Origin of the sequence: Citrobacter sp. W9, from assembly GCF_026719375.1 — a bacterium.
Classification (GTDB): domain Bacteria; phylum Pseudomonadota; class Gammaproteobacteria; order Enterobacterales; family Enterobacteriaceae; genus Citrobacter; species Citrobacter werkmanii.
Window position 1 is genome coordinate 518,379 of sequence record NZ_JAPPTE010000001.1, and the last position, 230,686, is coordinate 749,064.

Below are 230,686 nucleotides of genomic sequence, written 5' to 3' on the forward strand. Positions count from 1 at the left end.
GTTGCAGCAGGGCAGTTTGCCGTGGGACCTTCGTGGGAAAAGAATGCAGAAACCTGCGCTTCATTAATGTCTCAGGCCGCAGGAGAGGGAGTATCGTTGTTGGTACTACCGGAGGCGTTGCTGGCCCGTAACGATATTGACCCTGACCTGTCAGTGAAGTCAGCGCAATTGCTGGAGGGTGGGTTTCTGACGCGTTTACTCCGAGAAAGCGCGCAAAATGTGATGACGACAATTCTGACGATTCATGTTCCTTCTGTGCCAGGTCGGGCTTTTAATATGCTGGTGGCGTTGCGGGGAGGTCGGGTTGTTGCCCATTATGCAAAATTGCATCTTTACGACGCGTTTGCGATTCAGGAGTCGCGGAATGTCGATGCAGGAGACGCCATAGCGCCGCTGCTGGACGTAGACGGATTAAAGGTAGGGTTGATGACCTGCTATGACCTGCGTTTCCCTGAGCTGGCATTAGCGCACGCTCTCCAGGGGGCCGACATTCTCGCTTTACCTGCCGCCTGGGTGCGGGGAGCGCTAAAAGAGCATCACTGGGCAACATTGTTGGCGGCAAGGGCTCTTGATGCTACTTGCTATGTTATTGCCGCTGGAGAATGTGGTAATAAGAATATTGGGCAAAGCCGGGTCATCGATCCCTTTGGGGTGACCATTGCCGCAGCGGCAGAAACGCCGGCGCTGATTATGGCCGAGGTTTCTGCAGAGCGGGTGAAGCAGGTCAGGGCGCAACTTCCGGTGTTAATTAACCGACGCTTTGCGCCACCGCAATTATTATGACGTTTTTTTAAACAAGACTTGATTCACCTTGTTACAGATTGCTATTGTGTGCGCGCGTCGAAAGGCCGTTAATATTCTCAGGTTAATATGGCGCATAATGTAGCCTGGTTTAAGTTAAGAAGGTATCTATGGGTGAGATTAGTATTACCAAACTGCTGGTGGTTGCCGCACTGGTCGTTCTGCTGTTTGGTACCAAGAAGTTACGTACACTGGGTGGAGACCTGGGAACGGCAATTAAGGGCTTTAAGAAAGCGATGAACGACGATAATACCGATGCCAGGAAAGAGGCTGATGGTAGCGTTCAGGCGGAAAAGCTCTCTCATAAAGAGTAATATCAGGAGCATGATGCTCATACTGTATGCTCTGTATGAAAAAAACCGGCAAATTGCCGGTTTTTTTATTGCTGATATGTAAGTGAGTATTACACGATTACTTCACTTCCAGCCCTTTGGCCTGCATATCAGCGTGGTATGAAGAACGAACAAACGGGCCGCAGGCTGCATGGGTAAAGCCCATCGCCATGGCTTCGGCTTTCATCTCGTCGAACTCATCCGGGCTGACATAGCGTTGCACCGGCAGGTGATGGCGGCTCGGCTGCAAATACTGCCCCAGCGTCAGCATGGTCACGCCATGACTGCGCAGATCGCGCATGACTTCAATAATTTCGGCATTGGTTTCACCCAGACCTACCATCAGACCCGATTTAGTCGGGATCTCCGGGTGCGCTTCCTTGAAACGCTCCAGAAGCTTCAGCGACCAGTTGTAGTCCGCTCCCGGACGGACATTGCGGTAAATACGCGGTACGTTTTCGAGGTTGTGGTTAAATACGTCCGGCGGCGTGGCCGTGAGGATATCCAACGCGCGATCCATACGACCACGGAAGTCAGGCACCAGCGTTTCGATTTTAATCGATGGGCTTTTCTCGCGGATAGCGGTGATGCAGTCAGCAAAGTGCTGAGCACCGCCGTCACGCAGATCGTCACGGTCAACGGAGGTAATGACGACATAGCGCAGCGCCATGTCCGCAATGGTCTGAGCCAGTTTCAACGGCTCGTTAGCATCAGGCGCAACCGGACGACCATGGGCAACGTCACAGAATGGGCAACGGCGAGTACAGATTGCGCCGAGGATCATAAAGGTTGCGGTTCCGTGATTGAAACATTCAGCCAGGTTAGGGCAGGAAGCTTCTTCGCAGACAGAGTGCAGGCCGTTTTTGCGCATTGCCGCTTTGATGCCCTGGATGCGGGTGGAGTCCGCTGGCAGTTTTATTTTCATCCATTCCGGTTTACGCAGCAGGGCTTCACGCTCTGTTGCCACATTTTTAACCGGGATAAGAGCCATCTTATCGGCATCGCGGTATTTAACACCGCGTTCCATCACAATGGGTTTACTCATAGCTTGCGTGTTCCAGTTGCGAATTACGAAGGAAAGCGTTTCAATTCAAGGGAATGTTGCATTTATCAACTATTTTTGAATTAGTGATACGCAGTATATCATTGAAACGGGCCAGAAAGCAGCCTGACAGGCTGGCAAAATGTAAAATAGTTGTTGTTTTGTGCCATTTGCCACAACATATGCCGTGGCAAAGTATAACTGCCTTTTTAGTCCACAACGTACTCGTGCGGTGGGTTACCCAACAGCGCCAGAATGTTGGCCAGCAGGCGTGGGCGAATGCTCTCAGTCGTGGCAGCGTTATCCCATTGCGATACTTTTGCCATCTCCATTCCGGCATAACCGCAAGGGTTGATACGCAGGAAAGGCGACAGGTCCATATCCACGTTGAGCGCTAAGCCGTGAAATGAACATCCCTTACGAATACGTAACCCTAATGAGCAGATTTTCTTCTCACCGACATAAACGCCTGGCGCATCGGCTCGCGGGTGGGCGTCGATGCCAATTTCCGCAAGGGTATTGACGACAGTTTGCTCCAGCAGCGTAACCAGTTCGCGAACGCCCAGTTTGCGGCGTTTCAGGTTCAACAGCACATACATGACCTGTTGACCTGGACCGTGGTAGGTCACCTGACCGCCGCGATCGCTCTGAATCACCGGAATATCTCCCGGCATCAGTACATGCTCGGCTTTACCGGCCTGACCCTGGGTAAAGACAGGATAATGCTCTACCAGCCAGATTTCATCATGACTGTTTTCATCGCGGGTATCGGTAAATTCGTGCATGGCCAGAGAGACTGGCTCGTAAGGTTGAAGACCGAGCTGGCGGACCAGAATTTTATCCTGATACAAAACGGCATCTCCGTAGATACTCACACAGAGTAGAGAATGTTAAAGAGGGGAAAAGTATATCACAGGAGGAAGGGGTTACCCGAGCGGGGATGCAGCGGGTAACCGACAGGTTTTTACAGCACCATGCGTACGATATCAATATTGCCTAATTCTTCGTACAGTGTTTCAACCTGCTCAATGTGTGTAGCAGTGATGGTGATAGAGACCGAGTGGTAGTTGCCTTTGCTGCTCGGTTTTACCGTCGGAGAGTAATCACCTGGCGCATGGCGCTGTACCACTTCAACCACCTGATCAACCAGCTCAGGCAACGCCTGCCCCATTACTTTGTAAGTAAATGGAGTAGGGAATTCAAGCAGTTCGTTAAGTTTGGTTTTCATGTCAGCTCCGGCGTTACATCAAAAAATAATAACTCCCACAGCGCGTGGGAGTTATCTGGATACCTAGTATATGGGGACGTAAATCACACTTTCAAGTGTTCGATTTTTAGCCAAACCAGTGATGGAACATTAATTTAATGTAATCAATGATTTTCCCAAAGAAGTTGCCTTCCGGGATTTCCTGCAGCACGACCAGTGGGCGCTGCTCGATGGTTTTGCCATCAAGCTGGAAGTTGATGGTGCCGACAACCTGGTTTTTCTGCAGCGGCGCGTGCAGTTCAGTGGTGTTCAGCACATAACTTGCTTTCAGATCTTTCATACGGCCGCGCGGAATAGTCAGGTAGACATCCTTATCGACACCTAACGATGCGCGATCGGTGTTACCAAACCAGGCGGGTTCTGAGGCAAATTCTTTACCCACTTTCAGCGGGTTGACGGTTTCGAAGAAACGGAAGCCCCAGGTCAGCAGTTTTTTGCTTTCGGTTTCGCGACCTTTATAGGTGCGGCCACCCATTACGGCGGAGATCAGACGCATCTGGCCTTCGGTTGCGGATGCAACAAGGTTATAGCCAGCTTTATCGGTGTGACCGGTTTTGATACCGTCGACATTCAGGCTGTTATCCCACAGCAGACCGTTACGGTTTAACTGACGAATGCCGTTAAAGGTGAACTCTTTTTCTTTATAGATAGAGTATTCATTAGGCACATCGCGAATCAGCGCCTGACCAATCATCGCCATATCGCGGGCTGAGCTGTACTGGCCGTCAGCATCAAGACCATGAACGGTCTGGAAGTGGGTGTTTTTCAGACCCAGCGCGTTCACATAGCTGTTCATCAGGCCGACGAAAGCATCCTGGCTGCCGGCAGCGAAGTCAGCCATCGCCACACATGCGTCGTTCCCGGACTGCAGGTTAATACCACGGATCAACTGAGAGACAGGAACCTGCATGCCAGGCTTGAGGAACATCAGCGATGAACCTTTAAAGACCGGGTTACCCGTAGCCCATGCGTCATTGCCGACGGTGACCAGATCGGTTTCTTTGAACTTCCCGGCTTTCATCGCCTGGCCGATGACGTAGCTGGTCATCATCTTGGTCAGGCTGGCGGGGTCGCGGCGAGTGTCAGCATTCTGTTCTGCCAGAACTTTACCTGAGTTGTAATCAATCAGGATATACGACTCCGCATCGATCTGCGGAACGCCGGGGATCATGGTTTTAATATTCAGGTCATCGGCATGGGCAGCAGAGAGAGTAGCTGCGCAGAGAGCCGCGGTGAGCGCCATACGCTGCACGAAACGAGCGGAAAAAGTGGTCTTCATGGTCTGAACTACGACGTCCGTGATGAAATTAAAAAAAGTGCCCTACTATAGCAAATGCATAACGGGCAGGCATCTGACTTTCCGCGTGACTTTGTTAATGTCATTTACGGAAATTGACAATTCAGATACCCGGTTTACGTTATTACATGCCGGTGATGAAGGACTGTAATTGCGCCTCGGATTGAAGACGCTGCTGCAATGAGGAGGCTTCAGTTTTACTGGCGAATGGCCCCATCTGAATACGCCATACCGCGCCGTTTTGCACTACCCGTCCAGGGACGCCAAACTGCTGGCTTAAGCGCTTTTGATACTGCTGCGCACGGGTTTGATCGCTAACGGCACCGACCTGAACGACATAGCGTCCGTTGGTCGCAGCAGCTGGCGCGGCAACGGTCGCTGGCGCGGTTACCGTGGCAGTTGATGCTGCGGGAGCGGCGGTTACAGGCTGTGGCGCAGGCGTGGGTTCGCTGCCTTCAAGTACACCGGCAGCAAGCGTTGTCGGTGCGCCGAGGAAACCACTGCTGTTGACCGGCGCACCGCTCGTATCCTCGCTTTTCAGCGTGGAATTACTGATAGGGCGGATATCGTTTTGCGGCTGACCCGCATCCGGTGCGGAAGACATCGCGCCGCCACCGCTTAAATCAGGACGAGCCGGCAGGGCATAGGTTTGTTTCGCCACAGTTGTGCAGGCCATTCCCGGGCCGGATAATGAACCATCCTGCGCGACGATGATAGGGTCGATACGCACTTTGGTGTTGTTAGACGTGTTCAGTCGATCTGCGGCGGCACGTGAAAGTGAAATGACGCGATCGTTGCCATAAGGGCCGCGATCGTTAATGCGTACGACGATCATCCTGCCGTTTGCCAGGTTGGTGATTCTGGCATAGCTTGGGATCGGCAGCGTCGGGTGCGCAGCGGTTAACTGCATTGGGTCAAACGCTTCACCAGACGCGGTTAAATTGCTTCCAGGCTCCGCATCATAAATAGCGGCAAGCCCGGCCTGGCTAAAGCGGGAGGGATCCTGGACTATTTTGTAGCTCTTACCATCACGCTGGTAGTCCTGATTCGCCGTTGGGTTCAGGGGTTCAAAGCGCGGATCGGCCCCGCTGATTTCAACAATCGGACCATTACACACCGCAGGCTGCGGCGCGACAGCAACCTGTTGCTGACCATCATCATTCGAACACGCCGCGAGCATTCCTGCTGCGATGCAGATACCAAGCCACTGCTTACGCATTGCGTACCCCTTACACGCTTTTCGACAACATTTTTCTATGGGTGTGGATCGACATAACAATCCCGAACCCGGCCATCAGCACGATCAGTGCCGAGCCTCCGTAACTGACCAATGGGAGTGGAACCCCAACCACAGGTAGAATACCGCTCACCATACCAATATTTACGAAGACATAAACGAATAATATCAACATTAAACCACCCGCCATGACGCGACCAAAGGTGGTTTGTGCGCGAGCAGCGATCCACAACCCGCGCATAATCAGCAAAATGTACAGCGTCAGCAAAATCAAGATCCCCACCAGGCCCAGCTCTTCCGCTAAGACGGCGAAGATAAAGTCAGTGTGGCGTTCGGGTAAAAACTCGAGCTGCGACTGCGTACCGTGCAGCCAGCCTTTACCGCGTAATCCGCCGGAACCAATAGCAATTTTAGACTGAATAATGTGATAGCCCGCGCCCAGCGGATCGGTTTCTGGATCAAGTAACATCATGACGCGCTGACGCTGGTAGTCATGCATCAGGAAGAACCACAGTATCGGAATAAACGCGGCGACCAAAACTACTGCCACACCGATTAAACGCCAGCTTAAACCGGAAAGGAACAGGACAAACAGACCAGAAAGGGCAACCAGAATTGAGGTGCCGAGGTCAGGCTGAGCGGCAACCAGCAGCGTGGGCATAAAAATCAGCACCAGCGCAATCGCGGTATTTTTTAGCGATGGCGGGCAGACGTCGCGGTTGATGAAGCGCGCGACCATCAGCGGCACGGCAATCTTGGCGATTTCAGAAGGCTGAAAGCGCACGATACCCAAATCCAGCCAGCGCTGAGCGCCTTTGGAAATAGCGCCGAAGGCGTCAACCGCCACCAACAGAATGATACAGAAGATATAGAGATAGGGCGCCCAACCTTCATAAACCCTGGGCGGAATTTGCGCCATCACCACCATGATGACCAGACCCATCGCGATCTGGCCGACCTTACGCTCCATCATGCCAATATCCTGGCCGCTGGCGCTCCAGATGACCAGCGAGCTGTAGACCAGCAGAGCCAGCAAAATAAGCAACATTGTGGGATCGATGTGGATTTTGTCCCAAAATGTTTTTTTGTTCGGATTATCCGTCACGATTATTGGTCCTCAGCTGCTGCAACCGCTGGGTTTTCCGCAGGCAGATTGGTGTTGTTGTCGCCCAACATAATGTGGTCAAGGATCTGGCGCATAATCGTCCCCACAGCCGGACCCGCGCCGCCGTTTTCAAGGATCATGGCGACAGCGACCTGGGGTTTATCATAGGGTGCGAAGGCCGTCATTAACTTGTGGTCACGTAAACGTTCGGCGATCTTATGCGCGTTATAGGTTTCATTCGCTTTCAGGCCAAAGACCTGTGCGGTACCGGATTTCGCCGCAATTTTGTAAGGCGCGCCAGCGAAATATTTATGTGCAGTCCCGTTAGGGCGGTTAGCGACACCGTACATACCGTCTTTGGCGATTTCCCAGTAACCGGAATGAATATCGCCCACGGGCGGTTCGTGCGGCTGAACCCATGGCACTTGCTTGCCATTTTCTGCCGTGCTCATCAGCAGATGCGGGACTTTTACCAAACCGTCGTTGATAAGGATCATCAGCGCTTTACTCATCTGGATAGGGGTTGCCGTCCAGTAACCCTGACCGATGCCGACCGGAATGGTATCACCCTGGTACCATGGTTTTTTAAACCGTTTTTGCTTCCATTCACGGGTTGGCATGTTCCCGGAACGTTCTTCGGCAAGATCGATACCCGTATATTGGCCATAGCCAAACTTGCTCATCCACTCGGAAAGCCGGTCTATCCCCATATCATAGGCGATCTGATAGAAAAACGTATCCGCGGACTCTTCCAGGGAGCGGGTAATGTTCAGGTGGCCGTGACCCCATTTTTTCCAGTCGCGGTAACGTTTCTCAGAGCCGGGTAACTGCCACCAGCCCGGATCGAACAGACCGGTATTGCGGGTGATGACGCCCGCGCTTAACGCAGAAACCGCCACGTAAGGCTTAACCGTCGACGCCGGAGGATAAACGCCTTGCGTGGCGCGGTTAACTAATGGGGTATTCGGATCATTGAGCAACCCGGAGTAATCTTTACTGGAGATGCCATCCACAAACAGGTTCGGGTCGTAGCTTGGCATGGAAACCAGCGCCAGAACGCCACCGGTACGCGGGTCGGTGACCACCACGGCGGCGCGGCTACCCGCCAGCAGCGTTTCAATATACTGCTGGAGCTTCAAATCCAACGTGAGGTAAATATCATGCCCGGCCTGCGGCGCGACCTCTTTCAACTGACGAATGACACGACCGCGGTTGTTGACTTCAACTTCTTCATAGCCGGTCTGCCCATGCAGTACGTCTTCATAGTAACGTTCAATACCGAGCTTACCAATATCATGCGTCGCAGCGTAGTTAGCCAGTTTGCCGTCTTTGTCCAGGCGGTCCACGTCTTTATCGTTGATCTTCGATACGTAGCCAATCACGTGGGTCAGGGCGGAACCGTAAGGGTAGTAGCGGCGTTTATAGCCTTTAACTTCAACGCCAGGAAAGCGATATTGATTTACGGCAAACCGTGCGACCTGAACTTCCGTCAGGTTGGTTTTTACCGGAATAGAGGTGAAGCGGTGTGAACGGGCGCGCTCTTTTTTAAACGCGGCAATATCGTCATCCGTCAGGTCTACGACGTTGCGCAGCGCGTCGAGCGTATCCTGAATGTTGTCTACCTTCTCCGGCATCATTTCAATCTGATAAATGGTGCGGTTAAGGGCAAGCGGAATTCCGTTGCGGTCATAAATAATGCCGCGACTGGGAGGAATGGGTACCAGTTTAATGCGGTTTTCGTTCGAACGGGTCTGATAATCAGTAAAGCGAACGATTTGCAGATTATACAGGTTGGCGATCAGCACGCCGGTCAGCAGCAAAATCCCCAAAAAAGCGACCAGCGCCCGGCGCACAAACAGCGCGGACTCAGCCGAATAGTCGCGAAAAGAATTCTGTAGTTTCATCCGCTGCTTAATCTACTCAAGAATCAATGATCACTCACGGTGATAAGGATGGTTGGTGGTAATGCTCCACGCCCTGTACAGACTCTCTGCGACCAGAACCCGAACAAGAGGGTGAGGTAGGGTTAATGCAGAGAGTGACCAGCTTTGTTCCGCCGCGGCTTTACAGGCGGGAGAAAGACCTTCCGGCCCGCCGATCAGCAGACTGACGTCACGACCGTCCAGTTTCCAGCGCTCCAGTTCGGTCGCCAGTTGCGGCGTGTCCCAGGGTTTGCCCGGAATATCAAGGGTGACGATGCGGTTTTTGCCTGCGGCGGCCAGCATCTGCTCACCCTCTTTGTCGAGAATGCGTTTAATGTCCGCGTTCTTGCCGCGTTTTCCTGCCGGGATTTCGATCAGCTCAAAGGGCATATCTTTCGGAAACCGACGCAGATATTCGGTAAATCCGGTTTGTACCCAGTCAGGCATTTTCGTACCCACAGCGACAAGTTGCAGCTTCACGCATTAACTCCAGAGTTTTTCCAGTTCATACAGGCGACGGCTTTCTTCCTGCATCACGTGGACAATCACATCGCCGAGGTCAACGACGATCCAGTCAGCGACGTTCTCGCCTTCCACGCCGAGCGGCAGCAGGCCGGCAGTGCGGGACTCCTGAACAACGTGATCTGCGATAGACATAACGTGACGGCTGGATGTACCGGTGCAGATAATCATGCAATCAGTGATACTGGATTTACCCTGAACGTCTAAGGCGATGATGTCTTGACCTTTCAGGTCATCAATTTTGTCGATTACAAAATCCTGGAGTGCTTTACCCTGCAAGTGTTCCCCCTGGGTGAAAAGAGTTAAAAACGTCTGTTAGTATACCTGAACCAGAGGCGATATCGGGACAAATGTCTCCGAAAGCGCTTTTGAAGTGCGCTATCATCCCACCCCACGCCACAGAATGCATCGCCATTTTTGTAAAACAATTTCTGCAAAGCTCTGAAGGGCGGGAAAAGTCAGGTTGCGGAGGATAACAGCCTGTCAGGGGGTGTCAATGGGAGAGAGGCCCTTCGGCAGAAAAAACCGCGCATTCACTCCCCGTCGTCCCATGCGGCCCGGCTGTTAAGCACTTTCAGAACCGCGAAATCGTCACATAAATCTATTGCGCTCCAGCAGCCTTGTTCGACGCGGAAATGCCACATTGCCGCAGCCGGCATGGACAGCATGCGGGCGATCAACACGCTCAGCACGCCCTGATGACTCACCACCAGCAGGTTTTGACACGCTTTATAATCGGCAAGTTGGGCAATGAAGCGTTCAACCCGCTGAGAAAATGCCTGAAAGCCTTCGCCATTCGTTGGCGTTGCGTTCTGCCAGTCGTTACACCATAAGGCGTAATTTTCAGCGTCTTCGCGCGCTAAATCGCGATGGTGGCGCACTTCCCAGTCACCAAAAAACATCTCATTCAGTTCAGGCATAATGCGCACAGGGAGGTCGCGATCGCCTAAGATCAACCGGGTTGTATGGCGGGCGCGTTCGAGTTCGCTGCAAAGAACATTGTCGACAGGAAGATTGCGTAACAGCTTGCCCACTGTTTGCGCCTGTGCGATCCCTCGCTCCGTTAGCGAGGTGGGGGCGTGGCCGCTGTATAATCCGGCGACATTGGCGTCGGTTTCGCCATGCCGTACTAACCAGAGTCTCATGTTTTCCTCGTGAAGCTATTCGCACAAAATATGATGTTTGCCCTGATTGCGCAGAGTTTTTTCACTAAAATACCCTTTTTTATGTGGAGCGGCACGATGTCTTTATTGAAGAGCGCGCATGGTGGTAATACCCGAGAAGCCGCCGAATTGTTGGGTATCTCGCCTGAACAATTGCTGGATTTTAGCGCGAATATTAACCCGTTGGGTATGCCGGCAAGTTTAAAACGCGCGATTATCGACAATCTGGACTGCGCGGAGCGTTACCCGGATGTCGATTACGCTCAATTGCATGCGGCGCTGGCGGATCATCATCAGATCCCGGCCTCGTGGATCCTGGCCGGAAACGGTGAGACCGAGTCTATTTTTACCCTGGTGCATGGCCTTAAGCCACGTCATGCGATGATCGTTACGCCCGGATTTGCGGAATATCGTCGGGCGTTGCAATGGGGGGAGTGTGCGATTCATGAATTTGCGCTGCGTGAAGAGGATGGCTGGCAACTTACCGAGGCGATTCTTGATGAGTTAACCTCTGAGCTGGACTGCCTGTTTCTCTGTACGCCTAACAATCCTACCGGTTTACTGCCAGATAACCACCTGCTACGTGAGATTGCCACCCGTTGTGAGCGGCTTGGGATCAATCTGATCCTTGATGAAGCGTTTATTGATTTTATTGCCGGTGAGCCGGGATTTATCCCGCTGCTGCACGGGAATCCACATATTTGGGTGCTGCGCTCGTTGACTAAATTCTATGCGATACCGGGATTGCGTTTGGGGTATCTGGTCAACAGTAACCAGCACGCCGTTGCACGGATGCGTAGCCAACAAATGCCGTGGTCAATTAATGCGTTTGCTGCCCTTGCAGGCGAGATTATTTTACGCGATAGCGCCTATCAGCAGGCGACGTGGAAATGGCTGGAGCAAGAGGGCGCGCGGTTTGATCAACAGTTGCAAGAACTGTCCGGCCTGACGGTGTATCCCGGCCGGGCAAATTATCGTTTATTACGCTGCGATCGGGCGGATGTTGATCTGCAACGCGCCATGCTCGAACAACATGTTTTGATCCGCAGTTGCGCTAACTATCCGGGGCTGGATACGCGCTATTATCGCGTAGCCGTTCGCAGCATGGAAGAGAATAACCGACTGCTGGCGGCATTACGCAAGGCGCTTAGCGGTACAACCCTTGTTGATTGATATAGTCAAGCACAGCGCCTGGCAGTAAGTCGTCGCACGGCTCGCCTTTTTCCAGGCGCTCGCGGATCAGCGTGGCGGAGATGTTAAACCACGGCGTTTCGGCCAGGTAAATTTTCCCGCAGGGCAGGTTGTGCAGGTCTTCCGGCGAATGGGTCAGATGATCCTCCAGCCACTGCTGGTGCTTTTCCTGCGCCATCTCGAGTGGGTAGCCCGGGCGTCGGCACACAATAAGATGCGTGTTACCCAAAATCGTGTCGTAGTCATGCCAGGACGGAAAGGTAAGTAGCGAGTCCTGACCAATAATAAACGCTAACGGCACGTCCGGACCTTGTTCTTCACGCCACTCTTGTAGCGTTTGCGCGGTGTAGGAGGCGGTATCGCGTTTGAGTTCGCGTTCATCCAGAGAAAACAGCGGCTTATCAGCAATGGCCAGTTCAACCATGCGCTTACGTTGCTCGCCGGACGCTTCGGGTTGCGCGCGATGTGGCGGCACGTTATTGGGCATGATGATGACCCGGGAAAGGCCAATCAGATTAGCCAGAATTTCAACCGGTTTAAGATGACCATAATGCACCGGATCAAAGGTGCCGCCGAACAGAGCCTGCAATGATTTCATATCAACCATCAATAAAAACATCGGCCAGCGATTTATGGCAGAGCAAAAGGGAAAGTCCCTCAAGTTCCGCCCACACTGACTGACCATAGTCTTGTTTAAGCGTAATTTCCGTACGCGTTAACAGCGTCACGGCCTGACGCAGCTGTGCCGGATTTAGCCGGTTAAGCGCGTCTCCCATCATGCCACGGCGATTTTGCCACACACGATGTTTATCAAACAACGTGCGTAAGGGCGTATGGGCCGACTGCCGTTTCAGGTTGACCAGCAACAGCAATTCGCGCTGTATCGTACGCAGTAAAATAACCGGCTCGCTGCCCTCAAGGCGTAACTGTTGCAGGATGTGCAGCGCGCGCTTGCTTTTGCCCATCAGCAGCGCATCCACCCAGTGGAATGGGGTAAAGTGCGCGGCATCGTTAACGGCTTTCTCTACGCGAGGCAGCGTGAGTTTGCCATCAGGCCACAGCAACGCTAACCGCTCAAGTGCTTGCGCCAGTGCTAACAGGTTACCTTCATAGCAATAGCATAATAGCTGATTGGCTGCGTCATCCAGTTGCAGGTTGTTAAGTTTCGCTCTCGCGGCAACCCAGCGTGGGAGCTGTGCTTGTTCCGGCGTCTGGCAGCTAACCTGAACCGCGTTATTCGCCAACCCGGTATACCATGCGCCGTTTTCCTGCGCCTTAGTCAGTTTGTTGCCGCGAACAATCAGCAGCAGATCGTCATGAAGCAGAGTGATGAGCGAAGCGAGTTGTTCGTTAATGGCGGCATTGGGGCCATTTTCAGGCAACTGCAGGAGTAGCGTTTGACGGCTGGCAAACAGGCTCATCGCCTGGCAGAGTGAAAATATTTCTCCCCAGTCGGTGCTGGTGTCCAGAGTAAAAGCGTGGTGTTCTTCGAATCCTTGCGTTGCGGCAGCCAGACGGATGGCATCCTGGCTTTCCTGCAATAAAAGGGGATCGTTGCCCAGTAGTAAATACGCCGCGCGCAGCCCTTCATTGAGCTGTGCGCGGAGTTGTTCAGGGTACAGCTTGAGCATCAGTTACCCAGCGTGGTGGAAACACGCGCCGGAGATGACGCAGGCGCTGCAGGTTTCGTCGCTGCTGGCTCAGCATCCACACTGGATGACTGAGTATCGGCCAAATGTACACTTGGCAGCTTACGAATCAACTGTTCTGCCGCTTTGTCGTACATCTCTTTGATGATCATGTCCTGCTCGTTATCCTTCGCCAGTGCAGCCTGTGGGTTGTCAAAGAACGAACGATAAACTTTGGCGCTGATGGGGTAAATATCATGTCCCGGAATCAGTACGGTAGCGCTTACGGACATCACCATCTGGTATTCAGCCGTTTGACCATTCTGGAATACCGACGCCGTATCCTGCGAAATGCTGACCGCGCCAAGGCGTAAGGACGTCACATCTTTGCGCATGGTACCGTCTTCAAGCAGCGTAACGCCGTTCAGACGCAGCTGATTACGCACAGCGCGGCTTAATGGACCATTCGGATCGCCAGAGTTCAGGATCATGGTTTTCATTGAGGGTGGAACCTGCGTAGTACTACGCAGATGCCAACCACACCCGGCGGTGACCAGCACCGCCAGAGATAACAACAATGTTGTCAGAAGTCGCACGCTTCCTCCCGCGCTTAGCCAACGACCAGATTGAGGAGTTTACCCGGTACGTAAATCACTTTACGCACGGTAACGCCATCAAGATATTTTGCCACCAGGTGTTCCTGGCCAGCACGTTCACGAACCTGTTCTTCGGTGGCGTTTACCGGAACGGTGATTTTGCCACGTACTTTACCGTTAACCTGAACGACAACCAGCGTTGAGTCTTCAACCATAGCGCTTTCGTCAGCTACTGGCCACGGTGCGTTATCGATATCACCTTCGCCTTTCAGCGCCTGCCACAGGGTGAAGCAAACGTGTGGGGTGAACGGGTTAAGCATACGCACAACGGCCAGCAACGCTTCCTGCATCAGGGCGCGGTCCTGCTCGTCTTCCTGCGGCGCTTTCGCCAGCTTGTTCATCAGTTCCATAATCGCCGCAATTGCGGTGTTAAAGGTCTGACGACGACCGATATCATCGGTGACTTTAGCGATAGTTTTGTGTACGTCGCGACGCAGCGCTTTTTGATCTTCGCTCAGAGCAGCAACGTTCAGGGCAGCAACATCACCTTTAGAAGTATGCTCGTAAACCAGTTTCCAGACACGTTTCAGGAAGCGGTTAGCCCCTTCAACGCCGGATTCCTGCCACTCCAGGGTCATGTCAGCCGGAGAGGCGAACATCATAAACAGACGCACGGTGTCCGCGCCGTAACGCTCAACCATCACCTGCGGGTCGATGCCGTTGTTTTTGGACTTGGACATCTTGCTCATGCCGGTATACACCAGTTCATGACCTTCGGCGTCCTTCGCCTTCACGATACGACCTTTTTCGTCGCGTTCAACGATGGCATCAACCGGAGAAACCCAGTTACGCTCGCCGTTAGCGCCGACGTAATAGAACGCATCAGCCAGCACCATGCCCTGACACAGCAGTTGTTTAGCCGGTTCGTCAGAGTTCACCATGCCCGCGTCGCGCATCAGCTTATGGAAGAAGCGGAAGTAGAGCAGGTGCATGATGGCGTGTTCGATACCGCCAATGTAGATATCAACTGGCAGCCAGTAGTTAGCGGCCTCTGGATCCAGCATGCCTTCGTTGTACTGCGGGCAGGTATAACGCGCGTAGTACCAGGAGGACTCCATAAAGGTATCGAAGGTGTCGGTCTCACGCAGCGCAGGCATGCCGTTAATGGTGGTTTTCGCCCACTCAGGATCGGCTTTGATCGGGCTGGTGATGCCGTCCATGACCACGTCTTCCGGCAGAATAACCGGCAGTTGATCTTCTGGTGTCGGCAGCACGGTACCGTCTTCCAGCGTCACCATCGGAATCGGCGCGCCCCAGTAACGCTGACGGGAAACGCCCCAGTCGCGCAGACGATAGTTAACTTTACGCTCACCCACGCCTTTTGCGACCAGCTTGTCAGCAACGGCGTTGAAGGCAGCTTCGAAGTCGAGGCCATCGAACTCACCGGAGTTAAACAGCACGCCTTTTTCGGTCAGAGCTTGTTCCGACAGATCCGGCTCTGCGCCTTCGGCGGTCAGAATGACCGGCTTGATGGTCAGGCCATATTTGGTGGCAAATTCGTAGTCGCGCTGATCGTGACCCGGAACGGCCATCACTGCGCCAGTGCCGTATTCCATCAGGACAAAGTTTGCCGCCCAAACCGGGATCTCTTCGCCAGTCAGCGGGTGAACGGCTTTAAAGCCAGTGTCGACGCCTTTCTTCTCCATGGTCGCCATTTCGGCTTCAGCAACCTTGGTGTTGCGGCATTCGTCAATGAAGGCGGCCAGTTCAGGGTTGTTCGCGGCGGCTTTCTGCGCCAGCGGATGACCTGCGGCAACGGCCAGGTAGGTCGCACCCATAAAGGTGTCCGGACGGGTGGTATAGACGGTCAGCGTGTTGTCGTAACCGTTCACGTCGAAGGTGATTTCCACGCCTTCAGAACGACCGATCCAGTTGCGCTGCATGGTCTTAACGGTGTCCGGCCAGTGATCCAGGTTATCCAGATCGCGCAGCAGTTCGTCAGCGTAAGCGGTGATTTTAATGAACCACTGCGGGATCTCTTTACGCTCAACTTTGGTATCGCAACGCCAGCAGCAGCCGTCGATAACCTGCTCGTTGGCAAGAACGGTCTGATCGTTCGGGCACCAGTTGACTGCAGAGGTTTTCTTATATACCAGGCCTTTTTTATACAGCTCGGTGAAGAACTTCTGTTCCCAACGGTAGTATTCCGGGGTGCAGGTCGCCAGCTCGCGGCTCCAGTCATAACCAAAGCCCAGCATTTTGAGCTGGTTTTTCATGTAGGCGATGTTGTCGTACGTCCACGGTGCCGGAGCGGTGTTGTTTTTAACCGCAGCGCCTTCCGCAGGCAGACCGAACGCATCCCAGCCAATGGGCTGCAGTACGTTTTTGCCCAGCATACGCTGGTAGCGGGCGATTACGTCACCGATGGTGTAGTTACGTACGTGGCCCATGTGTAGTCGACCAGAAGGATAGGGAAGCATAGACAGGCAGTAATACTTCTCTTTGCTCTCGTCTTCGGTCACTTCAAATGTGCGCTTCTCATCCCAGTGAAGCTGTACTTTGGATTCTATCTCTTCCGGGCGGTATTGCTCTTGCATGGCAGCCAGTGGTCCTGTTTTCAATACAGCTACAAACGTAGCTCTAGATGTGGTGTTTCAGATCCGCATAGCATAGCCCAAACGCCCGCGCCAAAACAGCCTTTCGCGCATTCAGCGTTGAATTCCCGCAAGGATAATTCTTGCACGAATTTACACACTCTGTGGACAGTCTTGCAAAGCGTAGCGTAAATAACGTCTATTATTATAGACAGTTAACGACCCAGGAGGTGAAGTGATGAACAAGGTTGCTCAATATTACCGTGAACTGGTGGCTTCACTGAGCGAACGCCTGCGTAACGGCGAACGCGATATTGATGCGCTGGTGGAGCAGGCGCGTCAGCGAGTTATGCAGACCGGGGAGTTAACGCGAACCGAGGTGGAAGAGGTCACCCGGGCCGTCAGACGCGACCTGGAAGAGTTTGCGTTGAGTTATGAAGAGAGTCTCGATGAAGAGACTGACAGCGTCTTTATGCGGGTTATCAAAGAGAGCATCTGGCAGGAACTGGCCGATATTACTGATAAAACGCAGCTCGAATGGCGCGAAGTGTTCCAGGATCTTAGCCATCATGGGGTTTATCACAGCGGCGAGGTGGTCGGCCTGGGCAATCTGGTCTGCGAGAAGTGCCACTTCCATTTAGCGGTATACACCCCGGATGTACTGCCGCTGTGCCCGAAATGCGGCCATGACCAGTTTCAGCGTAGACCGTTTGAGCCGTGATCGCTTATTGCCGGATGGCGACGCGAAGCGTCTTATCCGGCCTACAAACTGCACGATTTTGTAGGCCGGATAAGCGTTAGCGCCATCCGGCGTGTATTAGGCGTAAAACTTCAGCCGTTCTGCCAGCAAATCGACAAACCCCTGGCGATCAACGTCCACCATCACGGTTGCGTTAGGTTTATTGCCGCTCAGGAAATAGTAGTCCACCACCGTCATCCCCTGGGTATATTTGCCCTGCGTTTCCACGCCAACCCAACGCTCAACGGTAGTAAACAGTTCAGGTTTCAGCAGCCAGGCAATGGTACACGGGTCGTGCAGCGGCGCGCCGATGAATCCCCATTTTTCGTCTTTATGATATTCAAAGAAAAAGTCGAGTAGTTCAGCCACGATCGTCGAAACAGGGTTGCCGATAGCGCGGAATCGCTCGGTATCTTCACGATGTATTTGCGCTTTATGCGTGACGTCCAGACCTGCCATCACCACTGGGATACCCGACTGGAATACGATCTCAGCGGCTTCAGGATCGACATAGATATTGAATTCCGCCGCGGGCGTCCAGTTCCCGAGGCCCATCGCACCGCCCATAATCACGATACGGGCGATTTTTGCGTGCAGCTCAGGATGGCTGTTCAGAAGCAATGCCACGTTAGTTTGCGGCCCGGTGGAGACAATCGTGACCGGTTCCGGGCTTTCGCGCAGGGTTCTCGCCATCAGTTCCACGGCGGTACAGTCCAGAGGAGCGAAAGCGGGTTCCGGCAATGCCGGACCATCCAGACCACTCTCACCGTGGACGTTATCGGCAATAATCAGATCGCGCATCAGCGGTTTTACGGCTCCGCCGGCTACAGGGATATCCGTACGGTTGAGTAACGTTAACATGCGTAATACGTTACGCAGCGTTTTGTCGGGCGTCTGGTTGCCGGCAGAAGAGGTGATTGCTTTCACATCCAGTTCAGGTGAGGCGAGGGCGAGAACAATTGCGATAGCGTCGTCATGACCTGGATCGCAATCAAACAGGATAGGAAGTGCCATTGTTGCTCCTTGTAAGTGGGACTTTGTGACAAGGTTAACGCTGGGCTGTACCTGTTTCGAGGAGTGAAGAGATAAAGCGTGAGGTGGCGCGCACATAGCGGTGCGCGCCAGCAAGATTAGTGCAGGATTTTCGCGAGGAAGTCTTTGGCGCGGTCCGATTTCGGATTGGCGAAGAACTCTTCTTTCGGTGAGTCTTCAACAATTTTCCCTTCATCCATGAAGATCACCCGGTTCGCCACTTTCCGCGCAAAGCCCATTTCGTGGGTAACCACCATCATGGTCATCCCTTCATTGGCCAGTTCAACCATAACGTCCAGCACTTCGTTGATCATTTCAGGGTCAAGCGCCGACGTCGGTTCGTCAAACAGCATAGCGATAGGATCCATGCACAGCGCCCGGGCGATGGCGACACGCTGTTGCTGTCCCCCGGAGAGCTGAGCCGGAAACTTTTCGGCATGGGCCGCCAGACCGACACGCTCCAGCAGCTTCTGCGCTTTTGCGCGGGCTGGCGCTTTGTCGCGTTTAAGCACTTTTACCTGCGCCAGCGTCAGGTTTTCAATGATCGACAGATGTGGAAACAGTTCAAAGTGCTGGAACACCATGCCCACACGGGAGCGCAGTTTGGCCAGATCGGTTTTTTTGTCGTTCACCACGGTGCCATCAACCGTGATGACGCCCTGTTGTACCGGCTCCAGACCGTTCACGGTTTTGATAAGCGTGGATTTACCGGAACCTGAAGGACCGCAGACCACGACCACTTCACCTTTTTTCACTTCCGTAGAGCAGTCGGTCAGCACCTGAAAGTGACCATACCATTTAGAAACATTTTTCAGGGTAATCATTAAACTGTCCTTTTCTTCAAATAGCTGACCAACAACGATGCGCTCAGACTGAATACAAAATAAACGGCGCCAGCAAACAGGATCATTTCAACCTGCGTGCCGTCACGCTCGCCAATGGTGGAGGCGGTACGGAAGAAGTCTGCCAGACTTAATACATAGACCAGCGAGGTATCCTGGAAGAGTACGATACCCTGGGTAAGCAGCAGCGGCACCATCGCGCGGAAGGCCTGCGGCAGAATAATGAGCTTCATCGACTGCCAGTGGGTCATCCCCAGCGCCAGCGCGGCGCTGGACTGCCCGCGAGAAATACTCTGGATCCCTGCCCGGATAATCTCTGAGTAGTACGCGGCTTCAAACATTGAAAACGCGACCATCGCCGAGATCAGGCGAATATCGGTCTTTGGCGACAAACCCAATACGTTTTGCAGGAAGCCGGGCACAATCAGGTAGAACCACAGGAGTACCATCACCAGTGGAATGGAACGGAATACGTTGACGTAGCCTTTTGCAAACCAGGCAATCGGCGCGAAGCTGGACAGACGCATGACGGCCAGGATAGTTCCCCATACGATACCAATGACGACCGCCGTGACGGTAATTTTCAGCGTGATCATCAGCCCATCCAGCAGATACGGCAGGGAAGGGACAATAGAACTCCAGTCAAATTCGTACATTATTTGCCTCCCATATTGCCCGGCAGGCGGATCTTGCGTTCGACGAGATTCATCACCAGCATGATGACAGCGTTAATCAGCACGTAGGCCAGAGTAATGGCCGTAAACGATTCCCAGGCGTGGGCGGAGTAATCCAGCAGTTTCCCCGCCTGCGCCGCCATATCGACCAGGCCGATAGTAGAAGCGATCGCGGAGTTCTTCACCAGGTTCATCATCTCTGAGGTCATTGGCGGAACAATCACGCGGTAAGCGTTTGGCAGCAGAACATAACGATAAGCCTGCGGCAACGTCAGCCCCATCGCCAGCGCAGCGTTTTTCTGTCCACGAGGCAGAGACTGAATAGCAGCGCGAACCTGCTCGCAGACGCGCGCGGCGGTAAACAGCCCCAGACAAAGCATGGATGAAAGGAAGAACTGAATATTGGGATCCAGTTCCGACTTGAACCACATACCAATGTTTTCCGGCAACAGTTCAGGAATGACCAGATACCAGGTAAAAAATTGGACAATGAGCGGAACGTTACGAAACAGCTCAACGTACAGCGTGCCGATCCCGGCAAGGAAGCGGTTGGGAACTGTACGTAAAATGCCGAATAAAGAACCGATGAGGAAAGCGATAATCCAGGCCGTAATGGATAACGCGACCGTGACCTGGAAACCACTCCAGAGCCAGCCGAGATAGGTGGTGTTGCCGAACGGGGCTTGTTGTAAAAAAATGCCCCAGTTCCAGTCTATAGACATAAATCTACTCCAGAAAAAAAAGGGTAGCAGCGCTACCCTCGAAGATTGTTATTCAGCGTTTTGCGGTTTTCAGGCCTGATGGGGAACGACCATCAGGCTTATAGTCTGTCCGTGCCGAGTAGCAATCGAGAGGGAGGGGAAGCCTCCCATTTATTTTAGTTAGTTGAGCGCTTTATCATTCGGTTCTTTGAACAGAGCTTTCATCTCATCTGACAGTTCGAAATTCATGTTCAGGTTCTTCGGTGGAATTGGGTTTTTAAACCACTTATCAAACCATTTCTCTGCTTCGCCTGAGGTCTGCGCCTTGGCGATCGTGTCGTCCATCAGCTTTTTGAACTCTGGGTCATCTTTACGCAACATGCAGCCGTAGGCTTCCTGAGACTGCGGCTTGCCGACGATCTCCCAGTTGTCTGGTTTCTTCGCCTTCGCGCGTTCACCAGCCAGCAGGGCATCATCCATCATAAAGGCAACGGCGCGACCGCTTTCCAGAGTACGGAAAGAGTCACCGTGGTCTTTCGCGCTGATGATGCGCATGTCCATTTTTTGTTCTTCGTTCAGCTTGTGCAGCAGCACTTCTGAGGTGGTACCCGAAGTCACGACCACGGCTTTGCCTTTCAGGTCAGCGAAATCTTTGACATCGCCGCCTTTTTTCGCTAGCAGACGGGTGCCGACAACGAAAATGGTGTCAGAGAATGCCGCTTGTTTTTGACGCTCGACGTTGTTGGTGGTGGAACCACATTCAAAGTCGAAGGTACCGTTTTGCAGCAGCGGGATACGGTTCTGGGAGGTAATCGGGATCAGTTTTACCTGCAGGTCAGGCTTGTTGAGTTTTTTCTTCACGGCTTCAACGATGGCGTTGGAGTAATCCTGTGAATAACCGACCACTTTTTGCTGATTATCGTAGTAAGAAAACGGTACCGATGATTCACGGTGACCGACAACGATAACGCCATTTTTGGCGATCTTGTCCAGCGTGCTGCCTGCCGCTGGTGCCGCATCTTCTGCGTGCGCCAGACCGGCGGACATTCCCATGACCAGCATGGCAGTGGCGAGCTTACGTAATTGCATATCCAACTCCTTTATCGTCTGCGCCAGGGACGCATTGATACCCATTGTGATGTTGTTATTGTTTGCTACTTAAACGTGCAGTCTTGTATATGTTTGTTAACATTTAGTTTGGATGAATGTAAAGAATTTGCTGTGTTATTGTTTATTTTTGCGAAGTGCGCCGCACCATTTGGGGGCAAAAATATCTTGTTGCACGTTTCAGGTGCTACCAAAGATCAACTTTGGTGCGACCAGGTTGCACATTCAGCCAAAACTGCGTTTGCCTTGTATAACAAAGCAATAGACGTGCCAGAATGGGCAAGGTAGGGAGTTTGTCGGCCGGATAAACACATCGTTATCCGGCCCGGGGAAGGAAGGTTATTTACGACGCTGGCGCAGGCTCATTACCAGCGCGCCAAAGCCAAACAGTGCGGTAAGCAGCCATAGCGGCCAGTTACCGGTACGGGCATACGGGGTTAAGCCCGTGGTTGGCGTTACGCTGGTGGTCAGAACCTGGCGGGTAAACTGCGGGATTATCGCCTGAATCTCACCCTGTGGACCAATCACCGCCGTAATACCGTTGTTGGTGCTACGCAGCAGCGGGCGCGCCAGTTCCAGGGAACGCATACGCGCCATCTGGAAGTGCTGCCACGGGCCGATAGACTTACCAAACCACGCATCGTTAGAGATGGTGAGCAGATAGTCCGTATCCGGGCGGAAGTTATCGCGAACCTGTTCGCCAAGAATGATTTCGTAGCAGATAGCTGCGGTCAGCTTAAAGCCGTGCGCATGCAGCTGTGGCTGCACATACGGCCCGCGGCTGAACGACGACATAGGCAGGTCAAAGAACGGCGCTAACGGGCGCAGGATCGATTCCAGCGGAACAAACTCGCCAAACGGTACCAGATGGTTTTTGTTGTAGCGGTTGCTGGAGTCGTAGCTGTACGGACTGTCTTTACCCAACGTGATGATGGTGTTGTAGGTGTCGTAACGGTTCTGCTTATTCAGCCGCGCGTCTACGATACCGGTAATCAACGTGCTGTTTTTCGATTTCAGCAGGTCATCCATCATGCTCAAAAAACGCTGCTGGTTAATTTCCAGGTCCGGGATAGCGGACTCCGGCCAGATGATCAGCTGTGATTTGCCCATTTCAGGCTGGGTGGCGTCGAGATAAATTTTCAGCGTATTAAGTAGCTGACCCTCATCCCATTTGAGTGACTGTGGAATGTCACCTTGTACCATCGAAACCTGAGTTGTTTTTTCCGGCTCAAGCGTATACCACTGGATATAGCGCAGCGGGAAGGGCAGAGCGAAAAGCACCACGCCAGCAATCAGCGGTTTCCAGTTGCGCGTCACCAGCGCCAGCGCCAGCAGGCCGCTGACCATCATCAGCAGGAAGTTAATCGCTTCAACGCCCATCACCGGCGCCAGCCCTTTTAACGGGCCATCAATCTGGCTATAACCAAACTGCAGCCACGGAAAGCCGGTCAGGACCCAGCCGCGCAGGAACTCGGTTATCTGCCAGACAACCGGCGCGGCAATGGCGACGCGTAGCCAGGTTGTTTTCGGCCACAGGCGTGACAACACGCCAGCAAACAGACCGGTATAGAGTGAAAGGTAGGCGGCAAGCAGTACCACAAGGAAAACGTTAACCGGACCTGGCATACCGCCAAACTGCGCGATGCTGACGTAGACCCAGTTAATGCCGGAGCCAAACAATCCCAGGCCCCAGAAGTAGCCGATAGCGGCTGACTGAAGTGGACGGCGGTTAAGGGTGAGAGCCTGCAGGCCCATCAGCGATACGATCGCCGCAGGCCAGATGTCATACGGAGAGAAAGCCAGCGTCCCGCAGGCACCGAATAATAACGCCAGCAGCAGGCGAATGCGCTGGCGTTCAATTAGTGAGGCAAATGCCATGTAGTCTTAGATCCAGTTTCGGGTTTATTCGTCCAGTTTGGGCTGGGGTGAGTCGTCCGGAATTCTGACATGAACCTGAATAATACGACGGCTGTCGGCCATTGCCACTTTGAACTGGTAACCATCAATGTCGATAGTCTCCCCACGAGCGGGAAGATGACCAAAGGCCTGCATAACCAGACCGCCAATGGTATCGACTTCTTCGTCGCTAAAGTGGGTGCCAAAGGCTTCGTTGAAGTCCTCAATTGGCGCCAGCGCGCGAATGGTCCAGGTGTGGCGACTGAGCTGACGGAAATCAATATCGTCTTCTTCGTCGTACTCATCTTCGATTTCACCAACGATCAGTTCAAGGATGTCCTCAATGGTCACCAGACCAGAGACACCGCCGAACTCGTCGATGACGATAGCCATATGATAACGCTGGGAGCGGAACTCTTTCAGCATGCGGTCAACACGCTTGCTTTCCGGTACGACAACCGCCTGGCGTAACACTTTCTCCATGCTGAAGGCTTCGGCATCGCTGCGCATAAACGGCAGCAGATCTTTGGCCATCAGAATCCCTTCAATGTGATCTTTGTCTTCGCTGATCACCGGGAAACGCGAGTGGGCTGACTCGATAATGACATCGAGGCATTCATCCAGGGTCTGGTTGCGTTTCAGGGTAATCATTTGAGAGCGGGGGATCATGATGTCGCGAACGCGCTGGTCCGCAATGTCCATCACCCCTTCGAGCATATCACGCGTATCTTCATCGATAAGGTCGTTCTGCCCGGAATCACGGATCAGCTCCAACAGTTCGTCGCGGTTTTTGGGTTCACCGTGGAAAAGTTGGCTCAGTAACAGGGAAAAAAATCCCTTTTTGCTGGTTAACGTGTCACTACTGTGTGAATTGTCGTCGCTCATGGCGTCGTATGGGTTCTCATGTTAGTTAATAGGTCGCTCAATGCGCGTAAACTCAGCGCATGGCTTCATGGGAAGCCCGGGCAGATGCCCGACGGCTTATTCCTTCTCGGCAATGTACGGATCCTCATAGCCCAGAGCAAGCATAATCTCTGTTTCAAGGGATTCCATTTCTTCCGCTTCATCATCTTCGATATGGTCGTAGCCGAGTAAATGCAGGCTACCGTGCACCACCATGTGCGCCCAGTGGGCCTCAAGCGGTTTACCTTGCTCCTGCGCTTCTTTCTCAACCACCTGGCGGCAGATGATCAGATCGCCCAGCAGTGGCATCTCAATGCCCGGCGGGGCTTCAAACGGGAAAGAGAGCACGTTGGTTGATTTATCCTTCCCGCGATAGGTCAGGTTCAGCTCGTGGCTTTCCGCGTCATCAACCAGGCGAATCGTCACTTCAGACTCTTCCTGAAACTGCGGGATTACCGCATCCAGCCAGCCCTGAAACTGACTTTCTGTGGGTAAACCAGATTCGTCTTCACATGCCAGCTGTAAATCGAGAATAACCTGACTCATTTTTGCTCCTGCTCCTGAGCTTCGCGCTTGCGTTCCGCTGCCAGCTCGGCTTTTCGTTTCTGTTCTGCTTCTTCCCAGGCTTCATACGCCGTGACGATACGGGCGACTACCGGGTGGCGAACCACGTCTTCGCTATGGAAGAAATTAAAACTAATCTCGTCGACTTCGGCCAGCACCTCAATGGCATGACGCAGACCGGACTTGGTGCTACGCGGCAGGTCAATCTGAGTGATATCGCCGGTGATGACCGCTTTGGAGTTAAAGCCGATACGGGTCAGGAACATTTTCATCTGTTCGATGGTGGTGTTCTGGCTCTCATCAAGGATGATGAACGCATCGTTTAAGGTACGACCGCGCATATAGGCCAACGGTGCCACCTCAATGACGTTACGCTCGATCAGCTTTTCGACCTTCTCAAAACCGAGCATTTCGAACAGCGCGTCATACAGCGGACGTAAATAGGGATCGACCTTCTGACTCAGATCGCCTGGCAGGAAGCCCAGTTTTTCACCTGCTTCCACTGCCGGACGGGTCAGCAGAATTCGACGGATCTCCTGGCGCTCAAGCGCATCGACCGCAGCGGCAACCGCAAGATACGTTTTACCCGTACCCGCAGGGCCAACGCCGAAGGTGATGTCGTGATCGAGGATGTTAGCGATGTACTGCGCCTGGTTCGGCGTACGCGGTTTAATCACTCCGCGCTTGGTTTTGATATTCACCGCTTTGCCAAATTCCGGCACGCTGTCCGCGCTTTGCTCAAGCACACGCGCTTCTTTAATCGCCAGATGAATTTGCTCAGGTTCAATGTCCTGCGTCTGACCGCGCATTGGGGCGGTATCGACATACAGGCTGCGTAAAATATCAGCCGCAGCGGTGACGCAAATTGGGCGACCTGTCAGCTTAAAGTGGTTATCCCGACGGTTAATTTCGATGCCGAGGCGACGTTCCAGCTGTTTGATGTTGTCATCAAATGGACCGCAAAGGCTCAACAGACGGGCGTTGTCTGCGGGTTCAAGGGTGATTTCGCGAGTGTCTATGTTCAAACTGTTCCTCTTTAGCATGTCTCGCCGGACGCTGAACATTTACCGGCATCTAAGGAAATTATTCACGCCATAGGGAAAAGGCGCAAGCATTGCAATAAATATGGGGATTGCGGGAGGAAATACAAGGCCCGTCAGAGCTGACGGGCCAGAAGATTAAGGCTGGTAAATACCGACGCCCAGATCGTTTTCTTTGCGGGTACGCGCAATGACCGACTCAGGGGATTCTGCGATGCGCAGGCCCATTTCGTCTTCGGTGCGCACCACTTTACCGCGCAGGGAGTTCGTCCAGACATCGGTAATTTCAACATCCACAAACTTACCGACCATTTCCGGGGTGCCTTCAAAGTTCACCACGCGGTTGTTTTCGGTACGCCCTGACAACTCCATGATGCTCTTACGTGATGTGCCTTCAACCAGAATACGCTGGGTTGTGCCGACCATACGGCGGCTCCAGGCCATGGCCTGCTGGTTAATACGCTCCTGCAGGATATACAGACGCTGTTTTTTCTCTTCTTCCGGTACGTCGTCAACCATATCGGCAGCCGGGGTGCCAGGACGCGCAGAGAAGATAAAGCTGTAGCTCATGTCAAAATTCACGTCAGCAATCAACTTCATGGTCTGCTCGAAATCCTGTGTGGTTTCGCCAGGGAAGCCAACGATGAAATCTGAGCTAATCTGAATGTCCGGACGCGCCGCGCGCAGTTTGCGAATGATCGCTTTATATTCCAGCGCGGTATGGGTGCGTCCCATCAGATTCAGTACGCGATCTGAACCGCTCTGTACCGGCAGGTGCAGGAAACTCACCAGCTCCGGCGTATCGCGATAAACTTCAATGATATCATCGGTGAACTCGATCGGATGGCTGGTGGTGAAGCGGATACGGTCAATGCCGTCGATCGCCGCAACCAGGCGCAGCAGGTCAGCAAACGATCCTGTCGTGCCATCATAGTTCTCACCGCGCCAGGCGTTCACGTTTTGCCCCAGCAGGTTCACTTCACGCACGCCTTGCGCCGCAAGCTGAGCGATTTCAAACAGGATGTCATCCGCCGGGCGGCTGACTTCTTCACCGCGGGTGTAGGGCACCACGCAGTAGGTACAATATTTATTACAGCCTTCCATGATGGACACAAACGCGCTTGGACCTTCAGCACGCGGTTCCGGCAGGCGGTCAAACTTTTCGATCTCCGGGAAACTGATATCAACTACCGGGCTACGGCTAGTGCTTCCACGCACTTTGTTGATCATTTCCGGCAGACGATGCAGAGTCTGCGGCCCAAAAATAATATCGACGTAGTGGGCGCGCTGGCGAATATGATCGCCTTCCTGAGATGCGACACAGCCACCGACACCGATGATGAGATTGGGATTTTTCTCTTTTAACAGCTTCCAGCGGCCCAACTGATGGAAAACTTTTTCCTGAGCCTTCTCACGGATTGAGCAGGTATTCAGCAGCAGCACATCCGCTTCTTCCGCCACGTCGGTCAGTTGATACCCATGAGTGGCATCCAGCAGATCGGCCATCTTCGATGAATCGTATTCGTTCATCTGACAGCCCCAGGTTTTAATATGGAGTTTTTTGGTCATCGACTTGCTCTTGCGAAATTGTGGCTGAAATGCAGGGCGCATAGTGTACTGCTTTGGCGCGGTTGTGACCAGTATGACGGATGTCAGCCTCAAGGGGTAAAAAATCCTGTAAACTTACACAATACATGTAACAGGATGATTGACCACATGACAAATCAACCAACGGAAATTGCCATTGTCGGCGGGGGGATGGTCGGCGGCGCGCTGGCGCTTGGACTGGCGCAGCATGGATTTACGGTAACGGTCATTGAACATGCCGTTCCCGCGCCGTTTGTGGCTGATGGACAGCCCGATGTCAGAATTTCCGCCATTAGCTCCGCCTCGGTGTCGTTGCTGAAAGGGCTGGGGGTCTGGGATACGGTTCAGGGTATGCGCAGTCATCCTTACCGTCGTCTGGAAACGTGGGAATGGGAAAATGCCCATGTAATGTTTGATGCCGCCGAGCTTAAGTTACCTTTACTGGGTTATATGGTGGAAAACACGGTTCTGCAACAGGCACTCTGGCAGGCGCTGGAAGCCCACCCGAAAGTCACGCTGCGCGTACCGGCGTCATTGATCTCTCTGCATCAGCATGATGATCGTCACGAGCTTGAACTGGCTGGCGGTGAGAAAATCAGCGCGAAGCTGGTGATCGGCGCGGACGGCGCAAATTCTCAGGTGCGGAAAATGGCCGGGATTGGTATTCATGCCTGGCAGTACGCGCAGTCCTGCATGTTAATCACCGTACAATGCGAGAACGCACCTGGCGACAGCACCTGGCAACAATTCACGCCTGACGGTCCGCGCGCATTTTTACCGTTGTTTGATAACTGGGCCTCGCTGGTGTGGTATGACTCACCGGCGCGTATCCGCCAACTGCAGGGTTTAAGCATGTCGCAACTGCAGGTGGAGATCGCCAAACACTTCCCGTCGCGACTCGGCAACGTTACGCCTGTGGCGGCGGGGGCATTCCCGCTTACGCGTCGTCACGCGCTACAATATGTCCAGCCAGGTCTGGCGTTGGTGGGCGATGCCGCGCATACCATTCATCCGCTGGCGGGGCAGGGCGTTAATCTGGGGTTCCGTGATGTGGATGCGCTGATTGACGTGCTGGTTAATGCGCGCAGCTACGGTGAATCCTGGGCCAGTCAGCCGGTGCTGAAGCGCTATCAGAATCGTCGTATGACGGATAATTTCATTATGCAGAGTGGGATGGATCTGTTCTACGCCGGATTCAGCAACAACCTGCAGCCGCTGCGTATCATGCGTAATCTCGGGTTAATGGCCGCAGAGCGCGCAGGCGTACTGAAACGTCAGGCCTTGAAGTATGCGTTAGGATTGTAATTCAGGCAGGCCTACGGGGGAAATACGTAGGCCTGATAAGCGGAGCGCCATCTGGCGATAAACGCAGAAAAGCAAAAAGCTCGCCGAAGCGAGCTTTTTTAATATGGCTGGGGTACGAGGATTCGAACCTCGGAATGCTGGTATCAGAAACCAGAGCCTTACCGCTTGGCGATACCCCAACGGGCGCACCCACAATGTGGACGACTTTTGAAATTGGCTGGGGTACGAGGATTCGAACCTCGGAATGCCGGAATCAGAATCCGGTGCCTTACCGCTTGGCGATACCCCAACAATATTTTGGCTTTACCGAACGAGTCGATACGTCCTTAATATGGTGGCTACGACGGGATTCGAACCTGTGACCCCATCATTATGAGTGATGTGCTCTAACCAGCTGAGCTACGTAGCCTGATACTATTATATTCTTCGATGGCTGGGGTACCTGGATTCGAACCAGGGAATGCCGGTATCAAAAACCGGTGCCTTACCGCTTGGCGATACCCCAATGACCGTTGCGGTGAACCGCTGTATCGAAGAAAAAATGGCTGGGGTACCTGGATTCGAACCAGGGAATGCCGGTATCAAAAACCGGTGCCTTACCGCTTGGCGATACCCCATCCGTGCAACGCTTACGGGTGAATGGTGCGGGAGGCGAGACTTGAACTCGCACACCTTGCGGCGCCAGAACCTAAATCTGGTGCGTCTACCAATTTCGCCACTCCCGCAAAAAAGATGGTGGCTACGACGGGATTCGAACCTGTGACCCCATCATTATGAGTGATGTGCTCTAACCAGCTGAGCTACGTAGCCATCTTTTTTTCGCGTAACCTTATCGGCGTTGCGGGGCGCATTATGCGTATTGAGCCTTGAAGCGTCAACCCCTTTTTCATTGAAAATAGCTGGAATGTGACTGTTTGGTTAGGTTGCGAACAGCATGGCGCAATATTCGGCAATTATTAGTTATTAATTGTTTTTTTGCACAGAAAACAGACATAAAAAAAGAGCCCCGTAGGGCTCTTTTCTAAGGATTAACTTATTTATAAGCGGACTGATGTACGCCAACCGCACGACCAGAGGGATCGTTCATGGTTTTAAACGCTTCATCCCATTCAATCGCTTTGGCGGAAGAACAGGCTACTGATGGTCCGCCAGGCACGCATTCCGCCGCGCTGGCAACCGGGAACAATTCTTCAAAAATCTCACGGTACAAATACGCTTCTTTAGACGATGGCGTGTTGTAAGGGAAACGGAAGCTGGCGGTTTCCAGTTGTTGGTCAGAAACTTGCTCAGCAGCCACCTCTTTCAAGGTATCGATCCAGCTGTAACCGACACCATCAGAGAACTGCTCCTTCTGACGCCATGCGACGCTGGCAGGCAGGTAAGATTCAAAACATTCGCGCAGCACATGTTTTTCCATTTTGCCGTTGCCGCACATTTTATCCTGCGGGTTGATGCGCATCGCCACATCAAGGAATTTCTTATCCAGGAAAGGCACGCGAGCTTCCACTCCCCAGGCAGACATCGCTTTGTTGGCGCGGGCGCAGTCGAACATATGCAGCGCCTGCAGCTTACGCACGGTTTCTTCATGTAGCTCTTTCGCGTCTGGCGCTTTGTGGAAATAGAGATAGCCGCCGAATACTTCGTCAGAGCCTTCACCCGACAGCACCATTTTAATACCCATCGCTTTAATTTTACGCGACATTAAGTACATCGGCGTTGAGGCGCGGATCGTTGTGACATCGTAGGTTTCGATGTGATAAATCACGTCGCGGATAGCATCCAGACCTTCCTGCACGGTGAAGTGGATCTCATGGTGCACGGTACCCAGATGGTTCGCGACCTCTTGCGCGGCTTGCAGATCCGGTGCGCCTTCCAGGCCGACGGCGAAGGAGTGCAACTGTGGCCACCAGGCTTCGCTACGTTCCTGATCTTCAACACGGCGCGCCGCGTATTTTTTCGTAATCGCGGAAATGACCGAGGAATCCAGACCACCGGACAGCAGTACACCATAAGGAACATCTGACATCAGATGGCTTTTCACCGCATCTTCCAGCGCCTGACGCAGCTCGTTTTTATCGGTCACGTTGTCTTTGACCGCATCGTAATCAAACCAATCACGCTGATAATACTGACGAATTTCGCCGTCCTTACTCCACAAATAGCTACCGGCCGGGAATTCTTTGATTGTGCGGCATACCGGAACCAGGGCTTTCATTTCAGACGCGACGTAGAAGTTACCGTGTTCGTCGTACCCCATATACAGTGGGATGATCCCGATGTGATCGCGACCAATCAGATAAGCGTCCTGTTCGCTGTCGTACAGGGCAAAAGCAAACATGCCTTGTAGGTCATCCAGGAACTCCGGGCCTTTTTCCTGATACAGCGCGAGGATAACTTCGCAGTCTGAACCGGTCTGGAACTGATAGCGATCGCCGTATTCCGCGCGCAGCGCCTGATGGTTATAAATTTCACCGTTAACCGCCAGGATATGCGTTTTCTTCACGTTGTACAGCGGCTGAGCACCGGCATTGACGTCGACAATGGACAGACGTTCGTGCGCCAGAATGGCGTTATCACTGGCGTAAATACCTGACCAGTCCGGGCCGCGATGGCGCATCAGACGAGATAATTCCAGGGCTTTTTTACGCAGTTCAACTGCGTCAGTTTTAATATCGAATACGCCAAAAATAGAACACATAACCTTCTCCGTTAACCTGTTGCGTGATGCTTTTTATGTTTGCTTGATAAAGAAAATGCCGCAAAGCGGGAGAGGGCGCAAGCGAATTACGGTACGGAAAATAAAAAACGCAATGGTCATTGCTGATTGGTGAAAAAAGATTATGTAATGAGCGCTATTATTGATGAATCAGCAGTGAAAGGATGAATTTATTGAATGGGCGTGTTTTTCAGGCCGGATAACTTGCAGGTATTGTTATCCGGCCAAAGAGATTAAATGACGTCTATCTCAGCAACGGACGGATAAATCCAGCTCGGTCTGAACGGCATGCTGTCGATGTCGTCAAGCGTTGAGACGCCAGACAATACCAGAATGGTTTCCAGACCGGCCTGGAAGCCCGCCAGAATATCGGTACGCAGGTTATCGCCAACGATAACGGTCTCTTCCGAGTGCGCCTGCATTTTGTTGAGCGCCGCGCGAATAATCCACGGGCTGGGTTTGCCGACATAAAACGGCTTACGGCCAGAGATTTTCTCGATACCGGCGCACAGTGCACCGCAGGCGGGATAAAAGCCGCGGCCGTGAGTATCCGGGTTTGTGGCGATGAAACGCGCGCCGTTAGCGACAAAATATGCCGCTTTATGCATCATGTCCCAGTTATAGGAGCGCGTCTCGCCAACAATCACAAAATCGGGGTTCACGTCGGTAATGGTAAACCCGGCTTTATACAGCTCATGAATTAACGCGCCTTCACCTACCACGTAGGCTTTTTTGCCTTCCTGGCGACGAAGAAAATCAGCGGTAGCCATGGCGGAAGTATAAAAGACGCTATCGGGGACATTCACTCCCGCGGTGGCGAAGCGGTTTGCCAGATCTTGCCCGGTCTGTGAAGGATAGTTAGTCAGCAGAACTAACGGCAGGCCTTTTTCCAGGATCCCGGTCAGAAATTCTGCCGCACCCGGTACGGCGACATTGTCGTGCATCAGCACGCCGTCGATATCACAAATTACATTCTTAATGGTCATGAACAACCCAGGGAATTAGTTATGAGTCTTATAGTAATCCACTACTATATGAGAGCATTAGTTTTCCAGCAAACGTTGCAGCAATGTCCCGTTGAGCATCGCACGCTTCACCAGCGCAAAGGCGCCAATGGCGGAACGGTGATCCAGCGTGGAACGAACCACCGGTAAATTGTGGCGAAACGCTTTCAACGCCTGCGTGTTGATACAGCTTTCTATTGCAGGCAGCAGCACTTTATCTGCCTCAGTAATTTCGCCTGCAATGACGATTTTTTGTGGGTTAAACAGGTTGATAGCGATGGCGATGGTTTTACCCAAGTGGCGACCAACGTGTTCAATCACTTCTGCTGCCAGGTTATCGCCCTTATTTGCCGCCTTACAGATAGCTTTAATATTGCAATCATCCAGCGTGAGTCGGCTGGGATAACCCTGTTTCAGTAAGTTTTGCACGCGGTGCTCGATAGACGCATTGGCGGCAATGGTTTCCAGACAGCCGAAGTTACCGCAGTGACAGCGCTCACCCAGCGGTTCAACCTGAATGTGACCAATCTCGCCCACGTTGCCATTGCGACCGATGAAAATTCGGCCATTGGAAATAATTCCCGCCCCGGTTCCGCGGTGAACTCGCACTAAAATGGAGTCTTCGCAATCCTGGCTTGCCCCGAAATAGTGCTCGGCCAGCGCCAGGCTGCGGATATCGTGACCGACAAAGCAGGTAACCTTAAAGCGTTTTTCGAGCGCCTCGACCAGCCCCCAGTTTTCGACCTGAATGTGCGGCATATAGCGAATGACGCCGCTTTCAGGATCAACCAGGCCGGGCAAGATGACGGAAATCGCAATCAGCTCGCGGATTTTCCGCTGGCAGCTGTCAATAAAAGTGGCAATGGTGTTGAGCAGCGCATACTCCAGCGTTTCCTGGGTGCGCTCCGGGAGAGGGTAATGCTCTTCGGCGATCACTTTACTGCTCATATCATAGAGCGTGAGCGTCGTGTCGTGACGGCCCAGACGTACGCCAATGGCGTGGAAATTGCGGGTTTCGGTGACGATAGAGATAGCGCGGCGGCCCCCGGTGGAGGCCTGCTGATCGACTTCTTTGATCAGCCCGCGTTCGATCAACTGACGCGTAATTTTGGTTACGCTGGCGGGGGCAAGCTGGCTTTGCTCGGCAATTTGAATACGCGAGATTGGCCCATGCTGGTCAATCAGGCGATAAACCGCCGCGCTGTTAAGCTGTTTTACGAGATCAACATTACCTATTTGAGCTTGTCCGCCTGGTGTCATTCTTTCTCTTACTCAGTAACGACCTCGTTGCCATTAACGATGGTCTTGATGATTTTAAAGTCGTGCGTAAACGCAGTCAGGTTGGCTACTTTGCCTGGCGCGATGCTGCCGAGTCGTTTGTCGACGCCAATGGCGCGAGCAGGGTAGAGCGTTGCCATGCGTAACACTTCGTCGAGAGCGATATTCGCATGTTCGACCAGATTGCGTACGCCTTCAATCATGGTTAATGATGAACCGCTCAATGTACCGTTCTCATCAACGCACAATCCATTCCGGTAGTATATTGTTTTACCAGCGAAAATGAACTGTTCAATATTGGCACCTGCTGGCGCGGTCGCGTCGGTGACCAGGCACAGCTTGTCGCCTTTCAGGCGCTTGGCATTACGGATGTTAACGTAGTCAACATGCAGACCATCAGCGATGATACCGCAATAAATATCGGCTTCGTCAAGAATAGCGCCCGCCAGGCCTGGTTCGCGGCCCGTTATATAAGGCATGGCGTTAAACAGATGCGTTGCAAAGGTAATCCCTGCGCGGAAGCCGATTTTGGCCTCTTTTACCGTCGCATTGGAGTGACCGGCGGAAACCACGATACCTGCATTTACCAGTTTGGTGATGACCTCTACCGGGACCATTTCTGGCGCCAGCGTCACTTTGGTTATCACGTCAGCATTATCGCACAGGAAATCAACCAACGCAGCGTCCGGTTGACGGACAAATCCCGGATTATGGGTGCCTTTTTTCACCAGATTGAGCCACGGACCTTCCAGATGAAGTCCTAATGCCTGATTCGGGTGTTTCGCCAGGTATTCACGCATGACGCGAACGCCTTGTTTCATCAGGTCATCGCTGGTGGTGATAAGCGTAGGCAGATAGTTGGTGCAGCCTGATTTTTCATTGGCTTTCTGCATGATTTCCAGCGTTTCGACGGTCACGGCTTCTGCCGTATCGTTAAACTGTACGCCACCGCAGCCGTTTAGCTGTACATCGATAAAACCGGGGGAAATAATGGCCCCATTCAGTGAGCGCTGTTCAATTCCTGACGGTAACTCAGTCAGTGGGCAAACGCTGTCAATCAGGCCATTGGCGACAACAATCGCATGGTCATCAAGAATTTCGTGACCGGTAAAGATCCGGCCCTGGGTTAAAGCATACATTCCGACCCCCGATTTCAAAAAATGCCGCCCTGCAACTTATCGACAGGGCGGAGACATCAATTACAGACCTTTAATATTTTCCGCTTCTAACTCGTTAAAGTATTTCAGCGTTTTCACTTTCAGTTCCATGGTGGAAGGCTCATCGCACACCACAACGGCTTTTGGATGCAACTGCAGACAGCTGATGGTCCACATGTGGTTAACGTTGCCTTCAACGGCGGCTTGCAGCGCCTGCGCTTTCTGGTGACCCAGTACCAGGATCATCACCTCTTCAGCATCCAACAGGGTGCCCACGCCCACGGTCAGGGCATATTTAGGCACCTGGCTTACGTCGCCGTCAAAGAAGCGTGAGTTAGCAACACGCGTGTCGTGAGTCAGCGTTTTGATGCGGGTACGGGAAGCCAAAGAGGAGGCTGGTTCGTTGAACGCGATGTGACCATCGTTGCCTACACCGCCCATAAACAGGTGGATTTTACCGTAAGAACGGATTTTTTCTTCATACTGACGGCATTCTGCATCAATATCCGGCGCGTTACCATTGAGGAGGTTGATGTTTTCTGCTGGAATATCAACGTGATCAAAGAAGTTACGATGCATGAAGCTGTGATAGCTTTCCGGATGCTCTTTCGGCAGGCCAACATATTCGTCCATATTGAAAGTAACAACATGCTTGAAGCTCACCTGGCCCGCTTTATGCATTTCAACCAATGCCTTATAAGCTGTCAGCGGAGTACCGCCCGTCGGCAGGCCCAGAACGAACGGGCGATCTGCCGTTGGTTTGAACGCGTTAATACGGTTAACGATATGGCGAGCAGCCCATTTGCCGACTTGTTCAGCGGTATTCAGGGGGATCAGTCTCATTCTTCACCTCAAAAGTAAATGTAAGCAATTGGCGGATTGAGTCTCTGTGCAGTATTAAGCGTAACCTGGTTTTGCATCGGTAAGGATCAATCCGTTTCGATTTTTTGAATGATAAAATAAGTTTTCGTAGTTAGCCAGTGAAAGGGAGGGTTAATAACGATATTTGGTGACTGGAATCACAAAAAACACGCGTTTAATTTGCGATACGAATTAAATTTTCACACACTCAGAATGTAGATGAATGGTTAATATCGTTGATCCAGAATCTTGCTGTCAGGAATGGTCGCACAATAAAAATATGGCTTCAAAGAAGCCTAATCGGGGTCTCGTAGGGGGAATAAAATGAATATTTTAGGTTTTTTCCAGCGGCTGGGTAGGGCGTTACAGCTCCCCATCGCTGTGCTGCCAGTCGCGGCACTGTTGCTGCGATTCGGCCAACCAGATTTACTAAACGTACCTTTTATCGCGCAAGCGGGTGGGGCTATCTTCGATAACCTGGCGCTGATTTTCGCTATCGGTGTGGCTTCCAGCTGGTCAAAAGACAGCGCGGGTGCGGCAGCGCTGGCAGGTGCGGTCGGTTATTTCATATTGACCAAAGCAATGGTTACCATTAACCCGGCCATCAATATGGGTGTACTGGCGGGTATCATCACCGGTCTGGTTGGCGGTGCGGTGTATAACCGTTGGTCTGGTATCAAACTGCCTGACTTCCTGAGCTTCTTTGGCGGCAAACGCTTCGTGCCGATCGCCACTGGCTTCTTCTGTCTGGTGCTGGCTGCTATCTTCGGTTACGTGTGGCCGCCGGTGCAGAACGCCATCCATGCGGGTGGTGAGTGGATCGTAGGCGCTGGCGCGTTGGGTTCCGGTATCTTTGGTTTCATCAACCGTCTGCTGATCCCAACCGGTCTGCATCAGGTTCTGAATACCATCGCCTGGTTCCAGATTGGCGAGTTTACTAACGCCGCTGGCACCGTTTTCCACGGTGACATCAACCGCTTCTATGCGGGTGACGGCACTGCGGGTATGTTCATGTCTGGTTTCTTCCCGATCATGATGTTTGGTCTGCCGGGTGCGGCGCTGGCGATGTACTTCGCTGCTCCAAAAGCGCGTCGCCCGATGGTTGGCGGCATGCTGCTGTCCGTTGCGATCACCGCGTTCCTGACCGGTGTTACCGAGCCGCTGGAATTCCTGTTCATGTTCCTGGCGCCACTGCTGTATCTCCTGCACGCACTGTTAACCGGTATCAGCCTGTTCGTTGCGACGATGCTGGGGATCCACGCGGGCTTCTCCTTCTCCGCAGGTGCTATCGACTACGTGTTGATGTACAACCTGCCGGCAGCAAGTAAGAACGTCTGGATGCTGGTCGTGATGGGTCTGGTCTTCTTCGTCATCTACTTTGTGTTGTTCAGCGCGGTTATTCGTATGTTTAACCTGAAAACGCCGGGCCGCGAAGATAAAGAAGACGATATCGTTACAGAAGAAGCGAACAGCAATACTGAAGAAGGTCTGGCTCAACTGGCAACCAGCTACATTGCTGCGGTTGGCGGTACCGATAACCTGAAAGCGATTGATGCCTGTATCACCCGTCTGCGTCTGACTGTGGCCGATTCTGGTCGCGTAAACGATGCGATGTGTAAACGCTTAGGCGCATCGGGTGTCGTTAAGCTGAACAAACAAACTATCCAGGTCATCGTAGGTGCGAAAGCGGAATCCATCGGCGACGAAATGAAGAAAGTTGTGGCGCGTGGCCCGGTTGCGGCAGCGTCTGCTGAAAGTGCACCAGCAGCAGCGGCCCCGGTGGCAAAACCGCAGGCTGTAGCGAACGCAGTCACCGTTGAAGCGCTGGTTTCTCCGATTACCGGTGACGTCGTTGCGCTGGAGCAGGTTCCTGATGAAGCCTTCGCCAGCAAAGCGGTAGGCGACGGCGTTGCGGTGAAACCAACAGATAAAATCGTGGTTGCTCCGGCTGCGGGCACTATCGTGAAAATCTTCAACACCAATCATGCGTTCTGTCTGGAAACCGTTAAAGGCGCGGAAATCGTAGTCCATATGGGTATCGATACCGTCGCGCTGGAAGGTAAAGGCTTTAAACGCCTGGTTGAAGAAGGTGCGGAAGTGACGGCGGGTCAACCGATTCTGGAAATGGATCTGGATTTCCTGAACGCCAATGCACGTTCCATGATTAGCCCGGTTGTGTGCAGCAACAGCGATGATTTCGGCGCTCTGGTCATTAAAGCCGAAGGTCATGTGGTTGCCGGTCAGACACCACTGTATGAGATTAAAGGTAAATAACTGCTCCTGAGTAAAGTGAGTTAAATGCCTTAAGCGGCGGGGGATATTCCTCCGCCGCTTTTTTTTGCAGCAATTGGCCCCAATATTTTCGATTGATACATATTTTGCGTAACTAAAGGTTGTCAGTCTGCCTGGCTTATAAGATCATATTCCGTTATACGTTGTTTACGCTTTGAGGAATCCACGATGAGTGAGGCTGAAGCCCGCCCGAGTAACTTTATTCGTCAGATCATCGATGAAGATCTGGCCAGTGGTAAGCACACCACGATCCATACCCGTTTTCCGCCGGAGCCAAATGGCTATCTGCACATTGGCCACGCGAAATCCATTTGTCTGAACTTTGGTATTGCGCAAGATTACCAGGGCCAGTGCAACCTGCGTTTTGATGATACGAACCCGGTTAAAGAAGATATCGAGTACGTTGAGTCGATTAAAAACGACGTTGAATGGTTAGGTTTCCACTGGACTGGCGACATTCGCTACTCGTCGGATTACTTCGATCAGCTTCATGCCTATGCGGTAGAGCTTATTAATAAAGGTCTGGCGTACGTTGACGAACTGTCAGCGGACGAAATTCGCGAATACCGCGGTACGCTGACTCAGCCGGGTAAAAACAGCCCGTTCCGCGATCGCAGCGTCGAAGAGAACCTCGCGCTGTTCGAAAAAATGCGTACCGGTGGCTTTGAAGAAGGTAAAGCCTGCCTGCGCGCGAAAATCGACATGGCGTCGCCGTTTATCGTGATGCGCGATCCGGTGCTGTACCGTATTAAGTTCGCTGAACACCACCAGACCGGCAACAAGTGGTGCATCTACCCGATGTACGATTTTACCCACTGCATCAGCGATGCGCTGGAAGGCATTACCCACTCGCTGTGTACGCTGGAGTTCCAGGATAACCGTCGTCTGTATGACTGGGTGCTGGACAACATCACCATCCCGGTTCACCCGCGTCAGTATGAATTCTCGCGCCTGAATCTGGAATACACCGTGATGTCCAAGCGCAAGCTGAACCTGCTGGTGACCGACAAGCACGTTGAGGGCTGGGACGATCCGCGCATGCCGACCATCTCTGGCCTGCGTCGTCGCGGTTATACCGCGGCCGCTATCCGTGAATTCTGCAAACGCATTGGCGTGACCAAGCAGGACAACACCATTGAGATCGCCTCTCTGGAATCCTGCATTCGTGAAGATCTGAATGAAAACGCGCCGCGCGCGATGGCGGTTATCGATCCGGTGAAACTGGTTATCGAAAACTACCCGCAGGGCGAGAGCGAAATGGTGACCATGCCTAATCATCCGAATAAACCGGAAATGGGCAGCCGTGAAGTGCCGTTCAGCGGTGAAATCTGGATCGATCGCGCTGACTTCCGCGAAGAAGCGAACAAGCAGTACAAGCGTCTGGTGATGGGCAAAGAAGTACGTCTGCGTAATGCTTACGTGATCAAGGCCGAGCGTGTAGAGAAAGATGCGGAAGGGAATATTACCACCATTTTCTGCACTTACGATGCCGATACTCTGAGCAAAGATCCGGCCGATGGTCGTAAAGTAAAAGGTGTTATTCACTGGGTCAGTGCGGCACATGCGTTACCGATTGAAATCCGCCTGTACGATCGTTTGTTTAGCGTACCGAACCCAGGTGCGGCAGAGGACTTCCTGTCCGTGATTAACCCGGAATCCCTGGTGATTAAACACGGCTACGGCGAGCCATCGCTGCAGGCCGCGGTCGCAGGCAAAGCGTTCCAGTTTGAACGTGAAGGTTACTTCTGCCTTGACAGCCGCTACGCTACGGCTGACAAGCTGGTGTTTAACCGCACCGTTGGTCTGCGCGATACGTGGGCTAAAGCGGGCGAATAAGCCGCAACACATCCTGTCTAAACGCCGCTTCATGCGGCGTTTTTTTTACGCCAAAACGTTTTTCAGGCTCCATTTGCGGAGCGAATTAATTACATGCCTGTAATAATGAATCGGCTGAATGTTTTTACCTTTAAATAACTTACCGCAATATGAAATCGGCTGAAACCGATTTCATCCCCATGGAAAACAAGCGGTTTTTTCTTTTTTTCAACGCTTTTTTATCTCCCGATGAAAATGTAACAGAAAGCAATGAAATATGTGCGGTTGCTCATACTATTACATACTCGTTACAGAAAGAGATTGATAATTCGCGTCGCGAAAAATAGTCTATTCATTGTAGTCACTGAGGTTTTCTTAGCGCTACTTTTTTAATTTTTGTTTTTTCGCTGACCGCTTTTATCGGCAGCATTTTTATGTCAAAGAGGATTAACATATGCGTACGTTTAGTGGCAAACGTAGTACGCTGGCGCTGGCTATCGCCGGTATCACAGCAATGTCGGGTTTCGTTGTCGCTCCCCAGGCTCACGCCGAAGGTTTCATTGATGACTCCACTTTAACCGGCGGCATCTATTACTGGCAGCGTGAGCGTGACCGTAAAGATGTCACCGATCATGACAAATACAAAACCAACCTTTCTCACTCCACATGGAACGCCAACCTCGACTTCCAGTCCGGTTATGCGGCGGATATGTTTGGTATTGATATTGCAGCATTCACCGCGATTGAAATGAACGAAAGTAGCGAAAGCGGCCATCCAAACGAAATCGCATTCTCTTCAAAAAATAAAGGCTACGACGAAGATTACTCCGGCGATAAGAGCGGAATTAGCCTGTATAAAGCAGCAGCCAAATTTAAATACGGCCCAACCTGGGCGCGCGCCGGTTACATTCAACCAACCGGGCAGACGCTATTGGCTCCGCACTGGAGCTTTATGCCTGGTACTTATCAGGGTGCCGAAGCCGGTGCCAACTTCGACTATGGTGATGCCGGCGCACTGAGCTTCTCCTATATGTGGGCCAATGAATATAAAGCGCCGTGGCACACCGAAGTCGATAAATTCTATCAGGCCGATAAAAAGACCAGCGTAGATTACCTGCACTCAATCGGCGCGAAATATGACTTCAAAAATAACCTGTTGCTGGAAGCGGCATTTGGTCAGTCTGAAGGCTACGTCGATCAGTACTTCGCGAAAGCCAGCTACAAATTCGATTTAGGCGGTAACCCGTTTACCACCAGTTATCAGTTCTACGGCGCGCGCGACAAAGTTGATGATCGCACCGTGAACGATATTTATGACGGCACGGCCTGGTTGCAGGCGTTGACCTTCGGCTACAAAGTGGCGGAAGTGGTTGACCTGCGCCTGGAAGGGACCTGGGTTAAAGCGGACGGGCAGCAGGGGTACTTCCTGCAGCGTATGACCCCGACCTACGCCTCATCAAACGGTCGTCTGGATATCTGGTGGGACAACCGCTCTGACTTCAACGCCAACGGCGAAAAGGCCGTCTTCTTCGGCGCAATGTATGACCTGAAGAACTGGAACCTGCCGGGTTGGGCAGTCGGTGCGTCCTACGTTTACGCCTGGGATGCCAAGCCATCTACCTGGCAGCTCAATCCGGATGCGTACTACGACAAAAACCGGACTATCGAAGAGTCTTCTTACAGCCTGGATGCGGTCTATACCCTGCAGGACGGTCGTGCGAAGGGCACCATGTTTAAACTGCACTTCACCCAGTACGACAACCATTCAGACATTCCGAGCTGGGGCGGTGGTTATGGCAACATCTTCCAGGATGAACGCGACGTGAAGTTCATCGTTATTGCTCCGTTCACCATCTTCTAATGCCAACAGCGGCAGACCAGACGTCTGCCGCTCCGTTGAGGAAAGTGCTATGAAAAAACTGATACTCATCGCCATTATGGCATCAGGGCTGGTGGCTTGTGCGCAATCCCCTTCGCCGAAAGAAGACAGTCGCCTGAAAGAAGCCTACAGCGCGTGTATTAACACCGCGCAAGGATCGCCGGAGAAAATTGAAGCCTGCCAAAGCGTGCTGAATGTGTTGAAGAAAGAAAAGCAGCACCAGCAGTTTGCTAATGAAGAAAGCGTACGCGTACTGGATTATCAGCAGTGTATCCAGGCCACGCGCACGGGTAACGATCAGTCCGTTAATGCTGATTGTGACAAGGTCTGGCAGGAAATTCGTAGCAAGAACGCTGCGCAGTAATTCGAAAAATGCTACGGGCGGAGAATTTTCCGCCCGTTTGCTTTTCAGAGCTTATGTTCCACTGGTTGATAGCCCCGACTCAGTCGGACAAACAGCATTGCCGTGGCGGCGAGTCCACAAAGTGCTGCGCACATCAGCCACCATCCAGGTGAGCTTTTATCCCCGGTTAGCTGGACCAGCGCCGTGGATATGACTGGTGTAAGGCCGCCAAAAATCGCCGTGGCAAGACTGAATGCCAGTGAAAAGCCCACCGTACGGACATAGACAGGCATCACCTCGGTGAGTGCCGCGACCATTGCCCCGTTGTACATGCCAAAAAAGAACGAGAACCAAAGCAGTACCAGCGTCATGCGCATGAAGTCTGGCGCGGCGGTGAGCCAGTGCATTACCGGCCAGGTGGTAAGCAGTGCCAGTACGGTAATCCCCATCAATACCGGACGACGACCAATTCGGTCAGATATCGCCCCGCCAATCGGCAGCCAAATAAAGTTAGAAATACCGACCAGCATGGTGACTACCAGGCTATCGCGCGCGCTCAGGTGGAGTACGGCCCTGCCGTAGGTTGGGGTGTAGACGGTAATAAAGTAAAACGTCGTGGTGGTCATCGCTACCAGCAGCGTACCCGCAGCGATCAGACGCCAGTTTTTGATGATAGTGGTGAAAATTTCCCTGGTGTCGGGATGGTGCGTACGTTGTAAAAATGCGTCTGTTTCCTGAAGCGAACGGCGCAGGACGAAGATCAACGGAATAATCATACAACCAATAAAGAACGGAATGCGCCAGCCCCATTCAGAGATCTCATCGTGCCCCAGTGTGGCATTCAGAGCGTAGCCAATCAGCGCCGCCACCACAATGGCGACCTGTTGGCTGGCGGACTGCCAACTGGTGTAGAAACCTTTATTGCCAGGCGTGGCGATTTCAGAAAGATAAACCGAAACGCCTCCCAGCTCTACGCCCGCAGAGAAGCCTTGCAATAATCGACCGACTAATACCAGCACAGGGGCTAGCAGGCCAATGCTTTGATAACCGGGAACCAGGGCAATCAGCAGGGTACCGCAGCCCATGATCGCCAGCGTCACCATCAGTCCTTTACGGCGACCAATTCTGTCGATGTAAGCACCTAGCACGATTGCGCCAACGGGCCGCATTAAAAAACCCGAACCGAAAACCGCAAAGGTCAACATGAGCCCGGCAAATTCACTCTCCGCGGGGAAGAACGTCTTTGCGATATAGGTGGCGTAAAACCCGAACAGAAAAAAGTCGAACTGTTCGAGAAAATTACCGCTGGTTACCCGCAGTATTGCGCCGAAAGTTCCGGCGCGCGATGGTTGTTGTGTCATTGGGTTTGCTCCACTGTCTTATCATAATATTTATAGAGGTAAGAGTTTGCGGGTTAGTCGCCTGTGACCCCCGCTTGTTTGCCGCGCCGTTTCTCAATCGCCCACTTGAGTAAGGCTGCGCAGCGGTAAAATCCGTGGGCAAATTTTCCGTAAGGAATGGTCAGAAAAAGCGCCATGACCACGCCGAGATGAATGGCCAGTAAAATAGCCATCCATGAGGTGTCTCTTCCCGCCAGCAGCGCCAGACCGGTCAGACTGGTCAGCAGCAGCAGCAAAATAAAACCGCGATCCATCGGTTTTTGCCGTGCGTCGCCGTGTAGCGGTGAGCGTTTAAGATTCAGCCATAGTAAGCCAGCCGGGCCGACAACCAGACCAATGCCGCCCAGCGTGCCCAGCATCACCGGAACGCTGAAGAACGGGTAGGGCGCTTCTATGCCTGCAAAGTAGTGATAGCCTGTTGCCACCACGGTGGCGGCAAAGCAGAGCATAAAACCGTAGAAGGTAAAGTGGTGGAAACGGCGGCGCATCAGGGTGAAAGCATCATCCGCTTCGTTACAACCTTTGCCGTGGCCACCATCGAGATATTTCAGCGTCAGCGCATCGTGTGAGGCTTCAGCAATCTCGGCGGAACGCGGCATACCCGGAGAGATCTCGCGCCAGAAGCGGATCACGCCCGCCATCAGCAAACCGATCGCCAGAATAAAGACCGAACCAAACATCCAGGCCAGCAGGTTATGCGGGAAAATTTGATAGAAATCCCCGGCCAGCGGAGGATGGAATAGTGAACCTTTCAAACCTATAGCGAGGAGTAAAAACAGGATCAGACCGAAAACCAGCGCCAGCGTCACGGTTACGCCCGCGCGACGATAAAGCGCGCCAAAGGCGGCGGGTTGCGCATAATGCTGATAGGTTTCGAGCCGGACCTCCGCCATCGCCTTCGGTACGTTGATGGCAAATTCATGAGGCGGGGCATACTGACACGCGTGCAGGCAAGCGCCGCAATTATGGCACAAGTTCGCCAGATAGTTGATATCCGCTTTACCGAATTCCAGACGTTGCGTCATCGCCGGGAATACGGCGCAAAAGCCTTCACAATAGCGACAGGCATTGCACACCTGCATCACACGTTCAACTTCAGCTTCCGGTTCGGTGATAATTTGCGCTTCGATGATCAGTTTCTCAAGCTGCTTCATGACGTGTCTCCTTACGTGCGGCCAGCGCGGCTTCTTTTCCGGCAATGCGGCCAAAGGTGGTGCCGATCGACATCCCCACGCCTGCGGTGTAGCCCTTGCCCAACACGTTGCCCGCCATCATCTCTCCGGCGACGAACAGGTTACGGCTTGGAAGCCCGGCAAAATGCACAGCGGCGTGTTCGTTCACTTTTAACCCAAGATAAGTGAAGGTGATCCCTGGCCGCAGGGCATAGCCGTAGAATGGCGGCTGGTCCAGTGGTCGCGCCCAGTGCGTTTTCGCGGGTAGCAAATCTTTGGTGGCGCAGTTATCCAGAACAGTGTGGTTGAACTGACCTGGCTGGCAGGCGTTGTTGTATTGCGTCACGGTGTGGGTAAAACGTTCGGCATCCAGTCCTAACTGAAGAGCCAGCTCTGCCAACGTATTGGCCTGCGCGCCGGGAAAGACCGGCGGCATAAAGTGGCCAATAGCTTTACTGTCGATGATGGAGTAGCCAATCTGCCCTGGCTGTTGAGCGACCAGACGTCCCCAGATGGCGTAGCGTTTGGGCCAGAAATCTTCACCTTCATCATAAAAGCGCTCAGCGTCCCGGTTCACCACTATACCGAGCGAGACGCAGTCCACGCGGGTGCAAATCCCGCCGTCATATAATGGTGCTCTGGCATCAATGGCTACGCAGTGTGACTGGGAGGGATCGCCGATAATGTCGGCTCCGGCATCCATCATAAATTTGAGCAGTACGCCCTGGTTAAAGCGCGTGCCGCGAATCAGGAAGTTATCCGCTGGCCATTCACCGCGCTCGTTCTCTCCCCATGCTTCTCGTAGCCATTCGCGGTTAGACTCAAAACCGCCAGCGGCAAGCACGCAGGATTTAGCGGTGATGCGCTCTTTGCCTGCCAGCGCCGCCACGAACTCGCCATTACGCAGTTCAAGCGCCTGAACCGGGGTGTTATAACGGATCTGCACTCCCAGCTTTTCTGCGCTGCGATAATAGGCATTCACAAGGGCCTTTCCACCGCCCATAAAAAAGGCGTTGGTTCGCGCCACGTGTAAAGCGCCAGAGAGAGGAGGTTGAAAGTTAACGCCGTGCTGGCGCATCCAGTCGCGGCATTGTGAAGAGGTACGGATCACCAGACGCGCCAGCGCTTCGTTGGTATTCCCTTCCGTGACGCGCCACAGATCTTGCCAGAATTCTTCTTCAGGATAGCTGTCCACCAGCACATCCTGCGGCGCATCATGCATACAACGTAAATTACGCGTGTGTTGGGAGTTTCCTCCGCGCCATTCCCGGGGGGCCGCTTCGAGCAGGAGTACCGAAGCTCCTTGCTCCCGGGCGGTCAAGGCAGCACATAACGCGGCATTACCACCACCAATCACCAGAACATCAACCATCGTATACTCCATTACCATTTAACTATTTGTTAAATTTGTAATTGAAATGTATACGCACAGCTTGTGCGGGCGCTATGATGTGGTGCTAAACGGTACTTTAGTTATTGTAAAGAGTAGCGCCAGGCCAGCTTCCTGCTTCCACCAGTTGATGCATAACTTTCGTCAGCACCACACGGGCGGCAAGGCCTGCCGGGGTAAGTTCATCGTCAGAGAGGCTGACCAGAAAGTTAGGGCGGCTAAGTATCGGATTATAGACGCCGATCACTCTTAGAGTTTCTTTATCGAGATGGGAGATCGCCGCACCGGGCTGAAGAGTGGCGCCAATGCCACTGCGTACGGCGCGCATCAGTAACGCCAGACCATCAATTTCAGTAGCGATCTCAATATTTAGCGCGTGTTCCTGGCAGATGGCATCCAGCCTGCCGCGCAGACCATGTCCCGGGCTTGGCATGATCAATGGAATATTTGCCAACTGGGCTGGAGCAATATTGTCGTCGACAATATCAGCCAATAGGGCATGGGTCCCAATCAAAAACAGCCGTTCTTCAAGAATCGGTCTGGCGCTCCAGCGCAGGATCTTTTCTTTTTGAAACACGACAGCCAGATCAATCTGGCGGGTATTAATCATTCGTTCCAGGTTGCCAGAGAGACTTTCCACCACATGCAGGCGAACATCAGCATAGCTTTCCCGCATGGCGTGAATAAATGGCATACCGAGAACGGAAGCGGTACTGGGGGCCATACCGACGCTGACGTGTCCGGAAAGTCGGGCCTCGCGCGCGGCGAGGATTGCATCGTCTGCATGCCGGAGCGCCAGCTGCGCCTGGGAGTAAAAAGCCAGTCCGGCGCTGGTGGGCGTCACACCGCGCGAGGTGCGTTGAAGCAGACGAATAGCAAGTTCGCTTTCCAGGCGCGTCATTTGCTGACTGAGTGCCGAAACACCGATATTGAGATCGAGCGCCGCGCTACCCATGCTGCCGGTTTCTACAATACGCACAAAATAGCGTAGTTGACGAAGTTCCATTCCAACTCTCCGAATGGCAATTGATTTTTACATTAAAGCAACATTGACGTAGAAGGAAGAGGGGGATGGTCAAATTTGGCCCATAAAAAAAGCCAACCGGATGGTTGGCTTTTCAGAAAGCGTCACATTATTTGCCGTCGTGCGCATGCTCATCTTCGCGGCAATCGCCTTCGGCGCAGTGGCCATAAAGATAGAGGCTATGGTTGGTTAAGCGAATACCATGTTTAGCCGCAATCTCACGCTGACGCGCTTCAATGGAATCATCGCTGAACTCGACCACTTTGCCGCAATCGAGGCAAATGAGGTGATCGTGGTGATGCTGTTGAGTCAGTTCGAAGACGGATTTACCACCTTCAAAATTGTGGCGGGTCACGATACCGGCATCATCAAACTGGTTCAGCACACGATACACGGTCGCCAGACCAATTTCTTCACCCATATCGATCAGGCGTTTGTATAAGTCTTCCGCACTGACGTGATGGTTATCCGGTTCCTGAAGAACTTCCAGAATTTTTAAACGAGGAAGCGTTACTTTCAGGCCAGCCTTCTTTAATGCGGTATTGTTGTCAGTCATGCGGAATCTGTCCTGTAGCTAAACGATTCACTTCATTAACAGAAGTGACAGAAATTGCACTTGAGAAATTGCGTATCATTATAGAACTGCCATGGTTAAATGAAAACAGCAAGTCTCTGGCATATATTGTTAATCAAAACGTGGTATCGCCGACAAACACACTGTGCAACACCCGATTGGCATCCAGCCATTGTACAGGGTCAGACGGAAAAGTTACAAATTTGTAGCAATTATTTTGATTGGTTTTATCTATTGATGCGGCGCAGATGAGGATCTGCGCCGCGCGAAATCAGGCATTGATGATTTCGTCGAGGTGCAGTTCTTCTGAGATCTGCTTAACCCATTTTTCTACGCGTTCAGCGGTCAGCTCCGGCTGGCGATCTTCATCGATAGCCAGACCGACAAAGTGGTCGTCGTCAGCCAGGCCTTTGGACGCTTCAAAGTGATAACCCGCCGTTGGCCAGTGACCGACGATGGTGGCGCCGCGTGGCTCAATGATGTCGCGAATTGTGCCTAACGCATCGCAGAAATATTCTGCGTAATCTTCCTGGTCGCCGCAGCCGAACAATGCAACCAGTTTGCCGTTAAAATCAATGTCTTCGAGGGTAGGGAAGAAATCGTCCCAGTCACACTGCGCTTCACCGTAGTACCAGGTTGGAATGCCGAGCAGCAGAATGTCATACCCTTCCAGGTCTTCTTTGCTGCTTTTTGCAATGTCATGTACATCGGCAACGTCTTTACCAAGCTGTTTTTGAATCATTTTTGCGATGTTTTCGGTATTACCGGTGTCGCTGCCGAAAAAGATGCCAGTGATTGCCATGAGTAAAATAACCTCTTGAAACTTATTGAAATGGTGGTGGCGCATTGCCCACGGATAAGGGCAATCATAGCAGAACAGTCAGGCATGCGGAAACAGCAAACACGCGGGACTGCACTCTGTGCTACACGATTTATGATTTAGAGCAGAAATTCAGACTATGCCTGACCGCGCAATGCGGTGAGTTGGGTCATCAGCATCTCTTCGATGAGTTCACTGCGACTCATGTTGCGCGCCTCGGCCAGCTCGTTTAACGCGTCAACGGCATCAGCGTTCAGTTTCAGTTCGACACGCTTAAGCCCGCGAACTTTGTCACGTTTAAGCTGATTACGTTTATTTATACGTAACTGTTCATCACGCGAGAGCGGATTAGTTTTGGGTCGTCCCGGGCGACGCTCCTGCGCGAACAGATCTAATGTCGTACGGTCCGTTTGTTCTTTGGCCATGATCTTGGTGACTTCGGGGAAACAATCAGCCAGGCGTCCGCCCGGATGGATAGCGCGCCATAATACATCAGCAGGAGAGGCACGCCAACGCCCACGCGCGTAATCGCGCACGGACGCTGAGTTTTTAATCAGTTAGCCGGTTCGTTCAGATAACGACGGATGGCCCGCAGCACTGCTTCAGGTTTTTCCGCATGTACCCAATGCCCCGCGCCTGCAATAACGTGCGCCCGAGCCTGCGGGAATTGTGCCAGTAGCTGCTCGCGATACGCTTCGGTGACATAAGGGGAGTTACCGCCTGGAATAAACAATGCCGGGTGCTCCCATGCCGGGATGGTTTGCCAACCGACGATAGTGGGATATTGATCCCACAACACGGGAACGTTAAAGCGCCACTCGCCGTCAACAAAGGATTTCAGCAGAAACTGAATAACACCCTCCTCTTGCAGATGCTGGCGCATGACGCTTGCCGCTTGCTGGCGCGAGGACGCTTGTGCCTCGGTTACGGCATTGATTGCCGCAAAAATCTCATCGTGACGGCGCACATGATAGTCAACCGGTGCAATATCAATAGCCACCAGCCGATCAATACGATCAGGGGCCAACGCGGTTAACGCCATGACGGCTTTTCCCCCCATCGAGTGACCAATAAAGATCGCTTTTTCGATCTGTCGATCGTCCAGCGTATCCACCAGGTCTTGCGCCATGGCCGCATAATTCATTTCAGGCGATCGGGGCGAGAGGCCATGATTTCGCATATCAACCTGGATGATATCGTGATCGGCCACCAGGGAGCGTGCCAGGATCCCCAGGTTATCCAGGCTACCAAACAGGCCGTGAACCAGGACGATGGGAGAATTATTGTGCAGGTTTTGCGCAGATTGCGCTCGGATATTCAATTTCATGGCAAAGTTCTTTTTTTCACACTCACGGGTTAGGGTATCATGTTGACCATTCTGCCACAGGGCTGCAACAACTACGGTTACTCCGAGTTTTATCAGCCACCAGGCTTGACGCTATCCGCTGTTGGGATTTGCCTTTACACTACGCGTGTTAACCCAACAACTTGTATTCAGCTAAACACTGCACTGGATTAAGATGAAAACGATTGAAGTTGATGATGAACTCTATAGCTATATTGCCAGCCATACCAAGCATATCGGCGAGAGCGCATCCGACATTTTACGGCGTATGTTGAAATTTTCCGCCGCAGCACAGCCTGTCACTCCGGTAGTAAAAGAAGTCCGCGCTGTGCAACCTGTCGTGGAAGCTAAGCCGGTTAACCCCGTAAAAGATAAAGTGCGCGCGATGCGTGAACTGCTGTTGTCCGATGAATATGCGGAACAGAAGAAAGCAGTAAATCGCTTTATGCTGGTGCTGTCTACACTCTATTCTCTGGATCAAAACGCATTCGCCGAAGCAACGGATTCGTTGCATGGCCGGACGCGCGTTTATTTTGCGGCAGATGAACAGACGCTGCTGAAAAATGGTAATCAAACCAAACCGAAACACGTGCCAGGCACGCCGTACTGGGTGATCACCAATACCAACACCGGCCGTAAATGCAGCATGGTGGAGCACATCATGCAGTCAATGCAATTCCCTGCGGAATTGATTGAAAAGGTTTGCGGAACAATTTAATCCTTGCATTAGAAGGACCAGGCAATGGCAATCCACAACCGTGCAGGTCAACCTGCGCAACAGAGTGATTTGATTAACGTCGCCCAACTGACGGCACAGTACTATGTACTGAAACCAACGGCAGGGAACGCTGAGCACGCCGTCAAGTTCGGTACGTCCGGGCATCGCGGCAGTGCAGGTCGTCATAGTTTTAACGAGCCGCATATTCTGGCTATCGCCCAGGCGATTGCTGAAGAACGTGCGAAAAACGGGATTACTGGCCCGTGCTTTGTGGGCAAGGATACCCACGCGCTGTCTGAACCGGCTTTTATCTCTGTGCTGGAAGTGCTGGCGGCGAATGGCGTTGATGTCATCGTGCAGGAAAACAACGGCTTTACGCCAACCCCTGCCGTGTCGAATGCCATCCTGGTCCACAACAAAAAAGGCGGCCCGCTGGCTGATGGCATTGTGATCACGCCGTCCCACAACCCGCCGGAAGATGGTGGCATTAAATACAACCCGCCAAACGGTGGTCCGGCAGATACCAACGTCACCAAAGTGGTGGAAGACAGGGCTAACGCGTTGCTGGCTGACGGTCTGCAAGGCGTGAAGCGTATGTCGCTGGACGCGGCGCTGGCATCGGGTCATGTGAAAGAGCAGGACCTGGTTCAACCGTTTGTGGAAGGACTGGCGGATATCGTCGACATGGCGGCGATCCAGAAAGCGGGTCTGACGCTGGGTGTCGATCCGTTGGGCGGTTCCGGTATCGAATACTGGAAGCGTATTGCGAAGCACTACAACCTGAACCTGACTATCGTTAACGACCACGTTGATCAGACTTTCCGCTTTATGCATCTCGATAAAGACGGCGCAATCCGTATGGACTGCTCCTCCGAGTGCGCGATGGCGGGTCTGCTGGCGCTGCGTGACAAGTTCGATCTGGCCTTTGCCAACGATCCGGACTATGACCGTCACGGTATCGTCACCCCGGCGGGGCTGATGAACCCGAACCACTACCTGGCGGTGGCGATCAACTACCTGTTCCAGCATCGTCCGCAGTGGGGCAAAGATGTTGCCGTCGGTAAGACGCTGGTTTCCTCGGCAATGATTGACCGCGTGGTCAACGATTTGGGTCGTAAGCTGGTGGAAGTGCCGGTCGGTTTTAAATGGTTTGTTGACGGTCTGTTCGATGGCAGCTTTGGCTTTGGTGGTGAAGAGAGCGCGGGCGCTTCTTTCCTGCGTTTCGACGGTACACCGTGGTCGACCGACAAAGACGGCATCATCATGTGCCTGCTGGCGGCAGAAATTACCGCTGTGACCGGTAAGAACCCGCAAGAACACTACAACGAACTGGCTGCTCGCTTCGGCGCGCCGAGCTACAATCGTTTGCAGGCGAGCGCGACCTCCGCGCAGAAAGCGGCGCTGTCTAAGCTGTCTCCGGAAATGGTAAGCGCCAGCACGCTGGCGGGCGACCCGATCACCGCACGTCTGACCGCGGCACCTGGCAATGGTGCTTCCATTGGCGGTCTGAAAGTGATGACTGACAACGGCTGGTTTGCCGCGCGTCCGTCAGGCACAGAAGACGCTTACAAGATCTATTGCGAAAGCTTCCTCGGTGAAGAACACCGCAAACAGATCGAAAAAGAAGCGGTTGAGATCGTCAGCGAAGTGTTGAAAAACGCGTAAACCCCAGGCCGGATAAGACGCTAACGTCACCATCCGGCATGAATACAAAAGCCGGATAGCATGTATGCTGATCCGGCTTTTTTATTCGACTAGACTTACGGCATAAACCGATAGCCAATCCCGGTTTCGGTCAGAAAATGACGTGGACGAGCCGGGTCCAGCTCCAGTTTCTGGCGCAGGTGTCCCATATAAATTCGCAGATAATGGCTGTGCTCAACGGCGTTCGGCCCCCAGACCTGATTTAACAATTGGCGTTGCGTCAGTACCTTCCCGGCATTATTCAGCAGTACCGCTAACAGGCGAAACTCAATCGGTGTCAGATGGATTTCCTCGTCACCACGGTGTACGAGGCGGGCGGCGATATCCACTTTTACGTTGGAAAAATGCACCACCGGTTCGGGAGACGCGCCGCTGGCATGGCGACGCAATGCCACGCGCAATCGCGCCTGTAGCTCGCCAATACCGAAGGGTTTACTGAGATAGTCATCGGCGCCGGCATCCAGCGCGACGATTTTATCGCTCTCTTCGCTGCGGGCTGAAAGCACAATTACCGGGATTGCGCTCCATTGCCGCAGGTCGCGAATAAAATCAATGCCGTCGCCGTCTGGCAGGCCGAGATCGAGAATGATGAGATCGGGTTTTCGCGTGGCGGCTTCCAGCAAACCACGTTGTAGCGTTTCCGCTTCATATACACGCAGACCATCGGCTTCCAGCGCAGTGCGCAGAAAGCGGCGAATGGCCTGTTCATCTTCAACAATCAGTACGTTTGTCACATATCCTCATGAAAATCTTCAAGTTCAGGGGGGATCTCCTGGGGTAGTGTAACACGGAAACATGCCCCCCCCTGGGCACGATTATGGGCGGAAATGGTACCGCCGTGCACGTCCACAATCGCCTGACAAATGGCCAGTCCCAACCCTACGCCGGGTACCGATGACTCTTTGTTTCCTCTGGAAAATTTGTCAAAAACACGCTGTTCCATACCCGACGGAATACCCGGTCCATTATCCCAGACGTCCAGTAGCAGGTGCTCGCCATCAACGCTGGCGTCAATGCCGATTTGTGCCTGCGGACCCGCGTATTTTACGGCGTTCTCCAGCAGGTTGATCAACACCCGTTCAAAAAGCGGGCCATCGACATGGATCAGCGTCAACGGTTCGGGTAACGACAGGTTAATCGGAGCAGAGAGTCCTGGCTCCAGCATCTGCAGGGCGCTGCCCACCACCTCTTCCAGCGTTAACCACTCCTTCTTAAGATTAAAGCCGCCAGACTGAATTCGCGCCATATCCAACAGATTATTAACCAGTCGGGTGGTATTCAGCACGTGCTGGCGAATCTCACTGGCCTGGCGCGCATGCGGCGAACCTTCACTGGCCAGATCCAGCGTTAAAATCTCTGCCTGACCGAACAGCACCGTCAGCGGCGTGCGCAAATCGTGGGACAGGGCGGCAAGCAGCGCATTGCGAATACTTTCGCGTTCACTGGCAAACCGGGCCTGCTCTTCGCTGGCGGTCAGGGTCAGACGTTCCAGCGCACTGGCGACCAACAGGGTAAAGGTTTCCAGCAGGCGCTGCTGCTCGGGAATCATCAACTGACGCAGATTTCCCGGTTCCACTACCAGTAGCCCATGCGTTTTATCGGCGCTTTTTAGCGGTAAGATTTGGTACGGTACGCCCGGTAAGGTATCCGTGCCCGCGCCAGCCGGTTGCCCTTTGTCAAAACTCCATTGGGCAATGGCATCGTCCCATGGCGTCATGCCCTGTTGATGGGTGAGGGGAGCCAGCTTACCGTGTTCATCAGGTAATAAAACCTGACTGCGGGCCTGAAACGTTGAGGCGATAAACTGTTCGCTGGTCGCGGCGATGTCCTGCTGGCTCCGTCCAACGGCTAACGCTTTCGACATCTCATACAGATGACGCGTACGCTGTTCCCGATAGCGCGCCACCCGCGCCTGATAACGGACGCCGGCGGTCAGATTACCGATAACCAGCCCGACCGTTAGCATTACGGCAAAGGTAAGCAGATATTGGACGTCGGAAACGGCCAGCGTCCCACGTGGGGCAATAAAGAAGAGATCGAAGCTGGCGACGTTAATAAAGGTTGCCAGTACGGATGGCCAGCGTCCGTAGAAGAGGGCGATAACCACCACACCCAGTAAATAGAGCATTACCAAGTTAGCGGCATCAAAAGCCATCAGCCACTGCATCGCGATCAGCGTAATGATGGCGCATAGCGCGACGGCAACCACACAACCCTGAATTTGTACCCGCCATTTATCTTTAAAGGTGCGGTTATCCGTAGTGGGTAGCGTCGGGCGTGAAGGCGGTTCGTCCAGCGCGACAATCATCAGATCGAGATCCGGTGCGCGATGGGCCAGTTTGTCGGCAAAGGAATCGCTGCGCCACCAGCGACGCGTTGTCGGACGCCCGAGCACAATTTTTCCCAGATTATGCTCGCGGGCGTAGCGGATTACCGCTTTATCTTCAGCAGGATCGGAAAGCGTGGCGGTTTCCGCGCCCAGCTCCTGGGCTAATCGCAGTGCGCTTAAGATCGCGCGCCGCTGTTTTTCGGGGAGTCGGTGCAGCGCCGGCGTTTCGACATACACCGCATGCCAGACGCTGCCGAGACGCGCCGCCAGTCGCGCGGCGGCGCGCACCAGTTTTTCGCTGCCGGTGTTGTGCCCAATGCACAGCAAAACGGCGTCGCGGGTATGCCAGACTTTTTCTTCCCCTGGACGCCCGCGCCAGGCGCGCATTTGATCGTCCACCCGATCGGCCGTACGGCGCAAGGCCAGCTCGCGCAGCGCGATCAAATTACCTTTGCGAAAGAAATGCTCGATGGCTCTTTCCGCCTGACCAGCGATATAGACCTTGCCTTCGTTCAGGCGCTGGCGCAAATCATCGGGGGGAAGATCGACCAGCACCACATCGTCAGCGGCATCGAAGAAAGGATCAGGGACGGTTTCGCGCACCTGAATACCAGTGACGCCGCTGACCACATCATTGAGACTTTCCAGATGCTGGACGTTAACGGTGGTAAAGACGTCGATACCGGCTTCCAGCAACTCTTCAATATCCTGCCAGCGCTTTGGATGGCGTGAGCCTGGGGCATTACTGTGCGCCAGTTCATCCATTAAAATGAGCGCCGGACGGCGGGCCAGCGCGGCATCAAGATCGAACTCGCTGATGTGGCGACCATGACGCGCGTGTCGCTTTAGCGACAGGATACTGAGACCGTCCAGCAGCGCGGCGGTCTCTTTGCGTCCGTGGGTTTCCACCACGCCAATCAGCACATCTAACCCCTGCGCCCGCAGCCGCTGGGCTTCCGTTAGCATGGCCCAGGTTTTCCCGACGCCTGCGCAGGCACCGAAGAATATTTTTAGTTTTCCGCGGTGTGGCGCGGTGGTCTGCTCCAACAGGCGATCGGGATCGGGACGTAAGGGTTCGCTATGCATGTCCTTTTTCTCAGTGCTTATCCAGCGCTAAATTAAGTTCCACCAGGTTCACCACCGGCTGGCCGATAAAACTGACCAGCGGCTTTTGCGTGTATTGTGCAACCAGGCGCGACACCTCTTCAACGCTGAGGTTGCGGGCCTGCGCCACGCGAGGAATTTGCCAGGCCACCGCGGCGGGCGACAGGTTGTTATCCAGCCCGCTGGCCGACGCGGTTACCAGTTCTAGCGGAACGGCAGGATTAGCCTGTGGATTGGCTGCACGCAGCGCGGCAATCCGGCTTTGCAACTGTTTATCCAGTTCCGGGTTGCTGACGGCCAGGTTACTGCCACCAGAAGCCATGGGATTATAGGGCATTTCCGCCGTCGCAGACGGACGCCCCTGAAAATAACCGGCGGCGGTAAAATGTTGCCCAATAAGCTCAGAGCCGCGAACAACCTGATCTTCGCGGATCAACGAGCCGTTAGCCTGGTGGGGAAACCACCACTGCCCCAGCGCGGTGGTCAGCAGCGGGTAAGCCCCGCCGGTAATAAGCATCAGGAAAATCAATGTTGATAATGCAGGACGTAATCCACTCATCTGAAACCTCACACCAGACCCAACAGGGTCAGCAGTAAATCAATCGCTTTAATACCAATAAATGGCACCACCAGACCGCCCAGACCGTAGATCCACAAATTACGGCGCAACATTGCAGATGCGGATAACGGCTTGTAGCTCACGCCTTTAAGCGCCAGTGGGATCAGAAAAACGATGATCAGCGCATTAAAGATAACCGCGCTGAGGATCGCTGAATCCGGCGAATGCAGTCCCATGACGTTAAGCGCATTGAGCTGCGGATAGGTGGCGGCGAACGCGGCCGGGATAATGGCGAAATACTTTGCTACGTCATTGGCGATACTGAAGGTGGTCAGCGAGCCGCGCGTCATCAGCATCTGTTTCCCAATGTGCACCACTTCAATCAGTTTGGTGGGGTTGGAATCGAGATCCACCATGTTGCCAGCTTCCTTCGCCGCCTGGGTCCCGGAGTTCATGGCGACCGCGACATCCGCCTGCGCCAGTGCCGGGGCGTCGTTGGTTCCGTCGCCGGTCATCGCCACCAGACGGCCTTCCGCCTGATACTGACGAATCAGCGCCAGCTTGGCTTCCGGCGTGGCCTCCGCTAAGAAATCATCCACCCCGGCTTCTGCGGCGATCGCGGCGGCGGTCAGGCGGTTATCGCCGGTTATCATCACCGTTTTGATCCCCATTTTGCGCAGTTGGGCAAAACGTTCTTTGATCCCGCCTTTCACAATATCTTTCAGGGCTATCACGCCCAGTACGCGGGAGCCTTCGGCTACCACCAGCGGCGTAGCGCCAAGGCGAGCGACGTTGTCGACCTTCTGCTCGACATCGGCGGGGAAGTGACCGCCGTTGGCTTCAACGTGACGACGAATGGCATCGACCGAACCTTTGCGGATCATACGGTTGTCGATGTTGATACCGCTCATCCGGCTTTGCGCGGTAAACGGCACAAAGGTCGCGTGCAGCGATTGCACGTCGCGAATACGCAGATTAAAGCGCTGTTTTGCCAGAATAACGATGCTGCGGCCTTCCGGTGTTTCATCGGCCAGCGATGAAAGCTGTGCGGCATCGGCCAGCGTTTTTTCGTCCACGCCCTGGGCAGGCAGAAAATCTGAAGCCTGACGGTTACCCAGCGTAATAGTGCCGGTTTTATCCAGCAGCAGGACGTCCACGTCCCCCGCGGCTTCGACCGCACGTCCGCTGGTGGCAATGACGTTCGCGCCCAGCATACGGCTCATCCCGGCCACGCCAATGGCAGAAAGCAGACCGCCGATGGTGGTGGGGATCAGACAAACGAGCAGGGCAACCAGTACCGTGACGCTGACCGCGCTGCCGCCCCAGGCGGAAAACGGCCATAGCGTGGCGGTCGCCAACAGAAAGACGATAGTCAGGGCAATCAGCAGGATCGTCAGGGCGATTTCATTGGGGGTTTTACGCCGCTGCGCGCCTTCGACCATGGCGATCATCCGGTCGAGGAATGTTTCGCCGGGGTTTACGCTACATTCGATCACCAGCCAGTCGGAGAGGATGCGAGTCCCGCCGGTGACCGAGGCAAAATCGCCACCGGATTCACGAATGACCGGCGCAGACTCACCGGTAATCGCGCTTTCGTCTACCGATGCGCCACCTTCGATCACCTCGCCGTCACACGGGATAATATCGCCAGCTTCCACCAGCACAATATCGCCTTTACGGAGATCATCGGCAGGGACGTGATCCATGGCCGAGCCGTATTTTGGTTCGCGAAGTTTGCGGGCAAAGGCGGTTTTTTTCACCCCTTTCAGACTGTTCGCCTGTGCTTTACTGCGCCCCTCAGCCAGCGCTTCGGCAAAGTTAGCGAACAGGACGGTAACCCACAGCCACAGACTAATCGCGCCGGTAAACCACGGATTGCCTGGCATATAACCTGTTGCCATCGCCAGCGTTAACAGCGTGGTCAGCAGGCTGCCCAGCCAGACGAGAAACATCACCGGATTACGCCATTGGGTATGTGGGCTTAATTTTTTCACGGCATCCATCAGCGCCTGTGCGACCAGAGAAGGTTCGAACAGCGCCAGTTGCTTGCGACTCATAGTAATGTGCTCCGCATCACTCAGTGTAATGACAGGTATTCTGCGACCGGGCCAAGGGCCAGGGCAGGAACAAAGGTGAGAGCGCCAACCAGTAACACCGTACCGATTAACAACCCGACAAACAGCGCGCCGTGGGTAGGTAGCGTGCCAGGGCTGGCAGGCTGGATCTTTTTACTGACCAGCGACCCGGCAATAGCCATCACGGGTACGATCACGCCGAAGCGACCGAAGAACATGCACAGCGCCAGCAGGCAATTCCAGAACGGGCTATTGGCGCTTAATCCGGCAAAGGCGCTACCGTTGTTGTTCGCGGCAGATGACACGGCATACAGCACTTCACTAAAACCATGTGGACCCGGGTTGAGCATGGCGCTGCGCCCGGCATCGGTCATCATTGCTATTGCTGTGCCGAGCAGGACCAGCGCAGGTGTGACCAGAATCGCCAGCGCGGTCATTTTCATTTCGCGCACGTCGATTTTCTTACCCAGGTATTCCGGTGTTCGGCCAATCATCAGCCCGGCGATGAACACAGCCAGCAATACGAACAGCAGCATGCCGTACAGACCTGAACCCACACCGCCGAAGACCACTTCGCCAATTTGCATCAGCCACATCGGCACCATTCCGCCGAGTGCGGTAAAGGAGTCATGCATCGCAATCACTGCGCCACAGGATGCCGCCGTTGTGGCGACCGCAAACAGACTGCTGACCAGTACGCCAAAGCGGCTCTCTTTGCCTTCCATGTTGATATTGCTGTCTGCACCTAACTGCATCAGATGCGGGTTGCCCTGAACTTCGGCCCACATCACGACGGCTACGCAGATGACAAAAATGAGCGACATGGCACATAACAGGGTCCGGCCCTGACGACGATCGCCCACCACATCGCCAAAGGCAAAACACAGCGCGGTAGGAATTAAGAAAATAGCCAGCATCTGTACCAGGTTGGTCAGTGCGGTTGGGTTTTCAAACGGATGTGCTGAGTTAGCGTTAAAGAAACCGCCCCCGTTGGTGCCGAGCATCTTAATCGCTTCCTGCGAAGCTACAGGTCCCATCGGCAGCAACTGTCTCACCCCTTCAAGCGTCGTGATGGGCTGATAGGGCAATACGTTTTGCAGCGCGCCTTGTTGAATAAAAAACAGGGCGATGAGCAGCGCAATCGGCACGAGGATCCACAGTGTAATACGAACCAGATCGACCCAGGCATTACCCAGCGTATCCATGCTCTGGCGCGTAAAGGCACGCGTCAGGGCAAAAATCACCGCAATCCCGGTCGCCGCGGACAGGAAGTTCTGCACGGTCAACCCAGCCATCTGGCTGAAGTAGCTTAAAGTGGTTTCACCGGCATAAGATTGCCAGTTGGTATTGGTGACAAAACTCACCGCGGTGTTGAGCGCCAGATGCCATGAAAGTCCTGGAAGCTGCTGAGGATTCAGCGGCAGCAGGTTTTGCGCCATCAGCATCGAAAACAGGACCAGCAGGCCCAGTACATTGAGCGCGAGGATTGCCAGCAGATACTGCCGCCAGTTCATCTCCTGTTGCGAAATGCCCAGACCACGCCAGAGCACACTCTCCACGCCAGCGAGGCCCGGCAGAGACGTATTATTGATGAGTCGGGCCAGCCCAAACCCCAGCGGTCTGGCGATGACAAACAGCACCAGCAAGAAACTGGCAATGAGTAAAAATCCTTGAGCCGCCATCAGAACGCCTCCGCATTAATCAGGGCATACACAAGGTAACCTAATAATAAAAAGACCAGCCCAATGCCGGTTATCACGCCTGCACTCACAGTGCACCTCCAGTGGCATAAATGTGATAACCAGAGCGTAGGTTTTTGCTTGCAAAGATTTCGCAAAAATCGGCGGGCGGGGTGTAAAAAAAGTATAAAAGTGGCAAAGACCATTATTTAACTAATGGTTAGTATTAATTTAACTTTTATGTAACTTAATTACGGTTTTAAGCTAAACGGGGCATAAATAGATAAAAATAAGTGGTCGGATGAGTAGTAAAATTACACACAAGGCGGTATTATTTTCATCAGTTAACCAACTTTATTTTTCCGGTGCGATTCACCGAACAGTTATATGGGAGAGGATTATGGACTTTTATAAAGAATATCCAGCACACATTGTTTTCTTACGCCGTACCTTTGCCGTAGTGGCGGGCGTACTGGCGCTGCCGGTCATGCTGTTCTGGAAAGACCGTGCCCGTTTTTACAGCTACCTGCATCGCGTCTGGTCTAAAACCAGTGATAAGCCGGTGTGGATGGAGCAGGCTGAAAAAGCCACCTGCGATTTCTACTGATAATTAATGAATCCTAAAAGCCGCTGATATCAGCGGCTTTTTTGCTCATGATAGCTACACTTATCTCAGGAATGAAAAGGAGCGATCATGAGCGAGAAAATCCCTGTTGGTATCAGTGCCTGTCTGTTGGGGGAAGCGGTTCGCTATGATGGTGGGCATAAGCGCCTGGCCTTTGCTGTAGAAGAACTGTCGCCGTGGGTCGCGTTCGAACCCGTATGCCCTGAAATGGGGATCGGGTTACCGGTCCCGCGACCTGCGCTGCATCTGGTCAAAGAGGGCGAGGCTGTCTCCCTGCGTTTTAGTGATAAGCGCGAGGGGTATTTTCGTACGCAATTAAATTCTCGTCAGCGACAAGAGCTGGCCTCTCTCATTGACGGCTATCGACGTGCGACTCAACCGCTGCTTGCGCCAATAACATTACTCAAACACTATATGGCGGAATACCCGGATGCTTATCTCTCCGGGCAGCGCTATTTCAATCCTTGGCCAGAGGCTCTGCGTTTGCGCTACGGGCGTTAATTTTTTTCTTCAGGAGTGTTATGACCACCCATTTGGTCTGGTTTCGGCGTGATTTACGTCTGCACGACAACCTCGCGCTGGCGGCGGCTTGTCGGGATCGTTCTGCGCAGGTGCTGGCGTTATATATATCTACCCCCGGGCAGTGGAAGGCCCACGATATGGCCCCGCGTCAGGCGGCATTTGTCAACGCGCAGTTGAATGCGTTACAAGCGGCGCTGGCAGAAAAAGGCATCCCTTTACTGTTTCATGAAGTGGCTGATTTTGCGGCCAGCGTGGACACCGTCAAACGTGTCTGCCTGCAGTATGACGTCAGTCGATTATTTTATAACTATCAATATGAAATAAACGAACGACAGCGTGATGTAAACGTAGAGAAATCATTACCCCAGGTGGTGTGCGAAGGGTTTGATGACAGCGTGATCCTGCCTCCTGGAGCGGTGATGACCGGCAATCATGAGATGTATAAAGTGTTCACGCCCTTTAAAAATGCCTGGCTGAAGCGGATTAAAGACGGTATTCCAGAATGTGTGAGCGCGCCAAAAATGAGAGAAAGCGGCGCTCTTGACGCACCGTTAACATCAATAACGCTGAGCTATCCGCAGCAAAATTTTGATGCCCAAAGGTTTGTGGCAGAGGAAAAATTGGCCATCGCGCAATTACGCCAGTTTTGCCAGCAGGCTGCGGGAAAATACGAGCATCAGCGTGATTTTCCCGCGATTGACGGGACCAGTCGATTATCCGCAAGCCTGGCGACAGGCGGGTTATCGCCGCGCCAATGCCTGAATCGACTGCTCGCAGAGCAGCCGCAGGCGCTTGAGGGCGGGGCGGGCAGCATCTGGCTGAACGAGCTTATCTGGCGTGAATTTTATCGTCATCTGATGACGTATCATCCGGCGCTGTGTCGGTATCAACCCTTTATCCGCTGGACCGATCGCGTGCAATGGCAGAATAACCCGACGCATTTGCAGGCCTGGCAAACGGGTCAAACGGGTTACCCGATTGTGGATGCGGCGATGCGTCAGCTCAACGCCACGGGCTGGATGCATAATCGTTTACGCATGATTACGGCCAGTTTTTTAGTAAAAGACCTGCTGATCGACTGGCGTAAAGGGGAGCAGTATTTCATGTCGCAACTGATCGATGGCGACCTGGCGGCCAATAACGGCGGCTGGCAGTGGGCCGCATCCACCGGAACCGATGCCGCACCGTATTTCCGCATATTTAACCCCACGACGCAGGGCGAAAAATTTGACCGTGGCGGTGAGTTTATCCGCCAGTGGCTGCCGGAATTGCGCGATGTGCCGGGTAAAGCCATCCATGAGCCGTGGTCGTGGGCGGAAAAAGCGCAGGTGACGCTCAACTATCCTCGCCCGATTGTCGATCATAAGCAGGCCAGACTGGCTACGCTGGCGGCATATGAGGCGGCGCGAAAAGGGTAAAGGCAGGGTGGATTTCTGCGTAATGCCTTCCAGCAAAATGAATTTGTTGCAGTTGGGCGCGGTTAGCGCTGAAGCGTGCGCGCAAGGTTGTTAATGCCCTGATGCAGATGCTTTTATCTGGCAGTAAAGTTCCGTCATCTTCATTCGGGTGATGGAACTTGATGACAATGCCAACAACCTCCACACCGCACGACGCGGTATTTAAAACGTTTTTACATCATCCCGAAACGGCGCGGGATTTTCTCGACATTCACCTGCCAGCTGAACTGCGGATGCTTTGCGATTTGAATTCGCTGAAGCTGGAGTCAGAAAGCTTTATTGAAGCGGATTTACGTTCGCGCTACTCCGACGTGCTCTGGTCTTTGCACACACGCAACGGTGACGGTTATGTCTATGTGGTGATAGAGCATCAAAGTTCAGTTGAGCCGCATATGGCTTTTCGTCTGTTGCGTTATGCGATGGCGGCGATGCAGCGTCATCTGGACGCAGGGCATAAGGAACTGCCTCTGGTGATACCGATGCTCTTTTATCATGGCTGCCGAAGCCCCTATCCGTACTCATTGTGCTGGCTGGATGCCTTTGCTGACCCTGTGGCGGCAAGACAGCTTTATTCCAGCGCATTTCCGTTGGTAGACATAACGGTGGTACCCGATGATGAGATCATGGCTCACAGACGAATGGCGCTGCTGGAATTAATGCAAAAACATATCCGTCAGCGGGATTCGATGGGGCTGGTAGAGCAACTGGCCACGCTGCTACTTACTGGATGCGCTAATGACACGCAATTACAGGCGATGTTTAATTACATCCTACAATCTGGCGACGAATCTCGTTTTAATAAATTTATGCAGGAGATAGCGCAACGGATCCCCCAACATAAGGAGAGGCTGATGACTATTGCAGAGCGGTTACGGTTAGATGGATTACAGGAAGGGTTACAGCAGGGTAAACAAGAAGCCGCATTACGTATAGCGCAAACCATGCTGGAGCAAGGTATAGATCGCACAATGGTGCTACTGGTTACAGGTCTTACTGAAGAGGAACTCGCAGCAATTCATGCATAATTACCTGAAAAAACAGGCCCGAATCTTATCACATCATCGGGCCTGTGCACTCAGGACTCTACCGCTAACGCACGGTTTCTGAATTTCAGCGACTGGTACAGCCAAATCAGCAGCACCAGTACCACACAGGCCAGTGCGCCCCAGGTAATTTCGCTAAAGACGTCGATATAGGCATTGATGGAATAGTTGATGGCGCCGGCAGCGTCAAACGAACTTTGTGACGTCTGGTCGGCGATCACCCCAGCCAGGTAGTTGGCGATTGCGCCGGAAAGCAGCATATAAATGCCGGTTAATACACCGGTTACTCCGGGGATCTCAATGCGGGTAATTTGTGACATTGCCACCGGGTCGATAAACAGTTCCGCAAAGCCCATGACCGCCAGCCCCAATACCATCAGCGGCATGGAAGAGTGGCCGTAAGCGGCGGACCAGCGGGCGCTTAAGGTCAGAATACAAAAACCGGCGCTCATTAAACCGAGACCAAGGGCAAATTTGCCCCAGATGCGTACGGTGCGATTGCCGCCTACACTCTCTTTGACCACCCATGCCAGCACGATACCGCACAGCATAACCGCAAAGGCGTTAACCGACTGGAACATCGCGGTGGGTACGGAATACCCCATAATGTCGCGATTAACAAAGCGGTCGATATACAGGCTGATTGAGCTACCGCCCTGTTGAGCAAAGGCCCAGAACAGCAGGCTAAAGAAGGTCAGCGTGACGATGAGCCCCAGCTCTTTGCGCTGCTTCTGGGTTTGCGCCTGGCGGTAAATCTTCGCCAGAACCGCCAGACCGATAACAGTAGCAACGATCAGGGCGTACACGGACCACTCTTTCCAGAACAAGACAGTAATCAGCAGTGGGGCGGCAACCAGCAGAACTAACAACCAGGCCCAGTTCGGAAACATGTATTTTTTCGCGCGCAGGACGGCCTTATTGACGCCGGTGGTATGGGCGAAATGGCGATTACCACATAAGAAAATCACCAGCCCTGCCAGCATGCCGATAGCGGCCAGCGCAAACCCCATCGCCCAGCTGTACTCTTCCTGCACATAGCCACAGGCTATCGGGGCAATGATTGAACCGATGTTGCCGGCGGCGTAGAGCAGAGAGAACCCACCGTCGCGGCGGGGATCTTCAGGCTGATACAGTTCACCCAGCAGGCAACTGACGTTGGATTTAAACAGACCGTAGCCACAGACGATAATCGCTAGCGATAAATAAAGGAATGCCGGGGCCATTTCGCTGGCGCCCAACACCAGATGCCCCACCGCCATCAAAAATGCGCCGATCATCACCGCCATCCGGTTGCCGAGCACTTTATCTGCCAGATACCCTCCGAGAATGGGCGTGACGTAGACCAACGAGCAGTAGGCGCTGAACAGTTCGTAGGCGTGATTATCGTCGTACTTAAGCTGGTTAGTGAGATACAGAATCAGCAGCGCACGCATACCGTAAAAACTGAAATATTCCCAAATTTGTAGCGCGACAACGTAATAAATCGCCCGCGGTTGAGATGCTTGTTTATTCATTGTTTTCTCGAAGTAAATGTCTCGCAACAGGTTGAATGTGCTGTGCGGGCGTGTTTCCTTAAAGTTGTAACTTTGATACAGATCTGATTATTTTTGCAATATGCTGTCTGATTGCATAAATATACATGAATTAGATCGCGTGGTGGTATGCAAATTACGTTCTACAGTGGTGTGATTGTTTCTTAATGTGTCAGTGAAATGACTATCGACGAACGCAGGCGAGGACGCTATTTTAACCTAAGCTGTGTTGCTGATTGGGCAGGCAGAACTTATGACAACGAGGACGATGATGAAAAACACCGAACTGGAACAACTGATCAATGACAAACTGAACAGCGCCGCCATTAGCGACTATGCGCCGAACGGTTTGCAGGTTGAGGGCAAAGAGACGGTGCATAAAATCGTGACCGGCGTGACCGCAAGCCAGGCGCTGCTGGACGAGGCGGTGCGCCTGCAGGCCGATGCGGTCATCGTTCATCACGGTTATTTCTGGAAAGGCGAATCTCCGGTGATTCGCGGCATGAAGCGCCATCGTCTGAAAACGCTGTTGGAAAATGATATCAACCTGTATGGCTGGCATCTGCCGCTGGATGCCCATCCGGAACTGGGTAATAACGCGCAGCTTGCCGCGCTATTGGGGATTACCGTGATGGGGGAAATTGAGCCGCTGGTACCGTGGGGTGAACTCTCTATGCCGGTTCCGGGGCTGGAGCTGGCGTCGTGGATTGAAGCGCGTCTGGGCCGTAAACCGTTATGGTGCGGTGATACCGGGCCGGAAAAGGTGCAACGCGTCGCGTGGTGTACGGGGGGCGGTCAAAGCTTCATTGATAGCGCAGCCCGGTTTGGCGTCGATGCCTTTATCACCGGTGAAGTCTCAGAGCAAACCATTCACTCTGCCCGCGAACAGGGGCTGCATTTTTATGCTGCCGGTCACCATGCGACCGAACGCGGCGGGATTCGCGCATTAAGCGAATGGCTGAATGAAAATACCGATCTGGATGTCACTTTTATTGATATTCCTAACCCAGCGTAATAAAGAGGGACGAAAGTGCAGCGAGCGCGTTGTTATCTGTTAGGTGAGACTGCGGTAGTTCTGGAACTGGAGCCGCCCATTACGCTGGCGACTCAAAAACGTATCTGGCGTCTGGCCCAGCGTCTGGTTGATGCTCCGAATGTACGTGAAGCGATTCCAGGAATGAACAATATCACGGTGATCTTGCGTGACCCACAAACGCTGGCGCTGGATGCGATTGAACGTCTGCAGCGTTGGTGGGAAGAGAGCGAAGCGCTGGAGCCGGATTCGCGTTTTATTGAAATTCCCGTGACTTATGGCGGTGAGTTTGGCCCCGATCTGGCAGAGGTCGCCCGGCACAGTGGATTAAGCGACAAGCAGGTTGTTGAACTTCATGCGTCAGTCGACTATGTGGTGTGGTTTATTGGCTTTCAGCCAGGGTTCCCCTATCTGGGGAGCTTACCTGAACCACTCCATACCCCCAGACGGTCAGAACCGCGTCTGCTTGTTCCGGCAGGTTCTGTAGGTATCGGTGGATCGCAAACGGGGGTCTATCCGCTTGCCACGCCTGGCGGATGGCAATTGATTGGGCGTACCTCCGTGTCGTTATTTGATCCAAAACGAGAAGAGCCGATCCTGTTGCGCGCTGGGGATACCGTGCGTTTTGTTCCGCAGAAGGAGGGGGTATGTTAAACATCATTCGTGCGGGCATGTACACCTCGGTCCAGGACGGCGGACGCCACAATTTTCGTCAATCCGGCATCAGCCACTGCGGCGCGCTGGATAAACCGGCGTTAAACGTTGCTAACCTGCTGGTGGGAAATGATGCGAATGCCGCTGCGCTGGAAATCACGCTGGGGCAACTGGTAGTCGAATTTGAAGCTGATGGTTGGTTTGCCCTGACCGGCGCCGGATGCGAAGCGCATCTGGATCGCGCTCCTGTGTGGAGTGGGTGGCGACTGCCGGTGAAAGCGGGACAGCGACTGACGCTAAAACGTCCACATCATGGTATGCGTAGTTATCTGGCGGTTGCGGGCGGATTTGATGTTCCCGAAGTCATGGGCTCGCGCAGCACCGATCTTAAAGTCGGCATTGGCGGGCTGGAGGGGCGTCTGCTGCGTGATGGCGATCGGCTGGCGATTGGGGCATCTACCCGGCAATTCAGCGGACCTCAGGGGGTAAAACAGCTGATGTGGGGAAACCACATTCGTGCGCTGCCCGGGCCTGAATACCAGGAATTTGACGAGGTCTCGCAGGCGTCTTTCTGGCGTTCGCCGTGGCAGCTTAGCCCGCAAAGCAACCGGATGGGCTATCGCCTGCAGGGGCAGCCGTTGACGCGTATGACCGATCGCGAGTTGCTGTCGCATGGCTTACTCCCCGGCGTGGTGCAGGTTCCGCATAATGGTCAACCGATCGTGCTGATGAACGATGCCCAGACGACGGGCGGCTATCCGCGCATCGCCTGTATCATCGAAGCGGATATGTACCATCTGGCGCAGATCCCGCTCGGTCAGCCGATTCATTTTGTGCAGTGTTCGCTGGAGGAAGCGCTTAAGGCGCGCCACGATCAGCAGCGTTACCTGCAACAGTTAACATGGCGACTTAATAATGAAAATTGATCTCAACGCAGACCTCGGTGAGGGCTGTGCTAACGATGCAGCGCTGCTGCAACTGGTGTCGTCAGCTAATATCGCCTGTGGATTTCACGCCGGTGATGCGCAAACCATGCTTTTAAGCGTGCGTGAAGCGCTAAAAAATGGCGTGGCGGTAGGCGCACATCCGAGCTTTCCGGATCGGGAGAATTTTGGCCGTAGCGCCATGACTCTGCCTGTGGAAACGGTTTATGCGCAGACGCTGTATCAAATTGGCGCGCTGGCAGCCATTACGCGCGCGGAAGGCGGCGTGATGCGCCATGTGAAACCCCACGGTATGCTTTATAACCAGGCGGCAAAAGATCCACAGTTGGCGAACGCGATTGCGAAAGCGGTGCATGCCTGCGATCCTTCGCTGGTTCTGGTGGGGCTGGCGGGAAGCGAACTGATTCGCGCCGGGGAACATTATGGCCTGGTGACGCGTCAGGAGGTTTTTGCCGATCGGGGTTACCAGGCTGACGGCAGTCTGGTTCCGCGTAGCCAGCCTGGCGCATTGATTGAGGATGAAGAGCAGGCGCTGGCGCAAACGCTAGAAATGGTGCAATCCGGTAGAGTAAAAAGCCAGAGCGGAACATGGGCGAACGTGATAGCCCAGACGGTATGCATTCATGGGGATGGCGAGCACGCACTCGCTTTTGCCCGTCGCTTGCGCAGCGCATTCGAAGCATGCAATATTCAAATTAGCGCATAATTTTTTCATACAAAACAATAATATATTACACAACAACATAAGGGATTTAATTATGGGAGAGGTCATTTCTCTCTGGCCATTGACGGGTATCGCCGTCATTGTGGTCGGATTTCTTTTACGTTTTAACCCGGTATTGGTGGTCATTATTGCCGGGATCGTCACCGGACTGGCGGCGCATATGCCAATCGCTACCATTCTGGAAAAGCTGGGTGAGGGATTTCTCAACACCCGCAACCTGCCGTTTATCCTGCTGATCCCCCTGGCGGTTATTGGTCTGCTGGAGCGTCACGGACTCAAAGAGCGCGCTCAGGCGTGGATTGCCAAAATCCGCAGCGCCACCAGCGGCCGTCTGCTTATTGTCTATCTGTTTATTCGTGAGGCGACCGCCGCCTTAGGGCTGACCAGCCTGGGGGGACATCCGCAGATGGTGCGTCCGCTGCTGGCGCCAATGGCGGAAGGGGCCGCCGAGAAAAACCACGGTGAGATACCGGGCGCGGTTCGTTATCGTCTGCGCGCCATGTCTGCCGCGACTGATAACGTTGGGCTGTTTTTCGGTGAAGATATCTTTGTTGCCTTCGGTGCCATCATATTCATGCACAATTTTATGCTGGAATCGGGCGGGATCCAGACCGAACCGCTGCATATCGCCCTGTGGGGGATCCCGACGGCAATTTGCGCCTTCCTGATCCACGGCACGCGTCTGTGGCGGCTGGATAGCTATTTGCAGCGTGAAGTGGCGAAAGCGAATGCCGCAGCGAAAGGGGAAGCGAAATGAATTTTCAGCAAAGCTATCTCTACTGGCTGGCAGGCGCGGTATTACTGATTGTGGCGCTGATGTCGTGGCGGGATAAGGCTAACCCGCGTCGCTTAACCACCGGTTTGTTTTGGGGCCTGTACGGCGTTCTCTTTCTGCTTGGCGACTGGACATACTCGCTGTTTGGCGATAAACGCGCTGTGCATATTGCCGTCGGCGTCGCGGTGGTCATACTGGCCCTGATCGCCGGTTTCGGCGGCGTAAAGCTGGGAAGCTACCATCAACGAACGCAGCAACAGCGCGAAGAGAGCGCCAGTCGTCTGGGTAATCGCCTGTTTTTTCCGGCGCTGGCGATCCCGGTGGTAACCGTTATCGGCGTGCTGATGTTCAACCATATTCCGGGTTTACAGGATGCGCTGTTTGGGCCGGGTAATCATGCCACGCTGGTGACGCTCTTTTCGATGACCGCAGGTTCGTTGATTGGTCTGGCGATGGCGATAAAAATGACCCATGAGCGGGTGCATCAGCCGATTCAGGAAGCGCGCCGACTGCTGGACTCCATCGGGTGGGCATTCATCCTGCCGCAAATCCTGGCCACGCTCGGACTGTTGTTTACTGCGGCGGGCGTCGGCAGCGGCATTTCATATCTGACCCAGGAATATCTGGCGGTGGATAGCCGTTTTATCGCGGTGGCGGTGTACACCATTGGTATGGCCTTGTTGACGATGGTGATGGGCAATGCGTTTGCCGCTTTCCCGATCGTGACCGCGGGAATCGGTATTCCGATCCTCGTACTGCAACACGGTGGTAACCCGGCGGTGATGGCGGCGATTGGTATGTTCTCCGGCTATTGCGGAACATTGATGACGCCAATGGCGGCGAACTTCAATATTGTGCCTGCGGCGCTGCTGGAGCTACCAGACAAAAACGCGGTGATTAAAGCGCAGGTGCCAACCGGCATACTGCTGCTGTTGGTTAACGTTTTCCTGATGTATTTCCTGATGTTCCTGTAAGGAGGAAGGATGAAAACAGTACTCATCACGGGATTTGAACCCTTTGGCGGCGAGTCAGTTAACCCTTCCTGGGAAGTGGTCTCGGGTCTCGACAATGCTATCATCGATGGATGCCGTGTCGTTGCTCGCCAGTTGCCGTGCGTCTTTGGCGAGTCTCTCTCCGTACTCAATGCCGCGATTGACGCATTGTCGCCATCGCTGGTGCTGGCGGTGGGGCAGGCGGGTGGCAGAACGGATATCACCGTGGAGCGCGTGGCGATCAATGTTGACGATGCGCGTATTGCGGATAATCAGGGGCAACAGCCGATTGATGTACCGATTGTGGCCGATGGCCCTGCGGCGTGGTTCAGCACATTGCCGATCAAAGCGATGGTTGTCGCCATGCGCAACGCGGGAATTCCGGCCTCGGTTTCTCAGACGGCGGGTACCTTCGTGTGTAACCACGTGATGTATGGCCTGCTGCATAAATTACGCGACGTGCCGGCAGTGAAGGGCGGTTTTATTCATATTCCTTATCTGCCACAACAGGTCGCGCAGCACCCCGGTGCGCCAAGTATGGCGGCGGAAACAGTACGTCGGGCGCTGGAGGTCGCGATTGCCACCGCATTGCAGTTGGAAAGCGATATCGCGGTAACAGGCGGCGCAACACATTAACAAAGGACAGTATTATGCCTGAAGGCCCGGAGATCCGCCGCGCGGCGGATACCCTGGAGGCGGCAGTCAAAGGTAAACCCCTGACGGATGTCTGGTTTGCCTTTGAGCAGTTAAAACCGTATCAATCCCAACTCATCGGGCAGAGTGTTACCCAGCTTGAAACGCGGGGTAAAGCCTTGCTGACCCATTTTTCCAATGGCCTGACGCTGTATAGCCACAATCAGCTTTACGGCGTGTGGCGAGTGGTAGATACCGGCAACATTCCGCAAACCACGCGGGTGCTGCGCGTCAGGCTGCAAACCGAGGATAAAACTATCCTGCTGTATAGCGCGTCTGACATCGAAATGCTGACGCCAGAGCAGCTCACCACCCATCCATTTCTGCAACGGGTTGGACCGGACGTGCTGGATTTGCGTTTAACGGCCGCAGAGGTAAAAACGCGTCTGCTGTCATCCCGTTTTCGCAATCGCCAGTTTTCCGGGCTGCTGTTGGATCAGGCATTTCTGGCGGGATTAGGTAACTATCTGCGGGTAGAAATTCTCTGGCATGTGGGGTTGACCGGTCAGCATAAAGCGTCACAGCTTAGCGATGAACAGTTGGATGCGCTGGCGCAAGCGCTGCTTGATATTCCACGTCTGTCGTATAACACTCGCGGCCAGGTCGATGACAATAAACACCACGGCGCGCTGTTTCGCTTTAAGGTCTTTCATCGGGATGGAGAAGCCTGTGAGCGCTGTGGCGGCATCATCGAGAAAACGACTCTTTCCTCGCGACCCTTTTACTGGTGTCCGGGCTGCCAGCATTAGGTGGACTGTCTTGGCGCATGCGCTGAAATAAAACGTGCCACCGCCGGACCGGTCAATAAAATACTGAACAGCCGCAGGGTTTGCATCGCCATGATTAGCGCTATATCGGCGTGGCTGCCAGCGGCAATTACCGCGACGGAATCCACTCCGCCAGGGCTGGTCGCCAGATAGGCGGTGAGAAAGTCGATTTGCATATAATGCGCCAGCCCCCAGGCCATCGCGGCACAAATCGCCATCAGTGAAAAAATGGACAACAATATTTGCGGCAGTGGCCGCAGCGCCATTAAAAAAATCTGTTTGTCAAAGCCAAGACCGATTTGCCAGCCAATCGCCATATACGCTATCGCCAGTAACCATTCCGGCAGTTCAATGACCATTATACCGCCTGCGTTTAGCAATGCGCCCGCCAGCATGGGCAGTAACATCACGCCGGAGGGGATACGCAGTAAGCGCCCGGCCACACCAGCAACTGCGGCCAGCAGTATGGTACTTAACAGATTAAGACTCAGCGGTGGAAACCAGACGATTTGCTGGCCGACCGTTTGTGCCTGTTCGCCCATGACAAATCGGGTGACCAGCGCGGCAGCGCCGACCACCAACAGTACGCGCAGATACTGCATAAACGCCACCAGCCGGATGTCAGCGCCATAATCCTGCGCCATCGCAACCATCGCGGCTGCCCCGCCAGGTGATGACCCCCACGCGCCGGTGTTCCCCGGTAGATTGCTGTAGCGAACCAGCAGCCAGCCGATCACCGCGCTGCTAATAAGGGTTGCCAGCAGGATGACAATCACCATCGGCCAGTGTGCCGCAAGTGTCGTTAAAATGGATCCGGTGAGGTTTTGCGCAATCATGCAGCCGAGAATGGCCTGTGCGGCAAGAAATGTGCAGCGGGGAGGGTGCAGGGAGATCCCGCGCATACTGAAAATGATACCGACAATCATCGAGCCGAGCAGCAATGCGCCTGGAAGATGTATCAACAGAAAGAACAGGGAAAGAAGGAGTGATAGCAGAAATAGCAGGCTCCACTGCAAAACAGGCATCCCATGCTCCTGAGTGAAATGAGGAAGATCTCAGTAAATCATAGAGAAAACGTGATGAGAATAAAATAATGTGGGTCAAGAATAAACAGACCGGACAGCGGCATTAACACCCTGTCCGGCCTGGAAGATTCAAGGGAGTAGGCCGGACAGGCGAGAGCGCTATCCGGCAGACAATTAACGCTTAATATCAGACTTAAAGTCGCGCTTGTCGTAGCCGGTATACAGCTGACGTGGACGAGCGATTTTCATGCCGTCGGTGTGCATTTCGTTCCAGTGTGCAATCCAGCCAACGGTACGCGCCATAGCGAAGATCACAGTGAACATGGAGGACGGAATGCCCATCGCTTTCAGAATGATGCCAGAGTAGAAGTCGACGTTCGGGTAGAGTTTCTTCTCGATGAAGTACGGGTCGTTGAGCGCAATGTGCTCAAGCTCCATTGCCACTTCCAGCAGATCATCTTTGGTGCCCAGCTCTTTCAGCACTTCATGGCAGGTTTCACGCATCACGGTGGCGCGCGGGTCATAGTTTTTGTAAACACGGTGACCAAAGCCCATCAGGCGGAAAGAATCATTCTTGTCTTTCGCGCGGCGAACAAATTCCGGAATGTGTTTAACTGAGCTGATTTCTTCCAGCATTTTCAGCGCAGCTTCGTTGGCGCCGCCGTGTGCCGGTCCCCACAGGGAAGCAATACCAGCCGCGATGCAGGCAAACGGGTTCGCGCCAGAAGAACCTGCGGTACGTACGGTAGAGGTCGAGGCGTTCTGTTCGTGGTCAGCGTGCAGGATCAGGATACGGTCCATGGCGCGTTCCAGGATTGGATTAACTTCGTATTTTTCGCACGGCGTGGAGAACATCATGTTCAGGAAGTTACCGGCGTAGGAGAGATCATTGCGCGGGTAAACGAACGGCTGGCCGATGGAGTATTTGTAACACATCGCTGCCATGGTCGGCATTTTGGACAGCAGACGGAAAGCGGCGATTTCACGGTGACGCGCATTATTTACGTCCAGCGAATCGTGATAGAACGCAGCCAGCGCCCCGGTGACACCGCACATAACGGCCATCGGGTGAGAGTCACGGCGGAAACCGTGGAACAGACGCGTGATCTGCTCGTGAATCATGGTATGGCGAGTGACCGTGGTTTTGAACTCGTCGTACTCCTCCTGCGTCGGTTTTTCGCCGTACAGCAGGATATAACACACTTCCAGATAGTTGGACTCGGTCGCCAACTGGTCAATCGGGAAGCCGCGATGCAGCAAAATGCCTTCATCACCATCGATGAACGTAATTTTGGATTCGCAGGATGCGGTAGAGGTGAAACCTGGGTCAAAAGTAAACATCCCCTTTGAGCCAAGGCTACGAATATCAATAACATCTTGACCGAGCGTACCTTTCAGCACATCCAGTTCAATAGCAGCGTCACCATTTAGAGTGATTTTTGCTTTAGTATCAGCCATTTACGGTCTCCTTAGCGCCTTATTACTTAAGACTGCGGAAGTCAGACTTGTTTTCGATACATCAATCAACCGTTACCAGTTTTTTATTCGGCTCGCCGCTCTGCGATAGAGGCGAAAACCAGGGTACAGAGCAATGGGCGCTTGCAGGTAAATCAGTTAACTCATGGTGAAATAGTAACAAATCAACAACTTAGCAATCCGAATTATTTAACCTGTCTATCACTAATAACTGTCCTGAAGGTATTGGTCAATACTTCCACACTGTTACATAACTAAATCTCCGGTGAAAGAGTGACCCCATAACTTTTACGCATTATATGCTTTTTCTGGTGTCGTTTGTAACAACTTTGTTTAATGATTGTCAAATCAGATGATTAAAAATTAAAATAATGTTGTTATCGTGACCTATGTCACTGTTCGGGATAAAACCCGACAAACTATATGTAGGTTAATTGTAATGATTTTGTGAACGTCCTATACTGCCGCCAGGTCTCCGGAATACCCTGCAATCCCGAGCCAACCAGCGTTGTAACGTGTCGTTTTAGCAACTGGAAGCAGTGTTTTATATGACGCGTAGTTATAGTAAGGACGCTGTCTGACCCGCAAGCAGACCGGAGGAAGGAAATCCCGGCGTCTTTCAGACTACAGAAGTCTTATCTTCTGTGCCCGAAGTCCAAAGGGAATAATAAGAACAGCATGTGGGCGTTATTCATGATAAGAAATGTGAAAAAACAAAGACCTGTCAATCTGGATCTGCAAACGATCCGGTTCCCAATCACGGCGATAGCGTCCATTCTCCATCGCGTTTCCGGAGTGATCACCTTCGTGGCGGTCGGGATTCTGTTGTGGTTATTGGGTACCAGCCTTTCCTCCCCTGAAGGTTTCCTCACGGCGTCATCCATTATGAATAACTTCTTTGTGGAGTTAATCATGTGGGGGATCCTGATTGCGCTGGCCTATCACGCCGTAATGGGCATTCGCCATCTGTTGATGGATTTTGGCTATATCGAAGAAACCCTCGAAGCAGGGACACGCTCCGCCAAAATTTGTTTCGTTATCATTGTCGTGCTTTCACTTCTCGCAGGAGTCCTCGTATGGTAAGCAACGCCTCCGCATTAGGACGCAACGGCGTACATGACTTCATTCTGGTCCGTGCTACCGCTATCGTTCTGACGTTATACATCATCTATATGGTCGGCTTCTTCGCCACCAGCGGCGAGTTGACCTTTGAAGTCTGGACCGGTTTCTTCTCATCGGCATTCACCAAAGTTTTCACCCTGCTGGCGCTTTTTTCCATCTTGATTCATGCCTGGATTGGCATGTGGCAGGTGTTGACCGACTACGTTAAACCGCTGGCTGTACGCCTGATTCTGCAACTGGCTATCGTCGTTGCGCTGGTGGTTTACGTCATTTATGGATTTGTTGTGGTGTGGGGTGTGTAATGAAACTGCCAGTCAGAGAATTTGATGCTGTTGTGATTGGTGCCGGTGGCGCAGGTATGCGCGCGGCGCTGCAAATTTCCCAGAGCGGACAGACCTGTGCGCTGCTCTCCAAAGTATTTCCAACCCGTTCCCATACCGTATCCGCGCAGGGTGGCATCACCGTGGCGCTCGGTAATACCCATGAAGATAACTGGGAATGGCACATGTACGACACCGTCAAAGGGTCGGACTACATTGGCGATCAGGACGCAATTGAATATATGTGTAAAACCGGCCCGGAAGCGATTCTGGAGCTGGACCATATGGGCCTGCCGTTCTCTCGTCTCGATAATGGCACCATTTATCAACGTCCGTTTGGCGGTCAGTCGAAAAACTTCGGCGGCGAGCAGGCGGCTCGTACCGCCGCAGCGGCAGACCGTACCGGCCACGCGCTACTGCATACCCTGTATCAGCAGAACCTGAAAAACCACACCACCATCTTTTCTGAGTGGTATGCGTTGGACCTGGTAAAGAACGCTGACGGCGCGATTGTCGGTTGTACCGCACTGTGTATCGAAACCGGTGAAGTGGTTTACTTTAAAGCCCGCGCAACCGTACTGGCCACCGGCGGCGCAGGCCGTATTTATCAATCCACTACTAACGCCCACATCAATACCGGTGACGGCGTCGGTATGGCTATCCGCGCTGGCGTGCCCGTGCAGGATATGGAGATGTGGCAGTTCCACCCCACCGGTATCGCCGGCGCGGGCGTGCTGGTCACAGAAGGCTGCCGCGGTGAAGGCGGCTATCTGCTGAACAAACACGGCGAGCGCTTCATGGAGCGTTATGCCCCGAATGCGAAAGATCTGGCGGGTCGTGACGTGGTGGCGCGTTCCATCATGATCGAAATCCGTGAAGGCCGCGGCTGTGATGGCCCGTGGGGGCCGCACGCCAAGCTGAAACTCGATCATCTGGGTAAAGAAGTGCTGGAATCCCGTCTGCCGGGTATCCTCGAACTGTCACGTACGTTTGCCCACGTTGACCCGGTGAAAGAGCCGATCCCGGTAATTCCTACCTGCCACTACATGATGGGCGGTATCCCGACCAAAGTAACCGGCCAGGCGCTGACCGTAAACGAGCAGGGCGAAGATGTGGTGATTCCGGGGCTGTTTGCGGTAGGCGAAATCGCCTGCGTATCGGTTCACGGCGCCAACCGTCTGGGCGGCAACTCGCTGCTGGATCTGGTGGTCTTTGGTCGTGCGGTGGGTCTGCATCTGCAGGAATCTATCGCGGAACAGGGCGACCTGCTGGATGCGACGGAAGACGAGATCGATGCTTCTCTGGCCCGTCTGAATCGCTGGAACGGCAACCGTAACGGCGAAGATCCAGTGGCCATTCGCAAAGCGCTGCAGGAATGTATGCAGCATAACTTCTCGGTATTCCGCGAAGGCGATGCGATGGCGAAAGGACTGGAAGAGCTGAAAGCGATTCGTGAGCGTCTGAAAAACGCCCGTCTGGATGATACCTCCAGTGAATTTAACACCCAGCGCGTTGAGTGTCTGGAGCTGGATAACCTGATGGAAACCGCTTACGCCACCGCAGTCTCTGCAAACTTCCGTACCGAAAGCCGTGGCGCGCATAGCCGCTTCGACTTCCCGGAACGTGATGATGAAAACTGGCTGTGCCATTCCCTGTATCTGCCAGAGTCGGAAACCATGACGCGACGTCAAGTCAATATGGAACCGAAGCTGCGCCCGGCATTCCCGCCGAAGATTCGTACTTATTAATGCGGAGACAGGACAATGAAACTCGAGTTTTCAGTTTATCGCTATAACCCGGATGTTGACGATGCTCCGCGTATGCAGGATTACACCCTGGAGGCGGAAGAAGGGCGCGACATGATGCTGCTGGATGCGTTAATGCAGCTGAAAGAAAAAGATCCGTCGCTGTCGTTTCGTCGTTCCTGCCGTGAAGGGGTCTGCGGCTCTGACGGTCTGAACATGAACGGCAAAAATGGACTGGCCTGTATCACACCTGTTTCTGCGCTGAATCAGCCGGGCAAGAAGATTGTCATTCGCCCGCTGCCGGGTTTACCGGTTGTGCGCGATTTGGTGGTAGACATGGGACAATTCTACGCACAGTATGAGAAGATTAAGCCTTACTTGTTGAATAATGGGAAAAATCCACCGGCTCGCGAGCATTTACAAATGCCAGAGCAGCGTGAGAAGCTCGATGGGCTGTATGAATGTATTTTGTGTGCATGCTGCTCAACGTCCTGCCCATCATTCTGGTGGAATCCGGACAAGTTCATCGGTCCGGCAGGTCTGCTGGCCGCGTATCGCTTCCTGATTGACAGCCGCGATACCGAGACCGACAGCCGCCTGGAAGGTTTAAGTGATGCTTTCAGCGTATTCCGCTGTCACAGCATCATGAACTGCGTCAGCGTATGTCCTAAGGGGCTGAACCCGACGCGCGCTATCGGCCATATTAAGTCGATGCTGCTCAAGCGTAGTGCGTAAGTTGTTGTAGTGGTTGCCGGATGGCGACGTAAACGTCTTATCCGGCCTACAGGTACAATCCCGTAGGCCTGATAAGTGAAGCGCCATCAGGCAAATTGTTAATGTAGGAAACCTCTAAAAACTGCCACATGATTAGACAGTTTTTAAAGGTTCCTTCGCGAGCCAAACAAAAAGAGCTCGCAAGTGAACCCCGGCACGCACATCGGTGTGCGTGGTAGTATCCACGGCGAAGTAAGCATACAAATGCTTAAGGGATCACGATGCAGAACAGCGCTTTGAAAGCCTGGTTGGACTCTTCTTACCTCTCTGGCTCGAACCAGAGCTGGATAGAACAGCTCTATGAAGACTTCTTAACCGACCCTGACTCGGTAGATGCTAACTGGCGTTCGACGTTCCAGCAGTTACCTGGCACCGGAGTCAAACCGGATCAACTCCACTCAAAAACACGTGATTATTTCCGTCGGCAGGCGTTGATTACCCCACGTTACTCTTCTTCTATTTCCGACCCTGATGCCAATGTGAAGCAGGTTAAAGTCCTGCAGCTCATTAACGCCTACCGTTTCCGCGGTCATCAACATGCGAATCTCGATCCGCTGGGACTGTGGCAGCAAGAGAAAGTGGCCGATCTGGATCCGTCTTTCCACGATCTGACCGATGCGGATTTTCAGGAAAGCTTTAACGTAGGTTCTTTTGCCGGCGGCAAAGACACTATGAAGCTGAGCGACCTGGTTGTTGCGCTGAAACAAACCTACTGCGGTCCGATTGGCGCCGAGTATATGCACATCACCAGCACCGAAGAAAAACGCTGGCTTCAGCAGCGCATCGAGTCTGGCCGTGCCGCGTTCAGTAGCGAAGAGAAAAAACGCTTCCTCAGCGAACTGACCGCTGCGGAAGGCCTGGAACGCTACCTGGGCGCGAAGTTCCCGGGCGCGAAACGCTTCTCGCTGGAAGGCGGTGATGCGTTAATCCCGATGCTCAAAGAGATGATCCGCCACGCGGGCAACAGCGGTACGCGTGAAGTGGTGCTGGGCATGGCGCACCGTGGTCGTCTGAACGTACTGGTCAACGTGCTGGGTAAAAAGCCGCAGGACCTGTTCGACGAATTCGCGGGCAAACATAAAGAACACCTCGGCACTGGCGACGTGAAGTACCACATGGGCTTCTCATCGGATATCGAAACCGAAGGCGGTCTGGTACACCTGGCGCTGGCGTTTAACCCGTCGCACCTGGAAATTGTTAGCCCGGTGGTAATCGGTTCCGTCCGTGCGCGTCTGGATCGTCTGGATGAGCCGAGCAGCAATAAAGTCCTGCCTATCACCATTCACGGCGATGCGGCAGTCACCGGGCAGGGCGTGGTTCAGGAAACCCTGAACATGTCGAAAGCGCGTGGTTACGAAGTGGGCGGTACCGTTCGCATCGTTATCAACAACCAGGTGGGCTTCACCACCTCTAACCCGTTGGATGCGCGTTCTACTCCATACTGCACCGACATCGGTAAGATGGTTCAGGCGCCGATTTTCCACGTCAATGCGGATGACCCGGAAGCGGTCGCTTTCGTCACGCGTCTGGCGCTGGACTTCCGTAATACCTTCAAACGAGATGTCTTCATCGATCTGGTGTGCTACCGCCGTCACGGCCACAACGAAGCCGACGAGCCGAGCGCAACCCAGCCGCTGATGTATCAGAAAATCAAAAAGCATCCGACACCGCGCAAAATCTACGCCGACAAGCTGGAAGCGGACAAAGTCGCCACGCTGGAAGATGCGACCGAAATGGTCAACCTGTATCGCGATGCGCTGGATGCTGGCGAGTGTGTAGTGAAAGAGTGGCGTCCAATGAACATGCACTCCTTCACCTGGTCGCCATATCTCAACCACGAATGGGACGAAAGCTACCCGAACAAAGTTGAGATGAAGCGTCTGCAGGAGCTGGCTAAACGCATCAGCACTGTCCCTGAAGCGGTTGAAATGCAGTCGCGCGTTGCCAAAATTTACGGCGATCGTCAGGCCATGGCCGCAGGCGAGAAGCTGTTCGACTGGGGTGGCGCAGAGAATCTGGCTTACGCCACGCTGGTTGACGAAGGCATTCCGGTTCGTCTGTCGGGTGAAGACTCCGGTCGCGGAACCTTCTTCCACCGTCACGCGGTAATTCATAACCAGGCGAACGGTTCAACCTACACGCCGCTGCAGCATGTGCATAACGGCCAGGGCACGTTCCGCGTATGGGACTCCGTACTGTCTGAAGAAGCAGTGCTGGCGTTTGAATACGGCTATGCCACGGCGGAACCGCGCACGCTGACCATCTGGGAAGCGCAGTTCGGTGACTTCGCCAACGGTGCTCAGGTCGTTATCGACCAGTTCATCTCTTCCGGCGAACAGAAATGGGGTCGTATGTGCGGTCTGGTTATGCTGCTGCCGCACGGCTACGAAGGTCAGGGTCCGGAGCACTCCTCCGCGCGTCTGGAACGTTATCTGCAACTTTGCGCTGAGCAAAACATGCAGGTTTGCGTCCCGTCTACCCCGGCACAGGTGTACCACATGCTGCGTCGTCAGGCGCTGCGCGGTATGCGCCGTCCACTGGTGGTGATGTCGCCGAAGTCGCTGCTGCGCCATCCGCTGGCGGTCTCTACGCTGGATGAACTGGCAAATGGCACCTTCCTGCCGGCCATTGGCGAAGTCGATGAACTTGATCCGAAAGGCGTGAAGCGTGTCGTGATGTGTTCTGGTAAGGTTTATTACGACCTGCTGGAGCAACGCCGCAAGAATGATCAAAAAGATGTTGCCATTGTGCGCATCGAACAGCTCTATCCGTTCCCGCATAAAGCGGTACAGGAAGCGCTGAAACCGTTCGCTCACGTACATGATTTTGTCTGGTGCCAGGAAGAGCCGCTCAACCAGGGCGCATGGTACTGCAGTCAGCATCATTTCCGTGAAGTGATTCCATTTGGGTCCGCTCTGCGTTATGCAGGTCGCCCGGCCTCTGCCTCTCCGGCAGTAGGGTATATGTCCGTTCACCAGAAACAGCAACAAGATCTGGTTAATGACGCGCTGAACGTCGATTAAATAAAGGATAAATAATGAGTAGCGTAGATATTCTTGTTCCCGACCTGCCTGAATCCGTAGCGGATGCAACGGTTGCAACCTGGCACAAAAAACCGGGCGATGCAGTACGTCGTGATGAAGTACTGGTAGAAATCGAAACTGACAAAGTGGTACTGGAAGTACCGGCATCAGCGGACGGTATCCTTGATGCGGTTCTGGAAGATGAAGGGACAACTGTCACTTCTCGCCAGATCCTCGGTCGCCTGCGTGAAGGCAACAGCGCGGGTAAAGAGACCAGCGCCAAGTCTGAAGAGAAAGATTCGACTCCGGCACAGCGCCAGCAGGCGTCGCTTACTGAGCAGAACAACGATGCCCTGAGCCCGGCGATCCGTCGCCTGCTCGGTGAACATAACCTCGAAGCCAGCGCCATCAAAGGCACTGGCGTCGGTGGCCGCATTACCCGCGAAGATGTGGAAAAGCATCTGGCCAAAGCGCCGGCAGCAACAGCCGAAGCCAAAGCACCAGCCGCCGCGCCTGCGCCTCAGCCTCAACTGGGTGCGCGTGGCGAAAAACGTGTTCCGATGACTCGTCTGCGCAAACGCGTCGCCGAACGTCTGCTGGAAGCGAAAAACTCCACCGCCATGCTGACGACGTTCAACGAAGTCAACATGAAGCCGATTATGGACCTGCGTAAGCAGTACGGCGACGCGTTCGAGAAACGCCACGGTATCCGTCTGGGCTTTATGTCTTTCTACGTGAAAGCGGTGGTTGAAGCGCTGAAACGCTATCCGGAAGTCAACGCCTCTATCGATGGCGATGACGTGGTGTACCACAACTACTTTGATGTCAGCATGGCGGTCTCCACGCCGCGCGGCCTGGTAACGCCGGTCCTGCGTGATGTGGATCTGCTGGGTATGGCTGACATTGAGAAGAACATTAAAGAGCTGGCAGTAAAAGGTCGCGACGGCAAGTTGACGGTTGAAGATCTGACGGGCGGTAACTTCACCATCACTAATGGCGGTGTGTTCGGTTCCCTGATGTCTACGCCGATTATCAACCCACCGCAGAGCGCCATCCTGGGTATGCATGCCATCAAAGATCGTCCGATGGCGGTAGACGGCAAGGTTGAAATCCTGCCGATGATGTATCTGGCGCTGTCTTACGATCACCGTCTGATCGATGGTCGTGAGTCAGTAGGCTTCCTGGTAACCATTAAAGAGTTGCTGGAAGATCCAACGCGTCTGCTGCTGGACGTGTAACGAAAAAGAGTATCACCTGCCCCGTAGGTCTGGACGCCTTATCAGGCCTACGGGTAAAAGATAACGATTACCTGAAGGATGGACAGAACACATGAACTTACATGAATATCAGGCAAAACAACTTTTTGCCCGCTATGGCTTACCGGCACCGGTGGGTTATGCCTGTAATACTCCGCGTGAAGCTGAAGAAGCCGCATCTAAAATCGGCGCAGGCCCGTGGGTAGTGAAATGTCAGGTTCACGCTGGTGGCCGTGGTAAAGCGGGCGGTGTGAAGGTTGTTAACAGCAAAGAAGACATTCGCGCTTTTGCTGAGCACTGGCTGGGGAAACGTCTGGTGACTTACCAGACAGACGCGAATGGCCAACCGGTAAATCAGATCCTGGTTGAAGCGGCGACCGATATCGGTAAAGAACTTTACCTCGGCGCAGTGGTTGACCGTAGCTCCCGTCGCGTGGTCTTTATGGCCTCTACCGAAGGCGGCGTGGAAATTGAAAAAGTGGCGGAAGAAACCCCACACCTGATCCACAAAGTGGCGCTGGATCCACTGGCAGGCCCGATGCCTTACCAGGGACGCGAGCTGGCGTTCAAACTGGGTCTGGAAGGTAAACAGGTTCAGCAGTTCACCAAGATCTTCATGGGCCTGGCGACTATCTTCCTGGAGCGTGATCTGGCGCTGATCGAAATCAACCCGCTGGTAGTGACCAAACAGGGCGACCTGATCTGCCTCGACGGCAAACTGGGCGCTGACGGCAACGCGCTGTTCCGCCAGGCTGACCTGCGTGAAATGCGCGACCAGTCTCAGGAAGATCCGCGTGAAGCGCAGGCGGCACAGTGGGAACTGAACTACGTTGCGCTGGACGGCAACATCGGCTGTATGGTTAACGGCGCGGGCCTGGCAATGGGCACCATGGATATCGTTAAACTGCACGGCGGCGAACCGGCTAACTTCCTCGACGTGGGCGGCGGCGCGACCAAAGAGCGCGTGACCGAAGCGTTCAAAATCATCCTCTCCGATGACAATGTAAAAGCCGTACTGGTTAACATCTTCGGCGGTATCGTACGTTGCGACCTGATCGCTGACGGTATCATCGGCGCGGTAGCGGAAGTGGGCGTTAACGTTCCGGTTGTCGTTCGTCTGGAAGGCAACAACGCCGAACTCGGCGCGAAAAAACTGGCTGATAGCGGCCTGAATATTATTGCAGCGAAAAGTCTGACGGATGCAGCTCAGCAGGTTGTTGCCGCAGTGGAGGGGAAATAATGTCAGTTTTAATTAATAAAGATACCAAGGTTATCTGCCAGGGCTTCACCGGTAGCCAGGGGACATTCCACTCCGAACAGGCGATTGCTTACGGTACGCAGATGGTTGGCGGCGTAACGCCAGGCAAAGGCGGCACCACTCACCTGGGTCTGCCGGTGTTTAACACCGTGCGTGAAGCGGTAGAAGCGACTGGCGCAACGGCCACCGTTATCTACGTTCCGGCGCCGTTCTGCAAAGACTCCATCCTGGAAGCAATTGATGCAGGCATCAAACTGATTATCACCATCACCGAAGGTATCCCGACGCTGGATATGCTGACCGTGAAGGTGAAGCTGGACGAAGCGGGCGTGCGCATGATCGGCCCGAACTGCCCAGGCGTGATCACCCCGGGCGAATGCAAAATCGGCATCATGCCGGGTCACATTCACAAGCCGGGTAAAGTGGGTATCGTTTCCCGTTCCGGTACGCTGACCTATGAAGCGGTTAAGCAGACCACCGACTACGGTTTCGGCCAGTCCACCTGTGTCGGTATCGGCGGCGACCCGATTCCAGGCTCTAACTTCATCGACATTCTGAAGCTGTTCCAGGAAGATCCGCAGACTGAAGCGATCGTGATGATCGGCGAGATCGGCGGTAGCGCGGAAGAAGAAGCGGCGGCGTACATTAAAGATCATGTCACCAAGCCGGTTGTCGGCTACATCGCGGGCGTCACCGCGCCGAAAGGAAAACGTATGGGCCACGCCGGTGCGATCATCGCCGGTGGTAAGGGTACCGCTGACGAGAAATTCGCGGCTCTGGAAGCTGCTGGCGTGAAAACCGTTCGCAGCCTGGCCGATATCGGCGAAGCGCTGAAAACCGTTATTAAGTAAGAAGTAAAAAACAGCCCTGACTATCTGCATGGTCAAGGGCTGGTCCCGTTTCGACATGGTTGGCCATCTGATGATGGCCTTTTTTGTTTTCTGCCGTCTATTCTCTTGCGATTCGATCATAATCATATTCATAAATGAGATTATTTTTTGCGGTCAGCATCATTCTTTCTCTTGATTAAATTCTGCATATTACCGGCTTTAATATCATGAGTGCCGGAGGAGAGCGTGCCGCTGAAAATCCAGAATGACTATTTACACGTTTTTTTCTCGATAGCCGAAGTATTCTCTCGCGCGACCGGGTTAGCCGCGGTCGTGATTGATATTCACGGCAAGGCACTGTCGGATTGTCATAATTTTAATTCGTTCTGCACATTAATGCGGGCGGATGAGCGGTATCGTGTAGGTTGCGAAAAATGCGATAAGCAGTGCGCTTTTGAGGGGCTAAAACAGCTTAAACCCAGAATACTCACCTGTCATGCAGGGTTAAGTTTGTTCTCGATGCCAATAATTAATGAAGGGCATCTTTATGGTTTTATTGTTTGCGGGCAGGTCCGGTCAAAGTATCAGGAATATAAAACTATCGTAATTAATAATAAATTTTCATGGATGGATGACCCAAAAATAAAAGCTGAATGGGGTCAGGTTGCGGTAGTGGATAATAATACGCTGGTGGCATCGGCTAATTTGTTAAGTTTTATTGTTGATAACTATGAGCAAGAGCGACAATCCGATCAGATATTCGCCCCACCGATCCGTTACGTTCGTCATTATTTCACTGAACCTTCTCGTCATGAGAAAAAACTTCTGGCGGCGCTGCGTTATATTGATGAAAATTTGTATGGTGAATTATCCCTGGAATCCGTAGCGGCGCATGTGTGCTTAAGCGCGAACTATTTCAGCCGATTTTTTAAGAAGCGGCAGGGCGTTAATTTTAAAACCTGGGTGAATCAGAAAAAAATGCAAAAAGCGGGGGAGTTGTTGCACGATCCCGTGCACTCAATAGACAGTATTGCCCGGAAACTTCAATACGCGCAAACCAGCTACTTTTGCCGCGTTTTCAGGGCGGCGCATCAAACGTCGCCCCAGTCTTTTCGTCATGCCAGACTTTCGCAGTAAAGATCTTCTGCCACGGTGATGGCTTCCGGTATAAAAGAGAGTCGATCGCTCAGGGTCACCACCTCGCCAATAACAATCAGCGCAGGCGGAGCAATGTTAGCCTCCTGCGCTTTGCTCAGTAATGAACCGAGCGTACAGGTTAGTCGGCGTTGATTCTCCCGGGTGGCGGACATAATTAGCGCAGCGGGTGTATCTGCTGATTTACCGCCCATCAACAGCTCTTCGCAAATAAACGCCAGATTGGCGATTCCCATGACGATAACCAGCGTGCCATTTAGCTTCGCCAGTTGACGCCAGTCCTGCTGCTGGTTGCCTTCCCGCGTATGGCCTGTCACCACGTGAAAACCGGAGGCGAAATCGCGATGCGTCACCGGGATCCCGGCATAGGCCAGGCCGCCGATGGTAGAACTGATACCCGGCACAACTTCAAATGGGATACCCGCTTCAACAAGATCTTCAACTTCTTCGGCCCCACGACCAAACACATAAGGATCGCCCCCTTTCAGGCGTACGATGTTGTTATGTGTTTGGGCATACTGGACCAGTAATGCGTTAATTTCATCCTGCGGAACACAATGAAAGCCGGGATTTTTGCCGACATTGATAAGCAGGCAATCAGGTAATGCCCATTCCAAAATTTTGGGATTGACCAGCCGATCGTAAATAATGACATCAGCCTGTTTAATGCACATCATCGCTTTGAGGGTGAGTAATGAAATATCACCGGGACCTGCTCCAACGAGCCAGACCTTTCCGAAAGTTTTCACATTGTGTCCTTTATCACGTCTAACAAAAAAAGGCAGAAACTACATCAAGGAATGATTAAAAGCAGTCGTTTGCCCGTAAGTTATAACGTGAAATTATCTAAAATTATCGCATGGATAATATTGATTAATCTCGCAAAGTTTTTTCTGCAATAAACAAGTTAACTTGAAAAATTATTAAGAACTTATTGGCACTATTTGCATAGGTTTAACCTTATTTAAATTGTGTTTATTGTTGTGCTTGAGTATTATTGGTTAATATTTATCCGCCATCTGTATGAGTAAATCATGGATTGGATCAATGACATCAATGGATGAAATAAAATATAACTCTCGATGCTTATCTGGGTGTCTTGAATTATTTTTTATAAATTAAACTATTTTTGTACGCTGCATATGGAAGAGGTTATGAGAGGAAAAATACCGAAGACGGAGTTGCTGGTAACTTTTGAAGTTGTTGCGCGTCACGAAAGTTATACCCGGGCTGCTGAAGAGCTGGCTTTAACACAAAGTGCTGTTTTCCGTCAGGTGAATGCACTGGAGGATTTTCTGAATACCTCGCTATTTAATCATGCCAAGAAACGCATTTTTTTAAATGCGGCGGGCAAACATTATTTAAGTATCGTTAAAGAAACGTTAAATAAACTTGAGCGAGATACGACGACGATAATGACCTGGCAGCCGACGGTGCAGGTTATTGAGCTGGCAGTGAATCCGACCTTCAGCACGCATTGGCTGATCCCGAATCTGCGCGAGTTCAACAAACTCAATCCTGATATTATCGTGAATATCCATTCGCTGGCGAATATTGGTGATTTTCTCAATCGGGAGTATGACGCGGCAATCATGCGTGAAGATTTCTACTCGCCATGGTCGGGCGTTGAGTACCTGTTTGAAGAGGAAATCCTGCCGGTCTGCAGCCGCTGCTTGCTGGCTGAGCCGGAGCGGAAACTGGCGGTCGAGGAGTTGCTGAACGAATTCCCGCTTTTACACCAAAGCACGCGTATCAAAGGCTGGCAGGAATGGTTTGCGCTGTCAGACGTCAGCAGCCCGTTGGTCAATAAAGGTCCAAGATTTGATCTGCTGTCGATGCTGATTGCGGCGGTTCGCTCTAATCTGGGCGTGGCATTGCTTCCTCGTTTTGCCATTCAGCACGATCTGGACAGTGGTGATATGGTCATTCCTTGCGATGTCCCGATGCGAACCGGGAACCGTTTCATCATGACGTGGCGTGAAGAGAAAGCGGAATCTGTGCATTTACAGATCTTCCGGGACTGGCTGTTGAATAAATCTGTGGTATCGCCTGCCTGATGGTACCGTGTGCCTTGTCAGGCCTGCAAAGAACGGTAGGCCGGATAAGACGCCAGGGCGTCGTTATCCGGCAAAAGAATGGCTACCAGTCGATTCCCACCTGCGCCTGAATACCGCTGTCAAACGCGTGCTTGACCGGGCGAATTTCGCTGACCGTATCGGCCAGTTCCAGCAACAGTGCGTGGCATCCGCGCCCGGTGACGATAACACTCTGACCGACAGGGCGATTTTCGATGGCGCTGAGAACCTCCTGGGTATCCAGGTAGTGGTAAGCCAGCATGTAAGTCAGTTCATCCAGCACCACCAGATCGTAATGCGCATCAGCCAGCATGCGCTTACTTTCTTGCCAGACTAAAGTGGCCGCCTCGATATCGGCTTGCCGGTTTTGGGTTTCCCAGGTAAATCCGGTGCCCATAATATGGAATTCAACGCCGAGCGGCTGCAGGGTGTTGTACTCGCCATTATCCCACTGACCTTTGATAAACTGCGCGATGCCAACGGTTTTTCCGTGACCAACCGCGCGCGTTGCCGTGCCAAAGGCTGCGGTGGATTTCCCTTTACCGTTACCGGTGAAGACAATCAGGATCCCTTTCTTCTCCGTTGCCGCCGCCACGCGGGTATCAACCTGTTCTTTCAGTTTCTGCTGACGTTGGCGGTGTCTGTCATTATTGGCTCGCGCTTCCATTACGTCTCCTTAATGTCCTGCCGGACAGGTTGCGCAGCGGTGTTGCTGCTCAAACTGACTAAAGAAGTTATTACCTTTGTCGTCGACTAACACGAAGGCCGGCATATTTTTAACTTCCATCATCCAGACCGCTTCCATTCCCAGTTCGGGATATTCCAGGCAGTGCAGGCTTTTCACGTACTGTTGGGCAAGCAGGGCCGCGGCGCCGCCGATGCTACCGAGGCTAAATCCACCGTGTTTATGGCAGGCATCAGTGACCTGTTGGCTGCGGTTACCTTTGGTGAGCATAATGAGACTACCGCCTTGTGCCTGGAAAGCATCGACATACCCATCCATGCGCCCGCCAGTGGTGGGACCCATTGAACCACAGGCCTGATTCTCCGGCGTTTTGGCGGGACCTGCGTAATAAACGATATGCTTTTTCATGTATTCCGGCATCGGTTCGCCGTTATCCAGGCGCGCTTTGATGTTAGCGTGGGCAATATCACGGGCGACAACAATTGGACCACTTAACGACAAACGAGTACCGATAGGCAGAGCGGACAGGTCGTGCAGAATCTCGCGTAGCGGGCGGTTGAGATCCAACTGTACGGTTTGGGCGCCATTTTCTACCCGTTGGGAATCAGGAATGAATTTGCCCGGGTTATGCTCCAGTTTCTCCAGCCAGATACCGTGTTTGTTAATTTTAGCCTTAATGTTGCGGTCGGCTGAGCAGGAGAGGGCCATGGCGATAGGGCAGGAACCACCGTGACGCGGCAGGCGAATCACGCGGATATCGTGGGCAAAATACTTGCCGCCAAACTGCGCACCGATACCAAACTCACGGCTGGCATTGAGCAACTCGGCTTCCAGGGCCGTATCGCGGAACGCCTGACCCAGTTCGTTCCCGCTGGTGGGCAGGTTGTCGTAATACTTGGTTGAAGCCAGCTTGGCGACTTTCAGCGCCTGGTCGGCCGACAAGCCTCCAACGACGAAAGCGATGTGATAAGGCGGGCAGGCGGCTGTGCCCAGTGATTTCATTTTTTCGATCAGAAAGGCGGTGAGCTTTTCCGGTTGCAGAATGGATTTTGTTTCCTGGAACAGCGCCGCTTTATTGGCCGAGCCGCCGCCTTTGTTGACGAACAGGAAGCGGTATTCATTGCCAGGCGTGGCGCTGATATCGATTTGTGCCGGCAGGTTAGTCTGAGTATTGACCTCGGTGTACATATCCAGCGGGGCATTTTGCGAATAACGCAGGTTGTTTTCGGTGAAGGTGGTATACACGCCTTTGCTTAACGCTTCTGCGTCATCGCCGCCGGTCCAGACATGCTGACCTTTGCAGGCCACAATCGTTGCCGTTCCGGTATCCTGACAGTTAGGCAGCACGCCTTTGGCCGAAACTTCAGCGTTGCGCAGCAGTTGCAATGCAACATACTTATCGTTACCGCTGGCCTGTGGATCGTGCAGAATGCTGGCGATCTGTTTCAAATGTCCGGCGCGCAGGAAGAATGAAGCCTCATAAAATGCCTGCTGTGCTAATAAGGTTAACGCTTCAGGCGCAACCTTAATCACTTCCTCTCCGTCTAACTCCGAAACTGTAACGTGCTGATTACTCAGTAATTCATATTCGGTACTATCTTTACCCTGAACAAAGAGTTCCTGCCAGACAAATGGTTTAGACATGTTTACTTCTCACCTCTTCGTGTTGTTTGCCGGATAAGCGAAGCGCCATCCGGCATAGAGTTTTATTTTGCTAAAAAGACATTCGCTTCGGTCGCTTCGGCGACATATTCGATCGTTTTCTGGGCACGAACGCTGTTACCGGCTTCATCCAGCGGCGGGGAATAGACGGCTATCGCATATTCGCCTGGCACAACGGCAACCATCCCACCGCCGACGCCGCTTTTCGCCGGGATGCCTACGGTGTACAGCCACTTACCACTACCGTCGTACAAGCCGGCAATGGCCATTTCAGCCAGTACCTGCGGGACATATTTTTCATTCAGCAATTGCTTACCGTTGAACGGTGATTTGCCTTTGTTCGCGAGTACCGCGCCCATTTTGGCCAGTTGCTCAACGGTGATATCGACGGAGCACTGACGGGTATAAATTTCGACAGCGTCGTCTGTGTTGCCATAGAAGCTGTTATAGGATTCCATCAGCTTCGCCAGCGCCTGATTGTGCTGGTTGGTTTCCATCTCGGATTTGAAAACCGGCTCGTTCACGGTGAGTGTGGCATCAGCCCAGACGTTCAGGTTGTCGAGGATTTTGTTCCAGCGATCGGTTTTATCTTTGGCTTCGATCAGGCTAACGGTGCTCATCGCCCCGGCGTTTACCAGCGGGTTTTCCGGTGCGCCTTTAGTCAGTTCTACCGCTAAACCTGAATTGAACGGCATGCCGGTGGCATTGGCCCCAAGTTTCTCCAGGACGACCTGTGGGCCATGCTGTTCCATGGCGAGCGCCAGGGTGAAGACTTTACTCAGGGATTCCATAGGGAAGGGTTTGTTAACATCACCCACCTGATAGATCTTGCCGTCCACCGTGGCAATGGTGATGGCAAAATTTTTCGGGCTGTAGGTCGCCAGGGCAGGGATGTAGTCGGCGACTTTGCCATCATTGTTACTTTTATATTTCTGATGTGCCTGGTCGATAATCTTTGCGTAATCCGGCGCGGTTTGCGCGAATGAGGTGGCGCAAAACAAGAGGCTGAAAGAAAAGAGACTCACGCCGATAAGGGTTTTATTCATGGTGTAATCCTGTTGGTGTGTTCATCATCTTGCCGGATAAGCGCGAGCGCCATCCGGCAATCGCGTGCTATCAGGACATCGCAACTTCTGACGGTTCGGTCGCCGGACGTTCTTGTTCCGGTGTCTTCACTGGCGCAGTTCCGCGACAGCCCTGGCCGAAGTGTTCACCTTCCCAACGACCTACAATGGCAGCACCCATGGCGTTACTCATGACGTTGGTAGCGGAACGACCCATATCGAGGAATGGATCCACACCCATTAGCAGGATCAGACCGGCTTCCGGAATGTTGAACTGGTTCAGGGTAGCGGCGATAACGACCATTGATGCACGCGGTACGCCCGCCATCCCTTTCGAGGTCAGCATCAGGATCAACAGCATGGTGATTTGCTCGCCCATGCTTAGTTCGATATTGCACGCCTGAGCAATAAATACGGTGGCAAAGGAGCAGTACGCCATCGAGCCGACCAGGTTAAAGGAGTAACCGATAGGCAGAACGAAACTGGCGATTTTTGAGGAAACGCCGAATTTTTCCAGTTTGTCCAGCGTGCCTGGGAAGGCGGCTTCAGAGCTGGAGGTGGTGAAGGCCAACAGTGCTGGTTCGAGGATTGATTTCGTTAAGCGCGCGATGCAAGGCCCGACGATCATGGTGGACAGACCGATCAGGATCGCCCACAGCATACCCAGCGTCAGGTAGAACTCACCCATAAAGATCCCGGCGCTGACCATTACTCCCAGACCACGTTCGGCAATCAGACCCGAGATAGCGGCAAACACGGTCAGTGGCGCAAACAGCATGACGTAGCCCGTCAGCTTCAGCATTACGTGCACCAGTGAGTCCAGAACCTTCACGATCGGCTCGGCTTTTTCACCAATCGCAGCCAGGCTGCAACCGAGGAAAATTGAGAAGACGACGATCTGCAGAATTTCGTTACGTGCCATCGCATCAACAATACTGGTTGGTACCGCGTGCGAGATAAATACTTTCAGCGTGAACGGTTCAGATTTAACGGCGGCAACGGCCCCGGCGTCATGCGGAACAAAGTTGATGCCAGCGCCTGGCTGGAAAATATTAACGATAACCAGGCCCAGCGCGATTGACAGCAGTGAGGCGCAAATAAACAGGAAGAAGGTTTTCGAAAATATACGTCCCAGCGTTTTGGCATCGCCCATTTTGGCAATACCCACAACCAGAGTTGAAATAACCAATGGCGCGATAATCATTTTCACCATGCGTAAGAATATGGTGGTAAAAATGGAAATATCTGCTGCATAAGATTTTGCCGTTTCAGCCGCGACCATATTATTTATGGCCACCCCGGCAATCATGCCGAGTATCAGACCTAATATGATCATCTTCGTTAAACTTATTTTCTTCATGTGTACTCCATCGGATAAAGGTTGGTAATTGGAATTGTGTAGGGCGGCGCGCGCCTGAACCTGGACAGCAGTTCAGACGCACGCCTGTTGTGACCAACCGCATGAATAATTCGAAGCACTGTGATACAGCTGAATTCTGTGCTCCAATGGCTGTTATTGTGTTTTTTACTACAGGTCGAACTCAATACTTAATAATGGCGCGTGTTGCTGCGCACCATAAACATCATTGTCACCAATGTTGCCGGAGATAATATCGCGCGGCATGACAATTTTTACGGCATTCGCCGGGTCAAACCAGACAATATTATGAATAAAGTCAGGTTTGACATTATACAAACCAGCAATAAGTTGTGGCGTTAATTGTTCTGAACGCTTCACTCGCTGATAATCTTCACGGGTTTTAAATAAAATATCTAAAACCAGTTCGTACGGCCCGGCATTTTTGGAACGAATGACTTGCGCCAGCGAACAAATTGAGTGTTTCATGCCTGAACTCCTTCTGGCGTCACCTGTTCAATGTGGAAATCAAAACGCAGCGCATCGCTCGCTTCAATCAGGTGATAGATCGAGAACTCATACACCGGTCCACTCTGAATATCGGATGGCGAGAACGGGAAGGCGAGGTTGCCCGCGGTCGCAATGCGATTTTCATAACCGTAGTGCAGTAGGGTAGAGCGCACCAGCGAGCAAACGCTGTTGGCGATATCCTGCGTCGGCGCGACGACGTCCAGCAAAATCCCCAGTTCATGACCGGCGGTTTTCATCGGCTCATGGTTGCCCATCACACCGTTCTTACCGTACAGGTGGAACGTCATACGGATACTGTCGTCATTCAGCGAGAGGTTACGCTTAACGCTGGCCTGTACCTCTTCGAGAATAGTGTCAATTCCGGCAATCATGATCGGGTCGCGCGTTCCGGCGATGGTCAGGCAGCGGAAGCCAACCTGACGTGCGCCTTCCAGTTTCAACGCATACGGCGTTTCTTCATGACGTGAACCGCTGACATACACTTCGCCCTCGTTAACCTGGGTGAAGGTGCACGCTTTCAGGTTCAGCACGCCGCCTGGCCCCGGCAGGAAGTACGGATCGGACTTCTCATACAGGGTGTGCGCCGCCGCGGAAGTTTCAGTGAACTTACGCTTGGGATTGAACGCTTTCAGCGTAAAGCCGTTGTCGTCAATGATCCCCATCGCACAATCTGAGCCAGAGCCAGGGATGGCGGCAATGGCGGCACACTCAAGGATCTTACCGCAATGAAGCGCCAGACCTTCATCAAAGCCCTGCATAATCGGCAGCGCGGCGAAGCAGGCCGGATCGTAGGCTCGTCCGCCCAGTACCACCTGCGCACCGGCTTGCAGCGCGCGCTGGAATGGCTCGACGCCCATCTGCGCGACAATGTAGGTGCTGTCTTCAATTGCCTCGTGAGTCAGTTCAGGCACAAAATCGAGCGCGGTGATTTTGCCGTTATCCAGCGCCTGATGAACGATTTCTTTGTCAACATCAGACGGGATGAGCGCCATGGAGAAGGACAGTTTTTCTTCCTGGGCAATCTCATGGATTATCTGGCGACACCACTCCAGATGCGGAGCGGCGCCTGAACCACCGGCCGTGCCAATCACTACCGGGATGTTGTTCTTAACGCCTGCTACGATCATATAGCGCAGATCGCGTTTCACTCCGGCCCTGTCGGTAAAAGGTTTACCCGCCCCCAGGTAATGAGGGCCAGGATCGGAGGAACCTGCGTCAACAGCAATAAGATCCGGTGACTCTTCCATGGCTTTACGAAAACTCTCTTCCGGGAAGCCATAACCCAGGATAGCCGTAGGCGATAAGATCTTAAATGTGCGTGCCATCTCTTAATCCTTAGTTTGCAACAGCGCGATGGTGCGGTTCATTTCGTTAAACACGATGTTGAGACCTTCATCGAAACCCATACCTGGTTTGACCAGCATGCGCATAGGACGCGCAGCCAGCGCGACGTGTACGCAGGTGCGAGCACTGATTTCCGTTTCGTTACAGGTACCGCCCTGATAGGCTTCCATCGCGTGTTTGTTGCAATACAGCACTGCGTCAACGATGTTGTGAATACCGCCCAGATCCGGGGTTTTGATCTGCACCATGTGGCAACTGCCCGCGTCGGTGAAGTCCACGATGTCCTGATAGGTGTTACACCACTCATCCGCAACGATTTTCACGCCGGAACCCAGACGGGTCAGTTCTTTGGTAATGGCGGTTAACATGCGGATCTGATCCGGCTTGTTACCGGCATCCACCGGACCTTCAATGTACAGCGGCAGGCCCTGAGCTTCCGCTTCCAGGCTGGCGATGTATTCAGCGCAGCGCACCGGATCCATATCGAAGATCAGACCGATAGTGCCATAGACATCAATGTGCAGCGTCGGGTGATAACGCTCACTGGTGCGCAGGGTTAAGATGCGATTAGACAACCAGCGCACATACTCACGCAGCTTTTCACCTTTAAAGCCCAGCTTCTCTTCCACGTTGTTGATCAACGCGTGCGGCAGAACGTCCACGCCTTTCAGGATCATCTTGTCGACGGCGATATAACGGTCATCACCACTCTGACCAAATAATGGAATGGCTTCCGGGACGCATGGCAGTTGCCACTCGTCGCACACCACTTCAGTTTTCAGACGGCCGGTCGCCAGCGCCGCCGCGTCGAGCAGTGCCTGAGAAAGACCGTAACGGACGGCGGTATGCAGCAGATGGCCATCGATACGCAACTGATCAAAGAAGCGGGCGTTTGGCAGGAAAGCATCCACGTCACGGCCTTCCAGCAGCGGCTTGATATGATCGTTGAGGAAAGGAATAAAGTTTTCAGCCAGGAACAGCGGGTCGCGGCCGCCTGCGCCTGAATATTGCACCGCAGCACAATCGCCTACCGCCACTGCGCCGTTTTCCAGAACCAACTGCACAGAAACGCATTCACCCGCCTGGCGGACAGAGGTAAAGCCAGGCGTTACCGGAGAGCCGGTATAGATAAACCCGTCATGACCGGCACCGTTTTTGATGGCCTGCTGATCGTCAAAATAAAATGAGGAGTAGCCAGCGGTGAAAAGGGCCTGTTTAATTTTCATTATGGTCTTCCTATTAATTTACTGTGGGATACGGCGTTGATGTCATCAATGACCATCTGGAAAGAAGGTTTACGGCCTTCGAAATGCGCGCGCTCTGCGACGTAGTCGTGGTGCAGGGCGAGAATGTCTTTCGGCAGCGGAACAGCGCCGGCTTCGAGAATACGGATGGCGCCTGTGTTATCGCGTACCGGCAGAATCTTCCCGGCGTTACAGGCGGCAGGGGCGAAAGGCACATCCAGCACGCCAGCTTCAAAGGCCAGCACCGTACCGCGTGCAATATCGCCATTGCCGAGTTCAAAGACTTTTTTCAGCACCGCGCGGACTTCGCTCTTGATCAGCTCGACTTCCTGTTCCACGGCTGCGCACTGCGGGAATTTCTGGTCGCTGACCATGTTGAGCATCTGGCGTGATGCTTTAAGACCCTGAGCGTTAGCGGCCGCTGTTGGGATACCGAACGCTTCGTGCGGGCTTTTGGTGATCACTTTTGTTGCGCCCGACATACCGGCAACCGCTGCGCCCCAGGCGATAACGGAGAAGGCTTTCGCTTCATCTTCCGGGAATCCGCCCATCCACTGATGGAAAACGGTGCTCAGCTCGTAATCGTCGAAGCCGTGGTTATGGAAGTATTCGTGGGACAGCTCACGCAGCGCCTGAATAGCGGCGATATCCTGCGTCAGGCTACCGACCTGACCGTAGCCGACGGTGATTGACTTCACGCCCTGTTCCAGCGCCAGCAGACCTTCAATAATCGCAACCGAGTGGGACATAAATGGTGGGATCAGGGTGCCGGTCAGCGGACCAAACGGTTCGCGGTTGATGCGAATACCGTTCTCTTCATACAGACCCATCAGACGATCGCAGTACTGCCAGTCGCGGATGGATTTTTCCAGGGTGACGCGTTTGGCATAAGGGATGTTGTAAGAGATACCGCCGCCTTCGTAGCTGGTAAAGCCACTGGCCATGGCGATTTCTGCCAGCAGGCGCGCGTCCGGCGTACCGTGGCGAACCTGGATCGGTTTTTCCAGTGACTCAGTCATACGGCGGCAGGCAGCAACCCCGTGATTGACGACCGGTAAACCATTCAGCTTGGAAGTCCCTGCTTCGATGGATTTCTGGATCCCGACAGCGGCTTCTTCATAGCGGTTCAGACGGGTGTAGGCATCAATAGTACTTGGCAGGAGGTCGCACTCTTCCTGCAACGTTTTGAGCAGCGCAATATGCTCGTCCATTAACGCCACGCCTGCGCGCGGTTGGCTCAGGGTTCTACCTTCCTGATCGGCCTTCAGCAGGGCAAGGGAGAAGCGCTTTTTATCCGGAATTGATTGCTGGTACTTCACGCCATCTTCGAAGTTCTCAACGTCTTTACCGGTTTCCCAGGTTTGCAACACCTGATGCCTTTCGGTCATGAATTCGTCATGGGTCAATTTTTTATTTCGAAGTTCCATTCGTAGCTGCCTTTAGTTTTGTAGGGTTAAACACTGAATGCTGGTGCGAGCAGCGGCTTGCGGGTACAGCCTGGCGACATTTGCCAGTAGAGGGAGCAGGCCATTTGAATCGCGGTAATACTCAAACTGGTTCGGTAACAGAATTCTTTTACCCTGGTCGTCCAGCTCCCGGTATTTGAGCCAGTTATGGATATCGAACTGGCTGGCGCGAGAGAGCCATCCACCTGAACCGACGACTTTGCGTACGGTGGTGAGATCGCGACCCATCTGTAAATCCACGTTACCCACGCAGGTGCAAACCTGCTTTTTAGTGCCCGCGTGGCGCTCAGCGGCATAGCCCACGCATAAACCTGCCAGCAGAGTGTCGAAATATTTCTCCTCCTCGCTGAGTGGCAGGTAATCCGGCTGCCCAACCAAATGACGCAGGTAGCGGTAAAACGCTTCCTCGCGCTGCGGCTGTTGGGCGAAGATGACTTTCACCATTTCCTGTGTGCTTTCTCCCACCACGACGGCGGAAACGCGCATTCCCAGGTCGCCTTCAACGGTACGTTTGACGAAAGGTTCTGGAACGCCATGCAGGACGGTATCGGGGGAGAGGGTATTCGCGCTGGCCGAATAGACATCCGTGGTGGCTCCGCCCATATCAATCAGCATGAATTCCTTCCATGCGCTGTCGTAATCGCTAATGGCTTTGACTAACTCATATACCGTCCATGGCGTCGGCATTGGCTCTTCGCCTGTTTCACCGACAATGACATCCAGACCTTTGCCTTTCACAATGCGTGACAAAAACACATCACAAATCGCTTGGCGTGCGGCAAACGGATTCGGGTGATCGAGATCAGGCAGAATGTTGTCTACCGTGGTCAGATCCTTGTGCCCGAGAATCGTTTGTATTTCATCCTGAATGTCCCGGTTTCCTGCGTAGATAATGGCGCAATCCAGCTTCGAGTCTGCCAATGCACGCGCATTCGCCAGACCATAGCTTTCTTCTCCACCGTCTGTACCGCCGGTAAATAACAGGATGTCCGGTGGTGATGATTCCAGCTCCTGTATGTCATGACGGTTCAGCTTGTACGAATAATATTGCGCGATTTTCGCTCCTGCCGAATGGGCGGTAACTTTTGCCGATTCCAGCGTAATGGAGGGCACCAGTCCCATCGCTGCAACGGCGAGCCCACCTTTAGCCGAGGAGGAGTATTTCAACTGCACTTCACCACTTTTCAGTAACGGGCGAGCATCGGCAACATTCAGCACCTGATTCAGGCTGGCAAAAAAACCGTCTGCCAGATGATGTGTGGTGGTTGGGGTCAGGACATGGTTTACCAGGGTTAACTCCTCGCCTTCATGGGCGAAGAGGGCTGCCTTGGTCCAGGTCGAGCCGATATCGACAGAAACTGTTTGCATCAGATAGCCTCTTCCAGGCAACGCTGTTCGAGGCCATTGTGTTGGTGAATATCATTGGCGATAAGCGCACAGACATCTTCCAGATCGTGGCTGGGGGCGAAGACGCGGTTAAATCCCATCTCTTTAAACTTCACTTCCACATCGGCGAAGTCATGTTTGCCTACAACCAGGTTGCCGCCGACGTACAGCAGAATGTCACCGAGTCCGCGTTCGATGCAGCGTTCACGTAACCCGAGGCAGTCGATGTCACCATGTCCGTAAATAGAGGACACCACGATGGCATCGGCGCCTGTTTCGATCGCGGCATCGATATATTCATCCTGACTCACCATCACCCCGAGGTTGATTACGTGAAAATCATGCGCAGTAAAAACGCGATCCAGAACTTTATTGCCTACTGCATGGCAGTCAGCACCGATAACGCCAATAACAAGTGTAGATTTTTTCATGGGTAATCCTCTGTAGGGCTGATGGTCAATAAGTGAAAATACTTTTCTAATATTCAGAGCTTGGATTGTGACAACCTTTTAATAGGGTTGGAGTTTCTGTGGAAGAGAAAAAGGAAGCAATTGATCTATTTTCAAAATATCCTGACAAAAATGATTGTTATATTTATTCTCATAAAAATGTGTTTTTAATCATGTGCTTACTATGTGTTTTTTGTTCTGGTTTTAATTTTTTAGAAAATCGAGTAATAAATAACTTGCCATGTTTGTGATCAAAATCTTATTTTGTTGGGCGCGTCATTCAGGTAACAATTTTAATAATTTCAAAAATTCCCTTCACTAAATAACTTGTGAACAACCTAACGGTTTTTTATTTATTAATCTTATATGTCACAATTATTCCTTTGTTAAATTTAGGATAAAAATGATAATGAATTGTTTGTGGCATATTTAATCTTTGCCACAGAAGCGAAGACGCGACGTGAACGATAACTTATGGTGATGACAAAAGTGACAGGCGGACTTTCTGCGCCAGAACGCTCAATGCAATGCGTTGGCCAATGGGGAGCGTTTCCGCTTCCAGTTGAGATAGTTACATCACGGTGTTAATTATAAGTAAAAATAAAATGAATAATTTGTATGAAATAACTATTCCACGCCTTGCTAAACAAAAAACTGTGAGCTACCCAGCAATAGTGACTCTTTATCTGCTGGCAATTTTATTTGCCTGGTTGGTTAAAAGACCGTGTAGATTTAAATAAATATCCTATCATTTATAGTAACGACAAATACTCATTGAAAAACATGTTGTTAACATGGTGTTCACTAGTCCTCGTAGTGTTAAACACCATTAACAACAAATTTGAAAATTGATTTAAATCAAAGTTTAAAACTTGGAAAACATCGTCAAAAGAGGTTAAATTGCTGCAGATCAAATTGGTCTGAAAGTGGTAAATTAGCTATAAATTGATCACTATCGAAAAATGCAAATTTGTCTCGATAAAAACCTGTTTATTGTAAGGATTTTACGGCGTAATATAATTGCGGGATCAATTTGAGTGTTTTATTAACATGTTTGTAACCTTTCATCATTGTCTTTTCTTCAAATGAGAAGAATGAACGGCGGCGGAAGGAAGCAGATAAATTTGTATTGGGGCATGCGTGTGACCCTTTCTAACGGGGTTCACTCTCGGAGTCTTCATGCGATGAGCAAGGAGTCATGATGTTAGATATAGTCGAACTGTCGCGCTTACAGTTTGCCTTGACCGCGATGTACCACTTCCTGTTTGTGCCACTGACGCTCGGTATGGCGTTCTTGCTGGCCATTATGGAAACGGTCTACGTCCTTTCCGGCAAACAGATTTATAAAGATATGACCAAGTTCTGGGGCAAGTTGTTTGGTATCAACTTCGCTCTGGGTGTGGCTACCGGTCTGACCATGGAGTTCCAGTTCGGGACTAACTGGTCTTACTATTCCCACTATGTAGGGGATATTTTCGGTGCGCCGCTGGCTATCGAAGGTTTGATGGCCTTCTTCCTCGAATCCACCTTTGTAGGTCTGTTCTTCTTCGGTTGGGACCGTTTGGGTAAAGTCCAGCATATGTGCGTCACCTGGCTGGTGGCACTGGGTTCTAACCTGTCCGCATTGTGGATTCTGGTAGCGAACGGCTGGATGCAAAACCCAATCGCCGCGGATTTCAACTTCGAAACCATGCGTATGGAGATGCTGAGCTTCTCCGAACTGGTGCTCAACCCGGTTGCCCAGGTGAAATTTGTTCACACGGTGGCATCAGGGTATGTCACTGGTGCGATGTTCATTCTTGGCATCAGTGCTTATTACATGCTGAAAGGCCGTGACTTTGCGTTCGCAAAACGCTCCTTCGCGATTGCTGCCAGCTTTGGTATGGCGGCTGTGCTGTCTGTTATCGTGCTGGGTGATGAATCCGGTTACGAAATGGGCGACGTACAGAAAACTAAACTCGCCGCTATTGAAGCTGAGTGGGAAACTCAACCTGCTCCTGCTGCGTTTACTTTGTTCGGTATTCCCGACCAGGATAAACAAGAAAACAAATTTGCGATTCAAATTCCTTATGCGCTGGGCATCATTGCCACCCGCTCTGTTGATACACCGGTCATTGGTCTGAAAGACCTGATGGCGCAGCATGAAGAGCGTATCCGTAACGGGATGAAGGCGTATCAGCTGCTGGAAGAATTGCGTGCGGGGTCAACCGATCAGGCTGTTCGTGACCAGTTCAACAGCATGAAGAAAGATTTGGGTTATGGTCTGCTGCTGAAACGCTATACGGACAACGTCACCGACGCAACCGAAGCGCAAATTCAACAGGCAACGAAAGATTCTATCCCTCGCGTTGCGCCGCTGTATTTCGCTTTCCGTATCATGGTGGCGTGTGGCTTCTTGCTGCTGGCCATTATTGCGCTTTCCTTCTGGAGCGTCATTCGTAACCGCATCGGTGAGAAAAAATGGCTGCTGCGTGCCGCGCTGTACGGTATTCCACTGCCGTGGATTGCTGTAGAAGCTGGTTGGTTCGTCGCCGAATATGGCCGACAACCATGGGCAATCGGCGAAGTATTACCAACGGCGGTGGCAAACTCATCGTTGACAGTAGGCGATCTGCTGTTCTCCATGATCCTGATTTGTGGCCTGTATACCCTGTTCCTGGTGGCAGAATTGTTCTTAATGTTCAAGTTTGCACGCCTCGGCCCGAGCAGCCTGAAAACCGGTCGCTATCACTTTGAGCAGTCCAATGTGACTTCTCAGCCGGCACGCTAAGACAGGAGTCGTCAAATGATCGATTATGAAGTATTGCGTTTTGTCTGGTGGCTGTTGGTCGGCATTCTGCTGATTGGTTTTGCGGTCACTGATGGCTTCGACATGGGGGTGGGCATGCTCACCCGTTTCCTCGGTCGTAATGATACCGAGCGTCGAATTATGATTAACTCCATCGCCCCGCACTGGGACGGTAACCAGGTTTGGCTCATCACCGCGGGTGGCGCTCTGTTCGCTGCCTGGCCGATGGTGTATGCCGCTGCGTTCTCTGGTTTCTATGTGGCGATGGTTCTGGTACTGGCGTCTTTATTCTTCCGTCCGGTCGGTTTTGATTACCGTTCCAAGATTGAAGACACTCGTTGGCGTAACATGTGGGACTGGGGCATTTTCATTGGTAGCTTTGTTCCGCCGCTGGTAATTGGCGTGGCGTTCGGTAACCTGTTGCAGGGCGTACCGTTCCATATCGATGAGTACCTGCGTCTGTACTACACCGGTAACTTCTTCCAGTTGCTGAATCCGTTTGGTCTGCTGGCAGGTATCGTGAGCGTTGGTATGATCATCACCCAGGGCGCGACCTACCTGCAGATGCGTACGGTTGGTGAACTGCACCTGCGTACGCGTACCACCGCGCAGGTAGCGGCGCTGGTGACTCTGGTCTGCTTCGCGCTGGCCGGCGTGTGGGTGATTTACGGTATTGACGGTTATGTTGTGACCTCTGCAGTGGATCATCATGCCGCCTCTAACCCGCTGACCAAAGAAGTGGCGCGTGTTGCTGGCGCATGGATGGTGAACTTTAATAATGCACCTGTCCTGTGGCTGGTTCCTGCACTGGGCGTGGTTCTGCCGCTGTTGACCATCCTGACTTCTCGTATGGAGAAAGGGGCATGGGCGTTCGTCTTCTCCTCACTGACGTTAGCCTGCATCATCCTGACTGCCGGTATCGCAATGTTCCCGTTTGTGATGCCATCCAGCACCATGATGAACGCGAGTCTGACCATGTGGGATGCGACTTCCAGTCAGCTGACGCTGAACGTGATGACTTATGTGGCACTGGTGTTTGTACCGATCATTCTCATCTACACCACCTGGTGTTACTGGAAAATGTTTGGTCGCATCACCAAAGAAGATATTGAACGTAACACCCATTCTCTGTACTAAGTAAGGAGCTAAATATGTGGTATTTCGCATGGATTCTGGGAACGCTTCTTGCCTGTGCATTTGGGATAATCACAGCCCTGGCGCTTGAGCACGTTGAATCAGGCAAAGCCGGACAAGAAGAAAGTTGATGATCAACCTTATCGCGATGGTTTATGCGGTAATGGACAAGCGCCCCTTGCGGGCGCTTTCCTTTGTGCTGGCAATCGTGTTGGCTGGCTGCATATTCTGGGACCCGTCACGTTTCGCGGCCAAAACCAGTGAGCTTGAAATCTGGCATGGTTTTCTGCTGATGTGGGCTGTCTGCGCTGGCATCATTCACGGCGTTGGCTTTCGTCCTCGCGCGGTGCACTGGCAGGGCATCTTCTGCCCGCTGATCGCGGATATCGTCCTCGTTGTTGGTCTGATTTTCTTCTTCTTTTGAATAAGAAACATCCTTAAATATTTATGGGCTTGCATAAGCCCATAATTTTTTACTCTCCGTTTACTTTCCCCCATTCCAAAGCACCATTCCCGCGCGTATAGTAGCGAAGTTTGAAAGCACTAACCTTTTGTTGCATTACCGGGATGTACAGTGAAGACAGCGCGATATACAACGACATTCTTGAGGCATCGCGGCGGCAAAAACGCGAGTCACCAGGCGCTTACCAGGGTAAGCAACGGGTGTGAGTGGACGAAGCCAACAAAGAGGCAGTAAGAATGAATAAGTATATGTTTCGATGGCCGGTTCGTGTCTACTATGAAGACACTGATGCCGGTGGGGTGGTTTACCACGCCAGCTACGTCGCTTTTTATGAAAGAGCACGCACAGAGATGCTGCGTCATCATCACTTCAGTCAGCAGGTGCTGCTGGCAGAGCGCGTAGCCTTTGTGGTGCGCAAGATGACTCTTGAGTATTTTGCGCCTGCGCGGCTCGACGATATGCTCGAAGTCCAAACCGAAATTACGTCAATGCGTGGCACCTCATTGGTTTTCACGCAACGCATTGTCAACGCAGAGAACACCGTGCTGAATGAAGCCGAAGTTCTGATTGTTTGCGTTGATCCACTCAAAATGAAGCCTCGTGCGCTTCCCAAGTCTATTGTCGCGGAGTTTAAGCAGTGACTGACATGAATATCCTTGATTTGTTCCTGAAGGCAAGCCTTCTGGTTAAACTTATCATGTTGATTTTGATTGGTTTCTCAATCGCATCCTGGGCCATTATTATCCAGCGGACCCGTATTCTGAATGCCGCTTCACGTGAAGCAGAAGCATTTGAAGACAAGTTCTGGTCTGGTATTGAGTTGTCACGCCTGTATCAGGAAAGTCAGGGGCGTCGTGATAATTTGGCGGGATCGGAACAAATTTTTTATAGCGGATTCAAAGAATTTGCGCGTTTGCACAGGGCCAATAGCCATGCGCCGGAAGCGGTCGTTGAGGGGGCATCCCGTGCGATGCGAATCTCGATGAACCGTGAACTGGAAACGCTGGAAACGCATATTCCATTCCTCGGCACCGTCGGCTCCATCAGTCCGTATATCGGTCTGTTCGGTACCGTTTGGGGGATCATGCACGCGTTTATCGCGCTGGGCGCGGTAAAACAGGCAACGTTGCAAATGGTCGCACCGGGTATCGCGGAAGCGTTGATTGCGACGGCTATCGGTCTGTTTGCGGCAATCCCGGCGGTTATGGCTTACAACCGACTGAATCAGCGCGTGAACAAGCTGGAACTGAATTACGACAACTTTATGGAAGAGTTTACCGCGATTCTGCACCGCCAGGCGTTTACCGTTAGCGAGAGCAACAAGGGGTAAGCCATGGCCAGAACGCGTGGACGAGGTCGTCGCGAACTTAAGTCCGAAATCAATATTGTACCGCTGCTCGACGTACTGTTGGTGCTGCTGCTGATCTTTATGGCAACCGCGCCGATCATTACCCAGAGTGTGGAAGTCGATCTGCCGGATGCGACCGAATCGCAAGCCGTCAGCAGTAACGACGAACCTCCGGTCATTATTGAAGTTTCCGGTATTGGGCAATACAGCGTGGTGGTTGAAAAAGATCGTATGGATCAACTGCCGCCGGAGCAGGTTATTGCGGAAGCGAAAAGCCGCCTGCAGACCAATCCGAAAACGGTCTTTTTAATCGGTGGTGCGAAAGACGTGCCTTATGATGAAATAATTAAAGCGCTGAACTTGTTACACAGTGCAGGCGTGAAATCGGTTGGCTTGATGACGCAGCCAATCTGATGTCTGCGTATTGCTGGCTTGAAAGATAGCGCGTAACAGGCGAACAGTTTTTTGGGAACCGAGAGTGTCAAAGGCAACCGAACAAAACGACAAGCTCAAAAGGGCGATAATTATTTCAGCGGTGCTGCATGTCATTTTATTTGCAGCGCTGATCTGGAGTTCGTTCGATGAGCACATTGATGCTTCAGCCGGCGGCGGTGGCGGTTCGTCCATCGACGCCGTTATGGTTGATCCTGGCGCCGTTGTGCAACAGTACGACAGGCAGCAGCAACAGCAGGCAAGTGCGAAACGTGCAGAAGAGCAGCGTGAAAAACAGGCGCAGCAACAGGCTGAAGAACTTCGCGAGAAACAGGCCGCTGAGCAAGAGCGCCTGAAGCAGCTGGAAAAAGAACGTTTAGCCGCGCAGGAAAAAGTGCGCGAACAAGCGGAACAGCAGAAACAGGCTGAAGCTGCCGCCGCGAAAGCGCAAGAGCAGCAGAAACAGGCTGAAGAAGCTGCGGCGAAGGCTGCTGCAGACGCGAAGGCCAAGGCGGATGCACAGGCGAAACAAGCGGCAGATGCCGCGAAGAAAGCCGCTGCGGACGCACAGAAAAAAGCTGAGGCTGAAGCCGCTAAAGCCGCCGCTGATGCGAAGAAAGTTGCCGAAGCACAAGCCGCTAAGGCTGCCGCAGACGCCGCGAAGAAAGCCCAGGCTGAAGCCGCTAAGCAAGCTGCAGCAGAAAAAGCTGCCGCCGAAAAAGCAGAAAAAGCCGCTGCCGCAAAAGCAGCTGCTGCTGAAAAAGCGGCGGCTGAAAAGAAAGCCGCTGCGGAAAAAGCCGCTGCAGACAAGAAAGCTGCCGCTGACAAAGCTGCTGCTGACAAGAAAGCTGCGGCAGATAAAGCCGCTGCAGCGAAAAAAGCGGCTGCTGAGAAGGCCGCTGCGGCCTCGGGCGTTGACGACCTGTTGGGTGACTTAAGCTCTGGTAAGAATGCGCCGAAATCAGGTGGTGGAGCGAAAGGAAACGGTCAGCCGGCGAAAGATAGTGGTACAAGTGGTGCAAATGGCGGCGCATCTGGCGCTGATATCAGTGCTTACGCCTCTCAAATTCGTAATGCGATCCAGAGCCGTCTGTATGGTGCTGATTTGTATGCGGGCAAATCTTGCGTACTACATATCAAGTTAGCACCCGATGGTCTGTTGCTGGATGTGACCGAAGAGGGCGGCGATCCGGCATTGTGCCAGGCTGCGCTGACGGCTGCGAAAACAGCCAGAATTCCTAAACCGCCTAGCCAGGCTGTTTATGAAAAAGTAAAAGATGCCAAACTGGACTTTAAACTGTAATAACAACCCCTGAGAAATCGGGGGAAACAGTCTAAGGTTGAGACAGAGTTCTGGTAGTTTTGTGTATTTGAGTTTGTTAACATTCTGCTAAATTATCGTGGGCGTTCCGTCCAGATAAGGGAGATATGATGAAGCAGGCATTACGAGTAGCATTTGGTTTTCTGATGCTGTGGGCAGCAGTGCTGCATGCAGAAGTACGTATCGAGATCACCCAGGGGGTGGACTCGGCACGCCCGATTGGCGTTGTCCCATTCCAGTGGGCAGGGCCGGGTGCTGCACCTGAAGATATCGGTGGTATCGTAGGCGCTGACCTGCGTAACAGCGGTAAATTTAACCCATTAGACCGTTCTCGTCTGCCGCAGCAGCCGGGCACCGCGGCGGAAGTTCAACCTGCTGCATGGTCTGCGCTGGGTATTGATGCCGTCGTGGTCGGGCAGGTAACGCCGAATCCGGATGGCTCCTACAGCGTGGCTTATCAACTGGTTGATACCGGCGGCGCGCCGGGTACCGTACTGGCGCAGAACACCTATAAAGTGAACAAGCAATGGCTGCGTTACGCGGGCCATACTGCCAGTGACGAAGTATTTGAAAAACTGACCGGTATTAAGGGCGCATTCCGTACCCGTATCGCGTATGTTGTCCAGACCAACGGCGGTCAGTTCCCGTACGAATTACGCGTGTCCGACTACGATGGTTACAACCAGTTCGTGGTACACCGTTCTCCGCAGCCGCTGATGTCTCCGGCGTGGTCTCCGGACGGTTCAAAACTGGCTTACGTGACTTTCGAAAGCGGTCGTTCTGCGCTGGTTATTCAGACGTTGTCTAACGGCGCTGTTCGTCAGGTCGCTTCTTTCCCGCGTCACAACGGCGCACCTGCGTTTTCTCCGGATGGCAGCAAACTGGCGTTTGCCCTGTCTAAAACCGGTAGCCTGAACTTGTATGTTATGGACATTGGTTCTGGTCAAATCCGTCAGGTGACGGATGGTCGCAGCAACAACACTGAACCTACCTGGTTCCCGGACAGCCAGAATCTGGCCTTTACTTCTGACCAGGCCGGTCGTCCGCAGGTATACAAAGTTAACGTCAACGGCGGTGCTCCGCAGCGTATTACCTGGGAAGGTTCGCAAAACCAGGATGCGGATGTGAGCAGCGACGGTAAATTTATGGTAATGGTAAGCTCGGCTAACGGTCAGCAACACATTGCCAAACAAGATCTGGTAGCGGGTGGCGTACAAGTTCTGTCGTCAACGTTCCTGGATGAAACGCCAAGTCTGGCACCTAACGGCACTATGGTAATCTACAGCTCTTCTCAGGGGATGGGATCCGTGCTGAATTTGGTTTCTACAGATGGGCGTTTCAAAGCGCGTCTTCCGGCAACTGATGGTCAGGTTAAATTCCCTGCCTGGTCGCCGTATCTGTGATAATAAATAATTGATTAATAAAGGAATTATTGAAATGCAACTGAACAAAGTGCTGAAAGGGCTGATGATTGCTCTGCCTGTTATGGCTATTGCGGCATGTTCTTCTAACAAGAACGCCAGCAATGACGGCAGCGAAGGCATGCTGGGTGCCGGCACTGGTATGGATGCAAACGGCAGCGGCAACATGTCTTCTGAAGAGCAAGCGCGTCTTCAGATGCAGCAACTGCAGCAGAACAACATCGTTTACTTCGATCTAGACAAGTACGATATCCGTTCTGACTTCGCTGCAATGCTGGATGCGCACGCTAACTTCCTGCGTAGCAACCCGTCTTACAAAGTCACCGTAGAAGGTCATGCAGACGAACGTGGTACTCCTGAGTACAATATTTCCCTGGGTGAGCGTCGTGCAAACGCCGTTAAGATGTACCTGCAGGGTAAAGGCGTTTCTGCTGACCAGATCTCCATCGTTTCTTACGGTAAAGAAAAACCTGCAGTACTGGGTCATGACGAAGCGGCTTACTCCAAAAACCGTCGTGCCGTACTGGTTTACTAAGAGAATTGCATGAGCAGTAACTTCAGACATCATTTGTTGAGTCTGTCGTTACTGGTTGGCATAGCGGCCCCCTGGGCCGCTTTTGCACAGGCGCCAATCAGTAGTGTCGGCTCAGGCTCGGTCGAAGACCGTGTCACTCAACTCGAGCGTATTTCTAACGCTCACAGTCAGCTTTTAACCCAACTCCAGCAACAACTCTCCGATAATCAGTCCGATATTGACTCTCTGCGTGGTCAAATTCAGGAAAATCAGTATCAACTGAATCAGGTTGTTGAACGTCAGAAACAGATATTGCTGCAGATGAATAATCTTGGCAGCGGTAGCGCGCCTGCGGCGCAGTCTGCGGGTGGGGATCAGAGCGGGGCGGCGGCCCCTGCGCCTGATGCGGGGGCTGCGGCAACGTCAGGGGCTCCGGCACAAACTGGCGATGCGAATACCGATTACAATGCAGCAATCGCCCTGGTACAGGATAAATCCCGTCAGGATGACGCGATTGAAGCATTTCAGAACTTCATCAAAAAGTACCCGGACTCTACTTACCTGCCAAATGCCAATTATTGGCTGGGTCAGTTGAATTACAACAAGGGTAAAAAAGATGATGCCGCGTTCTATTTCGCTTCGGTAGTTAAAAACTTCCCAAAATCACCTAAGGCTGCAGACGCGATGTATAAAGTCGGCGTCATCATGCAGGACAAGGGCGACACAGCAAAAGCTAAAGCGGTTTATCAGCAGGTTATCACTAAATATCCTGGCACTGATGGCGCGAAACAAGCGCAAAAACGCCTTAACGCGATGTAATGACCACCATGCGACCAGAAATCGTGTTATTTCTGGTCGCGTCGTGTGATTCCTAAGCAGTTGAGTTATTTACCTCGAAATTTTTGTTGCGCTAAAATCTGAAATCAGTAATATATGCCGCCGTTGCCAAGGGATATCAAACAGCCTGAAAGCGGCGAAAAAAGTGGGTCGTTAGCTCAGTTGGTAGAGCAGTTGACTTTTAATCAATTGGTCGCAGGTTCGAATCCTGCACGACCCACCAATCGTTCTGGTGGAACGCGATAGTAAAACGTTAAGGATAACGTTGCGTAAGCAACGGCCCGTAGGGCGAGACGAAGTCGAGTCATCCTGCACGACCCACCACTAACTCAGTTAGTAAGTAGTATCCAGCGTAGTATCGGGTGATTAGCTCAGCTGGGAGAGCACCTCCCTTACAAGGAGGGGGTCGGCGGTTCGATCCCGTCATCACCCACCACTCGGGGCGTTAGCTCAGTTGGTAGAGCAGTTGACTTTTAATCAATTGGTCGCAGGTTCGAATCCTGCACGCCCCACCAACTTTAACATCGTACTCAGATGTTAAACGTGAAGGATAACGTTGCTTTAGCAACGGCCCGCCAGGGCGAGACTAAGTCGAGTCATCCTGCACGCCCCACCAATTCCTGGTGGTTCCGAGTAAAATTTTTTCAGGTGACATCCGAGCGGGTCGTTAGCTCAGTTGGTAGAGCAGTTGACTTTTAATCAATTGGTCGCAGGTTCGAATCCTGCACGACCCACCAATGTTTCTGGTGAAAGCGATAGTAAGCCGTGAAGGATAACGTTGCGTAAGCGACGGCCCGTAGGGCGAGGCGAAGCCGAGTCATCCTGCACGACCCACCATCCTGAAAGTATAAAAGAAGTAAACCCCATAAGGGGGCGTTAGCTCAGTTGGTAGAGCAGTTGACTTTTAATCAATTGGTCGCAGGTTCGAATCCTGCACGCCCCACCAGTGTAAAAAGGCGCCCTAAAGGCGCCTTTTTGCTATCTGCAATATGAAAGATTCGAACCTGCAGCAGGTTCGGGTCGAACGTAGTGAGACAACGGAGCCGTTTACGGCGACGACCCGAAGGGCGAGCGAAGCGAGTCATCCTGCACGCCCCACCAGTGTAAAAAGGGCGCTGGCGGCGCCTTTTTGCTATCTGCAATATGGAAGATTCGAACCTGCTTGCCTGATGCGCTTCGCTTATCAGGCTTACGGGTGCCAAATGTAGGCCGGATAAGACGCCAGTCGCCATCCGGTACTCATCACACGCAATTATTGTGACTTTTCCGCACTAATCCGCTATCTTGTTTAGCATATAAAACAAACTAAACCGAATATGGCGTGTGTCACGCTTTTAATCGGTTATTTCGTTAAGCCAGTAAAACGAGAAAGCAAGATGAGCGTGATGTTTGATCCTGAAGCTGCAATTTATCCATTTCCGCCGAAGCCAGCACCGCTGAGTGCGGACGAAAAACAATTTTACCGTGAAAAAATCAAGCGCCTGCTGAAAGAGCGTGATGCCGTTATGGTCGCGCACTATTACACCGATCCTGAAATCCAACAGTTGGCCGAAGAGACCGGCGGCTGTATTTCTGATTCTCTGGAGATGGCGCGGTTCGGCTCAAAACATCCCGCTTCTACGCTGTTGGTTGCGGGCGTGAGATTTATGGGAGAAACCGCCAAAATTCTCAGCCCGGAAAAGACCATCCTGATGCCAACCCTGCAGGCAGAATGTTCATTAGATCTGGGTTGTCGGATTGATGCGTTCAGCGCGTTTTGCGACGCACATCCGGATCGCACCGTAGTGGTTTACGCCAATACCTCAGCAGCAGTTAAAGCACGTGCCGACTGGGTCGTGACCTCCAGTATTGCGGTTGAACTTATTGAGCATCTTGATAGTTTGGGTGAAAAAATCATCTGGGCCCCGGACAGACATCTGGGCAACTACGTGCAAAAACAGACCGGTGCAGACGTTCTTTGTTGGCAGGGGGCGTGTATCGTCCACGACGAGTTTAAAACTCAGGCTTTAACACGCATGAAAGCGCTTTATCCCAATGCCGCCGTGCTGGTGCATCCGGAGTCCCCTCAGTCCATCGTTGATATGGCCGATGCGGTCGGGTCAACCAGCCAGTTAATCAACGCAGCAAAATCGTTACCGCACCAGCAACTGATAGTGGCGACAGACCGGGGTATTTTTTACAAAATGCAGCAAGCTGTTCCCGATAAAGAGTTGCTTGAAGCGCCAACGGCTGGCGAAGGGGCAACCTGTCGCAGTTGCGCGCATTGTCCGTGGATGGCGATGAACGGCCTCAAGGCGATTGCTGAGGGTCTGGAGCAAGGGGGGACTGCTCACGAGATACATGTAGATGCAGCACTGCGAGAAGGTGCATTGCTGCCGTTAAACCGCATGTTGGAATTTGCGGCTACACTTCGGGCTTAAGTAATTTATTTGCTCTGGGGGAAAAGATGGACTTTTTTAGCACGCAGAACATTCTGGTACATATTCCGATCGGTGCGGGCGGTTACGATCTGTCGTGGATCGAAGCCGTGGGGACGATCGCCGGATTATTGTGTATTGGCCTGGCGAGCCTTGAGAAAATCAGTAATTACGTCTTCGGACTGATAAACGTCACGCTGTTTGCGATAATCTTCTTTCAGATCCAGCTCTATGCCAGCCTGTTGCTGCAGGTTTTCTTTTTTGCCGCGAATATCTACGGCTGGTATGCCTGGTCCCGGCAAACCAACCAGCATGAGGCAGAGTTGAAAATACGCTGGTTGCCGTTACCGAAAGCGATCGGTTGGCTGGCTGCTTGCGTGGTGGCGATTGGCCTGATGTCGGTCTATATCGATCCGGTGTTTGCATTTTTGACACGTATTGCCGTGAACATTATGCAGGGGCTGGGATTACAGGTAGCGGCTCCAGAGTTGCAACCCGATGCATTCCCGTTCTGGGATTCCTGCATGATGGTGCTGTCGATTGTGGCGATGATCCTGATGACCCGCAAATACGTTGAAAACTGGCTGTTGTGGGTGATCATTAACGTCATTAGCGTAGTGATCTTTGCTCTGCAAGGCGTATATGCCATGTCACTGGAATATATGATCCTGACGGTTATCGCCCTGAACGGAAGCAGGTTGTGGATTAACAGCGCGCGTGAGCGGGGTTCCCACGCGCTGTCCCATTAATGGTGATGATGTGCATGGCCGGACACGCCCTGATACAGGTGGCAGTCCGGCCCATTGCACGGCTGATATTCCATCTGGATCGTGGCGTGTTCAATCTGGTAGTGATGAATCAGGAAATGTTGAATACGCTCCAGCAGCGCGTCGTGATCGTGCGGCGGGACCACCTGCACATGCAGCGTCATGACCGGTTTTTCACCTACCATCCAGACGTGTACATGATGCACATTGCGAACTTCGGGGATATCCCGGCTGAGATGGCGCTGCAAGGCGGCAATATCCAATGTAAGCGGAGCGCCTTCCAGTAATTCATTTACGCTATCTTTCAATAACCGCCAGGCGCTACGCAGTACCAGCACGGAAACCAGAATCGAGAGAATTGGGTCCGCTGGCGTCCAGCCCGTCCAGATAATAATCAGCGCAGCGATGATTGCTCCAACCGAGCCGAGCAAATCGCCCATTACGTGTAGCGCTGCGGCGCGGACGTTAAGGTTTTTCTCTTCACTGCCGCGATGTAAAACCCAAAAAGCGAGCACGTTCGCCAGTAAACCCGCGACAGCAATGATCATCATCATGCCGCCCGCTACGGGACGTGGCGTATGGAAGCGCTCAATCGCCTCCCAGACGATTAAAATGGTGATCACAACCAATGCGATGGCGTTAACAAACGCGGCTAATGTTGTGAGTCTCAACCAGCCGAAAGTGTGCCTTATAGTGGGCGGGCGTCTGGAGAACTGGACCGCCAGCAGGGCAAATAGAAGCGCGGCGGCATCTGTGAGCATATGTCCGGCATCAGCCAGTAACGCCAGCGAGCCTGAAATAATTCCACCCACCACTTCAACCAGCATAAATCCGGCTGTAATGCAGAATGCGAAAAGCAATCTGCGGGCATTATTGTCCTTAGTTTGCTCAGGGGAAGTATGAGTATGTGAGTGCGCCATTATGCCATCCCTTTGTTATTCTCACCTTTACTGTATGTCATGATACCGTTTTTGGGATGATAAAATTAAAAAGGAGAGCTATTGCTCTCCCGTTATTAGCTTTATTTTCAGCGTTACTGGGTAGTACCGTCAGTTTTGGTGTCGGCATCATTATTGATGCCGTTTCCGGTCTCAACTTTTTTATTCACATCCGGGCAGCGTCCGTCCTTACACATGGTGTTTTTATGCACCTCGTCTTTGGTCATTCCTTCATGGTTCATTGATGAACCGTCCGGATGCAGCATTGTGCCACCCGAATTCACGTTGTTGTTATCGACATTATTTGGCGCAACGTTTTCGCGCGCGTCTGGCGCGACTTGACCGGCATCTGCCGCGGAATTTGCCTGGCCGTTATTCGACTGCGTGTTGGTGTCAGCTGCGAGCGCCGCGCCGCTGGCGAGGCTGAGTGTGGCCGTCAAAAAGAGTGAAGTCAGCTTTGTCATATGCATATTATGCTCCTGTTATGATTGAGATGTCGGATAACGTCTTCCAACAGTGCATGTGCCAGTACATCAGCAGGACATGGTTAATAGTTTTGCTATGCAAATTAAAACCAGCATAGAATCTTGAAATTTATGAGAATTTAAGCTGTTGCAGTTATAAATTGTAGTCTGGATCTCTTTTTTCGCTACTTTATTGCGTTTTTTGGGCCTATTCCAGGATTAATCCGTCCAAAGTGTAAAACCCCGTTTACACTTTATGACTGAAGATATAGATTGGAGGGATTGCATTCATTTATATAAGTATGGCAACGCTGGAATAATCATGAATTATCAGAACGACGATTTACGCATTAAAGAGATCAACGAATTATTACCCCCGGTCGCACTGCTGGAAAAATTCCCCGCTACTGAAAATGCCGCCAATACGGTGGCGCATGCCCGTAAGGCGATTCATAAAATTCTCAAAGGCAGCGACGATCGTCTGCTGGTGGTGATTGGGCCGTGTTCTATTCATGATCCGGCAGCGGCTAAAGAGTATGCCGCTCGCTTGCTGGCGCTACGTGAAGAGTTAAAAGGCGAACTTGAAATCGTCATGCGCGTCTATTTTGAAAAACCGCGTACTACCGTAGGCTGGAAAGGACTTATCAACGATCCGCACATGGATAACAGCTTCCAGATCAACGACGGTCTGCGCATTGCCCGTAAACTGCTGCTGGATATCAACGACAGTGGTTTGCCGGCCGCAGGCGAGTTCCTGGATATGATCACCCCACAATATCTTGCCGATCTTATGAGCTGGGGCGCCATTGGCGCACGTACCACAGAATCTCAGGTACACCGTGAATTGGCGTCAGGTTTGTCCTGCCCGGTTGGTTTTAAAAACGGTACTGATGGCACCATCAAAGTCGCCATTGATGCAATCAATGCTGCCGGGGCGCCGCATTGCTTCCTGTCTGTAACCAAATGGGGCCATTCGGCGATTGTGAATACCAGCGGTAATGGCGATTGTCATATCATTCTGCGCGGCGGCAAAGAGCCGAACTACAGCGCTCAGCACGTTGCCGACGTGAAAGAAGGTTTGGTCAAAGCGGGGCTTTCTCCGCAGGTGATGATCGACTTTAGCCATGCCAACTCCAGCAAGCAGTTCAAAAAGCAGATGGATGTTGCGAAAGACGTTTGCGGGCAGGTTGCCGGTGGCGAGAAAGCAATTATTGGCGTGATGATTGAAAGCCATCTGGTTGAAGGTAATCAGAACCCGGATAGCGGTGAACCCCTGACCTACGGCAAGAGCATCACCGATGCCTGCATTGGCTGGGAAGATACCGATGCGGTGTTACGCCAGTTGGCGGAAGCGGTAAAAGCGCGCCGCGGGTAAAAAACTCATCCGGGTTAGCCTCGGTAGGCCGGATAAGGCAACGCCGCCATCCGGCAATAAAAAAAGCGTGGAGCATTCCACGCTTTTTTATTGGGAGCGAAAAAATTACTTCGCTTTACCCTGGTTAGCAACGGCTGCGGCTTTTGCCGCGATCTCGTCAGCGTTACCCAGATAGTAGTGTTTAATTGGCTTAAAGTTTTCGTCAAACTCATAGACCAGCGGTACGCCGGTCGGGATGTTCAGTTCGAGGATTTCATCTTCGCTCATGTTATCCAGGTACTTCACCAGCGCGCGCAGGGAGTTACCGTGAGCAGCGATAATTACGCGCTCACCGCTTTTCATACGCGGCAGAATGGTTTCGTTCCAGTAAGGAATCACGCGATCGATGGTCAGCGCCAGGCTTTCGGTGAGCGGTAGTTCTTTGTCAGTCAGTTTGGCATAACGCGGGTCGTGACCCGGATAACGCTCGTCATCTTTGGTCAGTTCCGGCGGGGTGACCGCAAAGCCGCGACGCCATTGCTTAACCTGCTCGTCACCGTATTTTTCAGCGGTTTCTGCTTTGTTCAGACCCTGTAGCGCGCCGTAATGACGCTCGTTCAGTTTCCAGGATTTCTCAACCGGCAGCCAGGCCTGATCCAGTTCGTCCAGTACGTTCCATAGGGTATGGATGGCACGTTTCAGCACAGAGGTATAGGCAAAATCGAAGCTATAGCCTTCCTCTTTCAACAGTTTACCGGCCGCTTTCGCTTCACCTACGCCTTTCTCGGACAGATCAACGTCATACCAACCGGTAAAACGGTTTTCGTTGTTCCACTGGCTTTCACCGTGTCGTACCAGAACCAGCTTAGTTACAGCCATACACTCACTCCTATCAATCATATTTAATGATAATAATTCTCATTATATTGCCGTAATGAGTCAGCGGCAATGCTTACGCATAACCATAGCGAAAATAGCGCCACAGTGTAAGGTTCTTGTGAACTCAAGGTTGCGATTTTGTCTTTGGATGATGGGGGGTTGAGCGGGTTTGCTGCGGAAAACAAACAACAGGCCCGATAAATTTATGCTATTGGGCCTGTCAGGATGAACTGTCAGGCAGGAATAAACTGATATTCCGTCACGCTGGCATACTCTTCACCCGGATGCAGGAAGCAGTCCGGCTGTGGCCATTCTGGATGGTTCGGGCTGTCTGGCAGAAACTCACTTTCCAGCGCCAGACCTTGCCAGTCTTCATAGGCCTCCGGCCCACGTGAAGGCGTACCGCCAAGGAAGTTTCCTGAGTAAAACTGCAATGCCGGGGCTGAGGTGTAAACCACCATCTGCAGTTTTTCATCCTGAGACCAAACCTGAGCCGCCGGAGTACGCGCATTGCCTTGTGTCTGGAGCAGGAAGGCGTGATCGTAACCTTTTACCTTGCGCTGATCGTCATCGGCCAGAAATTCGCTGGCGATGATTTTCGGGGAACGGAAATCAAAAGTGCTTCCGGCGACGGATTTCAGCCCGTCATGCGGGATGCCCATTTCGTCTACGGGTAAATACTCGTCCGCCAGAATTTGCAGCTTGTGCTGGCGCACATCCGTTTTGTCACCGTCGAGATTAAAATAGACATGATTCGTCAGATTTACCGGGCAGGGCTTATCAACCGTGGCACGGTAGGTTATCGAAATCCGATTATCGTCAGTCAGGCGATACTGCGCGGTGGCGCAAAGATTCCCAGGGAAACCCTGGTCGCCATCGTCAGACGTTAAGGCAAACAGCACCTGACGGTCATTCTGATTCACTATCTGCCAGCGACGTTTGTCGAAACCGTTCGGTCCGCCGTGCAGTTGGTTATCACCCTGGCTTGGTAGCAATTCAATGGTTTCGCCGTCAAAGGTATAGCGGCTGTTGGCGATACGGTTAGCGTAGCGGCCAATGGAAGCCCCCAGAAACGCGGCCTGTTCCGGGTATTGCTCCGGACTGGCGCAACCGAGCAGGGCTTCGCGCACGCTACCATCGCTAAGTGGAATACGCGCAGAGAGCAGCGTTGCGCCCCAGTCCATGAGCGTGACCACCATCCCTGCGTCGTTACGCAGGGTAAGCAGGCGGAACGGCTGACCGTCGGGCGCCATTACGGGAATTTCGTTTAACATTGTCCGGCTCCTTGTGAAGGTTTACAGACGTAAAATGTTTCTTTAATACCGGTTTTAGCTTCGTACTGTTCGGCGACGGCCTGCTGCACGGCAGGCACCAGATCTTGCGGGATCAGCGCCACAATACAGCCCCCGAAGCCGCCGCCTGTCATACGAACACCACCTTTATCGCCGATGGTTGCTTTGACAATCTCAACCAGCGTATCAATTTGCGGCACGGTAATTTCAAAGTCATCGCGCATTGAAGCGTGAGATTCCGCCATCAGCTGACCCATGCGTAACAGGTCGCCTTTTTCCAGCGCATTCGCAGCTTCCACGGTACGCGCGTTTTCCGTGATCACGTGACGAACGCGTTTGGCGACAATCGGATCCAGTTCGTGAGCAACTGCGCTAAAGGTTTCAAAGCTGACATCACGCAGGGCAGGTTGCTGGAAGAAACGCGCCCCGGTTTCACACTGTTCGCGACGGGTGTTGTACTCGCTACCCACCAACGTACGTTTAAAATTGCTGTTGATGATTACCACCGCCACGCCTTCAGGCATGGAAACGGCTTTGGTGCCCAGCGTACGGCAGTCGATCAGCAGCGCATGATCTTTCTTGCCAAGCGCGGAGATCAACTGATCCATAATGCCGCAGTTGCAGCCGACAAACTGGTTTTCAGCTTCCTGGCCGTTCAGAGCAATCTGCGCCCCGTCGAGCGGCAGATGATAAAGCTGCTGGAACACGGTGCCTACCGCCACTTCCAGCGAAGCCGAAGAGCTTAAGCCTGCGCCCTGAGGCACATTACCGCTGATCACCAGATCCGCGCCGCCAAAGGCGTTATTACGCTTTTGCAGATGCTTCACCACGCCACGCACGTAGTTTGACCACTGCTGGCTGTCATGAGCGATAATTGGCGCGTCCAGAGAGAACTCGTCCATTTGATTATCGTAGTCAGCCGCGATAACGCGAACTTTTCTGTCATCGCGTGCCGCACAGCTAATCACGGTTTGATAGTCGATAGCGCAGGGCAGAACGAATCCGTCGTTATAATCGGTATGTTCGCCAATCAGGTTTACACGGCCCGGTGCCTGAATAGTATGGGTGGCAGAGTAGCCAAATGTTTCAGCAAACAGAGATTGTGTTTTTTCTTTCAGACTCATTATTTAAACTCCGGATTCGCGAAAATGGATGTCGCTGACCGCACGCAGTCGTTCAGCCGCTTGTTCTGCTGTCAGGTCGCGCTGGGTTTCCGCCAGCATTTCGTAACCGACCATAAATTTGCGCACGGTTGCCGAACGCAGCAGCGGCGGATAAAAGTGTGCGTGCAACTGCCAGTGTTGGTTTTCTTCACCGTTAAACGGTGCGCCGTGCCAGCCCATGGAGTAGGGGAATGAGCACTGGAACAGGTTGTCGTAACGACTGGTCAGTTTTTTCAACGCCAGCGCCAGATCAGCGCGCTGTTCGTCGGTCAAATCGGTGATACGCAGGACATGCGCTTTTGGCAGCAGCAGCGTTTCGAACGGCCATGCCGCCCAATAGGGCACGACTGCCAGCCAGTGTTCTGTTTCAACGACCGTACGGCTACCATCAGCCAGTTCACGCTGGACGTAATCAAGGAGCATCGGCGCGCCCTGTTCGGCGAAGTACGCTTTTTGCAGGCGATCTTCACGTTCGGCTTCGTTGGGCAGAAAGCTATTGGCCCAAATCTGTCCGTGGGGATGGGGGTTCGAACACCCCATTGCCGCGCCTTTATTCTCAAAGACCTGCACCCAGGGATAGGTTTTGCCTAAATCTGCCGTCTGTTCCTGCCACGTTTTCACGATTTCTGTTAGCGCAGGCACGCTGAGTTCCGGCAGCGTTTTGCTGTGATCGGGCGAAAAGCAAATCACGCGGCTGGTACCGCGCGCGCTCTGACAGCGCATTAACGGATCGTGGCTGTCCGGCGCGTCCGGGGTATCGGACATCAGCGCGGCAAAGTCGTTAGTAAAAACATAGGTCCCGGTGTAATCCGGGTTTTTATCGCCGGTAACGCGTGTATTGCCTGCACACAGGAAGCAGTCCGGGTCATGTGCGGGTAGAACCTGCTTAGATGGTGTTTCCTGCGCCCCTTGCCAGGGGCGTTTTGCACGATGCGGTGAGACGAGGATCCACTGCCCGGTGAGCGGGTTAAAACGGCGGTGTGGATGATCGACAGGATTGAATTGCGTCATGATTGATCCTTAATCCGTATATCCCTGCGGATGGCGTGATTGCCAGTGCCAGGTGTCTTGCGCCATTTCATCCAGGGTGCGAGTTACGCGCCAGTTGAGCTCGCGATCGGCTTTACTGGCATCTGCCCAGTAGGCCGGAAGATCGCCATCACGACGCGGGGCAAAATGGTAATTCACCGGTTTACCGCAGGCTTTACTGAAGGCGTTGACCACATCCAGCACGCTGCTGCCGATGCCCGCCCCGAGGTTGTAAATATGCACGCCCTGTTTGCCCGCCAGTTTTTCCATCGCGGCGACGTGGCCATCTGCGAGATCCATGACGTGGATATAGTCGCGAACGCCGGTGCCATCTTCGGTAGGGTAGTCGTTGCCAAATATGGCAAGGGACTCGCGGCGGCCAACGGCAACCTGTGCGATGTAAGGCATCAGGTTGTTTGGAATACCTTGCGGGTCTTCACCCATATCGCCTGACGGATGCGCGCCAACCGGGTTGAAGTAGCGCAGTAAGGCGATACTCCAGTCGGGCTGTGCTTTTTGCAGATCGGTCAGGATCTGTTCAACCATCAGCTTACTTTTGCCATACGGGCTTTGTGGTGTGCCGGTGGGGAAACTTTCAACGTAAGGAATTTGCGGCTGATCGCCATAGACGGTCGCGGAGGAGCTGAAAATGAAGTTTTTCACGTTAGCGGCGCGCATGGCATTCACCAGACGCAGCGTCCCGTTGACGTTGTTGTCATAGTATTCCAGCGGCTTGGCAACGGACTCGCCAACGGCTTTTAACCCGGCAAAATGGATGACCGTGTCAATGGCATGATCGTGCAGAATTTCGGTTATCAGCGCTTCGTTACGAATATCCCCTTCCACGAAAGTCGGGTGCTTGCCGCCTAAACGCTCGATGACGGGCAGAACGCTGCGCTTGCTGTTGCAGAGGTTATCCAGGATCACCACCTCGTGACCGTTTTTCAGCAACTGCACGCAAGTGTGGCTTCCTATGTAACCGCTACCACCTGTAACCAATACTCTCATAATTCGCTCCGTTAAGCCTATGGTATGCAATAACCATAGCATAACAAAGATGCGAAAAGTGTGACATGGAATAAATTAGTGGAATCGTTTACACAGTGATGTTTTCACTCGTTTGCATTGGTTATTTTATTTTAAATCATAAGGTTAAGTTGTTATCTCGGAGTTTATCTGAAAAAAATGCAGAAAAAAGGGCGTGTTAAACGCCCTCAAATGAAAATTAACGCAGAGAGGTTTGTTGATAGGCGTAGACATCGCCCTCGGGCACAAACTCCAGTCGATGGGTAATGCAGGCCGGGGCGTCTTCAGCATGGTGGGAGACAAACAGCAGTTGGGTTTCGCCTTCACCGATCAGTACATCCACAAACCGACGAATCAGTTGGCGATTGAGCGGGTCCAGGCCTTGCAAAGGTTCGTCGAGGATTAACAAAGTCGGGTGTTTAACCAGCGCACGCACAATCAACGCCAGCCGTTGCTGTCCCCAGGAAAGACTGTGGAACGGCGCATCCGCGGTACGTTTATCCATGCCCAGAATATCCAGCCACTGCTGGACCAGTTTGTGCTGTCTGTCAGAGACGGCCTGATAGATGCCGATTGAGTCAAAGTAGCCGGAGAGAATAACGTTGCGTACCGTCGTACTGACCCGGTAATCCAGATGCAGGCTACTGCTGACGTAGCCGATGTGTTTTTTAATATCCCAGATAGTTTCACCACTACCCCGACGGCGGCCAAACAGCGTTAAATCGTTGCTGTAACCCTGGGGGTGATCGCCGGTGATTAAACTCAGTAGGGTTGATTTTCCCGCCCCGTTGGGGCCGACGATCTGCCAGTGTTCCCCCGGATTTACCTGCCAGCTCAGATGATGCAGGATAGGGCGATCGTTATACGAGACGGTGCCATCGTTAAGCACAATACGCGGCTCGTTATCGGACAGCGTGCGACGGACCGAAGGCTCGTCCGGCTCGGGTAATTGGATGCCTTCCAGGCGTTCACTATGGGCAAGTTGAGCGATTAATGCCTGTTGCAGAAGGTCTGCTTTTGCGCCGGTTTCAGTCAACGTGCAATCGGCAAGTACGCCGGCAAATTGCACGAACTCGGGAATCTCATCAAAGCGGTTAAGCACCAGTACCAGCGTAAAACCGGTCTGGTGCAGTTCAGCGAGCAGTTCTGCTAACTGGCGACGGGACGCCACGTCCAGCCCGTCAAAAGGCTCATCAAGGATCAGTAAATCCGGTGCGGACATTAACGCCTGACAGAGCAGGGTTTTGCGTGTTTCACCGGTGGAAAGGTATTTGAAACGCCTGTTGAGCAGGGAAGAAATACCAAACTGCTGCGCCAGCGCAGCGCAGCGAGTGGGGTCGTTGACCTCATCCTGAATGATTTCTGCGGTGGTACGCCCGGTGTCATCTTCACCGGGGCTGAGAAGATCGGTGTTGTTTCGCTGCCACTCGTCGCTGACAAGCTTTTGTAGCTGCTCGAAGGAGAGTCGGGTAATACGTGTAAACTGACAGTGACGCTCACCTTTCAGTAGCGGCAATTCTCCTGCCAGCGCACGGGCCAGCGCGGATTTCCCGCTGCCGTTAGAGCCCACAAACGCCCAGCTATCACCCGCGTGTAATGTCAACGCATCTAACTGGAGCGTTTTTGTGTCGCTAAGACGAAACGTGCCTTGCGAAATTTGCAATGATGACATTTTGTATCCCATTATTTGCAGCAATTAATGACAGGGATACGTGTTCTTCAGGCTAATGTCAATTAACTCAGCACAGCGTCGCAATAATCACTTTGTCAGCATTAAAATATGCTGTTGCGTTAGCACCTTCCGCTAAAGCGTGAGTCTGCTCCACTGGCAGCGTCGCACACAGCGTCTGGCCGTCTGGCAACGTCATTAACACCTCACATTGTTCTGCGCCACGTTCGATATGACTAATCGTTCCATGCAACTGATTATCAGCGGCCTGAGCGATAGCCTCGTCCTGGGTAATGCCTACCCACGGTGCTTTCAACAGAATTAATACTTCTTTGCCTTCCTCAAGACCCAAACGCTCACCGCTTTGCGCAGTAATCGCCACCTTCAGGCGCGTTTCGCCATCGGCCAACAGGACGTCGACATGCTGCTGAACCTGATCGTGGTCGCGAGCGGTAATCGTGCCAAACCATTGGTTACGGGCGCTGGTTTGCAGTGAAAAGCGGGAAATGGCTGCCAGCAGGCTATTGAGCGGCAGCGCATCGTCATCGCTCAACACATCAAACGCTTTTTGTTGAATTTGTGCGAGCAAATCATACAGTTGGATCAGACGCTGGCCGTAACGCGTCAACACCGCGCCGCCGCCGCCTTTACCGCCGGTGGCGCGCTCAACCAGCGTTTGCTCACTGAGCTGGTTCATTTCGTTAATCGCGTCCCAGGCGCTTTTATAACTGATACCCGCATCCTTCGCGCCCTGACTGATGGAGCCGGAAAGCGCAATGTGCTTAAGCAGAGAAATGCGACGGGGATCGGCAAACAGTTTTTGCTGAAGTTTCAGCGTAAGAAGGATTTCGGCCTGCATCACAAGCTCCTGGCAAAAAAGGGTATTGTGACGGAAAACCGCGTGCGCGCAAAGCCAACCGCACAAAAGGGGAGTGCTTTTCTGCGCGATGTGGTTAGAATACAACTAAGGACTATATCTGGAGTTGACCATGTTAGAGTTATTGAAAAGTCTGGTATTCGCCGTAATCATGGTACCTGTGGTGATGGCCATCATTCTGGGTCTGATTTACGGATTGGGTGAAGTGTTCAACATTTTTTCCGGTATCGGTCAGAAAGACCAGTCCAGACAGAATCATTGATTCCCCAAACGCCCGCTCAGTCGGGCGTTTATATTTTTGCCTTTCAGCCCGTTTTCTCTGGCAACAGTTTCTCAAGATCCTGCTTCTCGTGCCGATATTTTCATGGCGTAACCTCTAATTGGTATCAATAACCGCTGGGAAAATTCTGGCTTAACCGTTATATTTGCGCGTACATAACGAAACTCAAAGGAGCTACAGATGGCACGCACATGGTTACGCTTGTTTGCAGGGGCGACGCTTTCTCTTTCTGTCGCAGGACATGCATTGGCGGATGAAGGGAAAATCACGGTATTCGCAGCGGCTTCGCTCACCAACGCGATGCAGGATATTGCGACGCAATACAAAAAAGAGAAGAACGTTGACGTCGTCTCCTCTTTTGCCTCTTCTTCTACGCTGGCGCGTCAGATAGAAGCAGGCGCGCCTGCTGACCTGTTTATTTCTGCCGATCAGAAATGGATGGATTATGCGGTCGATAAAAAATCGATGGATACCGCCACGCGTGCAACGCTGTTAGGCAACAGTCTGGTGGTGGTGGCGCCGAAAGCCAGCGCCCAGCAAGACTTTACTATCGACAGTAAAACCAACTGGACCCATTTGCTGAATGGTGGACGCCTGGCTGTCGGCGATCCGGAACATGTTCCGGCAGGCATTTATGCCAAGGAAGCACTGCAAAAACTGGGCGCATGGGATACTCTGGCGCCGAAACTGGCACCTGCGGAAGACGTTCGCGGTGCGCTGGCGCTGGTAGAACGTAACGAAGCGCCGTTGGGGATCGTCTATGGTTCCGATGCTGTCGCCAGCAAAGGCGTCAAGGTCGTCGCGACCTTCCCGGAAGATTCACACAAAAAAGTGGAATACCCTATCGCGATTGTTGATGGGCACAAAAACGCAACGGTCAGCGCGTTCTATGATTACCTGAAAGGACCGCAGGCTGCTGAAATTTTTAAACGTTATGGATTTACGACCAAGTAATGATACTGACCGATCCTGAATGGCAGGCCGTCATACTGAGCCTGAAAGTTTCTTCCCTGGCCGTGCTGTTTAGTTTGCCGTTTGGGATCTTCTTTGCCTGGCTGCTTGTGCGATGCACCTTCCCGGGTAAAGCGCTGCTCGACAGTGTTTTGCATTTGCCGTTGGTGCTGCCGCCGGTGGTGGTGGGGTATCTGCTGTTGGTTGCCATGGGGCGGCGCGGATTTATCGGCGAGCGGCTGTATGACTGGTTTGGCATCACCTTTGCCTTTAGCTGGCGCGGTGCGGTGCTGGCTGCGGCGGTGATGTCTTTCCCTCTTATGGTTCGGGCAATTCGTCTGGCGCTGGAAGGCGTCGACGTCAAGTTGGAGCAGGCCGCCCGAACGCTGGGAGCCGGACGCTGGCGCGTATTCATGACCATTACCTTACCGCTGATGTTGCCCGGCATTATTGTCGGGACGGTGCTGGCGTTCGCGCGTTCCCTCGGGGAATTCGGCGCAACGATTACCTTTGTCTCCAATATTCCTGGCGAAACCCGCACTATCCCCTCGGCGATGTATACCCTGATCCAAACGCCTGGCGGCGAAAGCGCAGCGGCAAGGTTATGCATTATTTCTATTGTGTTGGCGCTGATTTCACTGCTGATTTCTGAATGGTTGGCGCGTATTAGCCGTGAGCGGACGGGGCGATAATCATGCTGGAACTTAACTTCTCCCAGACGCTGGGAACCCATTGCCTGACGCTCAACGAAACGCTGCCTGCCAGTGGGATTACCGCTATTTTTGGTGTCTCCGGCGCGGGAAAAACGTCGCTGATTAACGCCATCAGCGGTCTGACGCAGCCGCAGTCCGGACGTATTGTGCTTAACGGTCGGGTGTTAAACGATGTTGAAAACGGAATCTGCTTAACGCCTGAAAAGCGTCGGGTGGGCTATGTATTCCAGGATGCGCGTCTGTTTCCCCATTATAAGGTGCGCGGTAACCTGCGTTACGGTATGGCGAAAAGCATGGCCGGGCAGTTTGATAAGCTGGTGGCGCTGCTGGGCATTGAACCGCTGCTCGATCGCCTACCGGGAAGTCTTTCCGGCGGCGAAAAACAGCGCGTTGCTATTGGTCGGGCGCTGCTTACCGCGCCAGAGTTATTGCTGCTTGATGAACCGTTAGCCTCACTGGATATTCCGCGCAAACGCGAACTGCTACCTTATCTGCAACGTCTGGCGCGTGAAATTAATATTCCGATGCTGTATGTCAGCCACTCGCTTGATGAAATTTTGCACCTGGCAGACAAAGTGATGGTGCTGGAAAACGGGCAGGTCAAAGCATTTGGTTCGCTGGAGGACGTCTGGGGGAGTAGCGTAATGCATCCCTGGCTGCCGAAAGAACAGCAGAGCAGCATTCTGAAAGTCAGCGTGCTGGAGCATCATCCTCACTATGCGATGACCGCGCTGGCGCTGGGCGATCAGCATCTGTGGGTCAACAAGCTTGAGCAGCCGCTGCAATCCGTGCTGCGCATTCGCATTCAGGCGTCTGATGTTTCGCTGGTACTCCAGCCGCCGCAGCAGACCAGTATTCGTAACATACTGCGTGCGAAGGTCGCCCAGTGCTATGACGATAACGGTCAGGTGGAAGTGCAGCTTGAGGTGGGCGGGAAAACGCTGTGGGCGAGGATCAGCCCGTGGGCCAGGGATGAGCTTGGCATCAAACCTGGCCTGTGGCTGTACGCGCAAATTAAGAGCGTGTCGATCACCGCCTGATTACAGCAGGTGGGTGTAGATAAACTTCGCGATGCTGTCGGTGGTATTGTCACCAATCACGATGTTGGCGCGGGCTTTGACCGCGTCATCAGCGTTACCCATCGCCACGCCGGTGCCTGCGGCTTCCAGCATGCTGATATCGTTAAAGTTGTCGCCAAAGGCGATCACATTTTCCATTGACCCACCCTGCGCTTCGATCCACTGAGTAAGACGTCGCCCTTTGCTGTTACCTTTACGGGCAATGTCGACTTGATCATGCCAGGACCATTCACACTCCAGCCCCAGTTGTTGTTCAACGTCTTTACCAAACTGCTGCAGTTTTGGAATATCTTCGTCGGTCAGGGCAAATTTCCACACGGCGTTGACATCATGCGCGGCCTGCGCCAGCGAAGGAACCTGGGTGAAGGTTGGGCGCTGTTCCGGCGGTAGCGTTTGCGCCCAGTTAGCGGTACGCACCACATGCCCGGTCGGACGCTCATACAGCATGGCCTCGTCAACATACATCAGACCATGAATTTGATGTTCATCCAGCATTTCGATGAGCTGCAATGCCTGGTCAACCGGGAGAGGATCGGATTCCAGTACCTTTTTTGCATGATAATCATACAAGTAAGTGCCGTTGCAGCAAATTGCAGGTGTATCCAGCGCCAGTGCCTGATAAAAAGGATGAATAGCAACGTGATGGCGACCTGTGACAATGATAAGTTGGTAGCCTGCTTCTCTGGCGCGTGAGAGCGCTTCAAGAGAGGATGGCAACAAGGTCTTTTTCGGGGTCAGTAAGGTACCGTCTAAATCCAGGGCAATCACGCGTGCGGTCATAGGTTTTTCCAGATTAAGGTTGAGAATTGTGTCTGCTGGAATGGTACACCGAGACGGGAGCCGGACAAAATTCTGAGTCTTGATTAAGCATTCACCGTTAAAAGCGTCTACCTTAGGCGTGTGTCAGGCAATTGCAGCCACCTGCCAACAAGCAAAGGAGTATTCATGAAACAAACCGTTTATACCGCCAGTCCTGAGAGTCAGCAAATTCATGTCTGGAGCCTGAATCACGATGGGTCTTTGACGCTGACCCAGGTGGTTGATGTACCGGGTCAGGTACAGCCGATGGTCGTCAGCCCGGATAAGCGCTATCTCTATGTCGGTGTGCGTCCGGAGTTTCGTGTTCTGGCATATCGTATTGCGCCTGATGACGGTGCGCTGACCTTCGTTGCGGAGTCTGCGCTGCCGGGTAGTCCGACGCATATTTCTACCGATCATCAGGGGCGCTTCGTGTTTGTCGGTTCCTATAATGCGGGCAGCGTCAGCGTCACGCGTCTGGAAAATGGTCTGCCGGTGGAGCTCCTGGATGTGGTTGAAGGTCTGGATGGTTGCCACTCGGCCAACATCTCTCCGGATAACCGTACTCTGTGGGTTCCGGCATTGAAACAGGATCGTATCTGTCTGTTTGACGTCAGTGATGATGGTCATCTGGTCGCGCAGGAGCCGGCAGAAGTGACCACCGTGGAAGGCGCGGGTCCGCGTCATATGGTGTTCCATCCGAATAAGCAATACGCCTATTGCGTGAATGAGCTGAACAGCTCTGTTGACGTCTGGGAACTGAAAGATCCGCACGGCAAAATTGAATGCGTACAGACGCTGGATATGATGCCTGCTGATTTCTCCGATACCCGATGGGCGGCAGATATTCATATTACGCCGGATGGTCGTCATTTGTATGCCTGCGATCGTACCGCCAGTCTGATTACGGTGTTTAGCGTCTCAGAAGACGGAAGCGTGCTGACTAAAGAAGGCTTCCAGCCGACCGAAACGCAACCACGCGGTTTTAATATCGACCACAGCGGTAAATACCTGATTGCCGCCGGGCAAAAATCTCATCACATCGCGGTGTACGAGATTGCTGGCGAACAAGGGTTGCTGACGGAGAAAGGTCGTTACGCGGTAGGACAAGGCCCGATGTGGGTGGTGGTTAACGCGTACTAATATTGCGTCTAATGCCGGATGAGTATCCGGCACATTGCCCGGCAGAGCATGAGTCTGCCGGGTTTACATCAGAGAATGGCAATTACTGCTTAGGCTCTGCAACCACTTTGCTACCAATACCGCGGTTGTTGTATTCCCACATGCGGTTGAAGTTAGTGTCGTTCAGGTTACGCTGGATTTCGCCTTTATCATCTTCCGCGCCGGTATTACCGGTAAAGGGATGTTTTGAGATAACGCTGTCAGCCCACGGTTTCGCCATGTTAAAGCCTTCGTTAATCACGCTGTCGCGAATAACCACCTGTCCATTGGTGTTAGAATCAACATCCAGCGAGCGGCCCAGCTGCGCCACGCCATCACCACTTGCCGTGAAGCGGCTATTGATAGCCAGGAAACCGTAGTAGATGTTTGACAGGGTAGCCGGTGCAAACACGTACGCTTCCTGCTGGGTACGGGAGTTCACAACGCGGAAATCGGTGTTATCGAATACCACCGCGCCACGACCAGACACGATATCCACATCGCCTTCAATGTAGCTGTTCGTCACCAGCGTACGCGGCTGACGATCGTTTTCCAGACGGTTTTGTACGCCGCTATTGGTCACGAAGAAGGTGTTCTGGCGACCCAGGATGTTGACGTTGTTGATCTGTACTTTATCGCCATCGGTACGCAGTGCGACTGCCGGATGGTTACCTGCATCAACGCTATCACCGAGGTTGTTTTCAATGGTCAGGTTCTGCAATTGCAGACCGTTATTTTGCGACCAAACGACCGCAGAACACATCACGCCAATATTGGTGCCGCGCTTGCTCTGGCAATTATCAAACATATACCACGCTGGTTTGCCCGGCATATATTTACCGCCCGGGTTCACCGTACGACGCCAGTCAGCGGTGCTCATATCACCGTCAATGGCCTGGCCAATTTTCACATCCAGCGGTTTTTCGCCAGTACCGTAAAGCGTCAGGCTACCTGTCGCTGCCGGGATATAGACCGTGCCCTGATATTCGCCCGGCATGATCGCGATGTACTGACGTTTGTTGGTACGTTTGATGATTGCCGCATCAACCGCGGCCTGAATGCTGGTATGCGTCACGCCCTGGGTACCTGCCGGGCCAACGACAAAGTCAGGCTGCGCGGGCAAAGTAATAGCAGAAGGGCTCCACGGCGCGGTGTTTGGCGTCAGCGCGGAAAAATAGTGCGCGGCGACGAAGTTTTTCGCTTCATTGGCCGACAGAATCGGGCGCGAAGCGGTGCCAGGCGCGGTCTGATCGGAAGGAATTTGATCGGGCGGTGTAGAGCTACAGGCGGTCAGCGTCACGCCAAAAGCCATTGCCAGCGCCAGACGGGAAACTGATGATATGTTCACAGGTTGCTCCGGGCTTTGAAAGTTATCCATTGAAGCCTGCTTTTTTATACTAAGTTGAGCGAAACGGGAAGGTTAAAAGGTAAAAAGTTCTTTTTTATCGCCGTAATGCCCGGCGCGGAGAGACCTTATATCACAAATAGATAACAATTATGCTCATCCAGGTTGACAACATCCGCTGAATCAAAAATAAATGTCTATACAACCTATGACAAGTGGTGAGTCAAATGCAGCAATTCTTCCCTGATGATGTTATCTGGCGCAATGTTCGCCTGGCGACCATGGATCCTGAACGTGATAACCCGTATGGGCTGGTGGATGGACATGCGTTGATCGTCCGCCAGGGTAAGATTCGCGCTATTGTGCCGGAGTCTTCGTTATACCTCACACATGACAATACCTTTGATATGCAGGGCCGGCTGGTGACGCCTGGCCTGATCGACTGCCATACGCACCTGGTCTTTGGCGGGAATCGCGCAGGTGAATGGGAGCAGCGGCTTAACGGTGTTTCCTACCAGCAGATAAGCGCCCAGGGGGGCGGTATTATTGCCACCGTGTCGGCGACCCGTAGCGCCACTGATGAACAACTTCTTCATATAGCGCATCAGAGAATGGAGAGGTTAATCAAAGAAGGCGTTACGCTACTGGAAATAAAGTCTGGTTATGGTCTGGATTTGCAGACAGAAGAGAAAATATTACGTGTGGTGGCAGCGCTGGCGGCGGAAGATGTGATTGAAATAAGCCCGACGCTGTTGGCCGCGCATGCTACCCCGGCGGAATACCGGGGTGATCCTGACGGCTATATTACGCTGGTATGCGAGACTATTTTGCCGCAGTTGTGGGAGCAAGGGCTGTTCGAGACCGTCGATCTGTTCTGTGAAAGCGTGGGTTTTACGCTGGCGCAGAGTGAACGGGTGTTTCAGGCAGCACAGGCGCTGGGCATCCCGATCAAAGCGCATGTTGAACAACTGTCACTGCTCGGCGGCGCCCAGTTGGTGAGCCGCTACCACGGTTTATCCGCCGACCATATTGAATATCTTGATGAAGCGGGCGTGGCGGCGATGAGCCAAAGCGGTACGGTTGGGGTGTTGTTGCCCGGCGCTTTCTATTTCCTCAAAGAGCAACAGCGTCCGCCGGTAGAGCTGTTACGGCAATATCAGGTGCCGATGGCGGTGGCGACCGACTTCAACCCTGGCACCAGTCCGTTTATCAGTCTGCACTGGGCGATGAATATGGCTTGCGTCCAGTTTGGCTTAACGCCGGAAGAAGCGTGGGCTGGCGTCACCCGTCATGCGGCCCGGGCGCTGGGACGTCATGCCTCTCACGGTCAATTGAAGGCCGGGTTTGTGGCCGATTTTGTGGTGTGGGATGCCGAACTCCCGGTCGAGATCCTCTATGAGCCAGGGCGTAACCCGCTCTACCAACGTGTATTCAAAGGACAACCTGCATGACTAACTGGCAACCTGCTTCTCCTGCACTATGGCAGGGGCGAGATGACCGCGCCGAGTCGCCGACTGCGCTGCGCCTGTTTCAGACGATTACGCTGAGTTCGGCGTTTTCCCCGGAAATGTACTCTGAGCAGATAGCACTGCTTGGTTTTGCCTGTGATGAAGGCGTTAAACGTAATCAGGGGCGTACGGGAGCCGCCGGAGCGCCAGATGCGCTACGTAAAGCGCTGGCGAATTTAGCCAGTCACGACGGGCATCAGCGGCTGGTGGATCTGGGAAATATTGTGGCGCAGGCCCCCGATCTTGAGGGCGCGCAGCAGGCGCTACGCAAGGCGGTACAGCGCTGTCAGCAGACGAAAATGCGTACCCTGGTACTGGGGGGAGGACACGAAACCGCGTTTGCCCATGGCGCTGGCGTGCTGGATGCGTTCCCACAGGCAAAAGTGGGCATCATCAATCTCGACGCGCATCTCGATTTGCGTCATGCCGAACAGGCCACATCTGGTACGCCGTTTCGCCAGCTGTCGCACCTTTGCGATGAACAGCAACGCGGATTTCACTATGCCTGTATCGGCGTCAGTCGGGCGGCAAATACCCAGGCGCTGTGGGATGAAGCGCAGCGGCTTGGTGTCACCGTGGTGGAAGATTTGCACTGTGATTCGGCACAGGCCCAACTGGCGCAGTTTGCCTCTGGCGTGGATGTCATCTATCTGACTATCGACCTTGACGTACTGCCGGTTTGGGAAATGCCCGCGGTGTCAGCGCCCGCTGCGCTGGGCGTACCGTTGGCGACGCTGTTGGGGCTGATTGAACCCCTTTGTCGTAGCGGTAAACTGCAGGCGGTGGATATGGTTGAATTTAATCCACGCTTTGACGATGATGGCAGAGCGGCACGCGTTGCGGCGCGATTAGGCTGGCAAATCGCGCACTGGTGGCGCTGACATGCCTGAGGGCGTTACGCTTATCAGGTTCGGGTAATGTCTGTAAACTATACCCATTCACATTTCAGCTTAAGGAAGGCACACGCATGCTCCCATCCCGTTCTGCTCCAGCTCCTTTTTACGAAAAGGTAAAACAGGAGATCAGCGAAAAGATTGCCAGCGGTATCTGGCAAGCTCACGATCGTATCCCGTCTGAAGCAGAGCTGGTGGCACAGTATGGTTTTAGCCGCATGACCATCAATCGGGCGCTGCGTGAGTTAACGGATGAGGGGGTGCTGGTGCGTTTGCAGGGGGTGGGGACGTTTGTCGCCGAGCGAAAAGGCCAGTCTGCGCTGTTTGAAATTCGCAGTATTGCGGATGAAATCAACGCGCGTCAGCATCAGCACCGCTGTGAGGTTATGACGCTGGAAAGAACCCAGGCAAATGCGCAGCAGGCTTTAGTGTTAAACGTTAAAGAAGGCACCCCCATTTTTCACTCCATCATGGTGCACTACGAGAACGATTTGCCGGTACAAATTGAAGATCGCTGTGTGAATGCGGAGATTGTGCCGGAGTATCTGGCGCAGGATTACAGCCAGACCACGCCTCACGCTTACCTGTCGCTGATCGCCCCCTTAACGGAAGGTGAGCACATTGTCGAAGCGGTACGCGCCAGTGCGGAAGAGTGCGCGTTGCTGAAAATCAAAGAACACGATCCCTGCTTGCTGATCCGCCGCAAAACCTGGTCCGCATCATCCATTGTCTCTCATGCCCGTTTGCTGTTTCCGGGTTCCCGCTATCGCCTGCAAGGACGGTTTATGTCCTGATGTCGGGATACCAAAACCGTGATTGCTGACGCAATATAATAAAAATGTATCTTAATTGTTAAAATCACCCTTGCGGCGACTTGTATAGACAAGTATATGTTACTTATCTATCCGACGTTCGCGAGGAGTTTTCTGTCATGTCCCATAGCAAATATCGTCAGCAGGATATTCGTGCCCCGCGTGGCACTACCTTAACGGCCAAAAGCTGGCTGACTGAAGCGCCGCTGCGCATGTTAATGAACAACCTGGATCCCGACGTGGCGGAAAATCCGCATGAGCTGGTGGTATACGGCGGGATTGGTCGCGCCGCGCGTGACTGGGCGTGTTACGACGCCATCGTCAATGCGCTGACGCAACTGGAGAGCGATGAGACCCTGCTGGTCCAGTCGGGTAAACCGGTCGGTGTGTTCAAAACCCATGACAACGCCCCGCGCGTACTGATTGCTAACTCCAACCTGGTTCCGCACTGGGCAACCTGGGAACACTTTAACGAGCTGGATGCCAAAGGGCTGGCGATGTACGGTCAGATGACCGCCGGGAGTTGGATCTACATCGGCAGCCAGGGCATCGTGCAGGGGACGTATGAAACCTTCGTTGAGGCCGGACGTCAGCATTATCAGGGTAACCTGAGCGGACGCTGGGTGTTAACCGCCGGGCTGGGCGGCATGGGCGGGGCGCAGCCGTTAGCCGCGACGCTGGCGGGCGCATGCTCGCTGAATATTGAATGTCAGCAAAGCCGCATTGATTTCCGTCTGCGTACCCGTTACGTGGACGAGCAGGCGACATCGCTGGACGATGCGCTGGCGCGTATCGATAAGTACACCCGCGAAGGGAAAGCGGTTTCCATTGCGCTGTGCGCGAACGCCGCCGACGTTGTGCCGGAGCTGGTGAAGCGTGGTGTGCGCCCGGATATGGTGACCGACCAGACCAGCGCCCATGATCCGCTGCATGGTTATCTGCCGTCCGGTTGGAGCTGGGAAGAGTATCAGGCGAAAGCGGTGTCCGATCCGCAGGGTACGGTGCAGGCGGCGAAACGCTCAATGGCAACGCATGTTGAAGCGATGCTGGCGTTTAGCAAAATGGGCGTACCGACGTTTGATTACGGCAATAACATTCGCCAGATGGCCAAAGAGATGGGCGTGGAAAACGCCTTTGATTTCCCCGGTTTTGTGCCAGCGTATATTCGACCGCTGTTCTGTCGTGGCATTGGCCCGTTCCGCTGGGTGGCGCTTTCCGGCGATCCGCAGGATATTTATAAAACCGATGCCAAAGTGAAAGAGATCGTGGCTGACGATAAACACCTGCATCACTGGCTGGATATGGCGCGTGAGCGGATTAACTTCCAGGGATTACCGGCGCGTATCTGCTGGGTCGGCCTGGAATGGCGACAGAAGCTGGGGCTGGCGTTTAATGAAATGGTGCGCAGCGGCGAAGTGTCCGCGCCAATTGTTATTGGCCGTGACCATCTGGACTCCGGCTCCGTTGCCAGTCCGAACCGCGAAACCGAAGCCATGCGCGACGGGTCTGACGCCGTATCTGACTGGCCGCTGCTGAATGCGCTGCTGAACACCGCCAGCGGCGCGACGTGGGTGTCATTGCACCACGGTGGCGGAGTGGGAATGGGTTTCTCCCAGCATGCCGGGATGGTCATTGTTTGTGATGGCACCGATGAAGCCGCTGCGCGTATTGCCCGGGTATTGCATAACGATCCGGCTACCGGGGTGATGCGCCACGCTGACGCCGGATATGATATTGCGGTGGAATGCGCCGTCGAAGAAGGGCTGAATTTGCCGATGGTCGCTGCGACGCAGGGGAAACGCTGAGATGAATACCATGACATTAACGCCGGGCCAACTGACTTTTGCACAACTTCGTGACATCTGGCAGCAGCCTATCCAACTAAGCCTTGATGCCAGCGCAATTGACGCCATTAATGCAAGCGTCGCCTGCGTCAATAACATTGTCGCTGAAGGCCGTACGGCATACGGCATTAATACCGGTTTTGGTCTGCTGGCGCAGACCCGTATCGCCACAGAAGATTTGCAGAATTTACAGCGCTCGTTGGTGCTTTCTCATGCGGCTGGCGTCGGCGAGGCGCTGGACGACGCGATGGTGCGTCTGATTATGGTGCTGAAAATCAACAGCCTGGCGCGCGGTTTTTCCGGTATTCGCCTGAGCGTGATTGAAGCGCTGATTGCGCTGGTGAATGCCGAGGTGTATCCGCTGATCCCGGCGAAAGGCTCAGTGGGGGCATCGGGTGACCTGGCGCCGTTGGCGCATATGTCTCTGACATTGCTGGGTGAAGGGAAGGCGCGCTGGCAGGGGGAATGGCTCCCGGCGACCGAAGCACTGAAAAAGGCCGGGCTGGAGCCGATAACGCTGGAGGCGAAAGAAGGGCTGGCGCTGCTTAACGGGACTCAGGCTTCGACGGCTTTTGCGCTGCGTGGGCTCATTGAAGCTCAGGAACTGTTTGCGTCCGCGACGGTGTGCGGGGCGCTGACCACCGAAGCCGTTTTGGGCTCCCGTCGTCCGTTTGACGCGCGGATTCATGCCGCGCGAGGACAACGCGGACAGATTGACGCCGCGGCGCTGTACCGCCATGTGTTGACGGATTCCAGCGCGCTTTCGCAGTCGCATCATAACTGTGAAAAAGTACAGGATCCGTATTCTCTGCGCTGTCAGCCGCAGGTGATGGGGGCATGTCTGACGCAAATGCGCCAGGTGATGGATGTTCTGCTGGTGGAAGCTAACGCGGTTTCCGACAACCCGCTGGTGTTTGCCGAAGAAGGCGATGTGATTTCCGGCGGCAACTTCCATGCTGAACCCGTGGCGATGGCGGCGGATAACCTGGCGCTGGCGATTGCGGAAATCGGGGCATTATCGGAGCGACGCATTGCGTTAATGATGGATAAACACATGTCGCAACTGCCGCCTTTCCTGGTGAAAAATGGCGGAGTTAACTCCGGCTTTATGATTGCGCAAGTCACGGCTGCCGCGCTGGCGAGCGAGAACAAAGCGCTGGCGCATCCGCACAGTGTAGACAGCTTACCGACCTCCGCCAACCAGGAGGATCATGTGTCTATGGCGCCGGCGGCGGGTCGCAGGCTGTGGGAGATGGCGGCGAATACGCGCGGTGTGATTGCCGTCGAGTGGCTGGCGGCGTGTCAGGGAATCGATCTACGTGAAGGGTTAACCTCAAGTCCATTGCTGGAGCAGGCGCGCCAGGCGCTACGCGAGCAGGTTGCCCACTATACGCAGGATCGCTTTTTCGCCCCGGATATTGAATCCGCGACCGAACTGTTAGCGCAAGGAACGTTGCTGAAATTGCTGCCCGAATTTCTGTAGAAAATTGCCTGATGGCGACGCTAATGCGTCTTATCAGGCCTACGATCTGCTTTGTAGGCCGGATGAGGCGAAGCCGACATCCGGCCCAACAGAGATTAACTAAACATCGCCGTAATCGAGGCGCTGGCGAGCGAGTGGAAGTGAACATTAAATCCAACCATCGCGCCGCTGGCGTCCTCATCGACATCAATACGCTCTACATCCAGCGCGTGAACCGTAAAGATATAGCGATGAGTTTCCCCCTTCGGCGGCGCTGCGCCACCATAACCGGCTTTACCAAAATCCGTACGGGTCTGAATCACCCCGTCCGGCAGTGCAACCAGACCGGAACCGAAGCCTTGCGTGAGAACGCGGGTATCGGCGGGCAGATTTACAACTACCCAGTGCCACCAGCCGGAGCCGGTGGGCGCATCAGGATCGTAACAGGTCACGACAAAGCTCTTAGTCCCGGCGGGCACATCGTCCCATGCCAGATGCGGGGAAATATTATCCCCGTCATATCCCATGCCGTTAAAGACGTGACGATGCCCAAGCTTCTCCCCATCGCGCAGATCGTTACTGATTAGTTTCATACTGACTCCTCTCGTTAGCCAAAAAGTGTAGCCAGAAACCGTAGAGCTTACCGCTGTTTAATCGCTAAAAAATGTTGCATGGCGCACAGCCTCATTGACGGCCTGCGTAAGGCGGCGCAACTGCTCGGGCTGGATAATGTACGGCGGCATCAGATAGATCAGCTTACCAAACGGTCGTACCCACACGCCCTGTTCGACAAAGAACTTCTGTAGTGCCGCCATATTTACCGGCTGGGTGGTTTCTATCACGCCGATGGCGCCGAGCACGCGCACGTCGGCGACCCAACTGGAGTCTGCCGCCGGGGCGAGTTCTGTACGCAACTGCGCTTCAATGGCCGCGACCTGCGAGCGCCACTCGCCGGTGTTGAGTAGCGACAGGCTGGCGGAGGCGACGGCACAAGCCAGCGGATTGCCCATAAAGGTCGGACCGTGCATGAAGCAGCCCGCTTCGCCGTTACTGATGGTTTCTGCGACCAGACGGGTGGTCAGGGTCGCGGAAAGGGTCATCGTTCCGGCGGTTAATGCTTTGCCGAGGCACAAAATATCCGGCGTAATATCGGCGTGTTCACAGGCAAACAGCCTGCCGGTGCGGCCAAATCCGGTGGCGATCTCATCGGCAATCAGCAGGATGCCTTCCCGGTCGCACATCTTACGGATACGCTTTAACCACTCAGGATGGTACATGCGCATACCGCCAGCGCCCTGCACAATTGGCTCGAGGATCACCGCCGCAATCTCGTGACGATGCGCGGCCATCAGGCGGGCAAAAGGCACCATGTCCAGTTCGTCCCACTTGCCGCCCATGCGGCTTTGCGGCGCAGGCGCAAACAGGTTTTCCGGCAGATACCCTTTCCACAGACTGTGCATTGAGTTGTCGGGATCGCAGACCGACATCGCGCCGAAGGTATCGCCGTGATAGCCGTTACGAAATGTCAGGAAACGCTGACGAGATTCCCCTTTGGCCTGCCAGTATTGCAGCGCCATTTTCATCGCCACTTCCACCGCGACCGAACCTGAATCCGCGAGAAAAACGCACTCCAGCGCTTCTGGCGTCATGTCCACCAGTTGGCGACACAGCGCGATGGCCGGGGCATGGGTAATGCCGCCAAACATCACGTGCGACATGGCGTCAATCTGCGTTTTCATTGCGGTGTTCAACTGCGGATGATTGTAACCGTGGATCGCCGCCCACCAGGATGACATACCGTCAATGAGCCGCTCACCGCTGGCTAAAATCAGTTCACAACCTTCGGCCCGCGCCACCGGATACACCGGCAATGGGGAGGTCATGGAAGTGTAAGGGTGCCAGATATGGCGTTGGTCAAACGCAAGATCATCCGTTGTCATAATCGACTTGTAAACCAAATTAAAAAGATTTAGGTTTACGAGTCTACACCAAACTGACAACGAAACGTATACCAATATGGCTCATTCTTCTCGCTGGACAATGTCGCAAGTCACCGAATTATTTGAAAAACCACTGCTTGATCTCCTGTTTGAAGCGCAACAGATTCATCGTCAGCACTTCGATCCGCGGCAGGTACAGGTCAGTACGCTGTTGTCGATTAAGACTGGCGCCTGCCCGGAAGACTGCAAATACTGCCCGCAAAGTTCTCGCTATAAAACGGGTCTGGAAACTGAACGCTTGATGGAAGTGGAACAGGTACTGGACTCGGCGCGTAAGGCGAAGCAGGCCGGTTCAACGCGGTTTTGCATGGGGGCGGCGTGGAAGAATCCGCACGAGCGCGATATGCCTTACCTGGAACAGATGGTTCAGGGCGTGAAAGCGTTGGGGCTGGAAGCCTGCATGACGCTGGGAACGCTCAACGAAACCCAGGCTCAGCGCCTGGCCAACGCGGGACTGGATTACTACAACCATAACCTCGACACCTCGCCGGAGTTTTACGGCAATATCATCACTACCCGGTCTTATCAGGAACGTCTGGATACGCTGGATAAAGTGCGTGAAGCCGGGATTAAAGTCTGCTCAGGCGGTATTGTCGGATTAGGCGAAACGGTCACCGATCGCGCCGGTCTGCTGCTGCAATTAGCCAATCTGCCGACACCGCCGGAAAGCGTGCCGATCAACATGCTGGTGAAGGTGAAGGGCACGCCGCTTGCCGATAACGACGACGTCGACGCGTTTGATTTCATCCGTACCATCGCCGTGGCGCGCATCATGATGCCAACCTCTTACGTGCGTCTTTCCGCCGGGCGCGAGCAGATGAACGAGCAAACCCAGGCGATGTGCTTTATGGCCGGCGCTAACTCGATTTTCTACGGCTGCAAACTGCTGACCACGCCGAATCCGAACGAAGATAAAGATTTGCTGTTGTTCCGCAAGCTGGGTCTCAACCCGCAGCAAACGGCGGTGCTGGCGGGGGATAACGAACAGCAACAACGTCTCGAGCAGGCGCTGCGTACCCCGGATACCGATGATTACTACAACGCGGCAACCGTATGACCTGGCAGCAAAAAATTGGCGATGCGCTCACGGCGCGTCGTTGCGCTGATGCGTGGCGGCAGCGCTATGCGGTGACCCAGGGCGCCGGTCGCTGGCTGCAGGCCGACGGTCGCCAGTATCTGAATTTCTCCAGCAACGACTACCTTGGCCTGAGCCACCATCCGCAGATTATCTGCGCCTGGCAGCAGGGAGCTGAACGTTTTGGCGTCGGCAGCGGCGGCTCGGGTCATGTCAGCGGGTATTCCGTGGCTCACCAGGCGCTGGAAGAAGAGCTGGCGCAGTGGCTGGGCTATTCGCGGGCGCTGTTATTTATCTCCGGTTTTGCCGCTAATCAGGCGGTGATAGCCGCATTGATGGAAAAAGACGATCGTATTGTCGCCGACAGGCTTAGCCATGCCTCGCTGTTGGAGGCCGCCAGCCTTAGCCCGGCTGTTCTACGTCGCTTTACCCATAACGATCCGCATCATCTGGAGCGTCTGCTGACTGCCCCCTGTCCGGGGCAGCAGCTCGTGGTCACTGAAGGCGTATTCAGCATGGATGGCGACAGCGCGCCGCTCGCTGAAATCCACGCGGTGGCGGAACGACACGGTGCGTGGCTACTGGTGGATGATGCGCACGGCGTTGGCGTAACCGGTGCAGAAGGACGCGGCTCCTGCTGGCGACAGCAGGTCAAACCCGAACTGTTAGTGGTGACGTTTGGCAAAGGATTTGGCGTCAGCGGCGCGGCAATCCTGTGTTCTGACAGCGTGGCCGACTATCTGTTGCAGTTTGCCCGTCATCTGATCTACAGCACCAGTATGCCTCCGGCGCAGGCTCAGGCTCTACGCGCCGCGCTGGCGGTGATCCGCAGCCGTGAAGGCGATGAACGCCGGGAAAAGTTAGCGATGCTGATCCAGCGTTTTCGCGCTGGGGTGAATACGCCGGGTTTAACGCTGGCGAATTCAACCAGTGCTATTCAGCCGCTGATTGTTGGCGATAACCATAAAGCCTTGCAACTGGCGGACACATTACGGCAACAGGGATGTTGGGTGACGGCAATTCGCCCGCCGACGGTGCCCGCCGGTACGGCCAGATTACGGCTGACGCTGACCCAGGCGCATGAGGTGCAGGATATCGATCGTCTACTGGAGGTGTTGCATGGCGCAGGTCAATAAACGGGCGATTGCCGCCGCGTTTGGCCGCGCGGCCACCCACTATGAGCAACACGCAGAGCTACAGCGTCAAAGTGCCGATGCGTTACTGGCGTTACTGGATGGCGGCACGTTCTCGCAGGTATTGGATGCGGGCTGTGGGCCTGGACGTATGAGTCGTTACTGGCGTGAGCAGGGGAGCGAGGTTTGCGCGCTGGATCTGTCGTCGCAAATGCTGGCTGAAGCGCAGCGTCACGATGTCGCCCACCATTATCTGCTGGCAGATATCGAAGCCATCCCGCAGGCAAGCGCGAGCTTTGACCTGGCCTGGAGTAATCTGGCCGTACAGTGGTGTAGCGACCTGCGCGGCGCGTTAAGCGAGCTTTACCGGGTGGTGCGTCCTGGCGGGACGGTGGCGTTTAGTACCCTGGCGCAGGGGTCGATGCCGGAACTTCGTCAGGCCTGGCAGGCGGTTGACGATCGGGAGCACGCCAATCGTTTTTTGCCCGTGGCGCAACTGGAAAACGCCCTGTATGGCTGGGATGTTGATTACCAGTCTCATGCCGTCACGCTGTGGTTTGATGATGCGCTGAGCGCCATGCGTTCGCTAAAAGGCATTGGCGCGACGCATTTGCATGATGGGCGCGAGCAACGTGTGCTGACGCGCGCTCAGCTGCGCCAGCTACAGTTAGCCTGGCCCTGTCAGCAGGGGAAATATCCGCTGACCTACCATCTTTTTTTAGGAGTAATTCAACGTGGCTAAAACGTATTTTGTCACCGGGACAGATACCGAAGTCGGTAAAACTGTCGCCAGCTGCGCGCTGCTCCAGGCGGCGGGACAACTGGGGTTGCGCGCCGTTGGCTATAAGCCGGTGGCGTCAGGCAGTGAAATGACGGCTGATGGCCTGCGAAACAGCGATGCGTTGGCATTACAGCGCAATAGCGCTGTGACGGCGGACTATGCGGCGATCAATCCCTACTGCTTCGCTGAACCTACCTCGCCGCATATCATCAGCGCCGACGAAGGTCGCCCCATTCTGGCTTCCGTGATGTCTGCAGGGTTACGCACGCTTGAAGCGCAGGCTGACTGGGTACTGGTGGAGGGGGCTGGTGGATGGTTTACGCCGCTTTCGCCAACGCTGAGTTTTTCCGACTGGGTCAAAACAGAACAGTTGCCGGTGATTCTGGTGGTTGGCGTTAAGCTCGGCTGCATCAATCACGCCATTCTGACCGCCCAGGCGGTGCAGCAGGCCGGACTGACGCTTGCCGGATGGGTAGCCAATGATGTGACGCCGCCCGGCAAACGTCATGCTGAATACATGGCGACGCTAAAGCGCGTGATCCCGGCACCTGGGCTGGGGGAAATTCCCTGGCTGGCAGAAGATCCTGAGCAGGCATCGACCGGACGTTATCTCGATCTCAGCATTTTGTCTTTGACGGCAACAGCTGGTTGAATCGAGAGGGGAAATAACACTGGTCGCTATTGCAGTACGCGGACAAGAAAATGGTGAAAATGCGAGCAAGATCTCGGCTCTCCCTGGCCGCCTCGTTAGCTGATAAATATCAAAAAATAGCGATAATTTTTTTTTAGCCCAGCGGAAAAGAGAGTCAGGGTGTTTTTGCCAGGCTACAGTCCACACGGGCTGGAAGCAGTTATCCACTATTCCTGTGGATAACCTTGTGCATTAGGGTTAGAAAACACAATGTAAGCGAGAGAAGACGCGGCCTGCGACTAAATTGATGCGAAAGACGGCTTGAGATAATAATCTTTAAATTACAGATAGTTAGATAAAAGCAATGGCTGTCGCAGAAGTGTCATGTGTTGCCATAAAACTTTCATCGGCTGGCTTGACAAATGTTAAAAAAGGCATTGGTTTGGGGATAACACATTTTTGCTGGTGTTTTATCTTGTCTGGGGGCAAATTTTGGCCTGCAGTCACGGCTATTTTGCGGGTGTAACAGAAATATTCTGGCGCGTTACTGTTTTTTCATCCAGTATATTTTACTGGCAAAATATACGACTGCGAGTAAAATTACACACCTGCCCGCCCATTGCTTCAGGTAGCTGCTCATGAGTAAACCGTTCAAACTAAATTCCGCTTTTAAACCCTCTGGCGATCAGCCTGAGGCGATACGTCGCCTGGAAGAAGGTCTGGAGGACGGTCTGGCGCATCAGACGCTGCTGGGGGTGACGGGATCGGGGAAAACATTCACCATCGCGAATGTGATTGCGGACCTACAGCGTCCTACCATGGTGCTGGCGCCTAACAAGACGCTTGCCGCGCAGCTATATGGCGAGATGAAAGAGTTCTTTCCGGAAAACGCGGTGGAATATTTTGTCTCCTACTACGACTATTATCAGCCGGAAGCTTACGTACCGAGTTCTGATACCTTCATCGAGAAGGATGCCTCGGTCAACGAACACATTGAGCAGATGCGTCTGTCGGCGACCAAAGCGCTGCTCGAACGTCGGGATGTCGTAGTGGTGGCGTCGGTTTCCGCCATTTATGGTTTGGGAGACCCGGACCTGTATCTGAAAATGATGCTGCATCTGACGGTGGGGATGATCATTGACCAGCGCGCGATCCTGCGTCGTCTGGCGGAGCTGCAATATACCCGTAACGATCAGGCATTCCAGCGCGGGACCTTCCGCGTGCGCGGTGAAGTTATCGACATTTTCCCGGCTGAATCCGACGACATTGCGCTGCGCGTGGAACTGTTCGATGAGGAAGTCGAGCGTTTGTCGCTGTTTGACCCGCTTACCGGGCAGGTTGAATCGACCATTTCCCGCTATACCATCTACCCGAAAACGCACTACGTCACGCCGCGCGAACGTATCGTGCAGGCGATGGAAGAAATTAAAGTCGAGCTGGCAGACCGCCGTAAAAATCTGCTGGCGAATAACAAGTTGCTGGAAGAGCAGCGCTTAAGCCAGCGTACACAGTTCGATCTGGAAATGATGAACGAGCTGGGTTATTGCTCGGGGATTGAAAACTATTCCCGCTATCTGTCCGGACGCGGTCCAGGCGAGCCGCCGCCGACGTTGTTTGATTACCTGCCGGCTGATGGTCTGCTGGTAGTGGATGAATCCCACGTCACTATCCCGCAAATTGGCGGTATGTACCGTGGCGACCGGGCGCGTAAAGAGACCCTGGTCGAATACGGATTCCGTTTGCCCTCGGCGCTGGATAACCGTCCGCTTAAATTTGAAGAGTTCGAGGCACTGGCTCCGCAGACCATCTACGTCTCGGCGACGCCGGGGAACTATGAGCTGGAGAAATCCGGTGATGACGTGGTTGATCAGGTAGTACGACCGACTGGCCTGCTGGATCCGGTGATAGAAGTGCGTCCGGTGGCGACGCAGGTTGACGACCTGCTGTCGGAGATCCGCACGCGTGCGGCGATTAACGAACGTGTGCTGGTCACCACGCTTACCAAACGCATGGCGGAAGACCTCACCGAATACCTCGAAGAGCACGGCGAGCGGGTGCGTTATCTGCACTCAGACATCGATACCGTGGAACGTATGGAAATCATTCGTGACCTGCGCCTGGGCGAGTTTGACGTGCTGGTGGGTATCAACCTGTTACGTGAGGGGCTGGACATGCCTGAGGTCTCGCTGGTGGCGATTCTGGACGCAGACAAAGAAGGGTTCCTGCGCTCTGAACGCTCACTTATCCAGACCATCGGTCGCGCGGCGCGTAACATCAACGGCAAGGCTATACTCTACGGCGATAAAATTACCGCCTCGATGGCCAGGGCGATTGGTGAAACTGAACGTCGTCGCGAGAAGCAGCAGCGCTATAACGAAGAGCACGGTATTACGCCGCAGGGGCTGAACAAGAAAGTGGTCGATATTCTGGCGCTGGGTCAGAATATTGCGAAGACCAAGGCGAAGGGCAAAGGGAAGTCACGTGCGGGTGCGAAGTCTGACGTTGTTGAACTGGATATGACGCCAAAAGCCCTGCAGCAAAAGATTCACGAGTTGGAAGGGCTGATGATGCAGCATGCGCAGAATCTCGAATTTGAAGAGGCTGCGACGATCCGCGATCAGTTGCATCAGTTGCGCGAGTTATTTATTGCGGCATCGTAATCCTGTGCCGGATGCGGGGTAACCCCCTTATCCGGCTTACGGGGTGCTTGCGTTTGTCGGCCTGACAAGCGCAGCGCATCAGGCAAATCCACTCAGCCTAATGCCTGTACCGCTTTCTCCAGCGCGCTGTGCAGCAGCTGACGGTCATGACGGTACGGAATATCGCTGGCTTCCAGCACTTCCTGAATCACAATGCGGTCGGTAACGGCGGAAACATCTACTTTCGGGCCGACAACCACCGCGTCAATCACTTTCTTGCCAACGTACTGTTCGATGATTGCCAGCTTATCGTTAAGCGTCAGGCTGGCTGCTGGCAGGCTTAATTCGCGACCCAGGTTGCCAATGTAGACCATCCTGGCGGGTGTACGCCGTAATGCCTGCGCCAGTTCTTCGAGCAGCAGGATCGGCATCAGGCTGGTATAAAAACTGCCTGGTCCTATCAGAATCAAATCTGCTTCGGCGATTGCCTCAACCGCTTCTCGCGTGGTAGGGACTTTTGGCGACAGCATCAGTTCCTGAGGTGGGATAGTGAGCTGATCGATATTCACTTCGCCATAGACTTCATGCCCCTGATCATCAATAGCCATCAGATCCACCGGCAGCTCTGACATCGGAATTAAATGCGCATCCACCTTCAGCAGGTTGCGAATTAAATTAATAGCTTCCAGAGGCCGCACGCTGAGGTGATCGAGCGCCTTTAACATTAAATTTCCGAGGTTATGTCCGGAAAGCTCGCCATTACCGCCAAAACGGTATTCAAACATAGCGGATGCAACGCTGGGTTGGGTAATTAACTGGTTCAGGCAGTTACGCATGTCCCCCCAGGCGATGCCGCCTTCAGAACGACGAATACGCCCCGTGGAGCCGCCATTATCGGTGGTGGTGACGATACCCGTCAGTCGTGAGCCTAAAGGGGAAAGTGAGGAGAGAACGCGTCCTAATCCATGCCCTCCGCCGAGAGCGACAACGCGATCTAAATCTGCCAGCGTGCGAGTGCGCATAGAGTTTCCTGATATCAATTGATCGGCGCTACAGTACCGTAAATAGCGTGTTTTCAGCAATTATCCAGTTGGCATTTGCCGAAATTAATTTTCGGCGATCTACTCCTTTCTGACGACATGCACCTGACAGCAAGATGATGTATATCAATGCAAAACTGTGTTTTTTGCTTATTCTGTAGCGAAATTGCACGATCATGTCGCTATATACGTATTTATACAGCGTAAGTGTGCTTGGCATTATCGCCATTTACACGCTAGTATCGGCATAACCACTACGTACTCAAAGTATGATGAGTATAAACACTCTAGCCTCTGCACCTGGGTCAAATGATACGGTGCTTTGGCCGTGGCAATGCTCGAACGAGATTGTCACCAGGGCGCAGGAAGAAATGACTGCGTCTCCCGTATTTGGAAAGGTGTACATGGGCTCTCAACTTACCGATGCTTTCGCGCGTAAGTTTTACTACTTACGTTTGTCGATTACCGATGTGTGTAACTTTCGTTGCACCTACTGCCTGCCGGATGGCTATAAGCCCGGCGGGGTCACCAATAACGGCTTTTTGACCGTTGATGAAATTCGCCGCGTCACCCGTGTGTTCGCCAGTCTGGGGACGGAAAAAGTGCGCCTGACAGGGGGCGAACCCTCATTACGTCGCGATTTTACCGACATTATTGCCGCTGTGCGTGAAAACGACGCTATCCGTCAGATTGCGGTAACGACCAATGGTTATCGTCTGGCGCGCGATGCCGCCGCCTGGCGCGATGCCGGGTTGACGGCACTCAACGTCAGCGTCGACAGTCTCGATGCCCGTCAGTTTCACGCCATTACCGGGCAGGACAAATTTCAGCAGGTGATGACGGGCATTGACGCCGCCTTTGCAGCCGGTTTTGAAAAAGTCAAAGTCAACACTGTGTTGATGCGCGACGTAAACCATCATCAACTGGACACCTTCCTGGCGTGGATCCAACCTCGACCAATCCAACTGCGTTTTATTGAACTGATGGAAACGGGCGAGGGCAGCTCTCTCTTCCGTAAACACCATATTTCAGGACAGGTACTGCGCGATGAGCTGCTGCGTCGCGGCTGGATCCACCAGATCCGACAGCGTAGCGACGGCCCGGCTCAGGTTTTCTGCCATCCTGATTATGTTGGCGAAATTGGTCTGATCATGCCTTATGAGAAAGACTTTTGCGCCACCTGTAATCGTCTGCGCGTTTCCTCTGTCGGCAAGCTTCATCTGTGTTTATTTGGTGAAGGCGGCGTAAGCCTGCGTGACTTGCTGGAAGATGACGCTCAGCAATCCGCGCTGGAAGAACGCATTTCAACCGCGCTGCTGGAGAAAAAGCAGACCCATTTCCTGCATCAGAACAATACCGGTATTACGCAAAACTTATCTTACATTGGCGGCTGATCGCTAAAAGGAGTTTTCATGAGTCAGGTAAGCGCTGAATTTATCCCGACACGCATTGCTATTCTTACTGTTTCCAACCGTCGCGGCGAAGAGGACGACACCTCTGGTCACTACCTGCGTGACTCGGCGCAGGAAGCGGGCCATCAGATTGTTGACAAGGCGATTGTCAAAGAGAACCGTTATGCCATCCGCGCCCAGGTTTCCGCCTGGATTGCCAGTGACGATGTGCAGGTTGTGCTTATTACCGGCGGCACCGGACTGACCGAAGGTGACCAGGCGCCGGAAGCGTTGCAACCACTGTTCGACAGAGAAGTTGAAGGTTTTGGCGAAGTATTCCGTATGCTCTCGTTTGAAGAGATCGGTACCGCGACGCTGCAATCCCGGGCAATTGCCGGGGTTGCGAATAAAACGCTGATTTTCGCCATGCCGGGGTCGACCAAAGCGTGCCGTACCGCCTGGGAAAATATCATTGCGCCGCAGCTTGATGCCCGTACGCGTCCGTGTAATTTCCACCCACATTTGAAGAAATAAGTATGTCGCAACTGACTCATATTAACGCCGCTGGCGAAGCCCACATGGTGGATGTCTCTGGCAAAGCAGAAACGGTACGCGAGGCGCGTGCTGAAGCATTCGTGACGATGCGCAGCGAAACGCTGGCGATGATTATCGATGGTAGCCACCATAAAGGCGACGTTTTCGCCACGGCGCGCATTGCCGGTATTCAGGCGGCCAAACGAACCTGGGATCTTATCCCGCTGTGTCACCCACTGATGCTGAGCAAAGTCGAAGTCAACCTGCATGCCGAACCGGAACACCATCGTGTACGCATTGAGACGCTGTGTCGCCTGAGCGGGAAAACCGGTGTGGAAATGGAAGCGTTAACGGCGGCCTCCGTGGCGGCGTTGACCATCTACGACATGTGCAAAGCGGTGCAAAAGGACATGGTGATTGGTCCGGTGCGCCTGCTGGCAAAAAGCGGCGGCAAGTCGGGAGATTTTAAGGTGGATGCGCATGATTAAGGTTCTTTTCTTTGCCCAGGTCCGTGAACTGGTCAACACGGATGCTTTAGAGGTCACCGCTGAATTTCCAACGGTCGAAGCGCTGCGCCAGCATCTGGCGGCGCAAGGCGATCGTTGGGCGCTGGCGCTGGAGGACGGCAAGCTGCTGGCGGCGGTGAACCAGACGCTGGTCAGTTTTGACCATCCCCTTAATGCAGGTGATGAAGTGGCTTTCTTCCCACCGGTAACCGGAGGTTAAGATGGCTGAGACGCGAATTGTTGTTGGGCATGCGCCGTTCAGCGTTGGGGAAGAGTATCCCTGGCTAGCCGAGCGTGATGAAGACGGCGCCGTAGTGACCTTCACCGGTAAAGTGCGTAACCACAACCTCGGCGACAGTGTGCAGGCATTAACGCTGGAACACTATCCCGGCATGACCGAAAAAGCGCTGGCGGAGATTGTCGACGAGGCGCGTACGCGCTGGCCGCTCGGACGGGTGACGGTGATTCATCGCATTGGCGCGCTGTGGCCCGGCGATGAAATCGTTTTTGTTGGCGTGACCAGCGCGCATCGCAGTAGCGCGTTTGATGCCGGGCAGTTCATTATGGATTATCTGAAAACCCGCGCACCGTTCTGGAAGCGCGAGGCCACGCCGGAAGGTGAACGTTGGGTGGATGCCCGTGACAGCGATAAGCTAGCAGCAAAACGCTGGTAGAGTACAATTATTGTAGGCTCATACTGATTCAGGAGATTGTCATGGACCGATTCCCACGATCCGATTCTATTGTGCAGGCGCGTTCCGGCCTGCAAACGTATATGGCGCAGGTTTATGGCTGGATGACCTGCGGGTTGTTGCTGACGGCGTTTATCGCCTGGTATGCGGCAAATACGCCCGCGGTGATGATGTTTGTCTTCTCCAGTAAAATCACCTTCTTTGGCCTGATTATCGCCCAACTGGCGCTGGTGTTCGTTTTGTCCGGCATGGTGCAAAAGCTGAGCGCCGGTGTGGCAACCACGCTGTTTATGCTCTATTCGGCGTTAACCGGGTTAACGCTGTCGAGCATCTTCATCGTCTATACCTACTCGTCTATCGCCAGTACCTTTGTGGTCACCGGCGGGATGTTTGGCATCATGAGCCTGTACGGTTATACCACTAAGCGCGATCTCAGCGGTTTCGGCAATATGCTGTTTATGGCGCTAATCGGTATTGTGCTGGCTTCACTGGTTAACTTCTGGCTGAAGAGCGAAGCGTTGATGTGGGCGGTAACCTACATTGGGGTGATTGTGTTTGTCGGTCTGACCGCCTATGACACGCAGAAGCTGAAAAACATCGGTGAGCAGATCGATCTGCGTGACAGTTCTAATCTGCGCAAATACGCGATTCTTGGCGCACTAACGCTGTATCTGGACTTTATCAACCTGTTCCTGATGCTGCTGCGTATCTTCGGCAATCGTCGTTAATTCTCTGTTGCCGGATAAGGCATTACGCCGCATCCGGCACTATATACACCATCATTTCGCCATTGCCTTCTCGTTTTTCGCCCGCAGCTTTTTCGCCCGACTTTCCAGCAACAGGTAGCAAATAAGCGCCAGCAGCAGCGGAATAAAATAATAGAGGACGCGATACGCAAGCAGGGCGGCGATAATCTTGCCTTGAGAAGTATCTTCTCCCGCCAGCAACGCCATAAAAACCGCCTCCAGCACACCGATCCCCGCCGGAATATGTACGATAACCCCGGCAATACTGCTCACCAGTAGCACGCCCAGCACGAAGAAATAGTTGATATCCTGACCCAGCAACAGCCAGATAATGGCTCCCATCACCATCCAGTTGGTACTGGATATCACCATTTGCGCGATGGCAAATTTCCAGGAAGGCAGCACCAGCTTTTGGCCCCTGATGGTGATGTGGCGATGTTTCGCGAAGGCGCAAAACCACAGATAAACGACAATAATCAGCAGTAGCGCAATGCCTAAAATGCGCAGCGTACCTTCATCGATATACCAATGCGCGGGCAGCTCGACCACGCCAAAGGTAAAAATAAAGCCGCCCAGCAGAATATAGCCCAGCCAGTTGGTGGTAATACTCAGTGAAAAAATCCGCGTAATAGTGCTCCCCGGCAACCCGAGGCGCGAGTAGAGTCGATAACGCATCCCAATGCCGCCCACCCAGGTGCTCAATGTCAGGTTGAAGGCGTAACAGATAAACGACACCAGCATGACCTGGCGTTTTGCCAGCTTGTGCCCACAGTAATGTCGGCCGAGCAGGTCATAGCAGCCGTAGAGTAAATAACTGACGATTACCAGCCCCACGGCGCTGAGCAGGGCAGTCCGATTGTAATCCCGGATTACCGTCCAGACCTCTTCCCAATTGACCTTGCTGGCATAAATGACCAGCAACACGATGACGGCAATGAAAAATAGCCACGTGAGTATTTTTTTCGCTAACCGCCAGCGCGGATGTGCTTTGGCCATCAGGATTTTCCTCCGACATCCTCAGTTTGAATGCGATCCTGCGTTTCCATGGCAGGCTGTGCGGGCGGTTCTACCTCGGTCAGATGTGGTGTATGTGCGGGAAGCCAGCCGACCAGCGCCGGGAAATGGCGTAAAAAGTGGAACGCCAGCACGCTTTTGGTCAGGTTCCACCAGGTGCGTTTGGGCAGCATGGATTCATCAACCCGCTTGCAGTCCTGCGCAATAATCGGGTTCAGGTTGTCGCGCAGAGTCTGGTTAAACGCACGGTCATGAATAATGAGATTCGCTTCCAGATTCAGCGACAGGCTGAGCGGGTCAAGATTGCTGGAGCCTACCGTCGCCCAATGATCGTCCATCAGCGCTACCTTGCCATGCAGAGGTTTACGGCGATATTCATAGACATGGACGCCGCCTTTAACCAGATAGTTATACAGCAGGCGGGCGCCCACTTTCACAATCGGCATATCCGGTTCACCCTGCACGATGAGTTTTACCCGAACGCCGCGTCGGGCCGCTTTACGCAGGGCATGCAGAAAGCGATAGCCGGGAAAGAAGTAGGCATTGGCAATGATCACTTCCCGTCTGGCCTGGGTAAGCATTTTCAAATAATGACGTTCAATATCATCGCGATGTTCTTCGTTGTCGCGCCAGACAAATAGTACCTGCGCTTCGCCAGGCCGATGATTTTCGACTGCGCGATGATGACGTCGCCACCAGCGGCGTACGGCGCTCTGACCCGGCAAGTTTTCCAGCACGAATGTCAGGATGTCGGCCACGATGGGACCTTCAACGCGCACGGCGTAATCCTGCTTGGCCTCAGGGCCGTAATCAGACATATGTTCAGCGGAATAATTGATGCCGCCGACGAAAGCGACACGGTCATCAATGACCACAATTTTGCGATGCATACGGCGAAAGAGATTGGTGCGCATGCCGAACAGACGCGGGCGCGGATCGTAATAGCGGAAAACAATGCCGGCTGCGGTTAGCTCATTAACGAAGCTGTCGCTGAGGTCCGGCGAGCCATAGCCATCCAGCAGCACTTCTGCTTTAACACCGCGACGTGCTGCACTCAGCAGCGCGGCATGCAGCTGTTTTCCGACCGCATCTTCAAACCAGATGAAGGTCTCGAGGATAATTTTTTGCTGCGCCTGTTCAATGGCGCCAAACACGGCGGGGTAGTACTGATCGCCGTTTTCCAGCAGTTGAATTTGATTGCCTTCACGCCAGCCAAATTTCATAAATGAATCTCCGCACTCAGAGGGGCATGATCGGACAAATGTCGCCAGTGACGCAGCGCCAGCGTCGTTGGGGTACTGGCATTCGCGTTTTTCACATAGATCCTGTCGAGACGCAGCAGGGGAAACTGCACCGGAAACGTCCGCGCCGGACGACCGTGGGCGCGGGTAAAGATCTCGTCAAGATCGGCATTGGCTTTCAACGGATGATTAGCTTTTTGTCGCCAATCGTTGAAATCACCGGCGACCACGACGGGCTCACCCTCAGGTAAGGCATTCACCCACTCTGCCAGCATAGCGAGTTGGGCCTGACGGTGGGCTTCACGCAAACCGAGATGGACACACATCACGTGAACCGGGTGGGAGAGCATCGGCGGCACGATGCGGCAGTACAGGACCCCGCGTTTTTCACTCGCGCCGACCGACACATCGCGATTTTCATAATGTTCAATAGGATAGCGCGACAGCACAGCGTTACCGTGATGCCCCTGCGGATACACGGCGTTACGTCCATAAGCGAAGTCGCTCCACATGGTATCCGCCAGAAATTCGTAGTGCGTGGTGTCCGGCCAGTTTTCCACATGCAGAGGATGAACCTCGTGCGCGCCCATGACCTCTTGCAGGCACACAATATCCGCACCGACCGTTCTGACGGCCTCTCGCAGCTCAGGCAAAATAAAACGCCGATTGAAGGCGGTAAATCCTTTATGAGTATTAATGGTGAGCACATTGAATGAAAACCGTTCTGTTTGTCTGGCCATGATTCTCCCGTTGGCATCACTTTCCTGATTAAAATAGTGTAGTCGTCGTCACAAAAAGATGCGGTGTTGCGGAATTTTCCGTAAAGTCCGGTACTCTGAACAATTAGTCGAAAATCCTTCAGGAGAAAAGCCATGAGGTGGCAACAACGTGTTCGTGTCGCAACGGGTCTAAGTTGCTGGCAGATTGTGTTGCATTTACTGGTAGTGGCATTGCTGGTAATGGGCTGGATGAGCGGCACGCTGGTGCACGTCGGCCTGGGATTATGCGTCGTTTACGGCGTAACGGTTTTATTAATGCTGGCCTTACAACGTCACCATGAACAGCGCTGGCGCGACGTGGCGGATGTGCTGGAAGAACTCACTACGACGTGGTATTTCGGTGCCGCGATGATTGTACTGTGGCTGTTGTCGCGCGTGCTGCAAAACAACATCTTGCTGGCTCTGGCGGGGCTGGTGATCCTTGCCGGACCCGCCGTGGTGTCGCTGCTGGCGAAAGACAAAAAGCTACATCACCTTGCGTCGAAACATCGCATACGCCGCTGAGCCGGTTGTGGCCGCGATCACCAACAGCGGCCACAAACTTCCCCAGACAATCTTCAGACTCGCATCCTTCAGGTAAATCTGTTTCGTGATGTCCGTAAAATGGCGGATCGGGTTTATCCACGTCAGATTCTGCAACCATACCGGCATGTTTTCGACAGGCGAGACGTAGCCTGAGAGTAATATCGCCGGCATCATGAAGACAAATACGCCGATAAACGCCTGCTGCTGGGTGGCGCACAGCGATGAAATCAGCAGACCAAAACCGACCAGCGACAGCCCATAAATCACCATCGTGAAATAGAACAGTCCCAGTGAACCGGCAAACGGAATGTGATAAGCCCAGATGCCGATCGCCAGCACAATGGTGGCCTGAAAAGTGGCCACAATCAGCGCGGGCACTGCCTTGCCGATGAAAATCTGCCAGGTGGTGAGCGGGGAGACCAGCAGTTGATCGAGCGTGCCCTGTTCGCGCTCGCGGGCCACCGACAGCGAGGTGACGATCATCACGCCGATGGTGGTGATCATGGCGATCAGCGACGGAACCACGAACCATTTGTAGTCCAGATTCGGGTTATACCAGTTACGCACCACCAGTTCGCTGTTGTTCGGTTTTGGCTTACCGTCCATCAGCTCCTGCTGGTACTCCTTCACGATCTGCTGCAGGTAATTGGCGGCAATTTGCGCGCTGTTCGAGTTACGTCCATCGAGGATAATTTGCATGGGCGCTTGCTGGAAGGTATCCAGATTCCGCGAAAAATTGGCCGGGAAGCGCACCAGCAGCAGCGCTTTTTGCGTGTCGATGGTGGGCTGGATCTCCTGTGGGCTTTTCAGTAACAGGACATGCGTAAAGGCGCTGGCGCGGGCGAAGCGCTGGGTAAGCTCCACCGAGTGTTTGCCATTGTCTTCGTTATAGATAGCGATAGTGGCGTTGGTCACTTCCAGCGTCGCGGCGAACGGGAACAGAATGACCTGAATCAGCACCGGTAAAATCAGAATGGCTCGCGTCTGCGGCTCGCGTAATAGCGATTGCAGCTCTTTACGAATTAATGTCCATAAGCGATGAAACATGCCCGTCCCCTTAATCCAGCCGACGTTTGGTTTTAAGCCACGTCAGGCCAATAAACATTACCGCCGAAGCGATTAAAAACAGCACGTTGATAATCAGCACCACCGGAATGTTGCCCGCCAAAAAAAGGCTTTGCAGGGTGCTGACGAAATAGCGCGCCGGAATAATGTAAGTCACCGCGCGGATAATCGCCGGCATGCTGTCTATCTGGAAGATAAACCCCGACAACATAATCGAGGGCAGGAAAGCGGCGTTCAGCGCAACCTGCGCGGCGTTAAACTGATTACGGGTGATGGTGGAGATAAGCAGGCCCATGCCGAGCGTACTGAGCAGGAACAGGCTGGTGATAAAAAACAGGATTAGCAACGAGCCGCGATAGGGCACGCCAAGAATAAACACCGACACCAGCATACACAGCAGCATCGCCAGCATGCCTAAAAAGTAATAGGGGACCAGTTTGCACAGCAGCAGCTCGACGCGGGTAACTTCGGTAGACAACAGCGCTTCCATGGTGCCGCGCTCCCATTCACGCGCCACCACTAACGAGGTGAGGATCGCGCCAATCACCGTCATGATGATGGTTACCGCCCCGGGAATTATAAAGTGCTGGCTGATAGCCGCCGGGTTAAACCAGTAGCGGGTCTGCACATCGATTAACGGCTTAAATGATTCCCCGCGATCCTCAGCCCGCTGTTGCTGCCAAATTTGCCAGATGCCTTCGACATAACCCTGCACAAAGTTGGCGGTATTCGGTTCGCTGCCGTCAGTGATCACCTGAATAGGGGCTGTGTCTCCAGGTCGCGCCATTTGTTGGGCAAAATCTACCGGGATCACCACCAGCCCGCGAATGCGCCCGGCCTGCATTTTCTCAATCAATTCCTGACGGTTATCGCTGATGGTGGCGTCAATGTACGGCGAACCGGTCATGGTGTGGGTGAAATCCAGCGCCTCTTCGCTCTGCTGTTCGAGCAAAATTCCCACTCGCAGCTTGCTGGAGTCGAGGTTGATCCCGTAGCCGAAGATAAACAGCAGCAACAACGGGATCACCACCGCAATCAGCCAACTGCTGGGATCGCGGACGATCTGGCGCGTCTCTTTTACGCACAGCGCGCGTACGCGTCGCCATGAGAGCGCGGAGTTACTCATGCGTATGCTCCTTATCCCAGTCATTGATGAGCGTAATAAACGCCTGCTCCATGGTGGGGTCCGGCGTGTCGTTATCGGCAGCCTTTGCTTTCAGGTCGTCCGGCGTGCCGCTGGCGATCAGTTTGCCGCGATAAACCAGTCCGATGCGATCGCAATATTCCGCCTCATCCATAAAGTGGGTCGTCACCATTACCGTGACGCCTTTTTCCACCATGCTGTTGATATGCAACCAGAATTCTCGACGGGTAAGGGGGTCAACCCCGGAAGTGGGTTCATCGAGAAACAGGATATCTGGCTCATGCATCAGCGAGCAGGCCAGCGCCAGACGTTGTTTAAAGCCCAGCGGTAGCTCGTCGGTAGCGTGGGAGGCGATGCTTTTCAGGCCAAATGCCTCACTCATGCGATCGATCTTCTCTTTCTGCGTCCGACCGCGCAGGCCGTAGACGCCGGAGAAAAAACGCAGATTCTGTTCAACCGTCAGGTTGCCGTACAGGGAGAATTTCTGCGCCATATAGCCCAGATGCTGACGCGCTTTGCCGGAGCTAACCTTGAGATCCATATCCAGCACCAGCGCTTTGCCGGAGGTAGGAACCAGCAGACCGCACATCATTTTAAAGGTGGTGGATTTCCCGGCGCCGTTGGGGCCTAACAGGCCAAAAATCTCGCCGCGCTGCACGGCAAAATCTACATGGTCGGTAGCGGCAAAATCGCCAAACTTTTTGGTCAACGCTTTGGCTTCGATCACCGTTTCGCCAGGCGTGCCTTCCACGGTATGCAGGATGGCGCCCAGCGGTGACTCTGATGTTCCGGCACCGCCGAGTAGATCGATAAAAGCATCCTCGAAACGGGGAGCGGTTTCGTTGATGGTTATCTCCGGCATACCGTTCGCGTCTTGAATCTGCTGGGCCGTGGCCTCTTTTTTCAGGATCAAACGGACGGATTTCCCCTGAATCATCCCGTCGCTGACCTGCGGCAGTTTTAACACGCGTTGCAACAGTCGGCGGTTATTTTCCTGCGGGCTGCTCATTAAAAAACTGCGTCCGGCCATCGTCTGCGTAAGCTGGGTCGGATCGCCCTGATACAGCAATTCGCCTTCGTTCATCAGTAGCACATCACGACACTGTTCGGCTTCATCCAGATAGGAGGTACTCCAGAGGATCAGCATCCCGTCGCCCGCCAGTTCATGGACCATTTGCCACAACTCGCGGCGGGATATCGGGTCGACGCCCACGCCGGGCTCATCCAGCAGCAACACTTTGGGCTCGCCCACCAGCGTACAGGCAAGCCCGAGCTTCTGTTTCATGCCTCCGGAAAGCTTGCCTGCCAGTCGTCCGGTAAACGGACCCAGCGAGGTAAATTCCAGTAACCGGGCAAAGGTTTTTTCTCGCACGTCGCCGGTGACGCTGCGCAAATCGGCATAGAGATTGAGGTTCTCCATGACCGTCAAATCTTCGTACAGGCCAAATTTCTGCGGCATATACCCCAGCACGGCGTGCAGGGCGCTGTCGTCTTTGATGGGATCAAAGCCAATTACCGCAGCACTTCCGGCGTCGGGTTTTAACAAACCCGCCAGTATGCGCATCAGCGTGGTTTTGCCCGCGCCGTCCGGCCCGACAAGCCCTGTCACGTAGCCGGCATGAACGGTACAGTCGAGCGGGGCGACGGCCGGTTTTTCCATTCCGGCAAAGTTTTTCGTCAACCCATTCAGCGTAATGACGGCGTCAGTCATGCCGTGCCTCATCGCCAAACTTTATTGTTACCGGCATCCCCTGGCGCAGCGCATCGTCTGCGTCGGTCACCACAATGCGCAGACGATAAACCAGGTCGGTGCGCAGGTCAGGGGTCTCGACCGTTTTCGGGGTAAACTCGGCGGTGGGCGACACGAAGCCAATTTTACCGTGATAAGGCTTGTCCGGGCGGCCATCGGTGTAAAGCAGGATTTCGCGTCCTGGCTGCGCCTGGCTCAGATTGCGTTCGTCAACGTAGGCGCGAATCCAGACCGGACGCGTGAGTGATAGCGTCAGTACCGTGCCGCCTTCGTTCAGCATACTACCCGGTTCAACCGCCCGGGTGAGAATCGTGCCGTCAGACGGAGAGGTTAACGTGGTGTCATGCAAATTCAGTTCAGCCTGCGCCAGCTCAGCTTGTGCTTGTTCGAGCGTGGCTTTCGCCTGCTCAATATCCTGCACACGATTACCGCTGCGATACTGGGCGAGTTTATCCTGCGCGGATTTCAGTGAGGCCAGCGCCTGGTCACGTGATGAACGGGCGTTTTCCAGATCGTTAGCGGAAATGGTGCGGCTTTTCCACAGTCCTACCTGGCGATTGTAAAAGTTTTGCGCATAATCATAGGCGGCCTGCGCCTGTTTGACCGCCGCTGCGGTTTGCGCAATCTCTTCTTCACGATAACCGGCCAGCATCAGATCGTACTGTGCCTGGGCGGCGGCAACATTCGCTTTTGCCTGCATTAGCGCGTTTTCATACGGCGCGTGGTCCAGTTCGCCCAGCACCTGGCCGGCGGTAATGGCGTCGCCTTCGTCAACCGCCAGAGAGGCCAGCCTGCCGCCGACGCGAAAACTCAGATTGACGCTACGGATATCGACGTTGCCGTAGAGCGTCAGACCGTTATCTTGCCGACTTTGATACCACCACGTTCCACCAGCAATCACGGCAACGAGGGCCGCGATAACCAGCCCGAGAACGACAGGTTTTTTCATGACTCCAGACTCCTTTGCGTTAAACCTTGCAGAATAAGATCGATGTGACAGGTAACGGTGTGCTCAATCAGCGCGGTTTTATCCTCATCAAATTGTGACCAGCCCGTACGCAACAGAATAGTTTCTTTCCCCAGACGAAAGGCCAGCACCTCGCCGAGTATGGCGTGGGTGTGCAGAATCATTTGGGTGTCGTTGGCATCGCGACCAGTATAGGCAGCAATCAGGCGCGTCAGGTGGGTATGCAGCGGATTGATAACCTGGTCGTGCACCAGTTGATAAGCCGCGGTGGGTGAAAGCTGTTCACGTGAGATAAATTTGCTCAGGTTAACGGTGTCGTCCTGGGTTAACAGCATGATCATATTTTTACAGGCGCGCAGGATAAGTTCGCGCATCGCGCCACGATCGGGCTCCGGCTGAGCAAACAGACGCTCGGCTTCTTCCGCATGCGGGCGAAACTGTGAGCCAATAAAATCGGCAATCCACTGGGCGCAGGCGAGGTATAAATCCTCTTTTGAGCCAAAATAGTAGGTGATGGCCGCAATGTTTTGTCCGGCCTGCGCGGCGATATCGCGCGTTGTGGCGTGCAGACCATACTCGCCAAACTGCGCCAGCGCGGCGGCAATGAGCTGGTTTTTCGCTTGTTCGCCTTTGGTTGTCATGGTGGGTGTATTCATTGCGCGGCTCTGATCTTAATCAATCGATTGATTAAGATTATGACTGATATGCCACCTTGTCCAGTCCGCGAGGTTATTTTCCGATGAAGGGATAATTTATGCGGTACATCACAAAAACTGCTACACTCCGCCCCTTCATGACATTGTGGTTTTTGTCATCTCTATTGTGTGTATCTCCCTGAAAACGACACCGGTAACGGTCAGGGCGGTTCGGAGTTGTTATGTCTTTTGATTCCCTTGGTTTGAACCCTGAGATTTTACGTGCCGTTGCCGAGCAGGGTTACCGTGAACCTACCCCTATTCAGCAGCAGGCGATCCCCGCCGTGCTGGAAGGCCGCGATCTGATGGCCAGCGCCCAGACCGGTACGGGGAAAACAGCAGGTTTTACCCTGCCGTTGTTGCAGCATCTTGTGACTCATCAGCCGCATGGTAAAAGCCGTCGTCCGGTTCGTGCGCTGATCCTCACGCCGACTCGCGAGCTGGCGGCCCAGATTGGCGAAAACGTACGTGATTACAGTAAGTATCTCAATATTCGCTCGCTGGTGGTTTTCGGCGGTGTCAGCATTAACCCACAGATGATGAAGCTGCGGGGCGGCGTAGATGTGCTGATTGCCACCCCGGGTCGTTTGCTCGATCTGGAACACCAGAATGCGGTGAAACTGGATCAGGTTGAGATCCTGGTGCTGGATGAAGCTGACCGCATGCTGGATATGGGCTTTATTCATGACATTCGTCGCGTTCTGGCGAAACTGCCGGCAAAACGCCAGAACCTGCTGTTCTCGGCAACGTTCTCTGACGATATTAAATCGCTGGCCGAAAAGCTGCTGCACAACCCGCTGGAAATTGAAGTGGCGCGTCGTAATACCGCGTCCGAGCAGGTGACTCAGCATGTGCATTTCGTGGATAAAAAACGCAAACGCGAACTACTTTCGCAGATGATTGGTCAGGGCAACTGGCAGCAGGTGCTGGTGTTTACCCGTACCAAACATGGTGCGAACCATCTGGCGGAACAACTGAATAAAGACGGCATTCGCAGCGCGGCGATCCACGGTAACAAATCTCAGGGCGCGCGTACGCGTGCGCTGGCTGATTTTAAATCCGGTGATATTCGCGTGCTGGTGGCGACCGATATTGCCGCGCGCGGGCTGGATATTGAAGAACTGCCGCACGTGGTGAACTACGAGTTGCCAAACGTCCCGGAAGATTACGTGCACCGTATTGGTCGTACCGGCCGCGCCGCCGCCACCGGCGAAGCGTTGTCTCTGGTGTGCGTCGATGAACACAAACTGTTGCGTGATATCGAGAAGCTGCTGAAAAAAGAGATCCCGCGTATTGCAACGCCAGGCTACGAGCCAGACCCGTCTATCAAAGCTGAGCCGATTCAGAACGGTCGCCAGCAGCGTGGCGGCGGTCGCGGCCAGGGCGGAGCAGGACGTGGCCAGCAGCCGCGTCGTCAGGATGGCGGCGCGCCGAAAGGGAAACCGCGTAGCGGCGAAGGCAAACCGGCAGGCGATAAACCTCGTCCACCGCGCCGTCCGCGCAGACCGTCTTCAGCACAGTAATTCACCTGCTGTATGACAGTATAAACATGCTATCCGGTCTACACATTGTGTAGGCCGGCCAGGTCAATCATTCCCCTGAGCTTTGCGATTTCAGCACGATTGAGCAGGTATAGCGTCCTGCCGGGTGAACAGAAATCGTCGTTTCAAAAACTTTTCCTTCCCTGTCCAGATAGCGGCGCACAATTCTCATCGCCGGAGAATCAGGTGCTACGTTAAGGATTTTTGCCATCTTCTTAGGCACGCCAACTGCCGTAATCGTCTGGTGAACTTCATGACTTTTAATACCGTAGTGCGCTTCGATCAGATCGCTAATTAACGAGTGCGGATCATCGCGGATGTACGTGCGCAGCTTGGCGTAGTCCGTGCTGGCGTAACTGTCGGTCCAGCAAATTGGCGCGTCCGGGTTTTGCGCATCTTCACGGGTACTGGCAATGTGCAGCCATCGGGAACCTGGCGGGCAGCCAATCAACTGGGACAACTCTATGTCCGCCACAATCTCATCGATTTTCTTGATGACGCGCAGATTGTTCCTGGCCAGCAGCAGCAGATCCTCAAGATGCGATAGCGGATGATTGACGCCGTTAGCCTTAGGTTCGCAAACGCGGGTGCCTGCGCCTTTACGCCGTGAAATCAAACCTTGCTCTGTTAATTCCCTTAGCGCCTCACGCATGGTGTGGCGGCTGACCTGCCATGTTTCGCACAGTTCCATTTCCGTAGGAAACAGCGAGCCGGGGGCAAAGGTTCCCACCGAAATTTGCTGTGCCAGTTCACGTGCTATTCGCTTGTACAGAGATTCTTTCATCGCAGTTTCATCAAAATATTAGTGATCTTTATCACGAAAATTTGTACGGACTATTCCCTACATTTCTTATGAATACTATAAATGTCCGTACATTTAAATGTACGGACATTTGATAATGTCTGGACATTGTGGCGGCGTTTGAATATCCAACAAACCGCCGTAAACAAGCATCTTATCATTATCAGATTTTCCAGGGGGATTTATGGCTTCGAATGTACTTGATTCTGTTCTGTTCAGGGATTCTTTCGGCACACCGGCGATGCGCGCGGTGTTTGACGATCGCGAGCTGGTGCGCAAATACGTGGAAGTGGAAGTTGCGTTGGCTAAGGCTCAAGCGCGCTGTGGCGTAATACCTGAGGCGGCGGCGCAGGAAATTGCCGAGAAATGTAATGCCGACACGCTCGATTTTGATTTATTGCGCCATGAAACTGAAATAGTGGGGTATCCGATCCTACCGCTGGTGCACCAGATTTCTAAACAGGCTGGCGAGTCCGGCGGCTATGTGCACTGGGGGGCAACCACTCAGGACATTATGGACACCGCGGTAGTCCTACAAATTCGTGATGCGTTCACGTTAATTGAGACCGATATAAACAAACTTCGTGCGACGCTCGCAGACCTCGCACGTCGCTACCGTGATACGCCAATGGCCGGGAGAACCCACTTACAACAGGCTTTGCCCGTGACCTTCGGTTATAAAGCGGCCATCTGGCTGGATATGTTTGAACGCCACGCGGAACGTCTTACCCAGGCGCGTCCTCGTGTTCTGGTCGGCGAATTTGCGGGTGCAGCTGGTACGCTGGCATCGCTGGGGGATAAAGGGCTGGCGGTACAAAAAGCGATGATGGAAGAGCTTGGACTGAATGTTCCAACGTCCACCTGGCACGTCGCGCGTGATGGTTTTGCCGAAGCGGTTAACTTGTTAGCGGTGATTACCGGGTCGCTGGGTAAGATTGCCTACGACGTAATGTTGCTGGCAGCCAATGAGTTTGGCGAGCTGTATGAGCCGTTTGTTAAAGGGCGTGGCGCCAGCAGTACCATGCCGCAGAAACGCAACCCGATCTCCAGCGAACTGATGCTGGCCTGTGCTAAAGGCGTGCGTCAGCAAGCGGGACTGATGCTGGATGCGATGGTGCAGGACCTGGAACGGGCGACCGGGCCGTGGCATGCGGAATGGATTGCTATCCCGGAAAGTTTCGTTCTCAGCGCAGGGGCGTTGCATCAGGCCAATTTTATGCTGGCGGGGCTGATAGTCGATGAAGCGGCGATGAAACGTAACCTCGGTATGACCAACGGCCTGATTGTGGCTGAGGCGGTCATGATGGGACTGGCGCCGTACATCGGTCGTCAGGATGCGCATGATGTTGTGTACGACGCCTGCCGTATCGTCAACGAACAGGGGGGGCGACTGGCTGATGTGCTGAATGCGATGCCATCTGTTGCAGAACGACTGGATCCGCAGTTGATTGAGAAACTGACCGACCCGGCAAATTACCTGGGAATGGCACCCGCGATGGTCGATCAGGTGCTGACCAAATATATGTCGCAGAAATGAAGGTTCTCGGGCTAACGGAATAAGGATATTTTTATGTCAACGAATTCTGTCGCGGGAAAATCCATTCTGGCGTTCCTGATACCGCTGGCGATTGGGGGGATAATTTGGTTTTATCCCGTACCTGATGGTCTGACGCCTCAGGCCTGGCATATGTTTGCTATTTTTGCCGCGACCATTGCCGCCATTCTTACCCAACCGCTCCCTTCGGGGGCGGTAATGCTGATTGCGCTTTGTGTGGTGATTTTTACCAAGACCTTGCCAGAGGCGAAAGCGCTGTCAGGGTTTGCTTCCGGTACGGTATGGCTCATCTTCTGCGCCTATGTTCTTTCTCTGGGGTTTGTTACCTCAGGGCTCGGGAAACGTATCGCGTATAAAATGTTATCGCTATTTGGCGGCAGTAGTCTGGGTATTGCCTATTCGCTGGGGGTATCTGATCTGATTATGGCTCCGGCAATGCCGTCAGTGACAGCCCGTTCCGGAGGGATTATTTTCCCTATCACTCGTTCAATCAATGACGTATTAGGTTCGGCTCCGGGAGCAACCGGCAAGCGTATTGGTGATTTCTTAACCATGGTGTGCTTTCAGTTTACGCCCATTACCGGGGCGATATTCCTCACCGGGATGGCGGCAAATCCGCTGGTGGCGAGTCTGGCTAAATCCTCATTAGGCGTCGAGATAACCTGGGGCGGGTGGTTTGTTTCCGCTGTTGTTCCTGCGATGGTCTGTTTCTGTTTGATGCCGCTTCTGGTCTATAAGTTGCTGGATCCTGAGCTTAAACGTACGCCAGAGGCAAAAGCGATGGGTAAGCAGGCGCTCGGTGAACTCGGTGCGATGAGCAGTAACGAGAAAAAGGTCGCGTTTGGCTTTGTGTTGGCATTGGTCGGCTGGGGCACCAGCTTAATCACGGGATTATCGGCAACCTCGGTCGGACTGGGATTGGCCGCTTATCTTTTCGCCTCTGGCGCAGTCAGTTGGAAAAGCCTGCTCAATGACCATGCAGCGTGGGACACGGTAATCTGGTTTAGCGTCATTATTAGCCTGGCGACCGGTCTTGCCGATCTGGGCTTTATTAAATGGATGACGATAAAACTGGGCAGCGGTATTCAGGGATTTGGCGCGATAGAGTCCTTCGTTTTGCTGGGGATCCTGTATATTTATGTCCACTATCTCTTTGCCACGGCGACCGGCCATGTCGCTGCGCTGTATGCCCCTTTTGCGGCCACGGCGATCGCTGCTGGCGCACCGCCGATGATGGTGGCGATCTGCTTTGGTATCTTCAGTAATCTGATGTGGGGCAATACGGAATACGGTGGTGGACCTGGCCCCATCTATTTTGCCCAGGGCTATTTTGAACGCCCGCGCTTTTACAAAATCAACCTCTGTGTGGTGACGGCAAATGTCATTATCATTTTTGCCGTGGGCATGCTGTGGTGGAAGTTACTGGGATACTATTAGCCGACGCGTTTATTCGGCCTGCAATGTACCTGACTGTAGGCCGAATAGGGTGTAAGCCGCCTTCCGGCAATTTAAGTCCGCGCTGCGAAGCGCTTTCCAGAATGGGGGAAAAAGGTACATCCAGCGCCTGAAATGTGCCACAATAGTGGCTGTTTATACAGTATTTCAGGTTTTCTCATGGCACTTACGGCTGCGCTGAAAGCGCAAATTGCCGCCTGGTACAAGGCGCTTCAGGAACAGATCCCCGACTTTATCCCCCGCGCACCGCAGCGGCAGATGATTGCTGACGTTGCGAAAACGCTCTCCGGGGAAGAAGGGCGGCATCTGGCGATTGAAGCGCCGACTGGGGTGGGGAAAACCCTGTCCTATTTAATTCCGGGAATCGCCATTGCCCGGGAAGAACAAAAAACGCTGGTGGTGAGTACCGCCAACGTCGCCTTGCAGGATCAGATCTACAGCAAAGATCTGCCGTTACTGCGCAAAATTATTCCTGACCTGCGTTTTACCGCCGCGTTCGGTCGTGGGCGCTATGTCTGCCCGCGTAACTTAGCGGCGCTTGCCAGTACCGAACCTAATCAGCAGGATCTGCTGGCTTTTCTCGACGATGACCTGACGCCAAATAACCAGGAAGAGCAAAAGCGCTGCGCCAGGCTGAAAGGCGACCTCGACACCTATAAATGGGACGGGCTGCGCGATCACACGGATATCGCTATTGATGACGGACTCTGGCAACGCCTGAGCACCGATAAGGCCAGCTGTCTGAATCGTAATTGTCACTATTATCGTGAATGTCCTTTTTTTGTCGCCCGCCGTGAGATTCAGGAAGCCGAAGTGGTGGTGGCCAACCATGCGCTGGTGATGGCCGCCATGGAAAGTGAAGCTGTTTTGCCGGAGCCGAAAAACCTGCTGCTGGTGCTTGATGAAGGACACCACTTGCCGGACGTTGCGCGCGATGCGCTGGAGATGAGTGCGGAAATCAGCGCCCCCTGGTATCGACTGCAGTTGGATCTGTTTTGTAAGTTAGTGGCTACCTGCCTTGAGCAGTTTCGCCCCAAAACCACGCCGCCGTTGGCAAATGCCGAGCGTCTGAACGGCCACTGCGAAGAACTGTATGAACTGATTTCTTCACTTAACAATATTCTTAATCTGTATATGCCTGCCACCCAGGAAGCAGAACACCGTTTTGCGATGGGTGAACTGCCAGCGGAAGTAATGGAGATATGTCAGCGCCTGGCGAAGCTCACAGAAATGCTGCGCGGTCTGGCTGAACTGTTCCTCAACGATCTCAGCGAAAAAACCGGCACTCACGATATTGTGCGTCTGCATCGGGTTATTTTGCAGATGAACCGGGCGCTGGGTATGTTCGAAGCGCAAAGCAAGCTGTGGCGGCTGGCCTCGCTGGCGCAGTCGTCAGGCGCTCCGGTGAGTAAATGGGCGACGCGTGAAGTGCGTGACGGGCAGAGCCACGTCTGGTTCCACTGCGTGGGGATCCGCGTGAGCGATCAACTGGAAAGACTGCTGTGGCGCAGCGTACCACATATTATCGTTACCTCCGCCACGCTGCGCTCGCTCAACAGCTTTTCGCGTCTACAGGAGATGAGCGGCCTCAAAGAAAAGGCCGGTGACCGCTTCGTCGCGCTGGATTCTCCGTTTAATCATGTTGAGCAAGGCAAAATTGTTATTCCTCAGATGCGCTACGAACCGTTGATAGAGAACGAAGAGCAGCATATTGCGGAAATGGCTGCCTATTTCCGCGAACAGTTGGAAAGCAAAAAGCATCAGGGCATGCTGGTGCTGTTTGCCAGCGGTCGGGCGATGCAGCGTTTTCTTGAGCACGTCGCCGATCTACGTCTGCTGTTGCTGGTCCAGGGCGATCAGCCGCGCTATCGTCTGGTGGAGCTACACCGCAAACGGGTACAAAACGGTGAGCGTAGCGTGCTGGTGGGTCTGCAATCTTTTGCCGAAGGTCTGGATTTGAAAGGCGACCTGCTGACGCAGGTGCATATTCATAAAATCGCCTTTCCGCCAATCGACAGCCCGGTAGTGATCACCGAGGGTGAGTGGCTGAAAAGCCTGAATCGTTATCCTTTCGAAGTACAGAGTTTACCGGCCGCATCGTTTAATTTAATCCAGCAGGTCGGGCGACTCATCCGTAGCCACGGCTGCTGGGGGGAAGTCGTTATTTATGACAAGCGTTTATTGACCAAAAACTACGGCAAGCGTTTACTGAATGCGTTACCCATATTTCCGATAGAGCAACCTGCTGTGCCAGACGTTATAGTAAAACCAAAAGAAAAAGCGAAACCCACGCGCCGCCGCAGGCGTTAACGATGTGAGCAACAGCAAGGAGTTATCGATGGATTACCGCAAAATCATCAAAGAGATTGGGCGAGGGAAAAATCACGCGCGTGACCTGGATAAGGATACTGCTCGCGGACTGTATACCCATATGCTGAACGGCGATGTACCGGAGCTTGAGATGGGCGGCGTACTGATTGCGCTACGTATTAAAGGCGAGGGTGAAGCGGAGATGCTGGGCTTTTACGAAGCGATGCAGAACCATACTATTCGCTTGACGCCGCCGGTTGCTAAACCCATGCCCATTGTTATTCCCAGCTATAATGGCGCACGCAAGCAGGCGAATCTGACTCCGTTGCTGGCAATTTTACTGCACAAGCTGGGCTTTCCGGTAGTGGTGCACGGCGTCAGTGAAGATCCAACCCGCGTGCTGACAGAAACCATTTTCGAACTGATGGGCATTACGCCAACGCGGCATGCGGGGCAGGCACAGGCAAAACTCGATGGTCATGAGCCGGTGTTTATCCCGGTGAGCGCGCTGTGTCCTCCGCTGGAGAAACAGCTGGCGATGCGCTGGAGAATGGGCGTGCGTAACAGCGCGCATACGCTGGCTAAACTCGCCACGCCGTTTGCTGAAGATGCCGCGCTGCGTCTTGCCAGCGTGTCGCATCCGGAATATGTATCGCGCGTGGCGAAATTCTTTAGCGACATCGGTGGCCGTGGCCTGTTGATGCAAGGTACAGAAGGCGAGGTGTATGCCAACCCGCAGCGCTGTCCGCAGATAAGCCTGATCGATTCATCCGCTGTGCGAGTGTTGCAGGAGCGTCAGAGTGAGATGCCCGACGAGCCGGTACCGCTGCCAGTGGCAAAAGATCCGGAAACTACCGCGCGCTGGATTGAACGTTGTCTGGCCGGTAGCGAGCCTGTTCCGGCCTCGTTGAAAATTCAGATGGCCTGCTGCCTGGTCGCAACCGGCGAATCTTCCTCGCTGGCTGAAGGCCTTGCTCGCGTCGGGCAAAGCTTCTAATTTTCTTGTTCCCCCCGACAGGTCATTTACCAGGCCTGTCGGTTCATCCTTTGCATCAACGTGAAATTTCTGCACGTTTATTGATCTCCTGACTGCCGTGGCGCAGCATAGTTTGTTGAAAAATAAGAAACACAACAAACACGCGACACAACAGGAGATAACAATGAACAGTGGACATCGCTTCCATGTGCCAACGCTGCACGCCTTTATTCAGGCCGTTTTTCACCAGATGGGGAGTAACGAGCAGGAAGCGCGGCTGGTGGCCGATCATCTGATTGCCTCTAACCTCGCCGGGCACGACTCCCACGGCATCGGCATGATCCCAAGCTATATTCGCTCCTTCTCGCAGGGACATCTGCAGATCAACCGTCATGCCAAAGTGGTTAAAGATGCGGGGGCGGTGATTACGCTTGATGGCGATTGCGCATTTGGTCAGGTGGCGGCGCACGAGGCAATGACGCTTGGGATTGAAAAAGCGCGCCAGTACGGTATCGCCGCCGTGGCGTTACACAATTCGCACCATATCGGACGCATTGGTTACTGGGCGGAACAATGTGCGGCGGCAGGTTTTGTCTCGGTACACTTTGTGAATGTGGTGGGCATCCCGATGGTCGCACCGTTCCACGGCCGCGATAGCCGTTTTGGCACCAACCCTTTCTGCGTCGTTTTTCCGCGTAAAGATACTTTCCCGTTGTTGTTGGACTATGCAACCAGCGCCATCGCTTTTGGCAAAACCCGCGTGGCATGGCATAAGGGGGAACCGGTGGCTCCGGGATGTCTGATTGATGCCGAAGGAGCGCCGACAACCGATCCTGCTGTGATGCAGGTCTCTCCGCTGGGGTCGTTGCTGACCTTCGCTCAACACAAGGGTTATGCGCTGGCGGCGATGTGCGAAATTATGGGCGGCGCGCTTTCTGGTGGTAAAACCACACATGAGGAGAGCCTGCAGACCAGTGCGGACGCCATCATTAACTGTATGACCACCCTTATTATTAACCCAGAACTGTTCGGCGCGCCGGATTGCGATAACCAGGTCGCGGCATTTACTGAGTGGGTAAAAGCGTCCCCACATGCCGATGACGCTCCGATCCTGTTGCCAGGTGAGTGGGAGGTGAATACTCGTGAGGAAAGGCTGGAACAAGGTATTCCGCTGGATGCCGGAAGCTGGCAGGCAATCTGCGAGGCGGCGTTGCAAATAGGGATGCCCGACACCGTGTTACAGGAATTCCGTGAACGGCTGAAACACCAGGCAAAAAAAAGCCCGTCCAGTGGCGGACGGGCAAACAAAGGGTAACAAACAGGGTCAATGAGGGTTGGAGCATTGGGTCGTACAGGTAATCTTTCGGTTATTTGTAGATAACCGCGGTGCCGCTCATTTTGTCGTTGCCGACAGCGGAGGTGATGTTGTAACCCGTTGCGCCGGCAGCGGCTGCTTTCTCAGCCAGTTTTGCTTCCAGACCATCCAGCGTGGTGGCGCCATCAGCAGATACCACACCAATTTTATTCATGCTTTGTGCCTGAGTGGAGGAAACCGGCTCGGCAGCGAAAACGCCAAATGACAGGGTAGAAAGGGCGATGGCGGCAACGGCAAATTTAATATTTTTCATGATTAATCTCTCGCAGGTTTGTTCTGTTAGTCAGTGTTCTGGTAAGAAGACGTTGTTTCGTCGATGTGAGAAGTATCACGTTTTTTTATGCGAGAGAAAATCGAATAGAATTGACGGCGTCAATCAAAAAAATTGAATGACAAATAACTTATTGAATATTAATAAATTCGAAAGAGGGATTTACAGTTCTTGTCACTGCGCTTTACAGTGAAAGCGACAACGGCACATTTTGCTACACAGCATGCGAAAAAGCGTGCTCGTAAAGGAAATTATCTGCGCTGAAACGTTTGGTAAAGATAAGTCAACGTAGCTGGCTGTCTTTCGAACCTCTGCGATTATATCCTGAAAATGCTGAGCTATGTGAATCTTTATCCTGCTGACAGGCTATGCATAAGCGTACGCCTGGCACTGCCTCACGTCTGGCCTGCGGGATAGGATTACCGCACTCTTCGCATTCATACAGACTTTCCCCGGTCGGTAATTCACCACGTGCGCGGGCAACAGCATCTTCAATAGTATTGTTGATCTGCTCGTTAACTGCGTCGTCATTTGCCCATCCGGATGCCATATGTACCTCCTGTTATTGTCTACAGAATAAGTATAGCGAATATGATGGCTGAAAAACGACCACACATCAGCGGTATCAGATTTCAGACCATTCGCGCAGGAAACTGCATTCGGGATGAATGCAGTTGGGCTGAAGTGGAGGGGTTACTTATAGATAGTGGCGCTACCGTACATCTGGTTTTTACCGCCCGCAGAGTTAACGACAAAGCCTTTTGCGCCTTGCTCTTTTGCTTTCTCTGCCAGCTTGTCTTCGAGATCGCTCAGGTTAGTGGCGCCGGTAGCGAATACTGTACCTGAGGCCTGGAGCTGACCGGTTGCTGGGCTGGTGTTGGGCTGTGCGGCAAAGGATGCGAACGTCATACCGGTTAGTACGGTAGCGGCAAGTAATGTGAGGCATTTCTTCATGGTGATATCCTCTGAGAAACAACAGGTGGTGCCTGATAAGTTTAGGCCGCCAGCGGAAGACATTAACCGCAAAAAACTGGTGATAACATGTCTGTTTTTTGAACAATCGGTAAGGCAACGTACAGGCATAAAAAATCAAATATCCTTGTTGTGTGTGTTTACCGCGTGGCGTTATGCGGGTATCTTACGCCGCTGTTAAAAGGAGAATGCTATGTCCCCCCAGAAACCGGGATTACACCCGCGTAACCGCCACAATGGCCGTTATGATCTTGCGACTTTATGCCAGGTTACACCCGAGTTGACGCAATTTCTCACCCTCACGCCCGGCGGCGAGCAGAGCGTTAACTTCGCCAATCCGCAGGCAGTGAAGGCGCTCAATAAAGCACTGCTGGCGCATTTTTATGCGGTGAAAAACTGGGATATTCCAGACGGTTTTCTGTGTCCGCCAGTTCCTGGTCGTGCGGACTACATTCACCATCTGGCCGACCTGTTAGGTGAAACGACAGGAACTATTCCGGTAAATGCGAGCGTGCTGGATGTAGGGGTTGGGGCAAACTGCATTTATCCGCTGATTGGCGTGCATGAATACGGCTGGCGATTCACCGGTAGTGAAACCAGTAGCGAAGCGTTTAACAGCGCTCAGGCGATTGTTAACGCCAATCCGGGGTTGACTCGCGCAATTCGTTTGCGCCGGCAAAAAGATGCAGCGTCAATCTTCACCGGTATCATTCATAAAAATGAGCAGTATGAAGCCACAGTATGCAACCCGCCATTCCATGATTCTGCGGCCTCAGCCCGCGCCGGAAGCGAACGTAAGCGTCGTAATCTGGGTCAGGACAAAGATGATGCGCTGAACTTTGGCGGACAGCAGCAGGAGCTGTGGTGTGAAGGCGGCGAAGTGGCGTTCATCAAGAAAATGATCGCCGAAAGCCAGGCCTTTGGCCGTCAGGTGATGTGGTTTACCACGCTGGTTTCGCGCGGTGAGAATTTACCTCCGCTGTATCACGCATTAACGGATGCGGGCGCGGTGAAAGTGGTTAAGAAAGAGATGGCCCAGGGGCAAAAGCAGAGCCGCTTTATTGCCTGGACCTTTATGGATAACGATCAGCGTCGTCGTTTTATGGCGCGTAAACGCTAGAGCGTTGGCTCCCCTGGCGGCAGTTGTTCGCTTGCCGCCGACGGAGGGCCATTCACCGGTGCAGGCAAGACCTGATACGTCTGTACCGGGGCGCGTACGTTGGCCAGATCGAAGTGTTTTTTCACCTGGCTGTCGAGCGCGAAACGTACCGTCCACTGTTTCAGCGGCAGGGTCGTAAATGAGACCCGTAGCGTGAAAGCCGTATTGGTTAACCCCACGATCCCGGCAAACGACGGCTCGCCGATAATAAGCCCGCGAATATCGTCCTTTTCCATCAGCTCAGCGACAGCGTCTTTCAACGCCTGATTGGCTTTATCCGCATCTTCATGACGGTCGACATCGTAATTGGCGACGACTGAGCCAATGCCACGCACAAAGTTGGCGAAGGTGGTTATCGATGACCAGGGAATGATATGGTACGCCCCGGTATCCTGACGCACCCCCACAGAACGAATGGACATCCTTTCAACCGTACCGGTGAGTGGACCGATAGTGACTAAATCCCCGGTGTTCATACCATTTTCGAACTGAATGAAGATCCCGGTGATAATGTCTTTTACCAGCGTTTGCGAGCCAAAAGAGATCGCCAGCCCCAGCGCCCCGGCCCCGGCCAGCAAGGGGGCGATGTTGACGCCAATTTCGGACAGCACAATCATGATAGTAATAGTGCTGATAATCACCGCCAGCGCATTGCGGAACAGCGTTAACAGCGTGCGGGTACGGGCACTGGGCAATGGGCGACCGTGTATATCGGAAGCCAGACGATTTTCAATCAGGCTGGCAAGGATCGTCCAGCCAATGGCGGAGAAGAAAAGAATCAGCGCGATACGAATCAGGATATCCACCGTTTTCTCTCCGGCGCCGTAATGCAGCCAGTTCCAGAAGTCGAACAATCCCCAGGCATTGAGCAGCAGCATCACCGCGACGCACACCGTCAGGATCCGGGCCACGCTTAACGCCGTCGACAGCCAGCCATTCAGCCGTTTTTGTAATTCCGGGTAGCTGCGCTGGGTATGTGGCGACAGGGTAATCGTTTTGGCTATCCAACGCGAAAGCATGCCGGAAACAAAGGCGGCAATGCCGATAATCACCAGGCTGCGTAACGTTGCGCCCATCATGAATTTCAGACTGTTGCCAGGGTCAAACAGCGAGAAGAAAAACAGCACAATGAAGTAAGCGCTGGCCAGCCAATGCCATACCAGCGCGAAGGCGCGGATGAACAGGCTGAAAAAGGCTAGCGATCTTTCCGCCAGATTGAGCAAATGCTGCGTGATCTCTTTCTTATTTCTGAAAATCAGATACAGCGCCCATAGCGTGATACACAGCATGATGATGACGTTTGCCATCGCACCGACCTGCACGTTGACCTGATTTGAGATAATAGGAACGGCAACAATCAGTCCGTAACCAATCAGGCTGCTTAATGAACTCAAACGGCGACTCCAGTAGCGCGCGCCGTCATCCTGAATGTTAAACGGGCGTAGCTCCGCTACCGTCGGGCAAAATATCAGACGTAAAATCGCTTTGAAGAACTCAATCAACGCAAAGGCATTGAGGAACAGACTTTGCTGGAAAGCGATGGTGCGGCTCCCGGCGTTCATTCGATCGCTCAGAATCTGCCCTATAAACAACGTCAGCGCCAGCAGTAATAAATCGATAATAAATGCGCCGACGATCATTGCCGGAAGCTGTAGCCAGTTGCTGCGTTCGCGGTTTTTCCGTCGCGCCCATTGCCCCATTTTGCGATACAGCGGCAGCGCGCACAGGCGGATCAGCCAGTAAAACCCAAACACTGACGCTGCCAGCATTAAAAAATGGGTCAGGGCATTGGTGAAGGTTTGCGGGTTAAAGGTTTTATGCGGGGCGTCGGTGATGTTGCGGTAAAGCTGGGCAAAGCGGTCGGAAAGAACTTCACTATAGTGACGACTGACATCTGTCACGTTTTCCAACACCGTTTTTTCTTCAGTTAGCGTGGGGGGGACAATCACCGGCACGGGTTCGGGAGGAGGCGTTGCCGCGACTTTGCGCAATTGACCAATCAACTCCTGGCGCGATGCTTCATTGTCCAGTACGTCAGCCAGCGCGGCGTAAGCGGCTTTCTTTTGCTCAACATCAGGCTCTTTTGCGGGGGTGGCTTGCGGGTCGGCTGAAGTCGATGTTGTGACGCCGGGTATCGTCACCGCGTGAGACGGTATGCTCAGCAGACAAAAGAAGACCAACAGGATCCAGCGCATGACTCCTCCCATGAGAAAATAAATTCAAAAGGATAAGTATAGATGCCAGAGCGTAAGAGAATGGAAATGAGAGGATTCTGGTGAAAACCTCCCTTCGGGCGAAGGGAGGTCAATGCATCAGGAGACGTGCTGCAAGAATTCCTGTAAACGCTGGCTGGGTGGATTTTCAATCAGGGCTTGCGGATTACCGTCTTCGGCAATACGTCCCTTATCAATGAAAATCAGACGTGAGGCCACTTTTTCGGCAAAGCCGATCTCGTGGGTCACAATCACCATGGTCATTCCTTCTTCCGCCAGATCCTGCATGACTTTCAGAACTTCGTGACGCAGTTCAGGGTCAAGCGCCGAGGTTGGCTCATCAAACAGCATCATTTTCGGCTTTACTGCCAGTGCACGGGCGATAGCCACACGCTGTTGTTGACCGCCGGACAGTTCAGAAGGGTAGTGATGCGCGCGCTCGGCCAGGCCGACCTTCGCCAGTAATTCTTTCGCCAACTTCTCTGCCTGTTCTTTATTCGCCCCGCGTACGCGCTGCGGCCCAAACATGACGTTTTCCAGCGCCGTCAGGTGGGGAAACAGGTAGAACTGCTGAAACACCATCCCGGCTTCCTGGCGAATTAACCGCTCATCGACCTTGGGATCGTTGACTTTCAGACCGTCGACGATCAGATCGCCAGAGGTTATCTCTTCCAGCTTGTTAATGCAGCGCAGCAGAGTAGATTTACCGGAACCGGACGGCCCGATGATGACCACGACTTCGCCCTGCTTAATGTTCAGATCAATATTGTGGAGAACCTGGGTAGGACCAAAGTGCTTAGAAACATTTTTAAATTCAATCACAGGATTTTCATCCTTCTTTCCAGACGACGCAGAATGAAGCTCAGCACCAGCGTAATGATCAGATAGAACACCGCAACGGCGCTCCAGATTTCCAGTGCGCGGAAGTTACCGGCAATGATTTCCTGGCCCTGGCGGGTCAGTTCAGCGACGCCAATGACGATAAACAGCGAGGTATCTTTAATGCTGATGATCCACTGGTTGCCCAGCGGCGGCAGCATACGACGCAGCGCGAGAGGCAAAATAACGTGACGGATAGTCTCTGTACGTGAAAGTCCAAGCGCCAGTCCGGCTTCACTGAATCCTTTATGGATTGAGAGCACCGCACCGCGGGTGATTTCCGCAATATAGGCACCGGAGTTGATCATAATGGTGACAACGGCGGCGCTAAAGGGGTCAATACGTAAATCGTTAAACGCCATTGGCAGAGCGAAGTAGATAAACATCACTTGCACAACGATTGGTGTACCGCGAATGACTTCGATAAACACCAGCGCTACGTGGTTGGCTATCCAACCGCCGAAAGTACGCGCAAACCCTGCTGCAAGCCCGATTACCAGGCCGCCAGCCAGACCGAGGATCGAGATCTATAAGGTCATTTTGGCGCCTTCAATCAAAAGAGGGATGGCGGGCCAGATGGCACTCCAGTCAAACTGCATATGTCGTTCCTGTTACCGTGGTGTAAATATTCAAATGCCCGTTTTGCCAGATACGCTGTGCTTATCCGGTTACAGGTCTCAAAAATCCTGGGAAAGGCCCGGTATGCATCGCGCCACCGGGCATCACTGCCAGTTATTATTTAGGTTCAGTACCGAACCATTTTTTGTAGATCTCGTTATAAGTGCCGTTCTCTTTCAGCGTTTTCAGCGCGCCGTTCACTTTCTCACGCAGGTCATTGCTGCCTTTCGGGAAGGCGATACCGTACTGCTGAGCTTCCAGCGAGTCACCTACGGCTTTGAACTGGCCGTTACCCGCGGTTTTGATGAAATAAAGAATGTTTGGCGTGTCATGCAGCACGGCGTCTGCGCGGTTGGTGCCCAGTTCCATATAGGCGTTATCGATATTTGGGAACTGACGCAGGTCTTTGGTTTTGATGTTAGCTTTTGCGTAATCAACGGAACCGGTGCCGCTCTTCACAGCAACGACTTTACCATCCAGGTCTTTCACGCTTTTAACGTCGTTATTATTCGCTTTGACCATCACTAACAGACCGCTTTTGTAGTAGCCGTCAGAGAAGTCGATCGCTTTTTTACGCTCGTCGGTGATGGTGATACCCGCCAGTGCCAGGTCGACGTTTTTGGTTTGCAGAGCCGGGATGATGCCGCTGAAATCCATTGGTTTCAGTTCATAATCCAGCTTCAATTCTTTGGCGACGGCAGCCCACAGATCCACATCAAATCCAACGTATTTGTCACCCTGTTTGAATTCAAATGGAACAAACGCGGTGTCAGTTGCGACAACCAGTTTCTTATCTGCGGCATGGGAGGACACCGCAAAAGCCAGGGTAAGTGCAGCCAGTGAAACTTTTAATACAGACTTCATAGGATTTCCTTTTATATCCACGGGGCGATCCCCTGCGAGAACATATGGCTTAATGAAAAAATCGTGCCACTTTTGCAACTCATTGTTTTAAAAAGAAGGTATTTCTTTTCTCTGCACAATAAGTAGGACAAAGCGGATAATCTGCACTATTTTGGGGCACTCATTTGGTGCGTACCTGACACGGTGCAAACGGTATGACTATTTAGCGTAAAAATTGTTGATAAAACAATCTTTCGTTAACGATTGTGTGAGGTGATTATTACAATTAATTTACTTTGGAGTGACGAATGATCAATGTTATGCACCATAGATGTGCAAAACCCCCGCCGGAGCGAGGGTTTTATAGGTAATTCTTATGCCTACAGTTATTCAATGTTGGCTTCGATAAACCACAGGAATTTGTCGAGATCGCGTGACGCAGCGGTGAAGATATCCGCTGTATCTTCGTCTTTTGCCTCGCTAATGGCTTTACGTACGCTATTGGCGACCACTGCATAACGATCGGCCAGCTCTTTTAAGTGGTCCTGTACGCTATGGATATCCAGCGGATAGCTTTTCAGCGGCGTTTTGCTGTTAATGACCTGGGTTGTACCCAATGCCACACCGCCTAACTGTACGGCGCGCTCAGCCATGGTATCGAGATGATCGGTCAGGGCAGTACGGAAGCCATCCAGCATTTCATGGACAGCAATAAAGTTCGCGCCGCGCATGTTCCAGTGAGCCTGTTTAGTGATCAACGACAGGTCGATGAACTGGATCACTTGCTGATTCAGCAGTTCTACCGTTGCTTTCTTTTCGCTGTCTGTCACATCGTTGCGAGTATAAACGAGGGCGGATGCTTTTGTTTTTACCAGTTTTGCGGTACTCATATTTTCATATCCTCTTGATATTTATGTCCCAACTCTTCAACGGAAATAAGTATAGCGCTAATTTTGGATTTATTTTTCCGGTGTTACCTATTACTTTAATAGCGAAGAGATGAGCGGATAATAAAAATATATTGAAATCATGAGGATACATGGTTTTATTGTCATGCAATGTTATTTTTATGTTAATGTGGAAATTAAAAGAAATAGGCGAATGAGAAAAATCTATTTATTAGAAAAATTATCACGCAGATTTACAATTGGATATTCTGCATGATTATGCAAACCATGCAGAATATTAAGGGGTTAATTCACGTCAACTTGCTTAATTTGCGGTTCTTTGCGAATAGTGAGTGTAGAACCCATTGATGCGGCAATAATCGCCCCCAGGGCCAGCGTCTGGATAAGCGTTAGCGTTTCACCGAGGAAGATCATTCCCGAAACCGCAGCCAGCGCGGGTTCCATGCTCATTAACGTACCAAAAGTCCGCGTTGGCAATCGCGTTAGTGCGATCATCTCTAATGAGTAGGGGAGCGCGGTGGAGAGTACGGCCACGGCCAGGCCCAACGGCAGTATTGACCAGTGCCACAGGGCATCGCCGGCCTGAATTGCGCCAATGGGAACAAAAATCAGCGCGGCGATTAATGAACCAACCGCTACGGTTGCCGGACCATGTTCCGCGCCGGCACGCTGCCCGGTGAGAATATAAACTGCCCAACAGGCGCCAGCTCCCAGCGCCAGCGCTGCGCCGGTTAAATCCACATGAGAAACGTCCTGGCCAAGCGGTAACAGGAACCAAAGCCCAAGAACGGCGAGCGCGACCCAAATAAAATCTACAGGGCGTCGGGATGAAAACAGCGCCACTGCAAGCGGGCCGGTAAACTCCAGCGCCACGGCAATTCCCAGCGGGACAGTCTGAATAGACAGATAAAAGAGGTAGTTCATCCCGCCAAGAGACAGACCATAAAACAGCAGCGGCAGGCGCTGTTCTTTGGCAAAACGTAAACGCCAGGGTTTAAAGAAGGCGATAAGGATGAGTGTGCCCAGTGCGAGGCGCAGCGCGGTAACGCCAGGCGCACCGACGAGAGGGAACAGCGATTTTGCCAGAGATGCTCCGCTTTGAATGGAGGACATAGCAATAAGCAAAACTAAAATAGGTAACCAAACTGGCGCTTTTCGTAACGACCCCGGCATCCTTTCTCCTGACAAATGATGGTTACATCTCTTCATCTGCGCGGCGTTACGACGCGGATGGCAAAATGTATAGAAAAGTAAAACAGCGAGTGTAATGGAAATACACTCAACTGGTTGAGTATTGGTTGAAAAAAAAATTCTTCAGATCCGTACAATGGTACGAAATTGGTGGATTAATAATCTGCGTGATTAGGAATTATCTGGATGAATGTGTCGTATTGTGCGCGCAATAATGGCTCATTAGATTAAAAAAGTGGTGTAAATTGAAAGGTATAGCTGGCTTGTGAAATGTTTTGTTACATGAAAGAGCCCGTTAGACACCGCGAATCGCAAAGAGTTTCCCATCAATTTTTGTTATATTTAAAACTTAGGATTTACTTGAAGCACATTTGAGGTGGTTATGAAAAAAATTGCATGTCTTTCAGCACTGGCCGCTGTTCTGGCTTTCTCCGCAGGTACTGCTGTAGCTGCTACTTCTACCGTTACTGGTGGTTACGCTCAGAGTGATGCTCAGGGCGCAGCGAACAAAATGAACGGTTTCAACCTGAAGTATCGCTACGAGCAGGACAACAACCCGCTGGGTGTAATCGGTTCCTTCACTTACACTGAAAAAGACCGTACCGATGCTTCTGGCGACTACAACAAAACCCAGTACTACGGCATCACTGCGGGTCCGGCTTACCGTCTGAACGACTGGGCAAGCATCTACGGTGTAGTGGGTGTTGGTTACGGTAAATTCCAGAACGCAGCATCTCCGGCTGACAACCACACCACCAGCGACTACGGTTTCTCTTACGGTGCTGGTCTGCAGTTCAACCCGATCGAAAACGTTGCTCTGGACTTCTCCTATGAGCAGAGCCGTATTCGTAGCGTTGACGTTGGCACCTGGATCGCTGGCGTGGGTTACCGCTTCTAATCACTTCGGTGATATAAAAAATCCGCCTTTTGAGGCGGATTTTTTTTGCGTGTAATTTAGAGATTAACGAGATTTGGTCTCAAAGATATCGGTACCCAGATGGTTGTAATCCACCTTCTGCAGTTTGAAGTTGGTGATATACACCGGTCCGGCTTTCTTCTCTGAGATAAAACGGTAGCTGTTGGTAATTTCCTTCGCGCTGATCCCCGTCCATTGAGAGAAAAAGCTGAGGAAATCATTGGCAGAGCGACGGGCTTTGATCACCCGATGCGCTTTATCATCGCTCGACAGCACCATAAAAGGCACCTGGAAATTCTGCTGGAACCGATCGTCATGCGCCAGGTACTGCACCTCTTTTCCCCGCTCTTTAAAGGCGAGGCCATGATCGGAGAAATAGACCATCGAGAAGCTATTGCCGCTGTTACGTAATTGCTCGTAAAGCTGGCGCAGCAGGCCATCCGTCTGCGTCATGGTGTACAGATAGCAAGATGTCTCTTTTGACTGAACGAAGGTCTCGTATTTTCCTTGCGTACGGTCGCAGGCCTGCGGATGTGAACCCATTAAATGCAGCACGATGAGCTGCGGCTGAGTGCGCTCGGTTGCCAGCACCTGGGCGGTCATCTTTAACAGTTCTTCGTCACGGGTATTTTTATCCGCTTCGAAATCACCATTTTTGAGGAAGTGCACTTCATCAGCCCGCTTTGCGATACTGGCGATAGCCGTATCGTATTCACCAATCTGCCCCTGATTGGAAAACCACCACGTCTGGAATCCCGCGCGGTTAGCCAGAGTGACAAAGTTATCCTGGAACTGCGGCTTATTATCAACGACCCGATTAAGCGTTAAGCCAAGCGATTTTTGCGTTGAACCGCTTGCGGCAATGTAATCTGCGAACAGATAGCCGTTAACGGAACTGGCAAACGGGGTGTTATCCCAGTGACCGCCAAACGCGCCTAATGCATCGCGGCGGGCGCTTTCACCAATGACCACGACATAGGTGTGATACTTTGGCTTCACGGCGGTTACTGTCCAGCTGTCTTTCACACTCGACAGCTTCGCCATGCGCTCCTGTTCATCGAGCACTTCGTTATTATTGACGATCACGTCTTTGGCGAAGCGGAAAACCGGATAACCGGTGTCCTTAAGCTTGAACACGCCGCCCCAGGCCAGGTTTTGTACCGGGGTAACAAAAAACGCGATGACGCTAAACAACAAACACAGACTGTCGTACTTATTCCAACTGCGCTTCTGCGCTTCTTTTTTACGGCGTACGGCGATAACGCCGAGGGCAAAAATAAATACCCCAACCAGATAATTGTACCAGGGGAAGATGGTCAGGATCTCGGTGGACTCTTCCATATTGGTTGAATGCAGCGCCAGCAACGTATTGAAGTTAGGCGAACCGTAAGCCTGACCAAACGGAAAGTACATTGCCGCAATAAGTGAGCAAATGCCGATCAGCACTTTCTGCGCGCGCGGCGCGCTGCGCCATAGCAGTATTAATATACAGGTGAAAGCAACGCTGTAGAGCAAGCTAAGCGGATAGCCCAACGCCAGGTTGATCAGCATAGACTGTAAGAAATAGAGGCCAGTCCACGGACTGATGGCCCGGCTACGAGCAATGATTGAATCTTTGAGGGTTAAATTCATACGCCACTAATGCAAAAACGCCATGTGCTTACCCTGGCGTTAAGGGTCATTGCCTGCCTGAGAGAGCGAGAAGAGGGATAGGGTCCGCATCCGCGAGCCGCAATATACGCAGGGCTGCGAAAAGATAGAGTGTGCATGAGAGAAGGTCAACTACTACAAGGAAATTGTTTTGCGAGAGAGGTGGCAAAACTGACAAAAAGCAGGGTTATTGGGACGAAAAACACTACTGTACCCAGATGACAGCAGGGAAAGGAAGCGGCGTACCGCGACGCCGCATTATTTTTCTGAAGGTTTATCCTGCTCTGGTTTGCTGTTGATCATGTCACACAGCATAGAGATCAGCATCAACCGTACTTTAAAGGGAGAATGGCTAAACACGCGTATACACCTCTTAAATTCATTCATATAAACCTCCTGACTTCACGATCCCATCAGTCCTTGAGGGATGTCTTTATTATATACAGATATAGCACAGGCTATATTATATAGCTATTGCTAAAACGTTAATTTTTTGTGCCCACGCAACTCTGGTTTACAATGAGCGCTCTCTAATCAGATGCCGTTAACGCGTCACAGTAACGAGGAAGCAGAATGAGTCGTCGCGCAGGTACGCCAACAACAAAAAAAGTGACGCAATTGGTGAATGTCGAAGAACACGTTGAAGGATTTCGTCAGGTCCGGGAGGCGCATCGCCGCGAGCTGATTGATGACTACGTAGAGCTGATTTCCGATCTCATTATTGAGGTAGGTGAAGCGCGCCAGGTGGACATGGCTGCCCGACTCGGGGTTTCCCAGCCGACGGTTGCCAAAATGTTGAAGCGCCTTGCTTCCGTCGGGTTGATTGAAATGATCCCCTGGCGCGGTGTGTTTTTAACCGCAGAAGGCGAACGTCTGGCCCAGGAGAGCCGGGAGCGTCATCAGATTGTGGAAAATTTCCTGTTGATGTTAGGTATCAGCCCGGAAATTGCCCGCCGTGACGCAGAGGGAATGGAGCACCACGTCAGTAAGGAAACGCTGGAGGCTTTTAGCCGTTTTACGCAACAGCAAGGATCTGGCTCTGAATGAGTTTTCCTTTACTACGCGCCTTGCAGCGCGATCGTTTTTTCCAGCTGTTAATCATCGTCGGGGTTGTACTGAGCGTGTTCACGCCGTTTACGCCCCGTTCTTGGCCTGGAGCGATTGACTGGCGCACCATTATTACGCTTAGCGGCCTGATGTTACTGACCAAAGGCGTTGAATTAAGCGGTTACTTCGATGTGTTAGGGCGCAAGATGACCCGCCGCTTTCACACTGAACGCCAATTGGCGATATTTATGGTGCTGGCGGCGGCGCTGCTGTCGACGTTTCTGACCAACGATGTTGCATTGTTTATTGTTGTCCCGCTGACCATCACCCTGAAAAAATTGTGCGCCATTCCGGTGAATCGCCTGATTATCTTTGAGGCGCTGGCGGTAAACGCCGGATCGTTGCTGACGCCAATCGGCAATCCGCAAAATATCCTGATGTGGGGGCGCTCCGGGTTGTCATTTACCGCGTTTACGTGGCAAATGGCGCCGCTCGCGGGTGCCATGATGCTGACGCTGGTGGTGCTGTGCTGGTTTAGTTTCCCGAACAAAGCATTGCACTATCATACCGGGACGCGCGCGCCGGACTGGCAACCACGCCTGGTGTGGAGCTGTCTGGCGCTGTATATCATCTTTCTGACGGCGCTGGAGTTAAAACAAGAGCTGTGGGGTCTGGCGATTGTGGCGGCGGGGTTCATGGTTCTGGCGCGTCGCGTCATCCTCAGCGTGGACTGGACGCTGCTGCTGGTATTTATGGCGATGTTTATTGATGTGTATTTGCTGACGCAGCTACCGGCATTGCAGGGGATAACGCACCAGATTGGCACGCTCTCAGCGCCGGGTCTCTGGTTGACGGCCATTGGCCTGTCGCAGTTTATCAGTAATGTTCCCAGTACGATTTTGTTGCTGAACTACGTTCCGCCGACGCTGCTGCTGGCCTGGGCGGTTAATGTGGGTGGGTTTGGTCTGCTGCCGGGATCGCTGGCGAATCTTATCGCTTTACGCATGGCAAACGATCGACGGATCTGGTGGCGTTTTCATTGGTATTCGTTGCCGATGCTGATATGGGCGGCGCTGGTAGGGTATGTTTTGCTGCAGATGATGTAATTGATATGGTGTGCCGGATGGCGGCTGGCGCCTGATCCGGCCTACTGCGTTGGTAGGCCCGATAAGCGTAGCGCCATCGGGCATGTATAGCAGATTAGTTCAGACGAACCGGCATACCAGAACGGTTCTGTACCGCCTGCTCAACGACGGACTGATCGACATCAGACTGACCGGTGACGCTGGTAATGCTCTTGTTCAGCGTAATCGGTACGATTTCCCCGCCTTCAAACTGTGCTTCCGTGGTGGACAGCGGGTTGTGTACCTCGATGTAGCGGCTGCCGTCTGGTTCGGTAGTGGCTTTCACCGGCTCATCGATAAACTGTACGCGAGTGCCGACCGGCACATTTTCAAACAGGAATTTGATGTCGTCGTTACGCAGACGGACACAACCGTGGCTGACACGTAAGCCAACGCCGAAGTTAGCATTGGTGCCGTGAATAGCATACAGACGGCCGATATACAGTGCGTACAGCCCCATCGGGTTATCCGGGCCTGCCGGAACCACGGCCGGCAGCGGTTCGCCCGCAGCGCGGTATTCCGCATGCATTTTCGCCGTTGGCGTCCAGGTTGGGCCCGCTTTCTTACGTTCTACTTTGGTGGTCCAGTTGATCGGCGTGTCTTTGCCTAACTGGCCGATACCGATCGGCAGAACGATAACGGTGTTGGTGCCTTTCGGGTAGTAGTACAGACGCATTTCAGCGCTGTTGATAACAATACCTTCATGCACGGTATCCGGCAGGATCAACTGCTGAGGAATGTTCAGTACGGTGCCGCCCTTCGGCAGGAAAGTATCCACGCCAGGGTTCGCTTCCAGCATGTTAGACAGACCCATCTGATATTCTGCCGCAAAATACTCCAGCGGTTGGGTATTGCCTTCAGGAATGGTGATGACCTGGTTTTGGCCAATCAAACGGCTACCATCGGTAGGCAGCGGGTACGTGACGGCTGAGGCAGTGTTGCAAAAACCAACTACCGCAAGTGCCGCCGCGAAAAGCGTTGTCAATTTCATATTCATCTTCATGTATGCGAGATTCAGTGCCAGGCAGGCGAGTGGGTTGAGATTTATGTAGTGTTGGGCACGCATTATATGTGCAATCTGAGCAACAAGGAATTCGGATGTGTACTAAATCACATTTTTTTCCTTTTGCTTTCACTTTCCCCCTTCAGCATGAAGGGGCGATCTTATCGTAGACTTATGGCATAATAAGCGGTTTGTCACATATTTCTTTCTCTTTCAGGATACGCCAGTGTTAGTTTCCAGCAACGTCACCATGCAGTTTGGCAGTAAGCCGCTGTTTGAAAATATTTCCGTCAAATTTGGCGGCGGCAACCGTTACGGCCTGATTGGCGCGAACGGTAGCGGTAAATCCACTTTTATGAAAATTCTCGGCGGTGATCTCGAACCGACGCTGGGTAACGTTTCCCTCGATCCGAATGAGCGCATCGGTAAGCTGCGTCAGGATCAGTTCGCCTTTGAAGAGTTCACCGTGCTTGACACCGTGATCATGGGGCATGCTGAACTGTGGGCAGTGAAGCAGGAGCGCGATCGTATATACGCGCTGGCCGAAATGAGTGAAGAAGACGGCTATAAAGTGGCTGACCTCGAAGTTCAGTACGGTGAAATGGACGGTTATTCTGCTGAAGCGCGTGCGGGCGAACTGCTGCTGGGCGTGGGTATTCCGGTAGAACAACATTACGGGCCGATGAGCGAAGTCGCACCCGGCTGGAAGCTGCGTGTGCTTCTGGCGCAGGCGCTGTTCTCTAACCCGGACATTCTGCTGCTCGACGAACCAACGAACAACCTGGATATCGACACCATCCGCTGGCTGGAGCAGACGCTGAACGAACGTGACAGCACCATGATCATCATTTCGCACGACCGTCACTTCCTGAACATGGTCTGCACGCACATGGCGGATCTGGACTACGGCGAACTGCGTGTTTATCCGGGGAACTACGACGAATACATGACGGCGGCCACCCAGGCGCGTGAACGTCTGCTGGCCGATAACGCCAAGAAGAAAGCGCAGATTGCTGACCTGCAATCTTTCGTCAGCCGCTTTAGCGCCAACGCCTCAAAATCTCGTCAGGCGACTTCCCGCGCCCGTCAGATCGATAAAATTAAACTGGAAGAAGTTAAAGCTTCCAGCCGTCAGAACCCGTTCATTCGCTTCGAGCAGGATAAGAAACTGTTCCGTAACGCGCTGGAAGTGGAAGCGCTTACTAAAGGTTTTGATGAAGGCCCGCTGTTTAAAAACTTCAATCTGCTGCTCGAGGTGGGTGAGAAGATTGCCATTCTGGGCGCCAACGGCGTGGGTAAATCCACTATGCTGAAAACGCTGGTCGGTGATTTGCAGCCGGATAACGGTACCGTGAAGTGGTCCGAAAACGCGCAAGTTGGTTACTATGCGCAGGATCATGAATATGAGTTCGAAAACGATCTGACCGTATTCGAGTGGATGAGCCAGTGGAAACAAGAAGGCGATGATGAACAGGTTGTGCGCAGCTTCCTCGGTCGTCTGCTGTTCAGCCAGGACGATATCAAGAAGCCTGCAAAAGTGCTCTCCGGTGGTGAAAAAGGGCGCATGCTGTTCGGTAAGCTGATGATGCAGAAACCGAATATTCTGGTAATGGATGAACCAACTAACCACCTGGATATGGAATCGATTGAGTCGCTGAACATGGCGCTGGAAATGTATCAGGGCACGTTGATTTTCGTTTCTCACGACCGTGAGTTCGTCAGTTCTCTGGCAACCCGTGTGATTGAAATTACGCCGGAGCGCGTGATCGACTTCACCGGTAACTACGAAGATTACCTGCGTAGTAAAGGTATCGACGGCTAATTTCCCGTCGTCTTTCACGTTACAGGTGTGATGGCTGCACCTGTAACGTGAAATACTTAGGAAATGGCGTCAGTGACACATTAAATAATACCCAGCGCGCGTTTACCGTGGATATTCAAATCCTCCAGCGTGAAGCGTCCTTCCCAGTCAGTTTCATAATCCTCGCGCGGGAAATCCCCCGGCGACGCGCCTTTTTCCAGCGCGGCCTTCACTTTGTGGGCGTAGGCCAGATTCTTTTCGCACATCGGCGCGGCAGGGATATACATCACATTGCCCCAGCCCTGCTGATTTTCCACCGGCGCGACGGAGTGGATCACATCGCAATGCCACCAGACGGAGTCGCCGGCGTCCAGTTGCGGAATACTGGTTAACGCCTCTATCAGCAGCGGATGCCATTGCGTGGAAATCGGCAGAACTCTGCCGGGCGCGACGCCGCAAAGCTCATCTTCCGGCACATCGTCAAGCAATGGACGTAATAGCACATAGGCCATCGCTTCAGGAATCGGGACTACGTGCAACAATCCCTGACCTGGCAACATATCGGACAGTGCCGTCCAGCCCTGGAAGGTACGAAATACTGAACATTTAGTGGTGTTATCTACCGTGTACTCTTCAACTTCTGTGCGATGCGCCGCCTGCCATGGATCGTAATCTTCCAGCTTGCCATTGAAAACATTCGCAAAGACCTGCTGATATGCCGGCAGAAGCCAGCGCTCCAGCGCGCCGGAATCCGTATGCGCGCCCAGCCCTTTGGACGTTGTTCCCGGCGGACGACGACGTATGCGGTCAGGATAGATGACGCTGATGTCCGGGTTAAACCATTGTTTCCCTTCGCTTGTAAACGTCCACAGGCGATTAAGGAATGACTGCGCATTGGCCATTTCTTCGCTCTGACGGGCCTGCATTTGCGCCTGGGACCAGTAGATGGGGTAGATCTCCGGTCGGGATGCGCTGAGGGTGCCAAAGAAGTTATCACCGGGGCCTTTGTAGACCTCATCGAAATGGTTTCGATCCAGGTAATCGAGCATCGACTGATCCCATGCCAGCGCCTGTTCGCGGGGGAAATGTCCCTTGATGACCACGCATCCGCGACGCTTAATCTCTTCACGCTGCTCTGCGTTTACGCGTCCCGCCTTGATATCCGCATAGGACAACGTTGGCCAAACCGGAGAACCTTGCGCTTTGAGGGCGTTGATTTCCGCCACGCGAGTGGCAATGGCATCGCTCAACTGATTGAAAATCAACTGAACATCCCCAAGCTGTGCCCGCAATTGCTGTTTCATCTGACGGATTGCCGCTTTGTGATCGACGGGCAATGTGTCGCTGGTAAACGTAAAAGCCATAACCACCTCGCATTAACTTTCATTCGAAACTAATTTATCTTACACATGCAATATAAGTTAAAAATAGGTTAATGCAAGTTTAAAAACTTGATGGTGTGCGCGGAATGCATTAAGCGTGAGAACCGGAGCACGCCCCGGTTAGCAGGATTAGACGTTAGTTAAAAGGAGAGGTGTTATCCAGCACCGCCTGAATCACATTCAGCGCGCCCTGATGGTTATTGTCATCGGTCTGATAGCGGGCAATCGCTTTGATGCTCTCCGCCGCATTGGCCATGGCGAAAGAGTAATGCGCCATTTTCAACATTTCTGCATCGTTGCCGCTATCGCCAATGGCGACGACGTTTTGTGGAGACAGGTTCCAGCGTTTCAGCAGGCGGCTGATACCGTTGGCTTTATGTAAGCCCGGAATAATCAAATCGATAAACCCAAAGCCGCTGGTGACGGGCTTCATTATGCCATCCAGAGCGGTATGCAGGTGATTGATAACCAACGGGATTTGTTGGTCGGGTAAGTTCAGCGAAAACTTAAACAGCACATCATCAATGTCCTGATAATCCTTCACCGGTTTCAGGCGATGGTAGTGTTTCGACATCAATGCCACGAAAGACTCAGGAGCATTCTCACTGACGTAGGCGCTTTGCAGACCACAGGCAACAAAATTGAGCTGCTTGTCTTTGAGGAGTTCGCCAATAACAATGCGTGATTCGTGACGGGTAAGCTCGCCGTGAAACAACTGTTTGCCATGCTCATAAACCAGCGCGCCATTCTCAGCGACAAACGATATTTCGTCTTTAAGCTCCGGGAAAAAGGAGATCAGCTGGAAATACTGGTTGCCGCTGGCCACGACAAATTCAATATCTCGTTTTTTCAGTTCCTGATACTGCGCCATAAAACATGCACGATCGTATTTCTTGGCGTCGTCGAGAAAAGTTCCGTCCATATCGGTGACGATAACTTTGATGGTCATACTTGCTCCTGGCTCATAACTGCGACCAGAAACATTCTAATAACAATGTGACCTGAAGCACAAATTTAATTTCGAATGAAAGTAAAAGGCCGGGTGGCAGCTTCGCCTTACCCGGCTAAGGGGAGAGCAGTTGTAGGCCGGATAAGCGTCAGCGCATCCGGCAATGGGGAGGGTAGCGTGCCGGATGGCGGCGTGAACGCCTTATCCGGCCTACAATATTGCTTACAGCATATGCTCAGTACGCGCGATGATATCGTCCTGCGCATCCGGAGACAGGGCAGTGAAGAAGGCGGAATAGCCTGCGACACGCACCACCAGGTCACGGTATTGATCCGGGTGTTTTTTTGCTTCCAGCAGCGTTTCACGGGACACAATGTTGTACTGAATATGCCAGCCTTTGTGCTCTTCAAAGAAGGTGCGCAGCAGGATCATCAGTTTTTGCTTATCTGATTCATTCTCCAGCGTGGCCGGATTCAGCTTCTGATTTAACAACACACCGCCGAGAATGGAGCCGGTAGGCAATTTACCCACCGAGCCAATCACCGCCGTCGGGCCGAGATGGTCCGTCCCGGAAGCCGGGCTCGCGCCTTCAGCCAGCGGGGTGTGAGCTTTACGGCCATCCGGCGTTGCCATGGTTGCCGCGCCAAACGGCACGTTGGCGGAGATAGAAGAGGTCCCGGCGTAGTAATTGCCGCCAATCGGACCGCGACCATAACGTGGATTATGGTACTGTTTCAGTTCATCAATATAGGTCTGATAAGCGCGGGCCAGCAGCGTATCAACGGAATCGTCATCGTTACCGTACTTCGGCGCGCCGTTGATCAGTCGTTGGCGTAATTGCTCGTGAGTCAGACCGTCAAAATCATCAGCCAGTGCAGCAGCTAATTGCTGCTGGCCGATAGCGCCTTGATCGAAGACCAGTTTCTTCACAGCCGCCAGGCTGTTGCCAAGGTTGGCAATACCCACCTGCAAACCTGATACCCAGTCATACTTCGCGCCGCCTTGCTTAATGCTTTTCGCGCGTTCGATACAGTCGTCTACCAGCGCCGAACAGAGAATATCGTGTACGTTCTCTTCCAGCATGGTGTCGACGACATACTCGATTTCGATGGATTTACGCGTGTAGTAGCGAATCTGTGTATCCCAGGCGTCCATCACTTCATCGAAATTGTTGAAATTGCCGGCCGAGAGCGCTTTTTCCTGCGGCAGGAAGACTTTGCCGCTGGTGGCATCGCGTCCGCCTTCCAGCGCCGCCAGCATCACACGGGCAAAGTTAATAAAGCTCATACCGGTACAACGATAGCCCCATTTGCCGCCAACGGCGGTTTCGATGCAACCAATGGCCGCATAGTCGTAGGCATCCTGCGGTTCAATGCCAAGCTTAATAAATTCAGGTATGACGATTTCATCGTTGTTAAAGGCTGGCATCCCGAAGCCGCAGCGAATGACCTGCACACAGGCATCAAGGAAATCGTTACTCATCCCCGCATGATAGCGCACGCTCAGGTTAGGCTGAGTAGAGCGCAGGCGGCCGCAGGATTCGAGAATGGCGTAGGAGAGCGGGTTGACGGCATCCACCGCCTGACCGTTAACCAGATTCTGTCCGCCAATGGTCACGTTCTGATACAGCGGGCTACCTGCCGATGCTTTGGAGTGGGAGCCGGAGCGGATTTTGTTCACTTCCAGCAGCTTCAGCCAGCAGCTGTGCAGCAGCTCAATGGCGTGTTCGCGATCCAGCGATTGATTCAGCTCCACATCACGACGGTAGAAAAGATAGAGATACTGGTCCATGCGACCAAACGACACTGAATGGCCGTTCGACTCAATTTGCAGGATCAACTGGATGAAGTAGCACAACTGCAGCGCCTGCCAGAACGTTTTAGGTGGTTCATGGGCAATCACATCACAGTTTTCCGCCATGGTCAGGAGTTCCTCGCGACGGCTGGCGCGGGTCTCCGAGGATGCCATTTTACGTGCCAGGGTGGCAAAGCGCTCAATATGCAGACTGACGGCCTCCAGCACGATATTAATCGCTTTCAGGAACTGATCGCCATGGAGGTCTTCCAGACAAGTCAGATTGATGCGGGAGCGACGTTCATCAACTTTGTGGCGCAGGCCGTCGAGACCTTTTTCCAGCAGCAGCGGGAAGTTCACCGCCAGGTGTGCGTCGCCGGAAGTCATATTGCCTTCGGCTTTGATAATGCCGGTTTCCAGCAGACCTTTCTGCTCATCGGTAAACATCCCGTAGCAGCGATCCTGTACGGTCTGGCCGCGCCACCACGGGCACACCTCGTGCAATACGCGTTTGTTCTCTTCACTTACCGAAAAGCCAGCGCCCGGCCTGTCGGCGAGGTCATCGATCTCTTTTTCAATCCAGGAGACGGTGTATTCCGGGAAGATCGGTGCAGCGCGCACTTCGCTCGCCTGGTTGCCGATAATCAGTTCGTCATGCTTGATCCAGATAGTACGTTCCGCCAGATGATGGGCCAGCGCCAGCGCGCGGCGTACCGGGATCGGCTTATCCAGATGTTGTTGATACATCTCGGTATAGTGCTGGGCGCGCTCGGTGCAAACCGGCGGCTTCACGATGTGGATCAGGGCTGTTTTATGCGCTTTGATACGGTCGCTGAGTGTGTCCAGTTTCAGAGTGGTCATGGCGATTATCCTCGTAGGGTCGCGGTTAAACCTTTATGGCGGGCATACTGCTGAGCAAATTCGAGCAGGGCAGGCGCCTCAAGCGGTTTATCCGGTGCGTTGTAGGGTTGACTGAGTAAGTGGTATTTATTGATGCCCAGGGTGTGATAGGGCAAAAAATGGATCTCACCGACGTGAAGCTCGTCGGCAGCAAAATCGGTAATAGCCTGGATGGCGGCTTCGTCAGCGTTGAAACCCTGAATCAGCGGTACGCGGATAATCATTTTTTTACCCGCAGCGGCCAATTTTTTCAGATTGTCTAATACACGAGAGGCACTGCCATCGGTCCACTGCTTAAACGGCGCGTCGGCGACATGTTTTAAATCAGCCAGGAACAGATCAACGTAAGGTAATGACGGCTCGATATACTTCCACGGCACATGCAGACAGGTTTCGACCGCCGTATGAATGCCCGCATCGTGGCTGGCCTTGAATAATTCTGCCGCCAGTTCTGGCTGCATAAACGGTTCGCCACCGGAGAGGGTGAGACCCCCACCGCTACGATCGTAAAACGGTTTATCACGCAGTACGGTCGCCATGATGTCGTCCACGCTTTTTACCTCTCCGCAGACGGTCAGCGCCTGGGTTGGACAGCAGTCAGTTAGCGCGGCGAAAGCGTTATCGGTCAGTTTTTCGCGATGAATAAGCAGGCCGCTCAGCGCTCGCTCAATCACCGCAGGTGCCGCCTGAGCACAGAGATCGCAACCGTCCAGACACAAACGTGCGTCGTAGAGCAGGTCCTGTGTGCGGGCGCGGCTTTCCGGATTCTGACACCAACGACAGCCCAGGGAGCATCCCTTAAGGAACACCACGGTACGGATACCGGGGCCATCATGCGTGGAATAGCGCTGGATATTGAAAATCATAAGCGACCTCTTTTCTTTCGTATAAAGATTAAATTACTTTCGAATGAAAGTTATATTGACGTGCGTCAACTAACCGTGAGGTTTCGCCGTGCTACCTTTTATTCATGCTAATTATTCGTTTGAGGAAAGGTTATGGAACTCTATTTAGATACGTCTGATGTTGCCGCTGTCAAAGCTCTGGCGCGTGTTTTGCCGTTGGCTGGGGTGACCACTAACCCGAGTATTGTGGCGGCTGGTAAAGAGAGGCTGGAAGTGTTGCTGCCGCAACTGCAGGAAGCGATGGGGGGACAAGGCCGGCTGTTTGCACAGGTGATGGCGACGACCGCCGAAGGCATGGTCAATGATGCGCGTAAACTGCGGGCAATTATCGCGGATATCGTGGTCAAAGTACCGGTGACGGCAGAAGGTCTGGCGGCAATTAAACTATTGAAAGAAGAAGGGATCCCGACGCTGGGTACCGCGGTATACGGTGCTGCTCAAGGGCTGTTAGCGGCGCTGGCGGGAGCGGAATATGTTGCGCCATACGTAAACCGCGTGGATGCGCAGGGGGGAGATGGTATTCAGACGGTGACCGATCTGCAAACCTTACTGAACATGCATGCGCCGCACGCCAAAGTACTGGCAGCCAGCTTCAAAACGCCGCGTCAGGCGCTGGATTGCCTGCTGGCAGGCTGCGAGTCTATCACGCTGCCGCTGGACGTGGCGCAGCAGTTTATGACCTCTCCGGCTGTGGATGCGGCGATTGTGAAGTTTGAGCAGGACTGGCAGGGGGCGTTTGGACGGACGTCGATCTAGTTTTAGGTCGGATTACTCCGGCATATTTGCGTAGGTGATTCCGTTAAAATGAATCTGTTGCAGTTAAGAGCAATAAACTGCGAATCCCCCTCGTAAAACCGGTAAAGCCTGCATGCTACCCGTCATCGCGACGGGTACATTCACGTCATCATGTTTATCAGGTGACGGACCGCCATGAAAAAAACACCTACAGCCACACCGCACGATGCGCTGTTTAAAACATTTTTAAAATACCCTGCCACAGCCCGTGATTTTATTGAAATTCATCTTCCTCCCACGCTACGGGCGCTTTGTGATCTGGCGACGTTAGAACTGCAACCTACCAGTTTTATTGAAGAAAACTTACGCGCATATTATTCAGATGTGCTTTGGTCGATGAAAACCAGTGAAGGGGAGGGTTATATCTATGTCGTGATTGAACATCAAAGTCGTCCTGATGTGCATATGTCGTTTCGCCTGATGCGTTATGCGATAGCGGCAATGCAAAGCCACCTTGACGCCGGGCATACCCGCTTACCGTTAGTCGTGCCGATGTTGTTTTATCATGGCGTCGATACGCCTTATCCCTTCTCTTTATGCTGGCTGGATGAGTTTGATAATCCGCTCCTGGCGCGCCAGCTTTATCTGTCGGCATTTCCATTGGTGGATATTACCGTGATCCCGGATGAAGAAATTATGCAGCACCGGCGTATTGCACTGCTGGAATTGATTCAAAAGCATATTCGCCAGCGCGATTTATTAGGACTGGTGGACAATCTGGCTACGCTGCTGGTTACAGGAAGTGCTAATGACAGCCAGCTAAAAGCGCTGTTTAATTATCTGCTAATCCAGCATGGTCACAAACCGCGCTTTGGGCGATTTATGCGTAAGCTGGCGCAGCAGGTACCCGAACACAAGGAGCGTACAATGAATATTGTTGAAAAAATACGTAGGGCAGGGGAGCGAAAGGGGCTACGGAAAGGCATGGAGCGCGGTCATGAAAAAGGTTTAGCTGAAGGTCGTCGCGAGGAAGCGCAGCGCATTGCCCACTCAATGCTGGCCGATGGTCTCCCACGGGAGCTTATCGTGAGAATCACCGGGCTATCTGAGGAAGATATTAAATCTTTGACGCATTGAATGTATGTTAATACAGCCCCGGAAAATAAATGCCGCCGGGGCTTACCGTTACTGCCCGCACACCTCACATCCCGGGTTACGCATCAGCTTCATTTCGCGAAACTGGCAGGTCATGGCGTCGTACATGACGATTTTTCCAGATGCGGGTTTACCGTAGTTTGCCAATAATTTAATGGCTTCCATGGCCTGTAATGAGCCGATCACGCCGATTAGCGGAGCCATTACGCCAGCTTCCACGCAGGTGAGGGCATTTTCACCGAACAGGCGGCTCAGGCAACGGTAGCAAGGTTCGCCTTCCTGATAGGTAAAGACGGTAATTTGTCCTTCCATGCGAATTGCCGCCCCGGAAACCAGCGGAACCTTTGCGCTAAAGCATCCGGCATTAAGCTGATTGCGGATGCTGACGTTATCCGTACAGTCCAGCACCAAATCGTGTTTGGCGATCAGCGCGTGAATTTCGCTATCATCCAGCAGCGCATTCACTGGCGTAATGGCGATATAAGGGTTAATCCGCGCCAGCGCGTCGCGGGCGGATAGCACTTTCGGCTGCCCTACGGTTGCATCGCTGTGCAGCGTCTGACGCTGGAGGTTCGACACGGAAACGGTGTCAAAGTCGAGCAGCGTTAAATGTCCGATGCCTGCGCCTGCCAGGTATTGGGTCGCGGCGCAGCCAAGTCCCCCCAGACCAACGACCAGTACCCGCGCTTCCTTCAGCGCTTCCTGACCTTCAAAATCGAAGCCGCGCAGAATGATTTGCCGGTTATAGCGCATCATCTCCTGGTCGCTGAGTTCCGCCATTACAGACCTCCAAACAGCGCGTTAAACGGCTCGACTTCAACCCACTCTCCGGCTTCAACGTTACCACGATCGCGTTCCAGCACGATAAAACAGTTGCCGAGGCTAAAGGAGCTAAAAATATGTGAGCCCTGGTGTCCGGTGGTGGTGACTTCCAGTTCGCCTTCTGCGGTGCGCTGCAATACGCCACGTTGAAAATCCAGACGACCTGGCGTCTTCTTCAAACGTGACGCGGTGCGCACGCGTTGGCGAGGAGGCAACCCACAGCCCGTGTTGCCGCTAAGCTTCGCCAGCATTGGTTGCACCAGTTGATAAAAGGTGAGGGCTGCTGACACCGGGTTACCCGGCAGGCCGCAAAACCAACTGTTGCTTAGTTTGCCAAAGGCGAACGGTTTGCCCGGTTTGATGGCCAGCTTCCAGAAGGCAATTTCTCCCAGTTCCTCCAGAATGGTTTTGGTGTAATCCGCTTCACCGACTGAAACGCCGCCGGAGCTGATAACGACATCGGCCTGGCTGTCGGCTTCAATAAACGCCGCGCGTAGCGCGTTGGGATCGTCGCGAATAATCCCAAGGTTGATCACCTCGCAGCCCAACTGTTGCAGCATCAGGTGAACGGCCAGACGGTTGGTGTCATAAATCTGTCCGTCGCCCAGCGGTTGACCCGGCAGTTGCAGTTCATCACCGGTGGAGAACAACGCCACCCGGACTTTGCGCACAACAGGCGCATCAGCAATACCGAGCGAAGCCAGAACCGGGAGCTCGGCGGTTGTCAGGCGAGTCCCGGCGGGGAAGACGACTGCACCGTTTGCAATATCTTCACCGCGCAGACGAATATTTTGTCCGCCGCGGACTTCGGCGGTAAAACGTACACCGTCATCGGTTTGTTCCGTTTGTTCCTGCATGACCACCGCTTCACAACCGGCAGGCACCGGGGCGCCGGTCATGATGCGGATACAGGTCCCCGCTGGCCATTCGCCGTGAAAAGGCTGTCCGGCAAAGGCTTTGCCTGCTACCGCAAGCGGCAGACCCGAGCGTAAATCGTCTAATCGCACCGCATAGCCATCCATTGCCGAATTATCGAATCCTGGTACATCAATGGGGGAAACGACGTCGGCGGCCAGAATGCGGCCAAAGCATTGAACCAGCGGCAGCGTTTCGACGTCGGTGAGCGGGGTAATACGCGACAGCATCTGAGAGAGAGCCGTTTCAAGCGGCATCAGTCCGGCGGTAAATTCCATGAGAAGACTCCTGCGGGCAAAATCGAATCCGGCCATTATGTCAGAAAATGGCCGCGGACAGTATGCTACCTCAGGCTTAGAATCAGATCTGATCAAGGTTTCATGCCAGAGGATAGCGCCACAGGAAAAATGCAGTATAGACTCAATATTTCCGCTCTTTTTCCCCAGGGGGCTAAATGGCTACTCCTATTCCGGACGCAATTCGACGGCAGGTGAATGCCGCCAGTGCGCTCATCCGCCAGCTTTTCGAGGAGAATCTCGTGGCTATTCATCTGTATGGTTCTGCTGTCGACAGCGGTTTAAAACCTCTCAGCGACATTGATTTGTTGGTCACCATACGGGAACCAATGGATGCCCGGTTAAGAGAAACCGTGATGCGGGAATTGCTGACCATTTCAGCGCCGCCCGGGACCTCAGAACGTTACCGCGCGCTGGAAGTCACCGTTGTTGTGTACTCGCTGATCGTACCGTGGCAATTCCCACCCGTAAGAGAAATGCAGTTTGGCGAGTGGTTGCGTGAGGAGATCGGCGCCGGCGTGTTTGAACCGGCGCTGGCGGATGCTGATCTTGCCATTTTGCTGACCCAGGCCCGGCGCGCCAGCGTACCGTTGTTCGGTGAACCCGCTGATATATTTTTCAACGCCATTCCTGCCAATGATGTCTTGAAAACGTTTCGACATACTCTTGAACAGTGGCAAGAACCCGCAGATTTAGAGGGTGATGAGCGCAATATTATTCTGGCTCTGGCGCGTATCTGGTACAGCGTCGTGACCGGCGATATTGTCGCTAAGGATGAGGCCGCGTCGTGGCTCATGCCTAAATTGCCCGTTGAGCATGCTGACACGCTGCAAGCTGCATGTGCGGAATATCTGGGGGTGGCCAAAACGAACTGGGCTGAATCCATGCCGTCAGTACAACGGTTTGTATGGCATGCAAAAAAACAGATTACCGATCTGCTTGAATAGGTTATTCAACGTCGTCGGGGATTCATTCCTGTTAACTCCATCTGAATGACTGACAGCATCGATTATGAGAGGCAGGCCTTTACCTTTACATGACGTCTGCATCTTTCTATATTCAAAAATCGAATCAATAAGTCACCGAAATTCTGATATTTATAACCCCGGAACCGGTCACCTTAATGGACGAAAAAATGGGTAAAGCAGTTATTGCAATTCACGGCGGCGCCGGGGCTATTACCCGTGCACAGCTGAGCCAGGAGCAGGAGTTGCGTTATATACAGGCGCTGTCAGATGTTGTCGAAACCGGTCAGCGGATGCTCGAAGAGGGGCGTAGCGCACTGGATGTGGTGACCGAGGCCGTGCGTCTGCTGGAAGAGTGCCCGCTGTTTAATGCCGGAATTGGCGCAGTATATACCCGTGATGAAACCCATGAGCTGGACGCCTGCGTGATGGACGGTAATACCCTGAAAGCGGGAGCCGTCGCGGGAGTCAGTCATCTGCGAAATCCAGTTCTCGCGGCACGCCTGGTGATGGAACACAGCCCACACGTCATGATGATAGGTGAGGGGGCAGAGAATTTTGCCATTGCGCAGGGTATGGAGCGCGTTTCGGCGGATATTTTCTCGACGCCAGAACGCTACGCTCAACTGCTGGCGGCGCGAACGGCGGGTGAAATGGTGCTGGATCATAACGCTACCCCACTGGATGAGAACAACAAAATGGGTACCGTGGGGGCGGTTGCGCTGGATATGTCTGGTAATCTGGCGGCGGCGACATCGACCGGCGGGATGACCAACAAATTGCCGGGCCGGGTGGGTGACAGTCCACTGGTTGGCGCAGGCTGTTATGCCAATAACGCAAACGTGGCGGTTTCCTGCACCGGAACCGGAGAAGTCTTTATTCGTGCGCTGGCGGCTTATGACATTGCGGCATTGATGGATTATGGCGGCCTGAGTTTATCTGAGGCGTGCGAGCGTGTGGTGATGGAAAAATTACCGGCGTTGGGCGGCAGTGGCGGCTTAATTGCTATCGATCATGAGGGCAATGTCGCCTTACCGTTTAACAGTGAAGGCATGTACCGTGCCTGGGGATACGCGGGCGATACGCCAACCACCGGTATTTATCGGGAAAAAGGAGATACCGTTGCCACACAGTGATGAGCTTGACGTCAGTGACGTGCTGGCAGTGAGTAACCTGAACATTGCCTTTGAACAGGAACAGCAGCGCGTAAGTGCGGTGCGTAATCTGTCATTTCGTCTGAAGCGTGGCGAAACGCTGGCGATAGTTGGCGAGTCCGGTTCAGGAAAGTCGGTCACGGCTTTGTCGCTGATGCGTCTGATAGAACAGGCTGGCGGTGAGGTGAGCTGTGATGAAATGCTCCTCCGACGCCGCAACCGCCAGGTTATTGAGCTGGGTGAACAGAGCGCATCACAGATGCGCCACGTGCGCGGCGCGGATATCGCGATGATCTTTCAGGAGCCGATGACATCGCTAAATCCGGTGTTTACCGTGGGTGAGCAGATTGCCGAGTCTATCCGCTTACACCAGGGGGCCAGTCATGAAGAGGCGATGCTGGAAGCTAAACGGATGCTCGATCAGGTCCGTATCCCTGAGGCGAAGGCGATTTTATCGCGTTATCCGCACCAGCTTTCCGGCGGCATGCGCCAGCGCGTGATGATCGCTATGGCGTTGTCGTGTCGCCCTGCGGTACTGATTGCCGATGAGCCGACCACCGCGCTGGATGTCACTATTCAGGCGCAGATCCTGCAACTCATAAAAGTGTTGCAGCAGGATATGTCGATGGGGGTGATCTTTATTACCCACGATATGGGCGTGGTGGCGGATATTGCCGACCGTGTGCTGGTAATGTATCAGGGTGAGGCGGTTGAAACCGGCAGCGTTGAGCAGATCTTTCATGCTCCCCAGCATCCCTATACTAAAGCGTTGCTGGCAGCCGTACCGCAGCTTGGCGCCATGAGCGGACAAGAGTATCCGCGCCGTTTCCCACTTATTTCTTTACACGATCCCAGTCATGTTGAACCGCAAACCGAGCAGGACACCGTGGTTGAAGGCGAGCCTATTCTACGGGTACGCAATCTGGTGACGCGTTTTCCTCTGCGCAGCGGCATTCTTAACCGGGTAACCCGTGAGGTGCATGCGGTGGAAAACGTCAGCTTTGACCTGTGGCCGGGAGAAACGCTCTCGCTGGTGGGCGAGTCGGGCTGCGGCAAGTCCACCACAGGACGGGCGTTGCTGCGCCTGGTTGAGTCTCAGCGTGGAGAGATCATCTTCAACGGACAGCGGATTGATACCCTCGCCGCCAGCAAACTGCAGCCGCTGCGCCGGGACATTCAGTTCATCTTCCAGGACCCTTATGCATCGCTCGATCCTCGCCAGACGGTGGGATATTCCATTTTAGAGCCGTTACGGGTGCATGGATTACTGCAAGGTGATGCGGCGGCAAAACGGGTTGCCTGGCTGCTGGAGCGCGTAGGATTGCTCCCTGAGCATGCCTGGCGCTATCCGCACGAGTTTTCCGGCGGTCAGCGTCAGCGTATCTGCATTGCCCGGGCGCTGGCGCTCAATCCCAAGGTAATCATTGCCGATGAGTCGGTCTCGGCGCTGGATGTCTCGATTCGTGGGCAAATTATCAACTTGTTGCTCGACCTGCAGCGCGAAATGGGGATCGCATACCTGTTTATTTCCCACGATATGGCGGTAGTGGAGCGGATCAGTCACCGTGTGGCGGTGATGTATCTGGGGCAGATCGTCGAGATCGGCACCCGGCGGGCGGTATTTGAAAATCCACAGCATCCGTATACGCGCAAACTGATGGCGGCAGTACCGGTTGCCGATCCATCACATCATCGGCCCCAGCGCGTGCTGTTATCGGATGATATCCCCAGCAATATCCGCAAGCGCGGCGAAGAGATTTCCCCCGTGTCACTACAATTAGTTGGCCCGGGGCATTATGTCGCGCGTCCACAACCAGAAAATGCGCTTTCGCGTTTATAACAGGCAGACAGGGTTTAAGGAGAATAACATGACAAAAATTGTTGCTCGAAAATGGCTGGTTGCTGTGGGAGTGGCCTCGGCGCTGGCCGCCGCACCGGGCTGGGCCGCCAAAGACGTGGTGGTGGCGGTGGGATCTAATTTCACCACGCTCGACCCCTATGACGCGAACGACACGTTGTCGCAGGCGGTAGCAAAGTCGTTTTATCAAGGACTGTTTGGCCTTGATAAAGAGATGAAGCTGAAAAATGTGCTGGCGGAGAGTTATACGGTTTCTGATGATGGCCTGACTTACACCCTTAAGCTGCGTCAGGGCGTGAAGTTTCAGGATGGCACTGACTTCAACGCCGATGCGGTCAAAGCTAACCTCGATCGGGCCAGTAATCCGGAAAACCATCTGAAACGCTACAACCTGTATAAGAATATTGATAAAACCGAGGTTGTCGACCCGTCGACGGTGAAGATTACGCTGAAGCAACCGTTCTCGGCATTCATCAATATTCTGGCGCACCCGGCAACGGCGATGATTTCGCCTGCCGCGCTGGAGAAATACGGTAAGGAGATCGGCTTTCATCCTGTCGGCACCGGACCGTATCAGCTTGAAACCTGGAATCAGACGGATTTTGTCAAGGTTAAGAAGTTCGTGGGCTACTGGCAGCAAGGGTTGCCAAAGCTTGACACGATTACCTGGCGTCCGGTGACCGACAACAACACGCGAGCGGCCATGCTGCAGACCGGGGAAGCGCAGTTTGCCTTCCCGATCCCTTACGAGCAGGCGGCTTTACTGGCGAAGAACAAAAACCTGGAACTGGTGGCCAGCCCGTCTATCATGCAGCGTTATATCAGCATGAACGTCACGCAAAAACCGTTCGATAACCCGAAGGTGCGTGAGGCGCTGAATTATGCCATCAACCGTCAGGCGCTGGTGAAAGTCGCTTTTGCCGGGTACGCGACGCCTGCCACCGGTGTTCTCCCGCCATCGATTGCCTATGCGCAAAGCTATACGCCGTGGCCTTACGATCCGGCGAAAGCGCGCGAGTTGCTGAAAGAAGCGGGTTACCCTAATGGTTTTACCACCACGCTATGGTCTTCGCATAACCACAGTACCGCGCAGAAAGTACTGCAATTTACCCAGCAGCAGTTGGCACAGGTGGGCATTAAGGCGCAGGTAACGGCGATGGACGCTGGTCAGCGAGCGGCGGAAGTTGAAGGTAAAGCGCAGAAAGAGAGCGGAGTGCGGATGTTCTACACCGGCTGGTCTGCTTCTACAGGTGAAGCGGACTGGGCGCTGTCGCCGCTATTTGCATCACAAAACTGGCCGCCGACGCTGTTTAATACGGCGTTCTACAGCAATAAGCAGGTGGACAGTGATTTAGCCGCGGCTCTGCAAACCAACGATCCGGCGCAGAAAGCGAAGCTGTACAAAGATGCGCAGGATATCATCTGGAAAGAGTCGCCGTGGATCCCGCTGGTAGTGGAAAAACTGATTTCGGCGCACAGCACCAGGTTGACGGGATTCTGGATCATGCCGGATACCGGATTTAGCTTTGATGATGCGGATTTAAAATAAGCGATGCATTCGGCCCCTTAATGTAGGGGCCGGCGAAGGGAGCGTGATGCTTAACTATGTTTTCAAGCGCCTGCTGGGGTTGATCCCAACGCTGTTGATTGTGGCGGTGCTGGTGTTTTTATTTGTTCACCTGCTACCCGGCGATCCGGCCCGGCTGATTGCCGGACCGGAAGCTGACGCTGAGGTGATTGAACTGGTGCGTAAGCAACTGGGTCTGGACCAACCGCTGCATATTCAGTTCTGGCATTACATGACCAACGTGTTGCAAGGCGATTTTGGAACCTCGATGGTTTCTCGCCGCCCGGTTGCGGAAGAGATTGCCAGCCGTTTTATGCCATCGCTATGGCTGACAATTGCCAGTATGGCGTGGGCAGTGTTATTTGGCATGACGGCGGGGATTATCGCCGCCGTGTGGCGTAATCGCTGGCCGGACAGGTTAAGTATGACGCTGGCGGTCACCGGGATCTCTTTTCCGGCTTTTGCGCTCGGCATGCTGCTTATGCAGATATTTTCCGTTGAACTCGGCTGGTTGCCCACCGTGGGCGCTGACACCTGGCTGCACTATATCCTCCCGTCAATTACGCTGGGGGCGGCGGTGGCTGCGGTGCTGGCCCGCTTTACCCGTGCTTCGTTTGTCGATGTGCTCAGTGAAGATTATATGCGCACCGCGCGAGCCAAAGGGGTGAGTGAAACCTGGGTGGTGTTAAAACATGGTCTGCGTAACGCGATGATCCCGGTGGTTACCATGATGGGGCTACAGTTTGGTTTTTTACTCGGCGGCTCAATCGTGGTTGAGAAGGTGTTTAACTGGCCAGGGCTTGGACGACTGTTAGTGGACTCAGTCGAAATGCGCGACTACCCGGTGATACAGGCCGAGGTGCTGTTATTCTCTCTGGAGTTTATTCTTATTAATTTAGTGGTGGATGTACTCTACGCCGCCATTAATCCGGCTATCAGGTACAAGTAAGGATGCGATTTTTTAACTGGCGCCGACAGGCGATTTTAAATGCGATGCCCCTTGTTAAGCCAGAGCAGATTCGCACGCCGTGGCATGAGTTCTGGCGTCGTTTCCGCCGCCAGCGCATGGCGATGATCGCGGGATTGTTTGTCCTTATCCTGATTATGGTGGCGATTTTTGCCCGCTGGCTGACGCCATTTGATGCCGAAAACTACTTCGATTATGACCGTCTGAATGACGGGCCGTCGATGCTGCACTGGTTTGGCGTTGACTCCCTGGGACGGGATATCTTTAGCCGTGTGCTGGTTGGGGCGCAAATCTCGTTGGCGGCAGGGGTCTTTGCCGTATTTATTGGCGCGACGATTGGCACCGTGTTGGGGTTACTGGCAGGATACTACGAAGGCTGGTGGGATCGACTGATTATGCGCATCTGCGATGTACTGTTCGCCTTTCCGGGTATTTTGCTGGCGATCGCTGTGGTGGCAGTGCTGGGCAGCGGTATTGCCAACGTGATTATTGCCGTGGCTATTTTTTCTATTCCGGCCTTCGCGCGCCTGGTGCGTGGGAATACGCTAGTGCTGAAGCAGCAGACCTTTATTGAATCTGCGCGCAGTATTGGCGCCAGCGATGCAACCATCATCTTTAACCATATTCTGCCGGGAACGGTCTCATCGATTGTGGTCTTTTTTACCATGCGAATTGGCACGTCGATTATCTCTGCCGCGAGCTTGTCATTTCTGGGATTGGGCGCGCAGCCGCCGACCCCGGAGTGGGGGGCAATGCTCAATGAGGCGCGGGCCGATATGGTGATTGCGCCGCATGTGGCGATTTTCCCGGCGGTGGCGATATTTCTGACGGTGCTGGCGTTTAACTTACTGGGCGATGGCCTGCGCGACGCGCTGGACCCGAAGATAAAAGGATAAACCACAGGCCGGATAAGACGTAACGCTTATCCGGCCTGCGTTGGGTTACGCTATTTAAACGCGGGTGCCCCACAGATCGTATTCATCTGCGTTTTCGACCTTCACGCGGATGATATCGCCAGGTTTCACCCTGGTTTCGCCATTCAGGTATACCGCGCCATCGATTTCCGGGGCGTCAGCCATACTGCGACCAATCGCGCCTTCTTCGTCAACTTCATCAACGATAACCAGAATTTCGCGGCCCACTTTCTCCTGCAAGCGTTCAGCAGAGATCTGCTGTTGCAACTGCATAAAGCGGTTCCAGCGTTCTTCTTTCACCTCTTCCGGGATTTGATCTGGCAGGTCATTGGCGCCAGCGCCTTCTACCGGGCTGTACTTAAAGCAGCCGACGCGATCCAGGCGTGCTTCCTTCAGGAAGTCGAGCAACATCTGGAAGTCTTCTTCTGTTTCCCCCGGGAAACCAACAATGAAGGTGGAGCGCAGCGTCAGTTCAGGACAAATTTCACGCCACTGCTTGATGCGCGCCAGCTGTCTGTCCACGGAGCCTGGGCGTTTCATCAGCTTGAGAATACGCGGGCTGGCATGCTGCAGCGGGATGTCCAGATACGGCAGAATTTTGCCTTCCGCCATCAACGGGATCACGTCATCAACGTGCGGGTAAGGATAGACGTAATGCAGACGCGTCCAGATCCCCAGTTTTGATAACTGTTCGCACAGATCAACCATGCTGGTTTTGACCGGCTCGCCGTTATGGAAACCGGTGCGATGCTTCACATCCACGCCGTACGCGGACGTATCCTGAGAAATGACCAGTATCTCTTTCACGCCCGCATCTACCAGACGCTTGGCTTCGCTGAGTACGTCGCCGATCGGACGACTCACCAGATCGCCACGCATCGACGGAATAATGCAGAACGTGCAGCGGTGGTTGCAGCCTTCAGAAATTTTCAGATAGGCATAATGGCGCGGAGTCAGCTTGACGCCCTGCTCAGGAACCAGACTCTGGAACGGGTTATGCTTTGGTTTTGGCACATAGTGGTGAACGTGCTCCAGAACCTGTTCATAGCTGTGCGGACCGGTGATTTCCAGCACTTTCGGGTGGACTTCACGGATCTGATCGACTTTCGCGCCCAGACAGCCGGTAACGATCACCTTGCCGTTTTCGTTCAACGCTTCGCCGATTGCTTCTAGGGACTCCTGAACCGCGCTGTCGATAAAGCCGCAGGTGTTAACGATAACCATATCCGCGTCGTCGTAGCTTGGCACAACATCATAGCCTTCGGTACGAAGTTCGGTCAGGATGCGCTCAGAATCGACGAGGTTTTTCGGACAACCTAGTGATATAAAACCAATTTTTGCCATTTTCTTATACTGTACATTGCTCGTAATCGGGGGATTATACAGATGCCGTCACGGTACATCTATATCTGATCGGCATAAGACCGGGAGAATAAAGACCAATACCTATAAATAGTGGATCGGTTAGCGGAAGGTGTTTAGCGAGTCTAATTCCGGCTTTAAGTGTCACTTCTTGGCTGTAGAAATTAATTAGCGTAAATTTTTATCTCGTCGAGCGTTATTAATGAGGTTAAATTTGAAAGATATTGTTTTGCAGTCGAAGCTTGAAATGGCTAAAACTCTTTATGCTAATGGTGTGAGTTTATATTATATCTCACTGGCCACAGGCTTAAGTTGGCGTGCATTAATGACAGAATTAACGTTTATCGCCAGTCATGAAATTATTCGGCAAAAAACTGACGCTCGCAAACCCAGAGTTTAAATAATTCACCTGTCTATTACCCATCCTGCAAAATTTGAAAGGTAACGTTAATATGTATATTTCGCCACTGCCGCTCGCGGCGGACTCTGATGTTGATAAACTGAGAGATGATATTGCTAATAAACTTTTATTTACTATTGGCAAAGATCCCGCCATCGCTACGAAACGGGAGTGGCTTAATGCGACGTTATATGCGGTACGCGATCGAATGGTCGAGCGCTGGCACCGTTCTAATCGGGCACAATTCTCTCAGGATGCGCGCCAGGTTTATTATCTGTCGATGGAATTTTTAATTGGCCGTACGTTGTCTAATGCGTTGCTCTCGTTAGGTATTTACGACGAAGTCAGAAGCGCGCTTGAGGCAATGGGGCTGGAACTGGAAGAGCTGATTGACGAGGAAAATGATCCCGGACTTGGGAATGGCGGCCTTGGACGACTGGCGGCTTGTTTCCTTGATTCGCTGGCAACGCTTGGCCTGCCGGGATGCGGATACGGCATTCGCTATAACTACGGTATGTTTAAACAAAATATTGTCGATGGCGTGCAAAAAGAGTCGCTGGACTATTGGTTAGAATATGGTAATCCGTGGGAATTCAAACGTCATAATACGCATTATAAAGTGCGCTTTGGCGGGCGACTGCAACAAGAAGGGAATAAAACCCGCTGGCTAGAAACTGAAGATATTCTGGCGGTGGCCCATGACCAGATTATTCCCGGCTATGCGACGGAAACCACCAATACATTGCGGTTGTGGAACGTTCAGGTAAATAGTGAGGTCAATGCGGGCAAACTGAATCAGCAGGAAGACTTTGCTACGGAAGTGGAAAACAAATATCACTTCGAGCGGATCTCGCGAGTTTTGTACCCGGATGATTCGACTGATGCAGGGCGAGAATTGCGTTTACGCCAGGCCTATTTCCTGGCCTCGGCCACGATTCAGGACATCCTGAGCCGACATTATCAGTTGCACCGCACATACGATAATCTGGCCGATAAAATCGCTATCCATCTCAATGATACGCATCCGGTGCTGGCGATTCCTGAGCTGATGCGTTTGTTGATCGATCATCACCAGTTTAGTTGGGATAACGCGTTTGACGTGACCTGTCAGATTTTTTCTTATACCAACCATACGTTGATGAGCGAGGCGCTGGAAACCTGGCCGGTAGAAATGTTAAGTCGACTTTTACCGCGTCATTTGCAGATTATTTTTGAGATTAACGACCGCTTCCTGAAGACGTTACAGGAGCGCTATCGCGATGACAGCGAACTGTTGCAGCGCGTATCGCTGATTGATGAATCTAATGGGCGCGTGGTGCGCATGGCCTGGCTGGCGGTGGTTGTCAGCCATAAGGTAAATGGCGTGTCGGCGTTGCATTCAAAACTGATGACCGACTCTCTGTTTGCTGATTTTGCGCGTATCTTTCCTCTGCGTTTCACCAACGTAACCAATGGTGTCACGGCGCGGCGTTGGCTGGCGCTGGCTAATCCTCCGCTTGCCAATGTGCTGGATGAGAATATTGGTGAAAGCTGGCGGACCAAATTAATGCAATTGGGCGAGTTAAAGCAATACATAGATTATCCGACGGTGAATGAGGCGGTACGCCGGGCGAAGTATGAAAATAAGCAGCGACTGGCGCAACATATTGCCGCCCATTACGGCGTGGTGGTGAATCCAGATGCGTTGTTTGATGTGCAGGTGAAACGTATTCACGAATACAAGCGGCAGCTTATGAATGTGCTGCATGTGATCACGCGCTATAACCGGATTAAAGCCGCGCCGGATGCCAACTGGGTTCCACGGGTGAATATTTTTGCCGGAAAAGCCGCCTCGTCTTATTATATGGCGAAGCAAATTATCCGCTTAATTAACGATGTGGCGCAGTTAGTCAACAATGACCCGCAAACAGGCGGCAAACTGAAGGTGGTTTTCATCCCAGATTACAGCGTCAGTCTCGCACAGCTAATTATTCCGGCTGCCGATCTGTCAGAGCAAATTTCCCTGGCCGGGACGGAAGCCTCCGGGACCAGCAATATGAAGTTTGGTATGAATGGCGCGTTGACCATTGGTACGCTCGACGGTGCGAATATTGAAATGCGCGAGTACGTTGGGGAAGATAACATCTTCATCTTTGGTAATACGGCTAATCAGGTTGCAGCCTTACGACGCGATGGCTATGACCCGCGACGCCTCTTTGAAAATGATGAGGAACTGCGCCTGGCGCTGACGCAAATCGGTACGGGTATGTTCAGCCCTCAGGAGCCCGGACGTTACAGAGACGTGCTGGATTCATTAATCAATTTTGGCGACAACTATCAGGTGTTGGCGGATTACCGCAGCTATGTGAACTGTCAGGATGCGGTGGATGAGCTGTATCGAACTCCCCGGGAGTGGACGACCAGGACGATGCACAATATTGCCAACATGGGGTATTTCTCATCGGACAGAACGGTGCAGGAATATGCCGACCATATCTGGCGCATAGCTAAAATTCACGTATAGCAATTTTCCCAACGCTGAGCCTCCCTGGTTTTCATAACAGGGAGGCGGTTTGCAAATCGGCCAGAATGGGGGAGAGGATCTTATGGGTATTGCTGTCTTTGCGCGATGAAGCAAACACACTAAATTGCGGCAGGGGAAACGGTGTGTTTATTTTTTTCAGCCCATACAGATGAGCATGTGTTGCAAATACCTTTTCCGGGATCACCCCTATACAATGGGTATTGGACACAATCGTCAGTATCGCCGTAAATGATGAGGTCAGCAGGCAGCGATCCCCGGATCTGAATTTTTTATCCACAATACTGCGATGGTAAATGATTTTTTCATTCTTGGTATTATAACCCACCAGGTTCGCGTTTCTGAATTGTGCTTCGCTAATGGAACTACCGTATAAATCGTTATTCTGCGACGCTACCAGTACCAGGCGCATATCGCATATTTTCTGGCATGAAAGGCTTGCTGACTCAACGGAAAAAGTTGAAAAAATGGCATCCGCCTGACGCATATTCAATAACTCAATAATGCTCTGTTCATTCAGGTCGGCGGTGAGATGCAAGAGACTGATATCGGCGTCGGTATCGATTATCCTCGCGGTAACGTCGGGAATGACGATAGGGGAAATAAAGGATTCCGTATAGAGCGTTAGCCTTTTTTTGGCGGCAGGCGTGGAAAGCGGCATCAGCAACGACAGTTTGTCGATAATAGGGATCGTATTATCATAAAGCTCATCAGAGTAGACCGTCGGTAACAGCGCATTTCCGCTGCGGACAAACAGATTATCCCCCATCATTTCGCGCAGTTTTCTCAAGGACTGGCTGACGGCAGAGGGTGAGATATTCAACATATCAGCGACTCGGGAGATACTGCCTACGCTATAGATCAAACAGAAAATCGTCAGCAGATTGAGATCAATTTTTGAGAGCGTGCGAATTTTCTCTGCATCATTTGCTTTCGACATAGACCCCTCATAATCAGCACTACGGCAGTAATCACATCAGGTATAGCAAAAAATGTCATGCCAGCGGGAAACTGACTCTTTTCGCTAAGCGCATCGCCTGGAGTTGTAACATTGTAAATTATGTTAATCAATTGAGCTTTGTTGATGTAGGACATCTATTTGTTCAAAAAACAACCATACTATTAAGTTGCACCATGGTTGGAAAGAGGAGGAACAAAGTATGGTTGTTGACAGACTGAGAACCGATCTTCTCAACAAATTGATAAACGCCCGTATCGAACTTGCCGCTTATCTGCTGTTGAGAAAAGCGAAAGGCTACATGTCAGTCAGCGAGAGCGATCGTCTGCGTGATAATTTTTTTGTGCTGAATCGCGAATTGCACGAGCAATCACAGCTTCACGGTATGCATCTTGATCAGGAAGAGTGGAATGCCCTTCATCGTGCTGAAGGGGCGTTAGCCGCCGCCGCTGTTTGTCTTATGAGTGGACATCATGATTGTCCAACTTTTATTGCCGTTAACGCAGAGAAACTGGAAAACTGCCTGACAACGCTGACGCTGAGCATCCAGTGTTTGCAATCTTATCCAACGCTGGAACACGTCTGAATCAGGGGGAGGGCGCTCCCCCTTTTCGTTAAGATTATGTAAATGTGACGGGATAATTCCCCCTGCTGGCTACGCTTTATGCAGAGCCATTAAGGAGGTGTTATGCGTCGACTCTTTCTCTGTGCTATCCCACTTGCGCTATTTTCCTCTTATGCCGCCGCGGTAAAGGTGGAGGTGCTGCAAACCAAACTCGATCACCCGTGGTCGCTGGCTTTTTTACCCGATAATCGCGGTATATTAATTACCCTTAAAGGCGGCCAGCTTAGACTTTGGCAACCTGATAAGGGGCTTTCCGACCCGCTGACCGGCGTACCTAAAGTCTGGGCGAATGGTCAGGGAGGATTGTTGGATGTGGCGTTAGCGCCTGATTTTGCACAATCCCGTCGGGTGTGGCTTAGCTTCGCTGAAGCCGACAGTGAAGGTAAAGCCGGCACTGCGGTAGGTTACGGACGCCTGAGCGATGATCTCAAACACCTGCAAGCGTTCCAGACCGTTTTTCGCCAACAGCCGAAACTCTCAACCGGAAACCATTTTGGCGGGCGCATGGTGTTTGATGGCCATGGCTATCTGTTTATTGGCCTGGGTGAAAATAACCAACGTGCAACCGCGCAGGATCTGGATAAATTGCAGGGCAAGGTGGTACGTCTGACCGACGAGGGCAAAACACCGCCGGATAATCCGTTTGTGAATCAGGCGGGGGCGCGGGCAGAAATTTGGTCGTATGGCATCCGTAATCCACAAGGTATGGCGATAAATCCGTGGAGTGATGCGCTGTGGCTCAATGAGCATGGTCCGCGCGGAGGCGATGAAATTAATATCCCCGCAAGAGGCAAAAACTACGGTTGGCCGATCGCGACCTGGGGGATTAACTATAGTGGTCTCAAAATTCCCGAAGCAAAAGGCCAAATTGTTGCGGGTACTGAGCAACCCATCTTTTACTGGGAAAAGTCACCGGCGGTCAGCGGGATGGCTTTTTATCATCGCGATACCTTCCCGCAGTGGCGGCAGAAGTTATTCATTGGCGCATTGAAAGATAAAGAGGTGATCGTGCTGAGCGTCAAAGGGAATGCGGTCACGGAGGATGGTCGCATTTTACAGGATAGAGGGCAGCGGATCCGCGATGTGCGCGTCGGACCAGACGGCTATTTGTACGTGTTAACCGACGAGTCCGACGGGGAATTATTGAAAGTGAGTCCCTGAGCTGATTAGCTGACCGGGATCATTACCACTTTTTGAAATGCCGGGCGTTCAGTCAGTTGCTGATACCAGCGTTCCAGGTGTGGACGCGGGGTCCAGGTGAGACCAACGTTGAACAGGTTATAGACGAATGGCGCAATGGCGATATCCGCCGTGCCGAATTCCGCTCCGGAGAACCACGGCTGGTCCGCCAGCGCGTTATCCAGAATAGCAAACAGCTTATCGCAAACCTGAGTACTTGCCTCAATGGCTGCCATGTCGCGCTGATCGACCGGCGTTCTGACCAGACCAAATAAGATAACCCGGTGCGTAGGACTCAGCGTCTGGTTCGCCCAGTCCATCCATTTTTCGCCGACAGCACGCGCGGCCGGGGCGTCAATCCATAAGCGATTTTGTCCGTACTGAGCCGCCAGATAACGGACTATAGTATTGGATTCCCACAGGACAACGTCCGTTTCATCATCGCGTAGCAGTGGGACCAACCCGTTCGGGTTCATCGCCAGATAGCCGGCGTCGCGGTTACCGCCATGCTGCCCGCCCGCCAGAATTTGGTTATACGGCAGTTCCAGTTCTTCAAGCGTCCACAATACTTTTTTTACGTTGGTCGAGTTATTGCGACCCCACAGTGTAATCATAGTAACCCCGCAAATTAATTGAGCAGCTTCATGGCTGCAGATACCCTCTGACTCGCTCACATGGTGGGGTAAACCTAATATTTACGCAACAACGTCTAAAAAAATCGTGCCAGGGGCAGCGCTGCGCGGCGTTATTGCATAAACTTTAAAAACTTTACCAACTTACGGTTTCTTTAAGCTCGTTAGTGCGATATTACTCACCGCACTTATTTTACACGTCATCCATCAGGTTTTTTCTGCAATGGGTTGGCCGAGGTTGTCTGGCCAGTTTTGTGTAAACACGGTGTGGTATGACGTGGTTTTTTAGAATGGATACTCGGGTGGCATTTATGACGCAATACTTCTCTTCACTTCGCAGCTTTGCTGCAGGTTCTGCACTCTTAATCCTTTTGGCGCCGACCGTACAGGCGGCGGAGCAACCCACGGCTCCGCCGAGCGTGGACGCGCGTGCATGGATCCTGATGGATTACGCCAGCGGCAAGGTGCTGGCGGAAGGTAATGCTGATGAGAAACTGGATCCTGCCAGTCTGACCAAGATTATGACCAGCTATGTGGTCGGTCAGGCGCTGAAGGCCGGAAAAATTAATCTTAACGACATGGTCACCGTGGGCAAAGATGCCTGGGCGACCGGTAATCCGGCCCTGCGCGGTTCGTCGGTTATGTTCCTCAAACCTGGCGATCAGGTTGCGGTATCCGATCTGAACAAAGGCGTTATCATTCAGTCTGGTAATGATGCCTGTATCGCACTCGCTGATTACGTTGCCGGGAGCCAGGAGTCCTTCATCGGTCTGATGAACGGTTACGCGAAAAAGCTGGGACTGACCAATACCACGTTCCAGACGGTGCATGGCCTGGATGCGGCAGGGCAGTTCAGTACCGCGCGTGATATGGCGTTGCTCGGCAAGGCGTTAATCCACGATGTGCCCGAAGAGTACGCTATTCACAAAGAGAAAGAGTTTACCTTTAATAAAATTCGCCAGCCGAACCGCAACCGTCTGTTGTGGAGCACCAACCTGAACGTGGACGGAATGAAAACCGGTACCACGGCGGGCGCAGGTTATAACCTCGTCGCTTCCGCGACCCAGGGCGATATGCGCCTGATCTCCGTCGTGCTGGGAGCGAAAACCGACCGTATCCGTTTTAATGAGTCCGAAAAGCTGCTGACCTGGGGCTTCCGCTTCTTTGAAACCGTTACGCCGATCAAGCCGGATGCCACCTTCGTGACTCAGCGCGTCTGGTTTGGCGATAAGAGCGAAGTCAATTTGGGTGCCGGGGAAGCGGGTTCGGTTACCATCCCGCGCGGTCAGCTTAAGAACCTGAAAGCCAGCTTTACGCTGACCGAGCCACAGTTAACCGCGCCGCTGAAAAAGGGGCAGGTTGTGGGGACTATCGACTTCCAGTTGAACGGTAAATCTATCGAGCAGCGTCCGTTGATGGTGATGGAAGCGGTGGAAGAAGGTGGTTTCTTTAGCCGGATGTGGGATTTTGTGATGATGAAGTTCCACCAGTGGTTTGGCGGTTGGTTCTCTTAATCTAACCGATTGCCGGATGGCGCTACTATCGCTGTCCGGCAGTATCACCTAATACAACAGCTTTATGCGTTGCGCCTTAGCGTATTCCACAAACTCATCGTCGGGGCGGCTATCACTGATGATGGTATCAAAACGTTTTAATTCCCCCATCCTCGCAGGACGTACCTTCCCAAACTTGCTGTGGTCGACCACCAGAACGTGATGCTGCGCCATCGACATTGCCCAGTGTTTCACCGCTAATTCTTCCAGATTAAAGCAGGTCGCGCCTTTCTCAATGTGCACGCCTGCCGCGGAATAAAAGGCGATATCCGGGCACAGATTATTCAGTGTTTCCTGAAAATCGAGCGGTTTGAAGATGGCGTTACTGGCATGAAATTCCCCACCACACAGAATGACGCGACACTGCGGTTTTTCCTGCAATACCAGAAACGTATTTAGCGAGTAGCAGATTGCGGTGAAAGGCAGGTCATTGTCGATAGCCTCAATAATCCACGGCGTGGTCGTGCCGCAGTCGAAAAAGATGGTCTGATGCGCCTGTACGAGGCTCGCCGCCTGCTGGGCGGCACGGCGCTTTTCATCAACCAGACGGGATTTTTGATCGCTGATTAAATAGTGGTTGGCGCTGCGGGGCTCCAGAACAATATAGCCCCCGAGCAAGACGACAGGCGCATTGTTATTATTCAGGTCGCGACGAATGGTCATCTCAGATACGCCCAGCAGCGTCGCGGCTTCTTTGAGGTGTAATTTATCGCTGCGTTTCAGCGCCTGTAGCAACTGACCAATACGCTCGTCGCGTCGAGTTTCCATAGTTCCCCTGGAGAGTAGTATAAGTGCTCGTATTGCGCCTAATACTACTCTTTTTACCGTGGGTTAGTCACGCACCCAGCCTTTACGGATGGGCAGAGCGAAACAGGTGCGATAGCAGGTCTGCAAGCCGAAATATAGGGTAGCGCCGAACCGTTGCCAGATCATCTGGGCGCTCAGGCAGCCGATCAGCCCAGCCAGGAATCCGCCCAGCATATCCAGCGGCCAGTGTACGCCAAGGTAAACGCGCGACCAGGCAATCGCCACGGCGACAACCATCAGCAGCGCGCCAGTCCACAGACGATGCCAGAACAGGAAAGCCAGAGCAAAAGTAAAGATAACCGTGCCGTGATCGCTCGGGAAAGAGTCATCCGCCGCATGGTGGAGGAAGTTGTACCCAATGTGGTTAACGAACGGACGATCGTGGGGGAACAGATGCCCCATCAGCCATGAAATAGTCAGGCCGACTGCCAGCGCTATCGCCATTTTTATGACCAACTGGCGCTGGAGAGTAACCTGAGCGCGCGGTCCCCAAAGCCAGAGAATAACGGCTAACAGCGGGACAATGCTGATTAAATCTTTGGCAATAAATATGGCGAGCGAGATAGCCCATTGCGCAGAGTCCGGCGTGGCATTGATGAGATAAAAAAGCGAGTTGTTCAGATTTTCCAGCATAACGTCCAGACTCAGTGTAATTGTTAAAAGGCCCATAGGGGGAGAGCATAAAATTGCTGTTACAGGATAAAAAGCGGTCTTGTCTTATTTGTCTGCTAAATGACTATTTTTAAGACAATTAATGGGACTTATTGAGCATAATAGCGGCCTCAACTTAAATTAACCTTAAAGCAAAATGTTCTTGAGCAAATGAATGTAAAAATGTGCGCATTTTGCTTTCAAATCACATAATTCACTATCACCGGTACGGCGCATTTATTACACTTTGCGCGTTTTTTCCTTTGCTAAGAGACTGCATGCAAAACCGTTTATCTTCAGGCGCCCGGTTGGGGCGTCAGGCATTACTTTTTCCTCTCTGTCTGGTGCTTTACGAATTCTCTACTTATATCGGTAACGATATGATCCAACCTGGAATGTTGGCGGTGGTGGAGCAATATCAGGCCGGATTAGACTGGGTACCCACTTCCATGACTGCCTATCTGGCGGGTGGCATGTTTTTACAGTGGCTGTTAGGACCGCTGTCGGATCGTATTGGTCGTCGCCCGGTGATGTTAACCGGTGTGCTGTGGTTCATTGTGACCTGCCTTGCGACTCTGCTGGCACAGAATATTGAGCAATTTACCTTTCTGCGTTTCTTGCAGGGGATAAGCCTGTGCTTTATTGGCGCGGTGGGTTACGCCGCAATTCAGGAATCTTTTGAGGAAGCGGTATGCATTAAAATTACCGCGCTGATGGCAAACGTGGCGCTGATTGCGCCGCTGCTGGGACCGTTAGTTGGCGCGGCCTGGGTGCATGTTCTGCCGTGGGAAGGGATGTTTATCCTGTTTGCCGCCCTCGCAGCTATCTCCTTTTTTGGCCTGCAACGCGCGATGCCGGAAACGGCGACCCGGCTTGGTGAAAAACTGTCCATTAAAGATCTGGGTAAAGATTATAAGCTAGTGCTAAAAAATGGGCGTTTTGTTGCCGGCGCGCTGGCGTTGGGTTTTGTCAGCCTGCCGTTACTGGCGTGGATTGCCCAGTCGCCGATTATTATCATCAGCGGAGAACACCTCAGCAGTTACGAATATGGCCTGTTGCAGGTGCCGATTTTTGGGGCGCTGATTGCTGGTAATCTGGTGCTGGCGCGTCTGACTTCGCGCAAGACCGTGCGTTCGCTGATTATCATGGGCGGCTGGCCTATCGCCGTCGGGCTGGTGATTGCCGCGGCGGCCACGGTGGTGTCATCCCATGCGTATTTGTGGATGACGGCGGGTTTGAGTATCTATGCGTTTGGCATTGGCGTGGCGAATGCGGGGTTGGTCCGCCTGACGTTGTTTGCCAGTGAAATGAGTAAGGGTACGGTTTCTGCCGCCATGGGCATGTTGCAGATGCTGATTTTTACCGTCGGTATTGAGTTGAGCAAACATGCTTATCTGCTGGGAGGAAACGGCTTGTTCAGCCTGTTTAATCTGGCAAGCGGCGTACTGTGGCTGATATTGATGGTTATCTTTCTGAAAGATAAACGGGTAGGGAATTCCCGGGAAGGCTGAAGCCCGGTTGCCCGGGCTTCGCAAAACTTAGTGGTGATCGTCAATCTGATGTTCGATGATCATCCCTTCACCTACGCTGGCAACATGTCGCGCATAAGGATGCGCGCGATAGACCGGGGCCGGGGCAGGTGCCGGCGCAACATACACCGTTTGCGGCGCGGTCGTCACGCTGACCGCCTGCGGAACGCTGACGGAAGAGGGCACGACCACCACTTTATAACCGCTTGGTACATCCACGGTAACGCTTTGCGCAAATGCTGTTCCGGTAAAGCCCAGCAACAATGTCGCCATCAGTACACTTTTCTTCATGATTCGCTCGCCTGAAGTAATCACCGGAGGTAATAATCCAGTGGAGTTAATTTGAGGCGGATTATGAATAGATCATATCATCATTTTGTTGCCGTCTGTGCTGAGGCGTTAATGCGTAAACGGCGCTTCGTTTTTTAATACGCGGTCGATAACATCCAGCACACCCTCTTCATTGTTCGATCCCGCGCGATATTTTGCCGCCTGGACAACCGGTTCGTGAGCGTTGGCCATTGCGAAACTAAATCCCGCCTGACGCAGCATCTCAATATCATTTCCGCCATCGCCAAACACAACAACCTCGTCGTCGCTAATATTCCAGCGTTGTTGCAGCAGGCGCAGACCGTTTGCCTTATGCACACCTGGAATAATTAAATCGATGCTGCCGTAGCCGGTATGCACCGGTACCATGATATCGCCAATTGCCTCATGGAGATCGGCCTGCACCTGCGGGATACGGTCGTCTGAAATATTCAGCCCGAATTTGAAAAAAACGTCGTTGAGATTGTCAAAATTATCTACAAACTCAAGACGATGATAGTACATGGCGGAAACGGATTTATGCTCATCGCTGTATTTTTTGAGCGTATAGGCGCTGTTTTTACCGCAGGCGATAATGTCGATGTCCGTACGGGTCAACAGATGATCCACGATGGCCTTGAAATCGTCTTTTGCCAGTTCACCGTTAAAAATATCTTTCCCTTCACTGACTACCCAACCGCCGTTTTCAGCGACAAATGAGATTTCATTGGCCAGTTCAGGGAAAAAGGAGATGAGCTGGTAATACTGGTTGCCGCTGGCGACGACAAAACGGATGCCTTGTTTTTTCATCTGATGGTATTGCGCCATAAACCGCTCACGGTTATAGGTTTTTTGGTCGCTTAAAAAAGTGCCGTCCATGTCGACTGCAATTAATTTGATGCTCATTAGCTGTTCTCCATCACAGGGGTATTTTTGAGATCCGGTTTCGCCACCGCTTTCGCGACGATGGCGGCGATAAGCACCAGCGCCAGCACCACCAGCATAGCGCTGCGCAGGCCGTAGTGTTCACCCAGATAGCCGAGCAGCGGCGGCCCTACCAGGAACGCCAGGTAGCCGGTGGTCGCCACAACGCTGACGCGGGTTGGCGCATCGGGACCGGTGTCGCTGGCGGCTGAAATGGTCAGCGGGAAGCCGAGTGATGCGCCAAGCCCCCAGAGAATAACGGAAACACCTGCTACCCATGTGCTATCGACAAAAATAATCAGACTGATGCCAAGCGCACCCATCAGCGCGCTGGCACGCACTACCGCGACGCGGCTGTAGCGGTCGATGAACCAGCCGCCGGTGAATCGACCCACGGTCATACCCAGCGTAAAACCAGCATAAATCAGCGAGCCTGATGTCGGGCTAAACCCGTGGCCATCTACCATTAGCAGCGGCAGCCAGTCGTTGGCCGAACCTTCAGCAAACGCCATTGCCAGCACTACGACGCCAATCAGCAGCAACTGAATGTCGCGATAAAAAGGCACGCCTTTTTCGCTGGAGTGAGCGCCGTCAGAGGCATTCTTGCCTGTGCCGTCTGGAATGGCCTTGATGGCGATAAAGATAGGCGTGATTGCCACCATTGCCGCCAGTAAAATATGTAAAGTCGCTGGAACGCTGAAGGCGGTAAGCATCATCCCGACCCCGGCTCCCGCCAGCGTTCCCAGACTGTAAAAACCATGCATCATCGGCAGCACGGTTTTGTTCATTTCGCGCTCAACTGCCGCGCCTTCGACGTTGATGGCGACTTCCGCCGCGCCAAAGCTGGCGCCAAACACGCCCAGGCCAAACGCGAAAAGCCATGCGGAATGCAACCAGAGCGCTGCGCTGAGGATAGCCATCCCGAGGACTGCACAGGACATGGTGGTGCGGATCACTTTACGCGTGCCAAATCGTTTCACCAGCCAGGCCGAACAAAGAATGCCACTCATCGAACCAATTGAGAGTCCAAACAATACCGCGCCCATTTCGGCGGTGGAGATGGAGAGGATATCTCGGATGGCAGGAGTACGCGTTGCCCAGGAAGCCATTAGTAATCCGGGTAAAAAGAAAAACGTGAAAAGCGCCCAGGTGCGACGTCTTAAGGCTTTGCGTGATGAGATGCCAGTCATGAATTCGAGCCAAAGAAAAGAGGGAAGAAGACAACATTAGCAAGACTGTGTACATTTGTACACAAATGCAAGGAGAGGAAATGCAGTGCGACGCGCGAACGATCCGCTACGGCGGGAAAAGATAGTTCAGGCCACCCTGGCGGCGGTAATCGCCTACGGTGTCCATGGGGTTACGCACCGAAAAATCGCCATGATTGCCGGGGTGCCGCTGGGTTCAATGACCTATTATTTCTCAGGAATAGATGAGCTTTTAATGGAGGCGTTCGGGCGCTTTACTGACACAATGTCTCAGCAGTATCAGGCTTTTTTTGCCGACGTTGCGGATGCGCAGGCAGCCTGCCATGCCATTACCGAGATGATTTACAGCTCCCAGGTTACGACGCCCGATAATATGGAACTTATGTACCAGCTGTATGCTTTCGCCAGTCGCAAACCGACGTTGAAAATGGTGATGCAAAACTGGATGTTACGCAGTCAACAAACGCTGGAACAATGGTTTGAACCGGTAACTGCGCGGGCGCTGGATGCGTTTCTCGAAGGAATGACGCTGCATTTTGTCACCGACAAAAAACCGCTGTCGCGGGAAGATATTCTGGTGATGGTGGAGCGTATTGCCGGATTGCCGCAGAGATAAAATTATCAAAATGGTTTGTCGAGGCGGGTAACGGCCTGACGTAAAAAATCGATGACTTTCATCGCCGCTGGCGTCAATGGTCGGGCGGCTATTTTTACCGTCCCGACATCCATATAAGTAATAAAATCATCAATCGTTCTGTGCATAACGCGCAGACCATCCAGTGACCACGGGCGATACACCAGGTCGGATAAAATGGTTATGCCTCTGCCTTTTGCAACCAGGCTTCTTATGGCTTCAAAAGAGTTGCTGCGAAAACTGATATTGGGCGTATAACCACGCTGCTGCCAGTAATTGATGATTACGTCAGGGTACTTATCGGTTTCCAGCAGTAAAAATGGAAGCTTCTCGACGTCTTTTAAACGGATCGAAGATTTGCTCTGTAGCGGATGCCCAATAGACGTCCACAGGCGGCGCTGTGAACGAATAAATGTTTCGATCTCCAGGTCGTTATCATGGCTGATGTTTGAGGTCAGAAGCAGACAAAAATCGACCTTGTGTTCCCGGAGCGCTTGTACCAGTTCCGGTGCTGTAGCTTCATAAAACACGATCTCCAGCAAAGGAAAACGTCGTTCAATATCGTTGAGTATATCCGGGATAAGATAAGCAGAGAGCGTTTCGGCAATGCCTATGCGCACCGTGCCGGTAAGAATTTCACTCCTGTCATGCAGGTCGTCAACAGCCGAGTGGCTACTGTTGATGATGTTGCAGGCATGTGCCAGAAAGCGCTCGCCCTCGGCGGTGAGCTTCACCCCTTTGGGGTAACGTACAAATAGCTGCACGTCTAATGCTTTTTCCAGATTCCGCATGGCAATAGTCATTGATGACTGAGAAATATGACAGCGCGCAGCAGCTTTGGAAATTTGTAATGTTTCTGCAAGTGCGATGTAAAACTCAAGTTGCCTTAGCGTAAATTTCATAGTTTTAATCTATGCACATGGATAAAAACGTTATATTAGCATTCATTTTCACGCCGCCGTAGCCTTGTGGTCATACCGTACAACTGACAATAAGGCGCATATATGCCCTATCTTTTACTCAGTCTGGCTGCCTGTTTTTGGGGTGGAAATTATGTGATTGGTCATCTATTGGTCGCTGAAGTTGATCCCATTGTTTTATCAGCGGCACGCTGGATATTTACCGCGTTATTATTGATGGCGCTCTATTTTCGTCAGGTCGCAGATCAATGGCCGGTGATGAAAAAATCCTTTGGTACTATCGTCTTCCTCGCGCTTTGTGGTCAGGTTCTTTTTCCCTTAACGCTGTATATCGGCCTGCAATATACAACCTCGCTCAATGCGGCGATTTATATGTCCACCACCCCGGCGCTCGTTCTGTTAATCAATAAGTTCTTTTTTAAAGAGCGGATTTCTGCGCGAAATATAGCCGGTGTGATCCTGAGTACAGTTGGTGTTACCTGGCTGGTGTCGCAGGGCGATATGATACACGCGCGGGTATTTGCACATCTGAATCAGGGCGATGTCTGGACCATGGGGTCGGCGGTAAGTTGGGCTGTTTATTGTGCTTTTTTGCGCATTAAACCGCGTGAGGTGAAGGGAAATGCCTTTGTCGCCGTGAGCGCGCTGCTCGGTGCGATGGTGCTTATTCCGGTACTGGCTGTGGCGCTGATGCGCAATGGTATTCCGGGCTGGGATAGCTATGCCAATACAGGCGTTATTACTGGGCTGGCATACCTTGTTATTTTTCCTTCCTGGCTGTCATATCTGTTATGGAACAAAGGGATTAGCGCCATTGGCGCAACTCGCGGAGAGATATATTCACACTTGATCCCACTGAGTGGCGGATTATTTAGCGTTATGTTTTTGCACGTCACTCTGCATTCATATCATCTGGTGAGCGCGTTGGTTATTATGTGCGGTATAGCATTGTGTTCCCGCCCGAGTGCAAAAAAAGGCTCGCAGCAGCGCGCGGTGTAAAAAAGCGAGTAAATTAGCTTACAGTTGCGCCCCCGGTAATATTTACCACTGTGGCGGTTATTGCTCCGGCATGGTCTGAAGCCAGAAAGGTTGTAATCTCAGCGATTTGTGCCAGCGTAGGCAGGCGTCCGATCATGGTGCCTTGTGCCGCACCGCCTAACCATTGTTCGACGGTTAAACCCATTGACTGCGCTTTCGCGGTGAAAATCTCCCCGGTATAGGAACCGGCCGCTACCGCATCCACAATCGCATGCGAGCGCACGCCGACGACACGAATGTTTATTGGTCCCGTCTCGCTGGCAAGCGCTTTAATAAACGCTTCTGTTCCTGCACAGCCGACGATATGGCCGAGATGCCCGGGCATCGCCATCGGGGCGGCGGGCGCAACGATGGTGAGAATGACGCCCGCTCGATCGCCGCCCATGTGCGGCGTTACGGCTTTTGCGATATTGAACTGCGCCGCAAGGAAAGGGGTGATACCACTCATAAACTCAGAGAGGGATAATGCGTCGATGCGCTTGCCCTGTTCATGCATAAAGCCGGTCGCGTTAACCACCACATCAATTCCACCGATTTGCTGTACCAGGCGGGTAACTTGTGTTGAGGTGTCGTGCTCGTCGAGCACATCGGTGATAAACGTATCGACGGTACCCCCCGCCATTCGCAGGCGACTGGCCGCCCAATCAAGCTTTTCCTGACAGCGCGCGCCCAGGCATACATGGCCACCTTCGCGCGCCATCGCCTGTGCAACCGCGCTACCAATAGCACCGCTGCCGCCGAAGATCACCGCAACCTTTCCAGTAAGCAACATAGTAAACTCCCGTCACCTTTAAGCACCGATTAAAAGTATGTGCCATAACCGGCGTGCTGCAAATTTAGGGAGGAATTACGGGGAGAAGGGGGGATAGCAAATTTCAGGCAACAAAAAACCCATCAACCTTGAACCAAAACGGCGGGGTTGATGGGCTCCACAAATTGGGGACATCAAAGAAAAGCAGTGGCAATAGTTATGACTGACACCTTGAAGAAAAGTTCTGCTGAACTGCAAAAAATTTTCTTTTAAGGGTAATTTTCAGTGCTAACCAAGGCCTGGCCAGACGATGACGATGAGTGTCCCCGCCAATGTCAGCAGAACGTTGGCAATGGCGTAAGTGCCAGCATAGCCTAATGCCGGGATGTTGCTGCGGGCCGTGTCGCTGATAATTTCCATTGCCGGAGCGCAGGTACGTGCGCCCATCATGGCGCCAAACAGCAGGGCGCGGTTCATGCGCAATACGTAAGCGCCAAACAAGAAACAAATAACAACCGGAACCAGGCTTACAATCAGACCGGCAATCAGCATTTGACCACCCACGACGCCAAGGCCATTGCCAATACCGCTACCCGCGCTTAAACCGACGCCTGCCATGAATACCATCAAACCAAACTCTTTCACCATGTTCAGCGCGCCCTGCGGGATATAGCCAAACGTAGGATGGTTGGCACGCAGGAAGCCCAGCATAATCCCGGCGAACAGTAATCCAGCCGCATTCCCGATGCCGAAGCTGAAATTGCTGAACTGGAAGGTGATCATCCCAATCATCAGACCAATGATAAAGAAGGCGCAGAAGGCCAACAGATCGGTCACTTGACTGTGAATGGAAATGAAGCCGATACGATCTGCGATCGTTTTAACGCGACGGGCATCACCGCTCACCTGCAACACGTCACCTTTATTGAGCACGACGTTGTCATCAATAGGCATTTCGATCTGGCTGCGGATTACGCGGTTGAGGAAACAGCCGTGGTCGGTCAGTTTCAACTGGGCCAGGCGACGGCCAACGGCATTGTGGTTTTTCACCACAATCTCTTCCGTGACGATACGCATATCGAGCAGATCGCGATCGAACACTTCTTTGCCGTTACGGAAACTGGGATCGAGGCGGGCATGCGCGTCTGGATAACCTACTAAGGCTATTTCGTCGCCCATTTGCAGCACTGCGTCACCGTCCGGGTTAGCCAGGATGCCGTTGCGGCGGATGCGTTCAATGTAACAGCCGGTCTGACGATAAATACCTAACTCGCGCAGGTTCTTACCATCAGCCCATGCTACCAGCTCCGGGCCCACGCGATAGGCGCGGATCACTGGCAGATAAACCTTACGGTTGGCGTCAGTGTCCAGACCTCGTTCACGCGCAATTTGTTGGGCGCTGGTTTGCAGGTCCTGATGCTGAAGTTTCGGCAGATAGCGCGCGCCGACAATCAGACTGACCAGTCCAATCAAATAGGTGAGGGCGTAACCCAGACTCAGGTTATCGAGGGCGGTGGAAAGCTGTGGGCCTGCCATTCCGGAATGGCGCAAGGTATCGCCTGCGCCGACCAGCACCGGCGTGGAGGTCATCGAACCGGCCAGCATACCCGCCGTCAGGCCGATGTCCCAGCCAAATAGCTTACCCAGCCCCAGGGCGATCAGCATTGCGCTACCGACCATCACCAGAGCAAGCATTAGATAATTTTTCCCATCGCGAAAAAAAATCGAAAAAAAGTTGGGGCCGGCTTCGACGCCGACACAAAAAATAAACAGCATAAAGCCGAGATTTAATGCATCGGTGTTAATACTAAAGTGCTGCTGACCTAATAATAGGGACACCACTAAAACGCCAATGGAATTACCGAGTTGGACTGAACCCAGGCGTAATTTACCCAGGCAGAGGCCCAGAGCCAGGACCACAAATAATAACAGGATGTAATTCCCATTTAACAAATCTGCGACGTTTATATTCACTGAGGCTAACTTCTTGTTTACTAGTAAGCTATTGAAAGAAATGGCAATTTACGCTAATGTTTTTGCCAGAAATTAAGGGGCGACAGCACCGCACACAGCCCCGATTAATGCAGCATAACAATATATGCGGATAGTTTAATCTCATTACGTATCAACGGCTATAAGAATCGTGTGGGTGTGTTTTTGGCATGGAATGCCGAGTTACTTTATCTGACTGGACGCCTGCGGGCGAAAAGAGTGTTCGATAGAGAATGTGTCAGGAGGAACGATTGAAACATAAGCAAAGTTGGGCGGGGGCGATCTGCTGCTTTGTGCTGTTTATTGTGGTGTGTCTTTCATTAACGCTAAACGTGAAAGGGGCATTCAGAGCGGCAGGGCATCCTGAGGTCGGGTTGTTGTTTTTTATCTTGCCTGGTGCTGCAGCAAGCTTTTTCTCCCACCGTCGGGAGGTGCTCAGACCTCTTCTGGGTGCAATGTTGGCGGCGCCATGCTGTCTGTTGCTAATGCGGTTCGTTTTTATGCCGACGCGTTCATTGTGGCAAGAACTGGCGTGGTTATTCAGTGCGGTGTTTTGGTGCGCGCTTGGCGCATTGTGTTTTTTGTTTATCAGTAGCTTGTTCAATCAGCATCAACGACGGAAAAAGAACTGATCACGCCCTCCCGCGGAGGGCGTAGAAACAGCTGTCAGGCGAACAGATTCATATTCTCTTTTGCCCACGCCTCAAAATCCGTGCAGCCGCCGATGTGTTTTTGATCAACAAAAATCTGCGGAACGGTTTCTACTGGCTTACCTACCGTCTTCTCCAGATCGGCTTTCGTAATACCTTCGGCATGAATATCAATGTAGCGGAAGTTAAAATCGTCATGCTCATTGCTTAATTTTTCTGCTAATTCTTTTGCGCGCACGCAATACGGGCACCCTGGACGACCAAAAATAACGGCAAACATCTCTCTCTCCTCGAACTTATCAGGCCGGATGGCGAATACTTATTATGATGCCGCGATTTGTGACGGATGGAAAGCAGGTTCGGCCTGTTGCTTTGATATCCTCAAGCTATAACTGTTAAACACGACGAGCCGGAACGTTTTATAATAAAAGCCATTTCGCCGGGAGACCGCTTATGCGCACCATTGGTGTATTACCGAAAAGCGTATTGATGCTGGAAATAATGGGGATGGTTTTGTTATCGCTGGCGCTGCTGTCGCTTAACGATTACCTGACCTTACCCGCGTCGCTTAACAGCCCGCTCGTCTGGGTTGTGATGATATTTCTGGGCGTACTGCTGATGCTCCCTGCCGCGGTGATGTTGATGTGGCGCATTGCTCAACTGCTGGCGCCGCAGCTCCTGTCGCGCGCTCCCGACGATTCTTCCCGTTCAGACAGAGAAAAAAGAGATGACGCCAACCATTGATTTAATCCGCAGCCACCGTTCCATTCGCCATTTCACCGAAGAAGCTATTTCTGATGCACAGCGAGAGGCGATTATTGCCGCCGCTCAGGGCACTTCAAGCTCCAGTTTTTTACAGTGCACAACGATTGTTCGGATAACCGATAAAACCCTGCGTGAATCGCTGGCTACCTTATCTGGCGGTCAAAAGCACGTGGCGCAGGCCGCTGAATTCTGGGTGTTTTGCGCTGACTTTAACCGTCATTTGCAGATTTGCCCTGACGCGCAGTTGGGGCTGGCAGAACAACTGCTGCTGGGCGTGGTTGATACGGCGATGATGGCGCAAAATGCGCTGACGGCGGCAGAATCGCTGGGACTTGGCGGTGTGTATATAGGTGGGTTGCGTAACAATATTGAGTCAGTCACGGAATTATTGAAATTGCCGCAGCATGTTCTGCCGCTGTTTGGTTTGTGCCTTGGCTGGCCTGCGGATAACCCGGATATCAAGCCGCGCCTGCCTGCGTCGCTGGTTGTGCACGAAAACCAGTATCAGCCGCTTGATACAGACGTTTTGTCGCAGTATGACGAACAGCTTGCGTAGTACTATCTGACCCGCGGCAGTAATACGCGTCGTGACACCTGGAGCGATCACATTCGTCGAACCATCATTAAAGAAAGTCGTCCCTTTATCCTGGAATATTTGCATAAACAGGGATGGGCCACGCGCTAAAGATTTCAACCCAGTGTATGATACGCCTGCTTTTACCAGGTCATTGAGAGGTGCAGGGTGAAAATTGCCATTTTGTCCCGGGACGGAACGCTCTATTCTTGTAAGCGTCTGCGTGAAGCGGCGATGCAGCGCGGTCACCTGGTTGAAATTATCGATCCGCTTTCTTGCTATATGAACATCAGCCCGGCGGCGTCATCTATTCATTACAAGGGCCGCCAGCTTCCTCATTTTGACGCGGTGATCCCACGGATTGGTTCAGCGATTACCTTTTATGGTACGGCGGCGCTGCGTCAGTTTGAAATGTTGGGTAGCTATCCGTTAAATGAATCAGTAGCGATTACGCGCGCGCGCGATAAGCTGCGTTCGCTGCAGTTGCTGGCGCGTCAGGGAATCGATTTACCCATTACCGGGATTGCTCACTCCCCGGACGATACCAGCGACATGATTGATATGGTCGGCGGCGCGCCGCTGGTGGTGAAACTGGTTGAAGGCACACAGGGGATTGGCGTGGTGCTGGCGGAAACACGGCAGGCCGCGGAAAGTGTCGTGGATGCGTTTCGTGGGCTGAATGCTCATATTCTGGTTCAGGAATATATCAAAGAAGCGCAAGGGCGGGATATTCGCTGTTTCGTGGTGGGAGACGAGGTGGTGGCCGCCATTGAACGCCGGGCGAAAGAGGGCGATTTTCGTTCTAATCTCCATCGCGGTGGGGTTGCTACGATTGCGAATATCACGCCGCGCGAAAGAAAAATTGCGCTCAAAGCCGCTCAGACTATGGGGCTGGATGTTGCAGGTGTGGATATTTTGCGGGCAGAACGTGGGCCGCTGGTCATGGAGGTTAACGCTTCTCCGGGACTGGAGGGGGTCGAGAAAACCACCGGGATAGACATTGCCGGCAAGATGATCCAGTGGATCGAGCGCCATGCTACGCCTGAATTTTGTCTTAAAATCGGCGGCTAAACACAATATCGATTGCGATCGTGGTATGACACGCTCTTTTTGCGTAAGCTGTGCCGGTATTTTTTTCATCAATAGAGGTCGCACATTATTATGACATCACTGGTCGTTCCCACTCTGGATACGTTGCGTCAATGGCTCGACGACCTGGGCATGAGTTTTTTTGAATGCGATACCTGTCAGGCGCTGCATTTACCTCATATGCAGAACTTTGACGGCATCTTTGATGCAAAAGTTGATTTGGTGGATAACGTCATCCTGTTTTCTGCAATGGCGGAAGTCAGACCTTCCGCACTGCTGCCACTGGCCGCCGATTTGTCCGCGATTAATGCCAGTTCGCTGACGGTAAAAGCATTTCTGGATATGCAGGATGATAATCTGCCAAAGCTGGTGGTTTGCCAGTCTTTATCCGTTACGCCGGGCGTAACGTTTGAACAGTTTGAGTGTTTTGTTCGCCAGAGCGAAGAGCAGATATCGATGGTGATCCTCGAAGCCGGGGCGCATCAGCTGTTATTTAACGCTGAAGACGATACGCAAAACAGCAATGCTGAAGTCCATTTCCTCCATTAATTCTCCCTGAATCTGGACACATTTTGCGCAGCCGCTACCAGAGCGGTTGCGTACTGCCTGTTTTTATTCTGCGTTTAACCTTTTATTAAAGAATTATTCACTTCCATTCTGCTCCTTCCGCTTTATGTCATAGACAATTCCTGCATAAAAAATTGATAAAAGACGTTTTTTAATCTGGGCTATATCCACAAAACCTGGCTAAAGTTATTCTTGCGAAGCATATAGACGTCAATTTTCTAACTGCCCCGTATGACCTGAGCTGTGACTACAATACGTGGTGAATGAGTGAGCGGATATCTGCGCGCGATAGCGGCATCGGGAGAGGACTCTCTTTTCATTGGTGCTGCATGAAAGAATATGCACGTTTCTTGCATATCATTAGAGTGTGACATTTTTGTTCGTTTGTTAACGAACTTTCAGAAGGAAAGAGATTATGACCGCCTTAAATAAAAAATGGTTATCAGGCCTGGTTGTGGGTGCTCTGATGTCCATCTCTGCCGGCACGCTCGCTGCTGAACAAAAAACGCTGCATATTTATAACTGGTCTGATTATATTGCTCCGGATACGGTGGCTAACTTTGAAAAAGAGACCGGAATTAAAGTTATCTATGACGTATTTGATTCCAATGAAGTACTGGAAGGTAAGCTCATGGCGGGTAGCACCGGTTTTGACCTGGTTGTTCCTTCCGCCAGTTTCCTCGAACGTCAACTGACCGCCGGCGTCTTCCAGCCGCTGGATAAGAGCAAACTACCGGGCTGGAAAAACCTCGATCCTGAGCTGCTGAAGCTGGTGGGTAAACACGATCCGGACAACAAGTTTGCGATGCCGTATATGTGGGCAACAACCGGCATTGGCTATAACGTGGACAAAGTGAAAGCGGTGCTGGGGCCAGATGCGCCGGTTGATAGCTGGGATCTGATCCTCAAACCGGAAAATCTGGAAAAACTCAAAAGTTGCGGTGTCTCTTTCCTTGATGCGCCTGAAGAGGTGTTTGCTACGGTACTGAACTATTTGGGTAAAGATCCAAACAGTACCAAAGCAGATGATTACACCGGACCGGCGACCGACCTGCTGTTGAAACTGCGTCCGAATATTCGCTACTTCCACTCTTCGCAATATATTAACGACCTGGCAAACGGAGATACCTGTGTAGCAATTGGTTGGGCGGGGGACGTATGGCAGGCGGCGAACCGTGCAAAAGAAGCGAAAAATGGCGTCAATATCTCTTTCTCAATTCCTAAAGAGGGGGCGATGGCGTTCTTTGACGTGTTCGCAATGCCAGCCGATGCTAAAAACAAAGAAGAAGCCTATCAGTTCCTCAACTACCTGCTGCGTCCTGATGTGATTGCGCATATTTCCGACCACGTGTTCTATGCCAATGCCAACAAAGAAGCGACGGCTCTGGTCAGTCAGGAAGTTCGTGATAACCCTGGTATCTACCCGCCTGCGGATGTGCGCGCCAAGCTGTTCACGCTGAAAGTACAGGATCCGAAGATCGACCGTGTCCGTACCCGAGCGTGGACGAAGGTAAAAAGCGGAAAATAACCTGATGTTTGGGACATGACCCGGCAGGATTTATGCCTGCCGGGCAGTGTTGATCCTAAACACACCTAACCCGGCAATACGCACCACCGTGGTGCGTTATTTGCACCGTTTCTTTGTTTTATGCCGGAGAGCACCTGAGTGAATGATGCAACCCCACGCCCACACGCGAAAATCCGCAAGGCGCTGACCCCGCTGCTTGAAATTCGCAACCTGACCAAGTCTTTCGACGGGCAACACGCCGTCGATGACGTCAATCTTACTATCTACAAAGGTGAAATATTTGCCCTGCTCGGCGCATCCGGCTGTGGCAAATCGACTCTGCTGCGCATGTTAGCGGGATTTGAACAGCCGACAACCGGGCAAATTATGCTTGATGGCGTCGATTTAGCGCACGTCCCGCCTTATCTGCGTCCGATCAATATGATGTTTCAATCCTATGCCCTGTTTCCGCACATGACGGTAGAGCAGAACATTGCCTTTGGCCTCAAGCAGGACAAGCTGCCAAAAGCTGAAATTGCCAGCCGGGTGAATGAGATGCTGGGCCTGGTGCACATGCAGGAATTTGCCAAACGCAAACCGCATCAGCTTTCCGGCGGTCAGCGTCAACGTGTGGCGCTGGCGCGTAGCCTGGCGAAACGGCCGAAGTTGCTGCTGCTGGATGAACCGATGGGGGCGCTGGACAAAAAGCTCCGTGACCGTATGCAACTGGAAGTGGTGGATATCCTTGAACGCGTCGGCGTGACCTGCGTGATGGTAACGCACGATCAGGAAGAAGCCATGACGATGGCAGGGCGCATTGCGATCATGAACCGCGGAAAATTTGTGCAGATCGGCGAACCGGAAGAGATCTACGAGCATCCGACTACGCGCTATAGCGCCGAGTTTATCGGTTCGGTTAACGTCTTTGAAGGACTACTGAAAGAACGCCAGGAAGATGGGCTGATTATTGAGTCTCCTGGACTGGTGCATCCGCTGAAAGTAGATGCAGATGCGTCTATTGTCGATAACGTCCCAGTGTATGTTGCGCTGCGTCCGGAAAAAATCATGCTCTGTGAGGCTCCTCCCCCAGACGGTTATAACTTCGCGGTAGGCGAAGTGGTGCACATTGCCTATCTGGGCGATTTGTCGGTGTATCACGTACGTTTGAAAAGCGGCCAGATGCTGAGCGCTCAGCTACAAAATGAACATCGTTATCGCAAGGGATTACCAACCTGGGGTGACGAGGTCCGTTTGTGCTGGGATGCAGACAGCTGTGTGGTGTTGACGGTTTAAGGAGCGAAGATGAGTACACTTGAACCTCCGGCGCGCGTGGATAAAGCAGGGCGATTCACGCTGCTTATGTCGCGGCTGCAAATGAACCACGGGCGCAAGCTGGTGATTGCGCTACCGTATGTGTGGCTGCTGCTCCTGTTTCTTCTGCCGTTTCTGATCGTCTTCAAAATCAGTTTGGCTGAAATGGCGCGGGCTATTCCACCGTATACCGACCTCGTTTCATGGGCTGACGATCAGCTATCCATCACGCTCAACTTAGCCAACTTCCTGCAACTAACGGACGATCCGCTCTATTTTGATGCCTACCTGCAATCTTTGCAGGTGGCGGGGATTTCGACGATCTGTTGTCTGCTGTTGGGCTATCCGCTGGCGTGGGCCGTCGCACACAGTAAACCCTCGACACGCAATATTCTGTTGTTGCTGGTGATCCTGCCGTCCTGGACGTCGTTTTTGATTCGCGTGTACGCCTGGATGGGGATCCTGAAAAATAACGGTGTACTGAATAACTTTCTGATGTGGCTGGGCGTTATCGATCAACCATTGACGATTCTGCACACCAATCTGGCAGTCTATATCGGGATTGTTTATGCCTATTTACCCTTTATGGTGCTGCCGATTTACACCGCGCTGACGCGTATTGATTATTCGCTGGTAGAGGCGGCGCTGGATTTGGGCGCCCGACCGTTGAAAACCTTCTTTAGCGTGATTGTGCCATTGACCAAAGGCGGGATTATCGCCGGGTCGATGTTGGTGTTTATCCCGGCTGTGGGGGAGTTTGTGATCCCTGAACTGCTGGGCGGCCCGGATAGCATCATGATTGGTCGCGTGCTGTGGCAGGAGTTCTTTAATAACCGCGACTGGCCGGTGGCATCTGCCGTTGCCATTATTATGCTGCTGTTACTGATTGTGCCAATCATGTGGTTCCACAAATATCAGCAAAAAAGCATGGGGGAACACGGATGAATAACTTACCGGTCGTGCGTTCGCCGTGGCGTATTTTTATCCTGGTGCTGGGCTTTACCTTCCTGTACGCGCCGATGCTGATGCTGGTTATCTATTCGTTTAACAGTTCGAAGCTGGTAACGGTCTGGGCGGGGTGGTCAACGCGTTGGTATGGTGAACTTTTCCACGATACCGCGATGATAAGCGCCGTTGGCATGAGCTTAACGATTGCCGCGGGTGCGGCGACGATGGCGGCAATCCTCGGCACTATAGCCGCCGTGGTAATGGTGCGTTTTGGCCGTTTTCGCGGATCGAATGGGTTTGCTTTTATGATTACCGCACCGCTGGTTATGCCGGATGTCATTACCGGTTTATCACTGCTGCTGCTGTTTGTGGCGCTGGCGCATGCCATCGGCTGGCCTGCGGATCGCGGTATGTTGACCATCTGGCTGGCGCACGTCACCTTCTGTACGGCGTACGTGGCGGTGGTGATTTCCTCACGGTTGCGCGAACTGGATCACTCCATTGAGGAAGCGGCGATGGATCTTGGCGCCACGCCGCTGAAGGTCTTTTTCGTTATCACGCTGCCGATGATTATGCCTGCGGTGATCTCCGGCTGGTTACTGGCCTTCACGTTGTCGCTTGATGATCTGGTTATCGCCAGCTTTGTCTCTGGTCCTGGCGCCACAACATTACCGATGCTGGTGTTCTCCAGCGTACGTATGGGGGTTAACCCGGAGATCAACGCGTTGGCGACGC

At 53.0% G+C, this 230,686-nt stretch carries 213 protein-coding genes, 12 tRNA genes, 1 other RNA gene, 3 pseudogenes and 1 riboswitch (2 of these 230 only partly in view); of the genes and pseudogenes, 111 read left to right on the forward strand and 118 right to left on the reverse strand.

The window, feature by feature from the left end; translation table 11 throughout:
• Positions 1-783 carry the 3' portion of a deaminated glutathione amidase gene (locus tag OOJ59_RS02360; protein WP_160955900.1) on the forward strand. 6 nt of this gene lie to the left of the window's left edge, so 783 of the gene's 789 nt are visible here — the last part of the coding sequence; its start codon lies off the left edge, out of view; the stop codon is at positions 781-783.
• A 128-nt stretch (positions 784-911) separates the two neighbouring features.
• Entirely contained in the window at positions 912-1,115 is a 204-nt protein-coding gene (gene tatE / locus OOJ59_RS02365) for a twin-arginine translocase subunit TatE (RefSeq protein WP_038638735.1), read from the forward strand.
• A 97-nt stretch (positions 1,116-1,212) separates the two neighbouring features.
• On the opposite strand, the gene lipA is transcribed toward tatE, so the two are convergent.
• From lipA to OOJ59_RS02415, 10 genes are all read right to left on the reverse strand, one after another.
• Positions 1,213-2,178, reverse strand: a complete 966-nt coding sequence (gene lipA / locus OOJ59_RS02370; protein WP_003022702.1) for a lipoyl synthase — start codon at positions 2,176-2,178, stop codon at positions 1,213-1,215.
• Between the two features lie 206 nt (positions 2,179-2,384).
• Complete coding sequence (lipB, locus tag OOJ59_RS02375) at positions 2,385-3,026, reverse strand: lipoyl(octanoyl) transferase LipB (RefSeq protein WP_085047521.1); 642 nt, start codon at positions 3,024-3,026, stop codon at positions 2,385-2,387.
• Between the two features lie 113 nt (positions 3,027-3,139).
• Positions 3,140-3,403 (reverse strand): DUF493 family protein YbeD, encoded by a 264-nt coding sequence (gene ybeD / locus OOJ59_RS02380; RefSeq protein ID WP_003022706.1) that lies wholly within the window; start codon positions 3,401-3,403, stop codon positions 3,140-3,142.
• 106 nt (positions 3,404-3,509) lie between these two features.
• Positions 3,510-4,721, reverse strand: coding sequence for a D-alanyl-D-alanine carboxypeptidase DacA (gene dacA / locus OOJ59_RS02385; protein ID WP_038638745.1), 1,212 nt, complete (start codon positions 4,719-4,721; stop codon positions 3,510-3,512).
• 142 nt (positions 4,722-4,863) lie between these two features.
• Positions 4,864-5,958 carry an endolytic peptidoglycan transglycosylase RlpA gene (gene rlpA, locus OOJ59_RS02390; RefSeq protein ID WP_121528756.1) on the reverse strand — a complete coding sequence of 365 codons (1,095 nt, stop codon included), beginning with the start codon at positions 5,956-5,958 and terminating at the stop codon, positions 4,864-4,866.
• Positions 5,959-5,968: 10 nt separating this feature from the next.
• A complete protein-coding gene (mrdB, locus tag OOJ59_RS02395) occupies positions 5,969-7,081 on the reverse strand; it encodes a peptidoglycan glycosyltransferase MrdB (RefSeq protein WP_006685529.1) in 1,113 nt (370 codons plus the stop codon).
• Positions 7,082-7,083: 2 nt separating this feature from the next.
• The gene (mrdA, locus tag OOJ59_RS02400; protein ID WP_006685528.1) at positions 7,084-8,985 is read right to left on the reverse strand and encodes a peptidoglycan DD-transpeptidase MrdA; all 1,902 of its coding nucleotides are present in this window, start codon (positions 8,983-8,985) and stop codon (positions 7,084-7,086) included.
• Between the two features lie 30 nt (positions 8,986-9,015).
• Complete coding sequence (rlmH, locus tag OOJ59_RS02405) at positions 9,016-9,483, reverse strand: 23S rRNA (pseudouridine(1915)-N(3))-methyltransferase RlmH (protein WP_003022725.1); 468 nt, start codon at positions 9,481-9,483, stop codon at positions 9,016-9,018.
• Positions 9,484-9,486: 3 nt separating this feature from the next.
• Positions 9,487-9,804, reverse strand: a complete 318-nt coding sequence (gene rsfS, locus OOJ59_RS02410) for a ribosome silencing factor (protein ID WP_003022728.1) — start codon at positions 9,802-9,804, stop codon at positions 9,487-9,489.
• Between the two features lie 254 nt (positions 9,805-10,058).
• Positions 10,059-10,670, reverse strand: a complete 612-nt coding sequence (locus OOJ59_RS02415) for an adenosylcobalamin/alpha-ribazole phosphatase (protein ID WP_160955898.1) — start codon at positions 10,668-10,670, stop codon at positions 10,059-10,061.
• 96 nt (positions 10,671-10,766) lie between these two features.
• On the opposite strand from OOJ59_RS02415, the gene cobD reads away from it, so the two are divergent.
• Complete coding sequence (cobD, locus tag OOJ59_RS02420) at positions 10,767-11,861, forward strand: threonine-phosphate decarboxylase CobD (RefSeq protein ID WP_160955897.1); 1,095 nt, start codon at positions 10,767-10,769, stop codon at positions 11,859-11,861.
• On the opposite strand, the gene nadD is transcribed toward cobD, so the two are convergent.
• Genes nadD through leuS form a run of 4 tightly spaced genes read right to left on the reverse strand, consistent with a single transcriptional unit; the run spans position 11,836 to position 16,700 of the window.
• On the reverse strand, positions 11,836-12,477 hold the full coding sequence (gene nadD / locus OOJ59_RS02425; protein ID WP_087857163.1) for a nicotinate-nucleotide adenylyltransferase: 642 nt from the start codon (positions 12,475-12,477) through the stop codon (positions 11,836-11,838). The genes cobD and nadD overlap by 26 nt on opposite strands.
• Before the next feature lies 1 nt (position 12,478).
• Positions 12,479-13,510, reverse strand: coding sequence for a DNA polymerase III subunit delta (gene holA / locus OOJ59_RS02430; protein WP_069323158.1), 1,032 nt, complete (start codon positions 13,508-13,510; stop codon positions 12,479-12,481).
• Positions 13,510-14,103 (reverse strand): LPS assembly lipoprotein LptE, encoded by a 594-nt coding sequence (lptE, locus tag OOJ59_RS02435; RefSeq protein WP_038638758.1) that lies wholly within the window; start codon positions 14,101-14,103, stop codon positions 13,510-13,512. Before lptE ends, holA begins: the two co-directional genes overlap by 1 nt.
• Before the next feature lie 14 nt (positions 14,104-14,117).
• Positions 14,118-16,700, reverse strand: coding sequence for a leucine--tRNA ligase (leuS, locus tag OOJ59_RS02440; protein WP_087857134.1), 2,583 nt, complete (start codon positions 16,698-16,700; stop codon positions 14,118-14,120).
• A 235-nt stretch (positions 16,701-16,935) separates the two neighbouring features.
• On the opposite strand from leuS, the gene OOJ59_RS02445 reads away from it, so the two are divergent.
• Positions 16,936-17,418, forward strand: a complete 483-nt coding sequence (locus tag OOJ59_RS02445; protein WP_006685521.1) for a zinc ribbon-containing protein — start codon at positions 16,936-16,938, stop codon at positions 17,416-17,418.
• A gap of 96 nt (positions 17,419-17,514) precedes the next feature.
• Here the strand turns inward: OOJ59_RS02445 and rihA are convergent, their stop codons facing one another.
• The 10 genes from rihA to miaB all read right to left on the reverse strand — a co-directional run bounded on the left by rihA (position 17,515) and on the right by miaB (position 27,764).
• A complete protein-coding gene (gene rihA, locus OOJ59_RS02450; RefSeq protein ID WP_160955896.1) occupies positions 17,515-18,450 on the reverse strand; it encodes a pyrimidine-specific ribonucleoside hydrolase RihA in 936 nt (311 codons plus the stop codon).
• Between the two features lie 116 nt (positions 18,451-18,566).
• Positions 18,567-19,292 (reverse strand): glutamate/aspartate ABC transporter ATP-binding protein GltL, encoded by a 726-nt coding sequence (gltL, locus tag OOJ59_RS02455; protein WP_000631392.1) that lies wholly within the window; start codon positions 19,290-19,292, stop codon positions 18,567-18,569.
• On the reverse strand, positions 19,292-19,966 hold the full coding sequence (gene gltK / locus OOJ59_RS02460; protein WP_038638772.1) for a glutamate/aspartate ABC transporter permease GltK: 675 nt from the start codon (positions 19,964-19,966) through the stop codon (positions 19,292-19,294). Before gltK ends, gltL begins: the two co-directional genes overlap by 1 nt.
• The gene (gene gltJ / locus OOJ59_RS02465; protein WP_038638776.1) at positions 19,966-20,706 is read right to left on the reverse strand and encodes a glutamate/aspartate ABC transporter permease GltJ; all 741 of its coding nucleotides are present in this window, start codon (positions 20,704-20,706) and stop codon (positions 19,966-19,968) included. Before gltJ ends, gltK begins: the two co-directional genes overlap by 1 nt.
• 159 nt (positions 20,707-20,865) lie before the next feature.
• Positions 20,866-21,774 carry a glutamate/aspartate ABC transporter substrate-binding protein GltI gene (gene gltI, locus OOJ59_RS02470; protein WP_003022762.1) on the reverse strand — a complete coding sequence of 303 codons (909 nt, stop codon included), beginning with the start codon at positions 21,772-21,774 and terminating at the stop codon, positions 20,866-20,868.
• 357 nt (positions 21,775-22,131) lie between these two features.
• Positions 22,132-23,670: an apolipoprotein N-acyltransferase gene (gene lnt / locus OOJ59_RS02475; RefSeq protein WP_160955895.1), complete on the reverse strand. Its 1,539-nt coding sequence runs from the start codon at positions 23,668-23,670 to the stop codon at positions 22,132-22,134.
• A gap of 24 nt (positions 23,671-23,694) precedes the next feature.
• Positions 23,695-24,573: a CNNM family magnesium/cobalt transport protein CorC gene (corC, locus tag OOJ59_RS02480; RefSeq protein WP_038638785.1), complete on the reverse strand. Its 879-nt coding sequence runs from the start codon at positions 24,571-24,573 to the stop codon at positions 23,695-23,697.
• 96 nt (positions 24,574-24,669) lie between these two features.
• Positions 24,670-25,137: an rRNA maturation RNase YbeY gene (gene ybeY, locus OOJ59_RS02485; protein ID WP_003835559.1), complete on the reverse strand. Its 468-nt coding sequence runs from the start codon at positions 25,135-25,137 to the stop codon at positions 24,670-24,672.
• A complete protein-coding gene (locus OOJ59_RS02490) occupies positions 25,134-26,180 on the reverse strand; it encodes a PhoH family protein (protein WP_019076268.1) in 1,047 nt (348 codons plus the stop codon). Before OOJ59_RS02490 ends, ybeY begins: the two co-directional genes overlap by 4 nt.
• 153 nt (positions 26,181-26,333) lie before the next feature.
• Positions 26,334-27,764, reverse strand: a complete 1,431-nt coding sequence (miaB, locus tag OOJ59_RS02495) for a tRNA (N6-isopentenyl adenosine(37)-C2)-methylthiotransferase MiaB (RefSeq protein ID WP_085047762.1) — start codon at positions 27,762-27,764, stop codon at positions 26,334-26,336.
• Positions 27,765-27,911: 147 nt separating this feature from the next.
• Here miaB and ubiF point away from each other — a divergent pair, with 147 nt between their 5' ends.
• The gene (ubiF, locus tag OOJ59_RS02500; protein WP_087857138.1) at positions 27,912-29,087 is read left to right on the forward strand and encodes a 3-demethoxyubiquinol 3-hydroxylase; all 1,176 of its coding nucleotides are present in this window, start codon (positions 27,912-27,914) and stop codon (positions 29,085-29,087) included.
• A 104-nt stretch (positions 29,088-29,191) separates the two neighbouring features.
• Here ubiF and OOJ59_RS02505 read toward each other — a convergent pair.
• The 12 genes from OOJ59_RS02505 to nagB form a co-directional block, all read right to left on the reverse strand.
• Positions 29,192-29,266: transfer RNA gene (locus tag OOJ59_RS02505), tRNA-Gln, on the reverse strand.
• Between the two features lie 35 nt (positions 29,267-29,301).
• Positions 29,302-29,376 (reverse strand) — tRNA-Gln (locus tag OOJ59_RS02510).
• Between the two features lie 43 nt (positions 29,377-29,419).
• A tRNA-Met gene (locus OOJ59_RS02515) sits at positions 29,420-29,496 on the reverse strand.
• A gap of 21 nt (positions 29,497-29,517) precedes the next feature.
• A tRNA-Gln gene (locus OOJ59_RS02520) sits at positions 29,518-29,592 on the reverse strand.
• 37 nt (positions 29,593-29,629) lie between these two features.
• Positions 29,630-29,704: transfer RNA gene (locus OOJ59_RS02525), tRNA-Gln, on the reverse strand.
• Between the two features lie 23 nt (positions 29,705-29,727).
• Positions 29,728-29,812: transfer RNA gene (locus OOJ59_RS02530), tRNA-Leu, on the reverse strand.
• 8 nt (positions 29,813-29,820) lie between these two features.
• A tRNA-Met gene (locus tag OOJ59_RS02535) sits at positions 29,821-29,897 on the reverse strand.
• A 223-nt stretch (positions 29,898-30,120) separates the two neighbouring features.
• Entirely contained in the window at positions 30,121-31,785 is a 1,665-nt protein-coding gene (asnB, locus tag OOJ59_RS02540; protein ID WP_038638793.1) for an asparagine synthase B, read from the reverse strand.
• A 251-nt stretch (positions 31,786-32,036) separates the two neighbouring features.
• A complete protein-coding gene (nagD, locus tag OOJ59_RS02545; protein WP_038638796.1) occupies positions 32,037-32,789 on the reverse strand; it encodes a ribonucleotide monophosphatase NagD in 753 nt (250 codons plus the stop codon).
• Positions 32,790-32,846: 57 nt separating this feature from the next.
• Positions 32,847-34,067, reverse strand: coding sequence for a DNA-binding transcriptional regulator NagC (gene nagC, locus OOJ59_RS02550; RefSeq protein ID WP_160955894.1), 1,221 nt, complete (start codon positions 34,065-34,067; stop codon positions 32,847-32,849).
• An 8-nt stretch (positions 34,068-34,075) separates the two neighbouring features.
• On the reverse strand, positions 34,076-35,224 hold the full coding sequence (gene nagA / locus OOJ59_RS02555) for an N-acetylglucosamine-6-phosphate deacetylase (protein ID WP_085047510.1): 1,149 nt from the start codon (positions 35,222-35,224) through the stop codon (positions 34,076-34,078).
• A 60-nt stretch (positions 35,225-35,284) separates the two neighbouring features.
• Complete coding sequence (nagB, locus tag OOJ59_RS02560) at positions 35,285-36,085, reverse strand: glucosamine-6-phosphate deaminase (RefSeq protein WP_003022803.1); 801 nt, start codon at positions 36,083-36,085, stop codon at positions 35,285-35,287.
• Positions 36,086-36,427: 342 nt separating this feature from the next.
• Here nagB and nagE point away from each other — a divergent pair, with 342 nt between their 5' ends.
• The 4 genes from nagE (at position 36,428) to chiQ (ending at position 42,453) form a co-directional block, all read left to right on the forward strand.
• On the forward strand, positions 36,428-38,377 hold the full coding sequence (nagE, locus tag OOJ59_RS02565; RefSeq protein WP_085047508.1) for a PTS N-acetyl glucosamine transporter subunit IIABC: 1,950 nt from the start codon (positions 36,428-36,430) through the stop codon (positions 38,375-38,377).
• A 186-nt stretch (positions 38,378-38,563) separates the two neighbouring features.
• Positions 38,564-40,231 (forward strand): glutamine--tRNA ligase, encoded by a 1,668-nt coding sequence (gene glnS, locus OOJ59_RS02570; RefSeq protein WP_038638804.1) that lies wholly within the window; start codon positions 38,564-38,566, stop codon positions 40,229-40,231.
• A 433-nt stretch (positions 40,232-40,664) separates the two neighbouring features.
• On the forward strand, positions 40,665-42,071 hold the full coding sequence (chiP, locus tag OOJ59_RS02575) for a chitoporin ChiP (protein WP_038638807.1): 1,407 nt from the start codon (positions 40,665-40,667) through the stop codon (positions 42,069-42,071).
• A gap of 49 nt (positions 42,072-42,120) precedes the next feature.
• Positions 42,121-42,453, forward strand: coding sequence for a ChiQ/YbfN family lipoprotein (gene chiQ, locus OOJ59_RS02580; RefSeq protein WP_038638809.1), 333 nt, complete (start codon positions 42,121-42,123; stop codon positions 42,451-42,453).
• Positions 42,454-42,497: 44 nt separating this feature from the next.
• Here the strand turns inward: chiQ and OOJ59_RS02585 are convergent, their stop codons facing one another.
• The 8 genes from OOJ59_RS02585 to ybfF form a co-directional block, all read right to left on the reverse strand.
• The gene (locus OOJ59_RS02585; protein ID WP_160955893.1) at positions 42,498-43,793 is read right to left on the reverse strand and encodes an MFS transporter; all 1,296 of its coding nucleotides are present in this window, start codon (positions 43,791-43,793) and stop codon (positions 42,498-42,500) included.
• A gap of 53 nt (positions 43,794-43,846) precedes the next feature.
• Positions 43,847-44,986, reverse strand: a complete 1,140-nt coding sequence (gene tcuB / locus OOJ59_RS02590; protein ID WP_042309776.1) for a tricarballylate utilization 4Fe-4S protein TcuB — start codon at positions 44,984-44,986, stop codon at positions 43,847-43,849.
• Complete coding sequence (gene tcuA, locus OOJ59_RS02595) at positions 44,973-46,376, reverse strand: FAD-dependent tricarballylate dehydrogenase TcuA (protein ID WP_160955892.1); 1,404 nt, start codon at positions 46,374-46,376, stop codon at positions 44,973-44,975. Before tcuA ends, tcuB begins: the two co-directional genes overlap by 14 nt.
• Positions 46,377-46,473: 97 nt before the next feature.
• Positions 46,474-47,400, reverse strand: coding sequence for a tricarballylate utilization LysR family transcriptional regulator TcuR (tcuR, locus tag OOJ59_RS02600; RefSeq protein WP_038638820.1), 927 nt, complete (start codon positions 47,398-47,400; stop codon positions 46,474-46,476).
• 127 nt (positions 47,401-47,527) lie between these two features.
• Positions 47,528-47,974: a ferric iron uptake transcriptional regulator gene (gene fur / locus OOJ59_RS02605; RefSeq protein ID WP_003022836.1), complete on the reverse strand. Its 447-nt coding sequence runs from the start codon at positions 47,972-47,974 to the stop codon at positions 47,528-47,530.
• 289 nt (positions 47,975-48,263) lie between these two features.
• Entirely contained in the window at positions 48,264-48,794 is a 531-nt protein-coding gene (gene fldA, locus OOJ59_RS02610) for a flavodoxin FldA (protein ID WP_003022839.1), read from the reverse strand.
• Positions 48,795-48,949: 155 nt separating this feature from the next.
• Entirely contained in the window at positions 48,950-49,237 is a 288-nt protein-coding gene (gene ybfE / locus OOJ59_RS02615) for a LexA regulated protein (protein WP_042310165.1), read from the reverse strand.
• 128 nt (positions 49,238-49,365) lie between these two features.
• A complete protein-coding gene (ybfF, locus tag OOJ59_RS02620) occupies positions 49,366-50,139 on the reverse strand; it encodes an esterase (protein ID WP_160955891.1) in 774 nt (257 codons plus the stop codon).
• A 193-nt stretch (positions 50,140-50,332) separates the two neighbouring features.
• Between ybfF and seqA the strand changes: the two genes are divergently transcribed.
• Positions 50,333-50,875, forward strand: a complete 543-nt coding sequence (gene seqA / locus OOJ59_RS02625) for a replication initiation negative regulator SeqA (RefSeq protein WP_038638828.1) — start codon at positions 50,333-50,335, stop codon at positions 50,873-50,875.
• Positions 50,876-50,899: 24 nt separating this feature from the next.
• Positions 50,900-52,540 (forward strand): phosphoglucomutase (alpha-D-glucose-1,6-bisphosphate-dependent), encoded by a 1,641-nt coding sequence (gene pgm, locus OOJ59_RS02630; protein ID WP_137351026.1) that lies wholly within the window; start codon positions 50,900-50,902, stop codon positions 52,538-52,540.
• 95 nt (positions 52,541-52,635) lie between these two features.
• On the opposite strand, the gene kdpE is transcribed toward pgm, so the two are convergent.
• The 6 genes from kdpE to kdpF are packed head-to-tail and all read right to left on the reverse strand — an operon-like array spanning position 52,636 to position 60,417.
• Entirely contained in the window at positions 52,636-53,313 is a 678-nt protein-coding gene (gene kdpE / locus OOJ59_RS02635; RefSeq protein ID WP_159121151.1) for a two-component system response regulator KdpE, read from the reverse strand.
• Positions 53,310-55,994, reverse strand: a complete 2,685-nt coding sequence (kdpD, locus tag OOJ59_RS02640; protein ID WP_160955890.1) for a two-component system sensor histidine kinase KdpD — start codon at positions 55,992-55,994, stop codon at positions 53,310-53,312. The genes kdpE and kdpD overlap by 4 nt, the downstream gene beginning before the upstream one ends.
• A gap of 10 nt (positions 55,995-56,004) precedes the next feature.
• On the reverse strand, positions 56,005-56,571 hold the full coding sequence (kdpC, locus tag OOJ59_RS02645) for a potassium-transporting ATPase subunit KdpC (protein WP_137346999.1): 567 nt from the start codon (positions 56,569-56,571) through the stop codon (positions 56,005-56,007).
• 8 nt (positions 56,572-56,579) lie between these two features.
• A complete protein-coding gene (gene kdpB / locus OOJ59_RS02650) occupies positions 56,580-58,628 on the reverse strand; it encodes a potassium-transporting ATPase subunit KdpB (protein ID WP_085047503.1) in 2,049 nt (682 codons plus the stop codon).
• A 20-nt stretch (positions 58,629-58,648) separates the two neighbouring features.
• The gene (gene kdpA / locus OOJ59_RS02655) at positions 58,649-60,328 is read right to left on the reverse strand and encodes a potassium-transporting ATPase subunit KdpA (protein WP_268063330.1); all 1,680 of its coding nucleotides are present in this window, start codon (positions 60,326-60,328) and stop codon (positions 58,649-58,651) included.
• Positions 60,328-60,417, reverse strand: coding sequence for a K(+)-transporting ATPase subunit F (gene kdpF / locus OOJ59_RS02660; RefSeq protein WP_077949339.1), 90 nt, complete (start codon positions 60,415-60,417; stop codon positions 60,328-60,330). The genes kdpA and kdpF overlap by 1 nt, the downstream gene beginning before the upstream one ends.
• Before the next feature lie 308 nt (positions 60,418-60,725).
• Here kdpF and OOJ59_RS02665 point away from each other — a divergent pair, with 308 nt between their 5' ends.
• The 4 genes from OOJ59_RS02665 to OOJ59_RS02680 all read left to right on the forward strand — a co-directional run bounded on the left by OOJ59_RS02665 (position 60,726) and on the right by OOJ59_RS02680 (position 63,954).
• Entirely contained in the window at positions 60,726-60,932 is a 207-nt protein-coding gene (locus tag OOJ59_RS02665; RefSeq protein ID WP_003022870.1) for a YbfA family protein, read from the forward strand.
• Positions 60,933-61,019: 87 nt separating this feature from the next.
• Positions 61,020-61,451 (forward strand): DUF523 and DUF1722 domain-containing protein, encoded by a 432-nt coding sequence (locus OOJ59_RS02670; protein ID WP_085047501.1) that lies wholly within the window; start codon positions 61,020-61,022, stop codon positions 61,449-61,451.
• A 20-nt stretch (positions 61,452-61,471) separates the two neighbouring features.
• Entirely contained in the window at positions 61,472-62,890 is a 1,419-nt protein-coding gene (phrB, locus tag OOJ59_RS02675) for a deoxyribodipyrimidine photo-lyase (protein WP_160955888.1), read from the forward strand.
• 161 nt (positions 62,891-63,051) lie between these two features.
• Entirely contained in the window at positions 63,052-63,954 is a 903-nt protein-coding gene (locus OOJ59_RS02680; RefSeq protein WP_160955887.1) for an Rpn family recombination-promoting nuclease/putative transposase, read from the forward strand.
• Positions 63,955-64,004: 50 nt separating this feature from the next.
• Here OOJ59_RS02680 and dtpD read toward each other — a convergent pair whose 3' ends face one another.
• The gene (dtpD, locus tag OOJ59_RS02685) at positions 64,005-65,486 is read right to left on the reverse strand and encodes a dipeptide permease DtpD (protein ID WP_160955886.1); all 1,482 of its coding nucleotides are present in this window, start codon (positions 65,484-65,486) and stop codon (positions 64,005-64,007) included.
• A gap of 289 nt (positions 65,487-65,775) precedes the next feature.
• Between dtpD and ybgI the strand changes: the two genes are divergently transcribed.
• From ybgI to nei, 8 genes are read left to right on the forward strand one after another with little or no spacing between them, the layout of a single operon-like run.
• Complete coding sequence (gene ybgI / locus OOJ59_RS02690; RefSeq protein WP_016152273.1) at positions 65,776-66,519, forward strand: radiation resistance protein YbgI; 744 nt, start codon at positions 65,776-65,778, stop codon at positions 66,517-66,519.
• Positions 66,520-66,534: 15 nt separating this feature from the next.
• Positions 66,535-67,191 carry a 5-oxoprolinase subunit PxpB gene (gene pxpB / locus OOJ59_RS02695; RefSeq protein ID WP_038638862.1) on the forward strand — a complete coding sequence of 219 codons (657 nt, stop codon included), beginning with the start codon at positions 66,535-66,537 and terminating at the stop codon, positions 67,189-67,191.
• Entirely contained in the window at positions 67,185-68,117 is a 933-nt protein-coding gene (pxpC, locus tag OOJ59_RS02700) for a 5-oxoprolinase subunit PxpC (protein ID WP_038638865.1), read from the forward strand. Before pxpB ends, pxpC begins: the two co-directional genes overlap by 7 nt.
• Complete coding sequence (pxpA, locus tag OOJ59_RS02705) at positions 68,107-68,841, forward strand: 5-oxoprolinase subunit PxpA (protein ID WP_160955885.1); 735 nt, start codon at positions 68,107-68,109, stop codon at positions 68,839-68,841. Before pxpC ends, pxpA begins: the two co-directional genes overlap by 11 nt.
• A 52-nt stretch (positions 68,842-68,893) precedes the next feature.
• Entirely contained in the window at positions 68,894-69,616 is a 723-nt protein-coding gene (locus OOJ59_RS02710; RefSeq protein ID WP_003831395.1) for a DUF969 domain-containing protein, read from the forward strand.
• Positions 69,613-70,608 carry a DUF979 domain-containing protein gene (locus OOJ59_RS02715; protein ID WP_038638872.1) on the forward strand — a complete coding sequence of 332 codons (996 nt, stop codon included), beginning with the start codon at positions 69,613-69,615 and terminating at the stop codon, positions 70,606-70,608. Before OOJ59_RS02710 ends, OOJ59_RS02715 begins: the two co-directional genes overlap by 4 nt.
• A gap of 9 nt (positions 70,609-70,617) precedes the next feature.
• Positions 70,618-71,262 carry a pyroglutamyl-peptidase I gene (gene pcp / locus OOJ59_RS02720; protein WP_160955884.1) on the forward strand — a complete coding sequence of 215 codons (645 nt, stop codon included), beginning with the start codon at positions 70,618-70,620 and terminating at the stop codon, positions 71,260-71,262.
• A 14-nt stretch (positions 71,263-71,276) separates the two neighbouring features.
• Positions 71,277-72,068, forward strand: coding sequence for an endonuclease VIII (nei, locus tag OOJ59_RS02725; protein WP_085047495.1), 792 nt, complete (start codon positions 71,277-71,279; stop codon positions 72,066-72,068).
• Here nei and OOJ59_RS02730 read toward each other — a convergent pair.
• The 3 genes and pseudogenes from OOJ59_RS02730 to OOJ59_RS02740 all read right to left on the reverse strand — a co-directional run bounded on the left by OOJ59_RS02730 (position 72,065) and on the right by OOJ59_RS02740 (position 74,883).
• Positions 72,065-73,111, reverse strand: coding sequence for an AbrB family transcriptional regulator (locus tag OOJ59_RS02730; RefSeq protein WP_137351016.1), 1,047 nt, complete (start codon positions 73,109-73,111; stop codon positions 72,065-72,067). The two genes, nei and OOJ59_RS02730, sit on opposite strands and share 4 nt — an antisense overlap.
• A gap of 174 nt (positions 73,112-73,285) precedes the next feature.
• Positions 73,286-74,569, reverse strand: coding sequence for a citrate synthase (locus tag OOJ59_RS02735; protein WP_006685463.1), 1,284 nt, complete (start codon positions 74,567-74,569; stop codon positions 73,286-73,288).
• A gap of 203 nt (positions 74,570-74,772) precedes the next feature.
• Positions 74,773-74,883: pseudogene (locus OOJ59_RS02740) on the reverse strand (hypothetical protein).
• A gap of 382 nt (positions 74,884-75,265) precedes the next feature.
• Here OOJ59_RS02740 and sdhC point away from each other — a divergent pair.
• From sdhC to OOJ59_RS02785, 9 genes are all read left to right on the forward strand, one after another.
• Positions 75,266-75,670 (forward strand): succinate dehydrogenase cytochrome b556 subunit, encoded by a 405-nt coding sequence (gene sdhC, locus OOJ59_RS02745; protein ID WP_042309715.1) that lies wholly within the window; start codon positions 75,266-75,268, stop codon positions 75,668-75,670.
• Complete coding sequence (sdhD, locus tag OOJ59_RS02750) at positions 75,664-76,011, forward strand: succinate dehydrogenase membrane anchor subunit (RefSeq protein ID WP_005122550.1); 348 nt, start codon at positions 75,664-75,666, stop codon at positions 76,009-76,011. Before sdhC ends, sdhD begins: the two co-directional genes overlap by 7 nt.
• A complete protein-coding gene (gene sdhA, locus OOJ59_RS02755) occupies positions 76,011-77,777 on the forward strand; it encodes a succinate dehydrogenase flavoprotein subunit (protein ID WP_038638885.1) in 1,767 nt (588 codons plus the stop codon). Before sdhD ends, sdhA begins: the two co-directional genes overlap by 1 nt.
• A 15-nt stretch (positions 77,778-77,792) precedes the next feature.
• A complete protein-coding gene (gene sdhB, locus OOJ59_RS02760) occupies positions 77,793-78,509 on the forward strand; it encodes a succinate dehydrogenase iron-sulfur subunit SdhB (RefSeq protein ID WP_038638888.1) in 717 nt (238 codons plus the stop codon).
• A 260-nt stretch (positions 78,510-78,769) separates the two neighbouring features.
• A complete protein-coding gene (gene sucA, locus OOJ59_RS02765; protein ID WP_038638891.1) occupies positions 78,770-81,571 on the forward strand; it encodes a 2-oxoglutarate dehydrogenase E1 component in 2,802 nt (933 codons plus the stop codon).
• Positions 81,572-81,585: 14 nt separating this feature from the next.
• Positions 81,586-82,809 (forward strand): 2-oxoglutarate dehydrogenase complex dihydrolipoyllysine-residue succinyltransferase, encoded by a 1,224-nt coding sequence (gene odhB, locus OOJ59_RS02770; RefSeq protein ID WP_038638894.1) that lies wholly within the window; start codon positions 81,586-81,588, stop codon positions 82,807-82,809.
• A gap of 91 nt (positions 82,810-82,900) precedes the next feature.
• Positions 82,901-84,067, forward strand: a complete 1,167-nt coding sequence (gene sucC, locus OOJ59_RS02775) for an ADP-forming succinate--CoA ligase subunit beta (RefSeq protein ID WP_038638897.1) — start codon at positions 82,901-82,903, stop codon at positions 84,065-84,067.
• Positions 84,067-84,936 carry a succinate--CoA ligase subunit alpha gene (gene sucD / locus OOJ59_RS02780; protein WP_003022929.1) on the forward strand — a complete coding sequence of 290 codons (870 nt, stop codon included), beginning with the start codon at positions 84,067-84,069 and terminating at the stop codon, positions 84,934-84,936. The genes sucC and sucD overlap by 1 nt, the downstream gene beginning before the upstream one ends.
• A 225-nt stretch (positions 84,937-85,161) precedes the next feature.
• Positions 85,162-86,052 carry a PocR ligand-binding domain-containing protein gene (locus OOJ59_RS02785; RefSeq protein ID WP_038638901.1) on the forward strand — a complete coding sequence of 297 codons (891 nt, stop codon included), beginning with the start codon at positions 85,162-85,164 and terminating at the stop codon, positions 86,050-86,052.
• On the opposite strand, the gene cobA is transcribed toward OOJ59_RS02785, so the two are convergent.
• The gene (gene cobA, locus OOJ59_RS02790; protein WP_085047491.1) at positions 86,031-86,819 is read right to left on the reverse strand and encodes a uroporphyrinogen-III C-methyltransferase; all 789 of its coding nucleotides are present in this window, start codon (positions 86,817-86,819) and stop codon (positions 86,031-86,033) included. The genes OOJ59_RS02785 and cobA overlap by 22 nt on opposite strands.
• A gap of 405 nt (positions 86,820-87,224) precedes the next feature.
• Here cobA and OOJ59_RS02795 point away from each other — a divergent pair, with 405 nt between their 5' ends.
• Positions 87,225-88,127, forward strand: coding sequence for a LysR family transcriptional regulator (locus tag OOJ59_RS02795; protein WP_038638907.1), 903 nt, complete (start codon positions 87,225-87,227; stop codon positions 88,125-88,127).
• A gap of 82 nt (positions 88,128-88,209) precedes the next feature.
• Here OOJ59_RS02795 and cobO read toward each other — a convergent pair whose 3' ends face one another.
• The 10 genes from cobO to glmS form a co-directional block, all read right to left on the reverse strand.
• Entirely contained in the window at positions 88,210-88,812 is a 603-nt protein-coding gene (cobO, locus tag OOJ59_RS02800; RefSeq protein ID WP_085047490.1) for a cob(I)yrinic acid a,c-diamide adenosyltransferase, read from the reverse strand.
• A gap of 9 nt (positions 88,813-88,821) precedes the next feature.
• A complete protein-coding gene (locus OOJ59_RS02805; RefSeq protein ID WP_061381689.1) occupies positions 88,822-90,474 on the reverse strand; it encodes a class I fumarate hydratase in 1,653 nt (550 codons plus the stop codon).
• Between the two features lie 62 nt (positions 90,475-90,536).
• Positions 90,537-91,538, reverse strand: a complete 1,002-nt coding sequence (gene glsA, locus OOJ59_RS02810; protein ID WP_038638918.1) for a glutaminase A — start codon at positions 91,536-91,538, stop codon at positions 90,537-90,539.
• Positions 91,539-91,608: 70 nt separating this feature from the next.
• Positions 91,609-92,916, reverse strand: a complete 1,308-nt coding sequence (locus OOJ59_RS02815) for a dicarboxylate/amino acid:cation symporter (RefSeq protein ID WP_038638921.1) — start codon at positions 92,914-92,916, stop codon at positions 91,609-91,611.
• 168 nt (positions 92,917-93,084) lie between these two features.
• A complete protein-coding gene (locus OOJ59_RS02820) occupies positions 93,085-93,402 on the reverse strand; it encodes a DUF4387 domain-containing protein (protein ID WP_006685446.1) in 318 nt (105 codons plus the stop codon).
• Positions 93,399-94,769 carry an acyclic terpene utilization AtuA family protein gene (locus tag OOJ59_RS02825; RefSeq protein ID WP_268063331.1) on the reverse strand — a complete coding sequence of 457 codons (1,371 nt, stop codon included), beginning with the start codon at positions 94,767-94,769 and terminating at the stop codon, positions 93,399-93,401. Before OOJ59_RS02825 ends, OOJ59_RS02820 begins: the two co-directional genes overlap by 4 nt.
• 3 nt (positions 94,770-94,772) lie before the next feature.
• Positions 94,773-96,014 (reverse strand): methylaspartate ammonia-lyase, encoded by a 1,242-nt coding sequence (locus OOJ59_RS02830; protein WP_038638925.1) that lies wholly within the window; start codon positions 96,012-96,014, stop codon positions 94,773-94,775.
• Positions 96,014-97,459 carry a methylaspartate mutase subunit E gene (locus OOJ59_RS02835; protein ID WP_038638927.1) on the reverse strand — a complete coding sequence of 482 codons (1,446 nt, stop codon included), beginning with the start codon at positions 97,457-97,459 and terminating at the stop codon, positions 96,014-96,016. Before OOJ59_RS02835 ends, OOJ59_RS02830 begins: the two co-directional genes overlap by 1 nt.
• 12 nt (positions 97,460-97,471) lie before the next feature.
• Positions 97,472-98,866, reverse strand: coding sequence for a methylaspartate mutase accessory protein GlmL (gene glmL / locus OOJ59_RS02840; protein ID WP_038638930.1), 1,395 nt, complete (start codon positions 98,864-98,866; stop codon positions 97,472-97,474).
• On the reverse strand, positions 98,866-99,315 hold the full coding sequence (gene glmS, locus OOJ59_RS02845; RefSeq protein ID WP_038638933.1) for a methylaspartate mutase subunit S: 450 nt from the start codon (positions 99,313-99,315) through the stop codon (positions 98,866-98,868). Before glmS ends, glmL begins: the two co-directional genes overlap by 1 nt.
• Positions 99,316-100,534: 1,219 nt before the next feature.
• Here glmS and cydA point away from each other — a divergent pair.
• The 19 genes from cydA to pnuC all read left to right on the forward strand — a co-directional run bounded on the left by cydA (position 100,535) and on the right by pnuC (position 112,757).
• Positions 100,535-102,103 carry a cytochrome ubiquinol oxidase subunit I gene (cydA, locus tag OOJ59_RS02850; RefSeq protein WP_038638936.1) on the forward strand — a complete coding sequence of 523 codons (1,569 nt, stop codon included), beginning with the start codon at positions 100,535-100,537 and terminating at the stop codon, positions 102,101-102,103.
• 15 nt (positions 102,104-102,118) lie between these two features.
• The gene (gene cydB / locus OOJ59_RS02855; RefSeq protein ID WP_042309685.1) at positions 102,119-103,258 is read left to right on the forward strand and encodes a cytochrome d ubiquinol oxidase subunit II; all 1,140 of its coding nucleotides are present in this window, start codon (positions 102,119-102,121) and stop codon (positions 103,256-103,258) included.
• 14 nt (positions 103,259-103,272) lie between these two features.
• Positions 103,273-103,386: a cytochrome bd-I oxidase subunit CydX gene (gene cydX / locus OOJ59_RS02860; protein WP_061381940.1), complete on the forward strand. Its 114-nt coding sequence runs from the start codon at positions 103,273-103,275 to the stop codon at positions 103,384-103,386.
• Positions 103,386-103,679 carry a cyd operon protein YbgE gene (gene ybgE / locus OOJ59_RS02865; RefSeq protein WP_038638940.1) on the forward strand — a complete coding sequence of 98 codons (294 nt, stop codon included), beginning with the start codon at positions 103,386-103,388 and terminating at the stop codon, positions 103,677-103,679. The genes cydX and ybgE overlap by 1 nt, the downstream gene beginning before the upstream one ends.
• A 275-nt stretch (positions 103,680-103,954) precedes the next feature.
• Positions 103,955-104,359: a tol-pal system-associated acyl-CoA thioesterase gene (gene ybgC / locus OOJ59_RS02870; protein ID WP_003831439.1), complete on the forward strand. Its 405-nt coding sequence runs from the start codon at positions 103,955-103,957 to the stop codon at positions 104,357-104,359.
• Positions 104,356-105,048 (forward strand): Tol-Pal system protein TolQ, encoded by a 693-nt coding sequence (gene tolQ / locus OOJ59_RS02875; protein ID WP_003022976.1) that lies wholly within the window; start codon positions 104,356-104,358, stop codon positions 105,046-105,048. The genes ybgC and tolQ overlap by 4 nt, the downstream gene beginning before the upstream one ends.
• 3 nt (positions 105,049-105,051) lie before the next feature.
• On the forward strand, positions 105,052-105,480 hold the full coding sequence (gene tolR / locus OOJ59_RS02880; protein WP_003022978.1) for a colicin uptake protein TolR: 429 nt from the start codon (positions 105,052-105,054) through the stop codon (positions 105,478-105,480).
• A gap of 64 nt (positions 105,481-105,544) precedes the next feature.
• Positions 105,545-106,801: a cell envelope integrity protein TolA gene (gene tolA, locus OOJ59_RS02885; protein WP_038638946.1), complete on the forward strand. Its 1,257-nt coding sequence runs from the start codon at positions 105,545-105,547 to the stop codon at positions 106,799-106,801.
• A 128-nt stretch (positions 106,802-106,929) separates the two neighbouring features.
• On the forward strand, positions 106,930-108,222 hold the full coding sequence (gene tolB / locus OOJ59_RS02890) for a Tol-Pal system beta propeller repeat protein TolB (RefSeq protein ID WP_038638949.1): 1,293 nt from the start codon (positions 106,930-106,932) through the stop codon (positions 108,220-108,222).
• 34 nt (positions 108,223-108,256) lie between these two features.
• Positions 108,257-108,775 carry a peptidoglycan-associated lipoprotein Pal gene (gene pal, locus OOJ59_RS02895; RefSeq protein WP_006685431.1) on the forward strand — a complete coding sequence of 173 codons (519 nt, stop codon included), beginning with the start codon at positions 108,257-108,259 and terminating at the stop codon, positions 108,773-108,775.
• A 9-nt stretch (positions 108,776-108,784) separates the two neighbouring features.
• On the forward strand, positions 108,785-109,573 hold the full coding sequence (gene cpoB / locus OOJ59_RS02900; protein WP_159121159.1) for a cell division protein CpoB: 789 nt from the start codon (positions 108,785-108,787) through the stop codon (positions 109,571-109,573).
• Positions 109,574-109,738: 165 nt separating this feature from the next.
• A tRNA-Lys gene (locus OOJ59_RS02905) sits at positions 109,739-109,814 on the forward strand.
• A gap of 137 nt (positions 109,815-109,951) precedes the next feature.
• A tRNA-Val gene (locus OOJ59_RS02910) sits at positions 109,952-110,027 on the forward strand.
• Between the two features lie 3 nt (positions 110,028-110,030).
• Positions 110,031-110,106, forward strand: a tRNA-Lys gene (locus OOJ59_RS02915).
• A 146-nt stretch (positions 110,107-110,252) separates the two neighbouring features.
• Positions 110,253-110,328, forward strand: a tRNA-Lys gene (locus OOJ59_RS02920).
• Positions 110,329-110,461: 133 nt separating this feature from the next.
• A tRNA-Lys gene (locus OOJ59_RS02925) sits at positions 110,462-110,537 on the forward strand.
• A 29-nt stretch (positions 110,538-110,566) separates the two neighbouring features.
• A non-coding RNA gene (locus OOJ59_RS02930) (RtT sRNA) lies at positions 110,567-110,692 on the forward strand.
• Between the two features lie 275 nt (positions 110,693-110,967).
• Entirely contained in the window at positions 110,968-112,011 is a 1,044-nt protein-coding gene (nadA, locus tag OOJ59_RS02935) for a quinolinate synthase NadA (protein WP_160955523.1), read from the forward strand.
• A 26-nt stretch (positions 112,012-112,037) separates the two neighbouring features.
• Positions 112,038-112,757: a nicotinamide riboside transporter PnuC gene (gene pnuC, locus OOJ59_RS02940; RefSeq protein WP_038638959.1), complete on the forward strand. Its 720-nt coding sequence runs from the start codon at positions 112,038-112,040 to the stop codon at positions 112,755-112,757.
• Here pnuC and zitB read toward each other — a convergent pair.
• Together zitB and OOJ59_RS02950 are read right to left on the reverse strand one after the other, a co-directional pair.
• A complete protein-coding gene (zitB, locus tag OOJ59_RS02945) occupies positions 112,754-113,695 on the reverse strand; it encodes a CDF family zinc transporter ZitB (protein WP_085047485.1) in 942 nt (313 codons plus the stop codon). The genes pnuC and zitB overlap by 4 nt on opposite strands.
• Positions 113,696-113,808: 113 nt before the next feature.
• The gene (locus tag OOJ59_RS02950) at positions 113,809-114,183 is read right to left on the reverse strand and encodes a YbgS-like family protein (RefSeq protein WP_038638965.1); all 375 of its coding nucleotides are present in this window, start codon (positions 114,181-114,183) and stop codon (positions 113,809-113,811) included.
• Between the two features lie 316 nt (positions 114,184-114,499).
• Between OOJ59_RS02950 and aroG the strand changes: the two genes are divergently transcribed.
• Positions 114,500-115,552 carry a 3-deoxy-7-phosphoheptulonate synthase AroG gene (aroG, locus tag OOJ59_RS02955; RefSeq protein WP_038638968.1) on the forward strand — a complete coding sequence of 351 codons (1,053 nt, stop codon included), beginning with the start codon at positions 114,500-114,502 and terminating at the stop codon, positions 115,550-115,552.
• 105 nt (positions 115,553-115,657) lie between these two features.
• Here the strand turns inward: aroG and gpmA are convergent, their stop codons facing one another.
• From gpmA to modE, 7 genes are all read right to left on the reverse strand, one after another.
• Entirely contained in the window at positions 115,658-116,410 is a 753-nt protein-coding gene (gene gpmA, locus OOJ59_RS02960; RefSeq protein WP_038638971.1) for a 2,3-diphosphoglycerate-dependent phosphoglycerate mutase, read from the reverse strand.
• 233 nt (positions 116,411-116,643) lie between these two features.
• Positions 116,644-117,684, reverse strand: a complete 1,041-nt coding sequence (gene galM, locus OOJ59_RS02965; RefSeq protein ID WP_160955524.1) for a galactose-1-epimerase — start codon at positions 117,682-117,684, stop codon at positions 116,644-116,646.
• Entirely contained in the window at positions 117,678-118,826 is a 1,149-nt protein-coding gene (gene galK, locus OOJ59_RS02970; RefSeq protein ID WP_150344810.1) for a galactokinase, read from the reverse strand. Before galK ends, galM begins: the two co-directional genes overlap by 7 nt.
• 3 nt (positions 118,827-118,829) lie before the next feature.
• Positions 118,830-119,876 (reverse strand): galactose-1-phosphate uridylyltransferase, encoded by a 1,047-nt coding sequence (gene galT, locus OOJ59_RS02975; RefSeq protein WP_038638980.1) that lies wholly within the window; start codon positions 119,874-119,876, stop codon positions 118,830-118,832.
• A gap of 9 nt (positions 119,877-119,885) precedes the next feature.
• Positions 119,886-120,902, reverse strand: coding sequence for a UDP-glucose 4-epimerase GalE (gene galE / locus OOJ59_RS02980; protein WP_038638984.1), 1,017 nt, complete (start codon positions 120,900-120,902; stop codon positions 119,886-119,888).
• A 217-nt stretch (positions 120,903-121,119) separates the two neighbouring features.
• Positions 121,120-122,592, reverse strand: a complete 1,473-nt coding sequence (gene modF, locus OOJ59_RS02985; RefSeq protein ID WP_085047484.1) for a molybdate ABC transporter ATP-binding protein ModF — start codon at positions 122,590-122,592, stop codon at positions 121,120-121,122.
• 67 nt (positions 122,593-122,659) lie between these two features.
• A complete protein-coding gene (gene modE, locus OOJ59_RS02990; protein ID WP_085047483.1) occupies positions 122,660-123,448 on the reverse strand; it encodes a molybdenum-dependent transcriptional regulator in 789 nt (262 codons plus the stop codon).
• Positions 123,449-123,578: 130 nt separating this feature from the next.
• Here modE and OOJ59_RS02995 point away from each other — a divergent pair, with 130 nt between their 5' ends.
• The 4 genes from OOJ59_RS02995 to modC all read left to right on the forward strand — a co-directional run bounded on the left by OOJ59_RS02995 (position 123,579) and on the right by modC (position 126,450).
• A complete protein-coding gene (locus OOJ59_RS02995) occupies positions 123,579-123,728 on the forward strand; it encodes an AcrZ family multidrug efflux pump-associated protein (RefSeq protein ID WP_003023026.1) in 150 nt (49 codons plus the stop codon).
• 198 nt (positions 123,729-123,926) lie between these two features.
• Positions 123,927-124,700: a molybdate ABC transporter substrate-binding protein gene (gene modA / locus OOJ59_RS03000; RefSeq protein ID WP_087857616.1), complete on the forward strand. Its 774-nt coding sequence runs from the start codon at positions 123,927-123,929 to the stop codon at positions 124,698-124,700.
• Positions 124,700-125,389: a molybdate ABC transporter permease subunit gene (modB, locus tag OOJ59_RS03005; RefSeq protein WP_038638996.1), complete on the forward strand. Its 690-nt coding sequence runs from the start codon at positions 124,700-124,702 to the stop codon at positions 125,387-125,389. Before modA ends, modB begins: the two co-directional genes overlap by 1 nt.
• Before the next feature lie 2 nt (positions 125,390-125,391).
• On the forward strand, positions 125,392-126,450 hold the full coding sequence (gene modC, locus OOJ59_RS03010; protein WP_038638999.1) for a molybdenum ABC transporter ATP-binding protein ModC: 1,059 nt from the start codon (positions 125,392-125,394) through the stop codon (positions 126,448-126,450).
• Here the strand turns inward: modC and OOJ59_RS03015 are convergent, their stop codons facing one another.
• Complete coding sequence (locus OOJ59_RS03015; protein ID WP_042309653.1) at positions 126,451-127,269, reverse strand: pyridoxal phosphatase; 819 nt, start codon at positions 127,267-127,269, stop codon at positions 126,451-126,453.
• A 165-nt stretch (positions 127,270-127,434) separates the two neighbouring features.
• On the opposite strand from OOJ59_RS03015, the gene pgl reads away from it, so the two are divergent.
• On the forward strand, positions 127,435-128,430 hold the full coding sequence (pgl, locus tag OOJ59_RS03020) for a 6-phosphogluconolactonase (protein ID WP_160955525.1): 996 nt from the start codon (positions 127,435-127,437) through the stop codon (positions 128,428-128,430).
• Between the two features lie 82 nt (positions 128,431-128,512).
• On the opposite strand, the gene OOJ59_RS03025 is transcribed toward pgl, so the two are convergent.
• On the reverse strand, positions 128,513-129,796 hold the full coding sequence (locus tag OOJ59_RS03025) for a putative acyl-CoA thioester hydrolase (RefSeq protein WP_069323359.1): 1,284 nt from the start codon (positions 129,794-129,796) through the stop codon (positions 128,513-128,515).
• A 224-nt stretch (positions 129,797-130,020) separates the two neighbouring features.
• Here OOJ59_RS03025 and hutI point away from each other — a divergent pair, with 224 nt between their 5' ends.
• The 5 genes from hutI (at position 130,021) to hutH (ending at position 136,333) form a co-directional block, all read left to right on the forward strand.
• The gene (gene hutI / locus OOJ59_RS03030) at positions 130,021-131,244 is read left to right on the forward strand and encodes an imidazolonepropionase (RefSeq protein ID WP_121528783.1); all 1,224 of its coding nucleotides are present in this window, start codon (positions 130,021-130,023) and stop codon (positions 131,242-131,244) included.
• Positions 131,241-132,182, forward strand: coding sequence for a formimidoylglutamase (gene hutG / locus OOJ59_RS03035; protein ID WP_137347365.1), 942 nt, complete (start codon positions 131,241-131,243; stop codon positions 132,180-132,182). Before hutI ends, hutG begins: the two co-directional genes overlap by 4 nt.
• 86 nt (positions 132,183-132,268) lie before the next feature.
• Positions 132,269-132,988 carry a histidine utilization repressor gene (locus tag OOJ59_RS03040; protein ID WP_160955526.1) on the forward strand — a complete coding sequence of 240 codons (720 nt, stop codon included), beginning with the start codon at positions 132,269-132,271 and terminating at the stop codon, positions 132,986-132,988.
• Between the two features lie 137 nt (positions 132,989-133,125).
• A complete protein-coding gene (gene hutU, locus OOJ59_RS03045; protein ID WP_069323195.1) occupies positions 133,126-134,811 on the forward strand; it encodes a urocanate hydratase in 1,686 nt (561 codons plus the stop codon).
• 1 nt (position 134,812) lies between these two features.
• Positions 134,813-136,333 carry a histidine ammonia-lyase gene (hutH, locus tag OOJ59_RS03050; RefSeq protein ID WP_160955527.1) on the forward strand — a complete coding sequence of 507 codons (1,521 nt, stop codon included), beginning with the start codon at positions 134,813-134,815 and terminating at the stop codon, positions 136,331-136,333.
• A gap of 95 nt (positions 136,334-136,428) precedes the next feature.
• Here hutH and OOJ59_RS03055 read toward each other — a convergent pair whose 3' ends face one another.
• The gene (locus tag OOJ59_RS03055) at positions 136,429-136,905 is read right to left on the reverse strand and encodes a kinase inhibitor (RefSeq protein ID WP_038639028.1); all 477 of its coding nucleotides are present in this window, start codon (positions 136,903-136,905) and stop codon (positions 136,429-136,431) included.
• Between the two features lie 57 nt (positions 136,906-136,962).
• A complete protein-coding gene (gene bioA / locus OOJ59_RS03060; RefSeq protein WP_268063332.1) occupies positions 136,963-138,252 on the reverse strand; it encodes an adenosylmethionine--8-amino-7-oxononanoate transaminase in 1,290 nt (429 codons plus the stop codon).
• A 76-nt stretch (positions 138,253-138,328) separates the two neighbouring features.
• Here bioA and bioB point away from each other — a divergent pair, with 76 nt between their 5' ends.
• The 5 genes from bioB to uvrB all read left to right on the forward strand — a co-directional run bounded on the left by bioB (position 138,329) and on the right by uvrB (position 144,592).
• Positions 138,329-139,369, forward strand: a complete 1,041-nt coding sequence (bioB, locus tag OOJ59_RS03065) for a biotin synthase BioB (protein WP_038639034.1) — start codon at positions 138,329-138,331, stop codon at positions 139,367-139,369.
• Positions 139,366-140,523: an 8-amino-7-oxononanoate synthase gene (gene bioF, locus OOJ59_RS03070; RefSeq protein ID WP_038639037.1), complete on the forward strand. Its 1,158-nt coding sequence runs from the start codon at positions 139,366-139,368 to the stop codon at positions 140,521-140,523. The genes bioB and bioF overlap by 4 nt, the downstream gene beginning before the upstream one ends.
• A complete protein-coding gene (gene bioC / locus OOJ59_RS03075) occupies positions 140,507-141,262 on the forward strand; it encodes a malonyl-ACP O-methyltransferase BioC (protein WP_087857607.1) in 756 nt (251 codons plus the stop codon). Before bioF ends, bioC begins: the two co-directional genes overlap by 17 nt.
• Positions 141,255-141,953, forward strand: a complete 699-nt coding sequence (bioD, locus tag OOJ59_RS03080) for a dethiobiotin synthase (RefSeq protein WP_160955529.1) — start codon at positions 141,255-141,257, stop codon at positions 141,951-141,953. The genes bioC and bioD overlap by 8 nt, the downstream gene beginning before the upstream one ends.
• A 617-nt stretch (positions 141,954-142,570) precedes the next feature.
• On the forward strand, positions 142,571-144,592 hold the full coding sequence (gene uvrB / locus OOJ59_RS03085) for an excinuclease ABC subunit UvrB (protein WP_160955530.1): 2,022 nt from the start codon (positions 142,571-142,573) through the stop codon (positions 144,590-144,592).
• 92 nt (positions 144,593-144,684) lie between these two features.
• Here the strand turns inward: uvrB and yvcK are convergent, their stop codons facing one another.
• Positions 144,685-145,593 carry a uridine diphosphate-N-acetylglucosamine-binding protein YvcK gene (gene yvcK, locus OOJ59_RS03090; protein ID WP_159121169.1) on the reverse strand — a complete coding sequence of 303 codons (909 nt, stop codon included), beginning with the start codon at positions 145,591-145,593 and terminating at the stop codon, positions 144,685-144,687.
• 289 nt (positions 145,594-145,882) lie between these two features.
• Positions 145,883-146,028: riboswitch (molybdenum cofactor riboswitch) on the forward strand.
• Here yvcK and moaA point away from each other — a divergent pair.
• The 6 genes from moaA (at position 146,016) to OOJ59_RS03120 (ending at position 149,462) form a co-directional block, all read left to right on the forward strand.
• Positions 146,016-147,005, forward strand: coding sequence for a GTP 3',8-cyclase MoaA (gene moaA / locus OOJ59_RS03095; RefSeq protein WP_160955531.1), 990 nt, complete (start codon positions 146,016-146,018; stop codon positions 147,003-147,005). (Overlaps the previous riboswitch by 13 nt.)
• 18 nt (positions 147,006-147,023) lie before the next feature.
• The gene (gene moaB, locus OOJ59_RS03100) at positions 147,024-147,536 is read left to right on the forward strand and encodes a molybdenum cofactor biosynthesis protein B (RefSeq protein WP_003035187.1); all 513 of its coding nucleotides are present in this window, start codon (positions 147,024-147,026) and stop codon (positions 147,534-147,536) included.
• Between the two features lie 2 nt (positions 147,537-147,538).
• Positions 147,539-148,024 carry a cyclic pyranopterin monophosphate synthase MoaC gene (gene moaC / locus OOJ59_RS03105; RefSeq protein ID WP_079224905.1) on the forward strand — a complete coding sequence of 162 codons (486 nt, stop codon included), beginning with the start codon at positions 147,539-147,541 and terminating at the stop codon, positions 148,022-148,024.
• Positions 148,017-148,262 carry a molybdopterin synthase sulfur carrier subunit gene (moaD, locus tag OOJ59_RS03110; protein WP_038639062.1) on the forward strand — a complete coding sequence of 82 codons (246 nt, stop codon included), beginning with the start codon at positions 148,017-148,019 and terminating at the stop codon, positions 148,260-148,262. Before moaC ends, moaD begins: the two co-directional genes overlap by 8 nt.
• Position 148,263: 1 nt before the next feature.
• The gene (moaE, locus tag OOJ59_RS03115) at positions 148,264-148,716 is read left to right on the forward strand and encodes a molybdopterin synthase catalytic subunit MoaE (RefSeq protein WP_038639065.1); all 453 of its coding nucleotides are present in this window, start codon (positions 148,264-148,266) and stop codon (positions 148,714-148,716) included.
• A 41-nt stretch (positions 148,717-148,757) separates the two neighbouring features.
• Positions 148,758-149,462 carry a Bax inhibitor-1/YccA family protein gene (locus tag OOJ59_RS03120; RefSeq protein WP_038639068.1) on the forward strand — a complete coding sequence of 235 codons (705 nt, stop codon included), beginning with the start codon at positions 148,758-148,760 and terminating at the stop codon, positions 149,460-149,462.
• Between the two features lie 51 nt (positions 149,463-149,513).
• On the opposite strand, the gene OOJ59_RS03125 is transcribed toward OOJ59_RS03120, so the two are convergent.
• Genes OOJ59_RS03125 through OOJ59_RS03135 form a run of 3 tightly spaced genes read right to left on the reverse strand, consistent with a single transcriptional unit; the run spans position 149,514 to position 152,475 of the window.
• On the reverse strand, positions 149,514-150,476 hold the full coding sequence (locus OOJ59_RS03125) for a lysylphosphatidylglycerol synthase domain-containing protein (RefSeq protein WP_038639070.1): 963 nt from the start codon (positions 150,474-150,476) through the stop codon (positions 149,514-149,516).
• Positions 150,476-151,717 carry a cardiolipin synthase ClsB gene (gene clsB / locus OOJ59_RS03130; RefSeq protein ID WP_137350995.1) on the reverse strand — a complete coding sequence of 414 codons (1,242 nt, stop codon included), beginning with the start codon at positions 151,715-151,717 and terminating at the stop codon, positions 150,476-150,478. The genes OOJ59_RS03125 and clsB overlap by 1 nt, the downstream gene beginning before the upstream one ends.
• Complete coding sequence (locus tag OOJ59_RS03135; protein ID WP_069323204.1) at positions 151,714-152,475, reverse strand: endonuclease/exonuclease/phosphatase family protein; 762 nt, start codon at positions 152,473-152,475, stop codon at positions 151,714-151,716. The genes clsB and OOJ59_RS03135 overlap by 4 nt, the downstream gene beginning before the upstream one ends.
• 132 nt (positions 152,476-152,607) lie before the next feature.
• Here OOJ59_RS03135 and OOJ59_RS03140 point away from each other — a divergent pair, with 132 nt between their 5' ends.
• Positions 152,608-153,018 carry a YbhQ family protein gene (locus OOJ59_RS03140; RefSeq protein WP_160955532.1) on the forward strand — a complete coding sequence of 137 codons (411 nt, stop codon included), beginning with the start codon at positions 152,608-152,610 and terminating at the stop codon, positions 153,016-153,018.
• Here the strand turns inward: OOJ59_RS03140 and OOJ59_RS03145 are convergent.
• The 5 genes from OOJ59_RS03145 to cecR are packed head-to-tail and all read right to left on the reverse strand — an operon-like array spanning position 152,980 to position 158,621.
• Entirely contained in the window at positions 152,980-154,086 is a 1,107-nt protein-coding gene (locus tag OOJ59_RS03145) for an ABC transporter permease (RefSeq protein ID WP_003831543.1), read from the reverse strand. The genes OOJ59_RS03140 and OOJ59_RS03145 overlap by 39 nt on opposite strands.
• A gap of 10 nt (positions 154,087-154,096) precedes the next feature.
• Positions 154,097-155,230, reverse strand: coding sequence for an ABC transporter permease (locus OOJ59_RS03150; protein ID WP_160955533.1), 1,134 nt, complete (start codon positions 155,228-155,230; stop codon positions 154,097-154,099).
• A complete protein-coding gene (locus OOJ59_RS03155; RefSeq protein WP_137350994.1) occupies positions 155,223-156,959 on the reverse strand; it encodes an ATP-binding cassette domain-containing protein in 1,737 nt (578 codons plus the stop codon). Before OOJ59_RS03155 ends, OOJ59_RS03150 begins: the two co-directional genes overlap by 8 nt.
• Positions 156,952-157,947, reverse strand: a complete 996-nt coding sequence (hlyD, locus tag OOJ59_RS03160) for a secretion protein HlyD (protein WP_069323206.1) — start codon at positions 157,945-157,947, stop codon at positions 156,952-156,954. The genes OOJ59_RS03155 and hlyD overlap by 8 nt, the downstream gene beginning before the upstream one ends.
• Complete coding sequence (gene cecR / locus OOJ59_RS03165; protein ID WP_061381910.1) at positions 157,944-158,621, reverse strand: transcriptional regulator CecR; 678 nt, start codon at positions 158,619-158,621, stop codon at positions 157,944-157,946. The genes hlyD and cecR overlap by 4 nt, the downstream gene beginning before the upstream one ends.
• Before the next feature lie 221 nt (positions 158,622-158,842).
• On the opposite strand from cecR, the gene rhlE reads away from it, so the two are divergent.
• The gene (rhlE, locus tag OOJ59_RS03170; RefSeq protein ID WP_038639094.1) at positions 158,843-160,183 is read left to right on the forward strand and encodes an ATP-dependent RNA helicase RhlE; all 1,341 of its coding nucleotides are present in this window, start codon (positions 158,843-158,845) and stop codon (positions 160,181-160,183) included.
• Positions 160,184-160,250: 67 nt separating this feature from the next.
• Here the strand turns inward: rhlE and OOJ59_RS03175 are convergent, their stop codons facing one another.
• A complete protein-coding gene (locus OOJ59_RS03175; protein WP_079224891.1) occupies positions 160,251-160,985 on the reverse strand; it encodes a GntR family transcriptional regulator in 735 nt (244 codons plus the stop codon).
• 202 nt (positions 160,986-161,187) lie between these two features.
• Here OOJ59_RS03175 and OOJ59_RS03180 point away from each other — a divergent pair, with 202 nt between their 5' ends.
• The 5 genes from OOJ59_RS03180 (at position 161,188) to OOJ59_RS03200 (ending at position 168,614) form a co-directional block, all read left to right on the forward strand.
• Complete coding sequence (locus OOJ59_RS03180; protein ID WP_160955534.1) at positions 161,188-162,540, forward strand: class-II fumarase/aspartase family protein; 1,353 nt, start codon at positions 161,188-161,190, stop codon at positions 162,538-162,540.
• A 33-nt stretch (positions 162,541-162,573) separates the two neighbouring features.
• Positions 162,574-163,995 (forward strand): DASS family sodium-coupled anion symporter, encoded by a 1,422-nt coding sequence (locus tag OOJ59_RS03185; RefSeq protein WP_160955535.1) that lies wholly within the window; start codon positions 162,574-162,576, stop codon positions 163,993-163,995.
• Between the two features lie 177 nt (positions 163,996-164,172).
• Positions 164,173-166,323: an ATP-dependent DNA helicase DinG gene (gene dinG, locus OOJ59_RS03190; RefSeq protein WP_110498536.1), complete on the forward strand. Its 2,151-nt coding sequence runs from the start codon at positions 164,173-164,175 to the stop codon at positions 166,321-166,323.
• Positions 166,324-166,351: 28 nt separating this feature from the next.
• On the forward strand, positions 166,352-167,320 hold the full coding sequence (gene ybiB / locus OOJ59_RS03195; protein ID WP_160955536.1) for a DNA-binding protein YbiB: 969 nt from the start codon (positions 166,352-166,354) through the stop codon (positions 167,318-167,320).
• Between the two features lie 163 nt (positions 167,321-167,483).
• On the forward strand, positions 167,484-168,614 hold the full coding sequence (locus OOJ59_RS03200; protein ID WP_160955537.1) for a malate/lactate/ureidoglycolate dehydrogenase: 1,131 nt from the start codon (positions 167,484-167,486) through the stop codon (positions 168,612-168,614).
• Between the two features lie 52 nt (positions 168,615-168,666).
• On the opposite strand, the gene ybiJ is transcribed toward OOJ59_RS03200, so the two are convergent.
• From ybiJ to mcbA, 3 genes are all read right to left on the reverse strand, one after another.
• Positions 168,667-168,927, reverse strand: a complete 261-nt coding sequence (ybiJ, locus tag OOJ59_RS03205) for a DUF1471 family protein YbiJ (protein ID WP_006685371.1) — start codon at positions 168,925-168,927, stop codon at positions 168,667-168,669.
• 301 nt (positions 168,928-169,228) lie between these two features.
• Positions 169,229-169,495, reverse strand: a complete 267-nt coding sequence (locus tag OOJ59_RS03210; protein WP_150344823.1) for a DksA/TraR family C4-type zinc finger protein — start codon at positions 169,493-169,495, stop codon at positions 169,229-169,231.
• Between the two features lie 143 nt (positions 169,496-169,638).
• Entirely contained in the window at positions 169,639-169,899 is a 261-nt protein-coding gene (mcbA, locus tag OOJ59_RS03215) for a DUF1471 family periplasmic protein McbA (RefSeq protein WP_069323210.1), read from the reverse strand.
• 211 nt (positions 169,900-170,110) lie between these two features.
• Here mcbA and rlmF point away from each other — a divergent pair, with 211 nt between their 5' ends.
• Positions 170,111-171,037 carry a 23S rRNA (adenine(1618)-N(6))-methyltransferase RlmF gene (rlmF, locus tag OOJ59_RS03220; protein ID WP_087857593.1) on the forward strand — a complete coding sequence of 309 codons (927 nt, stop codon included), beginning with the start codon at positions 170,111-170,113 and terminating at the stop codon, positions 171,035-171,037.
• On the opposite strand, the gene ybiO is transcribed toward rlmF, so the two are convergent.
• From ybiO to rhtA, 6 genes and pseudogenes are all read right to left on the reverse strand, one after another.
• Positions 171,034-173,271, reverse strand: a complete 2,238-nt coding sequence (gene ybiO / locus OOJ59_RS03225; RefSeq protein WP_160955538.1) for a mechanosensitive channel protein — start codon at positions 173,269-173,271, stop codon at positions 171,034-171,036. The two genes, rlmF and ybiO, sit on opposite strands and share 4 nt — an antisense overlap.
• Positions 173,272-173,388: 117 nt before the next feature.
• A complete protein-coding gene (gene glnQ, locus OOJ59_RS03230) occupies positions 173,389-174,111 on the reverse strand; it encodes a glutamine ABC transporter ATP-binding protein GlnQ (protein ID WP_042309588.1) in 723 nt (240 codons plus the stop codon).
• A pseudogene (gene glnP, locus OOJ59_RS03235) lies at positions 174,108-174,767 on the reverse strand (glutamine ABC transporter permease GlnP). Before glnP ends, glnQ begins: the two are co-directional and overlap by 4 nt.
• 136 nt (positions 174,768-174,903) lie before the next feature.
• The gene (glnH, locus tag OOJ59_RS03240; protein ID WP_038639115.1) at positions 174,904-175,650 is read right to left on the reverse strand and encodes a glutamine ABC transporter substrate-binding protein GlnH; all 747 of its coding nucleotides are present in this window, start codon (positions 175,648-175,650) and stop codon (positions 174,904-174,906) included.
• A gap of 365 nt (positions 175,651-176,015) precedes the next feature.
• Positions 176,016-176,519, reverse strand: a complete 504-nt coding sequence (dps, locus tag OOJ59_RS03245) for a DNA starvation/stationary phase protection protein Dps (RefSeq protein WP_038639118.1) — start codon at positions 176,517-176,519, stop codon at positions 176,016-176,018.
• A 303-nt stretch (positions 176,520-176,822) separates the two neighbouring features.
• A complete protein-coding gene (gene rhtA, locus OOJ59_RS03250) occupies positions 176,823-177,710 on the reverse strand; it encodes a threonine/homoserine exporter RhtA (protein WP_042309586.1) in 888 nt (295 codons plus the stop codon).
• Between the two features lie 400 nt (positions 177,711-178,110).
• Here rhtA and ompX point away from each other — a divergent pair, with 400 nt between their 5' ends.
• Positions 178,111-178,626 (forward strand): outer membrane protein OmpX, encoded by a 516-nt coding sequence (gene ompX, locus OOJ59_RS03255; protein ID WP_003035257.1) that lies wholly within the window; start codon positions 178,111-178,113, stop codon positions 178,624-178,626.
• 63 nt (positions 178,627-178,689) lie between these two features.
• On the opposite strand, the gene OOJ59_RS03260 is transcribed toward ompX, so the two are convergent.
• Positions 178,690-180,276 carry a phosphoethanolamine transferase gene (locus OOJ59_RS03260; RefSeq protein ID WP_121528799.1) on the reverse strand — a complete coding sequence of 529 codons (1,587 nt, stop codon included), beginning with the start codon at positions 180,274-180,276 and terminating at the stop codon, positions 178,690-178,692.
• 276 nt (positions 180,277-180,552) lie between these two features.
• Positions 180,553-180,681, reverse strand: coding sequence for a manganase accumulation protein MntS (gene mntS, locus OOJ59_RS03265; protein WP_003831584.1), 129 nt, complete (start codon positions 180,679-180,681; stop codon positions 180,553-180,555).
• A gap of 186 nt (positions 180,682-180,867) precedes the next feature.
• Here mntS and mntR point away from each other — a divergent pair, with 186 nt between their 5' ends.
• Both mntR and OOJ59_RS03275 read left to right on the forward strand, forming a co-directional pair.
• Entirely contained in the window at positions 180,868-181,341 is a 474-nt protein-coding gene (gene mntR, locus OOJ59_RS03270) for a manganese-binding transcriptional regulator MntR (protein WP_038639127.1), read from the forward strand.
• Positions 181,338-182,447, forward strand: a complete 1,110-nt coding sequence (locus tag OOJ59_RS03275) for an anion transporter (RefSeq protein WP_160955539.1) — start codon at positions 181,338-181,340, stop codon at positions 182,445-182,447. The genes mntR and OOJ59_RS03275 overlap by 4 nt, the downstream gene beginning before the upstream one ends.
• A 94-nt stretch (positions 182,448-182,541) precedes the next feature.
• Here OOJ59_RS03275 and ldtB read toward each other — a convergent pair whose 3' ends face one another.
• Positions 182,542-183,462 carry a L,D-transpeptidase gene (gene ldtB, locus OOJ59_RS03280; RefSeq protein WP_038643088.1) on the reverse strand — a complete coding sequence of 307 codons (921 nt, stop codon included), beginning with the start codon at positions 183,460-183,462 and terminating at the stop codon, positions 182,542-182,544.
• 232 nt (positions 183,463-183,694) lie between these two features.
• Here ldtB and OOJ59_RS03285 point away from each other — a divergent pair, with 232 nt between their 5' ends.
• Positions 183,695-185,290: an ABC-F family ATPase gene (locus OOJ59_RS03285; RefSeq protein WP_038639134.1), complete on the forward strand. Its 1,596-nt coding sequence runs from the start codon at positions 183,695-183,697 to the stop codon at positions 185,288-185,290.
• A gap of 80 nt (positions 185,291-185,370) precedes the next feature.
• Here the strand turns inward: OOJ59_RS03285 and OOJ59_RS03290 are convergent, their stop codons facing one another.
• The 4 genes from OOJ59_RS03290 to OOJ59_RS03305 all read right to left on the reverse strand — a co-directional run bounded on the left by OOJ59_RS03290 (position 185,371) and on the right by OOJ59_RS03305 (position 191,160).
• Positions 185,371-186,633: a DUF1479 domain-containing protein gene (locus OOJ59_RS03290; RefSeq protein WP_160955540.1), complete on the reverse strand. Its 1,263-nt coding sequence runs from the start codon at positions 186,631-186,633 to the stop codon at positions 185,371-185,373.
• Positions 186,634-186,787: 154 nt separating this feature from the next.
• Positions 186,788-187,600, reverse strand: a complete 813-nt coding sequence (locus tag OOJ59_RS03295) for a Cof-type HAD-IIB family hydrolase (protein ID WP_160955541.1) — start codon at positions 187,598-187,600, stop codon at positions 186,788-186,790.
• A 222-nt stretch (positions 187,601-187,822) separates the two neighbouring features.
• Positions 187,823-190,255 (reverse strand): glycyl radical protein, encoded by a 2,433-nt coding sequence (locus OOJ59_RS03300; RefSeq protein WP_160955542.1) that lies wholly within the window; start codon positions 190,253-190,255, stop codon positions 187,823-187,825.
• Between the two features lie 5 nt (positions 190,256-190,260).
• Positions 190,261-191,160 (reverse strand): glycyl-radical enzyme activating protein, encoded by a 900-nt coding sequence (locus tag OOJ59_RS03305; RefSeq protein WP_160955543.1) that lies wholly within the window; start codon positions 191,158-191,160, stop codon positions 190,261-190,263.
• Between the two features lie 132 nt (positions 191,161-191,292).
• Here OOJ59_RS03305 and fsa point away from each other — a divergent pair, with 132 nt between their 5' ends.
• The gene (gene fsa, locus OOJ59_RS03310) at positions 191,293-191,955 is read left to right on the forward strand and encodes a fructose-6-phosphate aldolase (protein ID WP_085047456.1); all 663 of its coding nucleotides are present in this window, start codon (positions 191,293-191,295) and stop codon (positions 191,953-191,955) included.
• Between the two features lie 174 nt (positions 191,956-192,129).
• Complete coding sequence (locus OOJ59_RS03315; RefSeq protein WP_150344829.1) at positions 192,130-193,071, forward strand: Rpn family recombination-promoting nuclease/putative transposase; 942 nt, start codon at positions 192,130-192,132, stop codon at positions 193,069-193,071.
• Between the two features lie 48 nt (positions 193,072-193,119).
• On the opposite strand, the gene moeB is transcribed toward OOJ59_RS03315, so the two are convergent.
• A complete protein-coding gene (moeB, locus tag OOJ59_RS03320; RefSeq protein WP_150344830.1) occupies positions 193,120-193,869 on the reverse strand; it encodes a molybdopterin-synthase adenylyltransferase MoeB in 750 nt (249 codons plus the stop codon).
• Positions 193,869-195,104 (reverse strand): molybdopterin molybdotransferase MoeA, encoded by a 1,236-nt coding sequence (moeA, locus tag OOJ59_RS03325; protein WP_160955544.1) that lies wholly within the window; start codon positions 195,102-195,104, stop codon positions 193,869-193,871. Before moeA ends, moeB begins: the two co-directional genes overlap by 1 nt.
• 176 nt (positions 195,105-195,280) lie before the next feature.
• On the opposite strand from moeA, the gene OOJ59_RS03330 reads away from it, so the two are divergent.
• From OOJ59_RS03330 to gsiD, 6 genes are all read left to right on the forward strand, one after another.
• Positions 195,281-196,069, forward strand: coding sequence for an aminoglycoside adenylyltransferase family protein (locus tag OOJ59_RS03330; RefSeq protein ID WP_085047452.1), 789 nt, complete (start codon positions 195,281-195,283; stop codon positions 196,067-196,069).
• Between the two features lie 188 nt (positions 196,070-196,257).
• On the forward strand, positions 196,258-197,223 hold the full coding sequence (gene iaaA / locus OOJ59_RS03335) for a beta-aspartyl-peptidase (RefSeq protein ID WP_069323360.1): 966 nt from the start codon (positions 196,258-196,260) through the stop codon (positions 197,221-197,223).
• Positions 197,210-199,081 (forward strand): glutathione ABC transporter ATP-binding protein GsiA, encoded by a 1,872-nt coding sequence (gene gsiA, locus OOJ59_RS03340; protein WP_069323224.1) that lies wholly within the window; start codon positions 197,210-197,212, stop codon positions 199,079-199,081. The genes iaaA and gsiA overlap by 14 nt, the downstream gene beginning before the upstream one ends.
• A 28-nt stretch (positions 199,082-199,109) precedes the next feature.
• The gene (gsiB, locus tag OOJ59_RS03345; RefSeq protein ID WP_159121181.1) at positions 199,110-200,648 is read left to right on the forward strand and encodes a glutathione ABC transporter substrate-binding protein GsiB; all 1,539 of its coding nucleotides are present in this window, start codon (positions 199,110-199,112) and stop codon (positions 200,646-200,648) included.
• 46 nt (positions 200,649-200,694) lie between these two features.
• A complete protein-coding gene (gsiC, locus tag OOJ59_RS03350) occupies positions 200,695-201,615 on the forward strand; it encodes a glutathione ABC transporter permease GsiC (protein ID WP_069323225.1) in 921 nt (306 codons plus the stop codon).
• A 2-nt stretch (positions 201,616-201,617) separates the two neighbouring features.
• The gene (gsiD, locus tag OOJ59_RS03355) at positions 201,618-202,529 is read left to right on the forward strand and encodes a glutathione ABC transporter permease GsiD (protein WP_069323226.1); all 912 of its coding nucleotides are present in this window, start codon (positions 201,618-201,620) and stop codon (positions 202,527-202,529) included.
• Positions 202,530-202,583: 54 nt separating this feature from the next.
• Here the strand turns inward: gsiD and rimO are convergent, their stop codons facing one another.
• On the reverse strand, positions 202,584-203,891 hold the full coding sequence (gene rimO / locus OOJ59_RS03360; RefSeq protein ID WP_038639187.1) for a 30S ribosomal protein S12 methylthiotransferase RimO: 1,308 nt from the start codon (positions 203,889-203,891) through the stop codon (positions 202,584-202,586).
• Between the two features lie 232 nt (positions 203,892-204,123).
• Here rimO and OOJ59_RS03365 point away from each other — a divergent pair, with 232 nt between their 5' ends.
• Complete coding sequence (locus OOJ59_RS03365) at positions 204,124-204,309, forward strand: glycine cleavage system protein T (RefSeq protein WP_223229568.1); 186 nt, start codon at positions 204,124-204,126, stop codon at positions 204,307-204,309.
• 52 nt (positions 204,310-204,361) lie between these two features.
• The gene (gene glgP, locus OOJ59_RS03370; RefSeq protein WP_160955546.1) at positions 204,362-206,812 is read left to right on the forward strand and encodes a glycogen phosphorylase; all 2,451 of its coding nucleotides are present in this window, start codon (positions 204,362-204,364) and stop codon (positions 206,810-206,812) included.
• Between the two features lie 31 nt (positions 206,813-206,843).
• Here the strand turns inward: glgP and OOJ59_RS03375 are convergent, their stop codons facing one another.
• Positions 206,844-207,770 (reverse strand): LysR family transcriptional regulator, encoded by a 927-nt coding sequence (locus tag OOJ59_RS03375; protein ID WP_087857581.1) that lies wholly within the window; start codon positions 207,768-207,770, stop codon positions 206,844-206,846.
• 220 nt (positions 207,771-207,990) lie between these two features.
• On the opposite strand from OOJ59_RS03375, the gene bssR reads away from it, so the two are divergent.
• Positions 207,991-208,374: a biofilm formation regulator BssR gene (gene bssR / locus OOJ59_RS03380; RefSeq protein WP_006685335.1), complete on the forward strand. Its 384-nt coding sequence runs from the start codon at positions 207,991-207,993 to the stop codon at positions 208,372-208,374.
• A 102-nt stretch (positions 208,375-208,476) separates the two neighbouring features.
• On the forward strand, positions 208,477-209,574 hold the full coding sequence (locus tag OOJ59_RS03385; RefSeq protein ID WP_160955547.1) for a PQQ-dependent sugar dehydrogenase: 1,098 nt from the start codon (positions 208,477-208,479) through the stop codon (positions 209,572-209,574).
• 5 nt (positions 209,575-209,579) lie between these two features.
• Here OOJ59_RS03385 and OOJ59_RS03390 read toward each other — a convergent pair whose 3' ends face one another.
• Positions 209,580-210,206, reverse strand: a complete 627-nt coding sequence (locus OOJ59_RS03390; protein WP_137350979.1) for a glutathione S-transferase family protein — start codon at positions 210,204-210,206, stop codon at positions 209,580-209,582.
• 329 nt (positions 210,207-210,535) lie between these two features.
• Between OOJ59_RS03390 and dacC the strand changes: the two genes are divergently transcribed.
• Positions 210,536-211,738, forward strand: coding sequence for a serine-type D-Ala-D-Ala carboxypeptidase (gene dacC / locus OOJ59_RS03395; RefSeq protein WP_032940149.1), 1,203 nt, complete (start codon positions 210,536-210,538; stop codon positions 211,736-211,738).
• 48 nt (positions 211,739-211,786) lie between these two features.
• Here dacC and deoR read toward each other — a convergent pair whose 3' ends face one another.
• On the reverse strand, positions 211,787-212,545 hold the full coding sequence (gene deoR / locus OOJ59_RS03400; protein WP_085049174.1) for a DNA-binding transcriptional repressor DeoR: 759 nt from the start codon (positions 212,543-212,545) through the stop codon (positions 211,787-211,789).
• Between the two features lie 63 nt (positions 212,546-212,608).
• The gene (gene ybjG / locus OOJ59_RS03405) at positions 212,609-213,217 is read right to left on the reverse strand and encodes an undecaprenyl-diphosphate phosphatase (protein ID WP_038639201.1); all 609 of its coding nucleotides are present in this window, start codon (positions 213,215-213,217) and stop codon (positions 212,609-212,611) included.
• A gap of 296 nt (positions 213,218-213,513) precedes the next feature.
• Here ybjG and OOJ59_RS03410 point away from each other — a divergent pair, with 296 nt between their 5' ends.
• A complete protein-coding gene (locus OOJ59_RS03410) occupies positions 213,514-214,746 on the forward strand; it encodes an MFS transporter (RefSeq protein WP_038639204.1) in 1,233 nt (410 codons plus the stop codon).
• A gap of 27 nt (positions 214,747-214,773) precedes the next feature.
• Here the strand turns inward: OOJ59_RS03410 and OOJ59_RS03415 are convergent, their stop codons facing one another.
• The 3 genes from OOJ59_RS03415 to OOJ59_RS03425 all read right to left on the reverse strand — a co-directional run bounded on the left by OOJ59_RS03415 (position 214,774) and on the right by OOJ59_RS03425 (position 217,187).
• Positions 214,774-215,055 (reverse strand): hypothetical protein, encoded by a 282-nt coding sequence (locus OOJ59_RS03415; RefSeq protein ID WP_038639207.1) that lies wholly within the window; start codon positions 215,053-215,055, stop codon positions 214,774-214,776.
• A gap of 108 nt (positions 215,056-215,163) precedes the next feature.
• On the reverse strand, positions 215,164-215,979 hold the full coding sequence (locus OOJ59_RS03420; protein ID WP_087857578.1) for a Cof-type HAD-IIB family hydrolase: 816 nt from the start codon (positions 215,977-215,979) through the stop codon (positions 215,164-215,166).
• The gene (locus OOJ59_RS03425; protein ID WP_085049177.1) at positions 215,979-217,187 is read right to left on the reverse strand and encodes an MFS transporter; all 1,209 of its coding nucleotides are present in this window, start codon (positions 217,185-217,187) and stop codon (positions 215,979-215,981) included. The genes OOJ59_RS03420 and OOJ59_RS03425 overlap by 1 nt, the downstream gene beginning before the upstream one ends.
• Positions 217,188-217,272: 85 nt before the next feature.
• On the opposite strand from OOJ59_RS03425, the gene OOJ59_RS03430 reads away from it, so the two are divergent.
• The gene (locus OOJ59_RS03430; protein ID WP_121528821.1) at positions 217,273-217,821 is read left to right on the forward strand and encodes a TetR/AcrR family transcriptional regulator; all 549 of its coding nucleotides are present in this window, start codon (positions 217,273-217,275) and stop codon (positions 217,819-217,821) included.
• Between the two features lie 5 nt (positions 217,822-217,826).
• Here OOJ59_RS03430 and OOJ59_RS03435 read toward each other — a convergent pair whose 3' ends face one another.
• Complete coding sequence (locus OOJ59_RS03435; RefSeq protein ID WP_137347400.1) at positions 217,827-218,741, reverse strand: LysR family transcriptional regulator; 915 nt, start codon at positions 218,739-218,741, stop codon at positions 217,827-217,829.
• A 102-nt stretch (positions 218,742-218,843) separates the two neighbouring features.
• On the opposite strand from OOJ59_RS03435, the gene OOJ59_RS03440 reads away from it, so the two are divergent.
• Positions 218,844-219,758, forward strand: coding sequence for a DMT family transporter (locus OOJ59_RS03440; RefSeq protein WP_160955548.1), 915 nt, complete (start codon positions 218,844-218,846; stop codon positions 219,756-219,758).
• A 13-nt stretch (positions 219,759-219,771) separates the two neighbouring features.
• On the opposite strand, the gene OOJ59_RS03445 is transcribed toward OOJ59_RS03440, so the two are convergent.
• Entirely contained in the window at positions 219,772-220,569 is a 798-nt protein-coding gene (locus OOJ59_RS03445; RefSeq protein WP_160955549.1) for an SDR family NAD(P)-dependent oxidoreductase, read from the reverse strand.
• A gap of 267 nt (positions 220,570-220,836) precedes the next feature.
• Positions 220,837-222,522: an aspartate:alanine antiporter gene (locus OOJ59_RS03450; protein WP_160955550.1), complete on the reverse strand. Its 1,686-nt coding sequence runs from the start codon at positions 222,520-222,522 to the stop codon at positions 220,837-220,839.
• A 269-nt stretch (positions 222,523-222,791) separates the two neighbouring features.
• Between OOJ59_RS03450 and OOJ59_RS03455 the strand changes: the two genes are divergently transcribed.
• A complete protein-coding gene (locus OOJ59_RS03455; RefSeq protein WP_061388467.1) occupies positions 222,792-223,172 on the forward strand; it encodes an inner membrane protein YbjM in 381 nt (126 codons plus the stop codon).
• 34 nt (positions 223,173-223,206) lie between these two features.
• On the opposite strand, the gene OOJ59_RS03460 is transcribed toward OOJ59_RS03455, so the two are convergent.
• The gene (locus tag OOJ59_RS03460) at positions 223,207-223,470 is read right to left on the reverse strand and encodes a GrxA family glutaredoxin (RefSeq protein ID WP_016152408.1); all 264 of its coding nucleotides are present in this window, start codon (positions 223,468-223,470) and stop codon (positions 223,207-223,209) included.
• A 173-nt stretch (positions 223,471-223,643) separates the two neighbouring features.
• On the opposite strand from OOJ59_RS03460, the gene OOJ59_RS03465 reads away from it, so the two are divergent.
• The 8 genes and pseudogenes from OOJ59_RS03465 to potI all read left to right on the forward strand — a co-directional run.
• Entirely contained in the window at positions 223,644-223,934 is a 291-nt protein-coding gene (locus tag OOJ59_RS03465) for a DUF1418 family protein (protein WP_160955551.1), read from the forward strand.
• Positions 223,918-224,640, forward strand: a pseudogene (gene nfsA, locus OOJ59_RS03470) (nitroreductase NfsA). The gene OOJ59_RS03465 and the pseudogene nfsA overlap by 17 nt, the downstream one beginning before the upstream one ends.
• A gap of 57 nt (positions 224,641-224,697) precedes the next feature.
• Positions 224,698-225,600: a 30S ribosomal protein S6--L-glutamate ligase gene (rimK, locus tag OOJ59_RS03475; protein WP_038639233.1), complete on the forward strand. Its 903-nt coding sequence runs from the start codon at positions 224,698-224,700 to the stop codon at positions 225,598-225,600.
• Between the two features lie 90 nt (positions 225,601-225,690).
• On the forward strand, positions 225,691-226,167 hold the full coding sequence (locus OOJ59_RS03480) for a YbjN domain-containing protein (protein WP_038639236.1): 477 nt from the start codon (positions 225,691-225,693) through the stop codon (positions 226,165-226,167).
• Positions 226,168-226,600: 433 nt separating this feature from the next.
• Positions 226,601-227,713 (forward strand): spermidine/putrescine ABC transporter substrate-binding protein PotF, encoded by a 1,113-nt coding sequence (potF, locus tag OOJ59_RS03485; RefSeq protein WP_038639239.1) that lies wholly within the window; start codon positions 226,601-226,603, stop codon positions 227,711-227,713.
• A gap of 138 nt (positions 227,714-227,851) precedes the next feature.
• Positions 227,852-228,985: a putrescine ABC transporter ATP-binding subunit PotG gene (potG, locus tag OOJ59_RS03490; RefSeq protein ID WP_069323238.1), complete on the forward strand. Its 1,134-nt coding sequence runs from the start codon at positions 227,852-227,854 to the stop codon at positions 228,983-228,985.
• Between the two features lie 9 nt (positions 228,986-228,994).
• Complete coding sequence (gene potH / locus OOJ59_RS03495; RefSeq protein WP_069323239.1) at positions 228,995-229,948, forward strand: putrescine ABC transporter permease PotH; 954 nt, start codon at positions 228,995-228,997, stop codon at positions 229,946-229,948.
• Positions 229,945-230,686, forward strand: the 5' portion of a protein-coding gene (gene potI, locus OOJ59_RS03500; protein WP_038639247.1) for a putrescine ABC transporter permease PotI. 104 nt of this gene lie beyond the right edge of the window; the window shows 742 of its 846 coding nt (coding positions 1-742); it begins with the start codon at positions 229,945-229,947; the stop codon falls past the right edge of the window. Before potH ends, potI begins: the two co-directional genes overlap by 4 nt.

Bases quoted from the DNA above. Each gene is read 5' to 3' on its own strand.
- OOJ59_RS02415 (WP_160955898.1), bottom strand. From the start codon at position 10,670: ATGAGACTCTGGTTAGTACGGCATGGCGAAACCGACGCCAATGTCGCC.
- ybeD (WP_003022706.1), bottom strand. From the start codon at position 3,403: ATGAAAACCAAACTTAACGAACTGCTTGAATTCCCTACTCCATTTACT.
- nagD (WP_038638796.1), bottom strand. From the start codon at position 32,789: ATGACCATTAAGAATGTAATTTGTGATATCGACGGCGTGCTGATGCAC.
- rlmF (WP_087857593.1), top strand. From the start codon at position 170,111: ATGTCCCCCCAGAAACCGGGATTACACCCGCGTAACCGCCACAATGGC.
- rihA (WP_160955896.1), bottom strand. From the start codon at position 18,450: ATGGCACTTCCTATCCTGTTTGATTGCGATCCAGGTCATGACGACGCT.
- moaB (WP_003035187.1), top strand. From the start codon at position 147,024: ATGAGTCAGGTAAGCGCTGAATTTATCCCGACACGCATTGCTATTCTT.
- corC (WP_038638785.1), bottom strand. From the start codon at position 24,573: ATGAGCGACGACAATTCACACAGTAGTGACACGTTAACCAGCAAAAAG.
- gpmA (WP_038638971.1), bottom strand. From the start codon at position 116,410: ATGGCTGTAACTAAGCTGGTTCTGGTACGACACGGTGAAAGCCAGTGG.
- chiP (WP_038638807.1), top strand. From the start codon at position 40,665: ATGCGTACGTTTAGTGGCAAACGTAGTACGCTGGCGCTGGCTATCGCC.
- OOJ59_RS02795 (WP_038638907.1), top strand. From the start codon at position 87,225: ATGAGAGGAAAAATACCGAAGACGGAGTTGCTGGTAACTTTTGAAGTT.
- nadD (WP_087857163.1), bottom strand. From the start codon at position 12,477: ATGAAATCATTGCAGGCTCTGTTCGGCGGCACCTTTGATCCGGTGCAT.
- hlyD (WP_069323206.1), bottom strand. From the start codon at position 157,947: ATGAAAAAACCTGTCGTTCTCGGGCTGGTTATCGCGGCCCTCGTTGCC.
- moeB (WP_150344830.1), bottom strand. From the start codon at position 193,869: ATGGCGGAACTCAGCGACCAGGAGATGATGCGCTATAACCGGCAAATC.
- bioB (WP_038639034.1), top strand. From the start codon at position 138,329: ATGGCTCATTCTTCTCGCTGGACAATGTCGCAAGTCACCGAATTATTT.
- moaE (WP_038639065.1), top strand. From the start codon at position 148,264: ATGGCTGAGACGCGAATTGTTGTTGGGCATGCGCCGTTCAGCGTTGGG.
- nagE (WP_085047508.1), top strand. From the start codon at position 36,428: ATGAATATTTTAGGTTTTTTCCAGCGGCTGGGTAGGGCGTTACAGCTC.
- zitB (WP_085047485.1), bottom strand. From the start codon at position 113,695: ATGGCGCACTCACATACTCATACTTCCCCTGAGCAAACTAAGGACAAT.
- OOJ59_RS03040 (WP_160955526.1), top strand. From the start codon at position 132,269: ATGCTCCCATCCCGTTCTGCTCCAGCTCCTTTTTACGAAAAGGTAAAA.
- deoR (WP_085049174.1), bottom strand. From the start codon at position 212,545: ATGGAAACTCGACGCGACGAGCGTATTGGTCAGTTGCTACAGGCGCTG.
- OOJ59_RS02680 (WP_160955887.1), top strand. From the start codon at position 63,052: ATGACAATGCCAACAACCTCCACACCGCACGACGCGGTATTTAAAACG.
- OOJ59_RS03385 (WP_160955547.1), top strand. From the start codon at position 208,477: ATGCGTCGACTCTTTCTCTGTGCTATCCCACTTGCGCTATTTTCCTCT.
- OOJ59_RS03435 (WP_137347400.1), bottom strand. From the start codon at position 218,741: ATGAAATTTACGCTAAGGCAACTTGAGTTTTACATCGCACTTGCAGAA.
- OOJ59_RS02715 (WP_038638872.1), top strand. From the start codon at position 69,613: ATGAATTTTCAGCAAAGCTATCTCTACTGGCTGGCAGGCGCGGTATTA.
- sdhB (WP_038638888.1), top strand. From the start codon at position 77,793: ATGAAACTCGAGTTTTCAGTTTATCGCTATAACCCGGATGTTGACGAT.
- OOJ59_RS03155 (WP_137350994.1), bottom strand. From the start codon at position 156,959: ATGACTGACGCCGTCATTACGCTGAATGGGTTGACGAAAAACTTTGCC.
- tolB (WP_038638949.1), top strand. From the start codon at position 106,930: ATGAAGCAGGCATTACGAGTAGCATTTGGTTTTCTGATGCTGTGGGCA.
- gsiD (WP_069323226.1), top strand. From the start codon at position 201,618: ATGCGATTTTTTAACTGGCGCCGACAGGCGATTTTAAATGCGATGCCC.
- iaaA (WP_069323360.1), top strand. From the start codon at position 196,258: ATGGGTAAAGCAGTTATTGCAATTCACGGCGGCGCCGGGGCTATTACC.
- tcuA (WP_160955892.1), bottom strand. From the start codon at position 46,376: ATGGTTGATGTTCTGGTGATTGGTGGTGGTAATGCCGCGTTATGTGCT.
- chiQ (WP_038638809.1), top strand. From the start codon at position 42,121: ATGAAAAAACTGATACTCATCGCCATTATGGCATCAGGGCTGGTGGCT.
- OOJ59_RS02815 (WP_038638921.1), bottom strand. From the start codon at position 92,916: ATGAAGAAAATAAGTTTAACGAAGATGATCATATTAGGTCTGATACTC.
- asnB (WP_038638793.1), bottom strand. From the start codon at position 31,785: ATGTGTTCTATTTTTGGCGTATTCGATATTAAAACTGACGCAGTTGAA.
- tolR (WP_003022978.1), top strand. From the start codon at position 105,052: ATGGCCAGAACGCGTGGACGAGGTCGTCGCGAACTTAAGTCCGAAATC.
- yvcK (WP_159121169.1), bottom strand. From the start codon at position 145,593: ATGCGCACTCGCACGCTGGCAGATTTAGATCGCGTTGTCGCTCTCGGC.
- OOJ59_RS03295 (WP_160955541.1), bottom strand. From the start codon at position 187,600: ATGACCATCAAAGTTATCGTCACCGATATGGACGGAACTTTTCTCGAC.
- cydX (WP_061381940.1), top strand. From the start codon at position 103,273: ATGTGGTATTTCGCATGGATTCTGGGAACGCTTCTTGCCTGTGCATTT.
- gsiC (WP_069323225.1), top strand. From the start codon at position 200,695: ATGCTTAACTATGTTTTCAAGCGCCTGCTGGGGTTGATCCCAACGCTG.
- sucA (WP_038638891.1), top strand. From the start codon at position 78,770: ATGCAGAACAGCGCTTTGAAAGCCTGGTTGGACTCTTCTTACCTCTCT.
- OOJ59_RS02835 (WP_038638927.1), bottom strand. From the start codon at position 97,459: ATGGAACTTCGAAATAAAAAATTGACCCATGACGAATTCATGACCGAA.
- ybeY (WP_003835559.1), bottom strand. From the start codon at position 25,137: ATGAGTCAGGTTATTCTCGATTTACAGCTGGCATGTGAAGACGAATCT.
- glgP (WP_160955546.1), top strand. From the start codon at position 204,362: ATGTATATTTCGCCACTGCCGCTCGCGGCGGACTCTGATGTTGATAAA.
- mrdA (WP_006685528.1), bottom strand. From the start codon at position 8,985: ATGAAACTACAGAATTCTTTTCGCGACTATTCGGCTGAGTCCGCGCTG.
- pal (WP_006685431.1), top strand. From the start codon at position 108,257: ATGCAACTGAACAAAGTGCTGAAAGGGCTGATGATTGCTCTGCCTGTT.
- leuS (WP_087857134.1), bottom strand. From the start codon at position 16,700: ATGCAAGAGCAATACCGCCCGGAAGAGATAGAATCCAAAGTACAGCTT.
- glnH (WP_038639115.1), bottom strand. From the start codon at position 175,650: ATGAAGTCTGTATTAAAAGTTTCACTGGCTGCACTTACCCTGGCTTTT.
- moaD (WP_038639062.1), top strand. From the start codon at position 148,017: ATGATTAAGGTTCTTTTCTTTGCCCAGGTCCGTGAACTGGTCAACACG.
- OOJ59_RS03290 (WP_160955540.1), bottom strand. From the start codon at position 186,633: ATGGCTTTTACGTTTACCAGCGACACATTGCCCGTCGATCACAAAGCG.
- pgl (WP_160955525.1), top strand. From the start codon at position 127,435: ATGAAACAAACCGTTTATACCGCCAGTCCTGAGAGTCAGCAAATTCAT.
- mntS (WP_003831584.1), bottom strand. From the start codon at position 180,681: ATGAATGAATTTAAGAGGTGTATACGCGTGTTTAGCCATTCTCCCTTT.
- OOJ59_RS03185 (WP_160955535.1), top strand. From the start codon at position 162,574: ATGTCAACGAATTCTGTCGCGGGAAAATCCATTCTGGCGTTCCTGATA.
- kdpC (WP_137346999.1), bottom strand. From the start codon at position 56,571: ATGAGTGGATTACGTCCTGCATTATCAACATTGATTTTCCTGATGCTT.
- OOJ59_RS03300 (WP_160955542.1), bottom strand. From the start codon at position 190,255: ATGACCACTCTGAAACTGGACACACTCAGCGACCGTATCAAAGCGCAT.
- odhB (WP_038638894.1), top strand. From the start codon at position 81,586: ATGAGTAGCGTAGATATTCTTGTTCCCGACCTGCCTGAATCCGTAGCG.
- pxpC (WP_038638865.1), top strand. From the start codon at position 67,185: ATGTTAAACATCATTCGTGCGGGCATGTACACCTCGGTCCAGGACGGC.
- fur (WP_003022836.1), bottom strand. From the start codon at position 47,974: ATGACTGACAACAATACCGCATTAAAGAAGGCTGGCCTGAAAGTAACG.
- OOJ59_RS02670 (WP_085047501.1), top strand. From the start codon at position 61,020: ATGAGCGAGAAAATCCCTGTTGGTATCAGTGCCTGTCTGTTGGGGGAA.
- gltJ (WP_038638776.1), bottom strand. From the start codon at position 20,706: ATGTCTATAGACTGGAACTGGGGCATTTTTTTACAACAAGCCCCGTTC.
- cydB (WP_042309685.1), top strand. From the start codon at position 102,119: ATGATCGATTATGAAGTATTGCGTTTTGTCTGGTGGCTGTTGGTCGGC.
- cpoB (WP_159121159.1), top strand. From the start codon at position 108,785: ATGAGCAGTAACTTCAGACATCATTTGTTGAGTCTGTCGTTACTGGTT.
- OOJ59_RS03055 (WP_038639028.1), bottom strand. From the start codon at position 136,905: ATGAAACTAATCAGTAACGATCTGCGCGATGGGGAGAAGCTTGGGCAT.
- tatE (WP_038638735.1), top strand. From the start codon at position 912: ATGGGTGAGATTAGTATTACCAAACTGCTGGTGGTTGCCGCACTGGTC.
- galM (WP_160955524.1), bottom strand. From the start codon at position 117,684: ATGTTAAACGAAATTCCCGTAATGGCGCCCGACGGTCAGCCGTTCCGC.
- gsiB (WP_159121181.1), top strand. From the start codon at position 199,110: ATGACAAAAATTGTTGCTCGAAAATGGCTGGTTGCTGTGGGAGTGGCC.
- cydA (WP_038638936.1), top strand. From the start codon at position 100,535: ATGTTAGATATAGTCGAACTGTCGCGCTTACAGTTTGCCTTGACCGCG.
- OOJ59_RS03305 (WP_160955543.1), bottom strand. From the start codon at position 191,160: ATGATTTTCAATATCCAGCGCTATTCCACGCATGATGGCCCCGGTATC.
- OOJ59_RS02995 (WP_003023026.1), top strand. From the start codon at position 123,579: ATGTTAGAGTTATTGAAAAGTCTGGTATTCGCCGTAATCATGGTACCT.
- fsa (WP_085047456.1), top strand. From the start codon at position 191,293: ATGGAACTCTATTTAGATACGTCTGATGTTGCCGCTGTCAAAGCTCTG.
- ybgE (WP_038638940.1), top strand. From the start codon at position 103,386: ATGATCAACCTTATCGCGATGGTTTATGCGGTAATGGACAAGCGCCCC.
- pgm (WP_137351026.1), top strand. From the start codon at position 50,900: ATGGCAATCCACAACCGTGCAGGTCAACCTGCGCAACAGAGTGATTTG.
- uvrB (WP_160955530.1), top strand. From the start codon at position 142,571: ATGAGTAAACCGTTCAAACTAAATTCCGCTTTTAAACCCTCTGGCGAT.
- dps (WP_038639118.1), bottom strand. From the start codon at position 176,519: ATGAGTACCGCAAAACTGGTAAAAACAAAAGCATCCGCCCTCGTTTAT.
- nei (WP_085047495.1), top strand. From the start codon at position 71,277: ATGCCTGAAGGCCCGGAGATCCGCCGCGCGGCGGATACCCTGGAGGCG.
- ybgC (WP_003831439.1), top strand. From the start codon at position 103,955: ATGAATAAGTATATGTTTCGATGGCCGGTTCGTGTCTACTATGAAGAC.
- OOJ59_RS03465 (WP_160955551.1), top strand. From the start codon at position 223,644: ATGCGCACCATTGGTGTATTACCGAAAAGCGTATTGATGCTGGAAATA.
- rlpA (WP_121528756.1), bottom strand. From the start codon at position 5,958: ATGCGTAAGCAGTGGCTTGGTATCTGCATCGCAGCAGGAATGCTCGCG.
- kdpB (WP_085047503.1), bottom strand. From the start codon at position 58,628: ATGAGTCGCAAGCAACTGGCGCTGTTCGAACCTTCTCTGGTCGCACAG.
- kdpA (WP_268063330.1), bottom strand. From the start codon at position 60,328: ATGGCGGCTCAAGGATTTTTACTCATTGCCAGTTTCTTGCTGGTGCTG.
- ubiF (WP_087857138.1), top strand. From the start codon at position 27,912: ATGACAAATCAACCAACGGAAATTGCCATTGTCGGCGGGGGGATGGTC.
- nagA (WP_085047510.1), bottom strand. From the start codon at position 35,224: ATGTATGCTTTAACCCAGGGCCGGATCTTTACCGGTCACGAAATTCTT.
- OOJ59_RS03415 (WP_038639207.1), bottom strand. From the start codon at position 215,055: ATGAAGAAAAGTGTACTGATGGCGACATTGTTGCTGGGCTTTACCGGA.
- lnt (WP_160955895.1), bottom strand. From the start codon at position 23,670: ATGGCATTTGCCTCACTAATTGAACGCCAGCGCATTCGCCTGCTGCTG.
- rhlE (WP_038639094.1), top strand. From the start codon at position 158,843: ATGTCTTTTGATTCCCTTGGTTTGAACCCTGAGATTTTACGTGCCGTT.
- modE (WP_085047483.1), bottom strand. From the start codon at position 123,448: ATGCAGGCCGAAATCCTTCTTACGCTGAAACTTCAGCAAAAACTGTTT.
- galE (WP_038638984.1), bottom strand. From the start codon at position 120,902: ATGAGAGTATTGGTTACAGGTGGTAGCGGTTACATAGGAAGCCACACT.
- potF (WP_038639239.1), top strand. From the start codon at position 226,601: ATGACCGCCTTAAATAAAAAATGGTTATCAGGCCTGGTTGTGGGTGCT.
- bioC (WP_087857607.1), top strand. From the start codon at position 140,507: ATGGCGCAGGTCAATAAACGGGCGATTGCCGCCGCGTTTGGCCGCGCG.
- OOJ59_RS03150 (WP_160955533.1), bottom strand. From the start codon at position 155,230: ATGAGTAACTCCGCGCTCTCATGGCGACGCGTACGCGCGCTGTGCGTA.
- OOJ59_RS03410 (WP_038639204.1), top strand. From the start codon at position 213,514: ATGCAAAACCGTTTATCTTCAGGCGCCCGGTTGGGGCGTCAGGCATTA.
- OOJ59_RS03440 (WP_160955548.1), top strand. From the start codon at position 218,844: ATGCCCTATCTTTTACTCAGTCTGGCTGCCTGTTTTTGGGGTGGAAAT.
- seqA (WP_038638828.1), top strand. From the start codon at position 50,333: ATGAAAACGATTGAAGTTGATGATGAACTCTATAGCTATATTGCCAGC.
- hutH (WP_160955527.1), top strand. From the start codon at position 134,813: ATGAATACCATGACATTAACGCCGGGCCAACTGACTTTTGCACAACTT.
- pcp (WP_160955884.1), top strand. From the start codon at position 70,618: ATGAAAACAGTACTCATCACGGGATTTGAACCCTTTGGCGGCGAGTCA.
- mntR (WP_038639127.1), top strand. From the start codon at position 180,868: ATGAGTCGTCGCGCAGGTACGCCAACAACAAAAAAAGTGACGCAATTG.
- nagB (WP_003022803.1), bottom strand. From the start codon at position 36,085: ATGAGACTGATCCCCCTGAATACCGCTGAACAAGTCGGCAAATGGGCT.
- OOJ59_RS03135 (WP_069323204.1), bottom strand. From the start codon at position 152,475: ATGGCCAGACAAACAGAACGGTTTTCATTCAATGTGCTCACCATTAAT.
- OOJ59_RS03420 (WP_087857578.1), bottom strand. From the start codon at position 215,979: ATGAGCATCAAATTAATTGCAGTCGACATGGACGGCACTTTTTTAAGC.
- gltK (WP_038638772.1), bottom strand. From the start codon at position 19,966: ATGTACGAATTTGACTGGAGTTCTATTGTCCCTTCCCTGCCGTATCTG.
- cobO (WP_085047490.1), bottom strand. From the start codon at position 88,812: ATGGAAGCGCGAGCCAATAATGACAGACACCGCCAACGTCAGCAGAAA.
- moaA (WP_160955531.1), top strand. From the start codon at position 146,016: ATGGGCTCTCAACTTACCGATGCTTTCGCGCGTAAGTTTTACTACTTA.
- potH (WP_069323239.1), top strand. From the start codon at position 228,995: ATGAGTACACTTGAACCTCCGGCGCGCGTGGATAAAGCAGGGCGATTC.
- OOJ59_RS02665 (WP_003022870.1), top strand. From the start codon at position 60,726: ATGGACTTTTATAAAGAATATCCAGCACACATTGTTTTCTTACGCCGT.
- OOJ59_RS03480 (WP_038639236.1), top strand. From the start codon at position 225,691: ATGACATCACTGGTCGTTCCCACTCTGGATACGTTGCGTCAATGGCTC.
- OOJ59_RS02820 (WP_006685446.1), bottom strand. From the start codon at position 93,402: ATGAAACACTCAATTTGTTCGCTGGCGCAAGTCATTCGTTCCAAAAAT.
- bioF (WP_038639037.1), top strand. From the start codon at position 139,366: ATGACCTGGCAGCAAAAAATTGGCGATGCGCTCACGGCGCGTCGTTGC.
- gltI (WP_003022762.1), bottom strand. From the start codon at position 21,774: ATGCAATTACGTAAGCTCGCCACTGCCATGCTGGTCATGGGAATGTCC.
- glmS (WP_038638933.1), bottom strand. From the start codon at position 99,315: ATGAAAAAATCTACACTTGTTATTGGCGTTATCGGTGCTGACTGCCAT.
- glsA (WP_038638918.1), bottom strand. From the start codon at position 91,538: ATGAATAAAACCCTTATCGGCGTGAGTCTCTTTTCTTTCAGCCTCTTG.
- OOJ59_RS03330 (WP_085047452.1), top strand. From the start codon at position 195,281: ATGGCTACTCCTATTCCGGACGCAATTCGACGGCAGGTGAATGCCGCC.
- gltL (WP_000631392.1), bottom strand. From the start codon at position 19,292: ATGATTACCCTGAAAAATGTTTCTAAATGGTATGGTCACTTTCAGGTG.
- OOJ59_RS03125 (WP_038639070.1), bottom strand. From the start codon at position 150,476: ATGGCCAAAGCACATCCGCGCTGGCGGTTAGCGAAAAAAATACTCACG.
- OOJ59_RS02735 (WP_006685463.1), bottom strand. From the start codon at position 74,569: ATGGCTGATACTAAAGCAAAAATCACTCTAAATGGTGACGCTGCTATT.
- tcuB (WP_042309776.1), bottom strand. From the start codon at position 44,986: ATGAAGCAGCTTGAGAAACTGATCATCGAAGCGCAAATTATCACCGAA.
- ybiO (WP_160955538.1), bottom strand. From the start codon at position 173,271: ATGCGCTGGATCCTGTTGGTCTTCTTTTGTCTGCTGAGCATACCGTCT.
- OOJ59_RS02950 (WP_038638965.1), bottom strand. From the start codon at position 114,183: ATGCATATGACAAAGCTGACTTCACTCTTTTTGACGGCCACACTCAGC.
- holA (WP_069323158.1), bottom strand. From the start codon at position 13,510: ATGCTCAAGCTGTACCCTGAACAACTCCGCGCACAGCTCAATGAAGGG.
- ybfE (WP_042310165.1), bottom strand. From the start codon at position 49,237: ATGGCCAAAGAACAAACGGACCGTACGACATTAGATCTGTTCGCGCAG.
- pxpA (WP_160955885.1), top strand. From the start codon at position 68,107: ATGAAAATTGATCTCAACGCAGACCTCGGTGAGGGCTGTGCTAACGAT.
- galK (WP_150344810.1), bottom strand. From the start codon at position 118,826: ATGAGTCTGAAAGAAAAAACACAATCTCTGTTTGCTGAAACATTTGGC.
- OOJ59_RS03200 (WP_160955537.1), top strand. From the start codon at position 167,484: ATGAACAGTGGACATCGCTTCCATGTGCCAACGCTGCACGCCTTTATT.
- aroG (WP_038638968.1), top strand. From the start codon at position 114,500: ATGAATTATCAGAACGACGATTTACGCATTAAAGAGATCAACGAATTA.
- moaC (WP_079224905.1), top strand. From the start codon at position 147,539: ATGTCGCAACTGACTCATATTAACGCCGCTGGCGAAGCCCACATGGTG.
- mcbA (WP_069323210.1), bottom strand. From the start codon at position 169,899: ATGAAGAAATGCCTCACATTACTTGCCGCTACCGTACTAACCGGTATG.
- lipA (WP_003022702.1), bottom strand. From the start codon at position 2,178: ATGAGTAAACCCATTGTGATGGAACGCGGTGTTAAATACCGCGATGCC.
- miaB (WP_085047762.1), bottom strand. From the start codon at position 27,764: ATGACCAAAAAACTCCATATTAAAACCTGGGGCTGTCAGATGAACGAA.
- sdhC (WP_042309715.1), top strand. From the start codon at position 75,266: ATGTGGGCGTTATTCATGATAAGAAATGTGAAAAAACAAAGACCTGTC.
- ybgI (WP_016152273.1), top strand. From the start codon at position 65,776: ATGAAAAACACCGAACTGGAACAACTGATCAATGACAAACTGAACAGC.
- OOJ59_RS03015 (WP_042309653.1), bottom strand. From the start codon at position 127,269: ATGACCGCACGCGTGATTGCCCTGGATTTAGACGGTACCTTACTGACC.
- dinG (WP_110498536.1), top strand. From the start codon at position 164,173: ATGGCACTTACGGCTGCGCTGAAAGCGCAAATTGCCGCCTGGTACAAG.
- hutU (WP_069323195.1), top strand. From the start codon at position 133,126: ATGTCCCATAGCAAATATCGTCAGCAGGATATTCGTGCCCCGCGTGGC.
- glnS (WP_038638804.1), top strand. From the start codon at position 38,564: ATGAGTGAGGCTGAAGCCCGCCCGAGTAACTTTATTCGTCAGATCATC.
- sdhD (WP_005122550.1), top strand. From the start codon at position 75,664: ATGGTAAGCAACGCCTCCGCATTAGGACGCAACGGCGTACATGACTTC.
- dacC (WP_032940149.1), top strand. From the start codon at position 210,536: ATGACGCAATACTTCTCTTCACTTCGCAGCTTTGCTGCAGGTTCTGCA.
- kdpD (WP_160955890.1), bottom strand. From the start codon at position 55,994: ATGCATAGCGAACCCTTACGTCCCGATCCCGATCGCCTGTTGGAGCAG.
- ybjG (WP_038639201.1), bottom strand. From the start codon at position 213,217: ATGCTGGAAAATCTGAACAACTCGCTTTTTTATCTCATCAATGCCACG.
- rimO (WP_038639187.1), bottom strand. From the start codon at position 203,891: ATGGCAAAAATTGGTTTTATATCACTAGGTTGTCCGAAAAACCTCGTC.
- OOJ59_RS03120 (WP_038639068.1), top strand. From the start codon at position 148,758: ATGGACCGATTCCCACGATCCGATTCTATTGTGCAGGCGCGTTCCGGC.
- OOJ59_RS03145 (WP_003831543.1), bottom strand. From the start codon at position 154,086: ATGTTTCATCGCTTATGGACATTAATTCGTAAAGAGCTGCAATCGCTA.
- hutI (WP_121528783.1), top strand. From the start codon at position 130,021: ATGCAGCAATTCTTCCCTGATGATGTTATCTGGCGCAATGTTCGCCTG.
- OOJ59_RS03445 (WP_160955549.1), bottom strand. From the start codon at position 220,569: ATGTTGCTTACTGGAAAGGTTGCGGTGATCTTCGGCGGCAGCGGTGCT.
- modA (WP_087857616.1), top strand. From the start codon at position 123,927: ATGGCACGCACATGGTTACGCTTGTTTGCAGGGGCGACGCTTTCTCTT.
- OOJ59_RS03180 (WP_160955534.1), top strand. From the start codon at position 161,188: ATGGCTTCGAATGTACTTGATTCTGTTCTGTTCAGGGATTCTTTCGGC.
- OOJ59_RS03140 (WP_160955532.1), top strand. From the start codon at position 152,608: ATGAGGTGGCAACAACGTGTTCGTGTCGCAACGGGTCTAAGTTGCTGG.
- ompX (WP_003035257.1), top strand. From the start codon at position 178,111: ATGAAAAAAATTGCATGTCTTTCAGCACTGGCCGCTGTTCTGGCTTTC.
- phrB (WP_160955888.1), top strand. From the start codon at position 61,472: ATGACCACCCATTTGGTCTGGTTTCGGCGTGATTTACGTCTGCACGAC.
- bioA (WP_268063332.1), bottom strand. From the start codon at position 138,252: ATGACAACGGATGATCTTGCGTTTGACCAACGCCATATCTGGCACCCT.
- ldtB (WP_038643088.1), bottom strand. From the start codon at position 183,462: ATGAATATGAAATTGACAACGCTTTTCGCGGCGGCACTTGCGGTAGTT.
- cobD (WP_160955897.1), top strand. From the start codon at position 10,767: ATGTCTTTATTGAAGAGCGCGCATGGTGGTAATACCCGAGAAGCCGCC.
- OOJ59_RS03375 (WP_087857581.1), bottom strand. From the start codon at position 207,770: ATGTCGAAAGCAAATGATGCAGAGAAAATTCGCACGCTCTCAAAAATT.
- cecR (WP_061381910.1), bottom strand. From the start codon at position 158,621: ATGAATACACCCACCATGACAACCAAAGGCGAACAAGCGAAAAACCAG.
- ybiJ (WP_006685371.1), bottom strand. From the start codon at position 168,927: ATGAAAAATATTAAATTTGCCGTTGCCGCCATCGCCCTTTCTACCCTG.
- OOJ59_RS02710 (WP_003831395.1), top strand. From the start codon at position 68,894: ATGGGAGAGGTCATTTCTCTCTGGCCATTGACGGGTATCGCCGTCATT.
- OOJ59_RS03210 (WP_150344823.1), bottom strand. From the start codon at position 169,495: ATGGCATCCGGATGGGCAAATGACGACGCAGTTAACGAGCAGATCAAC.
- rhtA (WP_042309586.1), bottom strand. From the start codon at position 177,710: ATGCCGGGGTCGTTACGAAAAGCGCCAGTTTGGTTACCTATTTTAGTT.
- OOJ59_RS02585 (WP_160955893.1), bottom strand. From the start codon at position 43,793: ATGACACAACAACCATCGCGCGCCGGAACTTTCGGCGCAATACTGCGG.
- OOJ59_RS02730 (WP_137351016.1), bottom strand. From the start codon at position 73,111: ATGCCTGTTTTGCAGTGGAGCCTGCTATTTCTGCTATCACTCCTTCTT.
- galT (WP_038638980.1), bottom strand. From the start codon at position 119,876: ATGACGCAATTCAATCCTGTCGATCATCCACACCGCCGTTTTAACCCG.
- sucC (WP_038638897.1), top strand. From the start codon at position 82,901: ATGAACTTACATGAATATCAGGCAAAACAACTTTTTGCCCGCTATGGC.
- OOJ59_RS03175 (WP_079224891.1), bottom strand. From the start codon at position 160,985: ATGAAAGAATCTCTGTACAAGCGAATAGCACGTGAACTGGCACAGCAA.
- dtpD (WP_160955886.1), bottom strand. From the start codon at position 65,486: ATGAATAAACAAGCATCTCAACCGCGGGCGATTTATTACGTTGTCGCG.
- OOJ59_RS03460 (WP_016152408.1), bottom strand. From the start codon at position 223,470: ATGTTTGCCGTTATTTTTGGTCGTCCAGGGTGCCCGTATTGCGTGCGC.
- bssR (WP_006685335.1), top strand. From the start codon at position 207,991: ATGGTTGTTGACAGACTGAGAACCGATCTTCTCAACAAATTGATAAAC.
- OOJ59_RS03390 (WP_137350979.1), bottom strand. From the start codon at position 210,206: ATGATTACACTGTGGGGTCGCAATAACTCGACCAACGTAAAAAAAGTA.
- OOJ59_RS03260 (WP_121528799.1), bottom strand. From the start codon at position 180,276: ATGAATTTAACCCTCAAAGATTCAATCATTGCTCGTAGCCGGGCCATC.
- modC (WP_038638999.1), top strand. From the start codon at position 125,392: ATGCTGGAACTTAACTTCTCCCAGACGCTGGGAACCCATTGCCTGACG.
- nadA (WP_160955523.1), top strand. From the start codon at position 110,968: ATGAGCGTGATGTTTGATCCTGAAGCTGCAATTTATCCATTTCCGCCG.
- OOJ59_RS02805 (WP_061381689.1), bottom strand. From the start codon at position 90,474: ATGTCTAAACCATTTGTCTGGCAGGAACTCTTTGTTCAGGGTAAAGAT.
- tcuR (WP_038638820.1), bottom strand. From the start codon at position 47,400: ATGGAACTTCGTCAACTACGCTATTTTGTGCGTATTGTAGAAACCGGC.
- OOJ59_RS02445 (WP_006685521.1), top strand. From the start codon at position 16,936: ATGAACAAGGTTGCTCAATATTACCGTGAACTGGTGGCTTCACTGAGC.
- OOJ59_RS03315 (WP_150344829.1), top strand. From the start codon at position 192,130: ATGAAAAAAACACCTACAGCCACACCGCACGATGCGCTGTTTAAAACA.
- sucD (WP_003022929.1), top strand. From the start codon at position 84,067: ATGTCAGTTTTAATTAATAAAGATACCAAGGTTATCTGCCAGGGCTTC.
- modF (WP_085047484.1), bottom strand. From the start codon at position 122,592: ATGTCATCATTGCAAATTTCGCAAGGCACGTTTCGTCTTAGCGACACA.
- ybiB (WP_160955536.1), top strand. From the start codon at position 166,352: ATGGATTACCGCAAAATCATCAAAGAGATTGGGCGAGGGAAAAATCAC.
- fldA (WP_003022839.1), bottom strand. From the start codon at position 48,794: ATGGCAATCACTGGCATCTTTTTCGGCAGCGACACCGGTAATACCGAA.
- moeA (WP_160955544.1), bottom strand. From the start codon at position 195,104: ATGGAATTTACCGCCGGACTGATGCCGCTTGAAACGGCTCTCTCTCAG.
- modB (WP_038638996.1), top strand. From the start codon at position 124,700: ATGATACTGACCGATCCTGAATGGCAGGCCGTCATACTGAGCCTGAAA.
- nagC (WP_160955894.1), bottom strand. From the start codon at position 34,067: ATGACACCAGGCGGACAAGCTCAAATAGGTAATGTTGATCTCGTAAAA.
- clsB (WP_137350995.1), bottom strand. From the start codon at position 151,717: ATGAAATTTGGCTGGCGTGAAGGCAATCAAATTCAACTGCTGGAAAAC.
- OOJ59_RS03425 (WP_085049177.1), bottom strand. From the start codon at position 217,187: ATGACTGGCATCTCATCACGCAAAGCCTTAAGACGTCGCACCTGGGCG.
- OOJ59_RS03275 (WP_160955539.1), top strand. From the start codon at position 181,338: ATGAGTTTTCCTTTACTACGCGCCTTGCAGCGCGATCGTTTTTTCCAG.
- ybfF (WP_160955891.1), bottom strand. From the start codon at position 50,139: ATGAAATTGAATATCCGAGCGCAATCTGCGCAAAACCTGCACAATAAT.
- OOJ59_RS02830 (WP_038638925.1), bottom strand. From the start codon at position 96,014: ATGAAAATTAAACAGGCCCTTTTCACCGCTGGCTACTCCTCATTTTAT.
- pnuC (WP_038638959.1), top strand. From the start codon at position 112,038: ATGGACTTTTTTAGCACGCAGAACATTCTGGTACATATTCCGATCGGT.
- OOJ59_RS02825 (WP_268063331.1), bottom strand. From the start codon at position 94,769: ATGGCACGCACATTTAAGATCTTATCGCCTACGGCTATCCTGGGTTAT.
- dacA (WP_038638745.1), bottom strand. From the start codon at position 4,721: ATGAAGACCACTTTTTCCGCTCGTTTCGTGCAGCGTATGGCGCTCACC.
- glmL (WP_038638930.1), bottom strand. From the start codon at position 98,866: ATGCAAACAGTTTCTGTCGATATCGGCTCGACCTGGACCAAGGCAGCC.
- hutG (WP_137347365.1), top strand. From the start codon at position 131,241: ATGACTAACTGGCAACCTGCTTCTCCTGCACTATGGCAGGGGCGAGAT.
- sdhA (WP_038638885.1), top strand. From the start codon at position 76,011: ATGAAACTGCCAGTCAGAGAATTTGATGCTGTTGTGATTGGTGCCGGT.